Origin of the sequence: Planococcus citreus (assembly GCF_003664125.1) — a bacterium.
Classification (GTDB): Bacteria; Bacillota; Bacilli; order Bacillales_A; family Planococcaceae; genus Planococcus; species Planococcus citreus.
Genome location: NZ_RCCP01000001.1, coordinates 1 through 230,686, shown reverse-complemented (window position 1 = coordinate 230,686; position 230,686 = coordinate 1). Strand labels below are relative to the sequence as shown.

The window sequence follows — 230,686 nt, the reverse complement described above, 5'->3', positions numbered from 1 at the left end:
TGGTGCGTACTTTGGAAGAGCTCGGGATAGGCCGACCGTCAACCTATGCGCCGACTTTGGATACGATCCAAAAGCGCGGCTATGTTGCACTCGACGCGAAGCGTTTCATCCCGACCGAACTTGGGGAAATTGTCCATCAATTGGTGCGTGATTTCTTCCCGGATATTTTGAACATCGAGTTTACCGCGAAAATGGAAAACGATCTGGACAGCATCGAAGAAAGTGAAGTCGACTGGCGTGCGATCATCGATGTCTTCTACAAAGAATTCGCCAAAGATCTCGAAGTGGCAGAGAACGAAATGGAGAAAGTCCAGATCAAAGACGAGCCCGCTGGAGAAGATTGCGAGGAATGCGGTTCGCCGATGGTCTTCAAGCTTGGGCGCTACGGCAAGTTCATGGCCTGCAGCAACTTCCCGGAATGCCGCAACACAAAAGCGATCGTCAAGCATATCGGCGTCAAATGCCCGACTTGTAAAGAAGGCGAGATCGTCGAACGGAAAAGCAAGAAGCGCCGCGTATTCTATGGCTGCGAACGCTATCCGGAATGTGAATTCGTTTCTTGGGACAAGCCGATCGAACGCCCTTGCCCGAAATGCAGCAGCTTGATGGTCGAAAAGAAAGTGAAAAAAGGCGTGCAGATCAATTGCACAGCCTGCGACTACAAAGAAGAAGTTCAATAATAATATAGAGGTGTTTTATCATGACGAAAATTGTAAATGTAATCGGTGCCGGACTTGCAGGAAGCGAAGCGGCATGGCAAATCGCCAAACGCGGCGTCAATGTCAGGCTTTATGAAATGCGCCCGGTCAAACAAACGCCGGCACACCATACGGATAAATTTGCGGAATTGGTCTGCAGCAACTCGTTGCGCGCCAATTCATTGACCAATGCGGTCGGCGTCATTAAAGAAGAAATGCGCAAACTGGATTCGGTCATCATCGATGCAGCCGATAAAGCGTCGGTACCAGCTGGTGGCGCGCTTGCAGTCGACCGTCACGAGTTTGCAGGGATGGTCACGGAAAATGTCCGCAATCACCCGCTTGTTGAAGTGATCAATGAAGAAGTGACGGAAATCCCGGAAGGCATCACGATCATCGCAACCGGCCCATTGACTTCGCCGGCGCTTGCCGAGAAAGTCCGCAAGCTGACTGGCGAAGAATACCTCTATTTCTACGATGCGGCAGCGCCGATCGTCGAAAAAGACAGCATCGACATGGACAAAGTCTATTTGAAATCGCGTTACGATAAAGGTGAAGCCGCTTATCTGAACTGCCCGATGACAGAAGAAGAGTTCCGCCGCTTCCATACGGCTTTAGTCGAAGCGGAAGTCGTGCCGCTTAAGGAATTCGAAAAAGAAATCTATTTCGAAGGCTGCATGCCGGTCGAAGTGATGGCTGCCAGAGGCGATAAGACCTTGACCTTCGGGCCGATGAAACCTGTCGGATTGGAAGACCCGAAAACCGGCAAGCGCCCTTACGCGGTTGTGCAATTGCGCCAGGACGATGCAGCCGGCACGCTGTACAATATCGTCGGATTCCAGACGCATTTGAAATGGGGAGCGCAAAAAGAAATCCTGCGCATGATCCCGGGGCTCGAGAATGTCGAAATCGTCCGTTACGGCGTCATGCACCGCAATACATTCATCAACTCACCGAACGTGTTGAAGCCGACCTATCAACTAAAAGCCGACCCGAACATTTTCTTCGCCGGCCAAATGACAGGCGTCGAAGGCTATGTGGAATCTGCGGGAAGCGGTTTGCTCGCGGGCATCAACGCGGCGAAGCTGGCACTTGGCGAGGAGCCGGTCGTATTGCCGGCAGAAACGGCACTTGGCAGCATGGCGCGTTATATCACTGAAGCCGATTCGAAGAACTTCCAGCCGATGAACATCAATTTCGGCTTGTTCCCGGATCTCGGCGAACGCATCAAGTCAAAGCAGGAGCGCGCTGAACGCCACGCCAACCGTGCGTTGGAGTCAATTCAAAATTATATGAATTCAGTGACGGTTTAATTGAAAAAAGCCTCTAAGTATTGGTATACTTTAGAGGCTTTTTTAATTGCCTGAAAGGCGGCGTGCCAGATGACGAAAGAACAGATGCTCGAATCGTTCATGAGCTATATCCAATTGGAAAAGAATTATTCCGCCCACACTGTCCACCAGTACCTACAGGATCTGGAGGGTTTTTTTCTGTTCCTGGAACAAGAAGGCGTGAGTGATCTGCACGAAGTCGAATACCTTCATGCGCGAAATTATGTAACGAAACTATATGAAGCTGAATTATCCAGAACGTCAATCTCAAGGAAAATCTCCGCCATCCGGTCGTTTTTCCGGTACGGCAACCGCGAATTCGGGCTCAGTGAAGCAGCGTTCCGTTCGCTGTTCCATCCGAAGAAAGAAGAGCGGCTGCCGCAGTTTTTCTACGAGGAAGAGCTTGAGCAGCTGTTCGCTTCACTCACGGGTGAAGATGCGCTGTCACTCCGGAACCGTGCATTATTGGAGTTGCTGTATGCGACCGGCATGCGCGTCAGTGAATGTGTATCGATCAAGATGAAAGATTTGGACCGCCATATGCATATTGTTAAAGTGCTCGGCAAGGGCAGGAAAGAACGTTACATCCCTTACGGCCAGTTTGCACACGACGCGTTGGAACTTTATATCGACTCGGCCCGTCCAAGGTTAATGAAGTCGAAAGAGCACGAAATGCTATTCGTCAATAGCCGAGGTGATGGGGTGACGGACCGTGGCGTCCGCCATATCCTGAACGAATGCATGAAAAAGGCGTCGCTCAATTCATCGATCTATCCCCATATGATCCGCCATACATTCGCTACGCATCTATTGAACAATGGAGCGGATATGCGCACCGTACAGGAATTACTGGGACATGCGCATCTCAGTTCCACGCAAGTCTATACGCATGTGACGAAAGACCATTTGCGCAATACGTATTTAAAAGCCCATCCAAGGGCATAAGGAGGAGAACCTTACCATGCAGGAATTTCATGCAACCACGATCTTTGCAGTAAAGCACAAAGGCAAATCGGCTATGGCCGGAGATGGGCAAGTGACGTTCGGCAATGCCGTCGTCATGAAACATACTGCGAAAAAAGTCCGCCGGCTTTACAACAATGAAGTACTGACGGGATTTGCCGGTTCTGTGGCGGATGCTTTCACGCTGTTTGAAATGTTTGAAGGCAAACTCACCGAATTCAACGGCAATCTTCAGCGCGCTGCTGTCGAACTTGCGAAGCAATGGCGTGGCGATAAAATGCTGCGACAGCTGGAAGCGATGCTCATCGTCATGAACAAAGATGAACTATTGCTCGTCTCAGGCACCGGCGAAGTCATCGAACCTGATGATGGGATCCTGGCAATCGGCTCAGGCGGCAATTACGCGCTTGCGGCTGGCCGGGCATTGAAGAAATATGCAGGCGACCAACTGACGGCGGGCGAAATTGCCCAATCTGCGCTTGAAACGGCTGCAGATATTTGCGTCTACACCAACCACCAAATTATCATGGAGGAGTTGTCAGAATGAAAACACAAACCGATTTAACTCCCCGGCAGATTACCGATCACTTGGACCGTTTCATCGTCGGGCAGAAAGATGCCAAGCGCTCAATCGCAATTGCGCTGCGCAACCGCTATCGCCGCAGCCGCCTCGATGAAGAAATGCAGGATGAAGTCATCCCGAAAAATATTTTGATGATCGGCCCGACCGGTGTCGGGAAAACGGAAATCGCGCGCCGCATCGCAAAACTGACCGGGGCGCCATTCATCAAAGTCGAAGCGACGAAGTTTACGGAAGTCGGATATGTCGGCCGCGACGTGGAGTCGATGGTGCGTGATTTAGTGGAAGCATCCGTGCGCATCGTCAAAGAAGAAAAATACGAAGCCGTAAAAGAACGCGCAGAATCCTCTGCCAACGACCGCCTCGTGAAATTGCTGGCGCCGTCGATGAAGAAAAAGCAGACTACGCAAAATCCGCTTGAAATGTTCTTCGGCCAAAAACAAGAGCAGGAAGAGGAAGATCCTGAAGCTGAAGTGGAAGTGCGCGTCAAGCGCCGTGAAATTGCCGCTGACCTGAAAGCTGGCAAGTTGGAAGACGAGTGGGTAACAGTGGAAGTGACGGAAAACACGGCTTCCATGTTTGACGCTTTCCAAGGATCGGGGATGGAGCAGATGGGCGAAAACATGCAGGATGCCTTGTCTTCCTTGATGCCGAAGAAAAAGAAAAAGCGCCGCATGCAAGTGAAAGACGCACGGCGCGTATTGACGGCTGAAGAATCGGAAAAGCTGGTCGATAGCGAGGAAATCTCGTCCGAAGCGATTCGCCGCGCTGAACAGCATGGCATCATCTTCATCGATGAAATGGACAAAATCGCCAGCAAAAGTTCCACTTCCTCTGCCGATGTATCGAGGGAAGGGGTCCAGCGCGACATCTTGCCGATCGTTGAAGGCTCGACTGTATCGACAAAATATGGCGCGGTGAAAACTGATTATATGCTGTTCGTCGCAGCTGGTGCATTCCATATGTCGAAGCCATCCGACCTGATCCCGGAATTGCAGGGCCGTTTCCCGATCCGTGTCGAATTGACTAAGCTGGAAGTCGATGATTTCGTGAAAATTTTGACGGAACCGAAACATTCCTTGCTCAATCAGTATAAAGCCCTTCTCGAAACAGAGGGAGTTATGGTACACTTTACTGATGCGTCAATCGTCAGACTTGCGGAAATTGCTTATGAAGTAAATCAACAGACGGATAATATCGGCGCTCGCCGACTTCATACAATATTGGAACGCTTATTGGAGGACCTATCATTTGAGGCATCTGAGATTTCACCTGCCCAAATCGATATCACTCCTCAATACGTTAACGAAAAACTTGAAAATGTGGCGAAAAACAAAGATTTGTCACAATTTATCTTGTAGAACAAGGCGTATTGGTTTCATTAAAGTGTAAAAACCTTTAGAATATTGAATAAACGGTGCGAAATACGTACGAATCATGTAGGAGGTTCATAATTATGAATTTATTGGGAAAAACAAGACGAATTAACTCTATGCTGCAAGCAGCAGCCGGCAAGCCGGTAAACTTTAAGGACATGGCTGAAACATTGAGCGAAGTCATCGAAGCAAATGTCTTCGTTGTCAGCCGCAAAGGTAAGGTACTTGGCTATGCTGTCAACCAGCAGATCGAAAACGAGCGCATGAAGAACATGCTCGAAGAACGCCAATTCCCGGTCGAATACACACAAAACCTTTCGAACGTTACAGAAACATCCGCTAACATGGATGTGAACAGTGAGCACACAATCTTCCCAGTGGAAGAGCGCGAACTATTCAAAAACGGCTTGACGACGATCGTTCCGATCATCGGCGGCGGCGAACGCCTTGGCACTTTGTTGCTAGGACGCGTTAACGACCAGTTCGGCGACGACGATTTGATCCTTGGCGAATACGGCGCGACAGTTGTCGGCATGGAGATCCTCCGTGAAAAAGGCGACCGCATCGAAGAGGAAGCACGCAGCAAAGCTGTTGTGCAAATGGCGATCAGCTCGCTTTCATACAGCGAACTTGAAGCGATCGAGCATATCTTTGAAGAACTTGACGGCAACGAAGGTTTGCTTGTCGCATCTAAAATTGCTGACCGCGTCGGCATCACGCGTTCGGTCATCGTCAACGCACTCCGCAAACTCGAGAGTGCCGGCGTTATCGAATCGCGTTCACTGGGCATGAAAGGAACGTATATCAAAGTATTGAATACGAAATTCCTTGCAGAGCTCGAACAATTGAAAATGAATTAATCCCGCATGCCGCCCCGGACTATCCAATAGTTCCGGGGCGGCTTTTGCGTTCTCTTAACACATTCTTGGATGCGCAGCAGGAAGCAGTGAAGCCATTTTATACTTTTTGAAAATATCAGTTGCAGGCACAAGTGGATGCGTGGTATAATTTCAAATGGTGTTAAATACACACGCATTCCGATCTGTTCCGCAGGTGCCTGTATGGGTAACGGTTCAGAAGCGAAGAGTGCGGAGGCAAACAAAAACCTATTAGGAGGAAACACATCATGGCAGTAATTTCAATGAAACAATTGCTCGAAGCTGGTGTTCACTTTGGCCACCAGACTCGTCGTTGGAACCCGAAAATGAAAAAATACATCTTCGTGGAACGTAACGGCATCTACATCATCGACCTTCAAAAGACGGTCCGCAAACTTGAGGAAGCTTACAACTTCATGAAGCAAGTGGGCGAAGAAGGCGGTAAAGTCTTGTTCGTAGGAACAAAAAAACAAGCTCAGGACGCGATCAAAGAAGAAGCAGAACGTTCTGGCAACTACTACATCAACCAACGCTGGTTGGGTGGTACTTTGACTAACTTCGGCACGATCCAAAAACGTGTTAACCGCATGAAACAGATCGAGCGTATGGAAGAAGACGGCACTTTCGAAGTCCTTCCGAAAAAAGAAGTAGTCCAATTGAAAAAACAACACGAACGCTTGGAGAAATTCCTAGGCGGTATCCGTGACATGAACGGTCTTCCAGACGTAATGTTCGTCGTAGACCCTCGTAAAGAACGCATCGCAGTAGCAGAAGCTATGAAATTGAACATTCCAATCGTAGGTATCGTTGATACAAACTGCGACCCGGACGAAATCGATTACGTAATCCCTGCAAACGATGATGCTATCCGTGCGGTCAAACTATTGACTGGCAAAATGGCTGACGCTCTTCTTGAGTCTAAGCCGGAAGAAGACGAAGAAGCATCAGCGGAAACTGCTGAGTAATTCGCAATGTTTACAGGTGATAAGCGGCCAACCCCACTTATCACCTTTTTTTGAGAAAACACAGACAAGTTGAAGGAGGAATTTAATCATGGCAGTTACAGCTCAAATGGTTAAAGAATTGCGCGAAAAAACAGGCGCAGGTATGATGGATTGCAAAAAAGCATTGGTACAAACTGACGGTGACATTGACGCAGCTCTAGATTTCCTTCGTGAAAAAGGGTTGTCAAGCGCTTCTAAAAAAGCAGACCGCATCGCAGCTGAAGGGATAACTTCAATCCTTGAAGAAGGTAACGAAGCAGTCATCTACGAAGTTAACGCTGAAACGGATTTCGTAGCGAAAAACGAAGGCTTCCAAACTTTGGTTAAAGAAATCGGCGAGCATTTGCTTGCAACTAAACCAGCGACAATCGATGAAGCAAATGCTTCTACTATGTCAAACGGATTGTCAGTAGCGGACCACATCTCGAACGCTATCGCTAAAATCGGTGAGAAAATCACCTTGCGCCGCTTCGAAATCCGCACAAAATCAGATAATGACGCTTTCGGCCCTTACTTGCACATGGGTGGACGCATCGGTGTTCTCGTTCTTTTGGAAGGTTCTTCCGATTCACAAGCTGCACGCGATATCGCTATGCACATCGCTGCACTTAACCCGAAATTCATTTCTCGCGACGAAGTGTCTGCTGAGGAAGTAGAGCGTGAGCGCAAAGTATTGACTGAGCAAGCGTTGAACGAAGGCAAGCCAGAAAAAATCGTTGAAAAAATGGTTGAAGGCCGTCTTGGGAAATACTTCGAAGACATCTGCTTGCTTGACCAAGCATTCGTCAAAAACTCTGATCAGAAAGTCCGCGAGTTCGCAGCATCTGTTGGCGGCACTGTAAAAGAGTTCATCCGTTACGAAGTGGGCGAAGGCATCGAAAAACGTGAAGACAACTTCGCTGACGAAGTCATGAGCCAAGTCAACAAAAAATAATCCAACTTTTATAAGAGTTATCCGGGGAGCACAATGTTGTGTTCCCTGTTTTTCAATAAACGTGTAACGGAGGGTACCGATGAGTGTTCCAAAATACAAACGCATTGTACTGAAATTAAGTGGAGAAGCGATGGCAGGCGGACAAGGTTTCGGTCTTTCCCCTGAAATCATCAAATCTGTCGCAGCGCAAGTGAAGGAAATCGTAGACCTTGGCGTAGAAGTAGCGGTAGTGGTTGGCGGAGGAAACATCTGGCGCGGCAAAGTCGGTTCGGAGATGGGCATGGACCGTGCGACTGCCGACTATATGGGTATGCTGGCAACTGTCATGAACTCACTGGCCTTGCAGGATTCGCTCGAGAAGCAAGACGTGGAAACACGCGTATTGTCTTCAATTGAAATGCGCCAAGTCGCAGAACCGTATATTCGCAGAAGAGCGATCCGCCACCTCGAGAAAAAACGTGTCGTCATTTTCTCGGCTGGAACCGGAAATCCTTACTTCTCGACAGATACGACAGCTGCGTTGCGAGCTGCAGAAATTGAAGCAGATGTCATCTTGATGGCGAAAAACAACGTGGACGGCGTTTATTCTGCTGATCCAAAAACCGATGTTGAAGCGGTCAAATACGATGAACTATCGTACTTCGACGTCATTCAACAAGGACTTCAAGTGATGGATTCGACAGCTTCCACATTATGTATGGACAATGATATTCCACTCGTAGTATTCTCTATAATGGAAAAAGGAAACATAAAACGAGCTGTTCTTGGTGAAAAGATCGGGACAGTAGTGAGGAGATCATTATAATGCCGAAAACAATCATGAACGATACGAAAACGAAAATGAGCAATGCCATTCAAGCTTTTTCACGTGATTTGGCTTCTATCCGCGCGGGGCGTGCGACCCCTTCATTGCTCGACAAAATTACCGTCGAGTACTACGGTGCCCCGACACCTGTCAACCAAGTTGCCGGGATTTCAGTCCCGGAAGCACGTTTGATCATGATCCAGCCTTACGATAAGACCGTATTGCCTGAAATCGAAAAAGCGATTATGAAATCGGATCTTGGACTCAGCCCTTCAAACGATGGCAACGTCATCCGTCTTGCGGTTCCAGCTCTGACAGAGGAGCGCCGTAAAGATTTGGTCAAGCAAGTGAAGAAAGAAGGGGAAGATGCTAAAGTCATCATCCGCAATATTCGCCGCGATGCCAACGACGATTTAAAAAAGCTTGAGAAAAAAAGCGAGATTACAACCGATGATTTGCGTGGCTACTCAGACGATGTGCAAGATATGACAAACACGCATATCGCTAAAATTGATGACATGGTCAAAGACAAAGAAACTGAAATCATGGCAGTTTAAGCGAACTTCATCTGTTCCCGGGCGTCCTGTATAACAGGACGCTTTTTTCATGCCAAAATTTCGGAAGTGCCTTGAAAGTTCACGCACAACGCGCATTTTTTTGATATGATAAGCAATAGACATTCCGATTGGTTACAAGTGGAGGATTAATTATGTTCAATAAACTATTAAAGAGAAATATAGAGCCGGTAGTGGTGGAATACGGAGAGCGTGCCATGGCTGTAGCCGGTGCAGGCGTACCGTCCCATGTGGCGATCATCATGGACGGCAACGGGCGTTGGGCGAAAAAGCGTTCGATGCCGAGAGTGGCAGGCCATCACGAGGGAATGAAGACCGTCCGCAAAATAACGAAGCTCGCAAGCCATCTCGGCGTCGACGTATTGACGTTATATGCGTTTTCGACGGAAAACTGGAAGCGCCCGAAAATGGAAGTCGACTTTTTGATGCGTTTGCCGGAAGAGTTTCTATCGAGTTTTTTACCGGAGCTGATTGAAGAGAACGTCCGTGTGGAAATGATGGGTTATGTAGATGATCTGCCAGCCCATACGATCCAGGCGATCCAAAAAGCGAAAGAGGCAACCAAGCACAACGACGGATTGGTGTTGAACTTTGCATTGAATTACGGCAGCCGCGCGGAAATCGTCGACGCCGTGAAAAACTTGGCTGCTTTGGTACAAGCAGGTGAACTGGAGCCATCCGAAATTTCAGAAGAAATGATCACAAGCCGTCTTATGACGAGCAATTTGCCGGAGCCTGATCTATTGATCCGAACGAGCGGGGAGGTTCGTTTGAGCAATTTCATGCTATGGCAATTGGCTTATACCGAATTTTGGTTTACCGACACCTTATGGCCTGATTTCGGTGAAGATTGCTTGCTCGAGGCATTCGAGATTTATCAGAAACGAAATCGGCGTTATGGTGGGTTGAAGGGGGAAGAAGCAAATTGAAGCAACGCATTATTACGGGAGCCGTAGCGGCGGCTCTATTTATTCCATTTGTCATTATCGGCGGGATTCCGTTTATTCTTTTGGTATACGTTCTTGCAACAATCGGTTTTCAGGAATTGCTTAAAATGAAAGGCCGGAGCCTCATGAGTGTGCCCGGCCTTATTTCTCTTGTCGCCTTGTATGCATTCATGCTGCCTGGTGATTGGTCACAGCAAGTGTACGAATGGACTGGTTATTTGAAAGTGGAGTTCGTCTTCATGGCGGTCATCTTACTGTTAATACATACGGTCGTCGTTAAAAATAGCTTTACCTTTGACGATGCCGCGTTCGCTATCCTCGGCACCCTTTATGTGGGGCTAGGGTTCTATTACTTAATCGAAACACGGGAATCTGGGCTTGCGGTATTGATTTTTGCACTGCTGGTTGTATGGTTCACCGATTCCGGAGCTTATTTTACAGGGCGCAAAATCGGAAAGCGCAAACTGTGGCCGGAAATTTCACCGAATAAAACAATTGAAGGGTTTGTCGGCGGCATTATCTGGGCTGTTGGCATCGCGCTTATTTTCGCTTATTTTGCGGGCATGGAACAGCCTATCGTATTGGTCATCATCGTCGCAATTGTTGCTTCGATTTTCGGACAATTGGGCGATTTGGTGGAATCGGCGTTGAAGCGTCATTTTAATGTTAAAGATTCCGGCAAGATGCTGCCTGGGCATGGAGGCATTTTAGACCGCTTCGATAGTATCCTTTTTGTCATGCCACTATTGCATTTCCTGCATTTTATTTAAGAGAGGGTTGTTTCATAGATGAAAAAAATCATATTGCTCGGCGCGACCGGTTCAATCGGCATCCAGACAGCCGATATCATCCGGGAACATCCCGAAGAATTTTCACTAGTCGGATTATCAGCCGGTAAAAACATGGAAAAAACACGCGAGCTAATTCAAGAGTTCCAGCCAGAAATCGTCTGCGTCCAGCTCGCTGAAGATGCGCGGCAGTTGCAGCAGGAGTTCAAGGGCATTCTATTCGTCCATGGCAATAAAGGCCTGATTGATGCTTCGACATATGAAGCTGATGTCTTGGTCAATGCAGTGATCGGCAGTGTCGGGCTTGAACCGACTTTGGAAGCGATTAAACTCGGCCGCACGATTGCCATCGCCAATAAAGAAACACTTGTGACAGCGGGGCATCTCGTCATGCAAAGCGCTAAAAAATACGGTGCCGATATCTTGCCGGTGGACAGTGAACATTCAGCTCTGTTCCAAGCGCTCAACGGAGAAAAGCTCGAGCAGGCAAGTCGGTTGATCCTGACGGCTTCAGGCGGCAGCTTCCGTGACAAAACGCGCGATGAACTTGCGGATGTCACAGTGGAAGATGCACTCAATCACCCAAACTGGTCGATGGGCTCCAAGATCACGATCGATTCCGCGACGATGTTGAATAAAGGCCTGGAAGTGATCGAAGCGCATGTGCTGTTCGATTTTGCCTATGATGATATCGATGTGTTATTGCACCGTGAGAGCATTATCCATTCCATGGTTGAATTCCAGGACACGAGTGTCATGGCACAGCTCGGGACACCTGACATGAGAGTGCCGATCCAGTATGCGCTTTCTTATCCAGACCGCCTGCCGCGACCAGCTGCCAAACGGCTGGACCTGGCGGAAATCGCACAGTTGAATTTCCGGGCGATGGATTACGAACGCTTCCGTGCTTTGAAGTTGGCGTTCGATGCCGGGCGGGAAGGCGGCACGATGACGACTGTCTTGAATGCTGCCAATGAGCAGGCAGTTGCGATGTTCTTGAACCGTCAAATCGGCTTTTTGCAAATCGAGGAATTCATTGAACGGGCTATGCTTGCCCATCAGACGATTGCTTCGCCAGATCTCGAAACGATTCTTGCGGCAGATTCTGAAACGAGAAAAACTGTGGAAAACATGCTAAAATAGCGACAGATTAAAACCGAATAAGGTTTATTAAGGATGGGTTCAATATGGAGACAGTATTAGCGTTCATCATCATTTTCGGCGCATTAGTGTTTTTCCACGAGCTGGGCCATTTCCTGTTCGCTAAGCGGGCCGGAATCCTCGTTCGTGAATTCGCTATCGGAATGGGCCCTAAGATTTTAGGCATTACAAGAGGCGAGACGCTGTATACGATTAGATTGCTTCCGATTGGCGGATATGTCCGCATGGCGGGTGAAGAAATGGATGCCATCCATCTGCAGGCAGGCCATCGCATCGGATTGCTGTTGGATGAAAAGGGACAGGCCAAGAAAGTCATCCTTAACCAAAAGCATGTCTATCCCGATATCCTGTTTCTGGAAGTAGAACAAGCAGACCTCGAAAAAGACCTTTTCATCAAAGGGTACGACGAAGACGAGCAATTGGTGAATATCAAAGTTGCCCGTGATGCGGTTGTGGAAGAAAACGGCCGTGAAACGATCTTGGCGCCTTATGACCGCACATTCGATGCAAAAAATTTGCCGAATCGCTTCATGACGATTTTTGCTGGGCCGTTCTTTAACTTTATCCTGGCATTCTTCATCTTTACGGCCATCGGCATGCTACAGGGGGTTCCGACTTTCGAGCCAGTGATTTCCGAAGTGACAGAAGACAGCCCTGCTGAAGAGGCGGGCATGCAAGACGGCGATTTGGTGACGGAAATTGAAGGCCAATCGATCAGCACGTGGGACGAGTTGGTGGAGTCCGTACAAGACAGTGCAGGAACCGCGCTTGATTTCCAAGTCGAGCGTGATGGCGAACCTCTGAATTTCACGATCACGCCCGAATTGTCTGAGCAAGCTGGAGAAGAAGTCGGCGTCATCGGCGTCTTGTACCAAAGCCCGGTGGAAAAAGACTTTTTCGGTTCATTCGCGTATGGGGCTGAACAAACAGTGTTTTGGTTTAAAGAGATATTCCGCTTGCTCGGCATGCTCGTGACAGGCCAATTCACCATCGATGCCTTATCCGGCCCTGTCGGTATCTACAAAACCACTGAAGAAGTCGCCCAGTACGGCATCTTTACGCTCATGAGCTGGGCTGGCATGCTCAGCATCAACTTAGGGATCATGAACTTGTTGCCGCTGCCAGCGCTTGACGGCGGACGCCTCATGTTCTTTGTCCTTGAAGCATTGCGAGGCAAGCCGGTCGATAAGCAAAAAGAAGGGATGGTCCATTTTGTCGGGATCATGCTGTTAATGCTCTTGATGATTGTCGTCACATGGAATGACATTCAGCGATTCTTCTTTTAATGAGAGAAAGGGAAGCGTCTAACGCTTTCCTTTCTCTGCTACATAGGGATTTACAAATACAATAACCAGTCGAGGTGTATTCGGATATGAGACAAACATTAAGCTTTATCCCGACGTTACGGGAAACTCCAGCTGATGCGGAAGTGAAATCGCATCAATTATTGCTGCGGGCAGGATTTATCCGCCAAAATACGAGCGGGATCTATTCATTCCTTCCGCTCGGCAAACGCGTTCTGCACAAAGTCGAGAAAATCATCCGTGAGGAAATGGAAGCGATCAATAGCGTAGAAGTATTCATGCCTGCGCTTCAGCAAGCTGAACTTTGGCAGGAGACTGGACGCTGGTATTCTTACGGCGACGAATTGATGCGTTTAAAAGACCGCAACGACCGTGAATTTGCACTAGGTGCAACTCATGAAGAAATCATCACGAGCCTACTGCGCGACGAAATCAAGTCCTATAAGAAATTACCGCTGACTTTGTATCAGATCCAGTCGAAGTTCCGCGACGAGAAACGCCCACGATTCGGTTTGCTGCGCGGACGCGAATTCCTCATGAAAGATGCGTATTCCTTCCATGCGACGCCGGAAAGCCTGGATAAGACCTACGACGATATGATGCAGGCATATAGCAATATCTTCAGACGCCTCGGGTTGAATTTCCGCGCCGTCATCGCGGATTCAGGGGCAATCGGCGGCAAGGACAACCACGAATTCATGGTGCTGTCGGAAATCGGCGAAGACACGATTGCGTATTCAGACAATTCACCATATGCCGCGAATATTGAAATGGCCGCCGTTCAAATGGACTATCCGAAATCCGATGAGCAAGCGCGTCAAGTTGAAAAAGTCTCAACGCCTGATCAGAAGACCATTGCACAAGTGGCGGAGTTCCTCGAGACGACGCCGGAAAACTGCATTAAAACGCTTGTGTTCAAAGCGGATGATGAGCTGATTGTCGTATTGTCGCGCGGCGACCATGAAGTGAATGACGTTAAAGTCAAGCATATTTCAGGTGCTAAGCTGATCGATATGGCGACGCCTGAAGACGTGCGTGAATTGTTGTCCTGCGATATCGGCTCAATCGGGCCAGTGAACTTGCCTGCAGGGGTCCGCGTATTTGCGGACAATGCTGTTAAATCGATCGTCAACGGCGTCACAGGCGCTAATGAAGACGGTGTCCATTTCAAAAATGTTACACCTGATGAAGATTTCACGGTAGAAGCATATGGAGACTTGCGCTTTGTAACAGAAGGCGACCCTTCACCAGACGGAAACGGCACGATTCAATTCGCCAAAGGAATCGAAGTCGGCCATATCTTCAAGCTCGGCACGACTTACAGCGAGCCAATGAAAGCGACATTCCTCAATGACCAAGGCAAAGCGATGCCTTATATCATGGGCTGCTACGGCATCGGTGTTTCCCGCATTGTCGCGGCTGTCGCTGAACAATTCCAGGACGATTCCGGGTTCACTTGGCCGACTGCAGTCGCACCGTATGAAATCCACGTCGTGCCGGTCAACGTCAAAGATGACGTGCAGCGTGAAACCGGCGAAGAAATTTATGAACAACTAAAAGCCCAAGGATTCGAAGTGCTGCTTGACGACCGCAAAGAGCGCGCCGGCGTGAAATTCGCCGATGCCGATTTGATCGGCTTGCCACTCCGCATTACTGTCGGCAAACGTGCCGCTGAAGGAATCCTGGAAGTGAAAATCCGCGAAACCAACGAAACAGTCGAATGGCATAAAGATGAAGTGCAAGACAAGGTACGCGAATTCTTTAAGAAATGAATAATAATCTGATATGATAAAAGGAAAGTACAAACGTACTTTCCTTTCTTTTTCTGAAATAAATGGCGAAGGGGATAATCATGATAAATGAGCAAGACGCCAAAATGAGATTTAAATTGCTGCTGCAGCATCTGGAGTTAACCGACGATGTCCATATGCCATATTTTGAAGGGGCGGAACTCACACGCATGACCGTTCATAAGAAAGACCGGGCATGGCGCTTTATTGTTAAACTCAAGCAAGTGCTGCCGCTTGAACTATTTGTTATTTTCCGCGAGCGGCTGCAAGCCAAGTTTTCATCGATTGCAAGCGTTCAAGTGCATATAGAAACACCCGCGCAACAAGCTGACGGCGAGCAAGTTTCCGCCTACTGGCGGCATGTCGTCGATGAACTGGCGGATATGGCACCGCCTTTACGCGAGCGCCTGCTGTCGCAAGCACCTGTGTGGAACGGCAATAAATTGATTGTCGACTGCTGCCATGAACATGAAATGATGGCATTGAAATCCAAGTATACCGAAAAACTGAGCCAGGTTTTTCAGCAATTCGGGTTCCCTGCTTTTTCAATCGATTTCCAGCTATCGGCAGAAGACCAACAGGAAGCGCGCGCTGCCTTTATGGAAGAGCGCAAAGCCGAAGAAGAAGCGATGGCTAAACGGGCTGTCGCGGACATGAAGAAACGCGAAACCGAACGCAAAGAAAATGGCGCGCCATCCGGTCCTTTCCAGATGGGCTCTGCCATCAAGCCGGATGAGCCGATTGTCGAGATCCGTTCGATCGTCGACGAAGAACGCCGCGTCACTATCGAAGGCTTCGTGTTTGATGTCGAAGTCCGTGAGCTGCGCAGCGGCCGTTCGCTATTGACCGTCAAGATGACCGATTATACGGATTCGATCCTCGTCAAAATGTTCTCGCGCGATAAAGAAGACGCAGAGCTCATGGCCCAGGCGAAAAAAGGCATGTGGCTGAGAGCGAGAGGCTCGATCCAAACCGATACATTCGTCCGGGATTTGGTCATGATGTCGAATGACATGGTCGAAATCAACCCGTCTGTCCGAAAAGACACCGCTGAAACCAAACGGGCGGAATTGCACTTGCATTCACCGATGAGCCAGATGGACGCTGTTTCTTCCATTGAATCATTGGTCGCCCAAGCGGCGAAATGGGGCCATCCGGCGATCGCAGTCACGGACCATGCAGGCGTCCAAGCATTTCCGGACGCTTATGCCGCGAGCCAAAAGCATGGCATCAAGGCGATATTCGGCTTAGAAGCGAACTTAGTTGATGACGGCGTCCCAATCGCCTACGAAGAACGGCATGCGTTGCTTGAGGAAGAGACTTTCGTCGTCTTTGACTTAGAGACGACTGGATTATCCGCCGTCTATGACACGATCATCGAGCTGGCAGCGGTCAAGATCAAGGGCGGGAATATCATCGATAAATTCGAGCGTTTCGCCAATCCGCATCATCCTTTGTCGGCGACGACAATCGACTTGACAGGCATCACGGATGATATGGTCCGCAACGCACCCGAAGTCGAAGACGTCATCCGCGAATACCATGAATGGGCAGGCGATCATATCATGGTCGCGCATAATGCTTCATTCGATATGGGCTTTTTGTATGTTGCCTATAAGAAATACGGCATCGATAAAACACATGCCACGATTGATACATTAGAACTTGCCCGCATGCTTCACCCGGAAATGAAAAACCACCGGTTGAACACGCTGGCGAAAAAGTTCAATATCGAACTGACACAGCATCACCGCGCCATCTATGATACGGAAGCGACCGCATACCTGTTGACGCACTTATTGAAAGAAGCGGACGATAAAGGCATTCTCTACCACGATCAATTGAACGATTATGTCGGGACAGGAGATTCCTATAAGCGCTCACGGCCGACGCATTGCACGCTTTTGGCAAAAGACCAGGAAGGCCTGAAAAACCTGTTCAAGCTTGTTTCGGCCTCCCATATCAATTATTTCTACCGTGTCCCTCGCATACCTCGCTCATTGTTGCAGCGCCACCGAAAAGGCTTGCTCGTCGGTTCGGGCTGCGATAAAGGCGAAGTGTTCGAAGCGGTCATGCAGAAATCCATGGAAGAAGTAGAGCGCACGGCACAGTTCTATGATTATTTGGAAGTGCATCCGAAAGAAGTGTACCAGCCATTGATTGACCGCGAATTGATTCGCGACGAATGGAATCTAGAAGACATCATCCGCAAGCTGGCCAAAGTGAGCCGCAAGCTCGATAAGCCGCTGGTCGCGACAGGAAATGTCCATTACCTTGATGAAACGGATGCCATCTTCCGTCAAGTGCTGATCGGTTCACAAGGCGGGGCGAATCCGTTGAACCGTTCGACATTGCCGAAAGTTCATTTCCGGACGACCAATGAAATGCTCGATGCTTTCGATTTTCTTGGGGAAGAGACGGCACGTGAAATCGTAGTCGACAATTCCCTGAAGATTGCCGATATGATCGATGTTGTCAAACCGATCAAAGACGAACTGTATACACCGAAAATTGAAGGAGCGGATGAGGAAGTTCGTGAACTCAGCTATACGATGGCGCGTTCGATTTACGGAGACGACTTGCCGGAAATCGTCGAGGCGCGCATCGAGAAGGAATTGAAGTCGATCATCGGGCACGGGTTTGCGGTCATCTACTTGATTTCGCATAAACTGGTGAAAAAATCGCTTGATGATGGCTATCTCGTTGGTTCCCGGGGGTCTGTCGGATCGTCACTTGTCGCGACGCTGACGGAGATTACGGAAGTCAACCCGCTGCCGCCTCATTACGTGTGCCGGAAATGCAAAAAATCCGAGTTCTTCGATGACGGCTCTGTCGGTTCTGGCTTTGACTTGAAAGATAAAGATTGCCCGGATTGCGGGGTTCCGTATAAAAAAGACGGACAGGACATCCCGTTTGAAACTTTCCTTGGGTTTAAAGGCGATAAAGTACCCGATATCGATTTGAACTTCAGTGGCGAATATCAGCCGCAAGCGCATAATTATACGAAAGTGCTGTTTGGTGAAGACAATGTCTTCCGGGCCGGCACAATTGGCACCGTAGCAGAAAAAACAGCTTACGGGTATGTGCGCGGCTACGCCAATGACCGCGATATGACGATGCGCGGCGCGGAAATCGACCGGTTGGTGCAAGGCTGTTCCGGCGTCAAGCGCAGCACAGGCCAGCACCCGGGCGGCATCATCGTTGTGCCGGATTATATGGACATCTATGATTTCTCGCCGATTCAATTTCCGGCAGATGCGCAAGATTCCGAATGGAAGACGACCCATTTCGACTTCCACTCGATCCACGATAATTTATTGAAGCTCGATATTCTCGGGCATGATGACCCGACAGTGATCCGCATGCTGCAGGATCTGTCCGGTATCGATCCGAAGACGATTCCGACAGATGACCCGGAAGTGATGAAGATTTTTGCAGGTCCCGAATCGCTCGGCGTCACGAAAGAGCAAATCGGCTGTAAAACCGGAACGCTCGGTATTCCCGAGTTCGGGACGCGCTTCGTCCGCCAAATGCTTGAAGATACGAAACCAACGACATTTTCGGAACTCGTACAGATTTCCGGATTGTCGCACGGCACGGACGTGTGGCTTGGCAATGCCCAGGAATTGATCCACAACGGCACATGTCAACTGTCCGACGTCATCGGCTGCCGGGATGACATCATGGTCTACTTGATTTATCAAGGGCTCGAGTCTTCCTTGGCGTTCAAGATCATGGAATCGGTACGGAAAGGGAAAGGGCTGACGCCGGAGATGGAAGCGGCGATGAAAGAGAAAGCGGTCCCGAACTGGTATATCGAGTCGTGTAAGAAAATCAAGTACATGTTCCCGAAAGCACATGCCGCGGCCTACGTTTTGATGGCAGTCCGGATCGCTTATTTCAAGGTCCATTTCCCGGTTCTCTATTACGCAGCGTACTTTACGGTGCGGGCGGAAGATTTCGATGTCAACGCCATGGCTAAAGGGTCCCAATCGATCCGTGCCAAAGTGGACGAAATCAATTCAAAAGGATTGGAAGCTTCGACGAAAGAGAAGAACTTGCTGACGGTCATGGAGCTTGCGCTTGAAATGGTCGAACGCGGCTATTCATTCCAGAAAGTCGATTTGTATAAATCCTCTGCGGATGAATTCCTGATCGAAGGCCATACCTTGATCCCGCCGTTCAACGCGATTCCAGGACTCGGCACCAATGCCGCGAAGTCGATCGTTGCCGCAAGGGCGGAAGGCGAATTCCTGTCGAAGGAAGATTTACAGCAGCGCGGCCGCGTTTCAAAAACGATCATCGAGTACATGGATGACCACGGCTGCCTAGAGGGGATGCCTGACGCCAATCAGCTGTCCTTGTTCTAGTCAGTTGCGCCGTGCCACTAAGCATGGTATTATTGTAATAACATTTACTGATAGCTCTGTCGCAGAAGAGTGGGTTCTCCCGCTCTTTTCTGTTTGTTATGGCATATTATTGGCAGGAGGCATTTTATGAGCAAAATTACAGAACAAATTGAAGCAATGGCACAACCGATCGTCGATGAACTGAAACTTGAACTAGTCGATGTCGAGTTTGTGAAGGAAGGCAAGAACTGGTTCTTGCGCGTCTATGTGGACAATCCACAAGAGCCGATCGATATCGATCAATGCGCAATCGTCAGCGAGCGCTTAAGCGAAGAGCTTGACGCGACCGACCCGATCGAGCAGAACTATTTCCTGGAAGTATCTTCGCCAGGAGCGGAACGCCCGTTGAAGAAAGAGAAGGATTTCGAAAAAGCTTTGGAAAACTTCATCTATATCAAAACGTACGAGCCGATTGAAGATACGAAAGAATTCGAAGGTTATTTGAAGTCATATGATGAAGAACAAGTGGAGATTGAGATCAAGATCAAGACCCGCAGAAAAACCATCAGCATCCCGAGAAAGAAAATTGCCGTGATTCGTCTGGCGATCGATTTTTCTGCAAGCTGAATAGAAGAATTTAGGAGTGAATAACTATGAGCAGTGAGCTATTGGATGCTTTAGAAGTGTTGGAAAAACAAAAGGGGATTTCACGCGATGTGTTGATCGAAGCGATCGAAGCAGCACTCGTCACCGCCTATAAGCGCAATTTCAACCAAGCGCAAAACGTCCGTGTCGATTTGAACCTTGATACTGGGACGATGCTGGTCTATTCCCGCAAGGATGTAGTCGAGGAAGTCGAAGATGACCGCCTGCAAATCTCGTTGGAAGATGCGCATGCACTCAACCCGGTCTATGAAATCGGCGATATCGTGGAAGAGGAAGTCACACCGCGCAATTTCGGCCGAATCGCTGCCCAAACAGCGAAACAAGTCGTCACACAGCGCGTACGCGAAGCAGAGCGCGGGTTGATTTTCGAGGAATATGTGGACCGTGCAGATGATATCGTCAACGGAATTGTCGAACGTATGGACGCCCGCAACCTGTATGTCGGTTTAGGCAAAGTCGAAGCGGTACTGCCGCAGACGGAACAAATGCCGAACGAAAGCTACCAGCCGCATGACCGCATCAAGGTCTATATCACTAAAGTCGAGCGCACAACACGGGGCCCGCAAGTGTTCGTTTCACGCACGCATCCAGGGCTTTTGCGCCGTTTGTTCGAGAACGAAGTGCCGGAAATCTACGACGGCATTGTCGAGATCAAGTCAATTGCGCGTGAAGCGGGAGACCGTTCAAAAATCTCCGTCCACGCAAACGATGAAGAAGTGGATCCAGTCGGTTCATGCGTCGGGTCACGAGGCGGCCGTGTACAGACCATCGTCAATGAATTAGGCGGCGAGAAAATCGATATCGTGGAATGGTCGGAAGATCCAGTTGTTTTTGTAGCGAATGCCCTTAGCCCATCTAAAGTGTTGGATGTGCAAGTGAGTGAAGACGATAAATCGACGACAGTCGTCGTGCCTGATTACCAATTGTCTCTTGCGATCGGCAAACGCGGTCAAAATGCCCGTCTGGCGGCGAAATTGACAGGTTGGAAAATTGATATCAAGAGTGAAACGGATGCCCGTGAACTAGGGATTTATCCGCCTGAAGGCGCGGTAATCGTGAAGTCGGATGCTGAAACTGATACAGATGACTTTGATTTTTACGACGAAGAAGAATAAGCTGAGAAGGTGATATCCGTTGGCTATGCAAAAGAAAATTCCGCTGAGAAAATGTGTCGCGACCGGTGAAATGCATCCGAAAAAGGAAATGATCCGCGTCGTGCGTTCCAAAGAAGGAGAAGTATTCGTCGATCTTACTGGCAAAAAGTCGGGTAGAGGCGCATATGTTTCCAAATCGGAAGATGCCATCGAATTGGCACGTAAAAAGAAGGTTTTGGACAAGCAGCTTGAAGTGAAAGTTCCAGGCGAAATCTACGAAGAGCTCGTCCATGCCGTACGCAGAGAGCAGCTGAAATCATGAATAAAGAAAAAATCCTGCAGTTTTTAGGGCTTGCCACGCGTGCGCGCAAACTGGTGACCGGTGAAGAATTGGTCATCAGTGAAGTGCGCCGCGGCAACGCGAAATTAGTCATTGTGGCTGAAGATGCGTCTGAAAACACAAGAAAAAAACTGCACGATAAATGCAATTCCTATAATGTGCCAGTGCGCATAGGCGCTAGCCGCTATGAGATTGGTCACGCAATAGGAAAAGAAGCACGCGTCGTTCTGGCGATTACCGATAACGGTTTTGCCAAGAAAATGACGAGCTTGTTTGACGAAAACTAACCGGGGGTGAGCAGATGACCAAAATTCGAGTACATGAATACGCGAAAAAAGTAAATAAACCTAGCAAAGACATCATCGACGAATTGTCAAAAATGAATATTAAAGTCAATAACCATATGGCGACATTAGAAGATACTGCTGTAACGAAATTGGACGGCATTTATAAAAAACCTGCACAAGGAAACCGTGCTCAAGGTTCACAATCCCGCCCACAAGGCCAAAACCAGCGCCGCGGACAAGGCAGCCAAGGCGGCCAAAACCGTACGCAAGGCGGCCAATCCCGTCCCCAAAGCGGACAAGGCCAGAACCGCACAGGCGGCCAAAGCAGCCAGGGCGGACAAAACCGCACACAAGGCAGCCAGAACCGTACGTCATCCACGCAGCAAGGAACGAGCCAAGCAGGGCGCGGTTCCAACTTCACGCCAAAAGCTGCAAAACCAGCTCCAGGACCTGGCCAACGCGGCCGTTCGAATGGACCGGGCCGCGGCGGGCAAAACCGCAACCGTAAAGGCAAACAGCAGCGTCCGGTAAACCCGATGCCGCCAATGCCGAAGAGAGAAAAAGAATTGCCGTCAAAAATCACATTCAGTGAATCTTTGACTGTTGGCGATTTGGCGAAAAAACTAGGCCGCGAGCCTTCAGAAATCATCAAAAAATTGTTCATGCTTGGTGTTATGGCAACAATCAACCAAGAATTGGATAAAGATGCCATTGAGCTTGTCTGTGCAGAATACGATGTAGAAGTAGAAGAAGAAATCTTGGTCGATAAAACTGATTTGGAAGTCTACTTCGAACCTGAAGAAGAAGCCAAAAAAGAAGAACGCCCGTCTGTTGTTACGATCATGGGTCACGTCGACCACGGGAAAACGACTTTGCTGGATTCAATCCGCCACACGAAAGTGACTGCTGGAGAAGCTGGTGGGATTACGCAGCATATCGGTGCTTACCAAGTCGAGGAAGACGGCAAAAAAATCACATTCCTTGATACACCAGGCCACGCAGCGTTCACGACGATGCGTGCGCGCGGTGCGAAAGTAACTGATATTGCTATTATCGTTGTTGCTGCTGACGACGGCGTCATGCCGCAGACAGTGGAAGCGATCAACCATGCAAAAGCTGCAGAAGTTCCGATCATCATCGCAGTCAATAAAATGGATAAACCGTCCGCTAACCCGGACCGCGTCATGCAGGAATTGACCGAGCACGGTCTTGTACCTGAAGCATGGGGCGGCGATACGATTTTCGTACCGCTTTCCGCATTGACTGGAGACGGCATTGATACGCTTCTTGAAATGATCCTTCTTGTTTCTGAAGTCGGGGAATTGAAAGCGAATCCTGGCCGCCGTGCAATCGGTACGGTCATTGAAGCGGAGCTGGATAAAGGCCGTGGATCTGTCGCGACTTTGCTCGTGCAGGATGGCACTTTGCATGTCGGCGACCCAATCGTTGTCGGTAATACTTTCGGACGCGTCCGTGCGATGGTCAACGATCTTGGCCGCCGCGTGAAAACAGCTGGTCCGTCAACACCTGTCGAAATCACTGGACTGAGTGATGTACCGCAAGCAGGCGATCGTTTCGTTGTCTTTGAAGACGAGAAAACGGCCCGTCAAATCGGGGAAGCCCGTTCGGCTACGGCCTTGCAGGAAATGCGTTCTGAGAAGAACCGCGTTACTTTGGATAACTTATTCGACCAATTGAAGCAAGGTGAAATGAAAGAGTTGAACTTGATTGTCAAAGCTGACGTTCAAGGGACAGTGGAAGCCATGGCTGCTTCACTCTTGAAAATCGATGTAGAAGGTGTCAACGTAAAAGTCATCCATACAGGCGCCGGGGCGATCACCGAATCTGATGTATCACTGGCGGCAGCTTCTAACGCCATCATCATCGGCTTTAACGTCCGCCCGGATGTCAACGCCAAGCGCGCAGCAGATGCAGAAGGCGTCGATATCCGCTTGCACCGCATCATCTACAAAGTGATCGAAGAAATCGAAGCAGCGATGAAAGGCCTCTTGGACCCAGAGTTCGAAGAGAAAATCATCGGCCAAGCAGAAATCCGCAGCACGTTCAAAGTGTCTAAAGTCGGAACGATTGCCGGAAGCTATGTAACGGAAGGCAAGATCACCCGCGACAGCGGCGTGCGCGTCATCCGTGATGGCATTGTGGTCTTCGAAGGCGAAATCGATACGTTGAAACGCTTCAAAGATGACGCAAAAGAAGTTGCAAAAGGCTACGAATGTGGTGTGACGATCAAAAACTTCAACGATGTTAAAGAAGGCGACATCATCGAAGCGTTCATCATGGAAGAAATCGAACGTAAATGATCCTTTCAATGGAATGCGAGTTCTTCATCCCTACCGCGCATTCATTGAAGGATAAACGCGCCGTCGTCAAAAGCATGATGACGCGCACCAAGCAAAAATTCAATGTGTCGGCGGCGGAAGTCGATCACCAGCAAGTTTGGCAGCGCACGCGCCTTGCATTTGTTACCGTTTCTTCATCAAAAGAAGCAGCGGAGCGTGAAATGGAGCATGTGCTGCGCTTTCTGGAAAGTAATCCGTCGTGGGAATGCATGGATATAGAGAAAGAATATTTGTAAGAACGGAGTGGATTCGAAATGTCATCAATGCGCTCGAATCGTGTAGCTGAGCAAATGAAAAAAGAGCTCGGCGAAATTATCGGCAGAAAATTGAAAGACCCACGCATCGGATTTGTCACAGTGACAGATGTCGAAGTGACGGGCGACCTTCAGCAGGCAACCGTCTATATTAGCGTCTTGGGCGACGATAAAGAGAAAGAGCAGACTTTGCTCGGCCTCGCCAAGTCCAAAGGATTCATCCGCTCGGAAATCGGGCAGCGGATCCGTCTGCGCAAAACTCCTGAATTGGCGTTTGAAATCGATTCGTCTGTCGCATACGGCAATCGGATTGAATCATTGCTGCGGGATATCAAAGATCCAACAGAAGAATAAACCGAAAGCCTGCCAGTCTATATTTAGACAGCAGGCTTTTTTCTACATACTATACGTTCGGTCCTAGAACCGATAAAGAGAGGGGCTTTCAATATGGAACCGAATGGAATTCTTCCATTATGGAAAGAACCGGGCATGACATCGCATGATTGTGTTTTCCGCTTGCGGAAAATCCTGAAAACGAAAAAAGTCGGGCATACCGGAACGCTCGATCCCCAAGTGGACGGCGTATTGCCCATTTGCCTCGGGCGATCGACCAAAGTGGCAGAGTATATCACTGATCAAGGAAAAACGTACGAAGCGGAAGTATTGATCGGGTTTTCAACAGAAACAGAAGATGCAGAAGGCGCTATAGTGGAACAAGACGCCAGCGACAAAATGATTTCACGCAAGCAGCTTGAAGATGTATTGCAAAGCCTGACCGGCGACATTGAACAAATCCCGCCGATGTATTCCGCCGTCAAAGTGAACGGCAGAAAGCTCTATGAATATGCCCGTAAAGGCGAAACGGTAGAACGCCCGGTGCGGACCGTGCATATTGACTCGATTGAATTATTGGATGAAGCAGAGACGTGGGAAGGCCAGAATATCCTTTTCCGCATCCGCATCCGCTGCGGAAAAGGGACTTATATCAGGACGCTCGCTGTCCAGATCGGGGAAGCACTTGGCTATCCGGCTCATATGTCACAGCTGACGCGCACGCAATCGGGGAGTTTTACGAAAGAACAATGTGTGACGCTTGCCGAAGTGGAGGAAATTGCGCAAAATGGAGATATCGGTTCTATTTTGCAGCCCCTTGCCTATGGCTTAAGTGCGTTTCCATTTGAAGAAATCACCCCGGATCTATTGTTCGGCATTAGAAACGGCCAAGTTCTCGAAGAGCATCCGGTCTTGAAGACGGAAGCATTCGTCGTTTTTACCCATCAAGGCAAGCCGGCAGCTTTGTATAAACGGCATCCGGATAAGCCGGGCAAAATGAAACCCGAAAAAATGTTTGGATTTCCTCCAACGGACGAGGTGTAGTATGAAAATTATTCACTTGAGTTATCCTCACGAGATGAAAGCACAAGAAGATGGCCCGCTGTCGATGGCGATCGGCTTTTTTGACGGCGTTCACCGCGGGCACCAGAAAGTGATCGGCACGGCAATCGACAAGGCGCAAGCAGGCGGGATGAAATCCGCTGTTATGACCTTCGATCCGCATCCGTCGCTCGTGCTCGGCGGCCGGAAAGAAGAAGTCTTCTATATCACGCCGCTTGGCCAGAAGATGGAGATCTTGCAGGAGATGGGCGTAGACATCTGCTATATCGTCCGGTTCACTTCAGAGTTTGCCAAACTTTCCCCAGAACAATTTATTGAGCACTTCATCGACGGCCTTGGCGTCAAGGAAGTCGTGGCAGGGTTTGATTTTTCATTCGGCTTTAAAGGCGGCGGCGATATGAAATTGATGGAGTCGGCCGGGAGAGGGCGCTATAATGTCACGACGGTTGGCAAGATCGAAGCGGAAAATGAAAAAGTCAGTTCAACGCGCATCCGCCATCTATTGAAAGATGGGATGGTCGAACCGGTCCATCATCTGCTCGGCAGGCCGTACCGGATTTCCGGGACGGTGGTCAACGGCGACAAGCGCGGGCGGACGATCGGCTTTCCGACAGCGAACGTCGAACCTGAACTCGGGACATTCGTTCCAAAGCGCGGCGTCTATGCTGTGCGGATTGAAGTACAAGGCGCTTACTTCGACGGCGTCTGCAATGTCGGCTACAAGCCGACATTCAACAATCCCGATGTCAAAAACCTGGTCATCGAGGTCCATATCCTGGATTACGATAAGTCGATTTACGGTGAAAAAGTCGTCGTTGAATGGCATAAGCGCATACGCGACGAACAGAAATTTTCCGGCATTGATGAACTGAAAACCCAAATCGGGCAGGACAAAAATACCGCAAAGCAATATTTCGAAGTATAAGTTGGACAGTTGATTTCAGGAAATCACTGTGCTATGATATCAAAGTACTGAACGTACTAACCGTTGCTTGGCACATCGAATCACCAACGTTTGCTAGGTAATAGGGGCTATCAGAGATTAGGAGGTGGAACAGCATGGCAATCACTCAAGAACGTAAAAATGAATTGATCAATGAATACAAAGTGCATGACACTGATACTGGTTCTCCAGAAATTCAGATCGCCATTCTTACAGAAGACATCAACAACTTGAACGAGCACTTGCGTACCCACAAGAAAGATCACCATTCACGTCGTGGTCTATTCAAAATGGTTGGACGCCGTCGTAACTTGCTTAAATACCTACGCGAGAACGATGTACAACGCTACCGTGAGTTAATCGCAAGACTTGGCCTACGCCGATAATAGCAAGCAGAGAAAGCGGGATTCGTCCCGCTTTTTCTTTATGCTTAAAACTTATCATTGAATCGCACTTGATGTGCTTTTTTGATACACTATTTAAAGATACATACTACACGAAACACGGTAAGAGAGGAGCTCGACTATGGAGCAAACAAAAAAGGTTTACACATTTGACTGGGCTGGCCGCGAACTGAAGGTCGAAGTCGGTCAACTGGCAAAACAAGCAAACGGAGCGGCATTGATCCGTTATGGCGATACAGCAGTGCTGTCCACTGCAACCGCATCAAAATCACCGAAGCCTTTGGATTTCTTCCCATTGACGGTGAACTACGAAGAGCGCCAATACGCTGTCGGGAAAATCCCGGGCGGATTCATTAAACGCGAAGGGCGCCCATCCGAGAAAGCGACATTGATCAGCCGCTTGATCGATCGTCCGCTGCGTCCGTTGTTCCCAGACGGATTCCGCAACGAGGTGCAAGTTATTTCAATGGTCATGTCAGTCGACCAGGATTGCCCATCTGAAATGGCAGCGATGTTCGGGTCTTCCTTAGCATTGATGATTTCAGACATTCCGTTTGACGGGCCGATCGCGGGCGTCATCGTCGGGATGGTGGATGGCGAGTACATCATCAACCCAACAGGCGAGCAAATGGAGAAAAGCTCGATCAACTTGACGGTTGCCGGCACAAAAGACGCCATCAATATGGTAGAAGCCGGTGCCAAAGAAGTGTCCGAAGAAGTGATCCTTGAAGCAATCATGTTCGGCCACGAAGAAATCAAGAAATTGATCGCTTTCCAGGAAGAAATTGCTGCGGAAGTGGCTAAAGAGAAATCAGCAGTTCAATTGTACGAACTGGACGCTGACTTGACGGCTGAACTGAAAACGGCTGTGGAAGAAGACATGAATGCTGCCGTTCAAGTGAACGAAAAGCAGGCGCGCAATGAAGCCATTGCGGCTGTCCGCGAACGTGCGCTTGAAGCATATGCAGATTCAGAAGACGATATCAAGAAACAAGCGGGCCAAGTGCTCGATAAAATGGTCAAAGATGAAGTGCGCCGCCTGATCACAGATGAAAAGATTCGCCCGGACGGCCGCGGCCCATCTGAAATCCGCGCGCTTTCTTCTGAAGTTGGCGTCCTTGCGCGCACTCACGGTTCCGGCCTGTTTACGCGCGGCCAAACGCAAGCGATGAGCATCTGTACGCTCGGCGCTCTCGGCGATGTGCAAATCATCGATGGCCTCGGCTTGGAAGAGACGAAGCGTTTTATGCACCATTATAATTTCCCGTTGTTCTCCGTTGGGGAAACCGGCTTCCTGCGCGGCCCCGGCCGACGCGAAATTGGCCACGGCGCTCTAGGCGAACGTGCGCTTGAAGCAGTCATTCCAAATGAAAAAGATTTCCCATATACGATCCGCCTGGTCTCCGAGGTATTGGAATCGAACGGATCCACATCACAAGCAAGTATCTGTGCATCTACTTTGGCGATGATGGATGCAGGTGTGCCAATTAAAGCACCTGTTGCCGGAATTGCGATGGGCCTTGTGAAAAAAGGCGAGAACTACACGGTTCTTTCCGATATCCAAGGGATGGAAGACCATCTCGGCGATATGGACTTTAAAGTAGCCGGAACCGCAGAAGGCGTCACAGCCTTGCAGATGGATATCAAAATCGACGGCTTGTCCCGCGAGATCTTAGAAGAAGCATTGACGCAAGCGAAAATCGGCCGTTTGCACATTCTCGAATCGATGATCGCTACGATCAATACACCGCGCACGACTTTGTCGAAATTTGCGCCGAAGATCATCATGGTGAAAATCAATCCGGATAAGATCCGTGACGTCATCGGGCCTGGCGGAAAAGTCATTAATAAAATCATTGATGAAACAGGCGTCAAGATTGATACCGAACAAGACGGCACGATTTTCATTTCTTCTGTTGATGAAGAAATGAACGCCAAAGCGAAAGCGATGATCGAGAATATCGTACGCGAAGCGAAAGTCGGCGAATATTACGAAGGCGCAGTCAAGCGCATCGAAAAATTCGGTGCATTCGTTGAATTGTTCCCGGGCAAAGACGGCCTTCTCCATATTTCCGAAATCCAGGAAGAGCGGACGAAAGAAGTGGAAGATGTCTTGAAGATGGGCGATATCATCAAAGTCAAAGTCATCGAAATCGACCGCCAAGGACGCGTCAACTTGTCCCGCAAAACGGTTTTGAAAGAAGAAAAAGAAGCAGCCGAAAAGGCTTGAAACAGTAAATGAAAACAGATTGGAAAAATTGCCGGTGGCACTCGCCGGCAATTTTTTTCATATACAGGAGGGCTTTCAATGGTTACCACTTATACTTGCCAAAATGGCTTGCGTATCGTTTCTGAACATATTCCGCATTTCCGCTCCGTATCGGTCGGGGTATTCGTCAATACAGGGTCACGTGATGAGCGCCCGGAAGAAAACGGCATCACGCATTTCATTGAACATCTCTTGTTCAAAGGCACCGAAAAACGCAGCGCCAAAGATATCGCGCGGGAATTCGACCGCATTGGCGGCGATTTGAATGCCTATACTTCAAAAGAATATACGTGCTATTACGCCAAAGTGCTTGACCATCATGCGCCGCTCGCAGTCGAAGTCTTGGCGGATATGTTTTTCAATTCAGTGATGGATCCAGTAGAGATCGATAAAGAACGGCTTGTTGTCAAAGAGGAGATCAGCATGACCGAAGATATGGCGGATGACGATGTCCATGAACAATTATGGCGGGTCATGTATCCCGACAATGCCATCGGCGCACCGATTTTAGGTACCGCCGAAACACTGGACCGTTTTTCAAGACAGCAGATTTTGGATTATATGGAGCGCCATTACACCCCATCGAACACGGTCATTTCCGTGGCAGGCCATATCGATGGCAAATTGCTCAGCCAAATCGAAACTTTATTCGGGTCATTTGAACGGAAAAGCCCGGAAAATGCCCATGTCATGCCTACTTTCGTGCCCGGCCAATCGATCAAGCACAAAGAAACGGAACAAGCCCATATTTGCCTCGGGTATCCTGGGCTGTCGCTACAGGATGATCAGCTGTTTGCGCTGGCGGTATTGAACAATATCGTCGGCGGCTCGATGTCGTCCCGCTTGTTCCAAGAAATCCGAGAAGACCGTGGTCTTGCCTATTCGGTCTATTCCTACCATTCCGCTTATTCGGACCACGGTACGCTCGCCATTTACGGGGGCACTGCCGACCATCAAGTTGGAGAAGTAGAAGAATTGATTCGCACATCATTGCAGCGCATGCGAGAAGGGGACATCAGCGACTTGGAAATTACGGATTCCCGTGAGCAATTGAAAGGCAATTTGCTGCTTGGGCTAGAAAGCACAGGCTCCAGAATGAGCCGCAACGGCAAATATGAGTTGCTTCACGGCAAACACCAGTCCGCGGATGACATCATCCACTTGATCGATGCAGTGAAGCGTGAGCATGTGCTGGATTTGATGCAATTGACTGCCACTGCGCCTGCCGTCTCCATCATCCGATCCCAATGAAAGAGCAGGAATTGCGACAATTTGTCACATTAACGCGATAAATTATGTTACAATAACGCAAATTAGCCAAGAAGGAGAGAGTCGAGTGAAAACCTATAATGTAGCGATCATGGGCGCAACCGGTGCCGTCGGTCAGCAAATGAAAGACCAGCTGGAGAAGCGCAATTTCCCTGTAGGGGACATCAAATTCCTGTCTTCTGCACGCTCTGCCGGCAAGGAAATCGAATTCAACGGACAATCCTATACAGTAGAGGAAGCAGTGCCCGAATCATTTGAAGGTGTGGATATCGCTTTGTTCAGCGCAGGCGGCAGCATCTCGGAAAAGTTTGCACCTGAAGCCGTGAAACGCGGCGCAGTCGTCGTCGACAATACGAGCGCATTCCGCATGAATGAAGATGTACCGCTCGTCGTCCCTGAAGTGAATAAATCAGCGCTAAAAGGCCATTCCGGCGTGATCGCCAACCCAAATTGCTCGACGATCCAAATGGTGTGCGCATTGCAGCCGCTAAAAGAGCAGTTCGGCTTGCAGAAAATCATCGTTTCCACTTACCAGGCGGTTTCTGGTGCAGGAATTGATGCAATCAATGAGTTGAAAGAACAGTCAGCGGATTTTGAGAACGCAGCAACTGCCGAAGCGAAGGTCTTGCCTGTGAAGTCAGCCGATCGCCATTATCCGATCGCCTTCAACGCAGTGCCGCAAATCGACCAATTCGCAGACAACGGCTATACGTTGGAAGAAATGAAAATGATTAACGAAACGAAGAAAATCATGAGCGACCAAGGCTTGGCAGTCGCGGCGACATGTGTGCGCTTGCCGGTCGTAACTGGCCACTCCGAATCCGTCTATGTGGAACTGGATGACGCACCGTCCCTCGAGCAAGTGAGAGCGGCGCTGAGCGGCGCGCCAGGCGTCGTGCTACAAGATAATCCCGCCAATCAGGAATACCCGATGCCGTTGATGGCAGCCGGGAAAGACGAGGTGTTCGTCGGCCGTATCCGCAAAGATCTCGACAACCCGAACGGCTATCATTTGTGGATCGTCTCCGATAATTTGATCAAAGGCGCGGCGTTGAACTCGGTTCAAATCGCCGAAGCGCTCATCGAAGAACAATTGCTGTAAGCTGTCAGGCAATCATCCGGTAGCGGGTGATCTGCTGGCGCATGTGAAATCTTTGGCCATCCGGTGCCGCTTGGAAGTCATGTCTTCCTCGTGTCTCTGGGTGGCTTTTTTTGTTTCACGAACGGATGGTTTTGCGTCAGCCATGTGGGGGGAATGGCTGCGGATATTTTTTCTTTGGACTGTTACCGGTGATTACCGTATAATGAAGTTTATGGATCTGTACGGGTGAAATATTTTTAGGAGGAAATCAATTGAGTAAAATTAAAAACGAAGTCATTAGAGTCATTCCGCTTGGCGGAGTAGGAGAGATCGGGAAAGCGATGTACGTCATCGATATCGACGATGACCTGTTCGTCGTCGACAGCGGGTTGATGTTCCCGGAAGATGAGATGCTTGGCGTCGACATCGTCATTCCGGACGTCACTTATCTCGAAGAAAACAAAGACCGTGTCAAAGGGATTTTCCTGACGCATGGCCATGAAGATGCGATCGGGTCGATTGCTTATCTATTGAAGAAAGTCCAAGCGCCGGTCTACGGTTCGAAGCTGACCATCGCGCTGGCCAAAGAACACGTGAAAGAACTCGGTTCGCTTAAGCACCATAAATTCTTTGAAGTCACCAACAAGAGCCGCATGAATTTCGATAAAACACACGTCACCTTTTTCCATACGACACACAGCATCCCGGATGCGCTCGGAATCGTCTTCCATACATCGGAAGGCGCAATCGTCCACACCGGGGAATTCAAATTCGACCAGTCGATGCAAGGCAGCTACCGCCCGGATTATGCCAAAATGGCGAAGCTTGGCGAAGACGGCGTCTTGATGCTGTTGTCGGATTCCACCGAAGCCGAACGCCCAGGCTATACGACGTCTGAAACGGTCGTTGCCGATCATATCTTGACGGCATTCCACCAGGCACCTGGGCGCATTCTCGTATCACTTTATTCATCAAACTTCATCCGTATCCAGCAAGTGTTCGATATCGCGCATCAAACGGGCAAGAAAGTAGCCGTTATCGGCAAAAGCCTGGAGAAGAGCTATGAAGTCGGCTTGCGACTCGGGTATCTGGAAGTCGACGAAGACACAGTCATTTCCTTGAAAGACTTGGAGAAATACAATGACGATGAAGTCGTCATCATCGTGACCGGCAACCAGGGCGAACCGCTTGAAGCGCTCGACAAAATGGTCAGACGCCAGCATAAAGATGTCCGCATCAATGAAACGGATACGGTATTGATCACGTTCACACCGTCGCCAGGCATGGAAGTGCCGATGTTCCAGACTATGAACAAATTGGCGAAAGCCGGCGCGAAAGTGCTGACATCCAACAAGAAAGTCCACGTTTCCGGCCACGGCAGCCAGGAAGATTTGAAAATGATGCTGAACTTGATGAAGCCGAAGTATTTTGTCCCGATCCAAGGGGAATACAAAATGCTTATCGCCCACTCGAAATTGGCACAACAAGTCGGCATCGCGAAATCGGATATCTTCATCGCCGATAAAGGCGATATCGTCGAATACCGAAAAGAAAAAGTCCGCATGAGCGGCCGTGTCACGACAGGCAATGTCTTGATCGACGGAATCGGCATCGGGGATGTGGGCAATATTGTGCTCCGCGACCGTAAGCTTTTGTCTCAAGACGGCATCTTTATCATCGTTGTTACCTTGAACCGCAAGGAAAAACGCATCGCTTCAGGGCCTGAGATCATTTCCAGAGGCTTTGTCTATGTTCGCGAATCGGAGCAATTGCTTGATGAATCGAGCCAATTGGTGCGCAAAGTCGTCGATAAATACGTGACGCGCGATGCGTTCGAATGGAACAACATCAAACAGGAAATCCGCGACACGCTTAATTCGTATCTGTATCAGCAGACGAAACGGCGTCCGATGATCATTCCGATCATCATGGAATACTAAGAATACAAGTAAAGGGATTCCATACCGATTTTATCGGCAGGAATCCTTTTTCATTACGTAAGAAAAGAGGGAATCCCATGGCGCCAAGCCGTACGAACAAAAAAACCACTACCACAAAGCCGCGTACCAAGCCGCGCACAAAACCGAAACCGAAAGCGAAGAAGAAGCGCCAGCCGGTTCCGATGATCGCCTATGAAGTGACAGGCCTCATCATGATCGGCATCGCGATCTTGATGGTCTTTAGGCTCGGCTTGGTCGGCCGCATGTTCAATAATATGGCTGAGTATCTGCTGGGCTATTTAGCTTTTCTCGCACCACTGGCATTGATCGCAGCCGCACTCCACATCATGGTCAAACGCGGGCTGCCGAAAATCCGCGCAAAAATTGCAGCCGGCTCTATATTTCTCCTTGCCGGTGCTTTATTGATCAGCCATTTAATCTGGGCAGCAGGTTCGATCTTGCCGATCACTTCTGCAAATGTCTTGTCGGAAACATCGAAAATGACGCAAATGACCGGCACGATCTGGGGCAATTACGAAGCAACTGGCGGCGGCTTTTTCGGCGCTGTGCTATATGCGTTGCTTCACGTGCTATTTGCGACAGCTGGCACATGGGTCATCGCCATCATCTTATTGTCGATTGGCGCCATTATCTTGACTGGCAAAACGGCTGCGCCCGTTATTGCAGAGCGCTTGCCGGTAGTCGGCGAAGCGATGCGGTCACTCGCAGAACGCTTCAAGCCGGAACGCAAGCCGGCGAAAAAACAGCCGCGCAGAAAAAATGCGCCTGAAAAAGTGTTGGAAATGAACGAGCAATTGGCTTATGACGATGCGCTGGAAGAGACAGAGACGACGCTGGTCTTTGATCAGGAGACCGAGCGCGAGCCGGAAGAGGAAACGGAAAAAGAGCCAATCATTTCGGCCTTTACGGAAAAGGTCAAGCCGAAGCGCCAGAATCCGGAAGAGGAAAAACCGAAAACCGAAGCTTCTGAGGAAATCAGGCATGTTGACCCAGAAACGGGAGAGATCTTGAAAGAGCCGGTCATGTCGATGAAAGAGGAGGCGGAAAATGAAGATTATGCGTTGCCGCCAATCGATCTACTGACCTTGCCGCCGCATAGCGACCAAAGTGGCGAGTATTCGGGCATCCAGAAAAACGCCAAAAAACTCGAGAAAACCTTCCAAAGTTTCGGCGTTCGCGCTAAAGTGACGCAAGTCCATCTAGGGCCTGCCGTCACAAAATACGAAGTGCTGCCGGATGTCGGCGTGAAAGTCAGCAAAATCGTCAGCCTTCACGACGACTTGGCATTGGCACTCGCAGCACGGGATATCCGCATTGAAGCCCCGATCCCCGGGAAATCGGCGATCGGCATTGAAGTGCCAAATACCGAAGTCGCAGTCGTCAGTCTTCGGGAAGTATTGGAATCGGAAGAAAACAACCGTCCCGACTCGAAACTATTATTCGGGCTCGGCCGCGATGTGACGGGCCAGGCAGTCATGACCGAGCTCAATAAAATGCCCCATCTGCTCGTAGCAGGTTCTACCGGCAGCGGGAAATCGGTGTGCATCAATGGCATCATCACGAGCATCATCATGCGCGCCAAGCCGCATGAAGTGAAGATGATGATGATCGACCCGAAAATGGTCGAATTGAATGTTTATAACGGTATTCCTCACCTGCTCGCGCCGGTCGTGACGGACCCGCGCAAAGCGGCACAAGCCTTGAAGAAAATCGTTTCGGAAATGGAACGGCGCTATGAGCTGTTTTCCCATACCGGCACACGCAATATCGAAGGCTATAATGATTATGTCGACACATTCAATGCAGAAAATGATGAAAAACATCCGAAGCTGCCGTTTATCGTCGTCATCGTCGATGAATTGGCGGATTTGATGATGGTCGCGTCCAACGAAGTAGAAGATGCCATCACACGGCTTGCGCAAATGGCGCGTGCTGCCGGCATCCATTTGATCATCGCTACACAGCGCCCGAGCGTCAACGTCATCACGGGCGTCATCAAGGCGAACATCCCGTCGCGCATCGCCTTTGCGGTATCATCCGCAATCGATTCACGCACCATTCTCGACATGGGCGGGGCAGAGAAATTGCTCGGCCGCGGCGATATGCTGTTCCTTGGTGCCGGACAGTCAAAACCGGTACGCGTGCAAGGGGCGTTCTTGTCGGATACTGAAGTGGAGAAAATCGTCGACTTTTCCATCGAACAGCAAAAAGCGCAGTACCAGGAAGACATGATCCCGTCGGATGTCGAAGAAGTAAGCGTCGACCAAGAAACTGATGAATTATACGACGAAGCGGTTCAATTGGTGACAGAAATGCAGACAGCCTCCGTTTCCATGTTGCAGCGCCGTTTCCGTGTCGGCTATTCCCGTGCCGCCCGAATTATAGACCAAATGGAGCAGCGCGGGGTCGTCGGACCTTATGAAGGCAGTAAGCCACGGCATGTCCTGGTTCCTAAGCAGGAAGAATACTAACCCGCCAATGGCTGATTTGTGACAAAATGTTTAGTATTTGAGAAAGCTTGTGGAGGAAAATTCGCAGAATTCGACAAATTGCTATTTATTTCATTTCTATTAAATGGTATAGTAATTCTGATTAGTAGGAATGTTTTACATCAGATGTCTGATCTCTGTCATGGGTGGTGAATCGTATGACAATCAAATCGGATCACCGTGCATTGTATCTCCAAGTGATCGATCGAATGAAGCAGGATATTGCTTCGGGTGTCTATAAAGAGAAAGAGAAATTGCCATCCGAGTTCGAATTATCGAAATCACTTGGAGTGAGCCGTGCGACTCTACGCGAGGCGCTGCGGCTCCTGGAAGAAGATAATGTAATCGTCAGGCGCCACGGAGTCGGGACGTTTGTCAATTCGAAACCGGTCTTTTCATCGGGCATCGAGGAATTGACAAGCGTTTCCGATATGATCCGCCAGGCGGGAATGGAACCCGGAGTGGTCTACTTAAGCACTTCGGAGTCCATTTGTTCTGAAGAAGATGTTAACCGCTTTCATTGCAATCCGGATGATACTGTTATTTCCATTGAACGCGTCCGAACGGCAAACGGGGAGCCTGTCGTCTATTGCATCGACAAAGTGCCTTCGGTCTATATGCCAGAAGGTTTTCTCGGACGCAAAGAAAGTTCCATCTTCTCGGCGCTTGAAGAATCCGGCGATATCCGCATCTCGTATGCGGTCACCTTCATTGACCCAACAGGGTATCACGAAGAAGCGTCGCCGATTCTTGAATGCGATCCAGAAACTGCATTACTCGTGTTAAAACAGCATCATTACGATGAAAACGATCGCTTGGTGCTGTATTCCAAGAACTATTTCCGGGCTGATAAATTCAGTTTCCACGTAGTTCGCAAACGGCTGTAAACATCTGATTCCTGCTATTATCAAAAAAACCTTGGGGGTTATCACATTGATTAAACGTAAATTTGGCGTAGGTTTATCATTAATGCTGGCGGCTGGTGTTCTTGCAGCATGCGGAAGCGAAGAAGACACTTCAAACGGCGGCGACTCTGCTGAAGGCGGAGAAGGCACTGAAGAAGCAAGTGATTTCTCTGTAGCAATGGTTACAGATGTCGGCGGTGTGGATGATAAATCCTTCAACCAATCAGCTTGGGAAGGCATCCAAAAATTCGGTGAAGACAATGGCCTTGAAAAAGGCGATGGCGGGTTTGATTACCTCCAGTCCGCTTCCGACGCTGATTACAACACCAACTTGAACAACTTGATCCGCCGTGATTTTGACGTCGTCTTCGGTATCGGCTTCCTGATGGAAGGTGCTGTTAAGGAAATCGCTGAGCAGCAGCCGGATGCACAAATCGCTATCATCGATGCAGTAGTGGATGCTCCAAACGTGGCAAGCGTCATGTTTAAAGAGCAAGAAGGCGCATTCCTTGCAGGTGTTGCTGCAGCATTGATGACTGAAACCGACAAAATCGGTTTTGTCGGCGGTATGGAAATTCCGGTTATCGAGCGCTTTGAAGCTGGATTCCTTGAAGGCGTAAAAGCTGTTGATGATTCAATCGAAGTCGATGTTCAATACACAGGTGCTTTTGATAAAGCGGAATTGGGTAAAACGACAGCAAACCGTATGTACAGCGCTGGAGCTGATATTATTTTCCACGCAGCAGGCGGAACTGGTAACGGCGTATTCACTGAAGCCAAAGAACGCAAAGAAGCCAATCCTGACGAAAACGTATGGGTTATCGGCGTTGATGCTGACCAATACGAAGAGGGCCAAACTGGCGATGCGAACGTTACTTTGACTTCTGTATTGAAACGCGTTGACAATGCAGTTATCGACATCTCAGAACAAGCAATGAACGGTGAATTCCCAGGCGGGGAAACTATCACTTACGGCTTGTCTGATGAAGGGGTAGCTCTTGCGGATTCACGCGGCGCGATTCCAGAAGATGTCATGAGCCAGATTGAAGAATACAAAGAGAAAGTGATTTCAGGAGAAATCGAAGTTCCTGAAACAGTCTCTGAATAAGCTGTAGTTAAATACGGTCATCATAAAGACCGGGTATCCGGTCTTTATGATTTTTTTTCGTCTATTTTTCGAAAGATTAATAGATGAAAGGTTTCTGACAAAAGAAGCCTTTCATGTATTAATTCATTTAAAAAAAGAACTAACCAGTCTCCGAGGGAGTGAGAACCGTGGAATATGTTATTGAAATGCTGAATATCCGCAAAGAGTTCGGGAACTTTGTCGCCAACGACAATATCACCCTGCAGCTTGAAAAAGGGGAAATTCATGCACTGCTCGGTGAGAACGGGGCAGGAAAATCCACCTTGATGAACGTCTTGTTTGGATTGTATCAACCAGAAGGCGGGGAAATCCGCGTCAGAGGGAAGAAAGTGGACATTTCCAACCCGAACGTAGCGAACGATCTCGGAATCGGCATGGTGCATCAACACTTTATGCTGGTCGAGAATTTCAGCGTCACCGAAAACATCATTCTCGGCAGCGAGCCGACAAAGATGGGCGTGACGAACAAAAAAGATGCCGCTCAGAAAGTGGCGAAATTATCGGAGCAATATGGATTGAATGTCGATCCATACGCCATCATCGAAGACATCTCAGTCGGCATGCAGCAACGGGTGGAAATTTTGAAAACACTTTACCGTGGTGCGGAAATCCTGATTTTCGACGAGCCGACAGCTTCGCTCACACCGCAGGAAATTACGGAATTGATCCAGATTATGAAACGTTTGATCGCTGAAGGCAAATCGATCATTCTCATCACCCATAAATTGAAAGAGATCATGGACGTCTCAGACCGCGTCACGGTCATCCGTAAAGGCCAAGGGATCGGCACCGTCACCACGGCGGAAACGAACCCGAACGAATTGGCTGCTTTGATGGTCGGCCGCCAAGTGACATTCAAGACCGAAAAAGGCCCGGCACACCCGACAGAAGAAACCTTGACCGTTCAAGACCTTGTCGTCGAAGACTACCGTGGCATCGCCAAGGTAAAGAATTTGAATCTGACTGTCCGCAAAGGTGAAATTGTCGGAATTGCGGGAATCGATGGCAACGGCCAATCGGAATTAATCGAAGCGATTACCGGACTGCGCAAAGTCAAAAGTGGCAAAGTGCTGATTCATGGCAAGGACGTAACCGGCATGAAGCCAAGGAAAGTGACTGAATCCGGCGTCGGCCATATCCCACAAGACCGCCATAAGCACGGCTTGGTACTTGATTTCCCGATCGGCCATAATATTGCGCTGCAAACGTACTATACTGCGCCGATCTCGAAGTCGGAAATCATGGACTATAACAAAATTACAGAAAAAGCCCAGCAAATCATCAAGGATTTCGATGTCCGGACGCAAGGCCCGCATGAGCCGGCACGCGCGTTGTCTGGGGGGAACCAGCAAAAAGCGATTATCGGCCGTGAAGTCGACCGCAATCCAGATCTGCTCATTGCAGCGCTCCCGACGCGCGGTTTGGACGTAGGGGCTATCGAATTTATCCATAGCCGCTTGATCGAACAGCGCGATAACGGCAAAGCGGTCCTATTGATTTCCTTCGAGCTGGATGAAGTCATGAACGTCTCAGACCGTATCGCCGTCATCCATGACGGTGAGATCGTAGATGTGGTCATTCCGGAAGAAACGACTGAACAACAACTGGGTCTTCTCATGGCAGGACATGCGGACAAAGACAAGAAAGGCGGGAAGCACCGTGTCGAATAGAGCGACAAACTTGCTGGTCCCGATCGTTTCCGTCGTGCTCGGCCTGATCGTAGGCGCAATCATCATGCTCGTCAGCGGCTATAGCCCGATTGAAGGCTATGCCGCATTATGGAACGGTATATTTGGAGACCTTTACACAATCGGCGAAACGCTTCGCCAAATTACACCTTATCTATTGGCTGGTTTAGCCGTGGCATTTGCTTTCCGCTCAGGGCTCTTTAACATCGGGGTCGAAGGGCAATTGATCGTCGGCTGGTTCGCTGCAGCTTATGTCGGCGTAGCGGTTGAACTGCCGAAAATCATTCATTTGCCGCTGGCGATTTTGGCAGCGGCTGTAGCCGGGGCATTATGGGGCTTTGTTCCGGGGTTATTGAAAGCCAAGTTCCGCGTACACGAAGTTATCGTCACCATCATGATGAACTATATTGCCCTTCACGTTACCAATGCTTTGATTCGAACGGTATCCGACGGGGGAGACCGCACAGAGCGTATTTTCGCCAGTGCTTCCCTTCGTTCTGAATTCCTGGAGAACTTGACGGAATTTTCCCGTTTGCACTTGGGCTTATTGCTGGCACTAATCATGGTCGCCGTCATGTGGTTCATCCTGGAGAAGACGACGCTCGGCTTCGAGCTGAAAGCGGTCGGCTTTAACCAGCACGCTTCTGAATATGCAGGGATGAATGTCAATAAAAACATCATTATGGCTATGGTCATTTCCGGTGCATTTGCCGGTCTTGCAGGCGCGATGGAAGCGCTCGGGACGTTTGAGTATGTTTCGTCCAAAGGCGGTTTCACCGGAATCGGCTTTGACGGCATCGCCGTTGCGCTTCTTGGGATGAATACGCCGCTTGGTGTCGTTTTCGGGGCCACGTTATTCGGTTCCTTGAAATACGGCGCACTCAACATGCCGAATGCTGCGGGCATTCCGATTGAGATTGTTGAAATTGTCATCGCCGTGATCATCTTCTTTGTAGCATCCGGCTATATCATTCGTTTGCTGCTGCTCCGAGCGGCCGGCAAAAAGAAGGAGGCGAAGTGATATGAGCTTTTTGGAAATCCTATATTTCATCGTCCCTTCGGCAATTTTCTACGCAGCACCGCTTATTCTTGTCGCAATCGGCGGAGTGTTCTCTGAACGCTCGGGCGTCGTTAACATCGGCCTTGAAGGCTTGATGGTCATCGGTGCATTTGTCGGGATATTGTTCAACTTGCTGTTCGCGGATACATTCGGCGGAATGACGCCTTGGCTCGCATTGATTGCCGCGATGGTCGCAGCGCTTTTATTGTCGCTGCTACACGCCGTCGCCTCGATTTCATTCCGCGCAGACCAAGTCGTTTCAGGGGTTGCCATCAACTTATTGGCGATTGCACTTGCGCTTTACTTGGTTAAGAGCATTTTCGATAAAGGCCAGACGGATTTCATCAGCGAACGCTTTGCACGCTATAACGTGCCGGTGTTATCTGAGATTCCTGTTATCGGCCCATTATTCTTCACGTCGGTTTACAATACGTCCTTCTTCGCGATCGGCGTTGCATTTCTCGCTTGGTTCGTCATCTATAAGACGCCGTTCGGCTTGCGTTTGCGTGCAGTCGGGGAGCATCCGATGGCAGCTGATACGATGGGGATCAACGTCGCGAGAATGCGCTATGTTGCGGTCATGATTTCCGGCGCTCTTGCGGGAATCGGCGGCGCAATCTACGCGCAGACGATTACTGGGGACTTCGGTCATGCGACAATTAACGGCCAAGGGTTCATGGCACTGGCTGCGATGATCTTCGGGAAATGGCATCCACTCGGTGCGATGGGCGCAGCTTTGTTCTTCGGCTTCGCACAATCCTTGAGCATCGTCGGTTCTTCGATTCCATACATCCAGGAAATTCCGAACGTCTTCCTGTTGATCTTGCCGTATGTCTTGACGATCTTCGCACTGGCTGGCTTTATCGGCCGCGCCAATGCGCCGAAAGCGAACGGCAAACCGTATATCAAAGGTCAGCGTTAAAAACAACACCGCGAATCAGCGGGAAAAAGCAACTGGCGGGGAGTTCCCCGCCAGTTTTTTTATGGAGAAAATCAAGCAACGGCCATAGGCGATTTGTAAAAACCCTTCATTAAATAAAGCACAGGAAGCCAAGTTTTTGAACGGAAATCGCATAATCGGGCAGGCGCTTGATATTCACCTGCTTTTTTCCAGCTGTTTCCTCCGGTTTCATTGCATTTAAAGGAAAAAGTCCGGTATAGTTAGTGTAAGAATCACGAGAGGGGATCCAACATGTTTGAAACAAAGAAGATTGCACAAGGCGTCCATGTCCATGTACATGAAACGACGCAATTCAAGACCATTAATTTCTCGATCCGCTTCAAGGACCGGCTCACCGTGAAAAATGCTTCCGAGCGCGCAATCCTGGCGAATGTTTTACAGCACAGCAACGAAATGTACCCATCCCATACAGCACTGCGCATGGTGCTTGATGATTTATACGGAACTTCCTTATACATAGATTCCACCAAACGCGGAGACGACCATATCGTCAATTTGAATGTCGAAACTGTCAACGACCAATATCTATCGGATAAAGGCGTTCTTGAAAAAGTGATGAATTTGATGTATATCGTCCTGTTCAAGCCGAATTTCGAGAATGGCCTGTTCAAGGAAAGCATCTTCAAGCGCGAACAGGAATCCATCGTGCAGCGGATCGAATCGGTATTTGATGACAAAACCCGTTACGCCCAGCAGCGCATGATGGAACTGGGGCTTCCCGGCCATCCAGCTTCGATCACTTCGAACGGTTCGATCGATCAAGTCAAGCAAGTGACGAATGAATCGCTTGTCGCTGCTTATCATCATATGTTGGAAAATAACGAAGTGGAGATTTATGTGGTGGGTGACGTTTCACCGGAATTGATCTCTTCGCATATCCGCGATTATTTCCATTTTACCGACCGCAAAGAACTTCCTGAAAAAGCAGAAAGCCAATTGCAGCCGCCTGAACAGTCCCGCGTGCTGGAATATGAGGACATGAAACAAGGGAAGTTGCATATGATGTTCTTCACGCCGGTCACCTTCCGCGATGAGGATTTCCCGGTCATGCAATTGATGAACGGCGTTTTCGGTGGATATGCGCACTCAAAATTGTTCGCGAATATCCGTGAGAAGGAAAGCATGGCGTATTACGTCTCGAGTTCCTATGCATCGCAGTTCGGCTTGATGTTCGTCCTTGCCGGGATCGACCGTAAGCTGGAAGAAAAAGCCGTTTCGCTGATCCTTGGCCAATTGGATGAAATCAAACAAGGGCATATTACCGATACCGAGTTGGAGCAGACGAAAGCATTGCTTACCAACCAGTTAAAAGAAGCGCTCGATTCGGCAAGAGGCCAAATCGATATTTACGATCAATACATGGAACTTTCGGAAGACTTTGAACCTGCCTATTTGATCGAAAGATGGGAAAGCGTGACAAAAGAACAGATTGCGCAGGCCGCAAACAATATGAGTTTGCAAATGACGTATTTCTTGTCTGGCAAGGAGGAAGCAAGTGATGAATAAAATGGAATTCAATCAACTCGAAGAAACACTCTATCAAGAACAATTGCCAAATGGCTTGACGGTTTACATCTTGCCAAAACGCGGTTTTTCGAAAACCTACGCCACGTTCACGACAAAATACGGCTCGATTGACAACCATTTCGTACCGCTCGGTGAAAAGCAAGCGATTCAAGTGCCGGATGGCATCGCCCACTTCCTCGAGCATAAAATGTTCGAAAAAGAAGAAGGCGATATTTTCCAGGAGTTCAGCAAAAACGGGGCTTCCGCTAATGCGTTCACTTCGTTCACACGGACGGCGTATCTCTTTTCAGCGACAGGGCGCATCCAGGAAAACGTCACCACTTTGTTGGATTTTGTCCAAAGCCCATATTTCACAGAGCAGACGGTAGAAAAGGAAAAAGGCATCATTGCACAGGAAATCACCATGTATGACGACCAGCCCGATTGGCGCCTGTATTTTGGCATGATCGAGAATCTTTACAAGAACCATCCCGTCAAAATCGATATCGCAGGGACGGTTGAGTCGATTCAGCACATCACGGCGGAACATCTCTACACGTGCTACCATACGTTCTACCACCCGTCGAATATGACGCTGTTCATCGTCGGAAACGTTGAGCCTGAAAGCATGATGCAATTCGTCAAAGACAACCAGGCGGCGAAAACATTCGATGCGCCTGCACCGATTGAGCGCATTTTCCCGGATGAGCCGAAAGAAGCGGCGGTCAAGGAACGCACATTGGAAATGGCGGTCCAAAAACCGAAAGTCTTTGTCGGAATCAAACCGGAGCGGCTTGATTTGCACGGCCCGGAAATGCTCAAGCATGAATTGTCCGCGCAGCTCGCTTACGAATTATTGTTTGGCAGAACTTCGAATTTCTACCATGAAGCTTACGAAAATGGCTGGATCGATGAATCGTATTCATTCGACTATTCGTTGGAAAGCGGATTCGGTTATGCACTAATCGGTACGGACACGAATCATCCTGAGAAGTTTGCGCAAGAAGTCAAAAAAGCAATTCATCAGGCAGTGGAAAAATGGCCGTTCGGTCAAGAAGACCTGGATCGCGTGCGACGCAAGAAAATCGGGTTTTTCATGCGCGCCCTAAATTCACCGGAATACATCGCTAACCAATTTACACAATATGCGTTCAACGGGATGAACCTTTTCGATGTCGTGCCGGTGCTTGAACAAATTGAAGTGGCCGACTTGCAGGAAGCGTTCGCCTTAGTCAGTGCAGAAAGCCAGCAATCGGTCTTCACGATCAAATCACCGGAGAAAGAACAGGCGTGAAGCGATTCGCTCTGATTCTCGGGGCATCGGGAGACATCGGCGGCGCGATCGCCCAGCAGATGGCGGAGGAAGGCTGGTCGCTTTATCTTCATTACCATTCAACAGCCCTTGAAGCGTTTGCGCAGAAACTCAGCGTGCGCTACCCGCAGCAGGAATTTATTCCGGTACAGGGCGATTTCACACAAGACGGCGGCGCCCAGCAAGTCGCAAACCAAGTGTTCGACAGCTCGTGCGTTGTCTGTGCGAGCGGCCACGCGCTGTCAGGCCTATTGCAGGACACCAGCAGCGCCGACCAGGATGCTTTATGGCGCGTCCATGTAAAAAATCCGATTGAGACGGTGCGGCTGTTGTCGCCTTATTTCAGGAGGCATGAAAAATCCTATGTCATTTTCATTGCATCGATTTGGGGTGAAACGGGGGCTTCGATGGAAACGGCTTATTCGGCCGTAAAAGGCGCACAACTCGCATTCACGAAAGCCTATGCCAAAGAGATGGCGCCGTCCGGCACACGCGTCAATGCCGTATCGCCCGGGTTGATCCGCACGAAAATGAATGACGGGTTGACAGATGAAGACTGGCTGGAACTTGAAGAAGAGATTCCGCTTGGGGCTGGTTCACCAGAAGATATCGCCCATGCGGTTGCGTTTTTAACCAGCGGCAAGGCGGATTATATTACCGGACAGACAATCCGTGTCAACGGCGGCTGGCTGATCTAGCGTACGCCAGCTTTTCATCGTTGTTGATCTAGGCTATCATAAAGGCAATGGACCATAGGATGACACATATATGGGAGGGAGAGTGAAGCATGAAAGAATGGTATTTTGAGTATGAAATCCAAGTCAACCGGCCGGGCCTGCTCGGGGACATCGCGTCGCTTCTCGGCATGCTGCGCGTCAATATCGTTACCATCAACGGCGTAGACCAAGGGCGCCGCGGCATGCTCCTGCGTGCAGAGCATGACGTGCAGATCGAACGCTTTGAACAGATCCTCTCAACAATCGAAACCATAGCGGTGACGAAATTCCGCGAACCGAAATTACGGGACATTCTCGCGGTGCGCCATGGCCGTTATATCCAGCGCGATGCAGACGACCGCAAAACTTTCCGTTTCGTGCGGGATGAACTCGGGCTGCTCGTCGATTTCATGGCAGAAATCTTTAAGCAGGAAGGACATAAACTGGTCGGGCTGCGGGGCATGCCGCGTGTTGGCAAGACCGAGTCGATTGTCGCCGCAAGCGTCAGCGCCAACAAGAAATGGATATTCCTGTCGTCCACGATGATCAAGCAAACCGTCCGCAACCAATTGATGGGCGATGAACACAATGACAATAATATTTTCATCTTGGACGGCATCGTCACAAGGCGTTCAGCCGATGAGCGCCATTTGCAGCTCGTGCGGGAGATGATGCGCATGCCGACCATCAAAGTGGTTGAGCACCCCGATAAATTCGTTGAGCATTCTGAGTACAGCATCGATGATTTCGATTACATTATCGAATTGCGCCATCATCCGGAAGAAAAGATCACGTATGAAGTATTGGAGAAAAACACGTTTATGGACAATAAAGACCAGATGGATATGTTCGGCGACGGTTTCAATTTTTAACCAGGCAGGTGATGACGATGGGACAATTGGGCACGAAGCTGAAACAGGCAAGGCTGGAGCAAGGCTTAAGCCTTGAACAGCTCAATGAGCGGACGAAAATCCAAAAGCATCATTTGGAAGGCATCGAGACAGGGGATTATTCGGCCATCCCCGGCGGCTTTTATGTGCGTGCATTTATCAAGCGCTACGCGCAAGCGGTCGGCTTGGATGGCGATTCGCTGTTGATGGAGCACAAAAACGAATTGCCGGAAGATGCACCGGAAGCCGTTCCTGCAGAGCATTTGACGCGCAGGCCCGAGAAGAAAAAACGCAGCTCCGGCCCCGTCGCAGAATCTATGCCGAAGGTGTTGGTAGCATTATTTATCGTATTCATACTATTGGTCATTTGGTATTTCTATCTGCTCAGCACGTCGGGGAACGATGTCCAACAGGAAGAAGAAGGCGGGGGCGATGTGGAATACGAGGCACCGGCTGAACAACCTGAACAACAGCCGGAAGCGGCCGAGGAACAAGCACCTCCCGCTGATGAACCGGAAGAACAACCGGAACCTGAAGAGCCACAAGCCCAATTGGAACTTGAGAGCGTCTCGGGCGAAACGACGACTTATACGTTCTCTGGACCGGCTGACCGGGAGCTTGAATTCACGGCAGACGGGGCATCATGGCTGACCGTCTTGAATGAAGGCGGCGTGGAACTACTGAGCCTCGCCCGCGTTTTCGAGGCAGGAGAAACGGAAGCCGTTGATGTGTCTGATGAAACGGAAATCTTTATGCGCGTCGGGGATTACTCGATGTTGTCAATCGAATTGAACGGCGAAACGGTGCCGTATGAACAAGAGCGAAAACCGCAAAACATCGTCATCCGTTTTGATGATGCTGAATAGCCATCACCCGATGGCTATTTTTCTGCAAGGATTGAAAGGAGAAAAACAAATGAATATTCCTAACCAAATTACCATTTCACGCATCTTGCTCATCCCGATTTTCATGGCTTTCATGCTTATCGATTTCGGCTGGGGAGAGATGACGCTTCTGGGTGCAACACTGCCGGTTGCGCATTTCATCGGTGCATTGATCTTCATTTTCGCGTCCGCTACCGACTGGGTCGATGGCTATTATGCACGCAAATACAATTTAGTCACGACTTTCGGCAAATTCTTGGATCCCCTTGCCGATAAACTTCTCGTCTCTGCGGCATTGATCATTCTGGTCGAACTTGGCTTCGCGCCGGCATGGGTCGTCATCGTCATCATCAGCCGCGAATTCGCCGTCACAGGCCTTCGCTTAGTGCTAGCCGGTGAAGGGGAAGTCGTGGTAGCCGGCAACTTGGGCAAAATCAAGACCGTCACACAACTATTCGCGATCATTTCGCTATTGCTTTACAATATGCTCTTCGCCTTGGTCGGCATTCCATTCGGCGAGATCATGCTTTATATCGCTTTGCTGTTTACGGTATGGTCCGGATGGGATTATTTCTATGCCAACCGCAAAGGGCTTATGACATCCAAATAAGCGCCACATGAAAGGAAGGTTGCTATGAACGCTGAAATTATCGCAGTTGGTTCGGAGCTCCTGCTCGGCCAGATCACCAATACGAATGCCCGCTTCATTTCCGGGCATCTCGCTGAAATCGGGATCAATGTCTATTACCATACGGTAGTAGGAGACAACCCCGAGCGCTTGAAAGAAACGATCGCTGTCGCGGAATCGCGTGCAGACCTGATCATCTTCTCTGGAGGGCTCGGGCCGACGAAAGACGATTTGACCAAACAGACCATTGCCAACCATCTAGGCACAACCTTATCAATGGATGATGATGCAATGGTATCGATCGCTGCCTTTTTCGAACGGGCAGGGAGGCCGATGACTGAAAACAATAAAAAACAAGCTCTTGTCCTTGAGGGCAGCGAAGTGCTCGTCAACGAGAATGGCATGGCGCCGGGAATGATGTATCAAAACGGCGATCATATGTATATGTTGTTGCCAGGCCCGCCGCATGAATTAGAGCCGATGTTCCAATTCGAGGCAAAACCGAAATTGGTGCGGATGCTAAATGAAGAAAATATCATCCTATCGCATGTCTTGCGGTTTTACGGCATCGGGGAAGCGGAAATCGAAGATCGCCTGCAGGATATCTTGGACAAACAGACCAACCCGACGATTGCACCGCTGGCATCCGCCGGCGAAGTCACGCTGCGCATCACGGCAAAAACGGACACCACGGATGAGGCATGGAAATTGATCGACGGTGCAAAAGAAGAAATCTTGGAGCGCGTCGGCCAATACTTATATGGCTATGATGACGATTCGCTCGCTTCGAAAGCAATCGACCTGTTGAAGCAGCAAGGCAAAACCATTTCGGCAGCAGAAAGCCTGACGGCAGGATTGTTCCAGTCAGAACTCGCATCCGTTACAGGGGCGAGTGCTGTATTGAATGGGGGCGTCGTAGCCTATAATAAGCAAATGAAAGTTCAGCAGCTCGGCATAGCGCCTGAGTTTTTCGAAAAGCACTCTGTTGTCAGCGAAGAAGCGGCAGCCATAATGGCAAAGGCTGCCCGGGAGAAATTCGGCACTGACATCGCAGTGAGCCTCACCGGCGCAGCTGGTCCTGATGCTCACGGAGAAGAGCCGGCCGGGACGGTTTGGATTGGCATCGATAGCGATCAAGGTACCCATACTTACCGGCTCGAACTATCTGGCTTGAGAAACACGAATCGCTTACGAGCGGTGAAACTGGCATTGTATTACTTGATACGGACACTGGCAGATGAAGACGCGCGCAAAATTTAATTTTGCGTGTTTTTTCATGCCCATTTCAGGGGAATGATAGGATAGCGAGGATCAAATTCGTGAAACAATAATACGAACACGAATAAACGTTCGCTTTTTTCTTGTAAATTTCTCAATAAACTAGTATACTGAAATCAGTTAGAAAATTGGTTTTCACATAAGAGGAGGATTTCTTTTGAGCGATCGTAAAGCAGCGCTGGATATGGCGCTAAAACAAATAGAAAAGCAATTCGGTAAAGGGTCTGTCATGAAATTGGGTGAAAGCACAGGCCATAATGTCTCAACTGTTTCAAGTGGTTCGTTGTCACTGGACATCGCACTCGGCATAGGCGGATATCCGCGCGGGCGAGTCATCGAGATTTACGGACCGGAAAGCTCAGGTAAAACAACAGTCTCACTTCATGCCATCGCTGAAGTACAAGCTTCAGGCGGCACGGCTGCATTTATCGATGCGGAGCACGCCCTTGATCCGGTGTATGCAAAAGCACTCGGCGTCAACTTGGATGAGCTATTGCTATCCCAGCCGGATACAGGCGAGCAGGCACTTGAAATAGCAGAAGCGCTCGTGCGCAGCGGCGCAGTAGATATCGTAGTTATCGACTCCGTAGCGGCACTTGTGCCAAAAGCTGAAATCGAAGGCGAAATGGGCGACTCACACGTCGGGCTCCAGGCTCGTCTCATGTCACAGGCTCTCCGTAAACTGTCGGGCGCCATCAACAAATCGAACACCATCGCTGTATTTATCAACCAAATCCGAGAAAAAGTCGGCGTCATGTTCGGTAACCCTGAAGTCACGCCGGGCGGCCGTGCGTTGAAATTCTATTCATCCGTGCGCCTTGAAGTACGCCGCGCAGAAGCTTTGAAGTCCGGCAACGACATCATCGGTAACCGCACGAAGATCAAAGTCGTCAAAAACAAAGTAGCTCCGCCGTTCCGCACAGCGGAAGTGGATATCATGTACGGGCAAGGGATTTCGCGTGAAGGTGAGATCGTTGACCTTGCAGCAGACCTCGATATCGTCCAAAAGAGCGGCTCATGGTACTCCTACAATAATGAACGAGTTGGGCAAGGCCGTGAAAATGCCAAGCAATTCATGCGCGAGCATGAAGACATCCGTAATGAAATTGCAGGCAAAGTCCGTGAACACTACGGCATGACCGCAGCTTCCTATTCAGTATCCGTTCCTAAAGGTGACAAGAAAGAAGCAGAAGACTTTAACTTGCTCACTGACGAAGAGGAATAGGCTGTTCCTGGAACTTTATAATGACTTTCTGTAAAGACTGCGAAGCGAATGCTTCGCAGTCTTTTTACAAGCAAAGGGCGCCGGCTTGGCAGGGTTGACAGCGCATAGGTCCATCTATACAATTAAAATTGTATTATTTACTAATTTTTAAACGAATGATGAAAGACAAAGAGTTATTGATTCATCCTTTGAAAATGTAAAAAATCAATAGCAAGAGGAGGTGTCCGAATGGGTATTACTGAGTTCATCTTCGCTTTGCTTGGTATCATCGTCGGTGTAGTTGTTGGGTATTTTGCATTGAAAAAGGCAAACGATTCCAAAATGGCAGGCGCCAAACATTCCGCAGAGCAAGTCGTCGAAGATGCAAAACGGGAAGCAGAGGCGCTGAAAAAAGAAGCCTTGCTGGAAGCGAAAGACGAAAATCATAAATTGCGTACTGAAGCTGAATCTGAAATTCGCGAACGCCGATCGGAAATGCAGAAACACGAAAATCGGTTGTTGCAAAGAGAAGAAAATTTGGATCGCAAGGATGATGCATTAAACAAACGTGAGGCCGGCCTTGAACGCAAGGATCAGGCTCTTGCCGAAAAACAACAGCATATTGAACAGATGGAGAGCAAAGCTGAGAATTTGGTTCAGCAGCAACAAACCGAAATGGAACGGATTTCATCGTTGACGCGTGAAGAAGCGAAAAGCATCATTCTCGAGCAAGTGGAGAATGAATTGTCGACAGACATCGCGGTCATGGTCAAAGAATCGGAAGCCCGTGCCAAAGAAGAATCGGACAAAAAAGCGAAGAACATCTTGTCGCTGGCGATGCAGCGCTTTGCTGCAGACCATGTAGCGGAAACGACCGTTTCCGTGGTCAACTTGCCGAATGATGAGATGAAAGGCCGCATTATCGGGCGTGAAGGACGCAATATCCGGACGCTTGAAACCTTGACCGGTATCGATTTGATTATCGATGACACGCCGGAAGCGGTCATTCTTTCCGGATTTGATCCGATCCGCCGCGAAACGGCGCGTCTGGCACTTGAGAAACTAGTGTCGGACGGGCGCATCCATCCAGCGAGAATCGAGGAAATGGTTGAGAAGTCAAGACGTGAAGTCGATGAACAAATTCGTGAAATTGGGGAACAAACCACATTTGACGTAGGTGTACATAACTTGCATCCAGACTTGATCAAAATACTCGGTCGACTCCGCTACCGCACGAGCTATGGCCAGAACGTCTTGAAACACTCAATGGAAGTGGCGTTCTTGTCAGGCCTCATGGCAGCAGAGCTTGGAGAAGATGTGACACTTGCACGACGCGCAGGTCTCTTGCACGATATCGGTAAAGCCATCGACCACGAAGTTGAAGGCAGCCACGTCGAGATTGGTGTGGAGCTCGGCACAAAATACAAGGAACATCCAGTCGTCATCAACAGCATCGCTTCCCACCACGGCGACACAGAAGCGACTTCGGTCATTTCGGTCATCGTCGCAGCTGCGGATGCATTATCCGCAGCACGCCCAGGTGCCAGAAGCGAAACGCTCGAGAACTACATCCGCCGGCTTGAGAAGCTGGAAGAGATTTCGGAGTCTTACGAAGGGGTCGAGAAATCGTTCGCCATCCAAGCAGGCCGCGAGATCCGGATCATGGTTCGCCCAGAGCAGATCGACGATATGACAGCTCACCGCCTTGCACGCGATATCCGCAAGCGCATTGAGGAAGAACTGGATTATCCAGGACATATCAAAGTGACAGTCATCCGCGAAACGCGTGCCGTTGAATACGCAAAATAAAAAAACGAAAAAGGCTTCGTTGAATATCCATTCAAAGAAGCCTTTTTCTTATGGAGAAAGGTGATTGCATGAAAGTTTTATTTATCGGGGATATTGTAGGGTCAATCGGGAGAGAAGCACTCGAAAGTTATTTGCCGCGGCTGAAGCGCAAATATGCACCCGATGTCGTCATCGCAAACGGCGAGAACGCCGCTGCAGGACGCGGCATTACCAAATCGATTTACCAGGATCTATTGTTCATGGGGGTCGACATGGTGACGATGGGTAACCATACGTGGGACCAAAAAGAAATTTTTGATTTTATCGACGATGTGGATTACTTGATCCGCCCGGCGAACTTTTCGGAAGAGGCACCTGGACGCGGCATGGCAACTGTCACGAAAAACGGCAAAACTTTGTCGGTCATCAATTTGCACGGCCGCGTGTTCCTTCCTGCACATGACGATCCGTTCAAGATGGCAGACGAATTGATCGAAGAAGCCAAGCAAGTGTCGCCGCTCGTCTTTGTCGACTTCCACGCGGAGGCGACAAGCGAAAAAATTGCGATGGGCTGGCATTTGGATGGCCGCGCTTCTGTCGTTGTCGGGACGCACACACATGTCCAAACAGCGGATGCACGTGTTCTCCCTGGCGGAACGGCGTATATTTCGGATGTCGGCATGACTGGCCCGTACGACGAAATCCTTGGCATGAAAAAGGACTCGGTTCTATACCGTTTCAAGACGAATATGCCGACGCGCTTTGAAGTGCCTAAATCGGGCCGTTCGGTCGTCAGCGGATTTTTCACGGAGATTGACGACAATACAGGGAAAGCTTTGAGTTGCGAGAGAATCTATATCAATGAGGATTACCCTTTCCAGGCATGATCCCGGTGTCGAATTAACGACAATTGCCCGGACAGCTTGTATCAAGCCCCATCCGTTCAGTATAATGGTTAGAGATGGACGAATGGCTGGCTTGAGACGAAATTCTTGTCGGGCTTAGCGGATTCACTGTACAATCGTAAGCGAAAGTGTTCTGACAGATAGAGAAAATCAAAATACAGCGTCTGATGCCGGCTCTCGGTACCGGACCAGGAAATGGGTGTCTACGGTAATGACTTATACAAAACAACAAATCGTCGATAAAGCGCGTGAAGTGGCGGACATGATCGCTGAAACAGAAGAAGTGGACTTCTTTAAACGTGCAGAAGCACAGATCAATGAAAACCAGCAGATCCGCGAAAAAATCGCCAGCTTGAAAAGCCTTCAAAAACAAGCCGTCAATTTCCAGCATTACGGAAAAGAACGCGCGCTTGAATTGATCGAGAAGAAAATCCAGAAAATCGAAGATGAAATCGACGCTGTGCCGATCGTTCAGGAATTCAAGCAATCACAAAGCGATGTTAACTCGCTATTGCAGATGGTTTCTACGGCGATCGCCAATCAAGTGACGAACAACATCATCACGGATACCGGCGGCGACTTGCTGCGCGGCGAAACAGGATCCAAAGTAAGAAACGATGGCGGCGGAAGCTGCTCATAAGCCACAGCGCGGAACGAATTGCGCAGTAATCTTATAGAAACTGAAAGAGCCCAGCTCTTTCAGTTTTTTCGTTTCTGACTGCGAGTTTGTTATAATGGGGAAACGGACAATTGATTGAATGAGAGAGGGTAGACAATGGCACCGACACCAATGATCCAACAATATTTGCAAGTGAAATCAGAGTACCAGGATGCATTCCTGTTTTTCCGTTTAGGCGATTTTTATGAAATGTTCTACGACGACGCCATCAAAGCGTCCCAGTTGCTGGAAATCACATTGACGAGCCGCGGCGGCAACGGAGAAGACCGCATTCCGATGTGTGGGGTGCCGCACCATTCCGCGAAAAACTATATTGACCAGCTGATCCAAAAAGGGCATAAAGTCGCGGTATGCGAACAAGTGGAAGACCCAAAAACGACCAAAGGCGTAGTCAAGCGCGAAGTGGTCCGCCTCATCACACCTGGAACGCATACCGAAGGCAAGAGCGTCGATGCCAAGGCGAATAATTTCATAGCGGCGGCCGATGAAGTGGCAGGCGGTTTCGGCCTGGCGTATTTGGACATTTCAACAGGCGAATCAACCGCCACATACATAGCAGGCAACGAAAAAGCATTGCTCAACGAACTCCAGGCGCTGCACATCCGTGAACTGGTCGTCTCGGAGCAATTACGCTTATTGCTAGCAGAAGAAGATCAGCAACTGATTTTATCAGTCGAGCATATGGAAGCGCCTTTTACGGCGGAACCGGCCTTGTTCGCCGAATGCCCGAGCGAGCTGGAAATGTGCGGTAAGCGATTGCTTGCGTATATCGCAGCGACCCAAAAGCAATCGCTCGGCCATATCCAGCCCTTCACATTCCGTGAAAATGCCCGCATCCTAGGCATCGATTATTACTCGAAACGCAATCTGGAGTTGATTGAATCCATTCGCGGCGGAGACAATAAAGGCACGTTATTATGGCTATTGGACGAAACGGTCACGGCCATGGGCAGCCGCAAGTTAAAGCAATGGTTGCATCAGCCCTTGGCGGACCGCTTTGCAATCGAAGCACGGCAGCAAATGGTCGAAGCTTTAATGGACCGCTATTTCGTGCGCGTGGAATTGCAGCAATTATTGAAACAAGTGTATGACTTGGAGCGTTTGTCTGGACGTGTGGCATTCGGCAGCGCGAGCGGGCGGGATTTGGCGCAGCTGCGCAATTCCTTGGAGAAGATTCCAGAACTCGTACGCGAGCTCGCAGATTCAGGCCATGCCTCGCTCGAGCAATTCAGCGCCGGTTTGGACCCGTGCCCGGAAGTTTGCGAGTTGCTGTCAGCGATCAGCGACAATCCGCCACTATCCGCTAAAGAAGGTGGCATCATCCGCGACGGCTTCAACGCGCAATTGGATGAATACCGGGACGCTTCACGAAACGGCAAGGACTGGATTGCGGAACTCGAGCAAAAAGAACGGGCCAAAACCGGAATTCGTTCGTTGAAGATCGGCTATAACCGGATTTTCGGCTATTATATTGAAATTTCAAAAGCCAATATGCATTTGGCGGACCTTGAACGATACGAAAGAAAACAGACCTTGGCAAACGCTGAGCGCTATATTACGCCGGAATTGAAAGAAAAAGAAACCTTGATTTTAACGGCTGAAGAAAAGAGCCTGACACTGGAATACGAATTATTCGTCAGTGTGCGCGAGCAAGTAAAGGAATACATTTCGCGAATTCAGCAATTGGCTTCAAAAGTCAGCGCACTCGACGTCTATATCAGCTTTTCGGAAGTCGCGGAAAAATACCGCTTCACGAAACCGGCATTTAACGACGGGCGGAAAATTTCGATCCGCGAAGGCCGCCATCCAGTCGTCGAAAAAATGCTCAATAAACAGCATTATGTTCCGAACGACTGTGAACTCGGCGACGACGGCAATATGCTATTGATCACTGGTCCGAACATGTCGGGGAAAAGCACTTATATGCGCCAAGTCGCTTTGACGATCGTCCTGGCACAAATCGGCAGCTACGTCCCAGCGGCTTCTGCGGAATTGCCGATTGTCGACCAGATTTTCACGCGCATCGGCGCTGCGGATGACCTCGTCTCCGGCCAAAGTACATTCATGGTCGAAATGATGGAATCGCAATACGCTATCACCCATGCGACGGAACGCAGTTTGTTATTATTCGATGAAATCGGCCGCGGCACTTCCACTTATGACGGCATGGCGCTGGCACAGTCGATGATTGAATACATCCATGAACAGATCGGCGCCAATACCTTGTTCTCAACGCATTACCACGAATTGACGGCTTTGGAAGAAACTTTGCCGAAGCTGAGCAATGTCCATGTCTCGGCAATGGAGCAATCCGGAAAAGTTGTGTTTTTGCATAAAGTGAAACGCGGGCCGGCCGATAAGAGCTACGGCGTCCATGTGGCGGAACTGGCCAATTTGCCGGAAGCGATTTTGCGCCGTGCGCGCGAATTATTGCTTAGTTTCGAGGCAGATAACCACAAAACGCAGCAGCAGGCAGAACAATTATCGTTTTTTGATGAACGGGATACGGTGAATGAAGAAGTGCTGCAAACGATAAAAGATGCGTCGATTTCACGAATGACGCCGCTTGAAGCATTACAGCTGATCAACGACTTGCAGGAGAAAATAAGCGGAGGAGGCTGATCCCATGGGCAAAATCCGGTTGATGGACGAACCGCTGTCCAATAAAATCGCGGCAGGGGAAGTCGTCGAACGGCCGACTTCTGTCGTTAAGGAATTGGTGGAAAATGCGATTGATGCCGGCAGCACAGCTATTGAAGTGCTTTTGCAAGAAGCAGGGCTGACATCGATACAAATTATCGATAACGGGGCGGGAATGGACGAAGAAGACGCGTTATTGTCTTTTTCAAGACATGCCACAAGCAAAATCGAGAATGAACATGATTTATTTCGCATCCGCACGCTCGGTTTCCGTGGGGAGGCGCTGGCAAGTATCGCCTCCGTCTCGAAAGTGGTATTGCATACTTCCGACGGAACGACAGGGACCCATCTGGAGATTGAAGGCGGGCGATTGACCGTTCAGCGTGCAGGGGCATTGCGGCAAGGCACAGATATCCGCATCGGCCAATTGTTTTTCAATACGCCGGCAAGATTGAAGTATATGAAAACCTTGCAGACAGAACTCGGGCACACGATCGATTTGATGAACCGCTTCGCGCTCAGTTATCCAGGGGTTTCATTCCGCTTGGTCCATGACGGCAAGCAACTCCTCCAGACTGCAGGAAGCGGCGAGATCCGCCGTGTGCTGGCGGATATTTACGGAGTGGCCATTGCCAAGAAAATGGTCGCGTTTGAAGGCGAATCGCCTGATTACCAAATCGAGGGCTTTGCTTCATTGCCTGAAATTACGCGCGCCAATAAAAATTACATCTCGCTGTTCGTCAATGGCCGCTGGGTCAAGCATTACGCCATCGCCAATACGGTGCACAAAGCGTATCATACATTCCTGCCGCTTGAGCGCCAGCCGATTGTCGTCTTGAATATCAAAGGGGACCCGTATTTGACAGATGTCAACGTCCATCCTTCGAAACAGCAAATCCGGCTGAGCAAAGAAAAGGAATTGCTCGAACTGGTCCATGACACGATTCGACGTGCCATCCAGACCGCCGTTCGCGCACCGGTCATCGAGAAGCCGAAACCGGCCAAGCAGGCGCCGAGCCGGCAATTGGATTTGTGGAAGCGCCCCGTTGAAGAAACGGCGCGCCATCAACCGGAACCCCTGTCATCGATGGATTGGAAACAGGACAAACTGCAAGAGCGGGTCGAGGATTTCAAGCTGGAGCCAAGGCTTGAACCGGTCATTGAACCGGCCCAGGAACCGGTAGAAGACGTGCAAGGGCCATTTGATGAACCCGAAAGCCGTCAAGCGATTGACGAGGGTCCGCAATTTCCGGAACTGGAAGTGGTCGGCCAGATCCACGGGACTTACATTGTGGCACAAAGCTCTGACGGCTTTTATTTGATTGATCAACATGCAGCTCAAGAACGCATCAAGTATGAGTTTTTCCGTGAAAAAGTCGGCGAAACTGACTCGAACGAACGCCAGTCGCTGCTTCTGCCGTTAACGTTCCATTACAGCCGCGATGAGGCGTTGCATTTGAAAAATCAATTGAATGCCTTGGAAGAAAGCGGCGTGTTTCTCGAGGAATTTGGCGATACGACGTTCATTGTCAGGGAATACCCGACCTGGTTCCCGAAAGGCTTTGAACAGGAAGTCATTGAGGACTTGATTGAGCAAGTGTTGGCCGAGCGCAAAGTCGATATCAAGAAATTGCGTGAAGATGCGGCGATCATGATGAGCTGCAAACGTTCGAACAAAGCGAACCACTTTCTGCAAAAGCATGACATGGAACGTTTATTGGCTGATTTGAAAAATGCAGAACAGCCATTCACTTGCCCCCACGGGCGCCCGGTCATCATTCATTTTAAAACCTACGATATCGAAAAAATGTTCAAGCGCGTCATGAATTGAGTTCCTAGGCTTATCGGCAACTACTTAAGGGAATGGCAGAAGATATATCATTATAAGGTTACAGAAAGGATGTGAATCGATGGACATGACAAGTTCATTCGTTCGAATGTCGGATGGCCACGAACTCTACTGCAGCTTGCATAGGGCGGAAAATCCGAAAGGCCATGTGCATATTATCCACGGGATGGCTGAACATAGCGGCCGTTACCAAGATTTTATCCGTTCACTGAACCAACAAGGATATTCAGTATCGGCACATGACCAAAGAGGCCACGGCAAAACAGCGGAACACAATGGAGCAGCTGGATATTTTGCGGAAAACGAGGGCTTCTTGCGCGTCGTTGAAGATGCACACGAAGCCATTGTTCATGCACAACATGAAATCGGAAAGCTGCCGTTCACGTTGATTGGCCATTCGATGGGATCATTTGTCGCCAGGCGCTATTTGCAGCTTTATGGAAAGCAAGTGGACTGTGCTGTGCTGTCTGGGACCGGCGGGCATCCTGGATTTTCATTGTCTGCAGGCATCGCTGCCGCGAAAAGCTTCAGCAGGCTCGAGGGGAAGACAGCGATCAACCCGATTCTCGGGAAGTTGATCTTCGGTAGTTACAATAAAGATTTTCTGGATGAAAAATCCAAGTTTTCCTGGTTGAGCCGCAAAACAGAAACGGTCGCACAATACGAAGCGGATCCGTGGTGCGGGTTTGAAATGGCCAACCAATTTTATGTCGACTTGTTCGAAGGCTTGGAGATTATTCACCAGATGGGTGAAGTCAGGCGGATCCCCAAAAAGCTTCCCGTCTTGTTCATCAGCGGATCGATGGACCCGGTCGGCGCGAAAGGCAGCGGCGTATTCGAAGCGGCTGCCCAATTCGAGAAAGCGGGCATTGAAAGAGTGAAAGTCTATATGGCAGAAGAAGGCCGCCACGAAGTGCTGCATGAGTTGAACGCTGAAACGTATCAGCAAGTCATTATCGATTGGATAAATGATTATGGTTGAAGTAATCGCCATTGTTGGCCCAACCGCTTCCGGCAAGACCGCACTTAGCATCGAACTTGCCAAACGTTTTAATGGAGAGATCATCAACGGGGATTCAATGCAGGTTTATCGGGGAATGGATATCGGAACGGCCAAAATCCGGCCGGAGGAGATGGACGGCATTTCGCATCATCTGCTCGACATCCGGGACCCGGACGAATCGTTTTCAGTTGCTGAATACCAATCGCTGGTTCGCGAGAAGATTGCAGAAATCCAACAGCGCGGCAAGCTGCCGATCATTGTCGGTGGGACGGGGCTATATGTCCAATCGGTGCTGTTCGATTACCGCTTCTCCAAGCAGCAAGTCGATGAAGAACTCAGGCACGCGTTGCAAGCTGAGCTCGAACACCTTGGGCCCGAGGCGATGCACAGCAAATTAATGGCCTTGGATCCGGACATCGACATCCACCCGAACAATACACGACGCGTCTTGCGTGCGCTGGAGATTTTATTGAGCGGCGAGGAAAAAGAAGACGGCAGTCTGGCAAGGACGCCGATGTATGATGAATTGATCATCGGCCTCGATGTGCCAAGGGCCGAATTGTATGAGCGCATCGACAGCCGCGTCGACGGGATGATGGAAGCCGGCTTGCTGGATGAAGTTCGGCGCTTGCATGACAGTGGGTTGCGTGATGTTCAGTCCATTAAAGCGATCGGGTATAAGGAATTGTATGGATATTTCGATGGCATGTATCCATTGGAAGAGGCAATTGTTAAACTGAAACGCAATTCAAGACAATACGCTAAGCGCCAATTTACTTATTTTCGCAATAAAATGCCGATTCTTTGGCTGGATGCAACAATAGATCCAGAAAACAATTTGGAAGAAATTATGCGCTTCTGGCAGGAAAGCGACCGGAATCGTCGAATTGAACAAATGGCTAAAACTATACGCTAGAGAAACAGGGGGAGTTCCATGAAACCGGTTAATATCCAAGATGTATACTTAAACCAGCTGCGCAAAAACAATATTTTCGTCACGGTGTTTTTGCTTAACGGCTTCCAATTGAAAGGCACCATCAAATCCTATGATAATTTCACGGTGCTGGTGGAAACGGAAGGTAAGCAACAATTGATCTACAAACATGCCATTTCGACTTTTTCACCGTCAAAACCGGTATCGATCGAGCATCAGGAATAAACAATGCAATAGCGCAAATAATCAATGGGAGGAATAGCGAATGAAATCAATCAGCACAGATGAACTGAACCAGAAAGTGGATGCCGGAGACGAACTCCACATCATCGACGTTCGTGAGAGAGATGAAGTGGCTGCCGGTATGATTCCGGGAGCACAGCACATCCCGCTCGGCGAATTGCCGGAGCGTACAGGGGAATTGGATTCCTCGAAAGAATACTATGTCGTCTGCCAGGCAGGCGGCCGCAGCGCGAAAGCTTCAGAATACTTGGAGTCGAATGGATTCCATTCAGTCAATGTCGATGGCGGCATGTCTTCATGGCGCGGTGTTACTGTTTACGGATGAGAAAAAGCCGATCGGCATTTGCCGGTCGGCTTTTATGATGTGGTGAGAATTTTTCGTGTTGGCAATTTCCATTTATACGTATAGGATAAGATCCTCAGCAGTGTAATGGCGAAAAACAAGGCGTAAAGCATAAAATCGGTCCGGATGACATCAATGCTGATCAGCAACCCTGCGATTGCTGCCCAGACAGCATATATTTCCGCCTTTAACACCAGGGGCTTTCTTCCTGCGAGAAGATCCCGCACCATGCCGCCGCCTGACCCCGTCAGCACTGCAGCCACAACGGCTGCGTAGACCGGCAACCCTAATTCGACCGCAAATAAAGCGCCTTGCACCGCGAATGCGGACAAGCCGATTGCATCGAAGAAATGGCCCCAGCGATTCCAGTGGCCCAGTGTCTTATGCGGAAACAAGAACACGATGGTGATGGAGATGAGCGCCAATTGGAACATGAATTCCTGTTCCCATAGAGCGGATACGGGCACCCCAATCAATAGATTGCGGATGGCTCCGCCGCCGAATGCCGTAACGACGCCAAGCAGATAGACGCCGAAAATATCGTATTCTTCTTCCATGGCAATGATCGCCCCGGATACCGCGAAAGCAATGGTCCCGATGGCGCTTAGTACTTCCCAAGCCATTATTCGACGCCCTCCTTAACTTAAACAACTCTATGAATTGTAGCAGAATTGGAGACATTTTCAAATAGCTTAATGAGCAATCAACCACCGAAGAGAAATGGAGATTCCTATGTATAACCTAATCAAAAAGACAGAAGATATGATTCGACCGCAATTAGAAGCGGCCGATGACATCGCTTTGCACAACCAGCAGAAAGTACTTGAAGCCTTCCACCGGCAGAAAGTGAGCGACCATCACTTCCATCCATCTACAGGCTATGGTTATGATGACGAAGGCAGAGATACGTTGGAGCGTGTCTATGCTGATGTGTTCAAGGCCGAAGCAGCGCTGGTCCGCCCGCAGATCATTTCCGGCACGCACGCCATTACCATCTCGCTGTTCGGCATCTTGCGGCCAGGTGATGAACTATTGTATATCACAGGCGAGCCTTATGACACGCTTGCTTCAATTGTCTCTGGCGGAGAGGAAGATACAGGTTCCCTTAAGGATTTTGGTATTTTCTACCGGCACGTGGGCCTGAACGAACAACACCAAGTGGATTGGCCATCCGTTGAACAAGCCATCTCAGTCAATACCAAGATGGTCGCGATCCAGCGTTCGAGAGGCTACGATAACCGTCCTTCTTTCACCATCAGTGAAATCAAGGGCATGGTCGAAAAAATCCGGGACATCAAGCCGGACGCTGTCATATTCGTCGATAATTGCTACGGCGAGTTCGTGGAAACCGAAGAACCGATTGAAGCGGGTGCAGATCTCATCGCGGGTTCATTAATCAAGAATCCGGGAGGCGGACTTGCCAAAATCGGCGGGTACATCGCTGGTAAACACAAATTTGTTGAAAAATGCGCTTACCGCATGACCTCTCCGGGTATAGGAGGGGAGGCTGGAGCTTCGCTCAATGCGCTCGCTGACATGTATCAAGGGTTCTTCATGGCTCCGCATGTCGTGTCGCAGGCTTTGAAAGGTGCGATTTTCACTGCAGCTTTATTGGAGACGGCCGGCATGAAAACCAGCCCTCATTATAGTGCAGAGCGGACAGACCTAATCCAGTCGGTATCGTTCCAGACAGCTGAGCAAATGGTGGCGTTTTGCCGCGCAATCCAAGCGAATTCTCCAGTTAATGCACAATTTCTGCCTGAACCGGCCTATATGCCTGGCTACGAAGACGATGTCATCATGGCAGCCGGTACCTTCGTTCAAGGCGCGAGCATCGAATTGACAGCTGATGGGCCAATTCGGGCGCCATTTACAGCTTTTGTGCAGGGTGGATTGACTTATGAGCATGTAAAGCTGGCGGTCGTCAACGCATTGCAAGCTTTGGAGAAAGAACAGTTGCTATAAGAGCTATTAAAAATAGTTTGAAAAAACCATGTCAGAAAATCTAACGTCTGTTTGACAAATAACCTGACATGTAATAAACTGAAAATGTAGTAATTAGTGAAATGGGTGAAACTTATGACAAATCGGGTTCGCCGCACCATGCCCATTCTCCCGATCAGCATCGTAATGCAACTGACGGATTTGACAGCACGGCAAATACGCTATTACGAAGAGCAAAAGCTGATCAGTCCGGCTAGGACAGAAGGCAATAAGCGCATGTTTTCATTAAATGATGTCGATGCACTGCTCGAGATCAAGGATTATCTGGAGCAGGGACTTAACGTTGCAGGCATCAGAAAACTGTACGAATCAAAAGAGATGCCGCAAAACGACCAAGCCGAGCCGAAGACATTGAGTGATGCAGAACTCCGCAGCTTGCTGCGCGAGGAGATGAAGCATCAGGCACGGCCGTTTAGCCAGGCATCCCAACGACACGGTGATTTATCCCGTTTCTTTAAATAAGCGGGCTACATAATATAACCTAGGAGAGTGAACAGTACATGAGCAAGTATTCAAAAGAAGACATTATTCGATTGGTTAAAGAAGAAGACGTCAATTTTATCCGCCTGCAATTCACCGACATTCTCGGCGTTATCAAAAACGTAGAAATCCCAACATCCCAGCTTGAAAAAGCACTCGACAACAAAATGATGTTTGATGGATCTTCTATCGACGGCTTCGTCCGCATCGAAGAATCCGATATGTATTTGTTCCCTGACCTTGATACGTGGGTTGTATTCCCATGGATTACTGGAAAAGGTAAAGTTGCACGTTTGATCTGCGATATTTACAATGCAGACGGCACGCCATTTGCTGGCGACCCACGTACAAACTTGAAGCGTGTCTTGAAAGAGATGGAAGAACTTGGATTCACTCATTTCAACCTAGGGCCAGAGCCGGAATTCTTCCTGTTCAAACTTGATGAAAGAGGCGAACCGTCTCTTGAGCTGAATGACCACGGTGGCTATTTTGACTTGGCACCGATGGACCTTGGCGAAAACTGCCGCCGCGACATCGTACTTGAGCTGGAGGAAATGGGCTTTGAAATCGAAGCATCCCACCACGAAGTAGCGCCAGGACAGCATGAAATTGACTTTAAATATGCAGATGCCATCAAAGCTTGCGATGATATCCAAACGTTTAAATTGGTTGTTAAAACGATCGCCCGTAAACACGGCCTTCACGCAACATTCATGCCGAAACCATTGTTCGGCGTCAATGGATCGGGCATGCACATGAACGTTTCCTTGTTCAAAGGCAACGAAAATGCTTTCCTTGACGAAGACGGCGACATGAAGTTGAGCAAAACAGCGTACCAATTCTTGGCTGGCATTATTGAGCACGCTAAAGGATTTACCGCTGTGACAAACCCGACAGTCAACTCTTACAAGCGTTTGGTTCCTGGTTATGAAGCACCTTGCTATATCGCTTGGTCTGGCCAGAACCGCAGCCCGTTGATCCGCATCCCTGCTTCACGCGGCTTGTCTACGCGCGTAGAAGTGCGTTCTGTTGACCCTGCTGCGAACCCTTACTTGGCTATGGCTGTATTGCTTGGCGCTGGCCTTGACGGTATCAAGCGTGACTTGACTCCACCAAAAGCAGTTGACCGCAATATCTATGCGATGAACCGCAAAGAACGCAAAGAAGTCGGCATTGAAGATCTGCCGGGCACATTGTATGCAGCGCTTGATGAGCTGCAAAACGATGAAGTCATGACAAAAGCTCTCGGTTCACATATTTTGAATAACTTCGTGGAAGCGAAGGAAATCGAATGGGATATGTTTAGAACTAGCGTCCACCCATGGGAGCGCGAGCAATACTTGAAAATGTATTAATAACGAAAAAACCGGAGCCCAGCGCTCCGGTTTTTTTATGGTTGGTAATGACTTAGGCCATACGGTAAGAGATATAAGGACCACTCAAGGAAAACAGTCTAAAGATTGTGCCCTTTCACACATACGCTGAGCGAAGAAAACGTGGTAAGATTTTACTTATATGAAAGAACTTTTAATATCTGGAGGGATAAAATGCGGTTTATGAATGTCATCATCGTCTTTCTCATTGCCTTTTCATTCGCAGGAATCACCTTATATGCGGTGGGGCCGAATCTATCTTCGGAGGCAGTAGCGCAAAAAGCATTTGAAGAACTCGAGCAAAGCGGCAAGATGGAGGAAATGGTCCAGCAAATCGAGGCGGACCCGGAAGTCAGCCGCTATATGGAAGAATGGCAGTCCCAGCAAGAGATTCCGAAAGAATCTCAAGGCAGCGGCATGGACGAGCAGTTTGAAGAAGGAAACATAGATGAAGGGGATTCTATTGAAGTCGACCCTCAACAAGCGCCAGAAGAGCAGGAACTGGCTTTTGAGACCAAAGAGGATGCGGCTAGCGTTATGATGGAGAAAGTTGGTTTTCGCAATTTGTTGAAAATGAAGAATGCCGTCGAAAACGACACGATGACAGCTGAACAAGTCATGGAGGAACTCGACGATGATTTGAATGAAGAAGAAATGCTGGCTTTAAAAGTTATGATTTTCAAGGAATGGCAAAACCGAAACTAAGCGGCAGTTTATGCTACACTAATAAATGCATATCCATTCATGTCGAAGGGAGGAATCTCGGTGAAAACGTTTCAAGTAGAATTCTTCTTTGATCAAGGGAATACCATCGTGCATACAGTGAAAGCGATCGACAAGGAATCGGCCATCAGCCAAGTGCCATCGAACGGCACCTATGAATTGACTGACGAAGCGAATGGCAAGATTTATCGCATTACCATTAACTTGGTCAAATACATCGTCGTAACGGAAACGCAAACAAGTTAAAAAACACAATATAGACAGCTGGGGATAGTTCCCCAGCTGTTTTCATATTTTTAAGGTTACATAAGATTATTACCGATAAAAAAGCCATAGAAAAAAGGAGGAAGTCATGCGTTCCTCCTTTTTTCTATGGCTTCTTGAATTGAAGCGGCGTTCTTAATGGATTTGGCGGTAAACGCCGACGACTTTGCCGAGAATGCTCACTTGGTCAACGATGATCGGATCCATCGATGAATTTTCAGGCTGCAGGCGGAAGTAATTATCTTCACGGAAGAAGCGTTTGACCGTGGCTTCATTTTCTTCGGTCATCGCGACGACGATGTCTCCGTTGTTGGCAGTTTGCTGTTGTTTGACGACGACGTAATCGCCATTTAGAATGCCGGCTTCAATCATGCTTTCACCCATAATCTCGAGCATGAAAATATGATCTTCCTCTGTGCCATATGTTTGAGGCAGCGGGAAATACTCTTCCACGTTTTCAATCGCAGTGATTGGCATACCTGCTGTAACTTTACCGATCAGCGGCACATGAAGTACAGGGCTCTTATCGATCAGTGCTTCTTCGGAGCCGATGATTTCGATTGCTCTCGGTTTAGTTGGGTCACGGCGGATGAGGCCTTTGCTTTCGAGTCTCGCTAGATGGCCGTGGACAGTCGAACTGGATGCTAGGCCGACCGCTTCGCCGATTTCCCGGACGGAGGGTGGATAGCCTTTTGCACGGACTTCATCTTTTATGAAATTCAGGATGTCTTCCTGACGCTTAGATACTTTTTTCACCAGTTTCACCTCTTTATAGGATTTATTTAAGATTAACTATCTATAGTATAGCAACTCGGGCATTGAAATGCAAACATAGGTTCGAATTTAATCTTGACAAGAAACGCTTGTTCGCTTTAATATGAGAACATACATTCCGAACAAATATTCTAAAGGAGGCGGCTTGAATGACATTCTTTCGACGGAACTCATATTTGGTTTTCTTTTTCTCACTCATTGTAGTGTTTACATTTTACGCGGTGATCAGTCATAATGCCGAAAAGCAGCAATTGGGCGAGCTGCAAATTGAAAAAGGTGATACGCTATGGGAGCTGGCTGAATCGTTCAGCGGCGAAACTCCCCACCATGAATGGATAGAAGAGATTATGGAAGTGAATAATTTGAAGACGACAAAAATCGTAGCAGGGCAATCGTTGAAGATTCCTGCAGATCAGTTGAACTTTTCTCCGGATGAAACTAAATACTACGCAGGTGATGCAGAATGAAGAAAAAAGCGTTAGTTTACTGCCGTGTCAGTACCACTAAAGACGAGCAGGAAACTTCACTTGAACGGCAGGAAGAAGAATTGCTGGCATTTGCATTCGAGCAAGGCTACCTGGTCGAAGACGTTTACAGTGACCAACATAGCGGCTATGAGATGGACCGTGAAGGGCTTCTCGAGATGCTCAACCAAGTCAAAAGCGAAAAAGTTGATGCCGTTTTCATCCAGGATGAAACGCGTTTAGGCAGGGGGCATGCCCGCATCGCTTTATTGCATGTCATGAAAAAGCATGAAGTCGATGTCTACACCCTGTCCGACCACGGCCCGATCGCTTTGAACGATATGGATGACATGGTGCTCGAAATCTTGGCTATAGTTGAAGAATACCAACGCAAAATCCACAATGCCAAGATCAAACGGGGCATGAAGCGTGCTGTGGAGAACGGCTACAAGCCAGAACGCAATTTGAAAGGAAAAGGCAATCCGGACGGCCGTGAGCGCTTGGATCTTCCGGTAGACCAAATCGTCAGCTTGAAAGCGAGCGGCTTGACCTTCCATGAAATCGCGGTTACGCTGCAAGGCTTCGGCTACCAAGCAAGCAAAGCGACGGTGCACCGCCGTTTCCGCGAGTACCAGCAAATGAAAGAAAGCTGAAACCTTGCACTGTCCCGCCTTTTTTTGTACGATGGAGCAGTGGAAAGGGGGACTTTACATGCTATCTCCAGATAAGATCGGACGTATCAATGAACTATCGAAAAAGTCCAAGCGTGACGGGCTGTCGCAAGAAGAAGCAAAAGAACAATCAGCATTGCGCCAGGAATACTTGCAAAGTTTCCGCAAGTCAATGCGTGGAACGATAGAAAATGTTACCGTCATCGATCCGGAAGGAAAAGACGTAACGCCAGACAAAATTAAAAATAAACGGGAGAATAAGTATTTGAATTAATACTTATTCTCTTTTTCATTGTATTCTGTCCTATTGTTGACTAAACTAGAATAGGATTAAATTTAGTTTCAGAGAGGATGTCACTATGTCAAACCATGCAGATCAACTTGCAGTGAATACCATTCGTACACTTTCTATCGATGCTATCGAAAAAGCCAATTCCGGACACCCGGGACTTCCAATGGGCGCCGCTCCAATGGCGTATACACTCTGGACAAAACATATGAACCACAACCCGAACAACCCAGACTGGTTCAACCGCGACCGTTTCGTGCTGTCAGCAGGACACGGCTCAATGTTGCTTTACAGCCTGCTTCATTTAAGCGGATACGGATTGCCGATGGAGGAAATCAAAAACTTCCGCCAATGGGATTCCAAGACGCCAGGACATCCTGAATACAAGCACACTGTCGGTGTCGAAGCGACAACTGGACCGCTTGGCCAAGGGATCGGCATGGCAGTCGGCATGGCAATGGCAGAACGCCATTTGGCAGCTACATATAATAAAGAGGGTCTCGACATCATTGACCACCACACGTTCGCTCTTTGCGGAGATGGTGATTTGATGGAAGGCGTAGCCGGAGAAGCAATTTCGCTTGCAGGGCACCTCAAACTGGATAAATTAGTCGTTTTGTATGACAGCAACGACATTTCACTCGACGGCGATTTGTCGATGAGCTTCTCAGAGAACATCCAGAAGCGTTTCGAGTCTTACGGCTGGAACTATCTCCGTGTAGATGACGGCAACGACATGGACGATTTGTCTGCAAAAATCGCTGAAGCGAAAAAATCTACTGACAAACCGACATTGGTGGAAGTCAAGACAGTCATCGGCTATGGTTCCCCGAACAAATCCGGTAAAGCGGATTCGCACGGTGCTCCACTTGGCGAAGATGAAATGAAATTGACGAAAGAATACTATAAATGGACGTTCGATCAAGATTTCCATGTTCCTGAAGAAGTTTACGAAACCTTCAAAGAATCGACAGAATCACTTGGCGCTACAGCGGAGTCGGCTTGGAATGAACTGTACAAGCAGTACGAAGAGCAGCATCCTGAACTTGCTTCCCAGCTGCAAGCAGCGATCCGTGGTGACTTGCCGGCTGATTTCGACTCGCAGTTCCCGCAATACGAAGTCGGTAAAAAGCAAGCAACGCGTGCATCATCCGGTGATATGGTCAATGCCATCGCTAAGACGGTTCCTTCGTTCTTCGGCGGCAGCGCTGACCTTGCTGGTTCGAACAAAACCAATATCAAAGACGGCGGCGACTTCGATGCTGAGCATCCAGAAGCCCGCAATATCTGGTTCGGCGTTCGCGAATTCGCGATGGGCGCTGCACTTAACGGAATGGCGCTTCACGGTGGCTTGCATGTCTTCGGCGGTACATTCTTCGTGTTCAGTGACTACGTCCGCCCAGCGATCCGCCTAGGCGCTTTGATGGGACTTCCAGTCACTTACGTGTTTACGCATGATAGCGTAGCGGTCGGAGAAGATGGCCCGACACACGAACCGATCGAACAGCTTGCTTCACTTCGCGCAATGCCAAACTTGGGCATCATCCGCCCAGCCGATGCGAACGAAACAAAAGCGGCATGGCGTTTGGCGCTCACGTCTAAAGACAAGCCGACCTTGCTCGTATTGTCCCGCCAAAACTTGCCAGTCCTCGAAACAACTGGCGAAAAAGCGGAAGCAGGAGTCGAAAAAGGCGCTTACGTCGTGTCTCCAGCTGAAGATGCACAAGCATTGCTTCTAGCGACTGGATCTGAAGTCAGCCTAGCAATCGATGCACAGAAGCAATTAAAAGAACAAGGCATCTCGGTGTCTGTTGTGTCGATGCCATCATGGGATCGTTTCGAACAGCAGGATAAAGAGTACAAAGAATCCGTCTTGCCGAAAAACATCACAAAACGCCTCGCCATCGAAATGGGCTCATCATTCGGTTGGGACCGCTACACTGGATTTGAAGGCGATATCCTCGCGATCGATCACTTCGGGGCTAGTGCTCCTGGTGAGAAAATCATGGAAGAATTCGGTTTCACGCCTGAAAACGTTGCATTCAAAGTGAAGCAATTGATCAACGGGTGAATTCCGGTTTAGTTCTCGGTTCTTGAAAGTGAAATTAAAGTCTTAATATAAGGAATGGTCGTCAGAAAATAATTCTGGCGGCTTTTTCTTGTGAATTTTTTTCAGTTCGATCATTTTATAGCCCTGTCCGGTTATAATCGGTTTAAGAGGTGGAATTATGAAGAAACCATGGAGTTTAATACCAGCTTTTGCTATTTTCATCGCTATAAGCATTGTCGGCTTTTTTGGTGGCATCATGTTATTACTCTCGGGAGAAAGGGCGTGGCTGCCGCTGTTTTTCTTTGTCCTCCTGTTTTTGTTTTTCATTTTTTTGCTATCCAAGCGAATTGGCGACGCGAAGAGATGGAAACAGACAGGAGTAGTGTTCGTTGTTCTTGCCATCACGCTTGCGGTTTGGCCGCTTTACCAAGCTTATTTAGATTCCATCCCTAGCGTTTCGGCTGAAGTGGACATCTATTCATATATGCCTTTTCAAGAAGACTCCAAGCTGAATGTATTGGACGAGGAACCCGAACTCCAGTTTGAAGGGGATTTGCCAAGGCTCGACGGGGCGACTGCACTTTACCCCATATATGCAGCCGCTGCAGAAATGCTCTACCCGGAAGATTGGTATGAACCATCCGACAGCGAAGTGATGGTCAATACAACGCCTTTTGCGTATTCCAATTTGTTTGAAGGAGAGGTGGATGCAATTTTTGCCGCTGCGCCATCACATGGGCAGTTGAAAACAGCAGATGCCAAGGGGCTCGAGCTGACACTGACGTCGATCGGGAAAGAGGCTTTCGTCTTTTTCGTCCATGCAGACAACCCGGTCGAGTCATTGAGTTCTGAAGATCTGCGCATGATCTATAGCGGCGAAATCACCGATTGGTCTTCAGTTGGTGGAGAGGCTGAAGAGATCAGGGCTTTCCAGCGTCCGGAAGATAGCGGCAGCCAAACAGCGCTGCTTCAGTTCATGGGCAAGGTGCCGGTGATGGAGGCTCCACGTGAAAACATAGAAGAAGGCATGGGCGGCATCATCAATCAGGTGGCAGAATATAAAAACCACAAAAATGCGCTCGGCTTTACATTCCGTTTCTACGGGGAGGAAATGGCCGGCAATAAAGTGATTCGATACTTGGCTATCGATGGCGTTATTCCTTCAGTTGGCGCCATTCGAAATGATGAATATCCCCTAACTTCGGAGTTTTATATCGCCACCACGCAGCACAGCAGCCCGGAAGCCTTGGAATTGGCACAATGGTTCACTTCCGGTCAAGGGCAGCGCTTGGTTGAAGCAGCGGGATATGTGCCCTTAGATTCGTCCCGCGAGTGACCGTGCAGCGGCTGCTCAGTGTATGTTAGGAAGCAGTCTTTGTTTCTCCGCAATTTTAATGCCGTTCATATAGTCACGTCCTGAAATTTATAGTATAATCCTTTTTGGTGCATGATTTAATTGGCAACACGAAGGAGGTAATTTGTATGGATACATGGATCTGGATTGTTATCGTTATTGTGGCTTTACTCGCAGGTGTTGCACTTGGATTCTTTATCGCTCGCCGATACATGATGAAATATTTGCAGGATAACCCACCGATCAACGAAGAGATGCTGCGGATTATGATGATGCAAATGGGACAAAAACCATCTCAAAAGAAAATCAACCAAATGATGGCTCAAATGAACAAAGCCTCGACAAAACCGGGCAAAAAATAAACGCTTATGCAATTATTCGCCCATAGGTGATGAATACAAGAAGACCCACCGTTCGCTTCTGAACGGTGGGTCTTTTTTGTGCTTCGGTTAGCTGGAAATCTGTGAAATGCCGGCAGCAGGTTTAGGCATTAATAAATCATAGGCCGTCAAGAACTCTGCAACCGTCCCTTCGTATTCGTCCGGATTTTTATTGAACGACTGGGCATGCTCGCCTTCATCAAACAATTTCAGCTGTTTGGCGCCTTGTTTCAATTCGAATAATTCTTTCGTCATTTTCGGCAAGACGAACTCATCCGGCAGGCTATGGATGAACAGCACAGGCTTTGCAATCTTTTTAACGACTTCCCGGGGCGATACGGTGGTGATGGAATAGCCGTCGCGCAGTTTCAGGAATACGTTGGCAAGGCGAAGCGCCAAAGAAGTGCGCATCGGCGTCGTCGTGCGCATGACGTGCAGAATCTGTTCGCTGATATCGGAATAGGCACAGTCGGAGATGTAAAAATCCGCCGAGTCCTCCATTCCGGCATACAATAGCGTCGTCGCGGCGCCCATCGATTCGCCGTGGATGCCAAAGAACAAAGATGGCCCAACATGGAGTTGTAAGGCCTTTACAACTGCTTGCAGATCCAGCTTCTCATAATGCCCGAAGCTCGTCGTCTTGCCGCCGGACTCGCCGTGCCGGCGGTGGTCATAGACGACAGAGTTGAATCCGAGGCGTTCGAACATGCGCGCATATTTAAACGAGTTCACTTTGCTTTCGGTGACGCCATGGCAAATGATGACGTATCGGTTTGTGGTGTGCGGCTCCAGGAAAATCGCTTTGATCGGATAGCCGTTAGCGGATTCGATCCATTGTTCGCTTTTCTTGGCGTTGGCATACCAAGCTTCATCATAGCGTTTGGCGTTCGTTTCCCGTTCCAAAATCAAGGATGCGTCTTTATTCTTTACATACATGAGACGGTTGCTTGCGGCAAAACCCAATGCGGCAAAAGAAGCAGTCAATGTGCTCGAGACGATGGCTGTTGTCATCAAGAGTCGTTTTTTCACGGCGCACACACCTCATTTTCTGTTTTTGTACAACGTATACATGCCTGTTTGCAGCGGGTTCGATACATGCGGTTCAATGAGCGAGATCGCTTCGTAAAGTTTCTCGAGATCGACCCCGGTGTCGACGCCCATGCGGTGGAACATGTGGACCAAGTCTTCTGTCGCGACGTTGCCGGTAGCCCCCGGTGCAAATGGGCAGCCGCCGAGCCCGCCGGCAGAAGCGTCAAACCGGTCGACTCCGGCAACAAGTGCTGCATAGGCATTGGCGAGCGCCATGCGTCTCGTGTCGTGGAAGTGCGCTGCAATCAGTACATCCGGAAATTGCTCTTTCAATCGGCTGAACAACTCATGGCTTTCTTGCGGATTCGCCAGGCCGATCGTATCGGCGACGCTCAATTCATCGACTCCCCAATCGACAAATTGCTGGCATAAATCGATCGTTCGTTGTGGATCGACTGCTCCTTCAAACGGGCAGTAGAACGCTGTTGAAATACAGGCGCGGACGAAGATGCCGTCTTGTTTGGCCTTTTCGATCAATGGCTTCAACGTTTCCATGGACTGGGCTGTCGTCTTGTTGATGTTTTTTTCATTGAATGAATTGGAAACCCCGACAAAGACGGCGATCGAATCAGCACCGGCCTCCAAGGCAGATGTGATGCCGCGTTCATTCGGCGTCAGCACCATTTGGCGGCCGGTCTTTTTTGCACCGGCAACGATATCCCGTGCATCGGCCATTTGCGGCACCCATTTAGGCGACACAAACGAAGTCAGCTCCATTTCCTTTAATCCTGCTTCTTGCAAGGCCTTGATAAAATCCAGTTTGTCTTCGGTGTTGACGGTCCTGGCTTCATTTTGCAGGCCATCGCGCGGCCCAACCTCGATAATCGTAGCTGTTTTTGGTAAACTAAACATACTATCCCCCCTCAGCTTTATTGTAGCGATAGGGGGGATAAAAGAGCAAGAAGCAGACAAGGGGGATAAAAGAAATGTCACAAGAAATCGTAATTGCAAGCGCTGTCAGAACCGCGGTCGGTTCGTTCCAGGGGGCGCTGAAAGATGTGCCGGCGACAGACCTCGGGGCCATCGTCATCAAGGAAGCTCTATCGCGCGCAGGGGTAGCGGGCGACCAAGTATCGGAAGTCATCATGGGCAATGTCCTGCAGGCTGGGCTCGGGCAAAATCCGGCGCGCCAGGCTTCCATCAAAGCCGGGCTTCCGGAGACGGTGCCGGCGATGACCATCAATAAAGTATGCGGATCCGGCTTGAAATCGATCCATTTGGCGTACCAGGCGATTTTTGCGGGCGATGCCGATATCATCGTGGCAGGCGGCATGGAGAATATGAGCCGTGCCCCGTATCTATTAGAAGGCGCAAGAGAGGGCTACCGCATGGGAGACCAGAAAGTGGTCGACAGCATGGTCCATGACGGCTTGACGTGCGCATTCAATGATTACCACATGGGTGTAACAGCCGAGAACCTGTGTGACCGCTATGAGATTTCACGCGAAGAACAGGATCGTTTTGCGGCCCGTTCACAAGCCCGGGCATCAGCGGCCATCGAAGGCGGAAGGTTTGACGAAGAAATCGTGCCTGTCGAAATTCCTCAGCGCAAAGGCGAGCCCGTCGTCTTCAAAACGGATGAGTATGTGAAAGCTTCTTCCACTGAAGAAAAACTGGCGAAACTTCGCCCGGCTTTCAAAAAAGAAGGAAGTGTCACAGCGGGGAACGCCTCCGGCATCAACGACGGCGCAGCGGCAGTGATCGTCATGACAAAAGAAAAAGCCGACGAGCTTGGCATCACGCCTCTTGCGGTCATTTCTGCGAACGGCAACGCAGGCGTCGATCCTGCTGTCATGGGCATCGGACCCGTGCAAGCGGTGAAAAATGCTTTGAAAAAAGCGGGAATGACGCTTGGCGACATCGATTTGATTGAAGCGAACGAAGCGTTTGCGGCGCAATCAATTGCAGTTGACCGTGAATTGAAGTTTGATCACGAAAAATTGAACGTCAACGGAGGAGCCATCGCAATTGGCCATCCGATCGGCGCGAGCGGTACACGGATTTTCGTGACGCTTCTACACGAGATGAAAAAGCGCGACGCCAAGACAGGCCTTGCGACACTTTGCATCGGCGGCGGACAAGGCGTTGCAACGATCGTAAAACGCCCATAAGGAGAGAATAGTATGGCGAAAGATAAACTCAACGATAACGGCCTTTTTTCAGAAGAGCAGCTATTGAAGCTCAAAGCCACAAAAAAAGAATTAGTGAAAGATCAGCAGAAGCTTGAAGAAGAAAAAGAAGCGCAGCGCCAGTTTGAACGCAAAGAACGCGAGAAGAACCTGTCGTTTGCCGAATTACTTGAGCGGCATGGAGATTCAGGAACTAAATATTAACGGTGAAACCCCCTGTCACAAATGTGGCAGGGGGTTCTTCGTTCAGGCTAACCATTTGAATAGATAAGTGATTAAATATAACGGGATGCCTACAATAATAATCCCTGCAGAAAAATATGAAAAACCCCATAAAAGCCAGCTCAAGACATCATAAATCGCGCCAGCCAGATCGTCGATAAGTTTCATGGCCTGCCCACCCCATTTCTGAGAGAATACCCACCTTGTACAATGCAGCTATTGTTTTTATTTTACCAAAGAAAGCTGTTCATCGACTTGTTTAATTGAATTTAGTAAATAATTTCCAAAATATTTTTATATTCCATTTACCGTCAATTGATATAATGAAAGAAGTGCACGTTACTATCAAGACTATTCAACGAAGCATTGAAGCTTAAATAGGGAAAAACATGATTACAGGAGGATTAGAAGATGAGGGATGAAGAGATGCCGCCAAACCCGGCGCTGGAGAAAGAGCCGGAACAAAGGAAACCCAGGCTCATCCAGCCGCATACGAAACCGTGGATTCATTTCGGATATTTTGTGTTTGTGTTGATGGTGTTATCCGTCACTTTTTCATTGATTAAAGTGATGGCGGACTAGTTTGCAAAAAGAATGGCTATTCTTTCCCTTTTTTTGAAACATCTTACTGATTCGACCGTATAGAATAGTGCAGGAGAAAATCAGCTTATTGAAAAGGATGGGATAAGATGGAGTCAATCGGAATTATTTCAATTTTAATTGTGATTCTTATTTTGGCGGCAGTTGCCGGCGTCGGCTATTTCTTTTGGATGAAAATACGCTACCGCACCGCCAAATCGAATGAAGCCTTGATCATTACAGGGCCGAAACTCGGGGATCCGAAAAAAGACACGAACATCTTTACGGACGATGAAGGGCGATCCATGAAGATCATCCGCGGCGGCGGGTATTTGCTGCGCCGCTTCCAGACTTCGACACCGGTCAATTTGACGTCGTTCCAGTTGAAACTGTCGACGCCGCGTGTCTACACGAATGCCGGCGTGCCGATCGTAGCAGATGCTGTCGCGATGGTCAAAGTCGCAGATACCTTGAATGGCATCGCTAATTACGCCGAGCAATTCCTTGGGAAAAAGCAAGATGAAATCGAACGCGAGATTATCGAGGTCCTTGGCAGTAATTTGCGTGCCATCTTGTCGAAGATGACCGTTGAAGACATCAATAGCGACCGGGAGAAATTCAATACCGATGTCCAGGAAATCGCGCAAAAGCAACTTGATTTAATGGGCTTTAAAATCACTTCACTCGGATTGACGGACCTTCGCGACGCCGATGAAGACAATGGCTATCTCGAGAACCTCGGGCGCCCGCGCATCGCTGAAGTCCGCAAGCAAGCGGAAATCGCAGAAGCGAACACGGAGCGGGAAACACGCATCCACCGTGCCCAGACCGACCAAGAAGCGAAAGAAGAAGAATATATGCGCCAAATCGCCATTGCCGAGTCGCGCAAACAGAAAGACTTGAAAGATGCGGCCTTCAAGGAAGAAACCGAACGCGCACGCGCCAAGTCTGAACAATCATATGAGCTTGAAAAAGCGAAACTCGCAATGGAAATCCAGGAAGAAGAATTGAATATGCAGTTCATGGAACGCGAACGTGCGGTCCGCCTTGAAGAAGAAGAAAGCAAAGTCCGCAAAACAAAAGCGGATGCCAGCTACTACGAAACGACACGTACGGCAGAAGCGGAAGCAAGACGTTCAGTGATCGACGGGGAAGCGAAAGCGAAGATCAAACGCGATGAAGGTGCTGCCGAAGCCGAAGTCATCCGTGAACGCGGTAAAGCAGAAGCGGAATCCCGCAAATTGCTCGCGGAAGCCATGGAAGAACATGGCGATGTCATCATTGCGGAGAAACTGATCGATATGCTGCCGGTATTCGCTGAAAAAGTAGCGCAGCCGCTTAACAATATCGATTCCGTAAAAATCATTGATTCCGGTAACGGCCAAGGCGTTCCGTCATTCGGCAGAAGCGTGACACGCACGATGGTCGACATGCAAGAACCATTGAAGGAAATGACGGGCATTGATATTGCTGACATGCTGAAGACCTACACATCGAGAAATACACGAACTATCGAACCGGTCAGCCAACCAGCCAATGACCAACTTGATGACCAGGTAAATGAACAGCCTGTAGATGAAGCTGCCAAAGAAGACCCGGAACAAATTTAAAGCGAATTAAACACAAAAAGACGGAGAACAGATTCTGTTCTCCGTCTTTTTTATATGCAGAGCTTCTAGACCGTCATGATGTCTTTGAACATCTGCTTTAAGCTCTTGGCTACGTCGTTGAAATGAAATTCCCTCCGCGCTTCAGCTTGCTGCTGCTCGATGAATGTTTCGGAAGTGCGTTTTCTGGAAAAAGGCGTCAAGGTATGAAGCTCTTTTGGCTGGGTTTCGGCCAGCAAGCGCAAGGATGCAAACACCGGCTCTGAGAGTTCAAAACGTTGATAGCCATCAGGCATATGGATGATTTTCTCCGGGGCGTCTGCAAGCAGCCAGCGGTCTTCTGCTTCCCATGCCAGCTTATGATTTTTAAACTCCTGTCCAAGGGATCTAGTCACAGATTCAACAACGAGGTATGAATGCATCGAAATGGCATCTCCGTCTGCTGACTGATAAGATTTTTTGGATTGGGTCAAATAAAAATTCATCATTTTGCACGCCCCCGATTTCTTGAAATTAAGGTTTGAAAATTTCAGTCGTAATCAGTATATTCACTTCTAGGTATTCTTTCAAACCTGCAAAAGTCCTTTTCGATAAATAAAAAAGTCTAGGTACAAACTCTGTTTTTCTTGAAAAAACACCCAATAAAAATAAGCAAACCCGCGACATAGATGGGGTTAGCTTAAAATAACATAACCGCGTAATTTACATGTATAAGCCTTGCCTTTGAAAAAAGGTACAAACGTCCTTAATGGGATTAAACTGGTTTAAAAGAGACAGCCTCAGAACAAAAAAGCGCCCCGCAGCAGGCGGGACGCCATTCTTTTTAAAGCAACTGGTCAATCGCGATGTTGTTCATAGCGGTCCAGCCGCGTCGCTTTCTTGGCTTCTTCAACCTGCTGTGCAGTGACAGTCTGTTGATAAGCCAGGAGCGTTTCATGTAATTGACCAGGGCTGCTCGCTCCAGTGACTGCTGCAGCTACGGTGCTGTCAGACAGCACCGAATGCAGGGCGAGTGCATGGATATTGTCATGGATGGCGGAAAGCTTTTTCAATGTAGCCGTTAGCTGATCCGGCCCATACTGCAGATAATCGCCCATCTTTTCAGCGCGTGTGAATCCTTCAGCCGTTAGCAAGCCTTTTGCCAAACTGCCGCGTGCAACGACAGAACGGCCGGTTTGACCGATCTCCGGCAAGAATTCTTCAGGGCGCCGGTCAAGGAGGCTGTACTGCATCATGATGGAAGCAATCTCACTATTGTTCAAAAAGCGCCGGATGACATTCGGCCGGATGGACGAGATCCCGTAAGCGCGGATCAAGCCTTCTTTTTTCAATTCCTCGAACGCTTCGATCGTTTCTTCTGAGTTATCGGAGATCATTCCGCCGTGAAGCTGATACAAATCCAAGTAATCCGTTTTTAGGCGGCGCAGCGAGTTGTGGATTTGTTCTTTGATATAAGCTTTCGTCGGATTCCATTTCACTTCATCCGAGTCTTCCGACCATTCATTCCCTACTTTGCTGGCAAGGATGATGTCTTTGCGCCGGTTGCCAAGTGCACCGCCGACGATTTCCTCGTTCTTTCCTTTGCCGTAGAAATCGGCTGTGTCAAAATAAGTGACGCCATTGTCCATCGCTTCGTCGATAATGGCTCCTGCTTGTTTCGGGTCTTCCGGCAATGACATGCAGCCGAGCGCAATCTCACTGACTTCAAGCCCGCTAGTTCCCAGTGTATTGTATTTCATCATTTCACCTCATTGTAAAAATTTGTTTCCTCTATGGTATACTTTGCGGTATTGAAACTACAAATGAAATGAGGGCCAGTATGAAGAAATTTGAAGAAAAAACAATTCATAGTGAACGTTTATATGAGGGCAAGGTCATTAATTTGAAAGTCGACGATGTGACACTGCCAAATGGCAAACAGTCGAAGCGCGAATTGATCGAACACCCAGGAGCGGTAGCGGTCATCGCATTGACGGGTGACAAGAAAATCATCATGGTTGAACAATACCGCAAAGCACTCGAACGCTCACTAGTCGAAATTCCGGCCGGAAAACTGGAACCCGGCGAGGCACCTGAGTACACGGCTATGCGTGAACTGGAAGAAGAGACAGGCTATTCAGCGGATAAGCTCGAAAAAGTGATCAGCTTTTCGACGTCTCCCGGATTTGCCGATGAAGTGGTGCACGTTTTCTTTGCGAGCGGCTTGCACCGTGCAGAGAATGGCGCAGTGACGGATGAGGACGAATTCGTGGAATTGCTCGAAGTGACGGTAGAGGAAGCGCAAGGTTTGATTGAGAACGAACGGATTTTTGACGCGAAAACCGCTTACGCTGTGCAATGGGTTAAAAACTACTTATCAGATAAGAATTAATCCAATTACCAGTTAAGAATGATTCTAAATAATAAACGGCATCGATTGTTGTAATCGAGAACGCCCTTTTGATATAATGAATACAGTTTGAGGGAGGGCGTCGCATGGAAACAAGGATAGATCGTATAAAAAAGCAATTACACGCTGCGAGTTATAAGCTGACGCCACAGCGTGAAGCAACGGTACGAATTTTATTGGATCATGAAGAAGACCATCTAAGTGCTGAGGATGTCTATCTTTTGGTCAAGGACATCGCACCGGAAATCGGCTTAGCTACGGTATACCGTACATTGGAACTTCTGACCGAATTGAAAATTGTCGATAAAATAAATTTTGGGGATGGCGTTTCCCGTTATGATTTGCGTCAGGAAGGCGCAGCACACTTCCACCATCACCTGGTCTGCTTAGAGTGTGGGGCAGTAGATGAAATACAGGAAGATTTGCTTGAAGATGTCGAAGCAGTCGTGGAAAAGCGCTGGAACTTCCAGATCAAAGACCACCGTTTGACTTTTCATGGCATTTGCTGGCGCTGCCATGATTCGGGGCCCAATAAGCCGGAAAAAGACGCATAAAAGACGGCCTGTCGAAGGCCGTCTTTTTTCATCTTCAATTAAAACAGCGCAAAAAGGAGGAATCCCGATGAACGACGCGAAAGATGCACTGGATGATTATTTGCACTTTCTCCGCGTGGAGAGGCAACTGGCTGATAATACGTTGACTTCATATGAACGAGACTTGAAAGGCTACATACAATATATGAGTGAAGTCGAACAATTGGAACGGCTCGGGAAAATTGAGCGGGTCCATATTTTGAATCACCTGCGCCATTTGCAGGAAATGGCGAAAACATCGCGTACAGTGGCGAGGCATATTTCTTCGATCCGCAGTTTTCACCAATTCTTGATACGGGAGAAACGCAGTGATTCAGATCCGACCGTTCACTTGGAAATGCCTCAGATGGACAAGAAGCTGCCGAACATCTTATCTATAGAAGAAATCGATGCCTTATTGAATTCACCGGATACGTCAAAAGCCAACGGGCTGCGCGACCGTGCCATGTTGGAATTGCTTTATGCGAGCGGCATGCGCGTCAGTGAATGCATTAACCTGGATATGGAAGATGTCCATTTGACGATGGGATTCGTGCGCTGCATAGGAAAAGGCGGCAAAGAGCGGATCATCCCGCTTGGCAGGGCTGCACTTGAAGCCAACCGCGAATACATCGAATCGGGGCGTCTCGTGTTGCGAAATCCTTCTGAGAAAACCGATGCCCTATTCATCAACCAAAGAGGGAAACGCTTGACGCGCCAAGGGTTCTGGAAATTGCTCAAGCAGCACGCCCAGAAAGCGGGCATCCAAAAAGAGTTGACGCCGCATACATTGCGCCACTCATTCGCTACTCATTTAATCGAAAATGGGGCAGATCTACGGGCCGTACAGGAAATGCTTGGGCACGCAGATATTTCAACGACCCAAATCTATACCCATGTCAGCAAAACGCGTTTGAAAGACGTGTACTCGCAATTTCATCCGCGTGCCTAACAGAGGTCTGACTTCCGACATGGACCAATCATATGATAGAATAAAAGGGCAAATAAGGAGGAAATTACATGACAATGAAACCGTTTACTCGCATACATTTAATCGTACTGGATTCGGTCGGCATCGGCGAAGCGCCGGATGCTGAAGCATTTGGGGATAAAGGTGCGGATACGCTCGGCCACATCGCGCAATCTGTCGGCGGACTCTCGATGCCGAATATGGAGAAGCTGGGACTAGCCAATGTCGTTCCCGTTAAAGGACTGGAAGCACAAAATGAACCAGCTGCTCATTTCGGGCGTCTCGAGGAGGCTTCAGTCGGAAAAGATACGATGACAGGCCACTGGGAAATCATGGGGCTCAACATTGATACGCCGTTTAAAGTCTATCCAGAAGGGTTTCCACAAGAACTGATTGACAAGCTTGAACAGGCGACGGGCCGCAAAGTCATCGGCAATAAACCGGCAAGCGGCACTGAAATCCTTGACGAACTCGGCCAAGAACACATGGAAACGGGCGCGTTGATTGTCTATACGTCTGCTGACCCGGTTCTGCAAATTGCTGCACACGAAGAAGTAATTCCATTGGATGAGCTGTACCGGATTTGTGAAACAGCCCGTGAATTGACATTGGACCCGGAATTTTTGGTCGGGCGTGTCATCGCTCGCCCATTCCTTGGTGAACCTGGGGCATTTAAACGCACATCCAACCGCCATGATTATGCGTTGACGCCTTTTGACCGCACTGTCATGAATGAACTGCAAGATGGTGGGAAAGATGTCATCGCCATCGGGAAAATCAACGATATCTATAATGGCGCGGGCGTGACAGAAGCTTTGAGAACAACGGATAACGCAGACGGCATGGATAAGCTCGTTCAAGTGGTCGGCAAGGACTTCAACGGCTTGAGCTTTTTGAACCTCGTGGATTTTGATGCGCTCTTCGGGCATCGCAGAGACCCGGAAGGTTATGCACAAGCGCTCGAAGCATTCGATGTGCGCCTGCCGGAAGTGCTGGAAGGCTTAAAAGAAGACGATTTGCTGCTCATTACAGCAGACCATGGAAACGATCCGACTTTCCCGGGAACCGACCATACGCGCGAATATGTTCCGCTTCTAGCATTCTCTCCTCGTTTCAACGGCGGGTCTGACCTTGGAACAGGATCGACATTTGCGGATATCGGTGCGACCATTGCGGAGAATTTCGCTTGCGAATTGCCGAAATTCGGCACAAGCTTCCTATCGAAACTAAACTGAAAAGGCGGTAATGACCAATGAGAATGGTGGACTTGATCGAAAAGAAACGGGACGGCCATGAGCTGTCCACAGAAGAAATCCGTTTTATCGTCTCTGGCTATACAAAAGGCGAAATTGCCGATTATCAAATGAGCTCATTCTTGATGGCTGTGTTTTTCCAGGATATGAGTGAGCGTGAACGGGCAGATTTGACGATGGCGATGGCGGAGTCTGGAGACCAGATCGATTTGTCGGCCATTGAAGGCATTAAAGTGGATAAGCATTCAACAGGCGGCGTCGGCGATACGACGACGCTAGTCCTCGGGCCGCTTGTCGCAGCTTGCGGCGTGCCGGTTGCCAAAATGAGCGGGCGCGGACTTGGACACACCGGTGGGACAATCGATAAACTTGAAGCCATCGACGGTTTTCACGTCGAGCTGTCAACGAATGATTTTATCCGTCAAGTGAACGAACACAAATTGGCGGTGATCGGGCAAAGCGGCAATTTGACGCCTGCCGATAAGAAAATGTATTCCTTGCGCGATGTAACGGCGACCGTCAACAGCATTCCGCTGATCGCAAGTTCGATCATGAGCAAGAAAATCGCAGCCGGCGCCGATGCCATCGTCCTTGACGTGAAAACAGGCGAGGGCGCATTTATGAAAACCGAAGAAGATGCCAAAAAACTGGCGCACGCCATGGTCGGCATCGGCAATGCGACAGGGCGCAAAACGATGGCCATCATTTCAGATATGAGCCAGCCGCTCGGATTTGCGATCGGCAATGCGTTGGAAGTGAAAGAAGCGATTGAAACGCTACAAGGCAAAGGCCCGGAAGATTTGACGGAACTATGCCTCGTGCTCGGCAGCCAAATGGTCGTCGTCGGCGGCAAGGCCAAAACTTTAGAAGAGGCGCGTGCCATGCTAGAAGACGTCATCAAAGACGGCTCAGCACTCGAAGCGTTCCGCCAATTGATCGAAGACCAGGGCGGCAATCCGGCTGTAGTGGACGATCTCAGCCTATTGCCGCAAGCGAAATTCGTTACCGAGCTTCCGGCTAAGCAGGACGGCTATATTTCCTTTATGGAAGCGGATGAAATCGGAACAGCGGCCATGGTGCTCGGCGCAGGCCGTGCGACGAAGGATTCGGTCATCGATCTATCGGTCGGTTTGGTGCTGCACAAGAAGGTCGGCGATTTCGTCAAAAAAGGCGAAGCTTTGGCGACGATTTATTCCAATACACAGGACCTCGCGGAATGCCAGGAAATGTTATACAATAGTATCGAGTATTCAAACGAGCCGGTTGAAGCGATTCAACTCGTCTCTGCTTTGATCACCGATTAAACGAATCTTGCTGGGTCTAGGCTCAGCAAGATTTTTACTATACATAGCCCATTCAGGAGGAGTCGACATGCATCTATACGGGACACAATCAATTAACGAAAAAGGCCATTTGACGATCGGTGGAGTAGACACAATAGACCTTGCAGCACAATACGGCACACCGCTTTTCGTCTATGACATCGCGCTATTCCGCGAACGCGCTCAAGCGTTCCAAAAAACCTTCCAAAACGAACAAGTCGGTTATCAAGTCGCTTATGCCAGCAAAGCGTTCTCCGGCATCGCCATCTATCAAGTCGCAGCACAAGAAGGGCTGTCGCTCGATGTCGTGTCCGGCGGGGAGCTCTACACGGCGATCCAAAGCGGATTCCCGAAAGAGAAAATCCACTTCCATGGCAATAATAAGAGCCAAGCCGAAATCGACATGGCTTTTGATGAGGAAATCGGCTGCATCGTTGTCGATAATTTTTACGAAATCGAGCTGCTGAAAAAAACAGCGGAGCGGCGCCAGCAGAAGATGAACATCTTGCTGCGCGTCACGCCAGGGATTGAAGCCCATACCCATGATTACATCACGACAGGCCAGGAAGACTCGAAATTCGGATTTGATTTGAATAACGGCCAGGCAGACCGTGCTTTTGAGGAAACCTATGCTCACGGACATCTCGAGTTGATCGGCCTCCACTGCCATATCGGGTCACAGATTTTCGAAACCGCTGCGTTCCAGAAGGCTTCTGAAAAATTGCTGCTGAAAATGGCGACATGGAAACAGGATCATTCCTACACATGCTCTGTGCTGAATTTGGGTGGCGGCTTCGGCATCCGCTATACGGAAGAAGATGCTCCGCTTGAGCCAGCCGTGTATGTGAAAGACATGATCCGCACGGTCAAAACCGCGTCCGAAGGGGCCGGGTTCCCGGTGCCGGAGATTTGGATCGAGCCGGGCCGTTCATTGATCGGTGATGCTGGCACGACGCTCTATACGATCGGATCGACAAAAGATGTGCCCGACACTCGTCGCTATGCAGCGGTCGACGGCGGAATGTCCGACAATATCCGCCCTGCTCTGTACGGTGCGAAATACAGTTCCCTGCTCGCCAACCGCGCTCAGGAAGAGGCAGGGCAAGTTTATACAATCGCAGGGAAATGCTGTGAATCCGGCGATAAGCTCATCGAAGAAGCACAGTTGCCGGAAGTTTCAGCTGGTGACATTCTGGCTGTTTTCTGCACCGGCGCATATGGCTATTCCATGGCAAGCAATTACAACCGGATCACACGGCCGGCAGTCGTTTTTGCGGAAGGCGGCAAGCATCAGCTCGTCATCCATCGGGAAAGTTTTGAAGATTTGATCAAGAATGAAGAGGGTTATATGCAAGAGGGGGCTAAGCGTTGAGAAAGCAGAACATCATGCTGTTCCTATTCGTCCTGTTGATGGCATTCGCCTGGGGCATCGCCTACTGGCTGTTCTTTGCAGACAATGTCACAGGCGGCTGATCCTGCGTAAACTTGAGTTATTGGGGAGTTTATAGTAGTATGGGTAAAGCTGCTTTTAAGATGAAAATGAGGGATCAATTATGTTATACAGATACAAAAAATCATTTGAAAAAATCGCCATGGGGTTGTTATCTTTCATGCCCAAAGAGCGCGAACTGAAAAAGCTGCAGCAGACGATGCACATCTATGAAGAAAACCCAGAATGGCAATTGTTCCTATGGAAAAAAGAGGACGATTTTGTCGGGTTGTTAGGTGTGGAAGTCGCAGATGATCATTACACCATCCATCATGTGTCGGTGAATCCATCCCATCGGGGCGACGGGATCGGCCATCAGATGATCGATAAGATTCAAGACATGATGCAGCACCGGGAAATGCGGGCTACAGACGAAACCGAAGCTTTCCTGAATAAATGCCCAGTAAAAAAAAGGCGGCCTTTAATTCTTAAAGGTTCCGCCTTTTTTTCTGTTGCCGGAGCGCAATGATTTCCGACCGGTCGCGCAACCGGTGCTTGTGCATCAGATAATATTCATCGTGCGCCGGGGCCAGGTATTGCTGCTTCCGTTCTTCAATCGCTTGAACGAGTTCGCCTGGCACAAGCGGCAAGTCGCGGTGTTCGAACGGCTCTCGGTCGGTGACTCCTTGTATCGATTCGGTAAGGAGCCGAGTCAATTGCTGCTGATCGAAGCCTTCGGTCCAAATGCCTGCTTCAGCGAGTTTCGGTTTTGCCCGTATGAGCGAACGGAGCGCGCCGGGATAATTGCTGCGGCGCCAATGGTACATGCCGACTGCCAATTGGATCCACCCGGTCAGTGGATGGGTCTTATCTTTCGGGGCGATTTGTTTCCAGTACTCTTCGCCGACTTCGTGGCATTCGAAATAATCTTTTTCATCATTGAAGTGGATGATGTATTGAAGGAATAAGGGATGGTTAAGCGGATGCATTTCAATCTCCTTTCTTCTATAATCAAGTATAGTAGGAATATGAACAGTCAGGTGGTAGTCACATGTCTTATGAAGTGAAAGTGGACGCCTTTGAAGGCCCGCTTGATTTATTATTGCATTTAATTCATCGTTTGGAAATCGATATTTACGATATACCCGTTTCCCAAATCACTACACAGTATATGGAGCATATACGTGCAATGCAAGTGCTCGAGCTTAATGAAGCGAGCGAGTACTTAGTGATGGCAGCGACTTTGCTGGCGATCAAGAGCAAGACGCTGCTGCCGGTGCATGAAGGGGAAATCGATGAAGTCGATTATGAATTCGATGAAGAAGATCCTCGCGACGAATTGGTGTCACGGCTGATCGAGTACAAAAAATACAAAGAAGCGGCCAGCGAACTGAAAAAACTGGAGAATGACCGAGCGGTGCTATATTCGAAAGCGCCTGCTGATTTATCGGAACTCCAGCAGCCAGACACTATGGAATATGATGCCAATGCGTACGACATGCTCGGGGCATTCCAGAAGATGTTGCGCCGAAAGCAACTGAGGGCGCCGCTTTCGACACGCGTCGCACGCCAGGAAGTATCTATTAAAGAACAGATGGGTTCGATGGTCGAGCGGCTGAAATCATTCAAAGGACGGGCTAATTTTTCCGAACTTTTCCCGTCGGATGACCAGGCAGTGCTCGTCGTTTCGTTTTTGTCCTTGCTTGAATTGATGAAGCGGCAAGTGATTGCGGTCGAACAGCAAAAGAATTTCACCGAATTGTCGGTGGAACTGAGAAAGGAAACGTGGCAAGATGAAGAAGAACCTTTTGGGCCAAATTGAAGCATTGCTTTTTGTCACAGGAGACGATGGCTTGAGTTTCAGCCAATTACAGTTTCTGACAGAAGCGGGTGCAGAACAAGTGGAGCAAGCGCTCGCGGAGCTGAAGAGCCGTTACGATGGGGAAGCTTTCGGGGTGACGCTGAAAGAACTGGCAGGCGTTTATCAATTGGTGACCAAGCCGGAAATGGCGGAAACCATCCAAAAGCTGGTTGAGAACCCGACTCCTCAATCGCTGTCGCAGGCTTCACTCGAAGTTCTCGCGATCGTGGCGTACAAACAGCCAATCACCCGGGTGGAACTTGAGGATTTGCGTGGCGTGAAAAGCGAAAAAGCGCTGGCGACTCTCGCAGCTAAAGGATTGATCCAGGAATGCGGGCGTGCTGAAGGGACGGGCCGTGCCATTTTGTACGGCACGACTGACGAATTCCTTAATTATTTCGGCTTGAAGAACTTGGAGGGATTACCTCCGCTGCCTGAAGAAATGGCACAAGAGCCAGAAGAAGAAACCGATCTCTTCATGACAAAATTTCAAGAAGCATTCAAAGAAGAAGTAAATGCATAGGAGCTTACTGGGAAGACTGGGACGCATTAACAGTCTTCTTTTCTTTTGAGCGATGCGCTTTCTCTTTAGCTGGAATTATGCCATAATTCCGGTTAGAAAGACCGCGAAGAACGTGAATCGGCCGCCTATGCAGCCGATATTTAATTAGATGGGGTGAACTGGAAATGGAAAGATTGCAAAAAGTAATGGCGCATGCAGGAATTGCATCAAGGCGCAAAGCAGAACAAATGATTTTAGATGGCAAAGTGAAGGTCAACGGAAAAACCGTTAAGGAGCTGGGCGTCAAAGTGACACCGTCCGATAAGATCGAAGTGGAAGGCGTCCAAATGGAAAAAGAACGCAAAGTTTACTTTTTACTATACAAGCCGCGCGGCGTCATTTCGGCAGTGTCCGATGATAAAAACCGCAAAGTTGTGACAGATTTCTTCCCGAATGTCGAAGAACGCATCTATCCTGTCGGACGTCTCGATTACGACACATCAGGCTTGTTGTTGTTGACGAACGACGGTGAATTCGCCAATAGCCTGACACATCCAAAATTCGAGATTGATAAGACTTACGTCGCGCGTTTAAAAGGCATCCCGGCCAAGGAAGATCTCCAGAAACTCGAACGCGGCATCAAATTGGAAGACGGTATGACGGCACCAGCAAAAGTGAAATTATTGTCAGCCGACACGAAAGCGGCAAAAGCGATTGTCCAAATTACAATCCATGAAGGACGCAACCGCCAAGTCCGCCGCATGTTCGAGGCGATCGGCTTCCCGGTACAGAAGCTAAGCCGTGAACAATTCGCCTTTTTGACATTGCATAGCTTGAACGCTGGGGAATCGAGAGAGCTCAGCCCCCATGAAGTGAAGCAGCTGCGTGTGCTTGCAGATACCGGCAAACGCCGCTAACGTTCACAAACCCTTCAAAACTGTGGGCAGGGGCTCTATGAATCTTTGCTATAATTGATGTGCATCCAATCCTTCGAAGGAGGATCTTTATGAGTACGGAGAAAAAAAGAAACAAAAAGAAAAACCGGACGATCATGCGGTCCGTCATTTTGCTGCTATTGGTCGCGGCCATTGGTTATACGATCTACAATAGTGTGACGGCCGATGAAGTGGAAGTGCTGAAAGTGGGAGATCCGGCACCGGATTTTACGCTGACGGATCTTGACGGTGAAACCCATAAGCTGTCCGATTATAAAGGACAGGGCGTGTTCTTGAATTTCTGGGGCACATGGTGTGAACCGTGCATCAAGGAAATGCCCGCGATGGCCAACCAGTACGAAGTATATGAAGATCAAGGCGTCCAAATCCTTGCGGTGAATATTGCGCAATCGAATTTTGAAGTAGAGACGTTCGCCCGTCAATACGGACTCAATTTCCCGATTGTCATCGACCGCGATAAGAGCGTCATGACTGCATATAATATCCGCCCGCTTCCAACGACTATGCTGGTGAATCCGCAAGGTGAAATCCAGCGAATCGTGACCGGTGAAATGACAGAGCAGGATATCGCAGGTTTTATGGAAGAAATCAAACCTGAATAAGGAGATTTTTGGGATGGACAAATTGATTTGCAAATGTGGCCATGAAAACCCGCCAGGCACGGTTCTTTGTGAATCGTGCGGCCGGCCGCTTAACGAACAGGAACAAAACAAACAATTGGCGGATATGCGCTATGAAGGAACGGCAAGACGTTCCCAAACGTATAATAAGTCGATCATCGACAAAATTTGGAATTTCTTTTCTAGTGTTAAAGTCGGTGTCGGAATTATCGTCGTATTATTGATCGCTGCCGCTCTTGGCACGATCCTGCCACAGAAACAATACGTTCCGGCAACAACAGAAGCGGATATCGAAGCTTATTACACCGATATCTATGGAAGTGTCGGGACTGTATACCATGCGCTCGGCTTCCATGATTTATACAATTCCTTCTGGTTTATCGGGCTAGTCGGGATGCTTGCGATCTCGTTGATCATTGCAAGCCTCGACCGTTTTGTGCCGCTTTATAAATCATTGAAAAACCAGCGCGTGTTGCGCCATTCCAGCTTTATGCGCAAGCAACGTATCTTAGCTGAAGGGCCAGGAGACGCAGAAACGCTCAAAAAAGCCGAAGAGAAATTGACCGATTTGAAATATAAGGTGTCGACCGATAAAAATGGCTTGCTTGCTGAAAAAGGCCGTTTTTCGCGGTGGGGCCCTTACGTCAATCATATCGGGCTGATTATCTTCCTATTCGGCGTCATGTTGCGCATGATGCCCGGTTTTTATGTAGATGAAACACTGTGGATCCGTGAAGGCGAAACGCGTGCGATCCCGGATGCACCTGGCTATGTGTTAGAGAGTAAAGGCTTTACGTTGGAAACTTACACAGGTGAAGGCGAGGAAGAAAAATTCGGTGAAGCAATCGACCGCGTCGGAACGGTAGCGAAAAACTACCAGACGGATGTCGTTCTTTATAAAATACCGGAAGATGCATTGCCGGGCGATACAGACGAGATGGAAAAAGTTGAAGAACACGCCATCCGCGTCAACCAGCCATTTAAATTTGATGGCTACGCCTTGTATCAGATGGATTTCCAGCAGGATGAGCTGAAAACGATGAGCTTCGCGCTGCAGAACAAGGAAACAGGTGAAAGCCGCGGAGAGTTAACGATCGATTTGGTGAATCCGGAAACCAATTACGAGCTTGAAGACGGTTCTGTTGTGGAATTGCTCGGTTATTATCCTGACTTCTCCGGTTTTGAAAACGGCGAACCGCAAACAGCAACGCCGCTGCCGAAAAACCCGGGATTCCTTGTGAAAATGACGACTCCCGATACACCGGACGGCGAGACGAGTTTCATTACTATCCAGAACACGGTTGAACCCCTGGGGGACAACGACTATAAACTTGCTTTCCAAGGTGTCGAGACGCGGGATGCATCCGGCTTGACGGTTCGTAAAGACCGCACCTTGCCGATTCTCGGGCTCGGCGGCTTGATCTTCATGATCGGCGTGGCGCAAGGGATGTACTTCAACCACCGCCGCTTCTGGATTCAGCAGCAGGCGGATGGCAGCATTCTGCTTGCGGGCCATACGAACAAAAACTGGTTCGGGCTGAAAAAAGATCTGGACCAAGTGACTGAACACGCTTCTCTTCCAGCATATCGCGACCAACAGGAAGACATGGAAGCACAGGAGAAAAGGGAAGGTGAACAATTGACATGACATTAGCCGATATCAGTTCCAATTTATTATACGTAGCCTTCATCGCCTACCTGATTGCGACATTCGTATTCGGGGGGGCTGTAAAAGGCAATAAAAAAGGCACTTACAGATCTGAAGAGCGCTGGGGTAAAGTCGCCATCACCATTACGGTCATCGGCTTCCTTGCGCAATTAGGGTATTTCATCACACGGTGGATGGTCACTGGCCATGCACCCATCAGTAATATGTTCGAATTCACCACGGCATTCGGAATGACGCTTGTCGGCGGATTCATCATTCTTTATGCGTTATATAAAACAGCGGTGCTCGGGATGATCGTTTTGCCGATTGCCTTATTGATCATCGCTTACGCAAGCATGTTCCCAAGTGAAGTGAGCCCGTTGATTCCGGCCCTTCAGACAAATTGGCTGGCGATCCACGTCATCACGGTCGTCATCGCGGAAGGAATTCTTGCGATCAGTGCGGCGGCTGGCTTGATTTATTTGCTCAAAGTCGTCGACCAAAAGAAAAAGTCGAAGCAGCGCTTTTGGCTTGAGGCCATCATGTATTCGCTCGTCTTGGTTCTTGGCTTTGTCGTGACGAGCACATTCTTTACCTTGACGAATTACGAAGCGGATTTTGCTTATGTCAATAAAGACGGCCAGCCGTCGGAAATCACTTACAACATGCCGGCAATATTCGGGATGAATGAATTCGAGCCAATGACAGACGGGGCATTTACGCCGCTATTGGAAATGCCGCCGATTGTCCATGCTGGGAAATTGACGACTGTACTTTGGTCGGTCGTGGTCGGGACGGTGCTCTACGCATTGATCCGATTGATTTTCCGCAAACGTATTTCCGAAATGCTGCAGCCGTTTACGAAAAACGTCAATTTGCAGCTGATGGATGAGATCAATTACCGTTCGATCATCATCGGATTCCCGATTTTTTCACTCGGGGCATTGATCTTCGCCATGATCTGGGCGCAAATCGCCTGGTCCCGCTTCTGGGGCTGGGACCCGAAAGAAGTATGGGCACTCGTTACATTCTTATTCTACGCAGCGTATTTGCACTTGCGGCTTGGCAGAGGCTGGGCAGGCGAAAAGTCTGCTTGGCTCGCGGTCATCGGTTTTGTCATCATCATGTTCAACTTGGTGGCAGTCAACTTGATTATTGCCGGACTGCATTCATACGCTTGACGACAAAAGCCTTTTCCTATCCTGGAAAAGGCTTTTCGTTTATTTTTGGAACCCTTATCGGTACAATGAAAGGTATAGAGATGAAAGTTGGAGGGATTAGGATGTCTGAAGAAATTACAATTCTTGTAGTGGATGATGAAGAGAGGATCCGCCGCCTGTTGAAGATGTATCTCGAGCGTGAAGGATATATGGTGGAAGAAGCGGAAAACGGGGTAGAAGCATTGGAAAAAGCGATGGAGACGGATTACCATTGCATCCTGCTTGATCTGATGATGCCTGAAAAAGACGGCATCGAAGTGGCTACCGAACTTCGGGAGACGAAAATGACGCCGATCATCATGCTGACAGCTAAAGGTGAGGAAGCAAACCGCGTGGAAGGGTTTGAATCCGGAGCGGATGATTACATCGTCAAGCCATTCAGCCCGCGGGAAGTCGTGCTGCGTGTTAAAGCGATTTTGCGCCGGTCGTCGGCTTATTCGCCTTCTACGAGTTCGACCGTTTCAAAAGACTTGGTCGTCTTTCCACATTTGACAATCGACCACGATGCCCATCGCGTCACAGCAGACGGCGTCGAAGTGAATTTGACACCGAAAGAATATGAACTTTTATACTTCTTGGCAAAATCCCCGGATAAAGTATTCGACCGGGAGCATTTGCTCAAAGAAGTATGGCATTATGACTTTTTCGGCGATTTGCGTACCGTGGATACCCACGTGAAACGCTTGCGGGAAAAATTGAACCGCGTCTCCGAATCCGCCGCTAAGATGATCGTCACCGTATGGGGTGTCGGATATAAATTCGAGGTCGGCAATGAATAGAATATGGAATAGCATCGTCGGGAAGCTGTGGGTAACCATTTTGCTTCTCGTTTCCTTTGTCCTATTTATCGTGACGGTGCTGCTATTGGAGTTTCTCGGGAATTTCCATAGCGAAACGGTGGAAGAAGCGCTTCATAATGAAGCCAATATGATCGCGAGGATTTTCAATGACCATGGAAATGAAGACAATTTATCGATTGTCGACGAAGTGTTGGGTCCTGAAACCAATGCGGTCATCGCAGAAGAACCGGGGGAAATCTCCTATTATCTACATGACGGCTTGAATGGCGAGGAGATCAGGGAAAAAATCGTCAGCGAAAACGAATTTCAAAAAGTATTCGAAAGCGACGAAACTGTAACGAAAGAAATGCTGTTGCCGTCCTTATCGGAAGCAGACCGGATGGAATCGTATATTGTCATGGCTTCGCCTCTTCAAACAAGCGATGAGCTTCACGGAACGGTTTTTATTTACCAGTCATTGGAAGTTATGGACCGCACAGCTGAAAGGACGACGAATATCGTTTTCCTGTCCGCGTTTATCGCGTTATTATTGACAACGTTTTTCGCATTTTTCCTCTCGACCCGCATCACTTCCCCGCTGCGCAATATGCGCGAAGGGGCATTTGAATTGGCAAAAGGAAATTTCGATACGAAAGTGAAAGTCTCTTCTGGAGACGAAATCGGCCAATTGGCGATTGCCTTTAATCAGATGGGACGCCAATTAAAGCATCATTTGGAAGTGATCAATCAGGAAAAAGAGCAATTATCGAGCATCTTGACTTCAATGGCGGATGCCGTAATCACTTTCAACCAGGACAAGACCATCCTTTTGAGCAATCCGCCGGCAGAGAAGCTGCTGCAGCAATGGCTCTTCAAAGACGGTACGACCGATGCCAATGCGTTGCCATCTGAAATGCTGCATATGCTTGACCACGTCTTGACTTTCCAGGAGGAAATCGAGGAAGAGCTTGAAATCGAAGGTGCGTACTATGCAATCAATTTCAGCCCCCTTTACAGTGGCGAAAGCGTGCGCGGCGCGGTAGCGGTGCTCCACAACATGACAGAACAACACCGGCTTGAGAAGCTGCGCGAAGATTTCATCGCCAATGTATCCCACGAACTGCGGACGCCGATCGCCATGCTACAAGGCTATAGCGAAGCCCTGCTCGATGACGTCGGTGCAAGTGAAGAAGAGCGTAATGAAATGACCAAGATCATCTACGAGGAATCCCAGCGCATGGGCCGACTCGTCACTGACCTCTTGAACTTGGCACGATTGGAATCAGGCCATATGCGCCTCTACAAAGAATTGGTGCAGTTCAATAATGCCATTGAGCGGATGACTTTGAAATTCAGCCAAGCCGCGAAAGAGAAAGGCATCGAACTGAGCTTCACGACAGAACTTGACGACTGGGCGGCAGCCGAACTTGATGAAGACCGCATCGAACAGGTCATGACGAATCTAATCGATAATGCACTTCGCCACACTCCACAGGGAGGGCAAGTGCATGTGCATGTCGAAAACATGGGAGACCACGCAAAAGTTTCGATCAACGATACCGGGGCTGGAATTACAGAAAAGGATCTGGAGTTCGTCTTTGAGCGCTTCTATAAAGCCGATAAGGCAAGGACGCTCGGCAAAGGCGGCACAGGACTCGGTCTCGCGATTGCCAGCAACATCATCAAAGCGCATTCGGGAGAAATCCGCGCCGAAAGCAAATTCGGCGAAGGCACTTCGTTCATCTTCACATTGCCGCTGAAGGCGATGTAACTTTTTTGTTGTCGTGACGACTAATCCAAGGAACGGGGGGAGTTGCGTGAATGACTCCGTGTTTCATCGGCTGTACGATCAATACCATCAGGATGTCTTTCAGTTTTTGGTGTATTTAGTGAAGGACCGCCATGTGGCAGAAGATCTGATGCATGAAGTTTATGTGAGGGTGCTGCGCGCTTATGACCGGTTCCAAGGAAAGAGTTCGGAAAAAACCTGGCTCTTTTCAATCGCCAAAAATGTTGCCATCGACCATTTCCGCAAGACCGCAGTGAGAAAAAAGCATTCGATGGATTTCTTCGACTGGGAAACCCAGCAATTGGTGTCGGCTGAACGAATACCTGAAGAAGTTTCATTGCTCAATGAAGACAAGATCCGCTTGTACCAAATGCTCGATTTGTGTACTGGCGACCAGAAGCTTGTCATCATCATGCGCTATTTCCAAGATCTCTCCATTGCGGAAACTGCTGAAGTCCTGGAGTGGTCGGAAGGCAAAGTCAAGACGACACAGCACCGGGCGATCCGGTCCCTCCGCCAAAAATTACTAGAAGCAGAAGGGGGAGGAGAATATGCCGAATGACAAATGGAACGATGAAGAAATCGAAAATTTGTTACGGGATTTCCCCAAAATACAAGACAGGCGGCCCAAAGCCGAAGTGTATAAAAAGCTTTCCCATAAAGAGCAAGCACCCAAGCAGCCGAAGCGCTGGCTGCCGCTATTAGTTGCCATCGTCACATTCCTGAGCATTTCGGTGCTCGTCGCCTCTTTGCTGCAGCAGAATGGAACCGACTCAAGCAGCGAGAGTGAAAGCAGTGAAGCGGAGTCGACAATGGCAACAGATGAGGCGCCGACGGAACAAACAGAGCCAGCAGACGGGTCCACAAAAGAATCCGAAGGGGCAGCGAGTTTGGCCGCGGATGGCCCGGAAGTGAAGCGGAGCGCAGTTTATGAGAGCGAACTGGAAGGTGCGCACGTGTTGCGCATCGGGCTTGCTTATCATGGCTATGTTGTGCCCACAAGTTTCGTCATTCCTGAACAGCTAGCCGATACGGCAGAGCCGAACGCTCTCGAACTATATGAAACATTCGCCGGTCAAATCGATGAATCCGGCTTGGGTTTTGATGAGTATCATCCATATGAAGGCGAGCTCCAGCAAAACGGTTCGACAATCAGCCATTTCTTGCCGGACGGGCATTCCTATGATCAAGGTTCGGCCTCCACTTTACTGTATCTGAACAGTTTGGAGCAAACGTTCATGGGTCAGCAGGAAATTCGTGTATTGAATGAAGACGGGGAAGCAGCGCAATTATCCCATGTAGGGACAGCGGAACCACTCGTTCCGGGCGAGCAAGGGCAAAGCTTTTACTTGCTTGCTTCGTCAACAAGTGAATGGCATTTGGCTCCCGCTTACGGCATGTCGCCGGAAAATGTAGGAGATGCGCTGATGGCACTTCAGCAATCGCCGAATGAGGATTACCGAACGCCGATTCCTGAAGGGGTCAGTTACCGCGTTGAAGTGGATGGAATGAACGCCACATTGATATTCGAAGAGCCATTGGACTTGGAGGCGCTTGATGGAATGGAAGCGATGCAGATGATTGAAAGCATGGCGCTCACGGCTCAATCCTACGGCTCATCGTTGACGGTATCCAATACGGCACAAGTGGAATGGGCAGGATTCGATTTCTCCAAAGAACTTGAGCTGCCCGTTTCGCCCAACCGCATCGACTGGCTAGAAAAATAAAAAAAGACAGCAATGTAAGCAGTATGGTTTACATTGCTGTCTTTTTTTTATAAGATTAACTTGTATAAAAAAATATCGATTCATCTTCGGGGCAGGGTGTAATTCCCTACCGGCGGTAATTGGACATAATGGTCCATCAGCCCGCGAGCCGTAAAAAGCAGGATTTGGTGAGATTCCAAAGCCGACAGTATAGTCTGGATGGGAGAAGGTGAAGGTACGGACGCATGCCGTTTTTTTATGGCGGGCCGTTTATTTCAGTGTGCCTAACTCTCCCTTAAGTGAAACTTGCTTAAGGGATTTTTTATGGCAGCATGCGATCCGAACCTTTCTTCTGGTGAATCACGACAAGGAGAGAGGAACATGAAGAACAAGAAATTGCAATCGATGATTGTCATCGGTATGCTGAGCAGCATCTCATTTGTGTTGATGCTATTCAATTTTCCGCTGCCGGCATTGCCAGCATTTTTGAAAGTGGATTTCAGTGACGTGCCTGCACTAATCGCGGCGATCACGATGGGGCCTGTCGCAGGCGTCTTGGTAGCATTCTTTAAGAACGTATTGGACTGGATTTTTTCAGGAAGCCCGACTGGCGTCCCTGTAGGGCATATGGCGAATTTCGCGACGAGCCTATTGTTCATTTTGCCGGTCTACGCCATTTACCGTAAAGTTTCCACAAAAAAAGGAATCGCATTCGGTTTGGTCATCGGAACATTCTCGATGGCAATCGGCATGAGCTTGCTGAATTATTTCGTCTTTTTGCCAATGTACACGTACTTCCTGAACATGCCAGAACAGACCGGAAACGCATTGTACACGACCATTGTCCTCGGGATCCTGCCGTTCAACTTGATTAAAGGCTTGGCGCTTACGACCGTCGTCTTATTGATCTTCGGCAGCATGCATACCTGGATTGAAAAACAACGTTCCTATTATTTATCATAAAAAGAAGCGGCTGGAAGATGATTCTTCCGGCCGCTTTTTCTATTGACCAAAATTTGGTCAGTCTTCGTATTTAAGTGGATCCCCTTCAAATGGCTCGTCTGCAACTTTAATGGAATCGGTTGGGCATCCTTCAAATGCGTCTTCCATATCCTCCATCAGCTCATCTGGCACTTGTTCAGTCCCCGTGTTATCATCAAGAATAACGAAGGCGATGCCCTCATCATCATAATCGTAAATGTCTGGTGCCGCTGCTCCGCAAGCTCCGCATGCGATACACGTATCCTTATCAACAATGGTATATTTAGCCATTCCAGTTCCTCTCCTTTATCTCCGGACAAGTTCAGTTATACTATCGTGTTTATTCTATAGATATTTCATGATTTTTTCAACCCAAAACCGCCAGGAGGGTAATTCAGTGCGATTCGATGAAGTCGTTTTAGCAATTATGAAAGCGGTAGACGGTCAACGGACCGTATCTTCCCCTTATCATTTAATTAAAGGAAAGAAATCAGGGCAAACGATTCAGGATATCGGCTATTTCGGGTTGCATCCTTATTTTGCAGTGCTCCCAAAACTGGATAAGCAAGAGTATCTAGCGTCCATTGACAGGTTGCAGGCGCAGGGCTATTTGATCCCAGATGACACCAGCGTCCAGCTCCATCGCTCCGCATTCGATCTGGAAATTCCACCTACGCTCTTGAATGGCTGGAAATACAGGGGCAATGAAAATCGGTTCTTTGCGCGCCTATCGTTGGTGGTCCAGACGATGTCCAATTTTATGCAAGGCCAAAAGCGCTTTGATCCAGTCGTCACCGATGAAACGGTGCAGGCGTGGGCCAAAGCTTATTTGAAACGCGTCGATTTTCGCTCATCCGCTGTTCAAGAAACTTTTAAAAACCAGCTCGAAACCAGCTTGGCTATGGCAAAAACAACCGAAACGCATAAAGATATCCTAGTGGAACGGTTGTCGGGCTATGGTGTCGGGGGGCTCACCTGGGATCAATTGGCCATGCAGCATGGCGTTTTACCGATAGATGTAAAGATTGCGGCTGTTGAAGCCATGCATGCTTGGCTGGATGTGCTCGAAGGCATGGAATATCCATTGCTCGCGGGTATGCTTGAAGGCATCATCCAGCAATCCGCCTTGACAGAATCGGCGAAACGGACGCAAAATCTGTCCGAACGCGGATTTTCACTCAAGCAGATTGCTGAGCTCCGGCAGCTGAAAACAAGTACGATCGAGGATCATTTCGTGGAGATGGCCATGAACGACCCAGCGTTCAGCTCTGCACCGTTTATGGACGAGCAGTTATTTCAATCGATCCATCATATCAGCAAGGAGTTGAAGACGATGCGCCTGCGGGATATTAAAGAGCGATTGCCTGAAGCCAGCTATTTTCAAATCCGGTTGGCGCTGGCGATGAGAGGTGGCGTCACATGAATCTTGAAAAGCTATTATACGAAGCTTACGGCTACACGGATTTCCGCCCCGGTCAAAAACAAGTGATCGAACAAGTGCTGGCGGGGCGTGACGTTTTGGCGCTGCTGCCGACCGGAATGGGGAAATCGCTGTGTTATCAGCTTCCTGGCAAAGTCTTGCCAGGCGCCATTGTCATTGTTTCGCCGCTTTTATCGTTGATGCAAGACCAAGTCACCCAATTGAAGAAGATGGGGGAAAAATCGGTCATTGCCATCAATTCCTTCATGAAACCGGAAGATCGCGAAAGGGCGTGGAACACGCTCGGTAATTATAAATTCATCTTCGTGGCTCCCGAGATGCTTGTACAGCCGTATGTGCTCGGCAAATTGAAATCACTAGGCATCTCGCTGCTAGTCGCGGATGAAGCCCATTGCATTTCTCAGTGGGGCTTCGATTTTCGCCCGGATTATTTGCGCATTGCAGAGGTTCTGCCAAAGCTTGGCAATCCGCAAACTTTGGCGCTAACCGCAACGGCGACCGATAAAGTCACAGATGAAATCAAACGTTACTTAAAATTGAGTGACCCATTCGTCTATTCACATCCGATGGACCGAAAGAACATCAGTTACGACATTCGCAAATTCGACAATGATAGTGACAAATTGGAAGAACTATTGAATTTGGTGTCAACATATGCCGGACCTGGGATCATTTATGCCGGAACACGCCGGAAATCGCAGGAATTGGCGGAGCGTATCCTCGCACTCGGCATCCGTGCGGCATTTTACCATGGTGGAATGGAACAGCAGGACCGTATTTTTGTGCAACAGCAATTTGCCAATAAGGAGCTGGAGTGGGTATGTGCGACCAATGCGTTCGGCATGGGGGTCCATATTCCTGATATCCGGCACGTCATCCATTTCCAATTGCCTTCTTCAATAGAAGGATATGTCCAGGAAGTCGGGCGTGCTGGTCGGGATTCCTTGCCTTCACTTGCGACTTTATTGTATGCCGCCGGCGACGAGCGGCTAGTGGAGAGTTTGATCATGGATGATTTGCCCGAACGCCATGAAATCGAGCTGATCTATGAGCGCGGGGAAGAAGCGAAGCAATTGATTGAGCAGGGGATGATGAGGGAGACAGCGTATCGCATCATTTCCTATTGGCGTGAGCGTCTGCCCCTTGAAGGCACATTGAACCAGATCGAGCAATTGAAAAAAGAAAAACAACGGCAAGCGGCTTCCGTCCGCGGGCTGGTTCATTCAAGCGGCTGCATCCGGCAATACATCAGCATGAGCTTCGATCAAGAAAACCCTGCTATACCGCCTAATTGCTGCAGTTTCCATGGGATTGACCACAGCCTGTTCAAAGGTAGTCGAAGCGAGCCAAAAGCATCGCCACAAGGCTCTTGGAAAGAGCGTTTGAAGGTCCTTCTTCCTATATGAAAATCTCTATTTCTATTATTTACAAATAAGCCTTTTTTCGTCATAATAGATATATTAGTACAGATAGGGGTAGTCGTGAAATGGGAAACGATAATTATCATGAATCAATGGAAAAGAATCGCCAGGAATTGTCACAGGAACGCATGGCAGAATTGACGAGGCGCGCACGCCAAATGCCCAAGCCGAAAAGCAGGGGCTTATTATTGCCTTCTTTGTTTTTTATCTTTATCTTGATTCCGGTCACTTTGTTGATTTATGTTGCGTTTTACTATGAACCGGATGACACGCTAACTGCCAAAACAAACGAAAATGAAGTGAGCTTTGAACTGAACTCCCAGCCGCCTTCTGACAGCACGGTACTTGCTGCTGCAGACGACGAGGAGAAAGACGAAGAAGAAAAGAAAAACGCCAAAGCAAAAGAAGCACAAGAACAGAAAGAGCTGAAAGAAAAAGCACGTGAACGTGAAGAAAAGGCGGCTGCAGAAGCGAAAGAGAAAGAGCTGGCGGCCGCTGAACAGCAAGCAGAGAAAAAAGCCCAGGAAAAGGCGCTGGCAGAACAAAAAGCGCGTGAGGAAGCTGAAGCGAAAGCAAAAGCCGAAGCCGAACAACGTGCGCAAGCTGAAGAAAAAGAAAAAGAGCAGCAACAAGAGCAGGAAGAAACACCGACTGCCGGTGGCAAGACGGTAACCGTCCAATCGAGTGAAACGCTTTACCGTATTGCCGTCAATAATTACGGTGCGAGCGGTGCAGCCGCCGCTGTTGAGAAGATCAAACAGGCGAATGGATTGGCATCTAACGATATCAGCCCCGGACAAACATTGATTTTGCCTTAAGGCGGGATTAAATGCCTCCTGTTAGGGAAAAGGTAGGAAGAATCTAAAAAGAGGTGAGCGAATGTTTGTCAAAAGTGCATTAGTGAAAAAAGAAAGATGTTTTACGGTAACACCGGAAGATACGATGGAAAAAGGGCTCAAGCTATTGGAGCAGCATTCCATTGATGCATTGCCTGTCGTCGATGGCGACCAATTCAAAGGGATCTTTACCTGGTATCATGCATACCGTGCGTTCTTCTATTCGGATGCCCAGAAAGACGAGTTTGTGCGTTCGACAAAAGTGAAAGATATCATGGTCAACCAGGATGTGTACTTGAATATCGACGATGTGTATGAAAAAGCCTTAGTCGAATTACGTGATTTCCCTATTATCGCTGTCGTCGACGAAGAGAAGTTTCTCGGAATCGTCACCCGCTTTGATGTTGTTAACCAATTGCAAAGTGCATTCGGCATGAAGCAATCAGGGGTTCGCATCACCGTTACATCGGTCGAATCAGAAGGCCGCATTGGCCGGCTAGGTGAAATCATTGAAAAACATAAAGAATCCGTCGTTTCACTGGTTACTTTCGATGAAACCGACAAAATGGTGCGCCGCATCGTTTTGAAAGTGAAGAAAAAGAACAATATCGACAAGTTCACGAAGGAACTGGAAAAATCCGGCTTCCGTATTCTAGATATCACTGAAGATTGAATAGCGGCTTGAACAGGAAAACATAAGCGCAGCTTATGTTTTTTTGTTGCTTCGGAAAGGATGTACATGATGAAGTGGATTTTACGTATTATATTAGCGGGCTTGGTTTTACTGGCATGGATGTTCCGCTCCGCCCATAGTGAGCATAAAGAGACCGCGGTCATCCGCTTGTTGGGAGACGCTGAGTTTTCTCCTTTTAAACTGCTGTTCATTTCCGACGTTCACCGGCGCGAGCTTCGGCCTGATATGTTCAACGATCAAGTCGATCTCGTTGTCATCGGTGGGGATTTTGTCGAACGGGGGGTTCCGGAACGACGCATCCGCGAAAACTTGCGGATTCTAACTGAACTTGCTCCGGTATATTATGTATTCGGAAACAACGACAGGGAAATCGGCGAAGAGCGATTAAGGGCGTTGCTCGAAGAACAAGACGCTACTATCCTTGATGATGAATCTGTTGAATTGTTCGGCAATGCTAAGCTTAAATTGACCGGAATCGATTATTTCGCTTTTCGGGAGCATAGTGTTGAAAATGCTTTCCGCACTGTCGAGAAAGGCGATTCCGTCATTTTCATCTCGCATACGCCTTTTGTCTTTAAGCACGTAAAACAACATTATCCAGTCAGCCTGTTGATTGCCGGTCATACACACGGCGGACAAATTAGGCTGGGACCATACGGGATATTCGACCGGGGCTCTTTGACTGTGTCGGGAGGAATTACCGAACTCATCAGCAACGGGTTCGGCACGACGACTTTGCCGCTCCGGCTCGGCGCAAAAGCAGAATACCATGTGCTTGAAATTCACCCTTCACCAGGCAGGAAGCATTTGGCACAAAGCTCTTCAATCGGCTAAGATGGATATGGACATTATTACAGGAGTGGTTGAAATGGAACATGCAGATGTCATCATCATAGGAGGCGGGCCGTGCGGTTTATCGGCCGCCATCGAAATACAGAGAATGGGCCTGCACCCCGTCATTCTCGAAAAAGGGAATATTGTCAACGCCATCTATCATTACCCGACGCACCAGACGTTTTTCAGCAGCAGCGAAAAATTATCGATCGGGGATGTGCCCTTCATTACCGAAGACCGCAAGCCGAAGCGCAATCAAGCGCTCGTTTATTACCGGGAAGTGGTGAAGCGGCACGCGTTGGATGTGCGGGCGTACGAAACGGCCTTATCGATCGAACAATCGGACGGCTTTCTCGTGAAAACGACCAAAAATGATTACAAGGCGAAATATGTCGTAGTGGCAACAGGCTATTACGACCACCCGAACAAGCTAGAGGTGCCGGGTGCGGACTTGCCGAAAGTGATGCATTATTTCAAGGAAGGACATCCATATTTCGACCGTGACGTGTTGGTGATCGGCGGCAAGAATTCGGCGGTAGATGCAGCGCTTGAGCTGCATAAAGCTGGCAGCCGGGTGACGGTGTCTTATCACGGCACGAGCTATTCGAAAAGTGTCAAGCCGTGGATTTTGCCGGAGTTCGACGGGCTCGTGCGCCAAGGTGAAATTACCATGCTGTTCGATTCCATCGTCGACGAGATTCGTGAAGATGAAGTGGAACTGACCGTGAATGATACGAAAGAAACCTTTGCGAATGATTTTGTCTTCGCCATGATCGGCTATCATCCGGATCACCAATTCCTCCGTCAGATGGGAATCGACATCGATGTGGCAAGCGGCAGACCATCCTTCAATGAGGAAACGATGGAAACCAATGTCGAGGATTTGTTTATCGCTGGTGTCATCGCGGCCGGTAACAACGCCAATGAAATCTTTATCGAGAATGGCCGTTTCCATGGCCAGCAAATCGCAGCGGCGATTGCGAAAAAACAAGCGCTTAAAAATTCAACAGACTAGATTATCCAAAAGAGGTGCATCATGAAAAAGAAAGTATCGTTAATTACGACAGGAGGAACCATTGCAAGTAAAGCCATTTCAGACGATGGCTTGCTGAAATCCGGCGCCATTTCAGGAAAAGATTTGGCGGAGCTTTGCCAATTGCCGGCTGAAATCGAAGTGAAAGTGATCGATGTCTATCAATTGCCAAGCATGCATATCGGCTTCGATGAAATGAATATCGTTAAGGAAGCGATTTTGAAAGAAATGGAAGACCCGGAAGTGGAGGGCGTCGTCGTCACGCATGGCACTGACACCTTGGAAGAAACGTCCTATTTCCTGGACTTGACTGTTGGCGATGAGCGGACGGTCGTAGTGACAGGAAGCCAGCGTGCGCCAGAAGCAGTCGGAACGGATGTCTACTCCAATTTGCGCAACTCGATTTACGTGGCTGTCGATCCGGTGATCAAAGGCGTTGGGACAGTCGTCGTCTTCAATGAGCGGATCTACAGTGCGAAATACGTCAAGAAAGTGCATGCCAGCAATTTGCAGGGCTTCGATTCATTTGGCCATGGCTATTTGGGCATCATCGATAACGATAAGGTCCGCATCTACCAAAAGCCGGTGCTGCGTGAAGTGCATCGCGTGCCAGGAGGGATGCCGCGCGTCGATATCGTCAAATGCTATTCAGGCCAAGAAGGATCAATTGTCGATATGCTGGCTGAAAGCGGATCGAAAGGCATCGTCCTAGAAGCGGCTGGCCGCGGACAGATATCACCCCATATGGTGGAGGCGGTCGAACGCGCCGTGAAATCCGGCATCCCCGTCGTGTTGACGACGAGCGCCGAAGAAGGCAATGCCTATCCGGCTTACAGCTATCCCGGAAGCGCTCACGATTTGCTGACGCGCGGTGTCATTTTGGGCAGTGACTACGACAGCAAGAAAGCGCGCATCAAATTGGCAATCCTGCTGTCGGGCAATGAGGAAATCGACAAGGAAGCGTTTGAAATTTAACAGCACCGTCTGAATGGAGGAGGGCGTCTATGTTAGAGCTGTTGACGGTAGCTATTGCGCCCGGGCTCGCATTGTTCAGTTATTTTTATTTGCGTGATCAATTTGCAGGAGAACCGTCGAAACTGATCTTTCATTGCTTTTTATACGGCGCTCTTCTGACATTCCCTATTCTGTTTATCCAATATGTGTTTGAAGCTGAAAATGTCTTCCAGAACACCTTCGTGAAATCCGTCTTGTTCTCGAGTTTGTTGGAAGAATTCTTTAAGTGGATCGTCCTGCTTGCGGCAGTATTCCGCCATATCGATTTTGAAGACCCGTACGACGGGATTTTATACGGCGCGAGTTTATCGCTCGGGTTCGCCACAGTCGAAAATATTTTATATCTACTGGAGTTCGGGCTAGGCGCAGCTTTCCTGCGGGCATTCCTGCCAGTGTCAAGCCATGCCTTATTCGGTGTAGTCATGGGCTTTTATTACGGAAAAGCGAAATTCACCGAAAAAAGGGAGAGCAAATGGTGGCTTGTGGCGGCTTTATTTGCGGGGGCACTTTTGCACATCGCCTATAATGCTTCTCTTTACGCCTACGATAATCTATTGTACGGCGCTGTCCCGTTCATGCTGTTCTTGTGGTGGTTCGGTTTGCGCAAAGTTCGCCAAGCCCACCAGTTATCGGTCAGCCATTACCATAAGCACACCCCTAGTTGATTAGATCATAAGCCTTCCGCTGGAGGGCTTTTTCTTTTTGTGCTGCTTTGGCTTCTGAACTATTCGCCAGGCGCTTTGATTTTGCCCAAAACCTGTTGCATATTGTGATAAAATAAAATCATTACATAAGATGAGGTGACTGTTTTGACGAAAGCTATACAAATCGCGATTGATGGGCCGGCTGCTGCGGGCAAGAGCACGATCGCTAAAATAGTGGCAGAAAAATTGGGCTATATTTATATCGATACTGGCGCGATGTACCGCGCCATCACGCTGAAGGCGTTGAACGCAGGCATTAATCTGGCGAGCAATGAAGAAGCCGGAGCTTTGCTTGAGGCAACTGAAATCGATTTGATCCCGGTAGAAGGGGGACAGAAAGTGCTGCTCGACGGAGAAGATGTCTCGGAAGCGATCCGCTCCCAGTACGTGACGAAGGCCGTGTCCGAAATGGCTGCCCACGAACTGGTCAGAAAGCGTATGGTCGAGCTTCAACAGAAACTGGCTGAAGATCGCGGCGTCGTCATGGATGGCCGCGACATCGGCACGCATGTCTTGCCGAACGCTGCACTTAAAGTGTTTATGTCGGCCACGGTCGAAGAACGCGCAAGACGCCGCTTTGAGGAAAATAAAAAACGCGATATCTTGACGCCGCTTGTCGAGCTGCAGGAGGAAATCGCCATGCGCGACAAGATGGATTCCGAGCGTGAAGTTGCGCCTTTAAAGCAAGCACATGATGCCGTGTTCTTAGATACGACTCCTTTGACAATCGCAGAAGCGGCGGAAGCCATCTTGAAATTAGCGGAAGAGAGGCTGATGGCATCATGAATTTGTATGCAGTAGGGAAAACGCTCGTAAAGACTGCGCTGAGCCCGATGTATCGTTTCCAGGTCAGCGGAACTGAAAAGTTCCCGAAAACAGGCGGAGTGCTTCTTTGCAGTAATCACATCCATGCACTCGACCCGCCGGTAGTCGGCATGACCGCTCCGAGAACCGTTCATTTCATGGCGAAAGAAGAATTGTTCAAAGCGCCGGTGCTCGGTTCGATCCTGCCGAAGGTCAACGCCTTCCCGGTGAAACGCGGGATGAGTGACAGGGAAGCACTGCGGACGGCGTTGAAATTGCTGAAGGGCGGGGAAGTCGTCGGGCTGTTTCCAGAAGGTACACGTTCGACTGACGGCGTATTGAAAAAAGGCTTGAGCGGCGCCGGGTTCTTTGCCCTTCGCGGCAATGCAGACGTCATGCCATGCGCCATCATCGGGCCATATAAGCCGTTTGGGAAAGTGAAAGTAGTCTACGGCGACCCGATTTTGATGGACCCTTATCGCGAACGAAAAGCTTCCGCAGAAGAAGTGACAGAAGCCATCATGGCCAGTATTCAAAAAATTCTGGATGAAAACACTGAAAATAAGTGATTATTTTTGTTTTTATTAGAGAATTCGAATAAAATAGAAGATGGATAGTTTGTGAAGGAGGGCTACTTATGTCAGAGGATATGAATTTGATGGAAAACCGTGACTTCCAAACAGGAGATCGCGTAAAAGGAATAGTCGCCAAAATCGAGGAAAAAGCGGTGACGGTGACAATTGATGGAGCGCCGTTCGACGGGATCATCCCGATCAGCGAGTTATCGAGCCTCCATATCGAAAAAGCTTCAGACTCGGTCCAAGAAGGAGACGAGCTTGAATTGATCATCACCAAAGTGGAAGACGAGAACTTTGTATTGTCGAAACGCAAAGTCGATGCCGAATCCGCTTGGGACGATCTCGAGAAGAAATTCGAATCCGGTGAAATCATCGAAGCGGAAGTGAAGGATGTCGTTAAAGGCGGCTTGGTCATTGACCTCGGCGTGCGCGGTTTTGTGCCGGCTTCACTCGTGGAAGATTATTTCGTCGAATCTTTTGAGGATTACAAAGGCCGTGTCATGACCTTTAAGATTGTCGAAATGGAAAAAGAGAACAACCGCTTGATCCTCTCCCACCGCGCTGTCGTGGAAGGCGAGAAAGAATCCAAGAAAGAACAAGTGATGGATTCGATCAATGCAGGAGACGTGCTTGATGGCAAAGTCCAGCGCATCGCATCATTCGGCGCATTCGTCGATATCGGCGGAGTGGACGGGCTTGTCCATATTTCACAATTGTCACACGAACATGTCGACAAAGTGTCGGACGTCGTGACGGAAGGCCAGGAAGTGAAAGTCAAAGTCCTTTCTGTTGACCGTGACTCCGAACGCATTTCGCTGTCGATCAAGGATACTTTGCCAGGGCCATGGGATGCCATCGACGAGAAGGCACCGAAAGGCTCTGTCCATCAAGGAACAGTGAAACGCCTTGTCAGCTACGGAGCCTTTGTTGAAGTGCTTCCGGGAGTAGAAGGCCTTGTGCACATTTCCCAAATCGCGCATAAGCATATCGCGACGCCTCATGAAGTGCTTCAGGAAGGCCAGGAAGTTGAAGTGAAAGTGCTGGAAGTCAATAAAGAAGACAAGCGCTTGTCCCTCAGCATCAAAGAACTTCAGGAAAAAGAAGCAGAACAGGATTTCTCACAATACGATATGCCGGAAGAAGCATCCGGATTCTCGATTAGTGATGTCATCGGAGATAAATTAAAAGGGTTCAAATCCGAATAAATGTCACGGGCAAAAAGAAAGATGGATCATATCAATTACGCACTGTCCACCGGGCAATGTCGGGCTACTTGGCTCGACTGCGTCCGTTTTGTCCATCAGGCACTGCCGGGAATCGGCGTCGCTGATGTATCGTTGGAACCCAAAACAGGTGATTTGAAACTAAAATCACCTGTTTTTATTAATGCCATGACCGGTGGCGGTGGTTCCGAGACTTTGCAGCTGAACGCGATGCTTGCGCGGGCTGCGAAAGAAACAGGAATCGCCATGGCCGTCGGTTCACAAATGGCCGCGCTGAAAGACAAGCAAGAGCGTGAAAGTTATAGCATCGTCCGGAAAGAAAATCCGGACGGGGTCATCTTCGGCAATCTTGGGAGCGAAGCGACTGTTGAGCAGGCGCTCGAAGCGGTCGAGATGATTGAAGCGGATGCGCTGCAGATTCACTTGAATGTCGTCCAGGAATTGACGATGCCAGAAGGCGACCGGCAATTCCGCGGGGCGCTTGAGCGAATCGCCATGATAGCAGAAGCATTGGATGTGCCGGTCATCGTCAAAGAAACCGGCTTCGGCATTTCACAAGAAACTGCCATCTCGCTTGAAAAGACTCAAGTGGCGGCCATCGATGCAAGCGGCTTCGGCGGCACCAATTTTGCGAGCATTGAAAATGAACGCAGGAAACGCAAGCTAGCTTATTTCGAAGATTGGGGTATCCCGACGGCTGCTGCAATCGTTGAATGTAGAGATGGCTTCAGCCGCACTGTATTGGGCTCAGGCGGGCTTCAAGACGCCGGAGACGTGGTCCGGGCATTGCGGCTCGGTGCAGATGCTGCAGGCATTGCAGGCAGTTTCCTGAAGCATGCAGTCAGTCTCGGGGAATCCGGCTTGATCGAAGAAATCAATGGGCTCCACGAAGATTTGCGCATGCTGATGACCGCACTCGGCGCCCGTACAATTGAAGATATCGGCTCCGCCCCTGCTGTTATCAATGGGGAATTGCTTTCCTATTTGCAGCAAAGAGGCTTTGAGACGGAACATTTTGCAGTTCCTTTGAAAAACTGAATATTGGACAATTTAAGGGGATGGACATTATTCAGATGCCATCCTCTTTTTCGTGTATAATAGGCTTATCAGAAGTGGAAGGATGAATTAATTATGTCAAAACCGGTAGTAGCAATTGTTGGCCGGCCGAATGTAGGGAAATCCACGATTTTTAATCGCGTGGTAGGAGAACGCGTCTCCATCGTGGAAGATATTCCAGGGGTTACGCGTGACCGCATCTACAGCTCGGCAGATTGGCTGACGCATGAATTCAATATCATTGATACAGGAGGGATCGACCTTAGCGACGAGCCGTTCCTTGAACAGATCCGCAGCCAGGCAGAAGTGGCGATGGATGAAGCGGATGTCATCATCTTTCTCGTCAACGGGCGTGACGGCGTGACGGAACAGGACGAACAAGTAGCGAGAATCCTGTACCGCACGAAAAAGCCTGTGGTGTTGGCTGTCAATAAAATTGACAATCCCGATATGCGCCACATGATCTATGATTTTTATTCCCTTGGAATCGGCGAACCTTACCCGGTTTCAGGATCGCACGGGCTTGGCCTGGGCGATCTGTTGGATGAAGTAGCGAAGCACTTCCCGAAAGAGGACGAAGAAGAATATCCGGACAATGTCATCAAGTTTTCATTGATCGGGCGCCCGAACGTCGGGAAATCTTCATTGGTCAACGCATTCCTTGGCGAAGACCGTGTCATTGTCAGTGAAGTTGCCGGAACAACACGTGATGCCGTGGATACGCAGTATGAATATGATGAACAGCCATATGTCATCATCGACACGGCAGGCATGCGCAAAAAAGGGAAAGTGTATGAAAGCACGGAAAAATACAGCGTACTGCGCGCTTTGCGCGCGATTGAACGTTCCGACGTTGTCCTGGTCGTCCTGAACGCTGAAGAAGGCATCCAGGAACAAGACAAGAAAATTGCGGGTTATGCCCATGAAGCAGGGAAAGCAATCGTCATCGTCGTCAATAAATGGGATGCCCTGAAAAAAGACGACAAGACTTTGAACAAATTCACGCAGCAAATCCGTGAGCATTTCTTGTTCTTGGATTATGCCCCGATCATTTTCGTTTCCGCACTCAGCGGGCAGCGCGTGCACAACATTCTTGATATCATCAACCGCGTCAACGACAACCACTCGCGCCGCATCCAGTCGAGCATTCTCAATGAAGTGATTGAAGATGCCGTAGCGATGAACCCGGCACCGTCCGATAAAGGACGACGTCTGCGTCTTTACTATGTGACGCAAGTGGCAGTCAAGCCGCCGACTTTCGTGGTGTTCGTCAACGAACCGGAAATGATGCACTTCAGTTACGAGCGCTTCTTGCAGAACCGCATCCGGGAAAGCTTTGATTTCGAAGGCACGCCGCTGCGGTTGATTACGCGCGCACGTACTTAAATTCAATCAGCAGGTGTTTCTACTTTCCTGCTGATGTTAATTGATCCAATCGGACTTTACGGAATATCATGGCTCCCACTTGAAGAGGTGGGAGTTTGGTTTTCTGCTAAAGCAGGATAAAGGAGAGATAAAGATGGAAAAAGTCACTGTGTTTGGTGCAGGGAGTTGGGGAACGGCGCTCAGTTATGTACTGGCGCAAAATGGCCATGATCTTCTATTATGGACCCATCGCCAAGACCAAGCGGATGAGATCAATCAACATACGAATAAGCGCTATTTAAAAGAGACCATTTTGCCGGAGTCTTTAAAAGCGACAGCGAACCTGGATGAAGCAGTGGCACATGCCGATATTTTCGTATTGGCGGTACCCACAAAAGCCATTCGTGAAGTTTCGCGGGATATCCGCGGGCGGATGACGAAAAAAGGCTTGTTCGTCCATGTTTCTAAAGGCATCGAACCGGATTCACTCAAACGGATCAGCGAGATGATCCGTGAAGAAATCCCGGCTGAGCTGATCGAGGAAGTCGTCATTTTGTCCGGTCCAAGCCATGCAGAAGAAGTTGTGCAGGAGCATCCGACAACGGTCACCGCAGCGTGCGAAAATACGCAAGCGGCAAACCGTGTACAGGATCTGTTCATGAACTCCTATTTCCGCGTCTACACGAATACCGATGTGATCGGAGTGGAGATTGGCGGGGCATTAAAGAATATCATCGCTTTAGCGGTGGGCATTACAGATGGCCTCGGCTATGGAGATAATGCGAAAGCTGCTATCATGACTCGCGGCCTGGCTGAAATTGCACGCCTCGGCGTTAAGATGGGCGCAACGCCGCTGACTTTCTCAGGGTTGTCAGGAGTCGGTGACTTGATTGTTACATGTACGAGCGTCCATTCACGGAATTGGCGGGCAGGCAATATGCTCGGCAAAGGCAAGAGCGTCGATGAAGTGCTGGCTGAAATGGGCATGGTCGTCGAAGGGATCCGGACTACGAAAGCTGCCCATCAATTAGCCGCTGAATACAAAGTGCCCATGCCGATAACGGAAGCCTTGTATGCGGTGTTGTTTGAAGGCGTCAAGCCGGAGAATGCCGTGGAAGAGCTGATGGGGCGTATGAAGAAAAATGAAATGGAAGATTTAATCGACTTGCTGTAATTGTCACAAACGGAGGGGCTGCTTGCTGCTGCCCCTTCTTTTTTTATGCTATACTATGGACTGAAACTCCACGAAAGGCGGCTTATTCATGAGTTCTTTGGATAAAATGTGGGTATCGTTTGCAGGCATCGCTTTTTTGATCATTTCCATGGGGATGATTTATTTGAGCCGGTACAAATTGCAAAACGGCATCCTGAAATTTCTATTTGCGCTGATCGCGTACGTTCTGCTGATCCTGGGCTTCTTTATTATGGTTTTCACTGTATTCAGCGGACCGACCGGTGGCGCCTGAGGGGATGGACATAATGAAAAAAACAACAGCGTTGCTACTCGTCCTGCTGACAGCAAGCCTGCTAACGGCTTGCGCGTATCCCAGCAGCGAGCGGGCGGAAAATCAGATTCCCTATGAAGATCAGTTAGCCACTGCGCAACAAGCGGTTGAACGCTACCAAGAGGCCAATAGTGGCTTATTGCCCATCAAGACACGAGATATGGACGTTGACCAATTCATCAAATACCCTATCGACTTTTCGAAAGTCGTACCGGAATTTACAGCGGAAATCCCGAGCAACGCATTTGAAGTCGGCGGGATCTATCAATACGTCTTGATGGATGTCGAGGAAAATCCGACCGTCAAGCTCGTCGACTTGCGGGTAGCGGAAGGCATCCGTTCTGTTAATGTCAGAAAGAGCGCGAATGGCGGCAGGGCCCCAATCTCCGAAATCATTGCCGATAATGTCTACAAATTCAATCACGAAGCAATGGGCTTCAGTGAAGAGCCGATGGTGCAAAGCCCATACAGCGGCAAGATGCTGCCGATGGTCATCACTGGGCAAGGCGATGTGTATATCGATTATTCCATTGATTTGTATGAAGCGATCCAAAACTATGAGGGCGAACTCGAGCAAGGGCAGGATATCCGTTTTATCCTCTACGAAAACAGTCCCGTAGTGCCTGCATATTCGCTTCCGTATACCATCGATGAAAATGGTGAGCCCATTTTTCTGACGGATGAAAAAGCCTGATACAGCACGGATTTGCCCGAAATCCACATGTTTTTGAAAATATTGGGAGTATTTGGTGGTTTTCTTTGAAATGCGGCCTATTTGTTGTTGCTATGCGATTTTCGTTGTGATACTCTTTTTACAGGATTGATGGCAAGCATCCCCTTTGAGAGGAGGTGAATAGCATGAACAAAACAGAATTAGTGAACTCTGTTGCAGAAGCGGCTGAACTTTCTCGTAAAGATGCTGCGAAAGCAGTTGACGCTGCATTTGAAGCGATTCAAGATGCTCTAACTAAAGGTGACAAAGTACAATTGATCGGATTCGGTAACTTTGAAGTTCGTGAGCGCGCGGCCCGTAAAGGACGCAATCCACAAACAGGTGCTGAAATCGAGATCGCCGCAAGCAAAGTTCCTGCCTTTAAGCCAGGTAAAGCACTTAAAGACGCAGTGAAATAAGCTTCGGCTACTGTACATAGAATGGCTTTTGCGAGATCTAATCTTGCAAAGGCCATTCTTTTTTTCGGCCACGTTTTTGCCAATACCCCCCGTAAATGCTACAATTCAGGTGAGAAAAGCGGAGTTGTCTCTCGGCTCAGCAGAAATAGGCGCGTGAAACTGCAATGTTCAATGGCTGCTTTCACCCGCTGCCCCAAATAGAGTGATTTTTCTACAGGAGGAAACAATGTGATAGATATGAAAAGCCATAACGTAGATCTGGATAAAATAGAGCAAGCTGTCGGGATGATTTTGGAGGCAGTCGGAGAAGATGTCGGCCGTGAAGGGCTGCAGGATACCCCGAAGCGCGTCGCGAAAATGTATGCGGAAGTTTTTGCGGGATTAAAGGAAGACCCGAAAGAATATTTCCGCACAGTGTTTCACGAAAATCATGAAGAACTTGTATTGGTTAAGGATATTCCGTTCTATTCGATGTGTGAGCATCATTTGGTGCCATTTTTCGGGAAAGCTCACATCGCCTATATCCCGCGTGACGGAGTGGTCACCGGGCTGAGTAAATTGGCGAGAGCTGTTGAAACAGTCGCAAAACGCCCTCAGTTGCAGGAGCGCATCACTTCCACCATTGCCGATTCAATGATGGAAACCTTGAACCCCCACGGCGTATACGTCATGGTCGAAGCCGAACATATGTGCATGACAATGCGCGGCATCAAGAAGCCAGGCTCGAAGACCGTTACGGCTGTGTCAAGAGGGATATTGGAGACAGACGACATCAAACGTTCGGAAGTCATTACTTATATCAATATGGACTAATAAACTAGAAAAGCAGGTGTAGACAATGGCACAAACTGAATATGTGGTGATCCGTGCACAAGAGGACGGCGTCAACGTCATCGGGCTGACGCGCGGAAATGACACGAAATTCCATCATACCGAAAAGCTCGACCGCGGCGAAGTAATGATCGCCCAATTCACCGAACACACATCGGCGATGAAAATTCGCGGCAAAGCGGAAATCCATTCCGCACATGGCATCATTGAGAGCGACGCGAAAAAATAAGCGTTAATGGTGAAGGCCATAAGGGCAATATGCTATAATATGAGCTATGGCTAACCTATGAATGGAGCAGGCAGTATGAACGGACAACAAATACAATCCAAAATCATCTCCATGGAAATCGACGTACTAAAAGCAGTCCGCCAACGAACGCTAGACCAGTTGACGGAAGGGCCTTTTGTTAAGGAAGCGCGCCTGTTTTTCTTGCTGCTGCCGTTTTTTAACGGAGAGCAATGGTCGGACAAAATGGAGACAAGCGCCCGGACAGTGGCAATCGTCTACGCTGCGCTGCACGCACACGACCGGGTGAAAGAAGAAATGCCCATCAGCAAAGAACAGCAGCTGACAGTACTTGCCGGAGATTTTTACAGCGGCATCTACTACCAATTGCTGGCTGAAGGGAAAAATATCGAAATGGTTCAAAAGCTTGCTACGGCAATTATTCAGGTGAGCGAAAAGAAAGCCTCTTTCCACGAACTCGCGATCCAGCAACCGGAGCAAGTGGAAGAGACAGCGACAGTGATTGAAACTGCTCTGTTGAATGCGTTTTATGAAGAGAATGGGTTTGGCCACTATAAGCAGCTCATGGAACAATCCTTATTGTATATCCGCTATACAGAAGAGCTGGAAGCGCTGAAGAAAGGCGAGTTCAGTTATCTTCTGAAATTGCTGAGTGGATCATTGATTCATTCGACATTTATCGAGCGCTGGCTCGTTGACCGCCTGGAGGCTTTGGGCAATGAAATCCTGGAGTCCATTAATGATTGCGAACTGGATTTTGAACTCAAGAATATATTGCTCCACCAAATTATTCCGCATCGGCATAGCGCTGAACCGCTGACGCGAGAAGGATGACGATGATGCAGAAAACGAAAGAACAACGAGTTCACGAAGTGTTTGAAAAAATTTCCGAAAACTATGACCAGATGAATTCGGTCATCAGCTTTCAGCAACACAATAAATGGCGCAACGACACGATGCACAAAATGCAAGTAGCAAAAGGCGCGTCCTGCATCGATGTCTGCTGCGGCACGGCGGACTGGACCATTGCGCTTGGAGAAGCTGCAGGGCCTACTGGTCGTGTGGTCGGATTGGACTTCAGCCAGAACATGCTGAATGTCGGTCATCAAAAAACAGCCCATATGCCTCAAGTCGAATTGGTGCAAGGAAACGCGATGTCTTTGCCTTACCCTGACAACTCATTCGATTTTGCAACAATCGGTTTTGGGCTGCGCAATGTGCCGGACTACGAACAGGTGCTATCAGAAATGCACAGAGTCTTGAAACCTGGGGGCATGATTGCCTGCTTGGAGACTTCACAGCCTGAAAGCATTGTATTCAAGCCGTTTTTCCGGATGTATTTCCGTTTTGTCATGCCAGTATTCGGCAAGCTTTTTGCGAAAAGCTATAAAGAGTATTCGTGGCTTCAGGAATCAGCAAAAACGTTCCCAGGCATGAAAGAGCTTGCGAAACTGTTCAGCAAGGTCGGTTTCGACAAAGTCAAATACAAACCGTACTCAGGAGGGGCTGCTGCCCTCCATATGGGATTGAAAAAGTAAACAAGCGGGAGAAGGTTATTAAGTGGAAAAGATGAAGTTGAAATTGCTCTATTCCGACCTGAAACCGGAGCTAGAACTAATCGAAAAAGAACTGGAACAGGCAGTGGATTCCGAATCCCTTCTATTAAATGATGCTTCTCTTCATTTATTGCAGGCCGGAGGAAAACGGATCCGCCCTGTTTTTGTTTTGCTTGCCGGAAAATTCGGGGATTATGATATCGAATTGCTGAAGCGGGTCGCTGTGCCTTTGGAACTTATACATATGGCATCTTTGGTCCACGATGATGTCATAGATGATTCGGAGATTCGCAGAGGCCGCCCGACCGTTAAGTCGGAATGGAATAATAGCGTGGCGATGTATACAGGCGATTTCATTTTGGCCAGGGCGCTGGAACGCATTACGGAAATCGAATCGCCAAGAATCCATGATATTCTGTCGAAGACATTGATCGAAGTGTGCCGCGGCGAAATTATTCAGATCGAAGACAAGTATAGGCTTGACCAAAGCTTGCGGGATTATTTGCGGCGCATCAAACGCAAAACCGCATTATTGATTTCTTCCAGCTGTGAATTGGGGGCCTTGGTGGCAGGAACCGATGAGAAAACTGCAGCGCATTTGCGCCGTTTTGGTTATTTCATCGGCATGTCGTTCCAGATTATCGACGATATCCTCGATTTCACAGCCAGCGACCAGGAATTGGGCAAGCCGGCTGGCAGCGATTTTATTCAAGGCAATATTACTTTGCCGATTTTATATGCGCGCCAGAATCCGCAGATCTATCAGATGCTCCGTGACAATTTGAACCAGGACATTTCCGATGAAAAACGCCTGGAAATCGTCCGCACGATCCGCACAAGCAGTGCGGTCGATGAAGCGAAGCGGATGAGTGAGCGTTATTTGGAAAAGGCGCTGAAAGAACTGGACTATTTGCCGAAAGGCCCCGCGATGAAAACGATGCGCAAAATCGCCTTCTTCATCGGCAAGCGAAAGTTTTAGTTTCCAGTTGACAAATGATCGGACAATGATAGTATTTTTTAAGGTGGGCAATGTGCCCGAGCTTTTTAACAGAGGAGTGTTCTATAATGGAAAAAACATTTTTGATGGTAAAACCTGATGGTGTCCAACGCAATGTCATCGGTGAAATCGTTTCCCGTTTTGAGAAAAAAGGCTATCATTTGGCAGGCGCTAAATTGATGCAAATCCCGACTGAGCTTGCTGAACAGCATTACGGTGAGCACAAAGAGCGCCCATTCTTCGGCGAACTTGTAGACTTCATCACTTCCGGACCAGTCTTCGCAATGGTTTGGGAAGGCGAAAACGTCATCTTGACTGCGCGTCAAATGATGGGAGCTACTAACCCGAAAGATGCAGCTCCAGGAACGATCCGCGGCGACTTCGCAGTCACTGTCGGCAAAAACATGATCCACGGTTCCGATTCAGCTGAAAGCGCTGAGCGCGAAATCGGCTTGTTCTTCAAAGAAGAAGAATTGGTATCTTACGAAAAAACAATGAACAGCTGGGTTAACTAATCCAACTATTGAAAATGCGGCCGCGCAATCGGCCGCATTTTTTTATTTTAAGGAGCTATTGGAGAAACAAGAAGTGTACAAATAAACAGGAAAATGAAAGCGATTACTTTTGGTGGCGCGGGTTTATTGCTATTCGAATGTTTAGTTTTCTTCATATTTAGGATAGAATTGAACAAATGCCATATGGTATAGTGTTACTTAAATACTTTAGCACGTTGAAGGGAGAAAGCGTACATGCGTTACTTAACAGCAGGAGAATCTCACGGTCCACAATTGACCGCCATTATTGAAGGGTTGCCAGCGCAATTGCCTTTGACGGCGGAAATGATCAATAAAGAGTTGAAACGGCGCCAGGGAGGCCATGGCCGTGGCCGCCGCATGCAAATCGAGACAGATACGGTAGAAATCGTTTCAGGCGTCCGCCACGGGAAGACTTTAGGTTCTCCTGTCGCACTTGTCGTCAAGAACGACGATTGGAAGCACTGGACAAATGTAATGGGCATCGAACCGATCGAAGAAACCGATGAAGTGAAACGTCAATTGACGCGCCCGCGCCCTGGGCATGCTGATTTGAACGGTGGCATGAAATATGGCCACCGTGACCTCCGGAACGTATTGGAACGTTCTTCTGCACGTGAGACGACCGTGCGCGTAGCAGTTGGCGCAGTGGCCAAGCAGCTCCTCTCAGAACTCGGCGTCAAAATCGTGTCACACGTGACAGAAATCGGCGGCATTAAAGTCGACCCGGCAAGCTATATCGGAAAATCCGCAGATGAAATCCGCGACATTGTCGAACAGGATGCCGTTTATTGCGCAGACTCATCAAAAACAAAGGAAATGACCGATTTGATCGATGCCACGAAGAAAAACGGCGACTCGATCGGCGGTACTGTAGAAGTCATCGTGGAAGGCATGCCAGCCGGAATTGGCAGTTATGTGCATTATGACCGCAAACTGGATGCGAAAATCGCAGCTTCCGTCATGAGCATCAACGCATTCAAGGGCGTAGAGTTCGGCCTTGGATTCGAAATGGCGCGCCGCCCAGGCAGTGAAGTCCATGATGAAATCATTTGGGATGAAGAAGCGGGATATGCCCGCAGCACGAACAACCTTGGTGGCTTTGAAGGCGGGATGACGACGGGCATGCCGATCATCGTCCGCGGCGTCATGAAGCCAATCCCAACGCTCTATAAACCTTTGAAGAGCGTGGACATCGAAACAAAAGAGCCGTTCCAGGCAAGCATCGAACGCTCAGACAGCTGTGCGGTTCCGGCAGCGTCGATCGTGGCAGAACACGTCGTTGCTTTTGAAGCGGCAAATGCATTGCTTGAACAATTCGACGCGGACCAATTGCCGCGGCTGAAAAAGAACATCGAAAGCTATAAAGCCTATACAAAGGAGTTTTAATCCATGAGGGAGTTGCGGGTCGAGACTGAACATCCATATACGGTGCATATCGGACAAGGAGCGGTCAAGCTGCTGGCAAAGCACTATCGTGATTTGCTCGCTGCAGCTGACCAAGTCGTCGTAATCGCAGATAGCCAAGTGGCTGAACTGCATTTGCCGCAGCTGCTCGAGGCGCTGGAGGATTTTCAGCCGAAAGTTTTCCGCGTCCCAGCAGGTGAAGGAGCGAAATCAGCCGAAAGTTTTATGGATTGCCATAGCTTTTTGCTTTCGGAGAATTGCTCGCGAAATACGGTCATTCTCGCATTTGGGGGAGGCGCAGTCGGGGATCTGGCTGGCTTTGTCGCATCGACTTTCATGCGCGGAGTTCCTTTTATCCAAGTGCCGACAACGATCTTGGCCCATGATAGCGCTGTGGGTGGCAAAACCGCCATCAACCATCCGCTCGGCAAGAACATGATCGGTACCTTCTATCAGCCGCGTGCGGTCATTTACGACGGCGACTTTCTCCAGACCTTGCCTGAAAATGAAATTCGTTCAGGGATGGCTGAAGTAATCAAGCATGCATTCATTTCGAATGAAGGCTGGCTGGATGAACTGATGGGGTACCAAGATTTCAGCACGATGTCCGGACAGGAACTCGAAGGGCATCTGGAAAAAGGGATCGCCGTCAAATCGGCAATTGTTGAAGAAGATGAGTTTGAAGGCGGTGTCCGCAAGTTCCTCAATTTCGGCCATACGCTGGCCCATGCCATCGAAGCACATTTGGGTTATGGTAAACTGACCCATGGAGAAGCGGTCGTGCTTGGCATGGCCTATGCACTTGAATTGTCCGAAAGCCCCGAGTTGCCGCGTCTCTTGAATTGGGCGAAAGTGAACCGTTATCCGCTCGAGCTATTGGTTAATATGCCATTCGATGAACTATTGCCTTATATGAAAAAAGACAAAAAATCGACCGCTGCTGCACTGAACTTCGTATTGCTTGGCGCAGTAGGCCGGCCATATATTGAAACGGTTCCAGAACAACGAGCACAAGCGGCTTACGACAAGCTGAGAAAAACGATCAAGGAGATGATCTGATGATTCGAGGAGTCAGAGGCGCCATCACTATCACAAAAGATGAAGCGCCCGAAATTTTGGAGCAAACGCGTCGCCTGGTCTTGGAAATGGCCAAAGAAAACGGCATTGAACCGGATGAAGTGGCTTCGGTCATCGTATCGACGACGACGGATATTTCTGCAGCTTTTCCTGCAAAGGCCGTACGCACTATCGAAGGCTGGACGTATGTGCCGGTCATGTGTACTCATGAAATGGATGTGCCTGGCAGCATGCCGCTATGCATTCGCGTGATGATGCACGTCAATACGAAACTTGCACAGGATAAAATCCAGCACATCTACATGAATGATGCTGTGAAATTGCGTCCTGATCTATCCCAGAAAAGCCAGGTGAGCCAAGCGTGAAAACTGAAGTCCTCATTATCGGCCTCGGATTGATTGGCGGGTCCTTGGCAAAAGCATTGCAGCGCAATGAAGATGTTCATGTATCGGGCTATGATGCGGACGCATTGACTGCCAGAAAAGCTTTCAAAATGGGCATCATCCAAAGCTCGCCGCCTTCTCTTGAGCAGGCAGCGGCTGCGGCTGATGTCATCGTTTTTGCTACGCCCGTCGGGGCAACTGTCAAATTAATGGAACGAAGTAAATACTGGGATTTAAAAGAAAATGTCATTTTGACAGACACTGGCAGCACGAAAGTCCAAATTATGGAAGCTGCAGAAAAGTTGGAGTATACCTTTATCGGCGGCCACCCGATGGCCGGTTCCCATAAAAGCGGTGTCGAAGCCGCCAAAGAAGTGCTCTTTGAAAATGCCTTCTATATCTTGACGCCCGGCAAAGAGACGGCTGAGGAAAACGTTGAGAAACTAGTTGGGCTATTGTCGGTCACCAAAGCGAAGATCAAAGTGCTCGAAGCGAAAGAACACGATCATATGACGGCGATTGTCAGCCATTTCCCCCATTTGATCGCAGCTGCTCTGGTCCATCAACTGGACCGTGAAGAGCAATTCCCGTTCGCGCGGCAGCTCGCAGCGGGCGGTTTCCGCGATACGACGCGAATCGCTTCGGCGAACCCGGATATGTGGCGTGACATCACGACGCAAAACAATGAGATGATTGTCGAACAGCTGGACCACTGGATGGACCAGATGGCGCATTTGCGCGAGATCTTGCAGAAGAACGAGCCCGAACCGATTCACCGCTTTTTCGCGAAAGCGAAGGAAACGCGTGATGAACTGCCGGTTGCAGGGCACGGTGCCATGTATTCCGTATTTGATTTGTATATCGATATCCCCGACGTGCCGGGGATCATCTCGGAAATGACGGGCTATCTGGCGGAAGCCGGCATCAGCATCGTCAATTTGAGGATTTTGGAGACTCGTGAAGATGTCTTCGGGATTCTTGTCCTTAGTTTCCAGACTGCGGAAGACCGGGAAAGTGCGCAACGCGTCTTTTCCGAACGGACCGCTTATGATACGTATATCTCCTGAAAGGAATGAAATTCATGTCCAAAACGATCAGTTACGCAAAACCTGCGCTAACGGGTAGCGTTCAAGTGCCCGGGGATAAGTCTATCTCACACCGGGCCATCATGTTCGGCGCACTGGCACAGGGAACGACGACCATCGAAGGTTTCCTGATGGGAGACGACTGCTTAAGCACCATCAGCTGTTTTCGTTCGCTCGGAATCGATATCCAAATAGACGGCGAACACGTGACAGTGACAAGCGGCGGCCGGAAAGCCTGGAAAGAGCCGGATGTCGTATTGGATACCGGAAATTCAGGCACGACGACGCGCTTGATGCTCGGTTTGCTCGCGGGCACTGATTTCCATTCGGTCATGGCAGGGGACGAATCCATCGCACGCCGCCCGATGAAGCGCATCGTTGAACCGTTGCGTTTGATGGGAGCGGATATCCGCGGGCGCGCCAATGGCCATTTTACGCCGATTGCCGTTCAAGGGACAGCTCTTCAGGCAATCGACTATACGATGCCTGTTGCAAGCGCACAGGTGAAGTCAGCGGTGCTGCTTGCGGGATTATCGGCGCGAGGTACCACGACTGTCCATGAACCGGTTCCGTCACGGGACCATACAGAGATTATGCTGAAGCATTTCGGAGCGGACATCTCCCGCGATGGCGATGTCATTTCATTGAGCGGCGGACAGGAATTGCGTGCTGCGCATGTCCAGGTGCCAGGCGATATCTCCTCCGCTGCTTTTATGATCGGGGCGGCACTCATTGCTCAAGGCAGTGAAATCCAATTAGAAAACGTCGGCGTCAACCCGACGCGTACAGGCTTGCTTGATGTGTTTAAAGCTATGGGTGCGGACATACAAGCAAGCGGCCATACATCCGAAGGGGAACACGCTGCAGATTTGACGGTCCGCAGCACTTCTTTGAGGGGCACGGACATCGGGGGCGATGTCATTCCGAGGTTGATCGATGAAATTCCATTGATTGCGCTTGTGGCGACGCAAGCTCACGGCAAAACGGTCATCCGCGATGCGGAAGAATTGCGCGTCAAAGAAACCGACCGCATACAGGCGGTCGTCACCGAGCTGAAAAAACTCGGGGCCGATATCGAAGCGACAGAAGACGGAATGGTCATACAAGGGCCGACTCCATTGACTGGCGCAGCGATGAATAGCTATGGCGATCACCGTCTCGGCATGATGGCCGCAGTCGCTGCGCTTATCGCAGATGGCCCAGTAACGATTGACGATCCGGGCTGTATTTCGATCTCTTACCCGAACTTTTTTGAACATCTGGATAAGCTGACACAATAACTCTCCTTCGGGGGAGTTTTTATTATGCTAGCATGATGGTTTCGTGTACGATAACTATATAACGGCAAGGAATAGGTGATGCAAATGGCAACTTTACAAAAGATCCAAGAAGCGGTGCAAGCCGGAGATACGGCTGCGCTCGATACAATGCTCGAACAATATTTGCTGAAAGGCGATCCCGATGAACAATATGCAGTTATGGAATGGTTGCAGGAAATCGGTTTTATCGAAGAAGCGCTCCGCGTAGTGGAGCATCTTCAGTATATGTTTCCGGAAGAGGCGCAATTGCGTGTCGACCGTTCTAAACTGCTGATTGATGCCGACCGTGAAGACGAGGCGCTCAATGAGTTGATGGCGATCCCAAAAGACGATGAATTATACCCTCAGGCACTGGTCACGCTAGCGGACCTGTTTCAGCTGCAGGGGCTTCTTGAGGCAGCGGAACTGCGGCTGGACGAAGCGATCGGCCTGATGCCCGACGAACCGCTGCTGCAGCAGGCAAAAGCGGAACTTTTGCTTGACTCGGGGCGCTACCTTGAGTCTGCACGCATCTATCAAGAACTGGAAAGCCGCAATGTCAAAATCGATGGCGTTAACCTGAACGAACGCTTGGCTGAAGTCTATAGCGCAGGTGCGGCTTACGAGGAAGCTTTACCTTATTATGAGCGCGCTTTGGAAGACGAAGCCCAGCCTGACGTATTATTCGGCGCTGCATTTGCCGCTTTCCAGGCGAAACAATATGAATTGTCGGTCAAGCGGCTCGATGAACTTCTAGGTGCCGACCCCGATTACTTCTCTGCTTATTTATTGAAAGCGCAGTGCTTCAACATGATGGAAGATTACAAACGTGCTTACGATGCCATCAAAGAAGGGCTCGCACGTGATGAGTTCGACAAGGAATTGTATTTGTTTGCAGGAAAACTTGCGTTGAAGCTTGGCAAAGGGGAAGAAGGCGTCGAAATGCTCCGCCAGGCGATCGCACTCGACCCCGAATACATGGAAGCCCTTTATGCATTAATCTCTTATTTCCATACAGAAGAGCGGGACAAAGAATTGCTTGAGCTTGCGTCGATGGCTGTGGAAAGCGGCAATGACTGGCATGCATTGTATCCGATGATTGCTAAAGCGTACGACCGGACAGAACAGTTCGGAAAAGCTTTGGAATATTACGATAAAGCCTATCCGGCATTTTCCGACGATCCCGAATTCCTCGAATCCTACGCCTTATTTTTGATAGAGGAAGGGAAACGCGACCGCGCTCTCGAAATAATCAAACAGCTTCAAGCGCTGGAGCCGGAAAACCCGCAGTGGTTCGATTGGCTGCAATCGTTTGAATGAAAGGGGGAGACGATATGACTGCATCTGTTTCTGTAGGGGAGAAAAAACAATTTGTCCGCTGGTTCCTCGGGTCTTATAAGATGAAAAGGCGTGAATGCATTTGGATCCTCAACTACTTGTTGAGCAATGATGAATTGCTGGAGAAAACGCATTTTGTGGAAGAAGCGCATTATTGTCCCCGTGCCATGGTCATGTCGACGACTGAATCTAAACAAATCCCGTTCCAATTCTATAAAGGCAAGCTGATGACCGCTGATGCTGAAAAGTCTTTCCACGATCTCAGGCTCCATCCCGATGAACCTTTGTATGTGCAATTGAATTTCCCAAGCATTCCGCCTGCGCCGCTTTACTTGGCGGTGTTGGAAGAGAATCCACATATGCCAAAAGGGGCATCGGTCAGCGAACAGGACCGCTTGATAGCAGAAAAGGTATTAAATGAGAGTTTGTCGTCTTACCAGGAAGAAACGATCCTCAAAAAAATTGACGAAGCACTGGATGCAGGAGATAAAGAGCGGTTCTTTGAACTGTCTGCCTTGCTGTCTGTAGTGAAATCGGCCAAAAAAATGGAGAGTGACTGAATACATGCATTTCAACAGCAAAGATATCGATTTATACGTAAGCCAAAAAGATTATGTCGATACGGCGGTCGTGCCGCTGATCGAATTGGACTTGACTGCTTCGGGCATGAAGGCGAGTGCGGGTGCGTCCGAATATTTGCAATCTCTAACTGTTATACTGGAAAAACAATTCAAAGGGCGGATTCTTTTGCTTCCGCCTATTTCTTATGTCCGGGCGGCAGACCGAACAGAGCTGGGCGAACAATTGAAAAAAGAGCTGTCGGAAACGGGATTCAAGCACATTTTTTACCTGACGACTGATCCGAAATGGCGTTCCGTCGAAGAACTTGACAATGTTCTCTGGCTGCCGGCCATTCCAACGGGGGATATGGACCAATCCTTCAAAAAATCGGTCATGGAAGACCAGCTGCGCCAAGTGCTGCCGCTGTTTACCAAAGAATGGACACATCATTCATGAAATGTTCACAAACTGTTCCATTAGACTGAATGCGATATTGACCTTAAGTTTTGATTGATATATCATTAGGTTGTCCTAGTAATTATATTTGAATGAGTATGTCCATTGGACTGACCTTGAATGTTAGAGGGGGGAAAAGAATGAGTAATAATCGTGTATCACGACGCCAATTTTTAGGTTACACACTGACTGGTGTAGGTGGTTTCATGGCAGCTGGAATGTTAATGCCGATGGTGCGTTTTGCAGTCGATCCAGTATTGCAGCAACATGACGCCGGAGATTATGTTTTGACTGACCAAGCTGTTGCCGATATCACAGAAGAGCCTGTACGTGTCGACTTTACATTTGAACAAGTGGACGCATGGTATACATCTGAAGTCACGAATTCTGCATGGGTTTACAAAGAAGGCGATAAACTAATCGCACTTTCACCTGTCTGCAAACACTTGGGATGCACAGTCAACTGGGGTGGGGATCCAGAAAACCCAACACAGTTCTTCTGCCCTTGCCACGCTGGACGCTATGAGAAAAATGGCCAGAACATCGCAGGTACACCGCCGCTCGGACCTCTTGATGAGTATCAAGTTCAAGAACAAGATGGTTTTGTAGCCATCGGAGCAGTAAGAGAAAACACTTTAGTTTAATAGTTAGGGGGTACGACACCAGTGCTAAACAAGTTATATGATTGGGTAGATGAGCGATTGGACATCACGCCGATCTGGCGTGATATTGCAGACCATGAAGTACCGGAACACGTTAACCCCGCACACCACTTTTCAGCATTTGTCTATTGTTTCGGAGGACTGACATTTTTCATTACAGTCATCCAAATCCTATCTGGCATGTTCCTTACGATGTATTACGTGCCGGATATTGAGAATGCTTGGCAGTCGGTTTATTATCTCCAGAATGAAGTCGCTTTTGGGGAAATCGTGCGCGGGATGCACCACTGGGGAGCTTCTTTAGTAGTCGTTATGATTTTCCTTCATACGCTACGCGTATTCTTCACAGGATCTTATAAGAAACCTCGTGAGCTCAACTGGGTAGTCGGCGTTATGCTATTTGGCGTAATCCTCGGCCTATCTTTCACAGGTTACTTGCTTCCATGGGATATGAAAGCATTGTTCGCAACAAAAGTTGGGATTGAAATTGCAGCTTCTGTACCAGTGATCGGCGAAACGATCAAAATTTTGCTTGCAGGGGATTCAACGATTCTCGGCGCACAAACTTTGACTCGCTTCTTCGCGATCCATGTCTTCTTCTTGCCTGCTGCTTTGCTTGGGTTGCTTGCAGCACACTTTATCATGATCAGAAGACAAGGTATTTCAGGGCCATTGTAATTCATCCTTGACCAAGGATTTTAAGGAGGGGACACTATGCACCGCGGAAAAGGGATGAAATTTGTAGGGGATTCACGTGTTCCGAGCAAAGAGTTTCGGAAACCGAATATCCCGAAAGATTACTCCGAATATCCTGGCAAAACAGAAGCCTTTTGGCCGAACTTCCTTCTAAAAGAATGGATGATTGGTTCTGTCTTCTTAATTGGGTATTTGCTCTTGACTGTCGCCCACCCTTCGCCTCTAGAAGGCCAGGCTGACCCGACAGACACGGCATATATTCCACTGCCAGACTGGTATTTCTTGTTCTTATACCAATTATTGAAATATGAATTCGCGTCCGGACCGTTTAACGTTGTCGGCGCAATCATCATTCCGGGCCTTGCGTTCGGTGCTTTGATGCTTGCACCGTTCCTCGATCGCGGGCCGGAACGCCGTCCATCGAAACGCCCATTGCCGACAGGCTTCATGCTTTTGGCAATCGCATCCATCGTATTCCTCACTTGGGAATCCGTAGCTAACCACGACTGGGAAGCAGCGGCTCGGCAAGGGGAAATCACGGAAGAAGTGGAAATTGATACAGCGGACCCTGGATATGAGATCTATTCAGCAGCGGCTTGTATTAGTTGCCACGGCGACAACTTGGAAGGGGCAGTCGGACCGAGCTTGATCGGAACTGGCCTGTCAGCAGAAGAAATCGCTGAAATTGCCGTGAATGGTATCGAAGCTGGCGGAGTTCAATCCATGCCGCCATCTTGGGATGGTTCAGAAGAAGATCTTCAAGTCATGACTGAGTTTATTGCTGGACTTGAAGCTGAATAATGCAATGTAAAAGAGCCGGGAAACCGGCTCTTTTTTTTGCACAGGAAAGGGAGATTGGATGGTGGAATTCACAGCAAAAATTTCGGCTTGGCTAATGTTCCGCCCGTTTTTGATATTGCTGTTTTTCGTCAATTTGGGCGGGACCATTTACGGATACATATGGTATGGTTGGCAATTGCGCATTACGGAACCGATATTTCTCATCTTCGTGCCGGATAGCCCGACCGCGAGCTTGTTTTTCACGATTGTTCTCGGACTATGGATCATCGGCAAGCACAGTCCGCTTATCGAAGCGCTCGCTTTTGTCACTTTGATCAAATATGGCCTATGGGCGGTCGTCATGAATTTGTTGACGCTCGTGCACACCGGATCGATCGGCTGGCTGGGCTGGATGCTCGTCGCTTCTCACTTTGCCATGGCGCTGCAAGCAGTGCTTTATTTCGAACATTACCGCTTCGGCTATTTATCGGTGGCACTCACCGCGATCTGGACTTTGCATAACGATGTCATCGATTATGTGTTTGGGCAGATGCCGATTTACTCGAGCTTGAGCGAATTTAGCGCACAAATCGGTTATTTCACGTTCTGGCTGTCAATTGCCTGCATCGCGTTCGCCTGGTTCACAGCGTCACAGAACCGCCACCTGGAGCCGCGGCGTATCAGTTGACCGAAAGTCAGAAAAACAAGTAAAATAGACATATAGAAACACAAAGAGAGGTTGATCAATAAAATGGGATTGAGCGGCTATATAATTTATTTTATCGTCTTGTTAATTGTGCCGATTTGGGCTCAAATGAAATTGAAAAGCACGTATAAGAAATATTCTAAAGTCCGGTCGACTTCCGGTCATACAGGGGCCGAAGTGGCTCGCATTATTCTTGACCAAAATGGCTTGAGTAATGTCAAAGTCGTTGAAAGCCGCGGGATGCTTAGCGACCACTACAACCCGATGACCAAAACAGTTGCGCTCAGCAGCCATAACTACCATGAGCCATCGGTTGCTGGTACTGCTGTCGCAGCGCACGAAGTAGGGCACGCGATCCAGGATGCAACGGATTATTCATTCCTGCGCTTCCGCCACCGCCTTGTGCCGATGGTCAATATTTCTTCCAATATGTCGTGGGTGTTCATCATGATTGGTATATTCGCAAACATTAGCGGAGCCATGTTGATCGGTATCGCGCTTCTAGCAGTCGGTGTGTTGTTCCAATTGGTCACTTTGCCGGTCGAATTCAACGCTTCGAACCGCGCGATGGACCAGCTGTTGTCGCATAACATCATCCGCAACGATGAAGAGAGACACGCGAAAAAAGTATTGAACGCAGCAGCGATGACTTATGTAGCAGCTACTGCAGTTGCGGTGATCGAACTTGCTCGTTTAATCTTGATCTACACAAGCATGGATCGTTCATAATAAAACGAAACGGGCGGGAAAAGCATTTGCTTTTCCCGCCCGTTTTTTTATTTGACATACTTGCATCAAAGAGGCTGTTTCTGTTCATCGAGCGTAAACCCTTCACCCATGACGTCATGCACTTCGATCAATGAGACGAATGCGTGGGGATCGACGGAATTGACGATGTTTTTCAGCCGCACGAGCTCATTGCGGGCAACGACGCAATACAGGACTTCGCGCTCTTCTTTGGTGAAATGGCCATAGCCCCGGAGAATGGTGATGCCGCGATCCATTTCAATGGCGATGCGGCTCGCAATTTCCTCTTGGGAATTAGAGATGATCAATGCGCCGCGTCCAGAGTAAGCCCCTTCTTGGACGAAGTCGATGACACGGGCACCGACGAATACTGCGACGAGCGTATACATCATGGAGCGGTAGTCGAGGAAGGTCAACCACGACAGCATAATGACCAATGCATCGAATAGAAACATTGTCTTGCCCATGCTCCAACCGATGTATTTCTGAACGAGCCTGGCAATGATATCAACGCCGCCCGTCGTTCCCCCGTAGCGGAAAATGATGCCAAGCCCCATCCCGACAAAGACGCCCGCAAACAAAGCGGCAAGGAATAAGTCGTCGCGCAAAGGAATTTGGACTTCGTAGACAAGGAAGATTTTCAAGAAGACGGAAACGGCGACCGTGCCGATGATCGTATAAAGAAAAACCTTGCGCCCGAGCAATTTCCAGCCGATAAAGAATAAAGGAATGTTCAATAACAGGTTCATCAATGCAGGATCCCAGTTCCAAAGGAAATACAGGATCAGCGTGATCCCTGCGAAGCCGCCTTCACCGAGCTCATTTTGGATATTAAAATGAACAAAGCCGAAACTATAGATAGCTGAGCCGAGAAGGATGAAAAAGATATTTTTCAACTGAAGATCTTTCATAAAAAAGCAGCCTCCCTTTTTTGTCATTAACTTCTGTATTATCTGCCATGCTGCCGTTTTTGACAACACCCCCCGTTTTCTTTACGATTGAATGGGAGTGTGATGACAGTGAACGCAGATAAAAGCATGAGGCAATTACAGGAAGAAGTGGACCGCCACATCGGGCAGTTTAAAGAAGGGTATTTTGCGCCGATGGAGATGCTTGCGCGAATGACCGAAGAACTCGGGGAATTGGCACGCGAAGTCAATCATGTATACGGGCCGAAAAAGAAAAAAGAGTCAGAAGCCGAAAAGCTGATCGAAGAGGAAATGGGCGATGTGCTCTTCGTCTTGATCTGCATGGCCAACTCCATGGAAATCGATTTGCAGGAAGCCCACGACGGGGTCATGGAAAAATTCCGGACCCGTGATAAAGACCGCTGGACGAGAAAGGAAGAACAATGATGACGATAAAAGTAGCGATTGCCGGAGCCCGCGGGAAAATGGGCAAAGAAGCTGTACATACTGTAATGGAAAATGCCGATATGGAACTCGTGGCAGCACTGGATTATAAAGACATCGGCGCAACATTGGCGGAGACGGGCTTGTTTCCTGAAAGTTTTCAAGTGCCGGTTTTTACCGACTTAGAAAAGCTTCATGGCCAGCATGCACCGGATGTCCTCGTCGATTTGACGACGCCCAAGCATGTCTATGCGCATACCAAACAAGCGCTGCAGCTCGGTATCCGCCCGGTCGTCGGGACAACAGGATTTTCCACTGAGGAATTGGAAGAATTGAAAGAACTTGCCAAAACCTCAGAGCTTGGCTGCATCATCGCGCCTAATTTTGCGGTGGGGGCAGTCTTGATGATGAAATTTGCAGAACAGGCGGCAAAATATTTGCCGGATGTGGAAATCATCGAAATGCATCATGACCAAAAACTGGATGCCCCGTCAGGTACCGCAATGAAGACGGCGCATATGATGAGTGAAACGCGGCCAGTACATCAGCAAGGCCATCTGGATGAAAAGGAAACTTTGCAAGGCGCTCGCGGCGCAGACTACGAAGGTATGCGCATCCATAGCGTCCGCCTGCCGGGGTTAGTGGCGCATCAGCAAGTGCTGCTGGGCGGCGAAGGACAGCTTTTGACATTGCGCCACGATTCGTTCAACCGCGGTTCGTTCATGTCTGGCGTCAGTTTGTCGATTCGCGAAGTGGTAGAACGCAAGGAATTAATTTACGGCCTGGAACATATCATAGGCTAAAATAATGGAGGCGATTGGATGAATATCGCATTGGTTGCGCACGATCGGAAAAAAGATGATTTGATACAATTTGCACTAGCTTATAAGCCTATCTTGGCAAAGCATCAATTGTACGCAACAGGAACGACCGGCTCCCGTTTGGTTGAAGGAACAGGCTTATCGGTCCATCGTTTTCAATCCGGGCCGCTTGGGGGAGACCAGCAGATCGGGGCGATGATAGCACAGAATGAAATGGATATGATCATCTTTTTCCGCGACCCGCTGACAGCCCAGCCGCACGAGCCGGATGTTACGGCTTTAATCCGCCTTTGTGATGTATACCAAATCCCGCTTGCGACCAATATGGGAACAGCCGAAGTCCTCCTGAAAGGTTTGGAAAATGGCTTGGTCGATTGGCGGCTCCTCAGCGACCGCCGGAAATAGGAGGAGAAAATTTGCGAAAAATGAAAATCGGAATTACATGTTACCCGACAGTCGGCGGATCTGGCGTAGTGGCGACGGAACTGGGAAAAATGCTGGCTGAAAAAGGCCATGAAATCCATTTCATCACCTCGAGTACGCCGTTCCGGCTAAACCGGCTGTATGCGAATATATTCAGCCACCAAGTGGATGTCAACAGCTATTCAGTGTTTCAATATGCACCGTATGACATCGCGCTGGCAACGAAGATTGCGGAAGTGATCAAAAACGAAGAACTTGACCTTCTGCATGTGCATTACGCAATCCCTCATGCCGTTTGTGCGATATTGGGACGCGATATGGCAGGGTCCGACATCGGCATCGTCACGACTTTGCACGGCACCGATATTACAGTCCTCGGTACAGACAGCTCATTGAAAGATGCAATCCGTTACGGCATCGAGAAATCCGATATCGTGACGGCAGTGTCGGATTCATTGAAACAGCAGACCTACGAGATGATCGCACCGGACAAAGAGATTGAAACCGTTCATAATTTTGTCGACGAACGGGAATATCATCTGCACGATTCAGCCAAGTTGAAGGAAGAGCTAGGCATTGAAGCGCATGAAAAAGTATTGATCCATGTGTCGAATTTCCGCAAAGTGAAGCGCGTGGAAGATGTCGTCTCCACTTTTGCAAAAGTGCAAAAGACGGTCGGCGCCAAATTATTGCTGGTCGGCGACGGCCCTGAAATGAGCCGCATCCACCAGCAAGTGAAAGACCTCCATATTGAACAGGAGGTCTTGTTCCTCGGCAAGCGAGACAATCTATCCGAGCTTTACAGCATGAGCGATGTGAAATTGCTGATGTCGGAAAAAGAGGCGTTTGGCCTTGTGTTGCTTGAGGCAATGGCTTGCGGCGTGCCGGCAATCGGTACGCAAATCGGAGGCATTCCGGAAATCATCGAACCGGGCGAAAACGGCTTTTTGGTGGAACTGGGCGATATTGATGCTGCGGCTGACGCGGCAATCCGCATATTGACCGACGATATGCTCCATGAAAAATTGTCGGTGACGGCTTTGGAAACCGCGACCAAACGCTTCAGCTCAGAGAAAATCCTCGCCGAATACGAAACGCTATACGCGCGCTTGCTGAAAAAGGCCGATAAGCAATGAAACGGGCCAAGCAGATTATCGCGCGTTTAAAAGATGCGGGATTTGAAGCCTATATGGTTGGCGGCGCGGTGCGGGATTATTTGCGCGGATCCGTGCCTCATGATATCGATGTAGCGACATCTGCGTCACCCGAACAAGTGAAAGCCCTATTCGAACGGTCGATCGATACAGGAATCGAGCATGGGACGGTTATGATCCTCATCGAAGGCCAAGGAACCGAAGTCACCACATTTCGAACAGAAAGCGGCTATTCGGATAATCGGAGGCCGGATAAAGTGGAATTCGTCAATTCGTTGCAAGAAGATCTAAAACGCCGTGATTTCACCATCAATTCAATGGCGATGACTGAACAAATGGAAATCATCGATCCTTTTGGCGGCAAAGAAGATCTAAGTGCAGGCATCATCCGTGCAGTCGGTGTTCCACAAGAGCGTTTCGCAGAAGATGCTTTGCGCATGCTGCGGGCAATCCGCTTTTCTGGGCAGTTGAATTTCCATATCGAGCCCGTGACCAAACGAGCCATCATCGAACACGCAGGGAAGATACAGTCCGTCGCCATGGAGCGCATCAAGGCGGAATTGGACAAAGTCATGGTTTCTCCAGCTCCGCGCATCAGCATGGGGTATTTGATCGAAACACAGCTGAACCGTTTTTTGCCCTCAGGCGGATTATTCGAGCTGGATTGGTCTGGATATACAGCCAGCAAAGATCCATTGTCGGGCTGGTTTTACCTATTGCATCAAAATGGCGAGCCTTTCAGTGCAATACGTGAATACCGTTTCTCCAACCAGGACAAAAAAGACCTTCAACATGCACTTGAAGCGAGCCGGCTGCCACTTTGGGACAACTGGGTTTATTATAGCTTCACCGAACGCCAATTGACGATTGCACAGGCCACATCGCATAAAACGCAAGCGGTGAAAGAGCGGCAACAGGCGTTGCCAATCCAATCGAAATCAGAACTTGCGGCCAATGGGCGTGATTTGATGGAATGGACTGGAAAAAAGGCGGGGCCATGGCTGAAAGAATGGACCTTGCATATTGAAAAAGCAGTGGTCGAACGCCGCTTGGCCAATGATAAAGAACAGATAAAGGACTGGTTCATAGATGAATATCACCGTCACACATAAATTGGCGACACGGCTATTAGAAGCAGGGACGGAACCGGTGTCCGGCCAGCAATTGGCAGACGAGTTCGGAGTTTCCAGAACGGCGATTTGGAAGCATATGAAAGAACTTGAGGAAATGGGCTATGAAATCGAATCGGTGCGCAAAAAAGGCTACCGTATCCAAAAAAGCCCAGACAGCCTGGAAGCTTTTCTTGTCCAGGCCGATCTCAAGACGAAAAAAATCGGCAAGCGCATCGAGTATATGGAACAATGTGCATCGACTCAAATCGTTGCGCACCAACTGGCACAAGAAGGCGCGCCGGATGGAACGGTGGTCATTGCGGAGCTTCAGACAGAAGGCAGAGGCCGCTTGATGAGAAAATGGGATTCGGCGAAGGGGCAAGGAATCTGGATGAGCATCATCTTGCGTCCCGACGTCCCGCCCCATAAAGCGCCCCAATTCACATTGGTTGCTGCGGTAGCAATTGTCCGGGCGATTCAATCGGTGACGGGTTTACAAGCATCGATCAAATGGCCGAATGATATCCTGTTTGGCACAAAAAAAGCCACTGGTATTCTAACAGAGCTGCAATCGGACGCTGATGGTATCCAAGCTTTGATCATCGGCATTGGCGTCAACGTCAATCAAGAACGGGAAGATTTTGATGCTGGCGTTCAGGACATCGCCACTTCCTTGCGTCTTGAGTCCGGCGAACTGGTAAACCGTAGGGAATTAGTGCAGGAAATCCTGCACTTTCTTGAAATCTATACAGAGCTCTATATTGAAAAAGGATTCGCACCGTTAAAAATATTATGGGAAGGGCATTCTGCGACAATCGGCAAAGCGGTTCGCGCCCGCATGTCGCGTGAAACCTTAGAAGGCATAGCGGAAGGCATTACAGAAGACGGCGTCTTGCAGCTCCGTACGGCAGACGGCAAGCTTCATGGCATTTATTCCGCAGATATCGAGCTAAAGTAAAGGATATAGGCATTTTTCAGAAATTCTGCTATAGTGAAAATAACGGGCAGTATCCGATGCGAACTGCACCGTGGCACGCAACAACAAACAATAAATGAATATGATTCTGCCTTGATCATTACGTGACAGGGACGGAGGAAACCGAATTTGAATTTTCTGTCCTTCTGTCTTCTGACAGAAGGCTTTTTATATGGTTTTCTCCTAAAAAGGAGAGGAAAACATGAAAGTCGTAAACACGGTGAAGGACTTAAGAAACTGGGTCCTGAGCACAAAAGAAAGCGGTCAGTCGATTGGATTGGTGCCGACGATGGGCTTTTTGCACGAAGGGCATCTGGCACTTGTTGAATCCGCAAAATCGGAAAACGATGTGGTGGCCATTAGCATTTTCGTCAACCCGGCGCAATTCGGCCCGAATGAAGATTTTGACCGCTATCCACGCAATTTTGACCGCGACAGCATGCTCGCTGAAAAAGCAGGCGTCGACGTGATCTTTGCTCCGTCTGTAGAAGAGATGTACCCGCGTAAATCGCAAATCACGATGGGAGCTGGAACGCTTGCGGATGTCTTATGCGGAAAAAGCCGCCCGGGACATTTCGATGGCGTGTTGAAAGTAGTGACGAAATTATTCCATCTTGTTCAACCCGACTTAGCCTATTTCGGCCAGAAAGATGCACAGCAGCTGGCGATCATTGAGTCGCTTGTGCGGGAGTTCGATTTCCCGCTTGAAATCCGCCGCATCGCAACAGTCCGTGAACAGGACGGGCTTGCCAAAAGCTCGCGTAATGTCTATCTGAGCGAAACAGAACGCGTGGAAGCACCGAAACTTTATCAAGCCTTGCAACGGGGAGTGACAGCCGCTCGCGATGGAGAAAATCCGATTCCGGAGATGACCCGTTTTATCCAGTCGGAAACTTCCGGCAAAATCGATTACATCGAGCTGCTGTCTTATCCGGACTTGACCGAAGCGCCGAACGGGCAAGCGATCCTCGCGCTCGCTGTCCAATTCCAAAAAGCCCGGCTTATCGACAATATCATTTTCAATTTAAAGGAGAACTGACCTATGCTTAGAATGATGCTCAATTCCAAAATCCACCGTGCGACGGTAACTGAAGCCGATTTGAATTATGTCGGCAGCATCACGATTGACCAGGATCTATTAGATGCAGTCGGCATGTTGCCGAATGAGAAAGTCCATATCGTCAATAATAATAATGGCGCCCGTTTCGAAACGTATATCATCGCCGGAGAACGCGGCAGCGGCGTTATCTGTGTCAATGGTGCAGCAGCGCGTCTCGTGCAGCGCGGGGACATCGTCATCATCTTATCGTACGGCTATGTCATGGATAAAGATGCGCGCAGCCATAAACCGACTGTGGCGATTATGGACGCAGACAATTCCATCAAAGAAATCATCCATTACGAACCGGAAGCGACGGTCATGTAGGGATCGATACTTGAACACTCCAAAAGGGGAAAGCTCCCCCTTTTGGAGTGTTTCTTTTTTTGGCGTGTTCCCGCCGGCGAACAGCTGGCGAATATGTTACAATTTTTCCTGAGAGAATCACCTGAGAAAGAGGGGTTATCATGAATTCCCAAAAATATGTCGTTGTCGATATCGAAACAACGGGCCATTCCCCTGCAAAAGGTGACCGGATCATCCAACTGGCGATGGTGGCAATCGAACAAGGAGAAATCGTTGATACATATACGAAATTTATTAATCCGCAACGGAAAATTCCGGCGTTCATACAGGATCTGACCAATATAACGGAGCGCGACGTGGAAGGTGCAGAGCCTTTTGAAGCGTACGCCGAGGAAATCTACAGGCAATTGGAAGGCGCTATTTTCATTGCCCATAATATCCATTTTGATTTACCGTTTTTGCAAGCGGAACTGAGCCGTGCCGGCATGCCGAAATGGCAGGGGCTGGCCATGGATACTGTGGAGCTTTCGCGCCTGGTTTATCCGACTGCCTTCAGTTATAAATTGCAGGACATTGCGGCAGAACAAGGCATTCGCTTGAACAATGCGCATCGCGCTGATGATGATGCCTTGGCGACAGCTGAATTGTTTTTACGTGCAAAACAGGAGTTGGCTGAACTTCCTTATGATACGCTTGTCCTTTTGCATAAACGGTCTTTCCAATTGAAATCGGACCTGTCGCGGCTGCTATTTGAAATTACGCAGCAAAAACGCAACGGCCAAGCCGATCGATATGGCCGTTTCCGCGGCATTCCGATTGTCCCGAAAGCGGAGCGCGCGCAAGTCTTCAATGATTCGCCGCAGCAGTCGGCTTGGCGAAATGGATTGGAAACGGTTAAGCCGGAATACGAACAGCGGCCGAGCCAAGTCGCGATGATGCAAGCGGTGGAACGGGCCATCCATGAGCGAAGTGAACTGGTAATTGAAGCATCGACCGGCATGGGCAAGACACTGGGCTACCTATTACCAGCAGCGGCCTATGCTAAGGAATCCGGCAAGCAAGTGGTCATCAGTACGTATACGACCCACCTGCAGGACCAGCTCGTCTCCAAGGAAGTCAAGCTCGCAGAAGAGTTTCTCGGCGCAAACATCCACGTCGCGCTCATTAAAGGGTTGTCGCATTATATCGATTTGGGACGCTTTTTCGAGTTGCTTCACGGGGAAGATGAGTCTTATGATGAAACGTTCACGATCATGCAGATCATGGTCTGGCTGACTTCGACCAAGACGGGCGACTTAAATGAATTGAACGTGTCAAGCGGCGGCCAGTTGCTGGTCGACAAAGTGCGCCGTTCACATTTGAGGAAATTGACGAAGCTTGAAAAAACCGTCGATTTCTACGAACACGCACTGACAGAAGCCGAACATGCCGATGTCATTGTGACCAACCACGCATTCCTATTGAATCCACATAACCAAAAGCGCGCAATATTGAAGAACGTTGAGGCCTATATATGGGATGAAGCGCATCAAGTCGTGCAGGCGGCAGTTGCCCATAAAGAGAAAACTTTCGTCTACACGCAATGGCGCTATGTATTCGGCCAGTTGGGGAGCTTTGATGAAAATCAGCTGTTTTCAAAATTTTACCGCGTCGCTGAATCGCACGGCTTTGCCAGAGTGCCCGAGCTATTGCAAATGGAATCTTTGTATTTGAAGTACACCAGTTTATTCGATGAAGTGACGCTCTATCTTGCGCAGGCTTTCCAGAACAAATTCCATAATAGCCGCACGCGGAAATGTGCATCTTTATTGGATGAATTGGATTTCGAACGGGAAAGTTTCATGGATTTCCTGAGATTCTTGAATAGTTGGATCGACATCGCCCAGACCATCCTGCAAAAAGCAGAACGCTTCACGGAACTGACGATGAATGAACGGCTCGTGCTCGCAGATTTCCGTTATTGGACTGAAGAGCTGATGCTGAAATCGGTGGAGTTCAGTGAGATTTTCCTGTTCCCGAAAGAAGATGAAGTTTCCTGGATTGAAGGCGACTTGCGCAGTATGCCAACGAGCTTGTCGCTGTACAAACGCCCCTATGAAGTCGCGTCGCTTGTCGATAAAGTCATCGGCCAGGCGAGAGGCGAAAAAGCGGTCATTTGGCTGTCGGGCACGATGAGCGTTCCGTCAAACGAACGCTTTATCGTCAACCAGCTCGGTATACCGAATCAGGTGCCGATCGAAAAATTTGAACCTGCCGATCAATTTTACAGCGGCGCAAAAGTCTATATCGTTGAAGACATGCCGGATATCCAGCAAGTGTCCCAGCAGGAATACATCGAATCCGTGGCGGACGCGGTCACCCAGACGGTGCTTGTCACCGAAGGGCGCTGTTTTGTGTTGTTCACGTCACAGGACATGCTGAGGAAAACGGTCGATTTGATCCAGGATTCCCAGCTGCTCGATGATTATATGCTGTTTGCGCAAGGCATGTCTTCAGGCAGCCGCATGAAATTATTGAAATCGTTCCAGCGATTCCAGAAATCGGTGTTGTTCGGGACGAATAGTTTTTGGGAAGGCGTCGATGTGCCTGGTGATGCGCTGCGAGCTGTTGTCGTCGTAAGGTTGCCTTTCACCTCGCCCGAAGAGCCTGTTTTTAAAGCGAAATCACGGATCATCTCGAAAGAAGGCATTAATCCATTTATGCATTATGCCTTGCCAGAAGCTGTGCTGCGTTTGCGCCAAGGGTTCGGGCGGCTGATCCGCTCGAAAAAGGACAAGGGCTTGTTTATCGTGCTGGACCGCCGCATTGAAACGAAATCATACGGCGAGGAATTCCTTCATGCCTTGCCGGACGTGCCGGTCGCCAAAGTGTCTTTGGAAAAGATGGTAACCGATATTGAACATTGGTATAATAAGCAAGGATAAAGAGGGAAGAACGGTTCCTTCAATCGAAAGGAAGTGCCGAACAATGGAATCCAAGATCGAAGTATTAAATACTGTGCAAGTCGAGTATCAATCCGACCTGTACAAAGTGGTCGATGCATTGAACCGGACATTGAAAGACCGTGATTTGATGTTTGGACTGGCGCTCGATAAAGACGATCAGTCAAAAGCGGTTTTCACAATTTATAAAACCTAGGTGATTATATGAAAGAATGGATGAAATTCATCATCGTTTTTCTGTCTTTTTTGGCTGTAGCTATTGTGCTGGTCATTTTATTCCTCGGCAATAAACCGTTCTCAGAAGCGGAACAAGCAGCCGTAGAAAAAGTGGAGGCGGAAGGGCTGCTCGATGAAGTGGAGCGGGCATACGTCTATTCCAGCTCGACCCAATCCGTGACGGTTCTTGGAACGGACGGGGAAGGACAGATAAAAGCCGCCTTCGTCCCTGAAGAAGGGGACATGGAAGCATTGATGCTTGAAGACCAACTGACCGCTCAACAAGCGCGCGAAATCGTTCAAGAAGATATGGAAGTCGAGGAAATCCTCCATACAAAGCTTGGCATGGAAGAGGCCGGGGCTGTATGGGAAATCGCCTTTTTGAATGAAGCTGGGCGCTTGAACTACGTCTATCTCTTGGCGGAAGACGGCACTTGGTGGAAACGCATATTGAATTTGTGAAAGGGTTGATCAATTTGTTGAAATTAGCAAACCGCGTACAGACCTTAACGCCATCCACGACATTGGCGATTACGGCAAAAGCGAATGAACTAAAAGCGCAAGGCGTTGACGTCATCGGGCTTGGGGCAGGAGAACCGGATTATAATACGCCTCAAAACATTCTCGATGCAGCCGAGCGCTCCATGGAAGAAGGCAAGACGAAGTATACGCCTGCGGGCGGGTTGCCGGCGCTAAAACAAGCGATCCAGGACAAATTGCAGCGCGACCAGGGTCTAAGCTACGAAAAAAATGAAATCCTGGTCGGCGTCGGGGCAAAACATGTACTTTATACGCTATTCCAAGTATTGTTGAACGAAGGCGATGAAGTCATTATCCCGATCCCTTACTGGGTTAGCTATCCGGAACAAGTGAAATTGGCTGGAGGGGTACCGGTTTACATAGAAGCGACAGCCGGTCAATCATATAAAATCACTCCCCAACAATTGCGCGAAGCGATTACAGACCGCACAAAAGCCGTCATCATCAACTCGCCAAGCAATCCAACAGGCATGCTGTACTCGAAAGAAGAGCTTGAAGCACTCGCTGAAGTATGCCGCGAAGCGGATATTCTCATCGTTTCCGATGAAATCTACGAGAAATTGATTTACGGTGATGCCACCCATATTTCCGTAGCAGAGCTGTCAGAAGATGCTAAAAACCGCACGGTCATCATCAATGGCGTGTCGAAATCGCATTCGATGACCGGATGGCGCATCGGCTATGCAGCCGGTGATAAGGAATTGATCAAAGCAATGACCGATCTTGCGAGCCATTCGACTTCAAACCCGACGACCACATCCCAATACGCGGCCATCGAAGCGTATAATGGCCCGCAAGATGCCGTGGAAGAAATGCGCCAGGCATTTGAAAGCCGTCTGGAAGCTATTTTCCCGAAACTGGAAGAAATTCCAGGGTTCACCGTTTTGCGTCCTCAAGGGGCATTCTATTTATTGCCGGACGTTTCAGAAGCTGCAGCGAAAACCGGCTTTTCTTCAGTGGATGATTTTGCGAAAGCATTGCTCGAAGAAGCAAACGTGGCAGTGATTCCGGGATCTGGATTTGGCGCGCATTCGACGATCCGTTTGTCCTATGCCACATCACTCGAGCTATTGGAACAAGCAGTCGAACGCATCAGCCAATTTGTTCATAAGCATTGGCAAGAATAAGCACTATACATTTGGAGGCTATTTGACAGATGAAAAAAATCACTATCGCCGAAATGGCAAAATATAACGGACAAACTATCAAGCTTGGCGCATGGATCGCCAATAAACGTTCAAGCGGCAAAATCGCCTTTCTTCAATTGCGCGACGGTTCCGGCTTCGTGCAAGGCGTCGTCGTTAAAGCAGAAGTAGGCGAAGAAATCTTTGCCAAAGCAAAAGCATTGACGCAAGAAACTTCATTGTATGTGACTGGTGAAGTGAAAGAAGACGAGCGTTCTGCGTTCGGCTACGAGTTGGCCATTTCAGAGATCGAAGTGATCCAGGAAGCAAAAGATTTCCCAATCACCCCAAAAGAACACGGCACTGAATTCCTGATGGACAACCGCCACCTATGGCTGCGTTCAAGAAAACAGCACGCCATCATGAAAATCCGCAACGAAATCATCCGTGCCACTTACGAATTCTTCAATGACAACGGATTCGTCAAAGTGGACCCGCCGATTTTGACGGGATCGTCGCCGGAAGGCACATCGGAACTATTTGCGACGAAATACTTCGATGAAGATGCGTATCTATCACAATCTGGCCAGCTTTATATGGAAGCGGCTGCGATGGCATTAGGTAAAGTGTTCTCGTTCGGCCCGACTTTCCGTGCTGAAAAATCGAAAACCCGCCGCCACTTGATCGAATTCTGGATGATCGAACCGGAAATGGCCTTTGTGGAACATGCAGAGAGCTTGGAAGTGCAAGAGCAGTACGTGGCGCATATCGTGCAATCCGTCTTGAAGAATTGTAAGCTGGAACTCGAGCGTCTTGGCCGTGATACAACGAAATTGGAGAAAATCCAAGCACCGTTCCCGCGCGTCACATATGATGAAGCCATCAAATGGTTGAATGATAACGGGTTTGACGACATCAAATGGGGGGAAGATTTCGGTGCCCCTCACGAGACTGCTTTGGCTGAAAGCTACGATATGCCGATCTTCATCACGCATTACCCGATTGGCATCAAACCGTTCTATATGCAGCCGCATCCAGACCGCGACGATGTCGTGCTGTGCGCTGACATGATCGCACCTGAAGGCTACGGTGAAATCATCGGCGGATCTGAACGCATCCACGATTACGAGTTGATGAAACAGCGCATCCAAGAGCACAACCTGGACGAAGCTGCGTATGAATGGTATTTGGACCTTAGCAAATACGGAGCTGTACCGCATTCAGGATTCGGTTTGGGCCTTGAACGCACAGTCGCTTGGATCAGCGGGGCAGAACATGTCCGCGAATCGATTCCATTCCCGCGTTTGTTGAACCGTCTATACCCTTAAAAAGTTAAACAAGACAATAAGAAGCTGCCCGGCAGAAATCCCTTCAACAGGATTTCTGCCGCGGTAGTTGAAATATCCTAATAGATTTAGACAGCTAGAAATTTGCATACAGAAAGGTGGTTGGGATATGAAACAGTCTGACCGATTGCAGCAATGGATTGAGCAGGGAAATGTGACCATTTCCCAGCTTTTTTTTCAGTTTTATCGGCGCTTGAAAATCAGTGACGAGGAAGCGATCATGTTATTGCAGATCCACTCTTTCCAACAGGCAGGGAACGTGTTTCCGACACCGGATGAAATTGCCTCAAGAATGTCTGCAAGCCAGAACAGCGTAACGACGATGCTGCAGAAATTGATGCAGCAAGGCTATTTATCGATACGCCAAGAAACGGCTGACGGCATGCTGACGGAGACCATTTCGCTCCAGCCCTTATGGGACAAACTCGTAGATTGCCTGGAAGTTCAAGCGCAGACCGAAAAAGAGCATACGCAAAAAGAACAGGAAGGCGAGATCTTCCAGCTGTTTGAACAAGAGTTCGGACGTTTTCTATCGCCGATGGAGATCGAGACGATTTCCATGTGGATGGACCAGGACGGCCATACACCGGAAGTTATCCGCATGGCATTGAAAGAAGCTGTCATCGCGCAGAAAATCAGCTTGCGCTATGTCGATCGTATCTTGTTCGAATGGAAGAAAAAGAATATCCGGACGTCTAGCCAAGTAACGCGGCATGCAAATTCGTTCAGGGAAAAAAACATCCGCATCCAGCCGCAGGAAAGCACCGCGAAAAAAGTGCAATTCTACAACTGGCTGGAGGAACGGAATTAGCAGGTGATAGGATGATGACGAAAAAGGAATGGCTCGCTTGCCTGGAGGAAATGGACCATATGTTTCCCGATGCCCATTGTGAATTGATCCACCGCAATCCGTTCGATTTAGTCATTGCGGTATTGTTATCTGCACAATGCACCGACAAGCTCGTCAATAAAGTGACGGCAAACCTGTTTGAGAAATACCATACACCGGAAGATTATTTATCGGTTCCTTTGGAAGAATTGCAACAGGACATCCGGTCGATTGGCTTGTTCCGAAATAAAGCGAAAAATATCCAGGCTCTTAGCCGGATACTGATTGAGCAGCACGGCGGGCGTGTGCCGGAAGACCGCGACCTGCTCATGACTTTGCCAGGCGTCGGAAGAAAGACCGCCAATGTGGTCGTTTCTGTTGCCTTCAATAAACCGGCGCTAGCTGTTGATACGCATGTCGAACGTGTTTCGAAACGGCTCGGCTTATGCCGTTGGAAAGATTCTCCCTTGCAAGTGGAAGAGACGATCATGAAGAAAACCCCTGCAGAGGATTGGTCGAAAACCCATCACCAAATCATTTTCTTCGGGCGCTACCACTGCAAGGCGCAAAACCCCGGCTGTCACGTATGCCCGTTGTTCGACCGTTGCCGGGAAGGGAAAAAACGCGATAAAAAAGGGCTAGTGAAACATGATGCTGTCACGGAAATCAATTGATCAGTCCGTCTCGCCGTTCTACGATGACTGGGCTGACCTAAAACAGGAGATCCAATCCTGTGTTCAGCAGCATGCGGGTGACTGCCATGAGCTCATTGCACAAGGCTATAAGGTTTACGAAGCATTGCGACAAACGCTGGATGGCCTGTTCGGAAGTGCAGCACCATCTCCATTGAATGAACGCGAGCGGCTTGAGTTTGTGAGAAACTCCAAAAGTGCACACGCAGCTTCACGACAGCTCGAGCAATTATTCATGGAGCTAAAGAAGAAAATAGCACGCATAAAGATCGGCTACCCAGCTGAGTGAATGATTGAACCCCGGGCAGAAACCATTTCTGCCCGGGGTTTTTGCGTAAAAAAAGGCCAACCCTAGAATTCTAGGATTGGCCTTTTAAAATTGGGACGAAAAATCAAGATGCCTCTTCATCGTCCTCGCTGTTTGAGTTATTACCATTATTATTACCATTGCCGTTACCGTTCTCGCTTCCACTGCCGTTGCCATTCTCGTTTCCATTGCGATTGCCGTTTTGGTTGGATGAGGCATTGCTGCCTGATCCTTCTTGGTTACTTTCTTCTGGTTCTTCCGGCTGCTCAGGAATGTCTACGAGATCATCTGGAGTTTCGGTGGCTTCTTCCTCCTCAGCCGGTTCCTCTTCAACCGGCTCTTCTTCAGTAGGCTCTTCTTCAGTAGGTTCTTCCTCGGCCGGTTGTTCTTCAGCTGGCTCTTCTTCAGCCGGTTCTTCTTCTACTGGTTCTTCTTCAACAGGTTCTTCTTCCGGCTCTTCCTCAGGCTCCTCTTCAGGAGGAGGCGTGATCTCGATGGTCGTAGAAGCCGGCTCACTGCGTCTGCCATTTTGAGTGGCGACGACGCGGAATGTATATGTGACGCCTTCTTCCAGGCCATCATAAGAATAGCTGGTGTCATCTGTCGTCGTCAGCACTTCGCCGTTGACGGAAACTTCAAATGATACATCATCCGAACCATGGCTCCAGCTCAAGTTAGCTGTTGAGCCGCTGACGTCTGCTCTTAATCCAGAAGGTCGGTCAGGGTCTGCCACAAATCGCTCTGATACTGTACTGGGCTCCGTCCCCCTTGCAAACAATTCTTCACTGCGCATGCTCCACGGGGTGAACGGGCTTGCCAGGCGAAGTGGTTCAGTGCCGACTTCGATCACTTCCTGGGATACCGAGTCCGGCTGTTGGAAGCTTGCCGTTTCCGGTGAAGAAATCTGGCTCATCACTTGCTTGAACAAACGCTGTGCAAGCAGGCGTTCGTTTGAAGCGGTGTCGATCGGTGTTTCAACATTAGGATAGCCGCTCCACACTGAGATTGAATAATCAGTTGTGTACCCGGCAAACCAGACATCACGTGCAGAAGTCGCATCAAGATTATATTCTTGGAGTTTATCTTCAGAATAGTTAGATGTCCCGGTTTTACCGGCCATATCGAGTCCGCTGATGGCGGCTTCTTTGCCAGTCGCACCGGCAATGCTTGTATCGACTGCATCACGCAGCATGTCTGTCACCATATATGCAGTGCTGTCTTTCATCGCTGTCACCGGTTCAGGAGCGACGACTTCTTCCGTCGAACCGTCGCGGAAGACGATTTTCTTGATAGTGTGTGGCTTGGTAAATACGCCATTATTGCCGAATGCTGCAAATGCGCCAGCCATTTCTACGGTAGAGATTTGTTTTTCAGGGGTACCAAGTGCTGCTGACTCATAAATCCCGCCAAAATCCAAGCCAAGTTTTTTTGTAAAGTCGGTTGCGTTGTCAGATCCAACTTCCGCCAGCGCTTTAACTGCAGGGATATTGCGTGAGCGGTACAGGGCTTCGCGCGCTGTCATTGGCCCGAGGAACTGGCCATCAACGTTGCGGATTTCCTGTCCACTGCTATAGGAATATTCTTCATCGACCAATGTCTGTCCGGTCGACCAATCCAAATACTCGATGGCCGGACCATAGCTGACGAGCGGCTTAATCGTAGAACCGATGACGCGGTCTCTAGCCGTTGCAAAGTTTCTGCGCACATCGCCTTCGTATTCACGGGCCGCCCCGACTGCACTGATGCCGCCGGTTTTAGTATCGACGACTGTCATGGCAGATTCAACTTCGTCATCGAAGAAGAGATCCGATTCCATCGTTTCATTGACGCGTTCTTGTACATACGGTTCGAGTGTCGTATAAATCGTCAAACCTTCATCGAGCGAATAATCGCCTTCGAGGGCTTCGAGCTCATCGACAACCATTTCCATGAATGCTGTGTATTCTGTGCTTTCTTCCGTTGTGGTGCGCTGATCTTCCGGAAGAAGGGTGGATTCGACTGGCGTGTTCCACGCTTCTTCTTTTTGAGCTGCATCGATTTTCCCGTGCTGTTCCATCAAGTTCAAGACGACATCGCGGCGCTCTTCAGCTGCTTGCGGGTTCTTGAACGGATTATAACGGTTCGGGCTTTGCGGCATTCCGGCAAGAAGGGCAGCTTCGTGAAGTTCAAGCTCAGCTGCTGGTTTCCCGAAGAACTGCTCAGCAGCAGTACCAAAGCCATAAGTATTTCCTGACATCAGGATTTTGTTGAAATACATCTCAAAAATCTCTTCTTTGGAATATTCTTGTTCGAGCTTGAAAGCCAAGTAAGCTTCCTGTGCTTTACGTTTCAATGTTTTTTCATTGGACAGGAAGGAGTTCTTGATGACTTGCTGGGTGATGGTGCTGGCACCTTGAGAACCGAAGCCGCCAGTGATGTTGGCGACGACCGCGCCGCCGAGGCGGATCAAATCGATTCCGGAATGGTCATAGAAGCGATTGTCTTCAGTTGCAAGAATCGCATCTTCCATTACTTGCGGAATGTCGTCATATTCGACATATTCACGGTTTTGGGCGGTGAAATACGGGATTTCAGTTTCACCGTCATTTGCCAGGAAAACAGGGCTGATCGGGTCTCTCAACAGTTCTTCGTCGAGTTCAGGCGCACTGGACGCATAGACAGCGAATAAGACGACCCCGAATAGAAAGCCGGCGACGGCCAAGGCTACAATAGCCAGTAACCCTCTTTTAATCCATGTTTTTGCACCGGATTTCTTTTGTTTGTTCGAGTTTTTCCGTTGCCGTTCAATTGATTTTCTGCGTTCTTCACGCGATATTTTCTTATCACTCACATGCGCTTCCTCACTTTCATGTATATGCTATTTCATTAGCTGATGGAGCACGGACAAATAATCGATTCTCGGGAAAGCACCTGGCTTTACTTCAACCGAAGCTTCTTCCACTTCCGCTAAAGTCATCGATTTCCTTCCGCCAGAGGCCATTCGCTTCCAATAGTTTTCCAGTATTTCGAATGGCAAGACAAAATAGCGGTCGAGGGAAGAGAATCGGATGATCAAAAAGGCCAGGCCCCCGTGGCGGATGATGTCTGCCATATGGTGCACTTGGTGTTCGTGGATGTTCTTCAACGGGAAAGAAGTCCGGATTTCGGTTTCTTTCGCTTCGAAATCGACGTAGCGGCCTTGCCAGATGCCGTTATAATCGGTCGTAGACGGGGCTTGGAAATAAGCTTCCCGGATGACTGCAGCGCTTCGTGACGGGTATTCGACACGCACGATTTGCACCGGCACGGGCTTTTTGTGGATGACGGCGAGCCCGCGCTGTAAATAAAAACTATTGGTTTCGTTCAGTTCATCCTCCAGGGTTTTCCCGCGATTGCTGAATGAAACATCTTTTTTCTTCTTCTGCACCGGCTGATCTTTCGGTGGAGAAAATTTCTTTCCATTTGGGTAATTGATTGCCATTTGTGATACACCTCGCTTACTTTATCATATCACACGCACCTAGACGATAAATATGATGAAAGGTTTCCGAACTTTATTCCTAATAATAGCGGATTTTTGAGCCATCTCCAACTGAAAAGAATGCTTGTTCGGCAAACTGTATATGGGTTGCCGGATTGTGATAAACTAATGGCTATGGAGGGGGAAGAAAATGGACCTCAAGCAATTATCAACCGATCTTTACCACGAATGCGATATGTGTCTCGCACGCTTCAAGAAAATGCGTGAGCTGGATGCAGATCCTGATTTTTTTCAAGATGTAAAACCGTATGCCGATAAATGGCATGCAGCCATAGATGAATGGAAAGATGCTTCGCTTATGTTTATCCGGAACGAACGGCCGAAATACGTCCACAAGCTGCAAATCGACAATGCGGCAGAAGGCATGGGGCAAGTATTCGTCCAAAGTTTCTATAAAGATACGAGCAAAAAACGTTTTGTCCAGACGATCCAAGCGGCTCAGTATACGATACAGACCTTGCTTACAGCGATAGATGAAAAGGGCGATGAGAAACAATGAGAATTAAAAAGACAATACCGGAAATCCTCGCCGAATGGAAAGTGGAGCCGGAGATGATGGAGCGCATTTACCATTGGCATACGAAGCCTGAGAAACCGGCAAGCTATGCCGATTTTCCGGAAGCGATGCACGATAGCCTGAAACAAGCTTTACGCAAAAAAGGCATCGAACAATTGTATACCCATCAGCGGCAGGCGTTTGACTTGGCGCAGGCGGGCAATTCGTTTACAGCCGTGACGCCGACCGCATCCGGCAAATCGTATTGCTATCATTTGCCGGTGCTGCACAAAATATTGAATGACCCGAATGCGCGGGCATTGTACTTGTTCCCGACGAAAGCTTTGGCGCAAGACCAAAAAAGCGATTTGCACGATTTAATTGAAAAGACTGAGCAGTCGATCTTGTCCTACACTTATGACGGCGACACGTCCCCGTCGATCCGCACCAAGGTAAGGAAGGCCGGACAAATCGTCATGACCAATCCCGATATGCTCCATTCCGGCATTTTGCCGCATCATACGAAATGGGTGTCTCTTTTTGAGAACCTTCATTATATAGTGATTGATGAGCTGCACACTTACAAAGGGGTGTTCGGCACCCATGTGGCACACGTTATCCGCCGCCTGAAACGAATCTGCAACTTTTACGGCAGCGATCCGGTCTTTATCTGTACGTCGGCGACCATTGCCAATCCGAAGCAGCTGGCTGAAAGTTTGACCAACACTGACCACGAGTTGATCGACCAGAACGGCGCGCCAGCAGGCAAAAAGCATATCCTGTTCTACAATCCGCCGATTGTCCATCCGACATTCGGCGTCCGTCGCAGTGCGGTGCTCGAAGTGCGTGATCTGGCGACATATCTCGTCAAGCAAGGCGTCCAGACAATCGTATTTGCTAAATCACGCGTGCGTGTGGAAATGCTGGTAACTTATTTAAACGAAATTACGAAATATAAGTTGCAGGACGAATCGATTAAAGGATACCGCGGCGGCTATTTGCCTTCGGAGCGGCGCGCCATCGAAAAAGGTTTGCGCGACGGTTCCATCCAATGTGTCGTATCGACCAATGCACTCGAACTCGGTGTCGACATCGGCCAATTGCAGGCGTGCATTATGACCGGCTATCCAGGGAATATCGCAAGCGCCTGGCAGCAGGCAGGCCGTGCAGGCAGGCGCCAGGATGAATCGCTCGTTGTCTATGTCGCCCAGTCGACTGCGCTTGACCAGTACATCATTAACCATCCGGAATATCTTCTTGACCAATCACCGGAGGAAGCGCGCATCCATCCAGAGAACATTATTATTCTCATGGATCATTTGAAATGCGCGTCGTTTGAATTGCCATTCTCGACAGATGATATGTACGGGGAATTTGACGTCCAGTCATTGCTTGAATACCTTCAGGAAGAAGGGGTGCTCGTCCGCACATCAGACCGCTGGCATTGGATGAGCGACCGTTTTCCGGCGCATGATATTTCCTTGCGTTCGGCGACACAGGAAAACGTCGTCATCGTCGACCAATCGGTTCCGGCCGACACAAAAGTCATCGGCGAGATGGACCGCTTCAGTGCCATGACGCTCCTGCACGAAGAAGCGATCTACCTTCACCAAGGCACCCAGTTCCAAGTGGAGATTTTGGATTGGGAAGAGAAAAAAGCGTATGTGCGCGAAGTGGACGTCGATTATTTCACGGACGCGAACTTGGCGATCGAACTGAAAGTGATCAGCGAAGACAAGCATCGCAAGCTTCACCAGTCCAATGTGTATTACGGCGACGTGGCGGTTCTTGCCATGCCGACGATTTTCAAGAAAATCCGCTTTGATACACACGACAATATTGGCTCAGGGCCGATTTCACTTCCAGCCGAAGAATTGCATACCTCATCGACTTGGCTCAGCTTCGACAAGCCAGCCGATTTCAGCGATTCGGATTTGTCGGATATGATGACCGGTGCGGCTTATGCAATCGAAAGCTTTATCCCGATATTCGTGCAATGTGACCGGAGGGACGTCCACGTCGTACCGCAAGTGAAATCGCCGCATAACGACCAGCCATCGTTTTTCATTCATGATTCCTACCCGGGCGGCATCGGTATCAGCGAACGCATCTATGAGTTATGGCAGCCATTGCTTGAAAAAGCGCGCCAGCACGTCACGGAATGCCCATGCTTTGACGGTTGCCCGTCGTGCATAGGGGCTCAGGATGCGGCGATGGATATGAAAGGGCGCGTCATCGAATTGCTCGTGGAATTGGAGAAAGAGGGGTGAGCGTATGTCTTTTGAGAACAAGTTGATGCAGATGAAAGGCATGCTGAATAAAAAACCGGCAGCCCGAAAAGCGCAAACGACTCCTGTACGGCCGCCTCACGAAACGCAATGGAAAGAAATCGGTTTGACCTTAAAGGAAAATAAATTCGGTTTTGTGTTTGAGAAGAAAATCGCATATCCGCTTGATTACCGCCATGGTAATGTCGTCCTGGGCGAACTCGACCGTGTGCTTCAAGCATGGAAGAACACTGAGTATGATCATCCGTTCAAACTCTCTGAAGAAGCCCCTTTGGTATTTTTCGATACGGAAACGACGGGGCTCGGTGGGACGGGGGCGTATATTTTCCTGCTCGGCGTATTGGAACGTAAACAAGACAGCTTTGAAATGACTCAATGGATCATGCCGGATCCGTCGCAGGAAGCGGCTTTTCTCTATGAGTCGAATTTATGGCAGGCCCAAGACTCGATCATTTTCTCCTATAATGGCAAAAGTTTCGACTGGCCGCAGCTTCATTCGCGCTGGACGATGCACCGCGGGGCATTGCCGAAACTGCCGGACCCGAAGCAAATCGATTTATTCCACGGCACGAAACGAATCTGGAAAAACGAATTGCAGCGGCTCAAGCTCAGCGTCATCGAAGAAGAAAAGCTCGGCTTTGCCCGCAGCGGGGACGTGCCGGGATATTTGATCCCCGCGATTTACCTCGATGCGGTCAAAAGCGGCTTTCCGGAAGGTTTGGCGAAAGTGCTGTACCATAATGAACTGGACATCCTGTCGCTCGTGTCGCTGTACATCCGTTCATCCGATTTACTGATGGAGGATCTCTCGAGCGAATCGAGCGGCGCCTATACGAATATCGGCAAATGGTATGCAGACTTGAAACAATTCGACCAAAGCGCCGCTTATCTCGAACACGTCACGCTTGAGCGCGGAGATGCCGGTGCGCTTGCCCGCTTTTTGCTGGCAGTGCAAAAAAAGCGCAAAGGCGAATTTGAGGAAGCGCTTCAATTGTTCAAAGAAGCGGCGCCTCATTTGCGTGGCCCGGTGGAAGTGGAGGCGTGGGTGCATTTAGCGAAACTTCACGAACATCAATTCAAAGATCCGGCACAGGCACTCGTCATGACCGGCTTTGCAAAAGAAGCAGCCAGCCATGCGAAAGTCAGGAAGTCGATAGTGGACGACTTGGCCAAGCGTGAATTGCGGCTCGAGGAGAAAAAACGAAAAAAAGCCGCCGAATCCACGGTTCACAGAACACGTTAAATATCGCTTATGCTATACTAGCCGTAAGGAATAGACATATTTCACGAAGTTTCTTTTAATGGAAGGACGATTCGAATGGATATTAAATACGCAGCAAAAGACATTCTTGAAAAAGACTTTAAAACAGCCATGCGCGGCTACAACCAGGACGAAGTGGACCATTTCCTGGATGAAATCATTCAAGACTATGAATTGTACAACAAAAAAATCGAACAATTGCAAAATGAAAACCGCCGATTGCGCGCGGAGCTGGAGGAATCGCCAAAAAAGCAAGCAACTCCCGCGCCTGGAACCACCAATTTTGATATTTTGCGCAGATTGTCCCATTTGGAAAATCACGTCTTCGGCAATAAGCTCGACAATCGATAACAAGCTTGTCAACGGCAGCCGAATAGCGTATACTTAGTTAGCCATTTGAAATTCTGGCAATCGCTCCTGCACTTGATGCAGGAGAGGAAAGTCCATGCTCACACGGATCTGCGATGACCGTAGTGATCGCGCCCAGCGAAACAATAAGCTGGGGCAGCATTTATGCTGACGGCGGGTAGAACGCCTAAGTCTTCGGATATGGCCGAAATACCCTGAAGGTGCCACAGTGACGGAGCTGTATAGGAAACTATGCAGGTGGAACGAGGTAAACCCCGCGAGTGAGAAACCCAAATTATGGTAGGGGCACTTTTCCAAGGGAAATGAACCGACGGAAGAGGCGGAGTGAATCCGCAGATAGATGATTGCCATCCGCTAGTACGAGGCTTTGGCTGTTTGAGTACGTGGAGACAAAACATGGCTTATAGAATTTTGAATGGTCTTAACTTATTATCTTTGAAAGGCTCTCCTGCTGGGGAGCCTTTCTTCATATGAATGAAAAAATTTTGAAGTGAAAAATTATATATGGTTCAAGCTGCTGCTTATCAACATCCGGTATTTTCAGCAGTCATTGCCATATGTCTAAAACAGGTATTAGAAAGACGGAAAGGAAGTTGTTATGACTAGTTATAAATTACTGGCCACTGCAGCGATGGGACTTGAATCCATCGTGGCGAATGAAGTAAAAGAACTTGGGTACGAAACGACGACAGACAACGGCAAAGTATTTTTCGAAGGAACTGCCCGCGATATCGCGAAAACGAATCTCTGGCTGCGCACCGCTGACCGCGTGAAATTGATCGCCGGTGAATTCGAAGCGACGACATTCGATGATCTGTTCGAACAGACAAAAGCAATCGAATGGGAGAAATACTTGCCTGTCGATGCAGAATTTCCGGTTCAAGGGAAATCGGTCAAATCGAAACTTCACAGCGTGCCGACTTGCCAATCGATCGTCAAAAAAGCGATTGTTGAACGCATGAAAAAAGCATATCACCGCAACGCCTTTTTGGATGAATCGGGACCACGCTTCAAGATTGAGGTATCGATCCTGAAAGACAAAGTGCAGTTATCGATCGATACAAGCGGAGCCGGACTCCATAAACGCGGCTACCGCGTCGGGCAAGGCGAAGCACCACTAAAGGAAACTTTAGCGGCAGCGCTTATCAAATTGTCGCGCTGGAGCCCAGATCGCCCATTTGTCGACCCGTTCTGCGGTTCAGGGACAATCGTCATCGAAGCAGCAATGATCGGCCAGAACATCGCGCCGGGCTATAACCGGGAATTCGATAGCGAACAATGGCCATGGATCGGTTCCAAGATCTGGGAAGAAGTCCGCGCTGAAGCTGAAGAACAAGCGGATTATGACCAGCCGCTTAATATTCTCGGCACGGATATCGACCACCGGATGATCCAAATTGCCGAAGAAAACGTCATTGAAGCTGGATTTGCAGGAATTATCCGTTTGCAGCAGCGTCAAGTGACAGATTTCACAACAACTGAAGAGAACGGTGTTGTCATCGGGAACCCGCCGTACGGCGAGCGGATCGGTGAAGTGGAAGTCATCGAAGAAATGATTGGGGATATGGGACAAATGTTCTCGAAATACCCTACATGGTCTGTTTATATGCTGTCTTCGATGGAAGGCTTTGAAAAACTCTACGGCCAAAAAGCGACGAAAAAACGCAAATTATATAATGGCTTTATCCGCACGGACCTGTTCCAATTCTGGGGAGAACGTCCAAAAAATAAATGAGGAAAACGGAAGGGCGCCAGCCCTTCCGTTTCTCTGTGAGGGGTTTTATATGAGACAAGCATTGCCATTTCCGTTATCCAAAAATAAAACGTTCTTTGACTCATTGAACGACTGGATCGGGGATATCTTCTACGATATTCTGCCTGAAAAAGGGTATGAACTTCGCGATGAACAGATTTTCATGTCGTTTCAATTGGAAAAAGCGTTGAAAGAACGTCAAGTGCTATTTGCAGAAGCTGGCGTAGGAACAGGCAAGACGATGGCGTATTTATTGCCAGCGATTGCCTATGCCCGCTATACAGGCAAGCCGGCGCTCATTTCTTGTGCCGATGAGGCATTGATCGAGCAATTGGTGAAAAAAGGAGGCGATATCGACCGGTTGGATGAATTGTTCAATTTGAACCTGGATGTCCGCCTTGCGAAATCGCGCGACCAGTATTTATGCTTGCAACGCTTCGAAGGGGCGAAAAAACGCAGCGAAGCGGATTTTCTCGACCATATCGAAGACACGCTTCCCGAATTCGTCAACAAAACCTATTCGATGCAGCAAATGTATCCGTATGGCGAACGCTCAAGTTATCCGGAACTCACGGATGACCAGTGGCAGCAAGTCAATTACCATCCGATCCAAAACTGCAACGCTTGCGATATGCGCAATAAATGCGGATTGACCTTGCACCGCAACCATTACCGGGAAGCGACTGACCTCGTCATTTGCTCACATGATTTCCTGATGGAGCATATTTGGACAAAGGAAAACCGCAAGCACGAAGGCCAGGCGCCATTGCTTCCGGAAGTTTCACAAATCGTGCTCGATGAAGGCCACTTACTGGAATTCGCGGCACAGCGCGCGCTTACTTATGAAGTGCAGGAAAGTTCGCTTTACGATGTGACGGAAAAAGTCATGGTCGACGGCGTCCGTGAAAAGACACTTGGCCTCATTGAACGGACCATCGATTTGCATACCGAGTTTTTCCGTGTACTGCGCAGTAACTTGATCCCAAGCGAAGAAGACCGCAAAGCGATCCAGGAAGACCCGTTGCTGAAACGCATCGGGACCGAATTGATTCGCACCGTCGACAGCCTGTTGGAAGAATTCGTCTTTGAAGGGGAATTGTTCAGCATTCCTGAATATGAACTCAATTTGGCTGAGGAGTATTTCGAGCAGTATAACTTCTCGATGGGCTTGTTTGTCGAAAATGGCGACGCAATCAGTTGGCTTGAAGAAAAAGATGAAATTGAAACCTTGGTCATCATGCCACGCCTTGTGACGGATATTCTTGATGAGAAATTATTCGATGGCAAACTGCCGATCGTCTTTTCGTCCGCCACATTGTCCGTCGCGAAGGATTTTACTTATCTGGCGGATACCTTGGGGATCGACAATTTCGAATCGTTCTCGGTTCCGTCTCCGTTTGAATACGAAGAAGTGATGGAGATCTTCAAGCATCCGGTTGAACAGCAGGCAAAAGCGCAAAAAGTACTGGAGTTGGCAGCGGAAGGCGGACAAACCTTGGTGTTGTTCAAATCAAAAGCTGCCATGCAATCTTTCAAACGCGCAGTGCCGACAGACTCTCCACTTGCCATCGAGTTCGAAGGCGACCGTGAGCTATCGTCCGTCGTGCGCGATTTCCAGGAAGGCAAATTCCAAGTGCTGTGTTCCCATCATCTATGGGAAGGGATGGATTTGCCTGGCGATGCCTTGACGAAAGTCATCATCGTCGACTTGCCGATGCCGCCGAGCGATCCGGTATTCGACGCGAAACGTAAATTCAGCGAACATCCGCTAGAAGAGATCGACTTGCCGTTCATGCAGCTGCGCCTGCAGCAAGGCGTCGGGCGACTCATCCGTTCTTCTTCCGATAATGGAGAAATCCACTTGCTATTGACCGAAGAGGAATTGCGCATTGAACACCTCTGGCAGAATGTCTTGCCAGTGCCGGCGAAAAATCGCTAAATAGAATACGTGACGAATCAGCGGGGAAGTTCCCCGCTGATTTTTTGTCTTTTTCCGAAAAGCTGCCTATAGAACTGAAATTTTCAAAAGCTGATGGGGCAGGGAAAAGACTCCTTATGATACAATAGACCGGTAAAGAAGGAGGAATATTGTGTCAATGGAACAACAATTCAGGGAACTACACCAGAAAATGACAAGCTATAACGAAGCCATCTCCTTGCTGTATTGGGATATGCGGACAGGCGCACCGAAAAAAGGCCAAGACTTGCGTTCAGAGACGATCGGGACCTTGTCTTCAGAACTGTTTGCGATGTCGACATCCGAGGAATATGGCAAGCTAATCGCTGAGCTGAAAAAACAGGACGGTTTATCAATTGCAATGCAGCGCTCTGTGGAAGAAGCCGATCGTGAATACCAATTGAACGCCAAAATTCCGCCAAAAGAATACCGCGATTTCGTCATCTTGACGAGCAAAGCGGAATCCGTTTGGGAAGAGGCGAAAGAGCAGGCAGATTTCGCTATGTTCCAACCATACCTTGAGCAGCTCGTGGAAACGACTCGACGCTTTGTCGGCTATTGGGGAATGAAAAACGGCAGTGTCTATAATACTTTGCTCGACCAGTATGAGCCAGGCGTCACGACCGAACAACTGGATCAGGTATTCGGGCAATTGAGAGAGCGCATCGTGCCGCTCGTCAAACAAATCCAGGAGTCTGGAAACCAGCCGAACACCGAATTCTTATATGGGCATTTCCCCAAACAAGCCCAGCAGGATTTCAGCTTGGATGTGCTGAACCAATTGGGCTATGACTTCGAAGCCGGACGACTGGATGAAACAGTCCATCCATTCATGATCGCAGTGAACCGTGGCGATGTCCGGGTAACGACGAAATACGATGAAGAGGATTTCCGCACGGCCGTCTTTGGCACGATTCACGAGGCGGGCCATGCTTTGTACGAACAGAACATCAGCAGTAGTTTAAGCGGATTGCCGGTCGACGGCGGATCGTCGATGGGCATCCATGAATCACAATCTTTGTTCTTTGAAAACTTTGTCGGGCGCAACGAATCGTTTTGGCGCCATAACTACGAAAAATTCCTATCTTACGCACCAGATTCATTCAAGCACGTGGCGCTTGATGAATTCTTAGAAGCCATCAATGAATCAAAGCCTTCATTGATCCGTATCGAAGCCGATGAATTGACTTATGCACTCCATATCATGATTCGTTATGAATTGGAAAAAGGCTTGTTTGACGGCGACTATGAAGTGAAGGATCTCCCGGTTTTATGGAACGATAAATACGAGGAATATTTAGGCATCCGCCCGGAACATGACGGAGAAGGCGTACTTCAGGATGTCCACTGGGCGGGTGGCAGCTTCGGCTATTTCCCTTCCTATGCATTGGGGCTTCTATATGCAGCGCAGTTCAAGAATGCGATGCAAAAAGACATCCCGAACTATGATGAATTGCTGGCAAAAGGAGAGATCGGCCCGGTGACCGAATGGCTGACTGAAAAAGTCCACCAACACGGAGCTGTCAAGAAACCGCTTGAGCTTTTGAAAGAAGCGACAGGCGAAGGCTTGAATGGAAATTATCTAGCCGAATACTTGGAAGCGAAATACGCCAAAATCTATCAATTGGATTAAAGTAAAAAGAAATCTTTTTGCTTGGCAAAAAGATGAATAAGGAATGACTAAAAGGGGGATTTCTTTGTGTTGGCATCTTTTCGTTTAGAAGGCAAGACCGCGATCGTCACCGGAGCCGGCAAAGGCATCGGGCGTGCGATTGCATTGGCACTCGGTGAAGCAGGGGCGAATGTCTTGCTTGTCGCACGGACCGAAAGCGACCTCGAGCAAGTGACGGGGGAAATGGCTGGCGATCGGACATCCTATGCAGTGGCTGATGTGACCGACCGAGGCGATATCCAAAAAGCAGTCGAAGCGGCGGTTGAGCGGTTCGGCAAGGTCGATATCCTAGTCAATAATGCAGGGATAAATATTCGTTCGAAACTGGATGATGCGACCGATAGTGAATGGCATAAAATCATGGATACCAACGCGCAAAGCGTATTCATGTTTTCCCAGGAAGCGGCGAAACACATGTCTAAAGGGGCTTCGATCATCAACGTCAGTTCCGTCGGCGGCGACCGCGCATTGAAAACTGGCATCGTCTATGCAGCTTCTAAAGCAGCAATTATTCAAATGACGAAAGTGATGGCAATGGAATGGGGCGAGCGGGGCATCCGCGTCAATGCAATCGGCCCTTGGTATTTCCGTACGCCGCTTACGGAGAATTTGCTGTCGGATCAGGAATACCTGGATTCGATCCTTGCAGTAACGCCGCTGAAGCGCGTCGGGGAGTTGCCGGAAGTCGCTTCGCCTGTCGTGTTCCTTGCATCGGATGCAGCGGGCTATATCACCGGGCAGACTTTGTTCATCGATGGCGGCATGTCGATCCACGGATTTTCATGAAGAAACATCCTTCCAGTAATGGAAGGATGTTTTTCGTTCTGCTGAAAAAATGATATGATGAATAGAAGTAACGGTGAAGGAGATATACATATGACAGCGACAGACCATAAACAGGAATTAATCGAAACAGCGCATCTTTACCGGATTTTCAAAGACAATGAAGACACGGAACGTCAAGAAAAAGCGGAATTATTTGCGCGCAAAATCTTGAAAGACCAATTCATCATCGGGTTTGCCGGCCATTTCTCCTCCGGAAAATCGTCAATGATCAACGCTTTGACGGGCGAGACATTATTGCCATCGAGCCCGATCCCGACAAGCGCGAATATCGTCAATGTCCATAAGGCAGAAAATGACTATGCCATCGTCAACCGCAGGGGAGACCGTCCAGTGTATTTCCCTGAAAACTATGATTTCCAGGCAGTGAAAGATTTCTGCAAGAGCGGGGACGTCACGCAAATCGACATCGGGCATTCGACTTCCGTGTTGCCAGAAGGCATCACCGTGATGGATACGCCAGGCGTCGACTCAACGGACGATGCCCATCGGATGTCGACTGAATCGGCTTTGCACGTGGCCGACATGGTGTTTTACGTGATGGATTACAACCATGTGCAATCCGAACTCAATTTCAATTTCACAAAGGAATTGCAGAAATACACGGATCTTTATTTGATCGTCAACCAGATTGACAAGCATCAGGAAAGCGAGATGTCGTTCGCGGAATTCCAGCAATCAGTTGCGGATAGTTTTGCCGCTTGGGGTGTCGAACCGAAAGGCATCTTTTTCACTTCATTAAAAGTCCATGACTTCCCGGGCAATGAATTTCCAGAAGTGAAACAGCTCGTTTCCTCAGTTATGGACAATTGGCAAGGGCATCTCGGCGAAGCTTCGGCGTCTGCACTTCGTCAATTAAAAGATGAGCACATCGGCTTTTTGGAAGATGAAAAAGCGGAGCGGCTTGAAGCTTTCGCGAATGTGTTGTCTGAAGAAGAATGGGTTGCGCGCGAAGACTTGAAAAAAGAACACGAACTGATCAAGCGCCGCAGTTCTGTCCAGGATTACGACAATTGGCGATCGAATTTCGAGAAAAAGCGCAAAGAGCTGCTTGAAAATGCCAATATCATGCCGTATGAAGTGAGGGATGCGCTCAGTGCTTATATAGAAGCGCGTCAACCAGGATTCAAAGTGGGCTTGTTGTTCAGCGGCAAGAAAACCGAAGAAGAGCGGGAAAACCGTAAACAAGACTTGCAGGACAAGCTGTCGAAAACAATCGACTCACAAATGTCCGGTCATTTAAAAAAATTGATGAAGACCTCCCTGAGAGAAGCCGGCCTTTTGACGGATACCGAGTCGCTTGAAATCGACAAGATGCAATTCGACTTGCCGTTCTCGGTTGTCGAGGAGAATGTTCCCGAAACGGCTACGATGACTGCGGATACGGTGCTCAATGTCAGCAAGAGCCTGACCGCTCAAGTGCAGCGCTGGCTCATACAGGAAACTGATCCATGGAAAGCTCGCCAAAAGGAGGGCTTCGAAGGGCTTCCAGACGATGCGGGAACAGAGATCGACATGAAATCCGAGTCGCTTGAACAAAAGGTGCTTGCGATCCGCACGCTCGAGGAAATGGACGAAGCGATAGATAAAGTGAAAAAATCCTTTACCGCCATTTTGCCGAAGCAGATGGATGCGGCAGAAAAACAAGTGGCCGGATGGCAAGATGCGTTTCATTTGTCAGCTGAAGACATGGTGGAATTCACGCCATCGATGCTCGAAGAAGAACAGCAGCAATGGGATGATGGCGAAAGTGCCCCGACACACGAACTGACATCTTTTGATGAACAGCAAGTACTGTCTCGCGTGAAGACAACTGCCGATATTTTGGAGCCGGTGCGAGGATTCTCGGAAACAGTAGCGTATTTGAAGCGCAAAGCGAAGCGTTTGGAAGGCCAGGAATTTACCATTGCTTTGTTCGGCGCATTCAGTGCCGGGAAATCCTCGTTCTCGAATGCATTGATGGGCGAGACGGTGCTGCCAGTCTCCCCGAACCCGACGACTGCGACCATCAACCGGATTCGCCCTGTGACCGACGCCCATCCGCATGAAACCGCTGATGTGCGCTTGAAAACCGTTTCGGCAATGACCGAAGATGTTAAAAACTCATTTGCCGTTTTCGGCGTGAAAGTGGAGACATTGGAACAGGCCTATGCGAAAACCGATGCGCTGCCAGACGATGCAACAACCGAGCAGCAAATCCACAAATCGTTCTTGCTCGCCTTCAAAGGCGGATACGAAGCGTTTTCCGGCCATCTTGGCGAAACCTTGCGTGTAAACCGCAAAGAATTCAGCTTGTATGTCGCCAAAGAAGAACGCAGCTGTTTTGTCGAGGAAATCGATTTTTATTTCGACTGCGAGCTGACTAGAAACGGCGTTACCTTGGTGGACACGCCAGGTGCGGATTCCATCAATGCGCGTCACACGAATGTCGCATTCGAGTATATCCGCAATGCTGATGCTGTGTTGTTCATCACATATTACAACCACGCCTTTGCCCGCGCGGACCGCGAATTTTTAATCCAGCTTGGCCGCGTGAAAGACGCTTTCGAAATGGACAAAATGTTCTTTGTCGTCAATGCCATCGATTTGGCAAATAATGAAGAAGAAAAGCAGGCAGTCATCGACTATGTCGGCAATGAATTGCAACGCTTCGGCATCCGCTTCCCGCGCCTGTTCGGCGTTTCAAGCCTGCAAGCTCTGAAAGATCGCGACATTTCCGGCATGCCGGAGTTCGAAGAAAACTTCCAGCATTTCCTGAAAGAAGAATTGAAAGGAATGGCGGTCCAGTCATTGTCGGAAGAAGAACAGAAGACAGTGGACCGTTTCCGCAATTTGATTCAGTCGACCGAAAAGAACTTGGAACGCAAAGATGAACGCTTGGAAGAATTAAAGCAATTGGAACAGAAAGTACGCAAACGCTATAGCGAAACAATGGCGCCAGTATTGGAGCAAGAAGCGAGCCAAGAACTCGGCGAATTGCTGTATTATGTGAAACAACGCGTATTTTACCGCTTCAACGATTTCTTCAAGGAAGCATTCAACCCTTCGCTATTCGCAAGAGAATCCTCGAAGCAAGCGCTCGATACGGCATTGCGCGATTTGCGGGAAATGACGGCTTTTGATTTCCAGCAGGAGATGAGAGTGACCAATCTGCGGCTTGCACGATTTGTCGAGAAGAAATTAACGGAACGCTTTAAAGACGATGCCGTTAAACTGAAGGACTGGAATTCAGAGTTTTCGTTCCTTCCATATGAAGTGAAAGAAGCACAGTTGCTGGAAGCGGGCCAGCCGTTTGATGATGCTGATTATTCCACGGCTAAATCGTATTATAAAAACAACAAGAGCTTTTTTGAGAAAAATGAAAAAGAGGCGATGCGCGACGCCTTGCAGGGAATGATGGAACCGGACGCAAGCCGTTACTTGGAACAGGAAAAAACCGCGTTGATCGAATGGGCGGAGTTCTGGATTGAACAGGAAGCGGAAGGGCTCCGTCAGCATCTGTTGCGCCAGGCGATCGAGCAAATCGAATCCGAGCGCAGCTTGTTGCAGCAAAGCGAAATTTTGGCGCAATGGAAGCAATTGCATGAAAAATTGATGGAAGGCAGGGGATAATATGACTGTTTTTATTGAAACGATAGATACAGAGAAATACCGTTGGATCGATGCGCGCTTTGACTTAAAGGATTCCGCATGGGGAAACGAAAGCTTTGCGGCGGAACATGTAGCAGGGGCGATTCATTGGGACTTGGAGAACGATTTATCCGATATGGCGTCTGAAAACGGCCGCCACCCGATGCCAAGTAAAGACCAGCTGACGCAATTGTTCCAAGCAGCAGGTTTGGAATTGACCGATTCGATCGTCGTCTATGACCAGGGCGGTTCTCCTTATGCCGCGCGAGCATGGTGGCTGCTTTCTTATGCCGGATTCGAACACGCTTTTATCAGCCGTGTCGGTTTTGACGAACTGAAGCAGCAAGGCATTGCCACTTCGACAGAATCAACATCCTATTCAGCTTCATCCATTACGCCGGAGTTTGACGATAGCTTGCTTGCGACGCGTAAAGACGTCCAGCAAATCGTCGATGGCAAAGAATTGGGCGTCTTGATCGATGCCCGTTCTGCGGAACGCTATGCCGGCATCAACGAACCGATCGACGCCGTCGCCGGGCGCATCCCGGGTGCACGCAATTACGATTGGTCGCAACTGGTGTCAAATGACGCATTCCGGACCGACGAAGAGTTCGGCAGCTTGCTGCAGCCGAAAGAACCGGCGGTGGTCTATTGCGGCAGCGGCGTAACGGCGGCTGCGCTGTATGCCATGCTTGCCGAAAAACAATACGAAGGCTTGAAATTGTATGTCGGCAGCTATTCCGACTGGATCTCCGATGAGGACAGTGTCGTGGAAATCGACCGCGATGAGCATCCGGAAGCGGCTGATGACCAGACGAAAGCGGTACTGGCGAAGTTGATCGAAGAAGGCTACACCGGTGAGATGCTGATGAAGAAATTCGAATACGAAAAATCGCTCTTGGAAGATAAAAAGTAAATAGAAAAACGGCATTGCTTATGTAGCAATGCCGTTTTTTAAGTTCTCGAGAAAGTTAAGAAGTCGTATTTTCCGAAGCTTATCGCTCGCTTTCCGTGGGCTCGCGCCCAAGCCTCCTCAGCCGCTGCGAAACCTTTGTGCTCCCACATCTGCACGGCAGATGCGTCGCAAATGAATGAGCTCTGCTTAGCTTCGCTCATTCATTTCTTGCGGGGTCTCGGTCGTCTCGCTGATCCACTGGAGTCGAGCGAACACTTCTCCAAATACTTGGATAGAACATTGTTTTTTGAATGCGGATTAAGCGGTCTCCTTTTTCATTCATAACAGATCCCAGACTTCTTCAACATTCAGAAGAAAAGGCATTGCTTATGTAGCAATGCCTTTTTTCTATGATTTGTTTTTCTTGTTCAATTGGACAGTGATGATTTGGTGATTCTCCATCTCACGTACGATAAAGCGGAAGTCAGTCAAGTCAATGACGCCGCCTTCTGCGATGTCCGTGTCCATCATCTGGACCCAGCCTCCGACAGTGTCGATGTCTTCACTTTCTTCGAATTCGATCGGGAAGCGGGCTTCGAGTTCTGACAGCAACACCCGGGCGTTGACGAGGAAATTATGATGATCTATCCGTTTGATATCATCAGTTTCGTCATGGTCGAATTCATCGCGGATTTCACCGACGATTTCTTCCAGGATGTCTTCCATCGTGATGACCCCCGCTGTTCCGCCGTATTCATCGACAACGATTGCCATATGGACGTGCTGGCTTTGCATGCGCAGCAGAACATCCTGGATTGGCGCCTGGTCGTGGACGAACGGCAAGTCATGGATCGTCAAGCTTTTCGAGAGATCTCCCGCTGTCGTGTAGCTCGTCAGCAATTCCTTGATATTGACAAAGCCGATGATGGCGTCTTTATCGCCGTCTTCAGTAACGGGATAGCGTGTATATTGATGTTCTTCAATAATTTCCATTAATTCATCATGATCCATTTCCAGTGAAATGGTAATCATTTGCGTTCTCGGCAGCATGATGTCTTTCGCCAGCCGTTCATCAAACGAAAAGATGTTTTGCATATACGCCAATTCATTCTGGTTGATTTCACCGCTTTGGTAACTTTCATGCATCAAATGCTTCAAGTCTTCTTCGGAGTGGCCGTATTCCGGCTGTAAAGTACGGATGCCGAGCGGCCGCAAGAGGAGCCGTGCCGCTGCGTTAAGCAGCCATAGAATCGGTGCAAATATACTGCCTGCAAGACTCAGTGCAGGGGCGAGGCGAAAGGCCGCGCGTTCTGCGTACTGGGCCGCCAAAGCTTTTGGCGCCAGTTCTCCGATGATCGCCCGGATGGAAAAGACCAGCACGAGCACAGTGATATAAGAGATTGGGCCTGCCGCATTTGGTCCAGCGTTGTCAGCCACTGCACGTACAGAAGGCAATTCGGCAATGTTTTTAGACAGCCAGCCAAGACCGATTGCCGTCACTGCGATGCCAAAGCGCGAAACGGATAAATAATAATCCAGATTATTGCTGATTTTTTCCAGCCAATTGGCATTTTTGCGCCCTTCCGACAAGGCTTGTTCAATGCGCGACAAGCGCACCCGGATGATGGAGAATTCCGCTCCAACAAAAAAAGCGGTAAAAAATAAAAGAATACTTGCGGTTGCGATATAAAGATAAAATATACTGTCCAATTCGTCCCCCATGTCCGGGAGCTCACCTCAGCTTTCTAAAGTTGTGCATAGTATATCATAAATGGGGAATCTTGTATCAGCGGGCAGGCGTAGAAAAATTTAGCCGTTTCCAGCCAAACTTATTGAATGCACTGAAAAATATATTTATGATGAACAAAGAGAAAAGGAGTGGTTTTAGATGAAGGTGCTTATTTATGGGGGACAAATTTATACAATGGCGACAGAAGGCGAGACCGTAGAAGCGGTGCTGGTCTCTGACGATCGCATAGAAAAAACAGGGTCTTACGAAGAATTGCGTCAACTAGCCGATAAAGAAATCGATTTAGCCGGTCGTACCATGTATCCGGGGCTTGTTGACAGCCACCTGCATCTGATCCAGCACGGAGAAAAGTTGATGCGTGTCGATTTATCGAAGATCGACAGTTCAGACGAAATGAAACAGCAATTGATCCGCTCGACGGAAGGCCATTCCGGAGATGAATGGTTTATCGGAGAAGGATGGAATGAAAACAATTTCCCCGACCGGAAAATTTTCCACCGTAGCGAACTCGATGCCATCTGCGAATCGCCGATGATGCTAAAACGCGTGTGCCGCCATGCAGTGCTCGCCAATTCGCGCGCGCTTGAACTAGCAGGCATCACGAAAGAAACTGAAGATCCAGAGGGCGGCGTCATCGTGCGTGATACAAACGGTGAACCGACAGGGTATTTGCTCGATGCAGCCCAGGATCTCGTCGCAAATGTCGTGCCGGAAGTGAGCGTCGACTATTTGACGAAAGCGCTGAAAACCTCGGTCGACGATTTGCTCAAGCTTGGGCTGACAGGAGGCCATACAGAAGATATGGGGTATTACGGCCATTACTCACGGCCGCTGCAAGCTTTCCATAATGTCATCGGCAAGGAAACGAAATTCCGCGCCCATTTGCTGCGCGCCCACGTGGCTTTTGAAGAAATGATGGATGACGCCGAGTATTTGGAACCGTTTATCGATCCGGGCCCGATGAAATTATTTGCTGATGGTTCGATAGGCGGCAGAACGGCATTACTTAGCCGCCCTTATACAGATGACCCATCGACTAGCGGGGTGGCGATTCATTCCGACGAAGAATTGAAGCGCCTCGTGTCCGTAGCAAGAAAACACGGGGAAGCGGTCGCTATCCACGTCATCGGGGATTTTGCGATGGAAAAAGCGCTCGATGCGATCGAAGCTCATCCAACCCCTCAAGGCAAACGGGACCGGCTCATCCATGCGATGGTGCTGAGAGAAGATTTGCTCGAACGCTTGAAGCGCCTTGATGTTGCGCTTGATCTACAGCCAAGTTTTGTGCCATCGGATTTCCCGTGGGTAGTGGAGCGCCTCGGCGATGACCGTCTCGCGTTATCATATGCCTGGAAGACGCTATTGGATGAGGGCATCATCTGTGCAGGTGGCTCCGATGCGCCGATTGAAGAAGTCGACCCGCGCCAAGGCTTGTTTGCGGCTGTTGCACGCAGAAAGCCTGAAGAGACGCATGAAGGGTATTTGCCTGAACAAAAACTTAGCCGCTTCGAAGCGATCCGTCTGTATACGTTCGGCAGTGCGCAAGCCATTTGCATGGAGCATCGCCGCGGCTTGATCAAAGAAGGCTTCGATGCGGATTTCACCGTGTTCGACCGCGACTTGTTTGAAGGGCCTGAGGAGCAATTGCTTAACGCTGAAGTGGAAATGACGGTCGTCGCAGGTGAAGTCATGTATGAGAAAAATGGAGTGGAGGTGTGAAGATGGAAACATTTATCATCACCGGTGCTTCGAAAGGCATCGGCCTTGCACTCAGCAAGCAATTGGCAGCGTCCGGCCAGCAGGTGATCGGCATCGCCCGCACGCGGCCTGAAGACTGGACAGGTGCACTGTTCATCACCTATGATTTGACCGATATCGCCGGGATTTCCGAAGTCATGTCACGAGCGGCAAAAGAAATTTCACTTGAGGCGGAAGCGGTCACTTTGGTCAATAACGCCGGAACGGTCGAACCGATCGGCTTTGCCGCCGCGAATGATGGGCAGGACATCGAGAAGAGCATCACCTTGAACTTGACGGCGCCGATGGCTTTGTCTTCCGCCTTCTTGCGTGGGACAGAGTCCTTAAAGACGCGCCGCATCGTCAATATCTCATCAGGTGCCGGCAGAAAACAGGTCAAAGGCTGGAGCGCCTATTGCGCCGGCAAGGCGGGTCTCGACCATTACACGACCTGTCTGGATGCTGAATATGAAAACCTTAAAGCGGTTTCGGTCGCGCCAGGCATTATCGATACCGGTATGCAAGAAAAAATCCGGGAAAGTGGTGAAGAGGATTTTCCGCAGATCGAGCATTTCCGCGACTATAAGCGCAGCGGCAAACTTAGCACGCCGGAAAACACAGCATCAGGCTTGATCCAGTTGATGGAACGCCCTGATTTCAATGAACTGCCGGTGTTGCTCGATTTAAGGGAGCTGCCGAAATGAAAAAGGGGGAAGCCCAATTGGCTACGAAACAGGAAATGCTAACGAAATTGCGTGAAGCGGACCAAGCAGGCGTCGATGTGGCGAGCCCAAAAGCCGTCATTACGCACCTGCTCGAGCGCGGCGATAAAGATGCCGTGCTATGGTTTTATAAAAAAGGAAGCGTCGAATTCGATTTTGACTACTACCGGAAGCTTGTAGCGGAATTAAAAGCGCATTGAGATAATAACCCCCAATCCATAAATATTGGATTGGGGGTTATTATCTGTCGTCTCAGCCGAAAGCAAGCCGCTTTCCGGATGTGAATTATGCTATAGTAGCTGTAGTTGATGTTAGAAAATGACTCAATCTTTCAAAAAAGGATGGAATTCAATGGATATGTTGTTGTTTATCGCAATTATCGGGGTGGCGGTTTTTGTCGGGATCGCGTCGAAGAAATACTATGATAAACCCTATATCGTCAATTTCGGAATCGCGGCTTTGATGCTATTGCTTGTCGTTCAGTCGATTTTGATGCAGCCGATTACGATGCTCGGCTATATCGCGATTGTGGTCTGTTCGATCGCATTCGTTTTCCAAGCAGTAATCGGCTACCGTAATTGGAAAGGCCAGGAGTATACAAAAGCGTGAAAAAAGCAGGTGAAGAGAAAATCTTCACCTGCTTTTGCGTTTTATCAAATATTTTTCAAGGCGTCTTCGATTTGGCTGTCGCCTGAAGTCAACTCGAATACTTTGTCTGTGAGGTCATTGGATTCGAGGCACGCGACGATAACAGCTGCGACGTCTTCTCTCGGAATGCTGCCGGGATCGAGTTTCCCGGCGGCGGCAATTTGCCCAGTTCCCGGATCGTCTGTCAATAAGCCGGGCCGGACGATTGTATACGCCAAGCTGCTCGATTGCAAGATGCGATCGGCGTGGTGTTTAGCGATATAGTACGGCGTCATTTCCTTGGTCCAATGGGAGCGGTCATCGGCATGGATGGCGCTGACCATGATGAAGCGATCGATGCCGGCTAGTTCTGCGGCTTCAACCGCCTTTGCCGCGCCGTCTAAATCAACGGTCATCGTTTTGTCTGCACCGGTCGAAGCGCCGCTGCCAGCTGTGAAGACCACTGCATCGCAGTCAGCCATCGCTTTTTGCAGTTCTTCCACGCTTCCTTCGAGGCTTGCCACCACTGTTTCCGCTTTCAGCTCTTCAAAAAACGGGCGTTGTTCGGATTTGCGGATCATCGCTTTCACTGTGTGATCCGGATGTTTCGCAAGCAGGCGCACCAAATGCTGTCCAATCTTGCCGTTTGCTCCGATTACGAGTGTTTTCATTTCAATTTCCTCCTTAAAATATGGCTACCTAAACTCTATACCCGAAAAATCGGGCTATAGCCAAAATATAGGATATGATGCAAAAAACTAGCATGTTTTCTTGGCACAATTTTTAGTATAATTGTAAAAAGAAAAATAATTTAAAAATGTTAAATTATAGGGGTGTATATATATGAGCAAACAATTCGAGGAAAATGACCTGTCCATACAGCAACGCAATTTAAAAGAAACGCCGCCGGATTTTTCACAGTTCAAAGGCAAGCGTCTCGACAAGCAGCCGAATCTATTGGTAGACGGTTTGGTCCATGTCGTATTAACCGGTTTTGGAGCCGCTTTACTGCTGGGCATCGTTTATGTATTGTTCAATTATATCAATTGGTAAGGAGGAGAGACGATGATCCGCTATCCCGATCGAGCGTTAAGAACCATCGGCATTACGGCACCTTCTTCAGGGGTGTCCGAAGAACTTCATCATTTGCTTGAAGGAGCTACAGCCCAGTTGGAGAAGCAAGGATTTGCTATCAAAACTACGGCGAATGCCTGGACCCAAAAAGAAGCGAAGTCGTCGCCTGCAGCCATCCGCGCAAAAGAACTCCTCAGCATTTGGCGGGATTCCACAGTCGACGCTATCATCCCACCGTGGGGTGGGGAGCTGTTATTGGAAGTGCTGGAGCATCTGGACTTCAAGAAGTTCACGCCGAAATGGCTTCTTGGGTATTCGGATGTCAGCTTGCTGGCCTTGACAATCACCTTGAACACCGGGATCGCGACAGCACATGGCACCAATATCGTCGACTTGCGCGGCAGTGAAACCGATCCGACTACTGCGCGCTGGGTGGATGTGCTGTCTTCGACGAAAGGCACGGTCATTAAACAAGTCTCTTCTGAGCGATACCAAAAAAATTGGAGCCATGACAAGCCGTCTCCTGGCGTTTTCAATTTGACCGAGCCGACCGAATGGAAAACCGTATCGGGACAAGCTGAACGGCTGGAAGGCCGTCTTCTCGGCGGATGCATCGACGTGATCCGCCACCTGATCGGTACGCCATACGGTGACGTGGATGCTTTCCGGAAGAAATTCATTTCAGGGGAGCCAGTCGTCTGGTTCTTGGAAAACTGCGAAATGAACACACCGGATTTAAAGCGCAGTTTGCTGCAGATGAAATATGCAGGCTGGTTCGACAATTGTTCAGGAATCGTCTTCGGCAGAAGCGAAGCGAACGATGCCGTTCAAGGCTATACTGCGGAGATGGTGTACCAAGAACTGGCGGAGCAATTAAAAGTTCCCATTGTATATGATGCCGACATCGGCCATCAGCCTCCGCAAGTGATATTGGTCAACGGGGCGCACGCGATTTTCCACGTTGACGATGGAAAAGGGCGTGTCGTCCAGGAATTCCGTTAAAGAAAGGATGAATGCCATGGACTATCGCCGATTAACAGAAGAAGATGCTGAACAATACCGGGAACTACGCTTGACGGCATTGCAGACAAATGCCGATGCGTTTTCGACTGATTTCAATGAAGCAAGCCAAAGGCCGGTAAGTGCGACCGCTAAAAATCTCGTCAATCCTTCAGCTGTGACATTCGGTGCATACGATGAAGGCCGTTTGCTCGCCATGATGACGCTGCTCAGATTGTCGGGGAAGAAGACCGGCCATCGAGCTGAAGTACTTGCCGTCTATGCAGCGGAAGAAACGAGAGGGACAGGAGTTGCGTCCACGCTTTTTGATCAGTTGCTGGCATTTGCAAGGGAATGGGATGGGCTCGAGCAGCTCGAACTTGCCGTCAATTCTGCCAACCCGCGTGCCATCCGTTTTTACGAACGATCCGGCTTTCAGCGCATCGGCATCACGCCGAATGCCCAGAAGGCAGACAGCCGTTATATCGATGAGTTGTTGATGGTGTTGAAGCTGTAGTAATGAACAATAGTGTTGAAGAAGTCTGTGATCGGCTATGAATCAAAAGGAGATTACCTATTCAATATATCAAAATTAATGTCCTGTCCAAGTATTTGGAGAAGCGTTCGCTCGACTCCAGTGGATCAGCGAGACGACCGAGACCCCGCAAGGCGCATAGCGGCTGAGGAGGCTTGGGCGCGAGCCCACGGAAAGCGAGCGACAAGCTTCGGAAAATACGGCTTCTTACCTTTCTAGAAAAGCAGAAAAAAGCGGAGACACTGGTCTCCGCTTTTTTATTGTTCATTTAAAATATACAATTTGTCGTCGCCTTCAGTCGGGGTGCCCCGGCCATCGGTATTATTCGTGATGAAATACAAATCGTTGCCGTCAGAATAAACGTCGCGGATGCGGCCGTATCCTTCGATGGAATCGGTGACTTCTGCCGATTCCGGGTCCATCACTTTGATCGCTGTACCTCGAAGTGCTGCGATATACAGCGCACCGTCGTGAAAATCGATCCCGCTAGGTGCCCACGTATCATCTGCACCACTCGTGACAAACGGCGCTTCTAACCCATCAGCCGTTTCTTCCCCTTCGATATCGGGCCAGCCATAATTGGCGTCCTGTTCGATGATATTGATTTCATCGTTCGCGGATTGCCCATGTTCCGCTGCATACATCGTCTCCCCATCCCACGCCAAGCCTTGGGGGTTGCGGTGGCCGAGCGAATAGATTTCAAATTCATTGAATTCGTTGAGACGGAGAATCTTGCCGTTGACTGAAGCGGGATCCTGGGCAAGATCGGGTTCGGATGCGTCTCCGATTGTGGCATACAGCGTGCCGTCTTCACTGAATTCTAACCGGCCGCCGTGATGGACATTGCCTGTCGGGATACCTGACAAGAGGACGGCCGTTTCCGACCAGCTGCCGCCGTCCAATTGGAATTCCGCAATTTTATTATAAGTATTGCCATTATCTTCATAGACATAATAGCCGTAAGCTTCCTGTGAGTCATCAAAATCAGGCTTCAGCACAAATCCGAGAAATCCGGCTTCAGAAGCCGAAGACAAAGGCGAAGAGAAATTGACATCCTGGCGTTCCAACTTTCCTTCGGCATCGATATAAGCGACTGTGCCTGGGCGTTCTGATATATAGAAAGCGTCTCCTTGCTTGTTGATTGACCAAGGGGCTTCAAGGTCTGTCGCAATCACATCTGCAGGTGCGGTCGCTTCATCGGGATTCGCCGGCCCATTGCTGCATCCGGCAAGTGCTGCTGCGAGAATCCCGGGGAAAAGCCATTTTTTCAACTTGAAAACCTCCTTTTTATTCATCATAATCGAAGCAGGAAGCGTTGGGAAATGAAATACAGCAAGGAGGGTGAGAAATGCCGCTGCTAAAAGACGTCAAAGAACAAGAAGAACTGCGCAAAAAACGCAATTTGGTCCGCATCATCACGTGGATCAGCATCGCGGTCGTACTGTTCATCCTGTGGTATGTAATTTAAAGGGAATGCATAGGAAAACGCGAAGCCCTTAGTCTGGGCTTCGCGTTTTTATAGTTAGACATTTGTTTTTTGCTGCGGTTTGGCAATGATCCACTCGACGATGACAAAAACTGCTACAAGGACAATCATCAAATTAATCAGGCCGGCGTCCAAATACTTATCGCGGAAAATGATGGCGACCGTCAAAACGTAGAAGACAGCCTGCGTCACTTTGGCAGCAGGCGGCACTTCGTTTTTCGGATAGCGCAGCCGGCCGAGCTGAAACGCCAGGAACGCGAATAACAGAAGCAAGTATTGCGGCCAAGTAAAACTGTCGTTGACCAGATTATTCATCAGTGCGTAAACGATTAATGGAACGAGATACAATAAAAGCGTTTTCAAGGGAGATCCTCATTTCTGCTATTTTTTGCGCGGTGTGCTGTTTTGTCTTTCTTTCAACAGCTGGACCAGATTGTAGACGGCGAAAGCGAGTGCGAGGCCGACAATGATCACCGACAATAACGGATAAAGCGATACACCGTTTTGCATGATGTCCACGATGCGTGCATAGATGATGAATGGGCCGATCAGGATAATGAAAATATCGAGTGCGGTTCCTAATTTCGATCTCATAAATAGCCTCCAGTAAATCAGTATGACACCATCATATCAGAATCGCGCGACTTCTGGCATCCCAAAGTAGAAAGCAGCCGCTCAGTTGAACGGCTGCTTTCCTTATTTATGCTCTTTTAGTTTGTCGTTGGCAAGTGCGTGGGCTGCTTTATTCTGGGAATCCGGGATCCATTTGATGAAGCAATAATCGAATTCGTCCGCAATCGACAAGGACTCGTCCAGCAATTTTTTGTAGACCGGATTTTTCACGAAGCGTTTTTCAAAAGCGTCGACGACGAGTTTTGAGTCCGATTTAATGGATACCATGCCGGTCGCGAGCGGACGAGCGAGCTCCAGCCCTTTTAACAGCGCCGTGAATTCGGCTTGGTGATTATCCATTTCGCCGACGTATTCGCTCCATTTGATGGAATGCCCTTCGCCTCTTAAAAACACGCCCACCGCGCTGACGTTGACACCGCCGGCAGTCGATGCGTCCACGAACAATTCGATCATCGCACGGCCTCCTGTTCATCGAGCGGCCGGATTTTCTTCGCGATATAGCCGAACGGCGTATCCAGCACGGACACGATGAATTTCAGTACATACGTTGAAATGAAGATCTGGATCCAGACATCGAACGGAAAGACGCCGAAAAAAGCGATCGATGTGAAGATCAAGGTATCGATCAATTGGCTGAGCAAGGTCGAGCCATTATTGCGGATCCAGAACTGGCTGTCTTTCGGGAAGACTTTCCGCAAGGCGGAAAAGATAATGACGTCGATATGCTGCGCAAGCAGGTAAGCGATCATGCTGGCGATGGCGATTTGTGGGACCAACCCGAAAACCGTCTCGAGTGCTTCGTGAGCAAAATCACTTTCCGCGGGAATGAATTGAAGGCCGAACTGCATCGTCACAACCATGATCAAAAGTGAGGAAAAGCCGAGCCATACTGCTTTTTTGGCTTCTTTTCTGCCATATTTTTCATTGAGGATATCGGTTGCGAGAAAAGTCGAGGCATACAAGCTATTGCCGAGCGTTGCGGTCAAACCGATGATCTCAATCGTTTTTGTCACTTGGATATTCGCCAGGATGGTGGCGAACGCGACCCAGGCGAACAGGCCGGTCTTGCCGAACACTTTATACATGATGAGCAATAACACAAAATTGAACAGGGCGAAGCCAAGCCCTAAAAATTCATTAAACAAACTGCTTCCTCCTTAGTTTTGGTAGAGCGGGAAGTTTCGAACCGCTGAAGGACGAAAATGTCCCAAGCCAGTATACCGATTGTTGCGGAAAAAAACAAATTCATAGTAGAATAATAGAATGACATTTTGCGGAGGGACCCGAATGAAAAAAGTATCCATCATCAACGAAATCGATGAAATGCTCAATACGTATTGTGAAGGCTGCTTTGTCAAAGCCCAACTCCGCAAGGACGAAGGAAAAACGGCGGCGCACCGCTTTTGCATCAGTGAATGCACAGTCGGCACCCAATTGCAGTTTTTGGGGCAGGAATTAAATAAGATGGGAACAGGCAGCAAGTGAACCCATACGCCCCCTACGGAGAGCTAATTATTTCTCCGTAGGGGGCGTTTTTTGATTTCACAAAGGCAAGTCTGGCATCACTAATGTTTATCACCATTTGATTAGGCAATAATAAACTGTATAATGAAAATATTGCGAAAGGGAGGAGCAGATTTATGACAGAAGTGAACAGTACATCAAAAAAGACTGCTATTTTAGGATGGAGCATTCCAGCGATTGAAGCGATGGACAAATTGGACAGGCCGTTTGTCGTCGTCGGTCCACCGGATTTCGTCAGTTTTGCCAAAGAACACGACATCCCTTTCATTCCATGGGATTTCGACCGTTTGAACGAAGGGTCGGATGAGTTATACGAACGACTCAACGAAATGGGCGTAAAACTGTCTGTGCCGATTTACGAAGAGACCGTAGAATGGGCTGGAGTCTTGAATGCGCGCTTTTTCGATGATCCGCGGGTATTCAACCGGTCGCTATTGCTGCGTGATAAAGGCTTAATGAAACGCAAAGCGCAAATGTCGGGCATCAAGGTCGGTGTATTCGAGGAAGCGTATTCAAAAGATGACATCCATCGCTTCTTGAAGCGCGTCAATGATGCCTTGATTAAAATAGACGGAGATACCAATGACCCTATCCATATTAAACCGTTGAACAAAGCAGGCACAGTCGGCCATATGATGATTCAGGATGCCAACGATATCGACAAAATCGAAGTGCAGGAATTCCCTTATTTAATGGAGAGCCATTTGGATGGACAGGAATTCTCCTGCGAGGTATTCGTCCATGACGGTGATATCAAATTCCTCAATATCACGGAATACGTCAAACTCGGGCATTCCAATTTCGTGCCTGCTTCACCGGCGCTCGAAGAATGGCGCCCTCAAATCAAAGAACAGATCCAGAAGTTGATCGACTCGTTCGAAATCAAATACGGCGTCATCCATCCCGAATACTTCATTTCCCATGATGGGACATTGAATTTCGGGGAAGTGGCAGCACGCGTCCCTGGCGGCCACATTTTCGACTTGATCGAACGTGCCTATGGATTCAATGCTTTCCAAGCACAGATCTTGTGCAGCGACCCGGATACGACAGCTGAAGAGCTGGAAGAATTTTTCCCTGAAGAAGTCAGCTCAGCTACAGGCTATGCTGGCAGCTTGATGGTGTATCCGCGTGTCCGGTTGATCGAGAAATTGGATATTCCTGGAGAATTGAAGAACGATTCTTATTTCGAAAAGCACGATTTATTCATCCCGGTCACATCCAAAGTGGCGGAACGCGTCGGATTCGGCAACCATTACGGCACGCTGTTCTTCTTCGGGGACGATAGCGAGCGCATGGAAGACTTGCTGAAAACTTATGAGAATTACGATTTCTACCATTAAAAATCTGGGGGTTTATCAATGGCAACTGAAGCATCTACATTAAAAGAAAAATTCGGGCAAGCCCTCCGTACGCTAGAAGAAGCAAAACCGTTTGCGAAGAGCATGTACCAAACGGAAGTATTCCAGCTGGCGACGGAACTGGCAGGAACCGATGAAGGATTGGCGATGCTATACGATTACGCGGCTGATTTTGACAAAGCCGGTGTATTCAACGGTGGGCCATGGGCGGAAGCGGAGAACTTGGAGCCGGCATTTGTCGGCGGATCGCTTCACGTCAAAGGGCTCAACTCAGTGGTTGAATTGATGAGCGAGCTGCGCATGCTGTCGATTTCAGAAGCGCAATACACACACGACAAAGTGTCGCCAGAAGAAGCCAGCGCTTTCTTGAATGAAGTCTTGGCTTTGAATTTGGATTTATTGTTTCCAGCAGAGACCGAAGAAGCCCGGGTTGAGGGAGGAGGGGCGCATCTTGAACGCGGGGAACGCCTTTTCCGCTTTCTCGGCGACAAACTGTCTTACCGGGCGGTTGCGCAAAAACTTGTTGAAGAAATCGAGCGGCTGACGGTACAGCGGCCGATCATGGTCGACCGCATCGTCTCGATGATCGATGCAGCAACGCAGATGGTCGATGAAGACATTGATGACAGCACGAAAGACACCTTGCATTATTTCGAGAAGGCGGTCACTGCGCCTACTGCGTTAAGTGCACAAGAATCGGACTTGAAAGCATACCGCAAAAAATTGGTGGATGCAGATGATGAAGCGCTCAAGCAGGAAGCACATGAGTATGCGGCATCCATGAACAAAACGGGACTCGTGGCACCGATTGCGGCTATCTATTTGCGCTTTATTAATAGAAGTAAACCGGAACTCATCCCGGAATTTCTGGACTTGTCCGAAATGGGCGTGGCCAGCTTTAACGCCAACCAGGAATTGGTGCAGGACATGATCCATTTTGCGGTCTATCCGCAGACGAGCCGCGTCGTGTACGGTTTGTCCCGCATGCTTGACCGCGGCGTATTGACACAAGATCCGATTATTCCAGGCATCCGTAGATTATTCGATATCGATATCCGCCCGGAAGTGAAAAAACGGATTTTGCGACCCGAATTCCGCAAAGGCGGGCTTTCCGGAAATGGTGTGCTCATCGGAGGCGTCATCTCGGTTCTTGGCCAGCCGCTCGGCATTGGCCAAGGCTTGAACCCGACATGCCAATCGGCGCGCGCCATCAGCTTATGGGCTCAGCACGGCATCTCGCAGCTACTCGATTACGTGGCACGCGCGGTGCGTGAAAACGATATCGACATGATTTTCGAAGGCGAAGAAGTGCACTCGAATGTCATCGAAGACGGCGTCGCGGCAGAAATCCATCACGAGTTGGACCCTGTGTCGAGTGTACTCGTTCCGCATCTCGATAAAATCTATAACGAAATGATGAAGAAAACCTTCTTGCGCGGCGAGGATGGCCATAAATGGGTCAACCCTGAATTTTACGGCGAATGGATCCCGCGCGGGTTTGCCAATATCATCGATCCGCTGACAGGCTTTGTGACGGATTACGATGCATTCGTGCGCTTGTTCTATGCGACGCATCATCCGGAGTACAACGAAGGCTATGAAATGATCTACCCGAACCCTGTCGGCATCTACATCACCAATGTGCACGGCAAATTGCTCGGGCTTCATGCGGTCTCCATCCAGCGCGTGGCGGAAGACCCGGATGAGGAATACCGCATCTATTTCTATAACCCGAATAATGACAGCGGCCAGAACTGGGGGCAGGGGATCGAAACGAGTGTCACTGGAAACGGCGAACTCGAAGGTGAATCCTCCTTGCCGTTCCATCAATTTGTCGCCAGGATGTATGCGTTCCATTACAATCCTTACGAACAAGGCGACACGTATATGGTAGAGGAAAGCGACGTCGAGCAAGTCGAAAAATTAGCCCGCGAAAGCTGGGGCCAAACTTATACTTGGACGTGAATCCATAAAAAGAAGACCCAGGAAAAATTCCTGGGTCTTTTGCTGTTTCAATTTTTATGGTTGGTCCTGCACGACGTTTGCTGCTTGCGGCCCGCGATTGCCGTCGATGATATCGAACGAAACGGCTGCGCCTTCTTGCAGCGATCGGAAACCATCACCTTGGATGCCGGTAAAATGGACAAAAACATCATCACCGTTGTCACATTCGATAAAGCCATAGCCTTTTTCTGAATTGAACCATTTCACAATTCCGTGGTGCATGGACCTTCCCCCTAATATTCAGATTGTCGAACCCTCAGCCTTAGAGCCAATGGATGGCTTAACTATACATGATGGTGCATACAAGGTCAATACAGCGATGGGGCGCCGTTTCAGCCCGTTTCGCGTTATAATGGGGTCAGGACACCTTAAAGGAGAGAAACCATGAATCCCCAAGTAATTGCGGACTGCCGCATGAAAGTAAAAAGCATCTATGAACAGTTTGACGCGAGCCACGACTGGCAACACATCGAGCGCGTGCTGGAGAATGCCCGCCATATTGCACAGGCGGAAGGCGGCGATCTGGCGCTGATCGAGCTGGCCGTGCTGTTGCATGACGTCTCCGATCCGAAATACAAAAAAGCAGGGGAAGACCCGGAACAAGAAATCCTCGGGCAGCTCGAGCTGTCGGACAAAGAGCGCAGCGACATCCGTTCGATCATCCGAACTGTGTCCTTTAAAGGCGGCACGAACGAGGAACCGCAATCGATCGAAGGCAGAATCGTCCGGGATGCCGATCGTCTCGATGCCATCGGCGCCATCGGCATCGCGCGTGCTTTTGCCTACGGCGGCGCAAAAGGCCGTAAATTATATGACCGAGATGAACAAGCACGCACAGCGATGACTGAAAGCGAATACCGGAACGGCGATACGAGCACCGTAACGCATTTTTACGAAAAGCTTTTGCTGTTGAAAGAGCGCATGGTGACGGATAGCGGAAAGCAAATGGCTGAAGAACGCCACCGATTTATGCTATCCTTTCTAGAGCAACTACAAAACGAAACGGATGGGAAAAAATGAGCCACTTACACGTAACAAACTTAAGCAAATCAGTGGGGGTCAAAACCCTCTTTACTAATGTCGAATTTTCGCTGTACCCGGGAGAACGCGCCGGTTTGATCGGCGTCAACGGCACCGGCAAGTCGACTCTTTTGTCGATCCTGGCAGGAGATCTCGAATCCGACACGATGGAAATGGACCATCCGAAAAAATACCGGATTACCTATTTGATGCAGGAGCCTGAGTTCGATGAATCGCTGACGGTCCTTGAGACTGTCTTCTCCGGCGACTCGCCGCTGCTCGCGCTCAACCGGTCTTATGAAAAAGCGCTGCAAAACATGATCGCCGACTCGGGGTCTGAACAATTGCAGGAAGAATTGATGAAAATCCAGGAAGGCATGGAACGCGAAAATGCCTGGGACATCAACGCATTGGCGAAAACGGCGTTGACCAAACTTGGCATCGATATGTACGACCAGCAGATCAGCGAATTGTCCGGCGGCCAGCGCAAACGAGTAGCACTCGCGAAAGCCTTGATTGAACCGGCCGATTTGATTCTTCTGGATGAGCCGACCAACCATTTGGACGCAGGCTCTACTGAATGGCTGCAGGAAACGCTTCTGCGCATGAACAGCGCCATGCTGTTCGTGACGCATGACCGCTACTTCCTCGATGCTGTCTCGACGCATATCTTTGAACTGGCGGATCAGACGATGTATACGCATAAAGGAAACTACGGCGATTACCTGGAAGCGAAAGCCGTTAGAGAAGAAATGGCCGAAGCGACGAAACAAAAGATGCACAACCGTTTCCGCTCGGAGCTGAAATGGATTCGCCGCGGCGCGAAAGCCCGCAGCACGAAGCAAAAAGCGCGCATCCAGCGTTTTGACCAATTATCGGAAGACATTCAATCAACGTCCGATAACACGAGCCTTGAATTATCGATGCAAAGCCAGCGACTGGGCAAGAAAATCATCGAAGGGGAAAACTTGGCCGTTTCCTACGGCGACCGCGAAATTTTCCATTCGTTTGACTTCCTCTTGCAAGGCGGCGACCGTATTGGTATCGTCGGCCCGAACGGTGCAGGGAAATCGACACTTATGAAATTAATCGCAGGTGATTTGGAAGCCACAAGCGGCACGTTGGACTACGGCAGCACCGTCAAGATTGCCCATTTCACGCAGCGTTTACCGGAAATGGATGAATCTCAGCGCATGATCGAATACATCCAGGAAGTATCGAGCGATTTCGAAGCGGAAAAAGGCGTGCGCCTGTCTGCGACTCAAATGCTCGAACGATTCCTGTTCCCGTCGAATGCCCACGGTACCTTGATCGGTAAATTATCAGGAGGCGAGCGCAAGCGCTTGTACTTGCTGAAATTGTTGATGGAAAAACCTAATATTTTGATGCTGGATGAGCCGACGAATGATTTGGATATCCAAACTTTATCTGTTTTAGAGGACTTTTTGGAGAATTTCCCAGGCGTCGTCTTGACCATTTCCCATGACCGCTTTTTCCTTGACCGAATTGCGAAAAAGCTATGGACGCTTGGCAGCGGCACTGTAGACGAGTACCAAGGACTCTATACGGACTGGCTGAAAGAAAAGAAGTCGGTAGTTGAGCCGCAAGCTGTTACTGTGGCAAATGATACACCGGTTGCAGACTCTGCACCGCAGACACCGGAAAAAAAGAAAAAGATGAGTTTCCTCGAGAAAAAGGAATATGACGGCATACTCGACAAAATTGCGGAAGTGGAAGAGAAAATTGAACAGACCGAGGCAGAAATGTCCAAAGCCGGCTCTGACTTTGATAAATTGCAGGAATTGACCGACCAAATCGATGCCTACACCGCCCAGTACGATGAATTGATCGAACGGTGGAGCTATTTGCAGGAACTGGCAGAAGCGTAATTTACACAGGAGGGATTATCTTGAAAATAGTAGCTATTGAACCGACACCAAGCCCGAATACGATGAAAGTGATCATCGACCAGGAATTGCCGTTCGGGAAAAGCCATAATTACAAGAAAGACCAAACAGAAGGCGCGCCGAAAGAAGTGCAGCAAATCTTAGAAATCGATGGCGTCAAAGGCGTCTACCATGTGGCAGATTTCCTTGCAGTCGAACGCAATGCGAAATCCGACTGGGAAGGCATTCTTGCGGATGTGCGTAAAGTCTTCGGCGAAGGTAATGGCTCCGAAGAAGAACTCGAGATCGATGAGCATTTCGGCGAAGTGTATGTCCATGTCCAGGAATTCAAAGGCATTCCGCTGCAAGTAAAAGTGTTCGATTCGCAATCGGAAGAGCGCTTTGCGATGCCGGAACGTTTTGTGCAGGCGATGAACAAAGTCATGGATCCAACCGATGAAAATTTCATTTTTCAGCGCAAATGGGCAGATTACGGCGTCCGCTACGGCGAAAAAGAGGAAATCGGCAAAAGCATCGTCGAAGAAATCGAAGCGGCTTACCCTGATGACCGTTTGGAATCTTTGACAAGCAAAACCGAATCGAATGAATCGGCTGGCAAAATCGACAAACGCAGAGTATCGTTGGAAGAATTCGACGCACCGGATTGGGAGACACGCTTCCAATTGCTCGGCCAATTGGTTGAAGCGGATCTCGAGGATTTGCCGCTGTTAGGCAAGGCATTGGAAGACGACAAAATGTCGATCCGCCGCCAAGCAGCCATCTATCTCGGCGATATCGACGACGAAGCGGTCGTACCTTACGCTGAACAGGCGATGAGAGACAAGTCATGGGCGGTCCGCCGCACAGCAGGCGATACCATCAGCGACCTTGGCTTTGAAGCATTCGAACCTATCATGGTCGAAACATTGCAAGATAAAAACAAGCTCGTGCGCTGGCGTGCCGCGATGTTCTTGTATGAAACCGGGACAGAACGAGCGCTTCCGGCACTTAAGGAAGCGGAAAATGACCCTGAGTTCGAAGTGAAGCTTCAGATCAAGATGGCGATTGCCCGCATCGAACAAGGCGAAGAAGCGCGCGGCTCGGTATGGAAGCAAATGACTGAAGCCCGCCAGACGATGAAAGACAATAAATAATAGGCAAATGTTTCCCGCCTGTCTCCTTGAGGTAAAGAGCAATACGACGCTTTACTTGGAGGAGAGAGAACATGGCTGAAAAACAAGTGTATTCAATAGAAGTGCTTTGCCGCGGCAAATACGAGTCGTGGGAATTTGAAAAAGAAGAGGAGCGCGACAGGTTTTATGAGTCGGTGAAGAAAAAATTCGCCGACCAAGCTTTCGAAGAAGAACCGACAGATGTGGAAGATACGGAAATCCTGCAGCTGAGCGCCAATTCCATGCATATTGACGACGAAGGCGAAGTGGACCAGAAAATGCGCTACGATTGGTTTGAGTATGATAGTTTCGGGGATATGCTGTCGTATATCAACGGGCAATATAAAGACAAATAAGAAGTTAATACGAATAAAAAAGAGTCGGCCGCTTGTGGAATTCACAGGCGGCCGACTTTTGCTTATGCTTAGCGGTATAAACTTTTAGAGGCATATCATTCCATTTTTTTCTTCAAATAGCTTTGGATGAGCTGGTGGTCTTCTGCAGTCAGTTTTTCGATTTTTTTGATCGAATTGACGATGTCGAGCACGTGGTCTTCTTCCAGTGCACGCCTGCGCGATGCGAAATAGGCTGAAATGGCACTGGTGAACGTCCCGATAATACCGATGCCGACAAACATCAAAATGACCGCCAAAAAGCGGCCGACGCCGGTTTCGGGATAGATGTCGCCGTAGCCGACAGTCGTAATGGTCACAATCGCCCACCAGATGGCATCCGTGTAATTAATGATTTGGGGTTCAATCATGATCATCGGGATGGGAACGAGAAAAATCAAAACGGCTGTGAAAACCAGAAGCCTCTCCAAGCCGTTCGTTTTTAAGACAGCATACACAGGCCTTAGAAAACGGGGAAGGATGCCCCAAAGTTTCAACATCCGGAAAAACATGAAAAAGCGGGCTGCCTGATAAATCGCATCCAGCGGAATGATAGCGATCAATTCCAACGGGTGGGATTTAACGAATTGCCATTTGCTTTTTGCTGCAACGAAGCGGATGAAATAATCAACAAAGAAAATTCCCCAGATGATCCAATGAACCAAGGTGAAACGTTCATTAGAAACCAATGCAATGATAACGGAAACAATCACCAGCAGGAATAAAAATGCCTCGTAAAAGAAATTGAGTGATTTCATGTTAATCCCCCTTTAGTTTAAGACAGGAATTAATCTACTTCTCCCCATGCTGGATTCCATACAACTTCCCATAAATGGGCGTCCAGGTCCTGGAAATGGCCGGAATAGCCGCCCCAAAACGTATCATGAGCCGGATCGGTTATGTGGGCTCCGGCCTTTTCAGCCTGGGCCATTACCGCATCGACTTCCACTTTGCTGTTGACATTATGGCCAAGCGTAAATTCTGTAGGACTTGACGGGCCCATCGCCACTTTCGTTTCATGGGTGATGTCTTGGCGTCTCCAGATGGCGAGTTTTAGCCCTTGCTGAAGATCGAAAAAGGCGACGGCCCCGTTGTCGAATTCTTCCCCAATGATTCCTTCTGTCGGTAAGTCCAAGCCATCCCGGTAAAATTCCAGCGCTCGCTCAAGATTGTCCACACCGATCGTAATGACAGAGATTCTTGGTTTCATACGATACACTTCCTTTTTAGCTTCAGTTTACCAGAAGCTTTGGATGTGATTATCAGATTTTGAGAAATATTATGGGAGCTATAGACAGTGATGAACAACTTGAGCCTCTGTTGAAAGGCGCAGGTGTGTGGTTTTCCTTTTATAATTAAGTACTGTAAACGAGCAGTGGCAATTAAACGCATCTGAATCAATGAAATTAAAGCGAAACCAAGTTAGAGTAATAACTGAAGATGTATAACAAGCGATCAGGAGTTTTTTCAAGAAGGTAGGGGAACATGTGAACACATACGATGAGTATATGATTTACCTTCTCTTTAAAATCCTTTCATATCAACCTTTTAACGAATGAAAAAGGATCAGCTAGAATGGAAGTTCCTCATTCTAGCTGATCCTTTTTCTATTTTCTCTATTATTTCTTTAATACCTTTTTTAAAAATTTTTCAACTGATTAAATTTCGCACATAGAAGTGAGGCAGTCCGCACTCACATTTTCTTTCAGCCGACACCGAAGAAGTATCTGACTTAACTAAAGCAAGACCTTATTGCAGCAGATTTATTGCTCTCATTTACTAATCCCGACTTTGATAATCAATCCGAAGGTGTGATGAGTGGCCTTTCTAAAATTATTTAGCAGTACGACAGTCAAATGGTCATCATGATGGTAAAGAAATTATATAGCATGCATTCGAGGGTAGAGGTGTGTATTATTATCTAATGATAACTATTCAAAGAATTTTTCGAAATTTGTTTGTTTGACCTTCGTGATTTTTTCTTTAATCAAAGGTTGTCTCAAGATTTCAGAGAAAGGAATAAGGAAAGTTTTTTTCTTTCTTTTTCTTTTATCTTTAGACCCTCTAAATTCGAAGTTTGGGTCTTCAGAGCAAATACAAACTTCTTTATTCAGCATTCTAATAATATAGACGGTTCCTATGTTAGGAATGTCGACTTTATATTTATAGTGATATTTGACCCTGTAATTTTGGAACCACTTTGCGACTCTTCCTGACATAAAAAGAAAAATAATAAAAATAAATAAAGCTAGCGAGATACCTTGAGCTAATATTTCAGGTTTGCTTATTGCTTCTCCATTTAGCTTCGTGTCTTGGTAGCTTATAAAAAATGAAAAAAAAGCAATTGAGATTACGAAGGAAAACATTACTAAATTAAAGTAGTAAACTTTCGTTTTTTGTTCATCAGTTAGAAAAGCTCGTCCTACTTCGTTCTTGGAATTTAATACGATCAAATTGATAATTGATGCCAAAACTAAAATAATTACAGGTACAAACCCTACAAATAATTGCAAACTATTCACACCTTTTCTAAATTTTAAAAATATAAAATCCTATAGATTATATCATTAGAGGACTAGTATACGTCTATATGATGTTAAAATTTCGGAGACAGGAATGTTAGAATTGGATATAATGGAACTACCGACAAGTTGTGTGCTGGTTATTTCAAACGGCAAGGTTAAACTCGGGGCGCTACCACCTCATGCAGAGACACGCTTCAAGACGCACGACGGGCAGGTTAGGCGTGTGAATTTTAATGAGGGGGAAGAGTTTTGATATTTGTACAACATGAATCTGCATCATGGCTGGGCTTAAGTGATAGTTTTTGGGGTTCTTTATCGGGAGCTTTAATAACTGGTATTATTGCTATAGTTGTTTTTGTAATCGGCTCTATAATCGAGAACAAAAGAAGAAGAAAAGTTATAAAAAATTACGTTGAAACTATAAAGGAAATTCATTCCAATACTATATGTGATTTAAGGGTATTTCTAGAAGCCAGCAAACCTAAAGTCGATTTACCAAAAGATTATCAGGATAAAATAGTCTATCTAGTTATTAATGGTAAAATGTTAAATTATTTTGATATGACTGAAATGATGAGAGAAAGTAAAGTTGCGATTCATGTCATGGAATATGTTCAGACTTATCAAGAAACTGTCCAACTGATCGAGTCTAGTCATAGCACGCGTTACGGAAACTTATTTTTTAAATTTATAAATAATGAAGATGGAAAAAATGATCCTGAAATGTTAGAGTTTTACATTAATAATCTATATGATATTATAAAAAAAATTAAATAAGTCCCATCAGCCAACTGGAGGACGCATGACAGCTAAACCGCTGTTTTGTGTTTTTATTTGCAAGATTTGACGAGGGGGAAGAATTTTGAATGGTGCTGAATTTTGGAGAAGTATTAGTCCAGATGCATGGTTAACTTCAATGGGAACCCTAATAGGAGCATTTCTCGGCGCTGCTTTAGCTGGGGGCTTCGCTGTTTACGTAGTAAAAAAACAACTACAGTATGACTCTAATAACAAAAGACAGGAAGATTTGGCTAAAATTTTAAAAACTAGTGTCGTATTTTTAGCGAAACACGGAACCTACAATGATTTTCTTAAGAAAAATTTAGAACGGCTTCAAGCATCGTCAGAAAAAGTCTCACAAGAAGATATTGTAGAGTTTACCATCTTTAAAAAAGATGCTGAACTTGATTCCAAAGAGTTAATTTCTTTGCCCATAGAGAATATGTCCTTTGAATCTTATAAAAAATATGTTGTTGTCACTAAACTAATTCAGATTACTAACGTAAATTTGTTCAATATTGTAGAGACGCTGAAAATAAATAATGAGAAATCTGGAATTGGTAAATATATTTCAACATTAGAAAAAACTTTAGTAAGACTTGAGAAAGAGTATGAAGACTTAAAGGAAGTCCAATTAGAGGAAATGGCAGAATATAAAAAATTAAAAACACTTACGAAAAAGAAAAATAAATAGTCCCACCTGCCAACTGGAGGACATCATTACAGCATTATGCTGTTTTGGTGTCCTCTTTTTTATTCCCAAAATTTGAGGAGGTTCTTCGATGAAAGTAAGGACAGATGAACTATTACACGAATACGGTATTCACAAAAAAGATTTGGAGAGACGTCGGGACCGCTTGGATCAAAACGACTTTCACGCCAAGCAGGACCTCATGCAAATCAACAGCATGATTGAAAGCATGAACTTTTCGATGGAATGGCTAGAGATCTGTAGACAACTCGGGACATTCAAAGGCATCGATAAAAAGAGCATCTATCAGTATCAATCCTTCTCGAATATGAATTTTATTGCGGAAATTACCGAGCAGTTGGAAGAAGGCCCGAAGCAACTTTATATGATGGCAGAAGAGAAGATTATTCAGGCAGATATTTTCGCGTCATTGTCGTTGCGTGAACGGCAATGCTACATCCTTCATTATGCTGGTGGAATTAACTAGGCAAAAATAGCAGATGAAATCGGGGTAAGCAAAGGAACGGTTCAGGGCTATATGAAAAGAGCCCAGAAAAAGATTAAAGAAAAGGTTTCATGACTTCCGATTGACTTCCGAATTCATCTGTAATTAAGGGGAGAATAAAAGAGGGGATGCAGGGCAACCGGCAAATTCTTCCACAGCCCCACAAGTATCAAAAAGTTAATGTTGGCAAGAATCTCCTTTTTTCTGCATAATAATGGAAGGGGGGGAGGTGTAAGAATATGAGCAAAGTCGATGAATTCAAGTATGAAATCGTTAGAAAGCATATGTTTGGCAAATGGGCGATGTTTTCAAACGGAGAAGATTTAATATATTCATTGGATGATATAGCGGAAGTAGAGGCTATTTTGTATCCAAAAGATTTGTATAAACAGAATTCACAAATGAGTGATGTGGTTATTTATTCTTTTGAAAAAGCGAAGATTAGAATCATTACGTTGGACGAAGATGGTACTGTAACGGTATTATCACGACTGTTTGGTTCTATTCAGTCCATTGAGTTAAAACACAAAAACAGAGGGTCTTCACGTCTTATTATTAATTTCTCAGAAACCGACAAGATAGACCTGGATAGTCAACTTGATAGCGATCATAAACAATGGGCTTATCAAGAGATTATTATGAAATTGTACAAAGAACTTAAGTGGTAGATTAGAAGCATGACACTGACCTAAAAGTATGAGACAAATAAAAACACCTTTCGCTGAAAAACGGGTATGAAAATACCAGTAAATCAATGTGGAGGTGTTTTTTCTATGGCGACAAGAGTCAGTTATCCAGTAGAAGTCAAGATGAAGGCAATTGAAAATGAGGCTGGCAGGGATACCGGTCAAAACCGTCCTGGAGGAACTAAATATCAAAAACCATTCGCAGCTGAAAACGTGGATGAAATGGCACCGAGAAGGGGCGCATGAACGATTGCATCAGCCTGTGGCCAAACAATATGCCTACGGCAAAGGACCTGAATATGAATCGGAAACTGATCGACTGCAGGTCGAGAATCGCTACTTGAAACAGCAGATTGACGTGTTAAAAAAGTACAAGGAATTGGAGAGGAAGTGGTTGGAGGAGCGTTTGTAAAACTGGTCGAAGAATTAAAAGGAACGATGTCCATCCAACTCATCTGCGAGCATCTGGGCATCGTGCGTTCGACGTATTATCGCTGGAAAAACAGCCAAAATAAAATATCGAGGAAAATTGAACGCGACCAAACCATAGGTCAACTATGCTCAGCCCATAAATTCCGTTATGGCTACCGAAAGCTCGCTGCTTTATTTCCAGATGTCTGTGAAAAAACAGTTCAGCGTGTCATGCAAAAATACAACTGGTCTTGCCGAGTGAAAGTGAAGAAACGGAAACGGACCGGACAACCTGCGCATGTGGCCGAGAATCAGTTGAATCGCGCGTTTAGGGCAACGGCTCCATTTCAGAAGCTCACCACAGATATCACGTATTTGCCCTTCGGTCAGTCCATCCTGTATCTTTCAAGTATTATGGATCTTTACAACGGTGAAATCATTGCTTATACCATTGGCCCATCCCAAGACACCGCCTTTGTGTTGGATACACTTCGCCAACTTGAAGTGCCGGAAGGCGCTCTCTTGCATAGTAATCAAGGGTCCGTTTATACGTCATATGAGTACCAGAAAGTGATCAAAGAAAATGGAATCATCATAAGCATGTCCCGCAAAGGCACGCCGGCTGATAATTCCCCCAACGAAACGTTTCACTTCTCGCTAAAGTCGGAAGAATTCTATACCCTGGAAAGGGTGCACCTAACCAATGCCATTGTACAACAAAAAATAGAGGATTACATGTATTATTACAACTACATCCGACCGTTCCAAAAATTAAACTGCCATTCCCCGATTGAGTATCGGACAACGGCAGCCTAGGTGTTTTTTCTTGTGTCTCATATTACCGGGTCAGTTCAGACAACTGGCTGTTTAACAAAAGGTGTTTTCTTACTGTCTAAAATATGAAACTCAGTGCCATTTTGAACTGAGCCCCATTTAGTGGACAATTTAATAAAAGCACCCGGCAGCTAGGCTGCGATCAGATGACTTCGGTATTGTGCCGGAGTCATCTTTTTTAGGTTCCATTGCTTGCGCGTTTCGTTGTAATGCTCCATGTATTCATCCACCAGCCCCTTCAATTCGGCTAGGCTGGTCGCTTGTTTAAACTCGACTTCATCTTTAAAGTGACCAAAAAACGATTCAATGAGGGCGTTGTCGAGACAGCTGCCCCTGCGGGACATCGACTGTGTCAATTTCATTTTCTTCACGCGTCGTTGGTATTCAGGGTGGGTATAGTGGAAGCCTTGATCGGAATGAATCATCGCTTCTGGATGGACATTGTCATCCAGCGCTTCCTTCAGCTTTTGTAAGGTGTGGTACACAATTTCCATTGTGAGCGTCGTTGTCACTTCATAGGCGACGATTTCTCGGGTCGCGACATCTTTCACGGCATAAAGGTACGCCATTTGCCCCGAACGGTTGGGCAGGTACGTAATATCGGTCACGAATACCTTCCCGGGTTCGTCTTGTTCAAACTCGCGGTTTAAGAGGTTTGGACAGACCGCGTGCTCCTGTGTGGCTTTGGCGATTTGCTTGTAAGGATTCGCTCGTCGGATTTTGGCGAAGAGAGTGAATTTGCGCATAAGGCGCAGAATCTTCTTGTGGTTCATCGGCGTTTCGAGCAGTTCAGCGAGTGCCATATAAAAGGTGCGATACCCGACTTTCCCACGATGCGCATCGTAGATGCTTTTGAGCAACAGGTAATCTTCATAGTTCTGTTCTTCGCGAATGGCGTGCTGTTCTACTTTCTCCAACCAAGCGTAGTAGCCACTTCGACTGACGCCCGCTGTCTGGCATAGGGCCGCCACCAAATTCTTCAGTTGGAATTTCCAGACCACCGCATTGATCGCTTCGAACTTTTCCGCTGAGGTCAGCTGCGTTTCTTCGCCTGCCTCTCGAGTGCCTCGAGCTTTTTTAGCAACTCGTTTTCGGCTTCTAGGTATTTGATGCGCGCTTCCGCCTTCTCCAACTTTTTTCCGGCAGAGAGCTCTTGCGTAGAAGGGCGGCCGGTACTGCCTTTTCCACGGCGTTCTTCCCAAAACCCTTTTTCGCCGTAAAGTCGGAACGTTTTCCGCCAACGTTTTAATGTCTCTTTCGGTTTGTCCGATCCAATTACCGTCAGGTCAAATCCGTTTTCGGCAAAAATTTGCGCTGGTCCTTTGCCTTGCAAGTTTTCATTGACGGCTTTCACCTTAAATTCAGGTGTGTATTGAATCGTTCGATCTGAAACTGTTTTGACATTCGGATTCGCTTCCAATGTGCGCCGTTGATGTTCGTTAAAAATGATTTTACTCATAACAACCTCTCCTGTTCCAATAGATATGTTCAGTATACCGGGGTCTGAAAACAGAAAAAAACCCAAATTGGGGGGCACTTTTTAAAGTGTCTACCATTTGGGGTTCAGTTCATTTTTGTGAGGGGCTTTTTATTTTCTTTTAATTAGTTGCATAAATGTTCATTTTGTTCTTAAGCGCTTTAAGTTTTTGTTCTTTTAACTGTTCTTCTTTATATAACACTGCTTCTAATTCGTCTAAAATTTTCATTCTTTTTTGATAAGAGTTTGAATCAATAATACCTTTGCTAAGAGCAACATGGGCAGCGGTTTTTTGCATATTAATCTTTTCTATGCTTATTGAGTTTTTCATACGCCCACTTCCTTTCGAGTTATATACTTTCTTCTTTTTCAGGTTGCTCTGAAATGTCCTCTTGTGAAAGGTCTCTTATTATCTCGTAGAATGCACCCTCAATTATAGAGGCATACAGTTCTCCGATAATTTGAATACTTTCATCCATTGGTTCTCTGGCATCGATAGTCAACACTCCGAAATAATCAATAGGAATACAAATAAGCGCTTTATAAGTTCCCGCAGAATCTGAAGCTGACCAATCACCGTCTGTTGTAACATCGGACAGATTAAGTGTTTGCTGTTTTCTAAATGCTCTTCCTGCAATTGATTCATCCAGACCTAAATGTCTTTTTCTAATGTAGCTTTCTGGAAAGCCAGCGCTGCCATTGTGTAGCGTTAATTTTTTCGTGTCGTGTTCATAGATCCAATAACCACATCTGTGTCTTTCAGAACCAGAGCCTTTGATATCAGATGCTACTGCTTCAACAATTCTTTGAATAAAGCTATAAGAATCACCTTCTTCATTGCCGATAAGCTTATTCAAGGAATTTATAAAAGATCTTGTATTTATGGTAACGTTTTGAAGTTGTAAAGATTTACTTTTATAGATTCTCACATCGTTCTCTAATTCGGCAACTCTTTCTTGGAGAGAAACTAATCTGTTTTCTCTTCCCATTGCTTGAGAAAATCGTCGAACGCCTTGCCATACAAATACAGTAATCCCTATAACTAAAGCTATTAATATGATTGAAATTATATTAACCACCCAGCTTGGGACAATTTTAAACCATTCAACTATGACTTGATCCACTTAATCACCAGCCTTGAGTATTTGTAACTGCTATAGTAACTTTATTCTACATTCTTAAAGTAAATCCCTTTTATTTTAGAAAATTCATACATTTCGCGGTGTAGGTTAAAGCCCTCACTGATAATCTTTTAAATCATCGGCGAGGGCTTTTTTTACTTGATGCTACGTAGTTTTAAACTACTCGAATCTTTGTAGTATCTGAATGTAGCTTCAAAAGCAACCATAACTTTAGTCGAAGCTTTGACCTCATGGACTAGGTAGCAAAGAATGACATCAAAATCTCTCGTGTTAGGGAATTTCTCATCATGTGCCGCGTGTATAGCTAAATTTCCAATGGGTAATTCAACATCCTCAAACTTAATGATTCATTCCTTGAAAGTTAACATGCTATCCATCCCCCAGCTCAACATACAATCAGTATATCAAATGCAATTACTTTTGATACAAAAATTATTTAATGAGTAGGTGATTATACTCATTATTTTAGTGGTTTATCAGGAACGTATGTTCTTTTGAGGGAGGAGATGGCTGCTATGACATTAAATAAAGATTTGAGGCAGGTTGGCGACGTCCAGGACAGAGGGAAATTAAATTAGACAGCATTAATGCTTCCTCAGCATGTGCGCATATTACGTGAATAGAAAGAAGAGGATAATCGAATCCAACGTCCAGAGTTGGATGAGTTCGACCTTCAAACGCCAAAGGAAAATATCAAAATTGCATTGGTGCGAAGATGTGATGTTGAAATTCAAGTTTGGGAGGAATTTCAGTTTTATTACTACATAGGGAAGATTATCAGTATAGACATTCAAACGCGGACGGTTGTTTACGATGATTCCTTGTCTACCAAACGATTGCAATTAGATGAGATTACATCAGTTCGTTTGATGGATTAGATTATCCGCGTTATGAACTAAAGCTTGTAAACTTTAATATTTCTATACTAATGTTAAAATAGAATGTAGAAATCCATGTGTTATATAGAAGGAACTAAATTCTGAAATACCCACAAAAAAATCACATTTTAAATGGCAAGATATGAAAGTCAGTGAAACTGCGTTATAGTAAACAGTGAGCAACCCCTTTAAAACAAGCGAAAATACTAACATATGAAAGTAGGCGAAAGCATGAACGCATACGATGAGTACATGAAAGGCATTGTTGTCCCAATGCGCAAAGAACTGACAGAATCCGGATTTACGGAGCTGACTACGGCAGAAGATGTCAACGAACATATGAGCAATTCACAAGGCGTGAGCCTCGTGATCATCAACTCGATCTGTGGATGCGCCGCAGGGCTTGCACGCCCAGCCGTGCGCGAAGCGGTGGAATTGGCTGAGCACAAACCGGACCATTTGGTGACAGTATTTGCAGGACAGGACAAGGAAGCGACAGCGCAGATGCGCCAGTATTTTGAGGAAGTGCCGCCATCGTCTCCTTCAATCGCAGTCGTAAAAGGCGGGCAGCTTGCGCATTTCATTCCGCGCGAAGAAATTGAAGGCTTTGAAATGGAGCAAGTGCGTGATGCCGTGAAACAAGCAATCGAGGAAGCAGCGCAGTGAAGACGATCGTCACGACCGCTTACCGGCCGACGGATGCGACTAAGCGCTGTGCACAAGAGACCGCACAGCTCCTTGGCCTGCAGGCAGTCGAGCGCAATAAGCGACCGATCTACAAACTGCACGAAGAACTAGCAGCGGACATTCTCGTCTGCAAAAAAGAACGGCTCGAGCTTTATCCAGTCGGACAAAGAGAGCCGTTCTTTTTTCATCCCAACTCGGCAGCATTTCGCTCGAAGCGGCCGTTAGAAAATGATCCGCTCGTTGAAGTGTCAGGGCTCGAGCGGGGCGACGCATTCCTCGATTGTACTCTCGGCATGGCGAGTGATGCGCTCATTGCTTCGATTGTCGTTGGGGACACCGGAAGAGTGGTTGGCTGTGAAAGCGACCCGGTCATTGCCCATGTCATCCATGAAGGCTTAAAAAATTATCAGGACATGCCGAAACTGCACGATTCGATGAGGCGCATCCAAGTCGCCTCTCAAAATGCGGTCGATTATTTGAAGGGCCTTGATGATGATTCCTTCGATGTCGTCTACATGGATCCGATGTTCACGGAACAGATTACGGAAGCGTCTAACTTTGCGCCACTCCGGAACAACGCGGACCACGGGCAATTGACGGAGGAATGGGTAGAGGAAGCGAAGCGCGTCGCAAGGAAAAGCGTCGTTTTGAAAGCGCATTTCCGCTCGACTGATTTTGAGACGTTCGGCTTCAAGCGGCGCGTGCGCCCAAATACGAAATTCCATTTCGGCGTCATACAAATGAATAAGAGTAAATAAAAAAATCTCCCAAAGCGGGAGATTTTTTTCGGAGTGTTGAAGAAGTCTGTAGTCCATTATAAATTAAACGAAGATTATCTTTTCCGCATTCAAAAATCAATGTTCTATTTAAGTATTTGAAGAAGCGTTTGCTCGTAAACCCTTTTGCTCAGTAATACTGCGTATTACTTTCGCAAAGATAATGTCTCCCGTAGGTCGACCTTATCTTTCCTGTGGATTAGTGAGACGGCCGAGACCCCGCAAGACGCATAGCGGCTGAGGAGGCTTGGACGCGAACCCACGGAAAGCGAGCGATAAGCTTCGAAAAATACGTGTCCATGAGTTTCTCGATATCATAAAAAAATCTCCCAAAGCGGGAGATTTTTTTAGTCTGTAAAGGATAGCGAAGTCAAATACACAAGCATAAACAATAGACCCAATCCAATCAATAATGACGCGTCCATGAAAATTCCTCCTTTTTGAAAAAAACAAGGCGTACTTACTCGCTTTATTGTACAATGAAATGGAACAAGATGAAACCTTTCCACTTAAAAATCGTTTATTACTATAACTATCTTGACAAAATGTTCAAAATTGAGGGTGATGTTTAGTGAAGAGTTGGTGGCAGAAGTCCTTGATGGTTGCTGTAACGGTTCTGACGCTAGGAGCCATTACGCCAAACCATATGATTTGGGAATCCTTGCTCGATGAAGAGGATGGCCCAAAAACACATGCAAGCCAAGGACAAACAAAAGAGTATACGCTTGAATGGATCGATCCTGCAGAATATTATGTGACGGCAGACTCAATTCTTGCCGATTTCCGCCAAGCTGCGGAAGAACAGTCCTATATGAAATTCGGATCGCGCATCGGCCCGGTGATCGACTCGGAATTCCGTACGCGCATTTTGCCGACGATCCAGGACGTCATCGACACGGAACTGGCTGCATACGGCAAAGACAGATTGCGTAATTTGGCGATTTCCGAAAAACCGTCCGGCGACCACGCCGAGAAAATTTTCCACGTTTACGACAAAGACAGCGGACAAGATGAAATCCGCTTCCATGTCCGGACCGAGAAAAAACCGCTTGAAGGCTATTCATTCAATTTCCATTACCATTTGGCAAGCGACCAGTACCAGCGCCACATCAGCATCGGGGACATCTACTGGTCAAAAAATACACCGCCTAAATGGCTTTCCTGAAACCGTTATCACCATAACGGTTTTTTTTAATGCGCCCATTTCTTTCTTCAGATGTGATACTCTTAAAGTTTTTCTTATTCGAGTTGTTTTTGTTATGATGATACTAATAATGGAGGGAATTGCATGAAACAATATTTAGCGTTGTGTGAACATATCCTGGATCAAGGAGCCAAGAAAGAAGACCGGACGGGAACCGGGACGCTCAGCGTATTCGGCCACCAGATGCGCTTTGACCTGGCAGAGGGCTTTCCGCTCATGACCACCAAAAAAACGGCGTTTCGCCTGATTGTCTCTGAACTTCTCTGGTTCATCAAAGGCGATACGAACGTCCAAACTTTATTGAAAGATAATAATCACATTTGGGATGAGTGGGCATTTGCCCAGTGGGTCGAAAGCGATGAATACGAAGGGCCGGACATGAATGATTTCGGCCGGCGGGCACAGCGCGATCCAGAATTTGCGGAACTGTACAAACAGCAAATGGCGCTGTTCCAGGAAAAAGTGCTGGCAGATGACGAGTTTGCAAAAAAATACGGTGATTTGGGGCCGGTCTACGGCAAGCAATGGCGATCGTGGGCAGCGACTGACGGCGGCCAGATTGACCAGTTGAAAAATGTTGTCGAATCGATCAAGAACAATCCGGATTCACGCCGCCATTTGGTGACGGCTTGGAATCCGGAATTCATCGATGATATGGCGCTCCCGCCTTGCCACATCATGTTCCAGTTTTACGTAGCAGAAGGCAAATTGTCATGCCAGCTATACCAAAGAAGCGCGGACGTCTTTCTCGGCGTGCCGTTCAATATTGCGTCCTACGCCCTTTTGACGCATCTCGTTGCACAGGAATGCGGGCTCGAGCCTGGTGAATTCATTCATACGACCGGCGATACGCATCTTTATGTGAACCATTTAGAACAAGTGCAGGAGCAATTGAGCAGAGAACCGAAAGCTTTGCCAATTTTGAAATTAACAGAAGGCAAATCGATGTTCGATATGGACATGGAAGACATTCAAATCGAGGGCTATGACCCGCATCCGCGGATCAAAGCGCCTGTTGCAGTATAACGGCCAAGGAGGAGAACTTATGATTTCATTGATGGTGGCGCATGACCCGGATCACGTAATCGGCAAGGATAACCAGTTGCCGTGGCATATTCCGGAAGATTTGGCCTATTTTAAAAAACACACCCTCGGAAAAGGCATGGTAATGGGGCGCAATACCTTCGAGTCGATTGGCCGCCCTTTGCCAAAGCGGCGCAATATCATCGTGACGCGCAACACGGAATACACAGCACAAGGCGCCGACATCACCTATAACCTGGAAGATGCCATCGAATTGGCTAGAGAGCAGCACGACGAAGTAATGATTATCGGCGGCGAGCAGATTTTCCGTGAAGCCTTGCGGATCGCCGACAGGCTGTATATTACACTGGTCCACCAAGCTTTCGAGGGAGATACGTTTTTTCCTGAATACGGAAGGGAATGGAAGTTAGTATCGGAGTCTGAACGCCATCACTCGAACGGCATCCCGTATTCGTATTTGGTGTACGAACGAAACACAGGGGGAGAATCAGGTGATTAAGTCCGCCCGAACATTTTCTTATCTATTCGGCTATTTGCCGATTGCTGCCACCAATCTGGCGAAGTTCAAAAAGCGTAAAGCGGGCATGAGCCAAGAGGAATACAGCAAGCTGATCCATAGCGAACCCCAGAAATGGGCGTCAGGCATCATGAAGCGGACGGGCAGCCAGGTCGAAGTGAGCGGGCTCGAACATTTACCGGAAGGGCCAGTGTTGTTTGTCAGCAACCACGAAGGCAATTTCGACATCCCTGTGCTGTTGTCGTCGATCCCGAAACCGTTCGGCTTTATTTCCAAAGAAGAAGTGAGGAAATTTCCGATCATCCCGTCTTATATGGATGAGATGAATTGCGTATTCCTCGACCGCACCGATCGCCGCAGCGCGTTCAAGTCCATCACCGATACCATCGGAAAGCTTCACGAAGGCCATTCCATCCTGATTTTCCCGGAAGGCACAAGAAGCAAAGGGCAGGGGCTCAAGGAGTTTAAAGCCGGATTCATGCGCATCGCGAAAGAAGCTGGCGTACCGGTCGTGCCGATTGCCATCGAAGGCACGTCGCGCATCATGGAAAACAACAATAACCAAATCCGCCCGGCCCGTGTAAGGGTTCAAGTGCTTGAACCCTTAACTCCGCAAGAACTGGACGCTGCGGGCGTGAAAGCGGCGCAATTGGTCAGAAGCCGCATCGAACAAGCGCTGGCTGATGTTCAGTAAATCGTTTGTGTGAAAAGCTAATCCCATTAACACCCTATAAGTAGATGAAATGGAAGTGATCGAATGTCGAAAATTCACATTGTAACGGATTCGACTGCTGATTTGAAAGCAGAAGAAATAGAAGCATACGGGCTACACGTCGTTCCGTTGTCGATCCAAATCGGGGGCAAGACCTATCTCGACCGTGTCGATTTGGAACCGGAAGCTTTTCTTGAACTGATGAAGAATTCGGATGAATTCCCGAAGAGCTCCCAGCCGGCACCAGGCGTTTTCAAGGAGCTCTATGACGAACTCGGCAAGGACGGAAGCCAAATCATTTCAATCCATATGACCGGGGGCATGAGCGGTACCGTGGAATCGGCACGCACCGCTGCGGAATTGACCGATTCCGATGTCACCGTCATCGATTCCCGTTATATTTCCCATGCCCTGACGTTCCAGGTTTTTGAAGCTGCAGACATGGCGAAGCAAGGCAAAACCGTCCAGGAAATCGTCGAACGCGTGGAGCAGGTGCGGCGCAATACGAAACTGTATGTCGTAGTCGATACGCTCGATAATTTAGTCAAAGGAGGGCGCATCGGCAAAGGCCGTGCGATGATCGGATCGTTCTTGAAGATCAAGCCGATTGCTTCTCTTGACGACGGCGAATACACCCCTGTCGCCAAAATGCGCAGCCATAAGCAAGTGGTGGATTATTTGGTGAAAGATTTTGCTGAACGCACAAAAGGCAAAGTGGTCAAAGGTGTCGGCATCGCCCAGGCAAATGGCCAGTCGATGGCCGAGCCGCTGCGCGAAAAAATCAAGGAAACCGGCTTTACCGCCGTACGCTATGATTTCACGACTCCGGTCATTTCCACGCATACGGGAATTGGCGCCATCGGCTTCATGTATTACACGGAGTAAATTAAAAGAATCATAAAGGAGAGACGGACGTGAAACGCATCCTGTATATTGTCATCGCTTTATCGATTGTGCTTGCGGGATGTGCTTCAACGTTCAATTTCGGTAAAGAAGAAGCGGCGCCGCGCTTGCCGGTGGAATTCACCCCTTACACCGTCCCGCCGAACTTCATCCCGCAAACTGTCATCATCACGGCCCTTGGCGATTCTTTGTCACAAGGCGTGGGTGATACGGAGAACCGCGGGGGGTATGCCGGCCGCCTGGCGCTCGAAATGGCGGAATGGCCGGGGGTGGAAGGCATCGCCCTTGAAAACACGGCGAAGCGCGGCAGGAGAAGCGACCAATTATTGGCGCTGTTCCAGCAAGGCAAGCTGTCCGGACCGTTGCTCGCTTCGGATTACATTTTCATGACGATCGGCGGCAACGACGTCATGCGCATCGTGAAACGGGATTTGTTTTCGCTGAATATCGATGCATTCACCGAAGAGTTAATTCTCTACCAGAACCGCTTCGAGACCATCTATGCATCCATCCGTTCATTGAATCCATCTGCGCCGCTCATTGTCGTCGGCCTGTACAATCCGTTTTCACTGGTGACGGATGAAGTGGAGGAATTCGATCAAATTATCGCCTCCTATAATGGAGTCATGCAAGAAACAGTGGAAGACGATCCGCATGCCTGTTTCGTCCCTGTCAGCGATTTATTCGTCGGCAACGAGAATTTGGTATATCATACCGATTTTTTCCACCCAAATAGCAAAGGCTATGACTTGATGGCTGAGCGGGTATCGGAAAGAATGGAGCAATGCGGAATCAGCTTCCAAGGATAGGAGGTGGAAAGATGAAGAAATGGCGTTTTGCCTTTTTCGTGCTATTGGTGTTGAACCTTATTGCCGTCATTGGATTTTTCCTGTTCATTACAACACCATCCGATAACTTTAAAACCTATCAAGCGGAAAGCAGCCCGCCGCCTGAAGGCAATACCGTCGTCGTCAATACGACCAAAGCCGATTTTGAAGGCATTGCGAATACGTATATCGCTGATGCGATGGAAGGCCAGCCGATGCCTTTGCGCTTGTCGGTGACCGATAATGTCAGCTTGTCGACCGAGTTGACGGTCTTCGGGGTGACCTTGCCGATCCTCTTGACATTCGACCCGGTCGTGCTGCCGGATGGCAATTTGCTGTTGGAACAGCGTTCGGTTGAAGTCGGACGGCTCGACATACCACCGGAATCAGCGTTAAAATTGCTTCGAGACTCCGTGGATCTTCCGGAATTTATGGAAGTACTGCCGAAAGAAGAGGAAGTCGTGTTGAATCTCACCGAAATTCCCATCAACGGCGGCGTTTCAGTACGCGCAACATCGTTCGACCTTGAAGAAGACGACATCCGTCTTTTAGTAACGATTCAGCCATAATATGAGGAGGAGTAAGATGAAGACAGAAAAAGCGACATTTGCCGGCGGCTGTTTTTGGTGCATGGTACAGCCTTTTGATTCGCTCGAAGGCATCGAAACGGTCGTCAGTGGCTATACAGGCGGCGATTTGCCGAATCCGACCTATGAGCAAGTCTGCACAAACTTGACCGGCCACCGGGAAGCTGTTGAAATCACGTTCCAGCCGGAGCTTTACCCTTATGAGCAACTGCTAGAAGTGTATTGGTCACAGATCGACCCGACCGATGCGGGCGGTCAGTTTTTCGACCGCGGTGATTCTTACAAAACCGCCATTTATTACCATACGGAAGAACAGCGGATCGCTGCTGAAAAATCCAAACAGCAATTGGAGCAGTCGGGCAAGTTCACTAAACCAATTGCAACGGATATTTTACCGGCGAAGGAATTTTATCCAGCCGAAACGTATCACCAAGATTATTACGAGAAAAACCCAACGCATTATAACCGCTATGCGACAGGATCCGGTCGCAAGGCATTTATCCAAAACCATTGGGGGGAATCAAAATGAAAGACGATTTGAAAGCGAAATTGACGCCGATGCAATACCACGTCACGCAGGAAAACGGTACTGAGCCGCCGTTCCAAGGTGAATTCGACCAGCATTTCGAAGAAGGCATCTATGTCGACATCGTCTCGGGCAAACCTTTGTTCAGCTCGAAAGACAAATTCGACGCACATTGCGGCTGGCCGAGTTTTGCTAAGCCGATCGAAGGCGAAGAAGTCAAAGAAAGCTTCGATACGAGCCACGGCATGAGACGGACTGAAGTGCGTTCTGCTTCAGCCGATTCGCATCTCGGCCATTTATTTCCGGACGGGCCATCTGAACTTGGCGGCTTACGTTACTGCATCAACTCCGCAGCATTGCGTTTCGTTCCAAAAGATCAATTGGAACAACAAGGCTATGGCGAGTATTTGCAGCTATTTGAATAAAAAGGCAGCCTGGACTCCGGTCCGGGCTTTTTGCTGAAAGGAGGGGCCTCTCGTGAATCGCTCGTTTTATCAATTTGCATTGAAATACCGCGGCAAACTTGTACAGGATGAATATTCCCAATTTGCCGAGGCGATGTTTTTGGACCACAGCTTTCCGAAAACGAGTACGGATTTCCAGGAGATTTCGCAATACGTCGAAGAAAAGGCGCATCCCGTTCTCCAAGCTTCCACATTCGACCGCATGTGGGAAGAATACGAGGCAGGTTGAGGCTCTTCATTGCACTTAGCTAAAAAAAACAGTATGATTAAATCGACTAAAATAAAGTGAGGTTTTATGATGAGTGTCCACATTAATGCTAAAAAAGGCGATATCGCCGATACAATCCTGCTTCCTGGAGATCCGCTACGCGCGAAGTACATCGCGGAAACATTCCTTGAAGACGTAACATTGTATAACGAAGTCCGCAATATGTTCGGCTATACGGGTACATACAAAGGCAAACGCATTTCCGTTCAAGGAACGGGCATGGGTGTCCCGTCGATCTCGATCTATGTGACGGAATTGATGCAAGAGTACGACGTGCAGAAATTGATCCGCGTCGGCACGTGCGGTTCGATCCATAAAGACGTCAAAGTGCGCGATGTCATTCTTGCACAGGCAGCTTCAACGGATTCGAAAATGAATGACATCATCTTCAACGGCATCACGTATGCGCCGATCGCCAACTTCGACCTTCTGCAAAAAGCTTATGCAGCCGGGCAGGAAAAAGGCTTGAACTTGCGCGTCGGTAACGTATTCACAGAAGACGTCTTCTACAACGAACACGCAGAGCACGAAAAATGGGCGCAATATGGAATTCTAGGCCTGGAAATGGAATCTTCCGCATTGTACACGCTAGCAGCGAAATTCGGCCGCAAAGCGCTATCGATTCTAACAGTCAGCGACCATCTATTGACTGGTGAAGTAACTTCTGCAGAAGAACGCCAAACAACTTTCAACGATATGATTGTTGTGGCATTGGACGCAGCGATCCAAGACTAACAGGAAAAAAGACTGTCGAGGCAGTCTTTTTCTTTTAACCCCGCCAAGTTTCAGAAGAGTGTTTGAAACTTGCTGTCAGGTGAATGAAGAAAGTGGTGAAACATATGGACGAAAAGCGACCGGGCGAAGAACAACAACCCGAAGCGCAGGCGGCAGAGGAACCGAAGCCGCATTTTATTCGAATGAAAACCTTCTATTTCATTATGCTCGTCTTCTTCTTGATTATCGCGACAGCGGGCATAACCGTTTTCGCTTTAACTTTCGGAGAAGATAAAGCAGTGGAAGTGAACAGCCCTGAGCGCCAGGAATTCCAGAAGTTATATTCGGCTTATGACCAGATTGAGCAGGAGTACTTCGAGGAAGTGGAACAGGAAGAATTAATCAATGGTGCCATCAATGGCATGGTGGATGCACTTGGCGACCCGTATTCCGATTATATGGATGAAAAAGAAGCTGCCCAGTTCATGGAAGGCATATCCTCCAGCTTTGAAGGAATCGGTGCAGAAGTCCAAGAGCGCAACGGTTATGTGACGGTTGTTTCGCCGATCAAAAATTCACCGGCAGAAAAAGCAGGCGTCTTGCCGAATGACCAGATATTGGAAGTTGATGGAGAAAGCATTCAAGGTTTTTCTACGACTGAAGCGGTCATGTTGATTCGCGGTGAAAAAGGAACCGAAGTGACCTTGACGATCCAGCGCGGCGAGAATGCGGATCCGATCGAAATTACGATTGTCCGTGATGAGATCCCGATCGAAACGGTGTACGCGGAAATGGTCAATGACCAAGTCGCCCACATCAATATCACCAGTTTCTCTGAAAACACATATGATGAACTGCAGAAAGCCATCGCTGAAATGGAAGAACAAGGTATGGAAGCAGCAGTCCTTGATGTGCGTCAGAATCCAGGCGGCTTGTTGAATACAGCACTCGATATTTCGAACTTGTTCATTGAAGAAGGCAAGGAAATGTTCGAAGTGCAGGCAAAAGGCGAAGAGCCGGAAGTGTATTTGGCTACAGGCGGCGATAAATTGGATATCCCGGTCACATTATTGATCGATGGAGGCAGTGCATCGGCTTCTGAGATTTTGGCAGGAGCGATGAGCGAATCCGCGGATGTTACTTTGGTCGGAGAGAAAACCTTCGGGAAAGGGACTGTCCAAACAGCGAATGACCTTTCGGATGGTTCGAACTTGAAGTTTACAACCGCCAAATGGTTGACGCCGGATGGCAATTGGATCCACGAAGAAGGCATCGAGCCGGATGAAGTGGTTCCATATCCAGAATATGCATCCTTGCCGTTCCTTGACCCGTCAGTCGAATTAAAAGATGGCAGCATATCCGAACAAGTACAGACGGCAGAAAAAATGCTGGATGCACTCGGTTATGAAGTCGGCGAAATCGACGGCGTGTTCGAAGAAGAGATGGAGCAGGCCGTAACTGAGTTCCAGGAAGCGAACGATCTGGAAGCGGACGGTGTATTGACCGAAGACACGACGTATGCGGTCATGGACCAACTGCGCGGAAAGATCAATACGGAAGATCCTCAGCTCCAGGAAGCAACAGATATCCTGATGGAGCAGGCTGGCTTAGCAACGGAAGAACCGGCGGATGAAGAAGCCGACACAGAAGAATAAGTTTGTTGAAAAGGCCCGCTCCCGGCGGGCCTTTTCTTGCATAATGAGAGAAAGGGTGAGTTGATGGTTGATGTGTATTTGTTCAGCGGGTTTCTCGGCAGCGGGAAAACGACCTTGCTGAAAAAGATGATTATGGAATTTAAGGAAAAAGGCTTGAAGCCGGCCGTATTCATGAATGAACTCGGATCGATGAATTTCGATTCGGAAGAAGTCGGGGACGGGGTGCCGCTTAAAGAAATCCTGGATGGCTGCATTTGCTGCAGCGGCTCGGAAAAATCGGAAGCGCAGATCCAGACTTTGCTGGCGGAGTCTGAATTTGATGTATTATTGATCGAAACGACAGGCGCGGCACATCCCGTCGAAGCACTCGACGCGATTTTCTCGCCTTTGTTTGCGGAGCGCTTGAACTTCCGCGGCATTGTCACCGTGGCGGACAGCAAACGCTTTTTAGAGCGCCAGCAATTGTCTCCGCAAATCCGCTCGCTGTTCATCGAGCAAATCCGCCACGCCGATCTATTATTGGCGAATAAAACGGATTTGCTGAGCGAATCGGAACAAAGCCAAGCCATTTTTGAGATTCAGCAAATCAATCCGACGGCACGAATCGTACAGACGGTCCATGCCAAAGTGCCGCTAAAATTGCTTGAATCTGTGAGCCCTGCACAGCGCGGGCCGGTCGAACAAGCACCGGTGTCAAAATTGAATTTGCAGACGAAGATCGTGTCATTTGATGAGCCAATCGAGCGCGAAGCGTTTGAGGAATGGCTGCGCAATTTGCCGGATACGGTTTACCGCATCAAAGGCTATCTTACGCTTTCTGGCCATAGCTATCCGCATTCTTTCCAGTATGCTTATGGCATGGTGCAATGGCTGCCAGAATACATGAAGCTGCGCAACCAGATTGTGCTGATCGGTGAAAACCTTGAGGAGCTGTCAATGCCATGATTGAGGCGTATAAACGATTATGGCCGCACAGGCAAGGGGTGCAACGCATCACGACACAAGACGAGTTGGAGACAAGCATACGCGTGGAACTGAACGACGAACTGACCCATCCGCGCGTCCGTAAATCAGTAGAAGAAAAGCTGGAGTTGGCGGTCGAACGAATTGGGGAGTCTGGGCTTACTAAAGAGGAAAAAACACAATTGATCCAGCTATACAAAAAACTTGCCGCTCATTGAGCGGCAAGTTTTTTTTGGATGATCAACAGGCGGATCGATAAAGTGACGGCGCCTGCCGTGAGTCCGACGATTAGGCCGACCCAATAGCCGAACGCACCAAGATCGGTAAACGTGGCGAACAAATAGCCGGAAGGCAGCCCGATAACCCAATAGGAAATGAGCGCCATGATGAACGTGATATTGACGTCCTTATAGCCGCGCAGCGCCCCTTGAACCGGAGCTTGGACGGCGTCCGACACTTGGAACAAGGCAGCGAAGATCAGGAATTGGACAGCGAGCCCGATGACAGCGGGGTCGGATGAATACAACTCGGCGATCGGTTCCCGCAGGAAATAGAGAATGCCCGACGAGATGACACTGAGCGTCACGGCAGCGCCGACTCCAAGCCAGCTGTATTGCTTAGCATGTGACGCGCGTTTTGCCCCGACTTCAAAACCGACCAGGATCGTCGCGCCCATCGATATGCTGAGCGGCAGCATATAGAGGAGCGAGGCGAAGTTCAAGGCGATCTGGTGGGCGGCGATGGTAATCGTCCCGTAAACAGACATCATGAATGTCACCGCTGAAAAGATGCTCGTTTCAGCGAAGATCGAAATGCCGATCGGCACGCCGATGCCGGTGATTTCTTTCCATCTACTTAAGGAAGGGCGCGCCCATTTGCGGAAAATCCCAAATGACTTGAACGGTTCATTCGTGTGGATGATGAAAGCGGCAATCGCCAGCACGAGCCAATACGTGATCGCTGAAGCCATACCGGCACCCGGGCCGCCCAGTTCAGGGAAGCCGAAGTTTCCGAAAATCAGTAAATAATTGAAGAACACATTAATCGGCGCCGACATCAAAGTGATGAACATCGTTACGCGCGTGGCGCCAAGCGCATCGATATACGAGCGCAGCGCATTATAAGCGAACAGCGGCACCAGCCCTAAGCTCATCGCGAAAATATAGCGGCTGGCCACGTCGTTGACGCCGGGCTCGAGATCCATGAAGCCGAGCATCCAATCGATGCCGAAGAAAAAGAAACTGAAGACGATCGCCGCCAGGATGATAGCCAAATAAATCCCTTGCTGCACAGCGTCTTTCACGCCATCTTTTTTCTTGGCCCCCATCAATTGTGCTACAATTGGAGTAATGGACATGAGGATCCCGGCAAGTCCGATATACACCGGAACCCAAAAAGAGGAACCGATCGACACGCCGGCAAGATCCTCGGTCCCGTAGCGGGCGGTCATGTAAATATCGAAAAAAGTCACCATATACATAGCGACTTGGGTGATGAGAATCGGCAGGACGATTTTCATTAACAATTTGAGTTTTTCTTGAGTCGTTTCTGTTTCGTACATATTCATAGCCTCCCAATACACTTGCAATACCAAATAAAACGAGTATATCACACAAACCGTGCAAAGTGATGAAGACACATATGCGCAAAGTAGGAGAGTAGGACAACAGATGGAAAACAAGACAATCATTTTAACGGGCGGCGGGACAGCCGGCCATGTTTCTCTAAATCAGGCAATCATTCCGGAACTGGAAAAACTCGGGTTCCGTGTAGAATATATCGGCTCCAAAGAAGGAATTGAAAACGAATTAATCCGCGATTCGTATCCGGAGATCACCTATCACGCCATTTCCAGCGGCAAACTGCGCCGTTATTTCTCCATGAAGAACTTCACGGATCCGTTCCGTGTCGGGGCAGGATTGACGCAAGCCTTGAACATCATCCGCAAAGTGAAGCCGGTCGCGATCTTTTCAAAAGGAGGTTTCGTCTCGGTGCCGGTCGCGATGGCGGGGCGTCTCGCAGGCGTGCCTGTCATCATTCACGAATCCGATGTCACGCCAGGCCTTGCAAATAAATTGGCGATTCCTTTTGCGGACCATATCTTTACGGTCTTCAAGGAAACGATGCGCCATGTGCCGAAAGAGAAATCGACTTGCACGGGCTCGGTCATCCGCAGCGAATTGCTCGATGGCTCAGCTGCGAGCGGCAGGGAATTATGCCATTTCGACAACACCCATAAAGTATTGATGATCATGGGCGGAAGCCAAGGGTCTGCGCTTATCAATGATGCAGTGCGCGAAAATCTGGATACATTGACCAAGCAATTCAACATCATCCATTTATGCGGAAAAGGCAATATCGATGAACGTCTTGAAGGCCACGAACAGTATTGCCAGTTTGAATACGTGACGCATGAATTGTCGCATCTTTTGCATTTGACGGACCTGGTCGTCTCCCGAGCAGGATCGAATTCGATCTTTGAATTTTTGGCATTGAAAAAGCCGATGCTGCTCATTCCTTTATCGAAGCAAAAAAGCCGTGGGGACCAGATCTTAAATGCTAATTTGTTCGAAGCGCAAGGCTTTGCCCATGTGCTTGAGGAAGAACAAGTGAATGCTGAAAGCTTCATGGCGGCAATTGAGCGCCTGGTAGCTGAAGAAGAGCAATTGATCCACGCAATGACAGAAGCAGAGCCGCCGAAAACTGCTTATGAAATGGCGAAATTGGTAGCTGCCCACGCAAAATAAACTCGAGCTGAAGAGGTGTCGTTATGGAATTACTGAAAGTACATGGTTCAATGAATACATTTTTTCTCTATGAAGGAAACGACCGCGAGGATTTTCCGCAATTAACGAAGCAACTGGCGGCACTTGATGAGCAAATAGACGGCCTCTTGACGGTCTCGCCATCCACACACGCTGATGCGAAAATGCGTGTTTTCAATACGGACGGTTCTGAAGCGTCCATGTGCGGCAACGGCTTGCGCTGCGTGGCGCGCTTTGTTTGCGAGCGGGAAGGCATCGATCAGGCAGTGATCGAAACGATGAAAGCGGATTTGGCAGTGCAGAAAGAACCGGAGATTGACGCTGGCGTGAACATGTATGGCGTGGAAATTTCGCCGGTATCTTTCCAGCTTGCCGATTTGCCGATGACGCTCGAAGCGCATACGGAATGGCGCCAGCAAGCGCTGCCTTTTATCGATGCTGACATTCCGTTTACGGCTGTCGCTGTGCCGAATCCTCATTTGATCGGGATCGTCGGTAAGGAATTGCAGAAAGATCCGTCCCATCAGGAAAAATGGGCGGCATATTTTAACGGCGATAATCCTTATTTCTCGGATGGCGTCAATTTAAGCTATGTGACACCAATAGAAGAAGGGATTTTTGTCCGGACCTATGAAAGAGGCGTCGGCTTTACGGATGCCTGCGGTACGGCCATGACGGCTTCCGCCTTGGTCAGCTGTCTTGCGGGGCTCGTTCCGTTCGGGGACGTTTCCGTCTTTAACCCAGGTGGTATGGTTAACTGTTCGGTAAAATCCGAGGACGGCCACTATCGATTGAAGTTGAGCGGCAATGCGACATATTTGGGCGTTTATCGCTTCCATGCCGGCGCGGCTTTAGCAGACAGCGAGCTGGAATTGGTGAAACAGTCGGATGAGCAGCCGGCTTATGAAAAATTCATTGAGAAAATCAGCGGTGCGACAGCAGGGCTGAGATAACAGAAAGCGGTGGATTCGATGTCGGGACCTTTTACGAAAGAGCAAATGGATATGCTGTACGGGAAAGCGGCCGACCCGGTCTATTTCATGCAGCAGCAGGGCAACGGCTTCGTTTATGCTTGGGTCAATCCGGTCTGCCGGGAGATTTTCGGGATCGATTTGACGGGCCGCAGCGTAGAACAATGCATGCCGAGGGAATTGGCGCTTGAAATCCATAAGCAATACCGGATTGCGATCAAGCGCAATGAACGCCATCGATACAGGGATTATAGCTTGTTCTCCGACCGCGGAACCGCGATGGAAACCGAACTGACCCCTTTCAGCTATGAAGGCACGCAATATGTGTTGGCGGTCACGAGAGATGTGACCGAACAAAAGAAAATCGAAGAGGATTATTTGTTCTATCAATCGCTTGTCCAAAATTCAGTCGACCCGATGTTGATGATTTCAGCGGATTTCACGATCCTCGATATGAACCCGGCTTACGAAAAAACGTTTGGCGTGCACCGTAAGGAATGGCTCGGCCGCAATTACGATGATATCCCGCAGGACAAACAGAAATTTTTTGAAATGGGCAAGCTTCTTCTTGAAAACAGCACAAGCACTCATAAGGCGAGTTCGATTTTTTTGACCCGCATCAAAAGCGATGGCCGCGAAGCGAAGTTTTCGGCCAGTTATTCATTAATCAAGGAAAACGGGATTATCCGTGCTTTTCATGTCGTGTTCCGTGAGCTAACGAATGAATTATTATTGAAGCATGAACTGAAACGGACGGAGAATATTCTGGAAAGCTACAAAGATGCACTGAATTACGCAGCGCTCGTCCTCATTTGGGATAACTCCGGTATGATTGAATTTGCCAATGAAAATTTCAAGAAGTTGACGGGCTTTGACAGCAGTGAATTGACTGGGATGAATATCCAGTCGATTGGACAGGCGATCATGTCCAGCCAACAACTTGCCCATCTCCAGTCGGTTCTGAAAAAAGGCGAGATTTGGCGTGGGCAAGTGCGCAGCTTAAAAAAGAATGGCCAGCCGTTTTGGGTAGATGCCACAATCATTCCGCTGTTTGATGTCGAAGGGCGCATCTATCAAATGCTGTCCATCTTATTTGACATCACCGACCGCAAAGAAATGGAAGAACAATTGCATCATATGGCGTATCACGATCCGTTAACGAATTTGCCGAACCGCCGGATGATGGTCAAGCATTTTCGTGAAATGGAAGCCAAGAGCAACCGGACAGGAGACCAAGTCGCTGTTTTGTACATAGATGGCGATAATTTCAAGGAAATCAACGACCGGCACGGCCACGAAATCGGCGATGAATTCATTCATCAATTTGCCCGGGCGCTTGAACGCAGCATACGAAAACACGATGTGGCGGCGCGCATCGGCGGAGATGAATTCCTCATCCTGCTGCCTGGCATATCCGCGATCAATAGCCGGAGCCAGATCGAGAACATCATCTCTCGAATTCAGCAAACATTGAAAGATGGATGGGCAATCGACGCCCAGCATTTCTCGCCGACGTGCTCAATTGGCAGTGCTTTGTATCCAGAAAATGGGAACGATTTCGAGGAGCTGATCCAAAAAGCTGACCATGCGCTGTATGAGGCCAAGAAAAAAGGCGGAGGCATTGTTTGTTTTCATGGCGAATCATGAGTTTCTTCCATTAAAAGATGGAAATTCTGCCACCTTGCAGGCATGTAAGCGCTTCAATGCGCTTTAGCTGAATCTTTTCAACCAAAAGCATTGTTTTTTTCAGTGGAAGTAGTAAGATTGATATGGAAATTCGTTCAGTACCGCTACAGCCCTGCCGCTTTAAGTCGGGCGAGGGGCGTGCTAAAATAGGAAAGACCTATAAATAAAAGTGAATGCCATAAGGCAAATAGTTGGAGGTTATTCAATGTCTACCAATCAACCGGACACAAAATCCCCATGGAATTCCATAACCGGCCCGAACTTAGGGTACGTGATGGAGATGTACGACCTTTACCAGGATTCCCCTGATTTGATCGATCCTGAGTTTGCAGAGCTATTCAAACAATACGGCCCCCCTACAGAGCAGCCTGCCGTACAGACAGGCGATGCTACTGGCGCTGCTTCTGGTGTAGCAGTCGAACCGAACCGTTTTGAAAAAGTATTGGCAGCGGTTAATTTGGCGGAAGCTATCCGTGCACATGGCCATTTGGCTTCGGATATCTATCCGTTGAAAGACCAGCCACGTGATACGGAAAGACTGGAAATTTCAAAATATGGCTTGACTGAAGCCGATTTGAAAGATGTTCCCGTATCTTTGATCCTGGAAAACGCTCCAGCCGAAGTGAAAAACGGCCTCGATGCAATCAATTACCTGAAATCGCTTTACACGGACAAAATCGCTTACGAATTCGCGCATGTTATCCAACCGCAGGAACGCAGCTGGATCCAGTCGAAAATCGAAGCGGGCGATATGAAGCCGAAACTCGATGCCGACAAGAAAAAACAGGTATTGGATCTTTTGACGCGCGTTGAAGGATTTGAGAAGTTCGTCCACCGCACATTCGTCGGGCAAAAGCGCTTTTCTATCGAAGGTGTCGATTCGCTTGTCGTCTTGATGGATGAACTGGTCCGCATGTCTGAATCGGCAGGCACTGAAAACATCATGATCGGCATGGCCCACCGCGGTCGCTTGAATGTGTTGACGCACATCCTCCATAAACCGTACGAAATGATGTTCGCTGGATTCGCGCATGTCGGCGATGAAGCGTTCCTTCCGGAAGACGGGTCACTTGAGATCACCAAAGGTTGGTTCGGCGATGTGAAGTACCATATGGGTGCTGCTCACAGTTCCAAAGCAGGAACAAAGATCAAACTTGCCTATAACCCATCCCACCTGGAAGTCGTGAGCCCGATTGTGACAGGGCAAACACGCGCTGCGCAGGAAATGACAGCACAGAGCGGCTTGGCACCACAAGACGCGAATAAAGCCTATTCAATCCTCGTACACGGCGATGCCGCGTTCCCGGGGCAAGGCATCGTGACCGAAACATTGAACTTCAGCCGGATTAAAGGCTACCAGACCGGCGGATCGATTCATATCATCGCCAATAACCTGATCGGTTTCACGACGGAACAGCACGATTCCCGTTCGACGCATTATTCATCCGACCCGGCAAAAGGCTTTGAAGTTCCGGTATTGCACGTCAATGCAGACGATCCGGAAGCTGTCCTAGCTGTTGCGCGATTGGCGTTTGAATACCGTGAGAAGTTCGGCAAAGACATCTTAATTGACCTGATCGGCTATCGCCGCTACGGCCATAATGAAATGGATGAGCCATTAGTAACGAACCCGATGATGTACCATGGCGTTCACCAGCACGATACGGTCCGCGAATTGTACGGAAAACAATTAGCTTCTGAAAGCGTACTTTCGGAAGACGAAGTCAAAAAGCTCGATGCAGACATCCAAAAAGTGATGCAAGAAGCCTATGACAAAGTGAAAGAAAACAAATCCGACGATCATCCGAAATTGGAGATGCCGGAAGCTGTCTTGAACGGTTTCCCTGAAATCGAAACGGGCGTAGGCAGAGATGTCCTTGAGAAGATGAACAATGAATTATTGTCATGGCCACAAGACTTTTCCGCATTCGGAAAATTGGCGCGTATCTTGAAACGCCGCGAAGAGCCATTCAAAGGAAAAGGCAAAATCGATTGGGCCCATGCAGAAACTTTGGCATTCGGTGCCATTTTGCAAGAAGGCAACCCGATCCGTTTGACAGGGCAAGATGCACAGCGCGGAACCTTTGCGCATCGCCACCTTGTGTTGCATGATGAAAAGAACGGCAACGAACTTGTTCCGCTTCACCACATTTCCGACTCGAAAGCATCATTCGTCGTCTACAACAGCCCGCTAAGTGAAGCTTCCATTCTTGGCTTCGAATACGGCTACAACGTAGAGAACGACAAAGCTTTGGTCATTTGGGAAGCTCAATATGGAGATTTCGCCAATATGGCACAAGTCATGTTCGACCAATTCATTTCGTCCGGCCGCGCAAAATGGGGCCAAAAATCCGGCCTGGTCATGCTGCTTCCGCACGGTTATGAAGGGCAAGGCCCGGAACACTCCAGTGCACGTCTCGAGCGTTATTTGCAGATGGCTGGAGAAAACAACTGGACAGTCGCAAACCTATCCAGCGCAGCGAACTATTTCCACATTCTCCGCCGCCAGGCGAAAATGCTTGGAGAAGAAGCCATCCGCCCGTTGATTATCGTGTCGCCGAAATCACTTCTGAGACACCCACTTGTTGGGGCTGAAGTCGATCAATTGGCAGAAGGCAAGTTCGAGACAGTGATCGAACAGCCGGGCATGGGGCAGGATGCGAAGAAAGTGAAACGCTTGCTATTCGCTAGCGGTAAGATGGCGATCGATTTGGCGGAACGCGTCAAAGACGGAAAAGGCTACGAGTGGGCGCATATCGTCCGCGTCGAGCAGTTGTATCCGTTCCCGGCCGAGAAAATCAAAGCGATTGTCGACCGTTACCCGAATGCCAAGGAATTGGCCTGGGTCCAAGAAGAGCCGCAAAACATGGGGTCTTGGTCATTTGCCGACCCTTACTTGCGCGAACTTGCAGACGGCAAAGAAGTGAAATATTACGGACGCATGAAGCGCCAAAGCCCTGCAGAAGGCGACGGCGAGTCACATAAAGTCGAACAGGCACGCATCATCGATGAAGCTCTAGCTAAATCGAAATGATGAACTTTTAAGGAGGAATTAATTGTGGCAGAGATCAAAGTACCGGAATTAGCAGAATCGATTACAGAAGGAACAATCGCCCAGTGGCTGAAACAGCCAGGCGATACAGTAGAAAAAGGGGAATTCATCGTTGAACTTGAGACAGACAAAGTCAATGTTGAAGTCATCTCTGAAGAAGCGGGCGTCGTCCAGGAATTGCTCGCTGAAGAAGGCGATACAGTTGAAGTCGGCCAAGTAATTGCAACAGTCGGAGAAGGCTCTGGCGAAGCAGCAGCTTCAGCACCGAAAGAAGAAGCTAAGAAAGAAGAAGCGCCAAAAGAAGATCTTGCGAAAGAAGAAGCGAAGCAAGAAGCTCCTGCAGACGAGGAAGCAGCGCCTACAGAAGAAGAAAGCACTTCTTCCGACCGCACAATTGCAAGCCCGGCAGCCCGTAAATTGGCTCGTGAAAAAGGCATTGACTTGGCTTCTATCACGCCAGTAGACCCAATGGGCCGCGTCCGCGTCCAGGACGTTGAAGCACACGGTTCGAAACCGGCAGCTGCTCCAGCTCCAGCTAAACAGGAAGCACCGAAAGCTTCCGCATCTGCAGCTCCTTCTTCTGATGAAGAAAGCGGCCGCGTAGTCCGTCAAAAAATGACAAGACGCCGCCAGACCATCGCTAAGCGTTTGCTCGAAGTGAAGCAATCGACTGCTATGCTGACAACGTTCAACGAAATCGACATGACCAATGTAATGGAACTGCGCAAGCGCAAGAAGGACAAATTCCAGCAAGACCACGACGTTAAGCTTGGATTCATGTCATTCTTCACAAAAGCAGTAACTGCTGCATTGAAAAAATACCCATACGTCAATGCTGAAATCGATGGCACGGATGTGCTCTTGAAGCAGTTCTATGATGTAGGGATCGCTGTATCGACTGAAGAAGGCCTTGTAGTGCCGATCGTCCGCGATACGGATAAAAAGAACTTTGCAGAAATCGAAGCGTCTATCGGCGAATTGGCGACAAAAGCACGCGACAAGAAATTGTCGATCGGCGATATGACCGGCGGATCGTTCACGATCACAAACGGCGGCGTCTTCGGTTCACTCTTGTCTACACCGATCTTGAACGGTACGCAAGTCGGGATCCTCGGTATGCATACGATCCAGAAGCGCCCGATCGCAGTGGGCGACAATGTTGAAATCCGTCCAATGATGTACGTAGCGCTATCGTATGACCACCGTGTCATCGATGGCAGCGATTCTGTCGGCTTCTTGAAAACAGTGAAAGAATTGATCGAGAACCCAGAAGACCTATTGCTTGAATCTTAAGACCACTCCAGAAGGCAGCTCCATTGCGGGGCTGCCTTTTGTTATGGGATAATGTGGCATAGAGACGGGGGATTTGGATGGAGCTGGATTTTTTATGGGAAATGGCGATGGAATACGGGTACTTGAGCATGTTCTTGGTGAATTGGCTTTTGTTGTTTGGCCTGCCGATTCCGAATGAATTCGCGGCAGCGTTTTCAGGTGTCGTGACAGAAACGAGCGATTTCAAGCCGCTTCCAGCCTTTTTATCAGCATACAGCGGGTTGGTCACAAGCAATTTATTCGCTTATGGGCTTGGGTGGCTGTTCGGCCATCGCTTAATTGAGTGGCTGCAGACGACATTTCTGCAAAATGGCATTGAACGCTTCCGGCAATTTTTAGCCCATAAAGGCAATTGGGCAATTGCATTCAGCTTTTTCCTGCCCGGTGTGCGCTGGGCGATGCCATATGTCGTAGGGGCAGACCGCTTTCCACTTGGCCGTTATTTGCTATTCGCGATGCCTGCCGGATTTGTCTGGACCATCACGTATTTCACATTAGGCCGCAGTTTTCCATATGCTTATGAAGCGATTCTTGGGAATTTACAATGGTTTTTGATCGCTTTATCGAGTATCGCGGTCATCGGGTTGATTGGGTATCTGGCAATCACGCGAAAGGGCGGCAAGGGAGGGCAAGTTTGAATTCCCGTACAATTTTCCTTATACTGAATAGAGTAGCAGAACATCACATTCACATTGACAGAAAAGGATGATACCGATGATACATACCAATTGGCTCGAAAAAGAAACCGTCCGCACCGTTACGTGTAAGCATACCGATGCCGACAAATTTTTAGTGTCGAACGTGCTGACAGCTGGACAGCAATACGACGTGAAAAATGAAACTGAAGAATTTTTGTTTGTCGTGGACAACACAGGTAAAGTCGGCGGCTATTACAAAACTTATTTCGAGTGATGACAAAAAACCGATGAATCCATCGGTTTTTTCTATGGAGACAGGAGTGGAGTAAATGACGATTATTGATGAAGAAATCAAGAAACGGACGCAGCGGAACCATGCAGAAGATTCAAACCTGATTGGGGAAGGCGGCTATATCTCGCCTGATGAAAATTTATGGAATGATATCCTGACAGCTGTCGTGTTGAAGAAGCCGGTGCTGTTGAAAGGGCCGACTGGAGCAGGCAAAACGAAACTCGCCGAAAGCGTTTCCGACCTGTTCCAACAGCCGATCCAGAGCATCAACTGTTCCGTCGACTTGGATGCGGAAGCGCTGCTTGGTTTTAAAACATTGGTGCAGCGTGATGGCCAAAGCGCGATTGAATTTGTTGAAGGCCCAGTCGTGACCGCCATGAAACATGGCCATATCCTCTACATCGATGAAATCAATATGGCGAAAGCTGAAACCTTGCCGATCCTTCACAGTGCGCTCGATTATCGGCGGATGCTGACCAACCCATTTACCGGCGAAGTGATTCAAGCGCATCCTGACTTCTCGGTTATGGCTGCAATCAACGAAGGGTATATCGGGACATCGCCGATGAATGAAGCACTGAAAAACCGTTTCATTTCCTATCCCATTCCTTATTTGTCTGGCGAGCAGCTCCGGGGTCTGTGGGACAGGGAATTTCCGGATGCTGACCCGAAACTGAAAACTTTCATGTTGAACTTGGCAGGGGATTTGATGAAGCAAGTGGAGAACGGCTTGATGTCAGAAGAAGCCGCCTCAATCCGAAGCTTGTTGGATGCCACTGCGCTCGCGATGCATATCGATACGCTTCGCGCCGTCCGCTACGCCATCGCTGAAAAGCTGGACGATGAAAGTGAACGGAATTTATTGATGGATTTGGCGAATACTTGGCGAAAGTAGGGATGCAGGATGACTTCAATCAATCGCTTTATCCAATTCAATAATGAAACGGTTGATACGAGGCTCCTCAACCGGATGGAACAGCTTGCGAGAGCGTTGTCATCCGCGCCTTACCTGCGGTTGTCGACACGGAAATTATGGGAATTCCGGCCATCTGAAGGCGCTGTTTCGATGAGTGTGTTCTGGCGCCATCGGCCAAAAGAGGTCGAGCAGGCGGGATATCTTTCAGATATTTATTTGGTGAGCGCTGGATTTTGGCGCCATTTCAGCCTGCGCTCATGGCGCAATTTTGAACAGGCGGAGACTCATTTACCGGAACTTGCCGCGCAATTGCTGTTGATGGCGGAAGAATTCCGCTTGAGTGACCGTATCACAGCTGAACGCCCGGGGACGAAGCACGCATTTGAAGTGAGGGAGAAAATCGTCTCTGGTTTCCATTCCGACCAACTGGAACAGAACCGCAAAAAAGGATTTTGGGCCGACGCTTTCCTTAATGCAGCTTATTTGAAGCTGCGCGGCAAAGATGTTTCGTTAAATGACGAACTGGATCCTTTATTTTTGGAATGGACGGAATTATTCAGTACCGATTCGACTGCCGATTCTGCGCGGACCATACAGAAGATTTTGCCGCGGTTGGAATATTTGCTGAACTCAGATTCCCTCCACACGTATTATACTTTCGGCGAACCGGCTGAGAAAATGCCTCCGCCAAGGTACCACGAAGGCATTGAGGCAGAGCAGTCAGAAGAGGAAGAGGAGATCGATACGATTGAAGAATGGTTCCAGTCCTGGCACCGGGAAACCGAGTTGAATGATGCCGCAGCCCTTGAGTATGAACTCGAAAGAGGCGATTCAAAGCTCGCTGATGGGGGCAGGGAAGAAGAGGGCGCGGGGGAAATCGAACAAACCGGCACGGGTGAGTCGCAAGGCGAACACCGCGAGGACAATGTAGCTGATGAACAGAGGAAAGACGAAAAGAAACCGAAAAAAGCAAGCGGCCGTTTCGGATCAGCGAATGATGGCGTCGTCTATTATGAATCACGCATCGAGGCTTTGCCTTTTGACCGCCAGCAGTTGCAGCAATGGCGCAGCGAACAAGCGCCATATGTGCGCGCGTTGCTGAAGGAAATGCAAAAGCGCATGCAGCAGCGTGTCGAAAGCGAGCGGACGAATTTGCATGCCGGACGCTTGTCGAAAAACCTCTTGCCGCTCGTCACCGACGAACGGCCAAAACCCTTTTACCGGAAAACCGCCCCTTCAAAGCAATTGGATGCGGTCTTCAGCTTGATGATCGACGGTTCCGCTTCGATGGTCGACAAGCTCGACGAGACGAAGCAGGCGGTACTATTATTCCATGATGTGCTCAGGTCGCTCAAAATCCCACATGAAATTGCGGTATTTTATGAAGATGCTTATGAAGCCGGGGATGACAAACAGCCCAATTATTTTGAATGGCTGCATAAATTTACCGACGGCATGACCGACCATGCGGCAGAGATTCTCTCGCTCGATGCCCACGAAGACAACCGCGATGGCTTTGCGATTCGCTGGATGGCCGAACGCTTGAAACAGCGCCCGGAAAAACACCGCTTTATGCTGGTCTTTTCGGACGGCGAGCCATCTGCTTATAATTATGCCGACAACGGCATCATCGATACGGCACAAGCCGTTTCGGAAACCGAGAAAATGGGCATCGAAGTGATGCACCTGTTCTTGAGCGGTGAATCGACGAGCGAAGAACAAGCTGCATTCTACCGGATGCTGTATGGCAATAAATCGGTAAGCGCTGATTCGTTGGAGCAATTTGTCGAGCAGACGCTGCGCTTATTGAAACGCACCTTGCATTTGGTTGTACAGGCATTGTAATGAAGAACCTAAAAACCCCTACGCAAAAAATGCAAAGGGGTTTTTTCAGCTTGTCGAGAAAGTTAAGAAGTCGTATTTTCCGAAGCTTATCGCTCGCTTTCCGTGGGCTCGCGCCCAAGCCTCCTCAGTCGCTGTGCTCCTTGCGGGGTCTCGGTCGTCTCGCTGATCCACTGGAGTCGAGCGAACGCTTCTCCAAACACTTAGAAAGATCATTGATTATTGAATGTAGAAAAAACGACTCCATTCTATTTCGCAATGGATTTATAGACTTCTTCAACACTCTGTAAAAACCCCTTCGCAAAAAATGCGAAGGGGTTTTTTATCAATTCTTTTCCTGGCCATCGTGGATGGCAAGCAGGCGTTGCTTCAAGTCTTCTTCCATGCGGCCAATTTCAAGCTCTGCCGCTTTGCGGTTGCGTCGGCCTTCTGCCTGGATCTTCAATGTTTCTTCGATCGTTTCAAGCAAATTCTCCTGGGTCTGCTTCAAGGTCTCGATTTCGACGATGCCGCGCTCGTTTTCACGTGCGGTTTCGATCGAATTCATCTTGAGCATTTCCGAGTTTTTCAATAGCAGGTCGTTTGTGGTGGCGGTCACTTGTTTTTGCGCTTCGACCGCTTTCATCTGCTTGTTTAAAGTCAAAGCGATGGCAATCTGGTTTTTCCATAACGGAATGGATGTCATGATCGATGATTGGATTTTTTCTGCGAGCGTTTGGTTGGTCTGTTGGATCATGCGGATCTGCGGCGCGCTTTGAATGGTGATTTGGCGCGACAATTGCAAGTCATACAGGCGTTTTTCCAAGCGGTCGACATACTGGACCATATCGTTCACTTCCTGATAGGCCATCTGGTCGTTGGATGCTTCGGCTTTCTTGCGCAGTGCCGGAATCGTTTCGTTCATGATCTCATCCCGTTTGATTTCCGCTGCTGCGATATAGACGTTCAAAGCCTGGAAATAAGTCTTGTTCTGGTCGTATAATTGCTCGAGCATCTGGACATCTTCCAACAAGCCTCGTTTTGAATGGTCAAGCTGGATGCTGATGCGGTCGACTTGCGTGCTTAACTTTTGGTATTTGCTCATCATTTCCTGGACGGAATACTTCGCGCGGTTGAACACTTTGCGCAGCCCTTTTTGCTTTTTCTGCGTCAGTTCTTCCGGGTTCAGCTGTTCGAGCTTTTTCATGAGATCATGCAGCACATCGCCGACAGGGCCGATATCCTTTCGCTGTACATGATCGAGCATTTTATGCGAAAACTGGCTCAGTTGGTTTTGGGCATTGGCACCGTATGTGAGGATGGCTTCACGGTTGCCGGTCGGGATCTGTTTGGCCAATTCACGTGCTTTTTCCTGTTCTTCGGCACTCAGGCGGTCGAGCAGCGCGACAGGCTGTCCTTCCGTCTGCGCCAACTGCGTTTGCGGGGATGCTTGCTCCATGCCAAAAGGGGTTCCAAGAAGCTCATCCAACTCATTTCTCGTCTGATTGTTGGTCATTTTCCATGTCTCCTTTATGTTCGATTTGCTGTTGCTGGTCGATCGTTCTCGTATTGTGCTGGTCGACAGCGAGCCGCGCATAATCGAGTTCCATGCGCAATTGCTCCACATCCGTAGACAGCACGCGCTTCAAGTCGGCTTCCATTACTTGCTGCAATGAACGAAGCATTTCTCGCGTTTCCTGGAGCGCAATGCGCATTTCCATGTCTTTGACGGGCTGCCCGACCAATAATGTATATTTGCCGGTCAATTCGATGGCTGAATCTAGATGCGAATAGAAGAACGGTTCTGCCAAGTAGAATTTGCGCGGGTTTTGCTGGACGATAAGTAGAATTTTATTGGCGATTTTGACCATATCCATTAATTGCTTGAAAGAGGAAATGGAACGCACTTTATAATATTGGCTTTGCAAGGTTTTGATTTTTTCTTTGCCTTCCTTGATCTGCACGCGGATATTCCGGTATTCGCTTCTGGTCATGCCGAGCTGTTTGGAATCGCTCGACAGCTGGTATTGCTTCATCGACGTATTGCTGGCAAAATAGGTGCCGGCAGCAACTGCACCAGAAGCAAGCAGCCCGATTTCCGCGCCTAAATAAAGGATCGGAAACATAGCGGACATGAGAGGGAGGCTGACCGATTGTCTTTTAATGAAGTTTTCGATCGGCTTAATGGGTTTCATGCTTTAACCTCCTTAACGGCTACTAAACTATACGTGCGGCGCAGGAAAAAGTTTCATCGCGCGCGTCTCTATCCCTTATTTTACGTGAACGGGAGAGCCAATACAAACTTCCGGACCGTTAGCAGCCTGACACATTAGCGCTTTACAAATTCCCATTAATTTGGCATAATGCTTATAAGGATTTTTTAGAAGGCCAAAAAAATAGTTTGGAAAAAATTCAGAAAGTTTTTAGATTTGTTTGACTTTTATAGTCAATTTGATATAATTAAGGTAATTCAACATACGAACTTCCGCAACAGCTATTCACATATTCCCAAAAGTGATCAGCAAGTGTCGGTACTTTTGGGAATATGTGAATTTTTTTTATGAAAGTTCGCATATTGAAAAATTTTTCTTACCACAGGAGGTAATTTAACATGCAAGAAGGTACAGTAAAATGGTTTAACTCAGAAAAAGGTTTTGGCTTCATCGAAGTTGAAGGCGGCGACGACGTATTCGTACACTTCTCAGCGATTCAAGGCGAAGGCTTTAAAACGCTTGACGAAGGACAGCGCGTAGAATTTGAAGTAGAGGAAGGCAACCGCGGACCTCAAGCTACTAACGTAACTAAACTTTAATTCTCCAATCCAAGAACTGCCGTAATGGCAGTTCTTTTTTGATGGATTTTTTCCTAGGCGGTTTCCATTGTTTAATCTCCGGTCTTAGTCGGGTATATCTAAATTAGAATACCAAGAACATTGAAGGGGGATTTATCCATGCAAGGAAAAGTCAAAGAATTTAATGACGACAAAGGATTCGGCTATATCGAAGGCGATACAGGCGAATTGTTCTATTTCGAAACGATCAACATCAATGAAGAAGGCTTCCGCCGCTTCATGCCGAACCAACACGTTGAATTTACCATTTACGACGGTGCTCCCGGCAAGGAACGGGTAGCGACGAACGTTACATTAGTCTTCTAACTGCCGGATGAAAGGGGAACGCATATGGGTAACGAATATTTAAAAAAGCCACTGCCAAGTGAAGAGAAACAACAGGATTTCTATCAAAAGCTTCGTGTTAGGGTACACAATTGGCTCGAGAGCAAATCATCAAAACTGGATTCCGCTGGCCAGTTCGTCTTATTTGCACCAGACCTTTTCCACTTATTGACCCGCTTGCTGCTGGACAGCCGGATCGATAAGAAAAGCAAAGCCTACGTTGGGGCTGGCGTGCTTTATTTCATGGCGCCTATTGATTTTCTCCCGGAAATTTTAGTCGGGCCAGGCGGATTCATGGACGATGTCATTGTCGCAGTATACGTCATCAACACGGTCTTGAACCGATTCCCGAAAGAAGTTGTGACCGAGCACTGGGCGGGAGACGAAGACCTGTTGAAAGTGCTCAGCAAACTGGCGAATTCCGGGGACCGTTGTGCAGCGAAGTTGCCAGCCGGAAAAGCCGTGAAACGCTTCCTGAAATAAAACCAAAACAAAAAAAGCCCTTCAGAAATTTTATTTCTGAGGGGCTTTCCTATGTCTGGAAATTATTTGGCGATGCCTTGTGTTTCTTTCCATTCCAAGAATTCATCGTAAGTCAATTGCTTGTCGAGAATCGAGCCATCTTCCTGGATTTCGATGACGCGGTTAGCAACCGTCTGGATAAACTGATGGTCATGGGAAGTGAAGACCATGGCGCCTTTAAATGCGATCATGCCATTGTTCAAGGCTTGGATCGATTCAAGGTCCAAGTGGTTGGTCGGCTCATCCAATAGCAGCACGTTGGCATGCGACAGCATCATTTTTGATAGCATGCAGCGTACTTTTTCGCCACCGGACAAAACAGAAGGTTTCTTTTTCACTTCTTCGCCAGAGAATAGCATTCTGCCAAGGAAGCCGCGAAGGAATGTTTCGCTTTCATCTTCCGGTGAATACTGGCGGAGCCAATCCACCAAGGAAGTTTCACTGCCTTCGAAGTATTCGGTATTGTCGATTGGCAAGTAGGCGCGTGAAGTGGTGACACCCCAACGGGCAGAACCGGAAGCCGGCTCGTCTTCTTCGGCAAGTACGCGAAGGAGCGCCGATTTCGCCAATGGGTCGCCCATCAAGACGATCTTGTCGTCTTTGTTCATATTGAAGCTGATGTTGTTCAATAATTGATTGCCGTCGACTGTTTGGCTCAGGTCTTTTACCGTCAATACATCGTTGCCGATTTCGCGGCCGATGGTGAAGTTGACGAATGGGTATTTACGGGAAGACGGGCGGATATCGTCCAACTCGATTTTATCGAGCATTTTCTTCCGTGAGGTCGCCTGCTTGGATTTTGAGGCGTTGGCAGAGAAACGGGCAATAAAGGCCTGGAGCTCTTTGATTTTTTCTTCTTTTTTCGCATTCTGGTCGGATGCCAGGCGAGTTGCCAATTGGCTGGATTCATACCAGAAGTCGTAGTTGCCGACATAGAGCTGGATTTTCCCGAAATCGAGGTCGGCGATATGGGTACATACTTTATTAAGGAAGTGGCGGTCATGCGATACAACGATGACAGTGTTGTCAAAGTTGATCAGGAATTCTTCAAGCCATTGGATGGCTTTCAAATCCAAATGGTTGGTCGGCTCATCCAGAAGAAGAACATCCGGTTTGCCGAATAGAGCTTGTGCCAAAAGAACTTTGACTTTATCGGACCCGGAGAGTTCCGCCATTTTCTTGTCGTGGAGATCTTCGGAAATGCCAAGGCCCTGCAACAGGATGGCGGCTTCGGATTCAGCTTCCCAGCCGTTCAGTTCCGCGAATTCGCCTTCAAGTTCAGCTGCACGCATGCCGTCCTCGTCAGAGAAGTCTTCTTTCATATAAATGGCATTCTTCTCGGACATGACCTCGTAGAGCTTTTTATGGCCCATGATGACTGTCTCAAGAACTGCATATTCTTCGTACTCAAAGTGGTTTTGCTTCAATACGGCGAGGCGTTCGCCAGAGCCCATAGAGACATTGCCGGATTGTGCTTCAAGTTCGCCGGCAAGAATCTTGATGAACGTCGATTTACCGGCACCGTTCGCTCCGATTAAGCCGTAGCAATTGCCCGGGTTGAACTGGATGTTGACATCTTCAAATAATTTGCGGTCGCCAAAACGCAAGGATACATCATTTACTGCTATCATTATTATTCGTCCTCCTAAAATTCACAATATGAATAGTATAACACGAATACGCCCTAAACCGGTAGCGTTCAAAGCCCGTGTCGGCTAAACTAATAAAGGACAAGTGTTAACGGCTTTTTCTGCGGAGATAAGCATCCAATTGGCCGAGTTCTTTATTCAGAAGGTATTCCATCTGTACATATTCGCGCCTGCCTGGAACGTGTTCCGGCGTCAGGCCTTTCATCGAGAAAATAAAGTAATAGCCGCCGATCTGGCGGAACAGCACGACGACGTGCGGAAATTCATCAAAAGTGGCTTTAATATTGTATCGTTTTGCGTAGCTCCAATTTATGAGCTTCATCCAGCAACCCGCCTTTCCAGTCTTATTTTAAGGGAAGCGATGGCAGGAACACAAGTTTGGTGTCGGGGGATAAGGAGAGAAAAATATGAAGGAAGTTGGAAAAAAATCTACTTTGACCGGCATCATTTTCGCCATCCTTTTAGTGGCGCTCAATTTGCGGCCGGCCATTTCTTCAATCGGCCCGATGCTCGAGCCGATTCGCTCGGATCTCATGCTGACCAACGGACAAGTCAGTTTATTGACCGCTGTGCCCGTCCTATGCATGGGGGTATTCGCGCCGTTTGCGATCGTCTTCAACCGGCGCTTTGGCTTGAAGCGTTCCATCGGCTTTTTGCTGGTAGTTATCGGCATTTTCACTTTAGGGCGCGGCTTTTGGCCAAGCTATTTCAATTTATTGCTTAGTTCGTTTTTCATCGGCATCGCGATCGCCATCATCGGGCCGATGTTGTCTGCAATGATCAAACGGGATTTCCCGACCCGGACAGCTTCCTTGATCGGGATCTATTCGTTCGGCATGGGGCTCGGTGCGACATTAGCCGCAGGATTGACGAGTGTTGTCTATGCGGCTTCTGGATGGCCGGCGGGACTTGCGGTTTGGTCAGGCTTGGCGCTCGCCGCACTTATCGTATGGTTGAGAATGCCTGAAGTGGAAGCAAAGTCAGAACAACTGCCGGATGATTCATTGCCGATCAGCGGAAGCCCGTGGAAAAATGTGAAGGCTTGGTATATGCTTTTGTTCTTCGGCTTCCAATCTGCTTTCTTTTTCTCGATGCTGACATGGCTCGCGCCCATTGCGATCGACAAGGGCTTGAGCGTGCTGTCGGCAGGAGCTGTCGTTACCGTCATGACGGCGGTGCAGATTATCTGCAATATTTCGATCCCGCTGCTATTCAGCCGTTATCCGAATCGCTTCCTGTGGGTATTGGCAGTGCTTGCGTTCGGGACTGCCGGCATCCTATTGTTGATGTTTGCAGGAACTTGGTCGGTGTGGCTGGCAGCCGCTTTAATCGGCGTGGCGCTTGGTGGTCTATTCCCGATCGCGTTGCTTTTGCCGCTCGATGCGACGGATTCTGCTGACGAAGCCAATAGTTGGGCTGCCATGACCCAGTCCGGCGGTTATTTAATTTCGGCATTCATGCCTTTTATCATCGGAGTGGTTTATGACCAGACAGGGAACCACGATATTACTTTATGGTTGTTCTTGGCATTCGTCTTTTTCATGATCTTTTTTGCTTACTTGCTCAATCGAGAGCCTTAATGGTTTGTTTATTGGGCGGGGCCAGCGCCATCCATGAAAAATAAAGCGACAAAAGCGGGAACAGGACTGCCCATGAAGCAATCATCATCAGGGGGATCTCCGCCTCTGGAAGGATAGTTGAGAAATACCAATAATTCAGTTCAAGCGCTGTAACGAGCGTGATGAGGGGCCCGATGAATATCCGGCTGGCTAGGATAGCGGATGCGACGCCAAGCAGAATGACAAACGGCGGAAAAAGGATTAATTGCACGAAAAAGATGTCCAATGTGCTGAGCCATTTCATAAGGGAGCCTCCTGTTTAACGCAGTATGGCGGGAAGACCCGCGTATCCTGATTTTAAACTAAGTGAATAATCTGTCAATGAAAAATATGGAAGCCATGTGGAGCGTGAAAATGATTTAGGTTTTTTCACAGTTTTATACAACTAGAAAAAGCCGGCGCATTAGGCGTCGGCTTTCTTCCACACAGCAGTTAAAAACTCATCGCGACCGGATTCGGCGCGGTCCTGGGCATAATGTTCAGGATTTTTCAGGTAGAAATCCTGGTGATAGTCTTCTGCCGGATAGAAAGGCTCAGCATCTTGGATCTCAGTGATGACCGGCTTATCGAAACGGCCGCTTGCGTCGAGCTGTTTTCTGGAAGCAAGCGCTATTTGCCGCTGCGCTTCATTGTGGACGAAAATAGCCGGACGATAGGAAGCCCCGCGATCTTGGAACTGGCCGTCATTATCGGTTGGGTCAATTTGCTGCCAAAAAATGTCCAGTAACTGTTCGTACGGGAAGACCGCTGGATCGAAAGTGATTTCGACCGCTTCCAAATGACCGGAATAGCCGTTTTTCACTTGCTCGTATGAAGGATTCGCCAAATGGCCGCCTGTATATCCAGAAACCACGGATTCAATGCCATCGAATTGATCGAAAGGCTTGACCATACACCAAAAACAGCCACCAGCGAATGTTGCTTTTTCAAACATCGGATTGCCTCCCTCTATTTATTATACTGGCAGCCACCATCCCTATACAATGCATGCAGCTTTGGGCATCAGCCAGCTGGATGTTTGACTGGGGATGGGAAATAGCGCCTGAGAATAAGAAGAATTTTACCACTCCAGCCAAGCACAGACAATAAAAACGTGTTGCAAGGGGAAACCTTGCTTCATTCATGTGCGTCTAATCAATTGCTACAGCTCAGAAAGGAATGTAAACATCATGGAAGAACAATACGAAACGAGGCAGACCAGAAAACGCAAACGTTTCCGCCCGAGAGGCAAACTTTTCTTATTATTGATCATTTTATTGCTCGGTGCGGGAATTTACTTTTTCATCCAATATCAACAGGGACAGAACATAGCCGGCGAAACCGAAATTGAACCGGAACCATTTTCAGGAGATGAAGACAACAGCGGGTACCAGAATATCCTCGTACTCGGGGTGGATTCGCGTGGGGAAGAGCAGTCCCGTACGGATACGATGATGATGGTGACCCACGACCGTGAAAACAATGAAGTGAAGATCACGTCGTTCATGCGAGATATTTATGCGGATATCCCTGGCTATCAATCCTATAAATTGAATACAGCGTATTATTTGGGAGGTGTCGACTTGCTGGCATCGACTTTGCGTGAAATGTTTGGCGTCGAAATTCATAATTACGCGCTGGTTGACTTCAAGAGCTTTGAAACGCTCGTCGATATCGCAGCGCCAGGCGGTGTTGAAATCGACGTTGAAAAAGAAATGTCCGAGAAAATCGGCGTGACTTTGTCTCCCGGCGTCCAGCAGTTGAACGGCCAGGAATTGCTAGGCTACGCGCGCTTCCGTTCGGATAATGAAGGCGACTTCGGCCGTGTGCGCCGTCAGCAGCAAGTAATTGCCGCATTGAAAGATGAATTGATCAGCGTATCGTCAATCCCGAAACTGCCGAAACTAGCTGGAGCTGCACAAGGCTATGTGCAGACCGATATGCCTTTGGTCGACCAAATCAAATTGGCGACACAGCTCGGAACCGGTGGCAGCGGCGAAATCGAACGCTTGACGATTCCGGTTGAAGGCGGCTACAGCTATGCGAATTATCCGCAAGCGGGCTCTGTTCTGGAAATCGATATAGAGCAAAACCGCCGTGCGCTGGAAGAATTTTTGTCTCAGCCACTCAACTAATTTTTCAGATAATATGGTAAACTACAGGTAGAAGCCTGTATAAAGAAGGGGATCGCCATGCCGCCAGATGACAATAGACCGCCGTTTTTCGCTACCAACTATATCCGCTTTCTGGGCGGAAGGAATACGTTCTTTACTTTATTGATTTTAATTTTGATCGGGCTTGTCGTGTTCATCTTCAGGGAAGTGTCGTTCATCTTCAACCCACTCAATGTATTCATGAAAACGGTCGTCTTGCCGGTCGTCCTGGCGCTTATCCTATTTTATTTGCTGCGGCCGGTGTTGCGGTTGCTGGAACGGTTCAAGATCCCGAGAATTTGGGGCATTCTCATTATCTTCCTCGGGGGCATCGGGCTCTTGACGTTGTTGAGCGTCCTTGTGTTTCCATTTTTAAGGGACCAGTTCCAGAACTTGATCGAGGAATTTCCGGATTATTTCATGCGCTTATTGAATAATATCGACCAGTTCTTGCGCAATTCCTTTGTCGGTGATTATTACCGGGATTCAAGCTTCAATATCGAAGCGTTGATCGCCACTTTGCCGACCAGCATCGCGGATACATTGCAAGCGACAGTGACAGGCATCATTTCGCGCGTCACCAGCTGGATTTCAACCATTACGGGCGTTATCTTGTCGATTGTCATCGTTCCGTTTATCCTGTTCTATTTATTGAAAGATGGCGATAAGCTTCCGGACTATTTCCTGAAACTGTTGCCGCCGAGGTTCCGCGACGATACAAGAGAAGTTTTAAAGGATGCAGACAAGCAATTGGGGGCATATATTCAAGGCCAGCTCATCGTGGCATTCTGCATCGGCGTAATGGTCTATATCGGCTTTTTGATCATCGGCATGGATTATGCGCTGCTGCTTGGCGCCTTGGCGATGGTGACCAGTATCGTTCCTTATATCGGTCCAGCAATCGCGATTACGCCCGCTGCGATCATTGCACTTGTTACCTCGCCGTTCATGCTCGTGAAACTGGCGATTGTGTGGACCGTCGTGCAGCTAGTGGAGGGTAATTTGATCTCGCCGCAAGTAATGGGCAAGACGATGTACATCCACCCTGTCACGATCATTTTCGTCCTATTGACGGCAGGCTCCTTGTTTGGGGTCGTCGGGGTCATTTTGGGGATCCCGATGTATGCGTTGCTGCGGGTCATCGTCAGCCATTTGTACAAGTTGTTCAAACGGCGTTATAACCGCTATGAGACAGACTTGGATAAACAATACGATTATACTGAGCTTTAAGAGTGCCGTTTAGAGGCAAGGAAAAAGTGGTATGGAGAATTATCAAATTTTGGGGGTATAGATTTTTATGAAATTCAAAGACTTTTTATCTTCGATCGGCATCGGTTCGATCAAAGTGGACACTGTAGTGGAAAGGCCGCATCTTGAAGAAGGCGAAACATTGAATGGGACTGTCTATTTAGACGGTGGAAGCGGCGATCAGGAAATCGATTATATCGAACTGCAAGTGATTCGCTTAGTGGAAGATTACCGGGAGGACAGTGATTTCGACTTTTATGAAACGCCAGTTGCCAAGCAGAGCTTGGAATTTGCAGGGGCCGTGAAATCGAAGAACACCGTCATGCAGCAATTCGAGATTGTCCCAGATGAGCGGTGGGTGCTGGAAAACGTAAATGCCAAATTGATCTTGCGGACCATTGTCCACGTCAAAAACGGCGTTGATGTACAGGATGAAGACGAAATCACTTACGGCAAAATCGACAGTTGAAAACAGTTTGACGATAATCTTATTATGTTAACCAAAACAACACTCCCAGCAGAGAACGATCCAACTGCGGGGTGTTGTTTTTGTATGACCAACATTTAGGGTCACAAGGTAATTTATTCTTTAAGAAAAATTTTCAGCGCCCGTTTTATGTGAAGGACTGTTGATGCTCATGGAAACGGTCATCACTAGATGGGGATATTGATCAGAGCGTGCGCTCGAAAAGCAGGTTTCATAAAAAGAAAAGACCTCATGGATATCCCCGTGAATGCCGCTAGCGTATTGCATGGAATCGTTCCACACGCCGAACTCTTTTGCACGTTCCACTTCGCGGTAGATGACATCCATATAGTCGGGGTTGTTCATCGGGTAAAGCGCGAATTGCGATGAAACATATTGCTCGGTACGGTCTTGGTTTGCCGGTTTAGCGGGTGTCTCCAAATACACATCGCCCGCGGTATCTCCAGGACATCCAGCTGAAAAGGTGCCGGACAGGGCGATATGTTCCTTTGTCTTCGCCGCATGAAGAGTGAGCGCCTTCGCAACATTGAAGACATGCTGTTGTTTGCCCCGGATGACGGTGGAGACATCATCGGTTTGCATCCACACATGGGATGTATCGGTATCCTTTAACGCGCTTTTGATGATCTTGATAAAATTGCCGCTCATCGGATGCAAGGAAAAGCGAAATCCGACGATCGGGCTGGTGCCGCATGAAGTTGGTTCCATTTAGAATCCCTCCTAAAAATATGCACAAAAAAGCCGCATCCGTGAAGATGCAGCCACTTTACCTTACTTCGTAGTCATGTCGGAAAGTCACCGCACTTCCTCACGCAGGTCCTAACCTGATCGAGTCATAAGGGATCGGAGCGAAAGCTCTCATCTCAGCAAAACATGCACCCCCAGTGCAGAAAAACGGTATGCGGTTTTAAGTGTCGGGTTTGCCCGATGGCTAAAGTCTAAGCCAAATACTTTTCCAAGTAAAGGGGTTCTACTATTTTCAACGACAATGAGAAAGTGATGGCTGAGGTGAATACTCCCTAAAAAATCGGGTAAACCTAAAGCAGACAAGCATTTGAGGAGGAATCCAATTATTATGGCATCAACAAAAAAATTCCGCGTCGTTTATCATTTCGGCGCAGGCGTCGAAGCGGTCAGCACCGTCGAAGCAGATACCCCAAAACAAGCGGTCAGCGGTCTGGATGCGGATGATTTCCGCGAATTTATCGGCGACAACGATACGTATTACCAATTCAAGATGGACGAAGTGAAAATGGTCAGTGTCACTGAAGTCACAGACGGACAGTGATCGAACAGACAAGCGCAATAGAGAAAATCCCCTGCCGATGAAAAGGCAGGGGATTTTTTGGTTCATGTTCCGCAATAGGTCTGGTATGGAGGCGTCGAAGGCGGTGGAGGGGCCGTATAGGGCTGCTGTTCTTCGGAATGGGCATATGGATTTCGAAGGATATCCAAAAGCTTTTCCATCACTTCATAATCGCCTTGCGCTGCCGCTTCCAGTGCCGCTTCCACGCGGTGGTTGCGCGGGATGACGGCCGGATTCCGGCTTTTCATCAATTCCAGAATTTCTTGTGCTGGGCGGCCTTCTTGTTGCTGGCGGGCTTTATAGCGGTTGTGCCAGGCTTTAAAAGCCGGGTCGTTTGCCAGTTGGGGCTCTTCAACTGCTTCGAAGGTCAAGGAACGGAATGTATTGGTATAATCCGCTTGCTTTTCCTGCATCAATTCCAGCAACGCATCGATCAATTGTTCATCTTCTGGCGTTTCTGTAAACAAGCCGAGTTTTTCGCGCATGCCTGCCAAATATAATTGCTTTTGCGAATTTACATATTCCTCGAGCGCTCCTTGGAGAGACGACAAGGCCTGTTTTTCCGGAATCTCATCTAAAAGAGGAAACAGGGACTCTGCAAAACGCGCTAAATTCCATCCGCCGATGAGCGGCTGGTTGCGATAAGCATAACGGCCGCCAGCATCAATCGAGCTGAAGACCGCGGATTCATCATAGCGGTCCAGAAAAGCGCACGGGCCATAGTCGATCGTTTCGCCGCTGATCGCCATATTGTCCGTATTCATGACGCCGTGGACAAAACCGGCGAGCTGCCATTTCGCGATGAGTGAAGCTTGCCGCTGCGCTGTCTGGCGGAATAATTCGATATAGCGGTCTGGACCGGAGATTTCTGGGAAATGCCGTTTGATCGTATAATCCGCCAAAGCTTTCAAATCTTCAGTCGAACGGTATTTCGCTGCGAATTGAAAAGTGCCGACACGGATATGGCTTGAGGCCACCCGCGTCAGGATCGCTCCAGGTTCTGCAGAGTAGCGCTGAATCTTTTCTCCTGTCAACACAACTGCAAGGCTTCTGCTCGTTGGAATTCCGAGCGCATGCATGCTTTCGCTGATAATGTATTCCCGCAGCATGGGCCCGAGTGCCGCACGGCCGTCTCCGCTTCTGGAAAAAGGCGTGATGCCGGCGCCTTTTAATTGGACATCGAAAATCTCGCCATCCGGTGTTTGCTGTTCACCGATTAAGATGGCACGGCCGTCGCCGAGCATAGTAAATTGGCCGAATTGATGGCCGGCATAGGCTTGGGCGAGCGGGAAGCTGCCTTCAGGAAATTGATTGCCTGCAAATATTTGAAGTGATTCAGGGCTGTCTAGCCGTGCTGGGTCCAGGCCAAGTGATTTTGCCAATGCTCGGTTTGCGATAACGAGTTCAGGCGATGAAACCGGATTGGCCTCCATCGGGGCATATAAAGTTTTCGGCAGGCCTGCATAACTATTCTTCAGTTTCCAGCCGGTTTCTGTGTAATTCATGGGAGCGCCTCCTATCTACAATTTGTCGGGCATGTCTTTATATTATTATAGCCGTAATGAAATCCTTGAAACAACCATAGCGGGTTGGCTCGTGCAAATAGAAAAGCTTGAGCCGTACACCTATTAAAAGGTGCTGCGGCTCAAGCTTTTGGTCATCGTCTTAACGTTCTTCAACCGGCACGTAAGTCTGCATGCCAGGCCCGATGTATTCTGCACGCGGGCGGATCAGGCGGTTGTTCGAGTATTGCTCCAAGATGTGCGCGAGCCAGCCCGACGCACGGGAGACCGCGAAGATCGGCGTGAACAAATCATGCTCGATATTCAACGAGTGGTATACAGATGCCGAATAGAAATCGACGTTTGGTGGAAGCGGTTTGGCGCTTGTCACCATTTCTTCGATCTTGACGGACATGTCGTACCACTTCGATTCGCCGCGAAGCTCGGTGAGCTTTTTCGACATTTCACGCAAGTGCTTCGCACGTGGGTCGCCTTGTTGATAGACGCGGTGGCCGAAGCCCATGATTTTCTCTTTGTTCGCCAGTTTTTCGTTGATGACCGGCTCGACGTTGTCGACCGACCCGATTTCTGTGAGCATCTTCATGACTTGCTCGTTGGCGCCGCCATGAAGTGGGCCTTTCAAGGC

238 protein-coding genes, 1 other RNA gene, 2 pseudogenes and 2 riboswitches (1 of these 243 cut by a window edge) are annotated in these 230,686 nt (G+C 48.6%); of the genes and pseudogenes, 204 read left to right on the top strand and 37 right to left on the bottom strand.

The features are described 5' to 3' along the window. The 53 genes from topA to DFR62_RS00925 form a co-directional block, all read left to right on the top strand. Positions 1–680, top strand: the 3' portion of a protein-coding gene (topA, locus tag DFR62_RS01185) for a type I DNA topoisomerase (RefSeq protein WP_058380452.1). 1,390 nt of this gene lie to the left of the window's left edge; 680 of the gene's 2,070 nt are visible here — the last part of the coding sequence; its start codon lies beyond the left edge, outside the window; its stop codon occupies positions 678–680. Between the two features lie 20 nt (positions 681–700). Further along, entirely contained in the window at positions 701–2,011 is a 1,311-nt protein-coding gene (gene trmFO, locus DFR62_RS01180; protein WP_058380453.1) for an FADH(2)-oxidizing methylenetetrahydrofolate--tRNA-(uracil(54)-C(5))-methyltransferase TrmFO, read from the top strand. 69 nt (positions 2,012–2,080) lie between these two features. Further along, positions 2,081–2,974, top strand: coding sequence for a tyrosine recombinase XerC (gene xerC / locus DFR62_RS01175; protein WP_121297661.1), 894 nt, complete (start codon positions 2,081–2,083; stop codon positions 2,972–2,974). A gap of 16 nt (positions 2,975–2,990) precedes the next feature. After that, positions 2,991–3,539: an ATP-dependent protease subunit HslV gene (gene hslV, locus DFR62_RS01170; protein WP_058380455.1), complete on the top strand. Its 549-nt coding sequence runs from the start codon at positions 2,991–2,993 to the stop codon at positions 3,537–3,539. Continuing rightward, positions 3,536–4,933: an HslU--HslV peptidase ATPase subunit gene (gene hslU, locus DFR62_RS01165; RefSeq protein ID WP_121297660.1), complete on the top strand. Its 1,398-nt coding sequence runs from the start codon at positions 3,536–3,538 to the stop codon at positions 4,931–4,933. The genes hslV and hslU overlap by 4 nt, the downstream gene beginning before the upstream one ends. Before the next feature lie 95 nt (positions 4,934–5,028). Further along, positions 5,029–5,808 (top strand): GTP-sensing pleiotropic transcriptional regulator CodY, encoded by a 780-nt coding sequence (gene codY, locus DFR62_RS01160; RefSeq protein ID WP_121297659.1) that lies wholly within the window; start codon positions 5,029–5,031, stop codon positions 5,806–5,808. Between the two features lie 266 nt (positions 5,809–6,074). Further along, a complete protein-coding gene (gene rpsB / locus DFR62_RS01155; protein ID WP_101805111.1) occupies positions 6,075–6,791 on the top strand; it encodes a 30S ribosomal protein S2 in 717 nt (238 codons plus the stop codon). A gap of 88 nt (positions 6,792–6,879) precedes the next feature. Next, positions 6,880–7,764: a translation elongation factor Ts gene (gene tsf / locus DFR62_RS01150; RefSeq protein ID WP_121297658.1), complete on the top strand. Its 885-nt coding sequence runs from the start codon at positions 6,880–6,882 to the stop codon at positions 7,762–7,764. Between the two features lie 79 nt (positions 7,765–7,843). Further along, on the top strand, positions 7,844–8,569 hold the full coding sequence (gene pyrH / locus DFR62_RS01145) for a UMP kinase (RefSeq protein WP_101190520.1): 726 nt from the start codon (positions 7,844–7,846) through the stop codon (positions 8,567–8,569). Next, positions 8,569–9,126 (top strand): ribosome recycling factor, encoded by a 558-nt coding sequence (frr, locus tag DFR62_RS01140; RefSeq protein ID WP_121297657.1) that lies wholly within the window; start codon positions 8,569–8,571, stop codon positions 9,124–9,126. The genes pyrH and frr overlap by 1 nt, the downstream gene beginning before the upstream one ends. Before the next feature lie 152 nt (positions 9,127–9,278). Next, the gene (locus DFR62_RS01135) at positions 9,279–10,073 is read left to right on the top strand and encodes an isoprenyl transferase (RefSeq protein WP_121297656.1); all 795 of its coding nucleotides are present in this window, start codon (positions 9,279–9,281) and stop codon (positions 10,071–10,073) included. Further along, the gene (locus DFR62_RS01130; RefSeq protein WP_121297655.1) at positions 10,070–10,861 is read left to right on the top strand and encodes a phosphatidate cytidylyltransferase; all 792 of its coding nucleotides are present in this window, start codon (positions 10,070–10,072) and stop codon (positions 10,859–10,861) included. Before DFR62_RS01135 ends, DFR62_RS01130 begins: the two co-directional genes overlap by 4 nt. 18 nt (positions 10,862–10,879) lie before the next feature. Then, entirely contained in the window at positions 10,880–12,022 is a 1,143-nt protein-coding gene (gene dxr / locus DFR62_RS01125; protein ID WP_121297654.1) for a 1-deoxy-D-xylulose-5-phosphate reductoisomerase, read from the top strand. 44 nt (positions 12,023–12,066) lie between these two features. Then, positions 12,067–13,326, top strand: coding sequence for an RIP metalloprotease RseP (gene rseP, locus DFR62_RS01120; RefSeq protein WP_121297653.1), 1,260 nt, complete (start codon positions 12,067–12,069; stop codon positions 13,324–13,326). Positions 13,327–13,412: 86 nt separating this feature from the next. Further along, the gene (locus DFR62_RS01115; protein WP_121297652.1) at positions 13,413–15,116 is read left to right on the top strand and encodes a proline--tRNA ligase; all 1,704 of its coding nucleotides are present in this window, start codon (positions 13,413–13,415) and stop codon (positions 15,114–15,116) included. 80 nt (positions 15,117–15,196) lie between these two features. Beyond that, a complete protein-coding gene (locus tag DFR62_RS01110) occupies positions 15,197–19,504 on the top strand; it encodes a PolC-type DNA polymerase III (RefSeq protein ID WP_121297651.1) in 4,308 nt (1,435 codons plus the stop codon). A gap of 126 nt (positions 19,505–19,630) precedes the next feature. Next, positions 19,631–20,110: a ribosome maturation factor RimP gene (gene rimP, locus DFR62_RS01105; RefSeq protein ID WP_121297650.1), complete on the top strand. Its 480-nt coding sequence runs from the start codon at positions 19,631–19,633 to the stop codon at positions 20,108–20,110. Between the two features lie 26 nt (positions 20,111–20,136). After that, positions 20,137–21,264, top strand: a complete 1,128-nt coding sequence (gene nusA, locus DFR62_RS01100; protein ID WP_121297649.1) for a transcription termination factor NusA — start codon at positions 20,137–20,139, stop codon at positions 21,262–21,264. Between the two features lie 19 nt (positions 21,265–21,283). Further along, entirely contained in the window at positions 21,284–21,565 is a 282-nt protein-coding gene (gene rnpM / locus DFR62_RS01095; RefSeq protein WP_058380470.1) for an RNase P modulator RnpM, read from the top strand. Next, positions 21,562–21,870: a YlxQ family RNA-binding protein gene (locus DFR62_RS01090; RefSeq protein WP_058380471.1), complete on the top strand. Its 309-nt coding sequence runs from the start codon at positions 21,562–21,564 to the stop codon at positions 21,868–21,870. Before rnpM ends, DFR62_RS01090 begins: the two co-directional genes overlap by 4 nt. Positions 21,871–21,884: 14 nt before the next feature. Next, the gene (infB, locus tag DFR62_RS01085) at positions 21,885–24,191 is read left to right on the top strand and encodes a translation initiation factor IF-2 (protein ID WP_121297648.1); all 2,307 of its coding nucleotides are present in this window, start codon (positions 21,885–21,887) and stop codon (positions 24,189–24,191) included. Continuing rightward, positions 24,188–24,466, top strand: a complete 279-nt coding sequence (locus tag DFR62_RS01080; protein WP_121297647.1) for a DUF503 domain-containing protein — start codon at positions 24,188–24,190, stop codon at positions 24,464–24,466. Before infB ends, DFR62_RS01080 begins: the two co-directional genes overlap by 4 nt. A gap of 18 nt (positions 24,467–24,484) precedes the next feature. Then, positions 24,485–24,838 (top strand): 30S ribosome-binding factor RbfA, encoded by a 354-nt coding sequence (gene rbfA / locus DFR62_RS01075; RefSeq protein ID WP_068462817.1) that lies wholly within the window; start codon positions 24,485–24,487, stop codon positions 24,836–24,838. 93 nt (positions 24,839–24,931) lie between these two features. Next, the gene (gene truB / locus DFR62_RS01070; protein ID WP_121297646.1) at positions 24,932–25,861 is read left to right on the top strand and encodes a tRNA pseudouridine(55) synthase TruB; all 930 of its coding nucleotides are present in this window, start codon (positions 24,932–24,934) and stop codon (positions 25,859–25,861) included. Between the two features lies 1 nt (position 25,862). Then, positions 25,863–26,804 carry a riboflavin biosynthesis protein RibF gene (gene ribF, locus DFR62_RS01065; protein WP_121297645.1) on the top strand — a complete coding sequence of 314 codons (942 nt, stop codon included), beginning with the start codon at positions 25,863–25,865 and terminating at the stop codon, positions 26,802–26,804. A 134-nt stretch (positions 26,805–26,938) separates the two neighbouring features. Continuing rightward, positions 26,939–27,208, top strand: a complete 270-nt coding sequence (rpsO, locus tag DFR62_RS01060; RefSeq protein ID WP_058380477.1) for a 30S ribosomal protein S15 — start codon at positions 26,939–26,941, stop codon at positions 27,206–27,208. Positions 27,209–27,347: 139 nt separating this feature from the next. After that, positions 27,348–29,456, top strand: a complete 2,109-nt coding sequence (gene pnp, locus DFR62_RS01055) for a polyribonucleotide nucleotidyltransferase (protein WP_101805106.1) — start codon at positions 27,348–27,350, stop codon at positions 29,454–29,456. Between the two features lie 78 nt (positions 29,457–29,534). Then, the gene (locus tag DFR62_RS01050) at positions 29,535–30,746 is read left to right on the top strand and encodes a M16 family metallopeptidase (RefSeq protein ID WP_121297644.1); all 1,212 of its coding nucleotides are present in this window, start codon (positions 29,535–29,537) and stop codon (positions 30,744–30,746) included. Positions 30,747–30,855: 109 nt separating this feature from the next. Next, positions 30,856–31,866: an aspartate-semialdehyde dehydrogenase gene (locus tag DFR62_RS01045; RefSeq protein WP_241663181.1), complete on the top strand. Its 1,011-nt coding sequence runs from the start codon at positions 30,856–30,858 to the stop codon at positions 31,864–31,866. A gap of 251 nt (positions 31,867–32,117) precedes the next feature. Beyond that, positions 32,118–33,785 carry a ribonuclease J gene (locus DFR62_RS01040; RefSeq protein ID WP_101805104.1) on the top strand — a complete coding sequence of 556 codons (1,668 nt, stop codon included), beginning with the start codon at positions 32,118–32,120 and terminating at the stop codon, positions 33,783–33,785. Positions 33,786–33,862: 77 nt separating this feature from the next. Further along, positions 33,863–36,277, top strand: coding sequence for an FtsK/SpoIIIE family DNA translocase (locus DFR62_RS01035; RefSeq protein WP_121297642.1), 2,415 nt, complete (start codon positions 33,863–33,865; stop codon positions 36,275–36,277). A 176-nt stretch (positions 36,278–36,453) separates the two neighbouring features. After that, on the top strand, positions 36,454–37,182 hold the full coding sequence (locus DFR62_RS01030; RefSeq protein WP_058380482.1) for a GntR family transcriptional regulator: 729 nt from the start codon (positions 36,454–36,456) through the stop codon (positions 37,180–37,182). Between the two features lie 46 nt (positions 37,183–37,228). Then, positions 37,229–38,308 (top strand): BMP family lipoprotein, encoded by a 1,080-nt coding sequence (locus DFR62_RS01025; protein ID WP_101805103.1) that lies wholly within the window; start codon positions 37,229–37,231, stop codon positions 38,306–38,308. A gap of 167 nt (positions 38,309–38,475) precedes the next feature. Continuing rightward, a complete protein-coding gene (locus tag DFR62_RS01020) occupies positions 38,476–40,017 on the top strand; it encodes an ABC transporter ATP-binding protein (protein ID WP_121297641.1) in 1,542 nt (513 codons plus the stop codon). Beyond that, the gene (locus DFR62_RS01015) at positions 40,007–41,056 is read left to right on the top strand and encodes an ABC transporter permease (protein ID WP_121297640.1); all 1,050 of its coding nucleotides are present in this window, start codon (positions 40,007–40,009) and stop codon (positions 41,054–41,056) included. Before DFR62_RS01020 ends, DFR62_RS01015 begins: the two co-directional genes overlap by 11 nt. A 1-nt stretch (position 41,057) precedes the next feature. Then, positions 41,058–42,017, top strand: coding sequence for an ABC transporter permease (locus DFR62_RS01010; protein ID WP_121297639.1), 960 nt, complete (start codon positions 41,058–41,060; stop codon positions 42,015–42,017). Positions 42,018–42,287: 270 nt separating this feature from the next. Then, positions 42,288–43,562, top strand: coding sequence for an EF-P 5-aminopentanol modification-associated protein YfmF (yfmF, locus tag DFR62_RS01005; protein ID WP_121297638.1), 1,275 nt, complete (start codon positions 42,288–42,290; stop codon positions 43,560–43,562). Then, on the top strand, positions 43,555–44,856 hold the full coding sequence (yfmH, locus tag DFR62_RS01000) for an EF-P 5-aminopentanol modification-associated protein YfmH (protein WP_121297637.1): 1,302 nt from the start codon (positions 43,555–43,557) through the stop codon (positions 44,854–44,856). Before yfmF ends, yfmH begins: the two co-directional genes overlap by 8 nt. Beyond that, positions 44,853–45,572, top strand: a complete 720-nt coding sequence (gene ymfI, locus DFR62_RS00995) for an elongation factor P 5-aminopentanone reductase (protein ID WP_121297636.1) — start codon at positions 44,853–44,855, stop codon at positions 45,570–45,572. Before yfmH ends, ymfI begins: the two co-directional genes overlap by 4 nt. Positions 45,573–45,661: 89 nt before the next feature. Further along, complete coding sequence (locus DFR62_RS00990; RefSeq protein WP_058380490.1) at positions 45,662–46,462, top strand: YmfK family protein; 801 nt, start codon at positions 45,662–45,664, stop codon at positions 46,460–46,462. 17 nt (positions 46,463–46,479) lie between these two features. Next, positions 46,480–47,346 carry a helix-turn-helix domain-containing protein gene (locus tag DFR62_RS00985; RefSeq protein ID WP_121297635.1) on the top strand — a complete coding sequence of 289 codons (867 nt, stop codon included), beginning with the start codon at positions 46,480–46,482 and terminating at the stop codon, positions 47,344–47,346. Positions 47,347–47,395: 49 nt separating this feature from the next. Beyond that, on the top strand, positions 47,396–47,974 hold the full coding sequence (gene pgsA / locus DFR62_RS00980; protein WP_121299438.1) for a CDP-diacylglycerol--glycerol-3-phosphate 3-phosphatidyltransferase: 579 nt from the start codon (positions 47,396–47,398) through the stop codon (positions 47,972–47,974). Positions 47,975–47,998: 24 nt separating this feature from the next. Beyond that, the gene (locus tag DFR62_RS00975) at positions 47,999–49,252 is read left to right on the top strand and encodes a competence/damage-inducible protein A (RefSeq protein WP_121297634.1); all 1,254 of its coding nucleotides are present in this window, start codon (positions 47,999–48,001) and stop codon (positions 49,250–49,252) included. A 175-nt stretch (positions 49,253–49,427) separates the two neighbouring features. Next, entirely contained in the window at positions 49,428–50,495 is a 1,068-nt protein-coding gene (recA, locus tag DFR62_RS00970) for a recombinase RecA (protein WP_121297633.1), read from the top strand. A 228-nt stretch (positions 50,496–50,723) separates the two neighbouring features. Next, positions 50,724–52,283, top strand: coding sequence for a ribonuclease Y (gene rny, locus DFR62_RS00965; RefSeq protein ID WP_121297632.1), 1,560 nt, complete (start codon positions 50,724–50,726; stop codon positions 52,281–52,283). A gap of 68 nt (positions 52,284–52,351) precedes the next feature. Then, entirely contained in the window at positions 52,352–53,149 is a 798-nt protein-coding gene (locus tag DFR62_RS00960) for a TIGR00282 family metallophosphoesterase (protein ID WP_121299436.1), read from the top strand. Between the two features lie 229 nt (positions 53,150–53,378). Further along, a complete protein-coding gene (locus DFR62_RS00955; protein WP_058380497.1) occupies positions 53,379–53,807 on the top strand; it encodes a YlbF/YmcA family competence regulator in 429 nt (142 codons plus the stop codon). A gap of 135 nt (positions 53,808–53,942) precedes the next feature. Beyond that, positions 53,943–56,468 carry a DNA mismatch repair protein MutS gene (mutS, locus tag DFR62_RS00950; RefSeq protein ID WP_121297631.1) on the top strand — a complete coding sequence of 842 codons (2,526 nt, stop codon included), beginning with the start codon at positions 53,943–53,945 and terminating at the stop codon, positions 56,466–56,468. Positions 56,469–56,472: 4 nt separating this feature from the next. Beyond that, positions 56,473–58,317, top strand: a complete 1,845-nt coding sequence (gene mutL, locus DFR62_RS00945) for a DNA mismatch repair endonuclease MutL (protein ID WP_121297630.1) — start codon at positions 56,473–56,475, stop codon at positions 58,315–58,317. Positions 58,318–58,396: 79 nt separating this feature from the next. Continuing rightward, positions 58,397–59,317 carry an alpha/beta fold hydrolase gene (locus DFR62_RS00940; RefSeq protein ID WP_121297629.1) on the top strand — a complete coding sequence of 307 codons (921 nt, stop codon included), beginning with the start codon at positions 58,397–58,399 and terminating at the stop codon, positions 59,315–59,317. Beyond that, positions 59,310–60,254 carry a tRNA (adenosine(37)-N6)-dimethylallyltransferase MiaA gene (gene miaA / locus DFR62_RS00935; RefSeq protein ID WP_121297628.1) on the top strand — a complete coding sequence of 315 codons (945 nt, stop codon included), beginning with the start codon at positions 59,310–59,312 and terminating at the stop codon, positions 60,252–60,254. Before DFR62_RS00940 ends, miaA begins: the two co-directional genes overlap by 8 nt. An 18-nt stretch (positions 60,255–60,272) precedes the next feature. Then, entirely contained in the window at positions 60,273–60,497 is a 225-nt protein-coding gene (hfq, locus tag DFR62_RS00930; protein WP_112231553.1) for an RNA chaperone Hfq, read from the top strand. A 40-nt stretch (positions 60,498–60,537) separates the two neighbouring features. Continuing rightward, positions 60,538–60,840, top strand: coding sequence for a rhodanese-like domain-containing protein (locus tag DFR62_RS00925; protein ID WP_121297627.1), 303 nt, complete (start codon positions 60,538–60,540; stop codon positions 60,838–60,840). 32 nt (positions 60,841–60,872) lie between these two features. Here the strand turns inward: DFR62_RS00925 and DFR62_RS00920 are convergent, their stop codons facing one another. Continuing rightward, positions 60,873–61,481: a trimeric intracellular cation channel family protein gene (locus DFR62_RS00920; RefSeq protein WP_121297626.1), complete on the bottom strand. Its 609-nt coding sequence runs from the start codon at positions 61,479–61,481 to the stop codon at positions 60,873–60,875. Between the two features lie 109 nt (positions 61,482–61,590). Here DFR62_RS00920 and DFR62_RS00915 point away from each other — a divergent pair, with 109 nt between their 5' ends. The 5 genes from DFR62_RS00915 to DFR62_RS00895 all read left to right on the top strand — a co-directional run bounded on the left by DFR62_RS00915 (position 61,591) and on the right by DFR62_RS00895 (position 65,684). Beyond that, complete coding sequence (locus tag DFR62_RS00915) at positions 61,591–62,823, top strand: methionine gamma-lyase family protein (RefSeq protein ID WP_121297625.1); 1,233 nt, start codon at positions 61,591–61,593, stop codon at positions 62,821–62,823. Between the two features lie 114 nt (positions 62,824–62,937). Further along, positions 62,938–63,324 (top strand): MerR family transcriptional regulator, encoded by a 387-nt coding sequence (locus DFR62_RS00910; RefSeq protein ID WP_121297624.1) that lies wholly within the window; start codon positions 62,938–62,940, stop codon positions 63,322–63,324. A gap of 38 nt (positions 63,325–63,362) precedes the next feature. Beyond that, a complete protein-coding gene (gene glnA / locus DFR62_RS00905) occupies positions 63,363–64,697 on the top strand; it encodes a type I glutamate--ammonia ligase (protein ID WP_101190491.1) in 1,335 nt (444 codons plus the stop codon). A 192-nt stretch (positions 64,698–64,889) separates the two neighbouring features. Then, positions 64,890–65,420 carry a hypothetical protein gene (locus DFR62_RS00900; protein ID WP_121297623.1) on the top strand — a complete coding sequence of 177 codons (531 nt, stop codon included), beginning with the start codon at positions 64,890–64,892 and terminating at the stop codon, positions 65,418–65,420. 60 nt (positions 65,421–65,480) lie between these two features. Continuing rightward, on the top strand, positions 65,481–65,684 hold the full coding sequence (locus DFR62_RS00895) for a hypothetical protein (RefSeq protein ID WP_121297622.1): 204 nt from the start codon (positions 65,481–65,483) through the stop codon (positions 65,682–65,684). Positions 65,685–65,837: 153 nt separating this feature from the next. Here the strand turns inward: DFR62_RS00895 and lexA are convergent, their stop codons facing one another. Further along, entirely contained in the window at positions 65,838–66,458 is a 621-nt protein-coding gene (lexA, locus tag DFR62_RS00890; RefSeq protein WP_068462754.1) for a transcriptional repressor LexA, read from the bottom strand. 167 nt (positions 66,459–66,625) lie between these two features. Here lexA and yneA point away from each other — a divergent pair, with 167 nt between their 5' ends. From yneA to DFR62_RS00860, 6 genes are all read left to right on the top strand, one after another. Continuing rightward, entirely contained in the window at positions 66,626–66,943 is a 318-nt protein-coding gene (gene yneA, locus DFR62_RS00885) for a cell division suppressor protein YneA (RefSeq protein WP_121297621.1), read from the top strand. Next, complete coding sequence (locus tag DFR62_RS00880) at positions 66,940–67,593, top strand: YneB family resolvase-like protein (RefSeq protein WP_121297620.1); 654 nt, start codon at positions 66,940–66,942, stop codon at positions 67,591–67,593. Before yneA ends, DFR62_RS00880 begins: the two co-directional genes overlap by 4 nt. Before the next feature lie 58 nt (positions 67,594–67,651). Further along, entirely contained in the window at positions 67,652–67,885 is a 234-nt protein-coding gene (locus tag DFR62_RS00875) for a DUF896 domain-containing protein (RefSeq protein ID WP_058380513.1), read from the top strand. A gap of 85 nt (positions 67,886–67,970) precedes the next feature. Then, complete coding sequence (tkt, locus tag DFR62_RS00870; RefSeq protein ID WP_121297619.1) at positions 67,971–69,971, top strand: transketolase; 2,001 nt, start codon at positions 67,971–67,973, stop codon at positions 69,969–69,971. Positions 69,972–70,128: 157 nt separating this feature from the next. Beyond that, positions 70,129–71,286 (top strand): PstS family phosphate ABC transporter substrate-binding protein, encoded by a 1,158-nt coding sequence (locus tag DFR62_RS00865; RefSeq protein WP_121297618.1) that lies wholly within the window; start codon positions 70,129–70,131, stop codon positions 71,284–71,286. A 146-nt stretch (positions 71,287–71,432) separates the two neighbouring features. Then, entirely contained in the window at positions 71,433–71,666 is a 234-nt protein-coding gene (locus tag DFR62_RS00860; protein ID WP_058380516.1) for a YneF family protein, read from the top strand. A gap of 87 nt (positions 71,667–71,753) precedes the next feature. On the opposite strand, the gene DFR62_RS00855 is transcribed toward DFR62_RS00860, so the two are convergent. Both DFR62_RS00855 and DFR62_RS00850 read right to left on the bottom strand, forming a co-directional pair. Beyond that, the gene (locus DFR62_RS00855; protein WP_121297617.1) at positions 71,754–72,713 is read right to left on the bottom strand and encodes an alpha/beta hydrolase; all 960 of its coding nucleotides are present in this window, start codon (positions 72,711–72,713) and stop codon (positions 71,754–71,756) included. Positions 72,714–72,725: 12 nt separating this feature from the next. Continuing rightward, positions 72,726–73,625 carry a hydroxymethylglutaryl-CoA lyase gene (locus DFR62_RS00850; RefSeq protein ID WP_121297616.1) on the bottom strand — a complete coding sequence of 300 codons (900 nt, stop codon included), beginning with the start codon at positions 73,623–73,625 and terminating at the stop codon, positions 72,726–72,728. 74 nt (positions 73,626–73,699) lie between these two features. Between DFR62_RS00850 and DFR62_RS00845 the strand changes: the two genes are divergently transcribed. Next, on the top strand, positions 73,700–74,884 hold the full coding sequence (locus DFR62_RS00845) for an acetyl-CoA C-acetyltransferase (protein WP_121297615.1): 1,185 nt from the start codon (positions 73,700–73,702) through the stop codon (positions 74,882–74,884). 12 nt (positions 74,885–74,896) lie between these two features. Beyond that, positions 74,897–75,106 carry a DUF3886 domain-containing protein gene (locus DFR62_RS00840; protein ID WP_121297614.1) on the top strand — a complete coding sequence of 70 codons (210 nt, stop codon included), beginning with the start codon at positions 74,897–74,899 and terminating at the stop codon, positions 75,104–75,106. Positions 75,107–75,148: 42 nt separating this feature from the next. Here DFR62_RS00840 and DFR62_RS17290 read toward each other — a convergent pair whose 3' ends face one another. Further along, a complete protein-coding gene (locus DFR62_RS17290) occupies positions 75,149–75,292 on the bottom strand; it encodes a hypothetical protein (protein ID WP_167456508.1) in 144 nt (47 codons plus the stop codon). Between the two features lie 243 nt (positions 75,293–75,535). On the opposite strand from DFR62_RS17290, the gene DFR62_RS17285 reads away from it, so the two are divergent. Together DFR62_RS17285 and DFR62_RS00835 are read left to right on the top strand one after the other, a co-directional pair. After that, positions 75,536–75,706, top strand: coding sequence for a hypothetical protein (locus DFR62_RS17285; protein ID WP_158290775.1), 171 nt, complete (start codon positions 75,536–75,538; stop codon positions 75,704–75,706). A gap of 107 nt (positions 75,707–75,813) precedes the next feature. Then, positions 75,814–77,313, top strand: coding sequence for a flotillin family protein (locus DFR62_RS00835; protein ID WP_121297613.1), 1,500 nt, complete (start codon positions 75,814–75,816; stop codon positions 77,311–77,313). Between the two features lie 65 nt (positions 77,314–77,378). Here DFR62_RS00835 and DFR62_RS00830 read toward each other — a convergent pair whose 3' ends face one another. Then, complete coding sequence (locus tag DFR62_RS00830) at positions 77,379–77,798, bottom strand: hypothetical protein (RefSeq protein ID WP_058380522.1); 420 nt, start codon at positions 77,796–77,798, stop codon at positions 77,379–77,381. Positions 77,799–78,146: 348 nt separating this feature from the next. Next, a complete protein-coding gene (locus DFR62_RS00825) occupies positions 78,147–79,049 on the bottom strand; it encodes an aldo/keto reductase (RefSeq protein WP_121297612.1) in 903 nt (300 codons plus the stop codon). Between the two features lie 80 nt (positions 79,050–79,129). On the opposite strand from DFR62_RS00825, the gene DFR62_RS00820 reads away from it, so the two are divergent. The 7 genes from DFR62_RS00820 (at position 79,130) to DFR62_RS00790 (ending at position 85,774) form a co-directional block, all read left to right on the top strand. Continuing rightward, entirely contained in the window at positions 79,130–79,681 is a 552-nt protein-coding gene (locus DFR62_RS00820) for an NUDIX hydrolase (RefSeq protein ID WP_121297611.1), read from the top strand. A 104-nt stretch (positions 79,682–79,785) separates the two neighbouring features. Next, entirely contained in the window at positions 79,786–80,253 is a 468-nt protein-coding gene (gene fur / locus DFR62_RS00815) for a ferric iron uptake transcriptional regulator (protein ID WP_121297610.1), read from the top strand. 67 nt (positions 80,254–80,320) lie between these two features. Further along, the gene (gene xerD, locus DFR62_RS00810; protein WP_121297609.1) at positions 80,321–81,223 is read left to right on the top strand and encodes a site-specific tyrosine recombinase XerD; all 903 of its coding nucleotides are present in this window, start codon (positions 80,321–80,323) and stop codon (positions 81,221–81,223) included. Between the two features lie 68 nt (positions 81,224–81,291). Then, entirely contained in the window at positions 81,292–82,476 is a 1,185-nt protein-coding gene (deoB, locus tag DFR62_RS00805; RefSeq protein ID WP_175578489.1) for a phosphopentomutase, read from the top strand. Between the two features lie 17 nt (positions 82,477–82,493). Next, entirely contained in the window at positions 82,494–83,798 is a 1,305-nt protein-coding gene (locus DFR62_RS00800; RefSeq protein ID WP_121297608.1) for a pyrimidine-nucleoside phosphorylase, read from the top strand. A 67-nt stretch (positions 83,799–83,865) separates the two neighbouring features. Further along, positions 83,866–85,188: a diaminopimelate decarboxylase gene (gene lysA, locus DFR62_RS00795; protein ID WP_121297607.1), complete on the top strand. Its 1,323-nt coding sequence runs from the start codon at positions 83,866–83,868 to the stop codon at positions 85,186–85,188. 181 nt (positions 85,189–85,369) lie between these two features. Further along, a complete protein-coding gene (locus DFR62_RS00790) occupies positions 85,370–85,774 on the top strand; it encodes a GNAT family N-acetyltransferase (RefSeq protein ID WP_121297606.1) in 405 nt (134 codons plus the stop codon). Here DFR62_RS00790 and DFR62_RS00785 read toward each other — a convergent pair. Further along, positions 85,734–86,234 carry a DUF309 domain-containing protein gene (locus DFR62_RS00785; protein ID WP_121297605.1) on the bottom strand — a complete coding sequence of 167 codons (501 nt, stop codon included), beginning with the start codon at positions 86,232–86,234 and terminating at the stop codon, positions 85,734–85,736. The two genes, DFR62_RS00790 and DFR62_RS00785, sit on opposite strands and share 41 nt — an antisense overlap. 62 nt (positions 86,235–86,296) lie before the next feature. On the opposite strand from DFR62_RS00785, the gene DFR62_RS00780 reads away from it, so the two are divergent. From DFR62_RS00780 to DFR62_RS00730, 11 genes are all read left to right on the top strand, one after another. Further along, positions 86,297–87,067, top strand: coding sequence for a segregation/condensation protein A (locus DFR62_RS00780; protein ID WP_121297604.1), 771 nt, complete (start codon positions 86,297–86,299; stop codon positions 87,065–87,067). Next, positions 87,039–87,629 carry an SMC-Scp complex subunit ScpB gene (scpB, locus tag DFR62_RS00775; RefSeq protein ID WP_121297603.1) on the top strand — a complete coding sequence of 197 codons (591 nt, stop codon included), beginning with the start codon at positions 87,039–87,041 and terminating at the stop codon, positions 87,627–87,629. The genes DFR62_RS00780 and scpB overlap by 29 nt, the downstream gene beginning before the upstream one ends. Before the next feature lie 164 nt (positions 87,630–87,793). After that, the gene (locus DFR62_RS00770) at positions 87,794–88,525 is read left to right on the top strand and encodes a pseudouridine synthase (RefSeq protein WP_121297602.1); all 732 of its coding nucleotides are present in this window, start codon (positions 87,794–87,796) and stop codon (positions 88,523–88,525) included. 89 nt (positions 88,526–88,614) lie between these two features. Then, positions 88,615–89,166, top strand: coding sequence for a thiol-disulfide oxidoreductase ResA (gene resA / locus DFR62_RS00765; RefSeq protein WP_101190472.1), 552 nt, complete (start codon positions 88,615–88,617; stop codon positions 89,164–89,166). Positions 89,167–89,179: 13 nt separating this feature from the next. Further along, the gene (locus DFR62_RS00760; protein WP_121297601.1) at positions 89,180–90,832 is read left to right on the top strand and encodes a cytochrome c biogenesis ResB family protein; all 1,653 of its coding nucleotides are present in this window, start codon (positions 89,180–89,182) and stop codon (positions 90,830–90,832) included. Beyond that, positions 90,829–92,013, top strand: a complete 1,185-nt coding sequence (gene ccsB / locus DFR62_RS00755; RefSeq protein ID WP_121297600.1) for a c-type cytochrome biogenesis protein CcsB — start codon at positions 90,829–90,831, stop codon at positions 92,011–92,013. The genes DFR62_RS00760 and ccsB overlap by 4 nt, the downstream gene beginning before the upstream one ends. Positions 92,014–92,114: 101 nt before the next feature. Beyond that, positions 92,115–92,831 (top strand): response regulator transcription factor, encoded by a 717-nt coding sequence (locus DFR62_RS00750; RefSeq protein ID WP_068485838.1) that lies wholly within the window; start codon positions 92,115–92,117, stop codon positions 92,829–92,831. Continuing rightward, positions 92,824–94,602 carry an ATP-binding protein gene (locus DFR62_RS00745; protein ID WP_121297599.1) on the top strand — a complete coding sequence of 593 codons (1,779 nt, stop codon included), beginning with the start codon at positions 92,824–92,826 and terminating at the stop codon, positions 94,600–94,602. Before DFR62_RS00750 ends, DFR62_RS00745 begins: the two co-directional genes overlap by 8 nt. A 46-nt stretch (positions 94,603–94,648) precedes the next feature. Further along, positions 94,649–95,182, top strand: coding sequence for an RNA polymerase sigma factor SigX (gene sigX / locus DFR62_RS00740; protein WP_241663036.1), 534 nt, complete (start codon positions 94,649–94,651; stop codon positions 95,180–95,182). Continuing rightward, entirely contained in the window at positions 95,172–96,347 is a 1,176-nt protein-coding gene (locus DFR62_RS00735; RefSeq protein WP_121297597.1) for a hypothetical protein, read from the top strand. The genes sigX and DFR62_RS00735 overlap by 11 nt, the downstream gene beginning before the upstream one ends. A gap of 78 nt (positions 96,348–96,425) precedes the next feature. Next, positions 96,426–96,561, top strand: a riboswitch (FMN riboswitch). 146 nt (positions 96,562–96,707) lie between these two features. Further along, the gene (locus DFR62_RS00730; protein ID WP_121297596.1) at positions 96,708–97,289 is read left to right on the top strand and encodes an ECF transporter S component; all 582 of its coding nucleotides are present in this window, start codon (positions 96,708–96,710) and stop codon (positions 97,287–97,289) included. Between the two features lie 57 nt (positions 97,290–97,346). On the opposite strand, the gene DFR62_RS00725 is transcribed toward DFR62_RS00730, so the two are convergent. Further along, positions 97,347–97,598: a ferredoxin gene (locus tag DFR62_RS00725; RefSeq protein ID WP_068869317.1), complete on the bottom strand. Its 252-nt coding sequence runs from the start codon at positions 97,596–97,598 to the stop codon at positions 97,347–97,349. A gap of 106 nt (positions 97,599–97,704) precedes the next feature. On the opposite strand from DFR62_RS00725, the gene DFR62_RS00720 reads away from it, so the two are divergent. From DFR62_RS00720 to DFR62_RS00545, 36 genes are all read left to right on the top strand, one after another. Further along, entirely contained in the window at positions 97,705–98,730 is a 1,026-nt protein-coding gene (locus DFR62_RS00720; protein ID WP_121297595.1) for a YpbB family protein, read from the top strand. Beyond that, a complete protein-coding gene (locus tag DFR62_RS00715) occupies positions 98,727–100,154 on the top strand; it encodes a RecQ family ATP-dependent DNA helicase (protein WP_121297594.1) in 1,428 nt (475 codons plus the stop codon). The genes DFR62_RS00720 and DFR62_RS00715 overlap by 4 nt, the downstream gene beginning before the upstream one ends. Positions 100,155–100,234: 80 nt before the next feature. Next, a complete protein-coding gene (locus DFR62_RS00710; RefSeq protein ID WP_121297593.1) occupies positions 100,235–100,987 on the top strand; it encodes a LysM peptidoglycan-binding domain-containing protein in 753 nt (250 codons plus the stop codon). Positions 100,988–101,048: 61 nt separating this feature from the next. Further along, positions 101,049–101,678, top strand: coding sequence for a CBS domain-containing protein (locus DFR62_RS00705; protein ID WP_121297592.1), 630 nt, complete (start codon positions 101,049–101,051; stop codon positions 101,676–101,678). Between the two features lie 69 nt (positions 101,679–101,747). Further along, positions 101,748–102,533, top strand: coding sequence for a metallophosphoesterase (locus tag DFR62_RS00700; RefSeq protein WP_121297591.1), 786 nt, complete (start codon positions 101,748–101,750; stop codon positions 102,531–102,533). Between the two features lie 34 nt (positions 102,534–102,567). After that, positions 102,568–103,548: a YpdA family putative bacillithiol disulfide reductase gene (locus tag DFR62_RS00695; RefSeq protein ID WP_121299432.1), complete on the top strand. Its 981-nt coding sequence runs from the start codon at positions 102,568–102,570 to the stop codon at positions 103,546–103,548. A 21-nt stretch (positions 103,549–103,569) separates the two neighbouring features. Further along, positions 103,570–104,541: an asparaginase gene (locus DFR62_RS00690; protein WP_121297590.1), complete on the top strand. Its 972-nt coding sequence runs from the start codon at positions 103,570–103,572 to the stop codon at positions 104,539–104,541. Positions 104,542–104,570: 29 nt separating this feature from the next. After that, a complete protein-coding gene (gene prsW, locus DFR62_RS00685; protein ID WP_121297589.1) occupies positions 104,571–105,245 on the top strand; it encodes a glutamic-type intramembrane protease PrsW in 675 nt (224 codons plus the stop codon). 144 nt (positions 105,246–105,389) lie between these two features. Beyond that, positions 105,390–106,070: a (d)CMP kinase gene (cmk, locus tag DFR62_RS00680; RefSeq protein ID WP_121297588.1), complete on the top strand. Its 681-nt coding sequence runs from the start codon at positions 105,390–105,392 to the stop codon at positions 106,068–106,070. Continuing rightward, entirely contained in the window at positions 106,067–106,657 is a 591-nt protein-coding gene (locus tag DFR62_RS00675) for a lysophospholipid acyltransferase family protein (RefSeq protein WP_121297587.1), read from the top strand. Before cmk ends, DFR62_RS00675 begins: the two co-directional genes overlap by 4 nt. A 68-nt stretch (positions 106,658–106,725) precedes the next feature. Beyond that, positions 106,726–107,871, top strand: a complete 1,146-nt coding sequence (gene rpsA / locus DFR62_RS00670) for a 30S ribosomal protein S1 (protein ID WP_058380553.1) — start codon at positions 106,726–106,728, stop codon at positions 107,869–107,871. Between the two features lie 21 nt (positions 107,872–107,892). After that, positions 107,893–108,927, top strand: a complete 1,035-nt coding sequence (fni, locus tag DFR62_RS00665; RefSeq protein WP_277751608.1) for a type 2 isopentenyl-diphosphate Delta-isomerase — start codon at positions 107,893–107,895, stop codon at positions 108,925–108,927. A 93-nt stretch (positions 108,928–109,020) separates the two neighbouring features. Beyond that, a complete protein-coding gene (gene der / locus DFR62_RS00660; RefSeq protein WP_121297585.1) occupies positions 109,021–110,331 on the top strand; it encodes a ribosome biogenesis GTPase Der in 1,311 nt (436 codons plus the stop codon). A gap of 133 nt (positions 110,332–110,464) precedes the next feature. After that, positions 110,465–111,484: an NAD(P)H-dependent glycerol-3-phosphate dehydrogenase gene (locus DFR62_RS00655; RefSeq protein ID WP_121297584.1), complete on the top strand. Its 1,020-nt coding sequence runs from the start codon at positions 110,465–110,467 to the stop codon at positions 111,482–111,484. Between the two features lie 88 nt (positions 111,485–111,572). Further along, positions 111,573–111,776: a DUF2768 domain-containing protein gene (locus DFR62_RS00650; RefSeq protein WP_058380557.1), complete on the top strand. Its 204-nt coding sequence runs from the start codon at positions 111,573–111,575 to the stop codon at positions 111,774–111,776. Positions 111,777–111,789: 13 nt separating this feature from the next. Next, positions 111,790–112,509, top strand: coding sequence for a hypothetical protein (locus DFR62_RS00645; protein WP_121297583.1), 720 nt, complete (start codon positions 111,790–111,792; stop codon positions 112,507–112,509). 164 nt (positions 112,510–112,673) lie between these two features. Further along, positions 112,674–112,946, top strand: a complete 273-nt coding sequence (locus DFR62_RS00640; protein WP_052651392.1) for an HU family DNA-binding protein — start codon at positions 112,674–112,676, stop codon at positions 112,944–112,946. A gap of 237 nt (positions 112,947–113,183) precedes the next feature. Further along, positions 113,184–113,759, top strand: coding sequence for a GTP cyclohydrolase I FolE (folE, locus tag DFR62_RS00635; RefSeq protein WP_167456523.1), 576 nt, complete (start codon positions 113,184–113,186; stop codon positions 113,757–113,759). A gap of 25 nt (positions 113,760–113,784) precedes the next feature. Next, positions 113,785–114,006: a trp RNA-binding attenuation protein MtrB gene (gene mtrB / locus DFR62_RS00630; protein ID WP_058380559.1), complete on the top strand. Its 222-nt coding sequence runs from the start codon at positions 113,785–113,787 to the stop codon at positions 114,004–114,006. A 75-nt stretch (positions 114,007–114,081) separates the two neighbouring features. Further along, positions 114,082–114,858 carry a heptaprenyl diphosphate synthase component 1 gene (locus DFR62_RS00625; protein ID WP_121297581.1) on the top strand — a complete coding sequence of 259 codons (777 nt, stop codon included), beginning with the start codon at positions 114,082–114,084 and terminating at the stop codon, positions 114,856–114,858. 5 nt (positions 114,859–114,863) lie between these two features. Beyond that, a complete protein-coding gene (locus DFR62_RS00620; protein ID WP_121299430.1) occupies positions 114,864–115,562 on the top strand; it encodes a demethylmenaquinone methyltransferase in 699 nt (232 codons plus the stop codon). Positions 115,563–115,584: 22 nt separating this feature from the next. Beyond that, the gene (hepT, locus tag DFR62_RS00615) at positions 115,585–116,559 is read left to right on the top strand and encodes a heptaprenyl diphosphate synthase component II (RefSeq protein WP_121297580.1); all 975 of its coding nucleotides are present in this window, start codon (positions 115,585–115,587) and stop codon (positions 116,557–116,559) included. Positions 116,560–116,645: 86 nt separating this feature from the next. Continuing rightward, positions 116,646–117,092, top strand: a complete 447-nt coding sequence (gene ndk / locus DFR62_RS00610) for a nucleoside-diphosphate kinase (protein ID WP_058380561.1) — start codon at positions 116,646–116,648, stop codon at positions 117,090–117,092. Between the two features lie 234 nt (positions 117,093–117,326). Then, positions 117,327–118,499 (top strand): chorismate synthase, encoded by a 1,173-nt coding sequence (gene aroC / locus DFR62_RS00605; protein WP_121297579.1) that lies wholly within the window; start codon positions 117,327–117,329, stop codon positions 118,497–118,499. A 3-nt stretch (positions 118,500–118,502) separates the two neighbouring features. Further along, positions 118,503–119,576, top strand: coding sequence for a 3-dehydroquinate synthase (gene aroB, locus DFR62_RS00600; protein ID WP_121297578.1), 1,074 nt, complete (start codon positions 118,503–118,505; stop codon positions 119,574–119,576). Then, entirely contained in the window at positions 119,576–119,959 is a 384-nt protein-coding gene (gene aroH, locus DFR62_RS00595) for a chorismate mutase (RefSeq protein ID WP_068869297.1), read from the top strand. The genes aroB and aroH overlap by 1 nt, the downstream gene beginning before the upstream one ends. Continuing rightward, positions 119,956–121,044: a prephenate dehydrogenase gene (locus tag DFR62_RS00590; RefSeq protein ID WP_121297577.1), complete on the top strand. Its 1,089-nt coding sequence runs from the start codon at positions 119,956–119,958 to the stop codon at positions 121,042–121,044. Before aroH ends, DFR62_RS00590 begins: the two co-directional genes overlap by 4 nt. Before the next feature lie 14 nt (positions 121,045–121,058). Further along, entirely contained in the window at positions 121,059–122,342 is a 1,284-nt protein-coding gene (gene aroA / locus DFR62_RS00585; protein ID WP_121297576.1) for a 3-phosphoshikimate 1-carboxyvinyltransferase, read from the top strand. Between the two features lie 84 nt (positions 122,343–122,426). Beyond that, positions 122,427–123,680: a tetratricopeptide repeat protein gene (locus DFR62_RS00580; RefSeq protein WP_121299427.1), complete on the top strand. Its 1,254-nt coding sequence runs from the start codon at positions 122,427–122,429 to the stop codon at positions 123,678–123,680. A gap of 14 nt (positions 123,681–123,694) precedes the next feature. Next, positions 123,695–124,258, top strand: a complete 564-nt coding sequence (locus DFR62_RS00575; protein ID WP_121297575.1) for a ReoY family proteolytic degradation factor — start codon at positions 123,695–123,697, stop codon at positions 124,256–124,258. 4 nt (positions 124,259–124,262) lie between these two features. Further along, positions 124,263–124,715, top strand: coding sequence for a YpiF family protein (locus tag DFR62_RS00570; RefSeq protein ID WP_121297574.1), 453 nt, complete (start codon positions 124,263–124,265; stop codon positions 124,713–124,715). Between the two features lie 140 nt (positions 124,716–124,855). Then, complete coding sequence (locus DFR62_RS00565) at positions 124,856–125,359, top strand: QcrA and Rieske domain-containing protein (RefSeq protein ID WP_121297573.1); 504 nt, start codon at positions 124,856–124,858, stop codon at positions 125,357–125,359. A 21-nt stretch (positions 125,360–125,380) separates the two neighbouring features. Continuing rightward, complete coding sequence (qcrB, locus tag DFR62_RS00560; protein WP_058380570.1) at positions 125,381–126,055, top strand: menaquinol-cytochrome c reductase cytochrome b subunit; 675 nt, start codon at positions 125,381–125,383, stop codon at positions 126,053–126,055. Between the two features lie 36 nt (positions 126,056–126,091). Further along, positions 126,092–126,874 carry a menaquinol-cytochrome c reductase cytochrome b/c subunit gene (locus DFR62_RS00555; RefSeq protein WP_121297572.1) on the top strand — a complete coding sequence of 261 codons (783 nt, stop codon included), beginning with the start codon at positions 126,092–126,094 and terminating at the stop codon, positions 126,872–126,874. Positions 126,875–126,932: 58 nt separating this feature from the next. Further along, the gene (gene lhaT / locus DFR62_RS00550) at positions 126,933–127,541 is read left to right on the top strand and encodes a lipoprotein heptaprenylglyceryl N-acetyltransferase LhaT (RefSeq protein WP_121297571.1); all 609 of its coding nucleotides are present in this window, start codon (positions 126,933–126,935) and stop codon (positions 127,539–127,541) included. A gap of 63 nt (positions 127,542–127,604) precedes the next feature. Then, positions 127,605–128,288 (top strand): zinc metallopeptidase, encoded by a 684-nt coding sequence (locus tag DFR62_RS00545; RefSeq protein ID WP_121297570.1) that lies wholly within the window; start codon positions 127,605–127,607, stop codon positions 128,286–128,288. 65 nt (positions 128,289–128,353) lie between these two features. Here DFR62_RS00545 and DFR62_RS00540 read toward each other — a convergent pair whose 3' ends face one another. After that, complete coding sequence (locus tag DFR62_RS00540; RefSeq protein ID WP_121297569.1) at positions 128,354–129,217, bottom strand: YitT family protein; 864 nt, start codon at positions 129,215–129,217, stop codon at positions 128,354–128,356. A 102-nt stretch (positions 129,218–129,319) separates the two neighbouring features. On the opposite strand from DFR62_RS00540, the gene DFR62_RS00535 reads away from it, so the two are divergent. The 16 genes from DFR62_RS00535 (at position 129,320) to DFR62_RS00460 (ending at position 143,527) form a co-directional block, all read left to right on the top strand. Further along, positions 129,320–129,661, top strand: coding sequence for a nucleotide pyrophosphohydrolase (locus tag DFR62_RS00535; protein ID WP_121297568.1), 342 nt, complete (start codon positions 129,320–129,322; stop codon positions 129,659–129,661). Beyond that, on the top strand, positions 129,661–130,461 hold the full coding sequence (gene dapB / locus DFR62_RS00530) for a 4-hydroxy-tetrahydrodipicolinate reductase (protein ID WP_121297567.1): 801 nt from the start codon (positions 129,661–129,663) through the stop codon (positions 130,459–130,461). Before DFR62_RS00535 ends, dapB begins: the two co-directional genes overlap by 1 nt. A gap of 18 nt (positions 130,462–130,479) precedes the next feature. After that, on the top strand, positions 130,480–130,884 hold the full coding sequence (gene mgsA / locus DFR62_RS00525) for a methylglyoxal synthase (protein ID WP_058380577.1): 405 nt from the start codon (positions 130,480–130,482) through the stop codon (positions 130,882–130,884). Between the two features lie 11 nt (positions 130,885–130,895). Then, on the top strand, positions 130,896–132,038 hold the full coding sequence (bshA, locus tag DFR62_RS00520) for an N-acetyl-alpha-D-glucosaminyl L-malate synthase BshA (RefSeq protein ID WP_241663032.1): 1,143 nt from the start codon (positions 130,896–130,898) through the stop codon (positions 132,036–132,038). Continuing rightward, positions 132,035–133,168: a CCA tRNA nucleotidyltransferase gene (locus tag DFR62_RS00515; protein WP_121297566.1), complete on the top strand. Its 1,134-nt coding sequence runs from the start codon at positions 132,035–132,037 to the stop codon at positions 133,166–133,168. The genes bshA and DFR62_RS00515 overlap by 4 nt, the downstream gene beginning before the upstream one ends. Then, positions 133,146–134,126, top strand: a complete 981-nt coding sequence (locus DFR62_RS00510) for a biotin--[acetyl-CoA-carboxylase] ligase (RefSeq protein ID WP_121297565.1) — start codon at positions 133,146–133,148, stop codon at positions 134,124–134,126. The genes DFR62_RS00515 and DFR62_RS00510 overlap by 23 nt, the downstream gene beginning before the upstream one ends. Before the next feature lie 220 nt (positions 134,127–134,346). Next, positions 134,347–135,183 (top strand): pantoate--beta-alanine ligase, encoded by an 837-nt coding sequence (gene panC, locus DFR62_RS00505; RefSeq protein ID WP_121297564.1) that lies wholly within the window; start codon positions 134,347–134,349, stop codon positions 135,181–135,183. Between the two features lie 3 nt (positions 135,184–135,186). Next, the gene (gene panD / locus DFR62_RS00500; RefSeq protein ID WP_058380581.1) at positions 135,187–135,570 is read left to right on the top strand and encodes an aspartate 1-decarboxylase; all 384 of its coding nucleotides are present in this window, start codon (positions 135,187–135,189) and stop codon (positions 135,568–135,570) included. A gap of 140 nt (positions 135,571–135,710) precedes the next feature. After that, positions 135,711–138,473, top strand: a complete 2,763-nt coding sequence (gene dinG, locus DFR62_RS00495) for an ATP-dependent DNA helicase DinG (protein ID WP_175578487.1) — start codon at positions 135,711–135,713, stop codon at positions 138,471–138,473. Positions 138,474–138,516: 43 nt separating this feature from the next. After that, entirely contained in the window at positions 138,517–138,687 is a 171-nt protein-coding gene (locus DFR62_RS00490; RefSeq protein ID WP_068869277.1) for a YpmA family protein, read from the top strand. A gap of 8 nt (positions 138,688–138,695) precedes the next feature. Further along, positions 138,696–139,169, top strand: coding sequence for a cell wall elongation regulator TseB-like domain-containing protein (locus tag DFR62_RS00485; protein WP_121297562.1), 474 nt, complete (start codon positions 138,696–138,698; stop codon positions 139,167–139,169). Positions 139,170–139,183: 14 nt separating this feature from the next. Continuing rightward, on the top strand, positions 139,184–140,374 hold the full coding sequence (locus DFR62_RS00480; protein WP_121299423.1) for a pyridoxal phosphate-dependent aminotransferase: 1,191 nt from the start codon (positions 139,184–139,186) through the stop codon (positions 140,372–140,374). A gap of 29 nt (positions 140,375–140,403) precedes the next feature. Beyond that, positions 140,404–141,699: an asparagine--tRNA ligase gene (gene asnS, locus DFR62_RS00475; RefSeq protein ID WP_121297561.1), complete on the top strand. Its 1,296-nt coding sequence runs from the start codon at positions 140,404–140,406 to the stop codon at positions 141,697–141,699. A gap of 127 nt (positions 141,700–141,826) precedes the next feature. Then, positions 141,827–142,528 carry a DnaD domain-containing protein gene (locus tag DFR62_RS00470; protein WP_121297560.1) on the top strand — a complete coding sequence of 234 codons (702 nt, stop codon included), beginning with the start codon at positions 141,827–141,829 and terminating at the stop codon, positions 142,526–142,528. A gap of 11 nt (positions 142,529–142,539) precedes the next feature. Beyond that, the gene (gene nth / locus DFR62_RS00465; RefSeq protein WP_121297559.1) at positions 142,540–143,220 is read left to right on the top strand and encodes an endonuclease III; all 681 of its coding nucleotides are present in this window, start codon (positions 142,540–142,542) and stop codon (positions 143,218–143,220) included. Continuing rightward, positions 143,195–143,527: a YpoC family protein gene (locus DFR62_RS00460; protein ID WP_121297558.1), complete on the top strand. Its 333-nt coding sequence runs from the start codon at positions 143,195–143,197 to the stop codon at positions 143,525–143,527. Before nth ends, DFR62_RS00460 begins: the two co-directional genes overlap by 26 nt. A 103-nt stretch (positions 143,528–143,630) precedes the next feature. Here the strand turns inward: DFR62_RS00460 and DFR62_RS00455 are convergent, their stop codons facing one another. Next, positions 143,631–146,375, bottom strand: coding sequence for a penicillin-binding protein 1A (locus DFR62_RS00455; RefSeq protein WP_121297557.1), 2,745 nt, complete (start codon positions 146,373–146,375; stop codon positions 143,631–143,633). Between the two features lie 27 nt (positions 146,376–146,402). Further along, positions 146,403–147,005 carry a Holliday junction resolvase RecU gene (gene recU / locus DFR62_RS00450; RefSeq protein WP_121297556.1) on the bottom strand — a complete coding sequence of 201 codons (603 nt, stop codon included), beginning with the start codon at positions 147,003–147,005 and terminating at the stop codon, positions 146,403–146,405. Positions 147,006–147,195: 190 nt separating this feature from the next. On the opposite strand from recU, the gene DFR62_RS00445 reads away from it, so the two are divergent. The 11 genes from DFR62_RS00445 to DFR62_RS00395 all read left to right on the top strand — a co-directional run bounded on the left by DFR62_RS00445 (position 147,196) and on the right by DFR62_RS00395 (position 162,250). Continuing rightward, positions 147,196–147,564, top strand: a complete 369-nt coding sequence (locus tag DFR62_RS00445) for a YppE family protein (RefSeq protein WP_058380589.1) — start codon at positions 147,196–147,198, stop codon at positions 147,562–147,564. Next, complete coding sequence (locus tag DFR62_RS00440; protein WP_121297555.1) at positions 147,561–149,831, top strand: DEAD/DEAH box helicase; 2,271 nt, start codon at positions 147,561–147,563, stop codon at positions 149,829–149,831. Before DFR62_RS00445 ends, DFR62_RS00440 begins: the two co-directional genes overlap by 4 nt. Positions 149,832–149,835: 4 nt before the next feature. After that, on the top strand, positions 149,836–151,092 hold the full coding sequence (locus DFR62_RS00435) for a ribonuclease H-like domain-containing protein (RefSeq protein WP_121297554.1): 1,257 nt from the start codon (positions 149,836–149,838) through the stop codon (positions 151,090–151,092). A gap of 75 nt (positions 151,093–151,167) precedes the next feature. Continuing rightward, positions 151,168–151,461: a cell division regulator GpsB gene (gene gpsB, locus DFR62_RS00430; protein WP_068869266.1), complete on the top strand. Its 294-nt coding sequence runs from the start codon at positions 151,168–151,170 to the stop codon at positions 151,459–151,461. A 48-nt stretch (positions 151,462–151,509) separates the two neighbouring features. Further along, an RNA gene (gene rnpB, locus DFR62_RS00425) (RNase P RNA component class B) lies at positions 151,510–151,888 on the top strand. Positions 151,889–152,077: 189 nt separating this feature from the next. Continuing rightward, complete coding sequence (locus DFR62_RS00420; RefSeq protein ID WP_121297553.1) at positions 152,078–153,214, top strand: THUMP domain-containing class I SAM-dependent RNA methyltransferase; 1,137 nt, start codon at positions 152,078–152,080, stop codon at positions 153,212–153,214. A 49-nt stretch (positions 153,215–153,263) separates the two neighbouring features. Then, a complete protein-coding gene (locus DFR62_RS00415) occupies positions 153,264–155,171 on the top strand; it encodes an ATP-dependent DNA helicase (protein WP_121297552.1) in 1,908 nt (635 codons plus the stop codon). 157 nt (positions 155,172–155,328) lie between these two features. Next, complete coding sequence (locus DFR62_RS00410; protein ID WP_121297551.1) at positions 155,329–156,822, top strand: carboxypeptidase M32; 1,494 nt, start codon at positions 155,329–155,331, stop codon at positions 156,820–156,822. A gap of 66 nt (positions 156,823–156,888) precedes the next feature. After that, complete coding sequence (locus tag DFR62_RS00405; protein ID WP_121297550.1) at positions 156,889–157,647, top strand: SDR family NAD(P)-dependent oxidoreductase; 759 nt, start codon at positions 156,889–156,891, stop codon at positions 157,645–157,647. Positions 157,648–157,737: 90 nt separating this feature from the next. Beyond that, positions 157,738–161,316 (top strand): dynamin family protein, encoded by a 3,579-nt coding sequence (locus tag DFR62_RS00400; RefSeq protein ID WP_121297549.1) that lies wholly within the window; start codon positions 157,738–157,740, stop codon positions 161,314–161,316. A 1-nt stretch (position 161,317) separates the two neighbouring features. Next, a complete protein-coding gene (locus DFR62_RS00395; RefSeq protein ID WP_121297548.1) occupies positions 161,318–162,250 on the top strand; it encodes a sulfurtransferase in 933 nt (310 codons plus the stop codon). A 387-nt stretch (positions 162,251–162,637) separates the two neighbouring features. On the opposite strand, the gene DFR62_RS00390 is transcribed toward DFR62_RS00395, so the two are convergent. After that, positions 162,638–163,951: a hemolysin family protein gene (locus DFR62_RS00390; protein ID WP_241663031.1), complete on the bottom strand. Its 1,314-nt coding sequence runs from the start codon at positions 163,949–163,951 to the stop codon at positions 162,638–162,640. Between the two features lie 166 nt (positions 163,952–164,117). Between DFR62_RS00390 and DFR62_RS00385 the strand changes: the two genes are divergently transcribed. From DFR62_RS00385 to DFR62_RS00370, 4 genes are all read left to right on the top strand, one after another. After that, the gene (locus tag DFR62_RS00385) at positions 164,118–165,698 is read left to right on the top strand and encodes an amidohydrolase (protein WP_121297547.1); all 1,581 of its coding nucleotides are present in this window, start codon (positions 164,118–164,120) and stop codon (positions 165,696–165,698) included. A gap of 2 nt (positions 165,699–165,700) precedes the next feature. Further along, the gene (locus tag DFR62_RS00380) at positions 165,701–166,420 is read left to right on the top strand and encodes an SDR family NAD(P)-dependent oxidoreductase (RefSeq protein WP_241663030.1); all 720 of its coding nucleotides are present in this window, start codon (positions 165,701–165,703) and stop codon (positions 166,418–166,420) included. A gap of 17 nt (positions 166,421–166,437) precedes the next feature. Beyond that, complete coding sequence (locus tag DFR62_RS00375; protein WP_241663029.1) at positions 166,438–166,638, top strand: hypothetical protein; 201 nt, start codon at positions 166,438–166,440, stop codon at positions 166,636–166,638. Positions 166,639–166,789: 151 nt separating this feature from the next. Further along, positions 166,790–167,047, top strand: a complete 258-nt coding sequence (locus DFR62_RS00370) for a hypothetical protein (protein WP_121297544.1) — start codon at positions 166,790–166,792, stop codon at positions 167,045–167,047. A gap of 44 nt (positions 167,048–167,091) precedes the next feature. On the opposite strand, the gene DFR62_RS00365 is transcribed toward DFR62_RS00370, so the two are convergent. Further along, the gene (locus tag DFR62_RS00365; protein WP_121297543.1) at positions 167,092–167,736 is read right to left on the bottom strand and encodes an SDR family oxidoreductase; all 645 of its coding nucleotides are present in this window, start codon (positions 167,734–167,736) and stop codon (positions 167,092–167,094) included. 172 nt (positions 167,737–167,908) lie between these two features. On the opposite strand from DFR62_RS00365, the gene DFR62_RS00360 reads away from it, so the two are divergent. Genes DFR62_RS00360 through DFR62_RS00350 form a run of 3 tightly spaced genes read left to right on the top strand, consistent with a single transcriptional unit; the run spans position 167,909 to position 169,655 of the window. Continuing rightward, on the top strand, positions 167,909–168,118 hold the full coding sequence (locus tag DFR62_RS00360; protein WP_058380604.1) for a hypothetical protein: 210 nt from the start codon (positions 167,909–167,911) through the stop codon (positions 168,116–168,118). A gap of 12 nt (positions 168,119–168,130) precedes the next feature. Continuing rightward, a complete protein-coding gene (locus DFR62_RS00355; RefSeq protein WP_121297542.1) occupies positions 168,131–169,141 on the top strand; it encodes a S66 family peptidase in 1,011 nt (336 codons plus the stop codon). A 16-nt stretch (positions 169,142–169,157) separates the two neighbouring features. Further along, positions 169,158–169,655 carry a GNAT family N-acetyltransferase gene (locus tag DFR62_RS00350; RefSeq protein ID WP_158290773.1) on the top strand — a complete coding sequence of 166 codons (498 nt, stop codon included), beginning with the start codon at positions 169,158–169,160 and terminating at the stop codon, positions 169,653–169,655. Between the two features lie 275 nt (positions 169,656–169,930). On the opposite strand, the gene DFR62_RS00345 is transcribed toward DFR62_RS00350, so the two are convergent. From DFR62_RS00345 to DFR62_RS00325, 5 genes are all read right to left on the bottom strand, one after another. After that, positions 169,931–170,944, bottom strand: coding sequence for a PQQ-dependent sugar dehydrogenase (locus DFR62_RS00345; RefSeq protein ID WP_241663028.1), 1,014 nt, complete (start codon positions 170,942–170,944; stop codon positions 169,931–169,933). 251 nt (positions 170,945–171,195) lie between these two features. After that, complete coding sequence (locus DFR62_RS00340; RefSeq protein WP_121297540.1) at positions 171,196–171,522, bottom strand: hypothetical protein; 327 nt, start codon at positions 171,520–171,522, stop codon at positions 171,196–171,198. An 18-nt stretch (positions 171,523–171,540) separates the two neighbouring features. Continuing rightward, positions 171,541–171,753: a hypothetical protein gene (locus DFR62_RS00335; RefSeq protein ID WP_121297539.1), complete on the bottom strand. Its 213-nt coding sequence runs from the start codon at positions 171,751–171,753 to the stop codon at positions 171,541–171,543. A 102-nt stretch (positions 171,754–171,855) separates the two neighbouring features. Then, positions 171,856–172,245, bottom strand: coding sequence for a ribonuclease HI family protein (locus DFR62_RS00330; RefSeq protein WP_121297538.1), 390 nt, complete (start codon positions 172,243–172,245; stop codon positions 171,856–171,858). After that, a complete protein-coding gene (locus tag DFR62_RS00325) occupies positions 172,242–172,937 on the bottom strand; it encodes a queuosine precursor transporter (protein ID WP_121297537.1) in 696 nt (231 codons plus the stop codon). The genes DFR62_RS00330 and DFR62_RS00325 overlap by 4 nt, the downstream gene beginning before the upstream one ends. Positions 172,938–173,079: 142 nt before the next feature. Here DFR62_RS00325 and DFR62_RS00320 point away from each other — a divergent pair, with 142 nt between their 5' ends. The 3 genes from DFR62_RS00320 to DFR62_RS00310 all read left to right on the top strand — a co-directional run bounded on the left by DFR62_RS00320 (position 173,080) and on the right by DFR62_RS00310 (position 176,642). Then, positions 173,080–173,277 (top strand): zinc-finger domain-containing protein, encoded by a 198-nt coding sequence (locus DFR62_RS00320; RefSeq protein ID WP_121297536.1) that lies wholly within the window; start codon positions 173,080–173,082, stop codon positions 173,275–173,277. A gap of 155 nt (positions 173,278–173,432) precedes the next feature. After that, positions 173,433–174,659, top strand: a complete 1,227-nt coding sequence (locus DFR62_RS00315) for an ATP-grasp domain-containing protein (RefSeq protein ID WP_121297535.1) — start codon at positions 173,433–173,435, stop codon at positions 174,657–174,659. Positions 174,660–174,677: 18 nt separating this feature from the next. Continuing rightward, on the top strand, positions 174,678–176,642 hold the full coding sequence (locus tag DFR62_RS00310; protein ID WP_121297534.1) for a hypothetical protein: 1,965 nt from the start codon (positions 174,678–174,680) through the stop codon (positions 176,640–176,642). A 54-nt stretch (positions 176,643–176,696) separates the two neighbouring features. Here DFR62_RS00310 and DFR62_RS00305 read toward each other — a convergent pair whose 3' ends face one another. Further along, a complete protein-coding gene (locus DFR62_RS00305) occupies positions 176,697–176,903 on the bottom strand; it encodes a cold-shock protein (protein WP_058380613.1) in 207 nt (68 codons plus the stop codon). A gap of 162 nt (positions 176,904–177,065) precedes the next feature. On the opposite strand from DFR62_RS00305, the gene DFR62_RS00300 reads away from it, so the two are divergent. From DFR62_RS00300 to DFR62_RS00285, 4 genes are all read left to right on the top strand, one after another. Then, positions 177,066–177,701 (top strand): HD domain-containing protein, encoded by a 636-nt coding sequence (locus DFR62_RS00300; protein ID WP_121297533.1) that lies wholly within the window; start codon positions 177,066–177,068, stop codon positions 177,699–177,701. Next, positions 177,698–179,590 (top strand): ABC-F family ATP-binding cassette domain-containing protein, encoded by a 1,893-nt coding sequence (locus DFR62_RS00295; RefSeq protein ID WP_121297532.1) that lies wholly within the window; start codon positions 177,698–177,700, stop codon positions 179,588–179,590. Before DFR62_RS00300 ends, DFR62_RS00295 begins: the two co-directional genes overlap by 4 nt. Before the next feature lie 20 nt (positions 179,591–179,610). Beyond that, entirely contained in the window at positions 179,611–180,741 is a 1,131-nt protein-coding gene (locus tag DFR62_RS00290; RefSeq protein ID WP_121297531.1) for a conserved virulence factor C family protein, read from the top strand. Positions 180,742–180,812: 71 nt separating this feature from the next. Then, on the top strand, positions 180,813–181,115 hold the full coding sequence (locus tag DFR62_RS00285) for a hypothetical protein (protein WP_121297530.1): 303 nt from the start codon (positions 180,813–180,815) through the stop codon (positions 181,113–181,115). A gap of 95 nt (positions 181,116–181,210) precedes the next feature. Here the strand turns inward: DFR62_RS00285 and DFR62_RS00280 are convergent, their stop codons facing one another. From DFR62_RS00280 to DFR62_RS00270, 3 genes are all read right to left on the bottom strand, one after another. Next, positions 181,211–181,909, bottom strand: coding sequence for a potassium channel family protein (locus tag DFR62_RS00280; protein WP_121297529.1), 699 nt, complete (start codon positions 181,907–181,909; stop codon positions 181,211–181,213). A 29-nt stretch (positions 181,910–181,938) separates the two neighbouring features. Next, positions 181,939–182,361 (bottom strand): VOC family protein, encoded by a 423-nt coding sequence (locus DFR62_RS00275; protein ID WP_121297528.1) that lies wholly within the window; start codon positions 182,359–182,361, stop codon positions 181,939–181,941. Positions 182,362–183,082: 721 nt separating this feature from the next. Continuing rightward, positions 183,083–183,664 carry a hypothetical protein gene (locus DFR62_RS00270; RefSeq protein WP_121297527.1) on the bottom strand — a complete coding sequence of 194 codons (582 nt, stop codon included), beginning with the start codon at positions 183,662–183,664 and terminating at the stop codon, positions 183,083–183,085. 103 nt (positions 183,665–183,767) lie between these two features. On the opposite strand from DFR62_RS00270, the gene DFR62_RS17280 reads away from it, so the two are divergent. From DFR62_RS17280 to DFR62_RS00245, 7 genes and pseudogenes are all read left to right on the top strand, one after another. Next, positions 183,768–183,929, top strand: a complete 162-nt coding sequence (locus DFR62_RS17280) for an XtrA/YqaO family protein (protein ID WP_338324961.1) — start codon at positions 183,768–183,770, stop codon at positions 183,927–183,929. Then, positions 183,926–184,453, top strand: a complete 528-nt coding sequence (locus DFR62_RS00265) for a hypothetical protein (RefSeq protein WP_121297526.1) — start codon at positions 183,926–183,928, stop codon at positions 184,451–184,453. The genes DFR62_RS17280 and DFR62_RS00265 overlap by 4 nt, the downstream gene beginning before the upstream one ends. 85 nt (positions 184,454–184,538) lie before the next feature. After that, the gene (locus DFR62_RS00260) at positions 184,539–185,150 is read left to right on the top strand and encodes a hypothetical protein (protein ID WP_121297525.1); all 612 of its coding nucleotides are present in this window, start codon (positions 184,539–184,541) and stop codon (positions 185,148–185,150) included. Positions 185,151–185,238: 88 nt separating this feature from the next. Beyond that, positions 185,239–185,634 (top strand): RNA polymerase subunit sigma-70, encoded by a 396-nt coding sequence (locus tag DFR62_RS00255; RefSeq protein WP_121297524.1) that lies wholly within the window; start codon positions 185,239–185,241, stop codon positions 185,632–185,634. 6 nt (positions 185,635–185,640) lie between these two features. Then, the gene (locus DFR62_RS17610) at positions 185,641–185,727 is read left to right on the top strand and encodes a hypothetical protein (protein WP_421958172.1); all 87 of its coding nucleotides are present in this window, start codon (positions 185,641–185,643) and stop codon (positions 185,725–185,727) included. A gap of 164 nt (positions 185,728–185,891) precedes the next feature. Beyond that, positions 185,892–186,320 carry a hypothetical protein gene (locus DFR62_RS00250; protein ID WP_121297523.1) on the top strand — a complete coding sequence of 143 codons (429 nt, stop codon included), beginning with the start codon at positions 185,892–185,894 and terminating at the stop codon, positions 186,318–186,320. Between the two features lie 105 nt (positions 186,321–186,425). Next, positions 186,426–187,565 (top strand): annotated as a pseudogene (locus DFR62_RS00245) (IS3 family transposase). 149 nt (positions 187,566–187,714) lie between these two features. On the opposite strand, the gene DFR62_RS00240 reads toward DFR62_RS00245, so the two are convergent. From DFR62_RS00240 to DFR62_RS17605, 4 genes are all read right to left on the bottom strand, one after another. Next, a protein-coding gene (locus DFR62_RS00240) for an IS3 family transposase (protein WP_121297522.1) occupies positions 187,715–189,042 on the bottom strand; the annotation gives its coding sequence in 2 pieces (ribosomal slippage) (positions 187,715–188,664 and positions 188,664–189,042; 1,329 coding nt in all). Positions 189,043–189,181: 139 nt separating this feature from the next. After that, a complete protein-coding gene (locus tag DFR62_RS00235; RefSeq protein ID WP_121297521.1) occupies positions 189,182–189,391 on the bottom strand; it encodes a hypothetical protein in 210 nt (69 codons plus the stop codon). A 19-nt stretch (positions 189,392–189,410) separates the two neighbouring features. Continuing rightward, on the bottom strand, positions 189,411–190,184 hold the full coding sequence (locus tag DFR62_RS00230) for a GAF domain-containing protein (protein WP_121297520.1): 774 nt from the start codon (positions 190,182–190,184) through the stop codon (positions 189,411–189,413). A 152-nt stretch (positions 190,185–190,336) separates the two neighbouring features. Further along, positions 190,337–190,546: a YozE family protein gene (locus tag DFR62_RS17605; RefSeq protein WP_421958171.1), complete on the bottom strand. Its 210-nt coding sequence runs from the start codon at positions 190,544–190,546 to the stop codon at positions 190,337–190,339. A 291-nt stretch (positions 190,547–190,837) separates the two neighbouring features. Here DFR62_RS17605 and DFR62_RS17600 point away from each other — a divergent pair. The 17 genes and pseudogenes from DFR62_RS17600 to DFR62_RS00140 all read left to right on the top strand — a co-directional run. Continuing rightward, positions 190,838–191,080, top strand: a pseudogene (locus DFR62_RS17600) (YolD-like family protein); the annotation flags it as partial. A gap of 231 nt (positions 191,081–191,311) precedes the next feature. Beyond that, positions 191,312–191,746, top strand: coding sequence for a BrxA/BrxB family bacilliredoxin (locus DFR62_RS00215; RefSeq protein ID WP_121299415.1), 435 nt, complete (start codon positions 191,312–191,314; stop codon positions 191,744–191,746). Then, positions 191,743–192,525, top strand: coding sequence for a class I SAM-dependent methyltransferase (locus tag DFR62_RS00210; RefSeq protein ID WP_121297518.1), 783 nt, complete (start codon positions 191,743–191,745; stop codon positions 192,523–192,525). The genes DFR62_RS00215 and DFR62_RS00210 overlap by 4 nt, the downstream gene beginning before the upstream one ends. A gap of 589 nt (positions 192,526–193,114) precedes the next feature. Beyond that, a complete protein-coding gene (locus DFR62_RS00205; RefSeq protein WP_121297517.1) occupies positions 193,115–193,708 on the top strand; it encodes a YpjP family protein in 594 nt (197 codons plus the stop codon). 123 nt (positions 193,709–193,831) lie between these two features. Continuing rightward, positions 193,832–194,773: a thymidylate synthase gene (locus tag DFR62_RS00200; RefSeq protein ID WP_121297516.1), complete on the top strand. Its 942-nt coding sequence runs from the start codon at positions 193,832–193,834 to the stop codon at positions 194,771–194,773. A gap of 19 nt (positions 194,774–194,792) precedes the next feature. Then, positions 194,793–195,290, top strand: a complete 498-nt coding sequence (locus DFR62_RS00195) for a dihydrofolate reductase (protein ID WP_121297515.1) — start codon at positions 194,793–194,795, stop codon at positions 195,288–195,290. Further along, positions 195,283–196,002: a lysophospholipid acyltransferase family protein gene (locus DFR62_RS00190; protein ID WP_121297514.1), complete on the top strand. Its 720-nt coding sequence runs from the start codon at positions 195,283–195,285 to the stop codon at positions 196,000–196,002. Before DFR62_RS00195 ends, DFR62_RS00190 begins: the two co-directional genes overlap by 8 nt. 63 nt (positions 196,003–196,065) lie before the next feature. After that, a complete protein-coding gene (locus tag DFR62_RS00185; RefSeq protein ID WP_121297513.1) occupies positions 196,066–196,905 on the top strand; it encodes a DegV family protein in 840 nt (279 codons plus the stop codon). 29 nt (positions 196,906–196,934) lie between these two features. Beyond that, positions 196,935–197,732, top strand: coding sequence for a GDSL-type esterase/lipase family protein (locus tag DFR62_RS00180; RefSeq protein ID WP_121297512.1), 798 nt, complete (start codon positions 196,935–196,937; stop codon positions 197,730–197,732). A gap of 11 nt (positions 197,733–197,743) precedes the next feature. Beyond that, a complete protein-coding gene (locus DFR62_RS00175) occupies positions 197,744–198,319 on the top strand; it encodes a YpmS family protein (protein WP_058380640.1) in 576 nt (191 codons plus the stop codon). Positions 198,320–198,335: 16 nt separating this feature from the next. Continuing rightward, the gene (gene msrA, locus DFR62_RS00170) at positions 198,336–198,866 is read left to right on the top strand and encodes a peptide-methionine (S)-S-oxide reductase MsrA (RefSeq protein WP_121297511.1); all 531 of its coding nucleotides are present in this window, start codon (positions 198,336–198,338) and stop codon (positions 198,864–198,866) included. Further along, positions 198,863–199,288 carry a peptide-methionine (R)-S-oxide reductase MsrB gene (gene msrB, locus DFR62_RS00165; protein WP_121297510.1) on the top strand — a complete coding sequence of 142 codons (426 nt, stop codon included), beginning with the start codon at positions 198,863–198,865 and terminating at the stop codon, positions 199,286–199,288. The genes msrA (DFR62_RS00170) and msrB overlap by 4 nt, the downstream gene beginning before the upstream one ends. Before the next feature lie 52 nt (positions 199,289–199,340). Then, the gene (locus DFR62_RS00160) at positions 199,341–199,556 is read left to right on the top strand and encodes a YozE family protein (RefSeq protein ID WP_121297509.1); all 216 of its coding nucleotides are present in this window, start codon (positions 199,341–199,343) and stop codon (positions 199,554–199,556) included. Positions 199,557–199,625: 69 nt separating this feature from the next. Beyond that, on the top strand, positions 199,626–200,330 hold the full coding sequence (deoD, locus tag DFR62_RS00155; RefSeq protein ID WP_121297508.1) for a purine-nucleoside phosphorylase: 705 nt from the start codon (positions 199,626–199,628) through the stop codon (positions 200,328–200,330). Positions 200,331–200,434: 104 nt separating this feature from the next. Then, positions 200,435–201,964: a lmo1851 family serine protease gene (locus DFR62_RS00150; protein ID WP_121299413.1), complete on the top strand. Its 1,530-nt coding sequence runs from the start codon at positions 200,435–200,437 to the stop codon at positions 201,962–201,964. Positions 201,965–202,027: 63 nt separating this feature from the next. Next, positions 202,028–202,909, top strand: a complete 882-nt coding sequence (locus DFR62_RS00145) for a CobW family GTP-binding protein (protein WP_121297507.1) — start codon at positions 202,028–202,030, stop codon at positions 202,907–202,909. Continuing rightward, the gene (locus DFR62_RS00140; protein WP_121297506.1) at positions 202,906–203,145 is read left to right on the top strand and encodes a hypothetical protein; all 240 of its coding nucleotides are present in this window, start codon (positions 202,906–202,908) and stop codon (positions 203,143–203,145) included. Before DFR62_RS00145 ends, DFR62_RS00140 begins: the two co-directional genes overlap by 4 nt. On the opposite strand, the gene DFR62_RS00135 is transcribed toward DFR62_RS00140, so the two are convergent. Next, positions 203,139–204,488, bottom strand: coding sequence for an MATE family efflux transporter (locus DFR62_RS00135; RefSeq protein ID WP_121297505.1), 1,350 nt, complete (start codon positions 204,486–204,488; stop codon positions 203,139–203,141). The two genes, DFR62_RS00140 and DFR62_RS00135, sit on opposite strands and share 7 nt — an antisense overlap. A 109-nt stretch (positions 204,489–204,597) precedes the next feature. Here DFR62_RS00135 and DFR62_RS00130 point away from each other — a divergent pair, with 109 nt between their 5' ends. The 9 genes from DFR62_RS00130 (at position 204,598) to DFR62_RS00090 (ending at position 216,424) form a co-directional block, all read left to right on the top strand. Beyond that, the gene (locus DFR62_RS00130) at positions 204,598–205,674 is read left to right on the top strand and encodes an undecaprenyldiphospho-muramoylpentapeptide beta-N-acetylglucosaminyltransferase (protein WP_121297504.1); all 1,077 of its coding nucleotides are present in this window, start codon (positions 204,598–204,600) and stop codon (positions 205,672–205,674) included. Positions 205,675–205,697: 23 nt separating this feature from the next. Further along, a complete protein-coding gene (dapF, locus tag DFR62_RS00125; protein WP_121297503.1) occupies positions 205,698–206,645 on the top strand; it encodes a diaminopimelate epimerase in 948 nt (315 codons plus the stop codon). Positions 206,646–206,663: 18 nt separating this feature from the next. Then, positions 206,664–208,310: a sensor domain-containing diguanylate cyclase gene (locus tag DFR62_RS00120; RefSeq protein WP_121297502.1), complete on the top strand. Its 1,647-nt coding sequence runs from the start codon at positions 206,664–206,666 to the stop codon at positions 208,308–208,310. Between the two features lie 244 nt (positions 208,311–208,554). Continuing rightward, the gene (locus DFR62_RS00115; RefSeq protein WP_121297501.1) at positions 208,555–211,383 is read left to right on the top strand and encodes a 2-oxoglutarate dehydrogenase E1 component; all 2,829 of its coding nucleotides are present in this window, start codon (positions 208,555–208,557) and stop codon (positions 211,381–211,383) included. Positions 211,384–211,407: 24 nt separating this feature from the next. Next, the gene (gene odhB / locus DFR62_RS00110) at positions 211,408–212,694 is read left to right on the top strand and encodes a 2-oxoglutarate dehydrogenase complex dihydrolipoyllysine-residue succinyltransferase (protein ID WP_121297500.1); all 1,287 of its coding nucleotides are present in this window, start codon (positions 211,408–211,410) and stop codon (positions 212,692–212,694) included. 77 nt (positions 212,695–212,771) lie between these two features. Beyond that, positions 212,772–213,371, top strand: a complete 600-nt coding sequence (locus DFR62_RS00105) for a DedA family protein (protein ID WP_121297499.1) — start codon at positions 212,772–212,774, stop codon at positions 213,369–213,371. Between the two features lie 76 nt (positions 213,372–213,447). Continuing rightward, a complete protein-coding gene (locus DFR62_RS00100) occupies positions 213,448–213,645 on the top strand; it encodes a DUF6501 family protein (RefSeq protein ID WP_121297498.1) in 198 nt (65 codons plus the stop codon). 55 nt (positions 213,646–213,700) lie between these two features. Then, on the top strand, positions 213,701–214,558 hold the full coding sequence (locus DFR62_RS00095; protein WP_121297497.1) for an ATP-binding protein: 858 nt from the start codon (positions 213,701–213,703) through the stop codon (positions 214,556–214,558). A gap of 9 nt (positions 214,559–214,567) precedes the next feature. Beyond that, positions 214,568–216,424, top strand: a complete 1,857-nt coding sequence (locus tag DFR62_RS00090) for a vWA domain-containing protein (RefSeq protein WP_121297496.1) — start codon at positions 214,568–214,570, stop codon at positions 216,422–216,424. Between the two features lie 322 nt (positions 216,425–216,746). On the opposite strand, the gene DFR62_RS00085 is transcribed toward DFR62_RS00090, so the two are convergent. Together DFR62_RS00085 and DFR62_RS00080 are read right to left on the bottom strand one after the other, a co-directional pair. Continuing rightward, on the bottom strand, positions 216,747–217,970 hold the full coding sequence (locus DFR62_RS00085) for a toxic anion resistance protein (RefSeq protein ID WP_421958170.1): 1,224 nt from the start codon (positions 217,968–217,970) through the stop codon (positions 216,747–216,749). Next, positions 217,891–218,595, bottom strand: a complete 705-nt coding sequence (locus DFR62_RS00080) for a 5-bromo-4-chloroindolyl phosphate hydrolysis family protein (RefSeq protein WP_121297494.1) — start codon at positions 218,593–218,595, stop codon at positions 217,891–217,893. The genes DFR62_RS00085 and DFR62_RS00080 overlap by 80 nt, the downstream gene beginning before the upstream one ends. Before the next feature lie 416 nt (positions 218,596–219,011). Between DFR62_RS00080 and DFR62_RS00075 the strand changes: the two genes are divergently transcribed. The 3 genes from DFR62_RS00075 (at position 219,012) to DFR62_RS00065 (ending at position 220,058) form a co-directional block, all read left to right on the top strand. After that, complete coding sequence (locus DFR62_RS00075; RefSeq protein WP_033541967.1) at positions 219,012–219,212, top strand: cold-shock protein; 201 nt, start codon at positions 219,012–219,014, stop codon at positions 219,210–219,212. A gap of 138 nt (positions 219,213–219,350) precedes the next feature. Continuing rightward, a complete protein-coding gene (locus DFR62_RS00070) occupies positions 219,351–219,557 on the top strand; it encodes a cold-shock protein (RefSeq protein ID WP_121297493.1) in 207 nt (68 codons plus the stop codon). 24 nt (positions 219,558–219,581) lie between these two features. Beyond that, entirely contained in the window at positions 219,582–220,058 is a 477-nt protein-coding gene (locus DFR62_RS00065) for a YkvA family protein (protein WP_121297492.1), read from the top strand. 62 nt (positions 220,059–220,120) lie between these two features. Here DFR62_RS00065 and DFR62_RS00060 read toward each other — a convergent pair whose 3' ends face one another. Next, entirely contained in the window at positions 220,121–221,728 is a 1,608-nt protein-coding gene (locus tag DFR62_RS00060) for an ABC-F family ATP-binding cassette domain-containing protein (RefSeq protein ID WP_121297491.1), read from the bottom strand. 106 nt (positions 221,729–221,834) lie between these two features. Further along, on the bottom strand, positions 221,835–222,068 hold the full coding sequence (locus DFR62_RS00055; RefSeq protein ID WP_068869215.1) for a hypothetical protein: 234 nt from the start codon (positions 222,066–222,068) through the stop codon (positions 221,835–221,837). Between the two features lie 85 nt (positions 222,069–222,153). On the opposite strand from DFR62_RS00055, the gene DFR62_RS00050 reads away from it, so the two are divergent. Further along, the gene (locus tag DFR62_RS00050; protein ID WP_121297490.1) at positions 222,154–223,326 is read left to right on the top strand and encodes an MFS transporter; all 1,173 of its coding nucleotides are present in this window, start codon (positions 222,154–222,156) and stop codon (positions 223,324–223,326) included. Here the strand turns inward: DFR62_RS00050 and DFR62_RS00045 are convergent. Continuing rightward, positions 223,310–223,609 carry a hypothetical protein gene (locus DFR62_RS00045; protein WP_121297489.1) on the bottom strand — a complete coding sequence of 100 codons (300 nt, stop codon included), beginning with the start codon at positions 223,607–223,609 and terminating at the stop codon, positions 223,310–223,312. The genes DFR62_RS00050 and DFR62_RS00045 overlap by 17 nt on opposite strands. Positions 223,610–223,768: 159 nt before the next feature. Beyond that, a complete protein-coding gene (gene msrA, locus DFR62_RS00040; protein WP_121297488.1) occupies positions 223,769–224,299 on the bottom strand; it encodes a peptide-methionine (S)-S-oxide reductase MsrA in 531 nt (176 codons plus the stop codon). 235 nt (positions 224,300–224,534) lie between these two features. On the opposite strand from msrA (DFR62_RS00040), the gene DFR62_RS00035 reads away from it, so the two are divergent. The 3 genes from DFR62_RS00035 (at position 224,535) to DFR62_RS00025 (ending at position 227,214) form a co-directional block, all read left to right on the top strand. Further along, a complete protein-coding gene (locus tag DFR62_RS00035; protein ID WP_121297487.1) occupies positions 224,535–225,479 on the top strand; it encodes an LCP family protein in 945 nt (314 codons plus the stop codon). A gap of 57 nt (positions 225,480–225,536) precedes the next feature. Beyond that, on the top strand, positions 225,537–226,727 hold the full coding sequence (locus DFR62_RS00030) for an AI-2E family transporter (protein WP_121297486.1): 1,191 nt from the start codon (positions 225,537–225,539) through the stop codon (positions 226,725–226,727). Between the two features lie 67 nt (positions 226,728–226,794). Next, positions 226,795–227,214 (top strand): sporulation protein, encoded by a 420-nt coding sequence (locus DFR62_RS00025; protein ID WP_121297485.1) that lies wholly within the window; start codon positions 226,795–226,797, stop codon positions 227,212–227,214. Positions 227,215–227,334: 120 nt separating this feature from the next. Here DFR62_RS00025 and DFR62_RS00020 read toward each other — a convergent pair whose 3' ends face one another. Next, positions 227,335–227,940, bottom strand: a complete 606-nt coding sequence (locus DFR62_RS00020) for a YkoF family thiamine/hydroxymethylpyrimidine-binding protein (protein WP_121297484.1) — start codon at positions 227,938–227,940, stop codon at positions 227,335–227,337. 80 nt (positions 227,941–228,020) lie between these two features. Then, positions 228,021–228,125, bottom strand: a riboswitch (TPP riboswitch). Between the two features lie 182 nt (positions 228,126–228,307). Here DFR62_RS00020 and DFR62_RS00015 point away from each other — a divergent pair. Beyond that, positions 228,308–228,520: a hypothetical protein gene (locus DFR62_RS00015; protein ID WP_121297483.1), complete on the top strand. Its 213-nt coding sequence runs from the start codon at positions 228,308–228,310 to the stop codon at positions 228,518–228,520. 62 nt (positions 228,521–228,582) lie between these two features. On the opposite strand, the gene DFR62_RS00010 is transcribed toward DFR62_RS00015, so the two are convergent. Both DFR62_RS00010 and DFR62_RS00005 read right to left on the bottom strand, forming a co-directional pair. Next, a complete protein-coding gene (locus DFR62_RS00010) occupies positions 228,583–230,043 on the bottom strand; it encodes a protein adenylyltransferase SelO (protein ID WP_121297482.1) in 1,461 nt (486 codons plus the stop codon). Between the two features lie 160 nt (positions 230,044–230,203). Then, positions 230,204–230,686, bottom strand: a 483-nt coding sequence (locus DFR62_RS00005; protein ID WP_279633917.1) for a citrate/2-methylcitrate synthase, incomplete at its 5' end; no start/stop codon positions are given.

What these genes read in the sequence shown, in the direction of transcription:
- lysA (WP_121297607.1), top strand. Translation starts at nt 83,866, where the DNA reads ATGCATCTATACGGGACACAATCAATTAACGAAAAAGGCCATTTGACG.
- tsf (WP_121297658.1), top strand. Translation starts at nt 6,880, where the DNA reads ATGGCAGTTACAGCTCAAATGGTTAAAGAATTGCGCGAAAAAACAGGC.
- DFR62_RS00900 (WP_121297623.1), top strand. Translation starts at nt 64,890, where the DNA reads ATGCGGTTTATGAATGTCATCATCGTCTTTCTCATTGCCTTTTCATTC.
- DFR62_RS01030 (WP_058380482.1), top strand. Translation starts at nt 36,454, where the DNA reads ATGACAATCAAATCGGATCACCGTGCATTGTATCTCCAAGTGATCGAT.
- DFR62_RS00675 (WP_121297587.1), top strand. Translation starts at nt 106,067, where the DNA reads ATGAATTTGTATGCAGTAGGGAAAACGCTCGTAAAGACTGCGCTGAGC.
- DFR62_RS00255 (WP_121297524.1), top strand. Translation starts at nt 185,239, where the DNA reads ATGAAAGTAAGGACAGATGAACTATTACACGAATACGGTATTCACAAA.
- aroH (WP_068869297.1), top strand. Translation starts at nt 119,576, where the DNA reads ATGATTCGAGGAGTCAGAGGCGCCATCACTATCACAAAAGATGAAGCG.
- tkt (WP_121297619.1), top strand. Translation starts at nt 67,971, where the DNA reads ATGTCAAACCATGCAGATCAACTTGCAGTGAATACCATTCGTACACTT.
- DFR62_RS00105 (WP_121297499.1), top strand. Translation starts at nt 212,772, where the DNA reads ATGGAGCTGGATTTTTTATGGGAAATGGCGATGGAATACGGGTACTTG.
- nusA (WP_121297649.1), top strand. Translation starts at nt 20,137, where the DNA reads ATGAGCAGTGAGCTATTGGATGCTTTAGAAGTGTTGGAAAAACAAAAG.
- rpsA (WP_058380553.1), top strand. Translation starts at nt 106,726, where the DNA reads ATGTCAGAGGATATGAATTTGATGGAAAACCGTGACTTCCAAACAGGA.
- resA (WP_101190472.1), top strand. Translation starts at nt 88,615, where the DNA reads ATGAGTACGGAGAAAAAAAGAAACAAAAAGAAAAACCGGACGATCATG.
- DFR62_RS00310 (WP_121297534.1), top strand. Translation starts at nt 174,678, where the DNA reads ATGGCAACTGAAGCATCTACATTAAAAGAAAAATTCGGGCAAGCCCTC.
- DFR62_RS00365 (WP_121297543.1), bottom strand. Translation starts at nt 167,736, where the DNA reads ATGAAAACACTCGTAATCGGAGCAAACGGCAAGATTGGACAGCATTTG.
- pnp (WP_101805106.1), top strand. Translation starts at nt 27,348, where the DNA reads ATGGAGCAAACAAAAAAGGTTTACACATTTGACTGGGCTGGCCGCGAA.
- dinG (WP_175578487.1), top strand. Translation starts at nt 135,711, where the DNA reads ATGAATTCCCAAAAATATGTCGTTGTCGATATCGAAACAACGGGCCAT.
- DFR62_RS00990 (WP_058380490.1), top strand. Translation starts at nt 45,662, where the DNA reads ATGAAAGAATGGTATTTTGAGTATGAAATCCAAGTCAACCGGCCGGGC.
- DFR62_RS00850 (WP_121297616.1), bottom strand. Translation starts at nt 73,625, where the DNA reads ATGTTTAGTTTACCAAAAACAGCTACGATTATCGAGGTTGGGCCGCGC.
- DFR62_RS00875 (WP_058380513.1), top strand. Translation starts at nt 67,652, where the DNA reads ATGCTATCTCCAGATAAGATCGGACGTATCAATGAACTATCGAAAAAG.
- yfmF (WP_121297638.1), top strand. Translation starts at nt 42,288, where the DNA reads ATGTTTGAAACAAAGAAGATTGCACAAGGCGTCCATGTCCATGTACAT.
- DFR62_RS00825 (WP_121297612.1), bottom strand. Translation starts at nt 79,049, where the DNA reads ATGAAATACAATACACTGGGAACTAGCGGGCTTGAAGTCAGTGAGATT.
- aroB (WP_121297578.1), top strand. Translation starts at nt 118,503, where the DNA reads ATGAGGGAGTTGCGGGTCGAGACTGAACATCCATATACGGTGCATATC.
- DFR62_RS00745 (WP_121297599.1), top strand. Translation starts at nt 92,824, where the DNA reads ATGAATAGAATATGGAATAGCATCGTCGGGAAGCTGTGGGTAACCATT.
- DFR62_RS00440 (WP_121297555.1), top strand. Translation starts at nt 147,561, where the DNA reads ATGAGAATTAAAAAGACAATACCGGAAATCCTCGCCGAATGGAAAGTG.
- DFR62_RS00275 (WP_121297528.1), bottom strand. Translation starts at nt 182,361, where the DNA reads ATGAAACCAAGAATCTCTGTCATTACGATCGGTGTGGACAATCTTGAG.
- der (WP_121297585.1), top strand. Translation starts at nt 109,021, where the DNA reads ATGTCAAAACCGGTAGTAGCAATTGTTGGCCGGCCGAATGTAGGGAAA.
- DFR62_RS00830 (WP_058380522.1), bottom strand. Translation starts at nt 77,798, where the DNA reads ATGATGAATTTTTATTTGACCCAATCCAAAAAATCTTATCAGTCAGCA.
- DFR62_RS00215 (WP_121299415.1), top strand. Translation starts at nt 191,312, where the DNA reads ATGAACGCATACGATGAGTACATGAAAGGCATTGTTGTCCCAATGCGC.
- DFR62_RS00700 (WP_121297591.1), top strand. Translation starts at nt 101,748, where the DNA reads ATGAAGTGGATTTTACGTATTATATTAGCGGGCTTGGTTTTACTGGCA.
- DFR62_RS00955 (WP_058380497.1), top strand. Translation starts at nt 53,379, where the DNA reads ATGACTTATACAAAACAACAAATCGTCGATAAAGCGCGTGAAGTGGCG.
- DFR62_RS00120 (WP_121297502.1), top strand. Translation starts at nt 206,664, where the DNA reads ATGTCGGGACCTTTTACGAAAGAGCAAATGGATATGCTGTACGGGAAA.
- DFR62_RS00485 (WP_121297562.1), top strand. Translation starts at nt 138,696, where the DNA reads ATGAAAGAATGGATGAAATTCATCATCGTTTTTCTGTCTTTTTTGGCT.
- DFR62_RS00350 (WP_158290773.1), top strand. Translation starts at nt 169,158, where the DNA reads ATGGACTATCGCCGATTAACAGAAGAAGATGCTGAACAATACCGGGAA.
- dapF (WP_121297503.1), top strand. Translation starts at nt 205,698, where the DNA reads ATGGAATTACTGAAAGTACATGGTTCAATGAATACATTTTTTCTCTAT.
- DFR62_RS01010 (WP_121297639.1), top strand. Translation starts at nt 41,058, where the DNA reads ATGAGCTTTTTGGAAATCCTATATTTCATCGTCCCTTCGGCAATTTTC.
- DFR62_RS00200 (WP_121297516.1), top strand. Translation starts at nt 193,832, where the DNA reads ATGAAACAATATTTAGCGTTGTGTGAACATATCCTGGATCAAGGAGCC.
- DFR62_RS00960 (WP_121299436.1), top strand. Translation starts at nt 52,352, where the DNA reads ATGAAAGTTTTATTTATCGGGGATATTGTAGGGTCAATCGGGAGAGAA.
- DFR62_RS00515 (WP_121297566.1), top strand. Translation starts at nt 132,035, where the DNA reads ATGAAACGGGCCAAGCAGATTATCGCGCGTTTAAAAGATGCGGGATTT.
- DFR62_RS00015 (WP_121297483.1), top strand. Translation starts at nt 228,308, where the DNA reads ATGGCATCAACAAAAAAATTCCGCGTCGTTTATCATTTCGGCGCAGGC.
- DFR62_RS00735 (WP_121297597.1), top strand. Translation starts at nt 95,172, where the DNA reads ATGCCGAATGACAAATGGAACGATGAAGAAATCGAAAATTTGTTACGG.
- DFR62_RS01045 (WP_241663181.1), top strand. Translation starts at nt 30,856, where the DNA reads ATGGGCGCAACCGGTGCCGTCGGTCAGCAAATGAAAGACCAGCTGGAG.
- DFR62_RS00335 (WP_121297539.1), bottom strand. Translation starts at nt 171,753, where the DNA reads ATGAGATCGAAATTAGGAACCGCACTCGATATTTTCATTATCCTGATC.
- DFR62_RS00390 (WP_241663031.1), bottom strand. Translation starts at nt 163,951, where the DNA reads ATGGGGGACGAATTGGACAGTATATTTTATCTTTATATCGCAACCGCA.
- DFR62_RS00280 (WP_121297529.1), bottom strand. Translation starts at nt 181,909, where the DNA reads ATGAAATCACTCAATTTCTTTTACGAGGCATTTTTATTCCTGCTGGTG.
- fni (WP_277751608.1), top strand. Translation starts at nt 107,893, where the DNA reads ATGGATCATATCAATTACGCACTGTCCACCGGGCAATGTCGGGCTACT.
- DFR62_RS00235 (WP_121297521.1), bottom strand. Translation starts at nt 189,391, where the DNA reads ATGAAAAACTCAATAAGCATAGAAAAGATTAATATGCAAAAAACCGCT.
- DFR62_RS00710 (WP_121297593.1), top strand. Translation starts at nt 100,235, where the DNA reads ATGGGAAACGATAATTATCATGAATCAATGGAAAAGAATCGCCAGGAA.
- DFR62_RS00045 (WP_121297489.1), bottom strand. Translation starts at nt 223,609, where the DNA reads ATGAAATGGCTCAGCACATTGGACATCTTTTTCGTGCAATTAATCCTT.
- DFR62_RS00415 (WP_121297552.1), top strand. Translation starts at nt 153,264, where the DNA reads ATGAGACAAGCATTGCCATTTCCGTTATCCAAAAATAAAACGTTCTTT.
- DFR62_RS00100 (WP_121297498.1), top strand. Translation starts at nt 213,448, where the DNA reads ATGATACATACCAATTGGCTCGAAAAAGAAACCGTCCGCACCGTTACG.
- DFR62_RS00470 (WP_121297560.1), top strand. Translation starts at nt 141,827, where the DNA reads ATGAAACAGTCTGACCGATTGCAGCAATGGATTGAGCAGGGAAATGTG.
- DFR62_RS00065 (WP_121297492.1), top strand. Translation starts at nt 219,582, where the DNA reads ATGGGTAACGAATATTTAAAAAAGCCACTGCCAAGTGAAGAGAAACAA.
- DFR62_RS00300 (WP_121297533.1), top strand. Translation starts at nt 177,066, where the DNA reads ATGAATCCCCAAGTAATTGCGGACTGCCGCATGAAAGTAAAAAGCATC.
- DFR62_RS00915 (WP_121297625.1), top strand. Translation starts at nt 61,591, where the DNA reads ATGTATAACCTAATCAAAAAGACAGAAGATATGATTCGACCGCAATTA.
- msrA (WP_121297488.1), bottom strand. Translation starts at nt 224,299, where the DNA reads ATGTTTGAAAAAGCAACATTCGCTGGTGGCTGTTTTTGGTGTATGGTC.
- DFR62_RS00185 (WP_121297513.1), top strand. Translation starts at nt 196,066, where the DNA reads ATGTCGAAAATTCACATTGTAACGGATTCGACTGCTGATTTGAAAGCA.
- DFR62_RS00095 (WP_121297497.1), top strand. Translation starts at nt 213,701, where the DNA reads ATGACGATTATTGATGAAGAAATCAAGAAACGGACGCAGCGGAACCAT.
- DFR62_RS00555 (WP_121297572.1), top strand. Translation starts at nt 126,092, where the DNA reads ATGCACCGCGGAAAAGGGATGAAATTTGTAGGGGATTCACGTGTTCCG.
- DFR62_RS00295 (WP_121297532.1), top strand. Translation starts at nt 177,698, where the DNA reads ATGAGCCACTTACACGTAACAAACTTAAGCAAATCAGTGGGGGTCAAA.
- DFR62_RS00445 (WP_058380589.1), top strand. Translation starts at nt 147,196, where the DNA reads ATGGACCTCAAGCAATTATCAACCGATCTTTACCACGAATGCGATATG.
- DFR62_RS00380 (WP_241663030.1), top strand. Translation starts at nt 165,701, where the DNA reads ATGGAAACATTTATCATCACCGGTGCTTCGAAAGGCATCGGCCTTGCA.
- rpsO (WP_058380477.1), top strand. Translation starts at nt 26,939, where the DNA reads ATGGCAATCACTCAAGAACGTAAAAATGAATTGATCAATGAATACAAA.
- DFR62_RS00360 (WP_058380604.1), top strand. Translation starts at nt 167,909, where the DNA reads ATGAGCAAACAATTCGAGGAAAATGACCTGTCCATACAGCAACGCAAT.
- DFR62_RS00140 (WP_121297506.1), top strand. Translation starts at nt 202,906, where the DNA reads ATGATTGAGGCGTATAAACGATTATGGCCGCACAGGCAAGGGGTGCAA.
- mutS (WP_121297631.1), top strand. Translation starts at nt 53,943, where the DNA reads ATGGCACCGACACCAATGATCCAACAATATTTGCAAGTGAAATCAGAG.
- DFR62_RS00705 (WP_121297592.1), top strand. Translation starts at nt 101,049, where the DNA reads ATGTTTGTCAAAAGTGCATTAGTGAAAAAAGAAAGATGTTTTACGGTA.
- DFR62_RS00645 (WP_121297583.1), top strand. Translation starts at nt 111,790, where the DNA reads ATGAAAAAAACAACAGCGTTGCTACTCGTCCTGCTGACAGCAAGCCTG.
- DFR62_RS00845 (WP_121297615.1), top strand. Translation starts at nt 73,700, where the DNA reads ATGTCACAAGAAATCGTAATTGCAAGCGCTGTCAGAACCGCGGTCGGT.
- panC (WP_121297564.1), top strand. Translation starts at nt 134,347, where the DNA reads ATGAAAGTCGTAAACACGGTGAAGGACTTAAGAAACTGGGTCCTGAGC.
- ribF (WP_121297645.1), top strand. Translation starts at nt 25,863, where the DNA reads ATGAAAATTATTCACTTGAGTTATCCTCACGAGATGAAAGCACAAGAA.
- rpsB (WP_101805111.1), top strand. Translation starts at nt 6,075, where the DNA reads ATGGCAGTAATTTCAATGAAACAATTGCTCGAAGCTGGTGTTCACTTT.
- infB (WP_121297648.1), top strand. Translation starts at nt 21,885, where the DNA reads ATGACCAAAATTCGAGTACATGAATACGCGAAAAAAGTAAATAAACCT.
- yneA (WP_121297621.1), top strand. Translation starts at nt 66,626, where the DNA reads ATGACATTCTTTCGACGGAACTCATATTTGGTTTTCTTTTTCTCACTC.
- DFR62_RS01090 (WP_058380471.1), top strand. Translation starts at nt 21,562, where the DNA reads ATGAATAAAGAAAAAATCCTGCAGTTTTTAGGGCTTGCCACGCGTGCG.
- fur (WP_121297610.1), top strand. Translation starts at nt 79,786, where the DNA reads ATGGAAACAAGGATAGATCGTATAAAAAAGCAATTACACGCTGCGAGT.
- DFR62_RS00075 (WP_033541967.1), top strand. Translation starts at nt 219,012, where the DNA reads ATGCAAGAAGGTACAGTAAAATGGTTTAACTCAGAAAAAGGTTTTGGC.
- DFR62_RS00545 (WP_121297570.1), top strand. Translation starts at nt 127,605, where the DNA reads ATGGGATTGAGCGGCTATATAATTTATTTTATCGTCTTGTTAATTGTG.
- DFR62_RS01035 (WP_121297642.1), top strand. Translation starts at nt 33,863, where the DNA reads ATGGCGCCAAGCCGTACGAACAAAAAAACCACTACCACAAAGCCGCGT.
- miaA (WP_121297628.1), top strand. Translation starts at nt 59,310, where the DNA reads ATGGTTGAAGTAATCGCCATTGTTGGCCCAACCGCTTCCGGCAAGACC.
- msrA (WP_121297511.1), top strand. Translation starts at nt 198,336, where the DNA reads ATGAAGACAGAAAAAGCGACATTTGCCGGCGGCTGTTTTTGGTGCATG.
- scpB (WP_121297603.1), top strand. Translation starts at nt 87,039, where the DNA reads ATGAAGAAGAACCTTTTGGGCCAAATTGAAGCATTGCTTTTTGTCACA.
- DFR62_RS00490 (WP_068869277.1), top strand. Translation starts at nt 138,517, where the DNA reads ATGGAATCCAAGATCGAAGTATTAAATACTGTGCAAGTCGAGTATCAA.
- DFR62_RS00535 (WP_121297568.1), top strand. Translation starts at nt 129,320, where the DNA reads ATGACAGTGAACGCAGATAAAAGCATGAGGCAATTACAGGAAGAAGTG.
- DFR62_RS00410 (WP_121297551.1), top strand. Translation starts at nt 155,329, where the DNA reads ATGGAACAACAATTCAGGGAACTACACCAGAAAATGACAAGCTATAAC.
- DFR62_RS00060 (WP_121297491.1), bottom strand. Translation starts at nt 221,728, where the DNA reads ATGATAGCAGTAAATGATGTATCCTTGCGTTTTGGCGACCGCAAATTA.
- DFR62_RS00800 (WP_121297608.1), top strand. Translation starts at nt 82,494, where the DNA reads ATGAGAATGGTGGACTTGATCGAAAAGAAACGGGACGGCCATGAGCTG.
- DFR62_RS00730 (WP_121297596.1), top strand. Translation starts at nt 96,708, where the DNA reads ATGAAGAACAAGAAATTGCAATCGATGATTGTCATCGGTATGCTGAGC.
- DFR62_RS00395 (WP_121297548.1), top strand. Translation starts at nt 161,318, where the DNA reads ATGACTGTTTTTATTGAAACGATAGATACAGAGAAATACCGTTGGATC.
- DFR62_RS00035 (WP_121297487.1), top strand. Translation starts at nt 224,535, where the DNA reads ATGGAAGAACAATACGAAACGAGGCAGACCAGAAAACGCAAACGTTTC.
- DFR62_RS00285 (WP_121297530.1), top strand. Translation starts at nt 180,813, where the DNA reads ATGGCTGAAAAACAAGTGTATTCAATAGAAGTGCTTTGCCGCGGCAAA.
- DFR62_RS00780 (WP_121297604.1), top strand. Translation starts at nt 86,297, where the DNA reads ATGTCTTATGAAGTGAAAGTGGACGCCTTTGAAGGCCCGCTTGATTTA.
- DFR62_RS00460 (WP_121297558.1), top strand. Translation starts at nt 143,195, where the DNA reads ATGATGCTGTCACGGAAATCAATTGATCAGTCCGTCTCGCCGTTCTAC.
- DFR62_RS00070 (WP_121297493.1), top strand. Translation starts at nt 219,351, where the DNA reads ATGCAAGGAAAAGTCAAAGAATTTAATGACGACAAAGGATTCGGCTAT.
- DFR62_RS00975 (WP_121297634.1), top strand. Translation starts at nt 47,999, where the DNA reads ATGAACGCTGAAATTATCGCAGTTGGTTCGGAGCTCCTGCTCGGCCAG.
- DFR62_RS00580 (WP_121299427.1), top strand. Translation starts at nt 122,427, where the DNA reads ATGGCAACTTTACAAAAGATCCAAGAAGCGGTGCAAGCCGGAGATACG.
- frr (WP_121297657.1), top strand. Translation starts at nt 8,569, where the DNA reads ATGCCGAAAACAATCATGAACGATACGAAAACGAAAATGAGCAATGCC.
- DFR62_RS00355 (WP_121297542.1), top strand. Translation starts at nt 168,131, where the DNA reads ATGATCCGCTATCCCGATCGAGCGTTAAGAACCATCGGCATTACGGCA.
- yfmH (WP_121297637.1), top strand. Translation starts at nt 43,555, where the DNA reads ATGAATAAAATGGAATTCAATCAACTCGAAGAAACACTCTATCAAGAA.
- DFR62_RS00565 (WP_121297573.1), top strand. Translation starts at nt 124,856, where the DNA reads ATGAGTAATAATCGTGTATCACGACGCCAATTTTTAGGTTACACACTG.
- DFR62_RS00910 (WP_121297624.1), top strand. Translation starts at nt 62,938, where the DNA reads ATGACAAATCGGGTTCGCCGCACCATGCCCATTCTCCCGATCAGCATC.
- deoD (WP_121297508.1), top strand. Translation starts at nt 199,626, where the DNA reads ATGAGTGTCCACATTAATGCTAAAAAAGGCGATATCGCCGATACAATC.
- DFR62_RS00145 (WP_121297507.1), top strand. Translation starts at nt 202,028, where the DNA reads ATGGTTGATGTGTATTTGTTCAGCGGGTTTCTCGGCAGCGGGAAAACG.
- DFR62_RS00865 (WP_121297618.1), top strand. Translation starts at nt 70,129, where the DNA reads ATGAAGAAACCATGGAGTTTAATACCAGCTTTTGCTATTTTCATCGCT.
- hfq (WP_112231553.1), top strand. Translation starts at nt 60,273, where the DNA reads ATGAAACCGGTTAATATCCAAGATGTATACTTAAACCAGCTGCGCAAA.
- pgsA (WP_121299438.1), top strand. Translation starts at nt 47,396, where the DNA reads ATGAATATTCCTAACCAAATTACCATTTCACGCATCTTGCTCATCCCG.
- DFR62_RS00940 (WP_121297629.1), top strand. Translation starts at nt 58,397, where the DNA reads ATGGACATGACAAGTTCATTCGTTCGAATGTCGGATGGCCACGAACTC.
- trmFO (WP_058380453.1), top strand. Translation starts at nt 701, where the DNA reads ATGACGAAAATTGTAAATGTAATCGGTGCCGGACTTGCAGGAAGCGAA.
- DFR62_RS00835 (WP_121297613.1), top strand. Translation starts at nt 75,814, where the DNA reads ATGGAGTCAATCGGAATTATTTCAATTTTAATTGTGATTCTTATTTTG.
- DFR62_RS00400 (WP_121297549.1), top strand. Translation starts at nt 157,738, where the DNA reads ATGACAGCGACAGACCATAAACAGGAATTAATCGAAACAGCGCATCTT.
- DFR62_RS00305 (WP_058380613.1), bottom strand. Translation starts at nt 176,903, where the DNA reads ATGCACCACGGAATTGTGAAATGGTTCAATTCAGAAAAAGGCTATGGC.
- mtrB (WP_058380559.1), top strand. Translation starts at nt 113,785, where the DNA reads ATGGCACAAACTGAATATGTGGTGATCCGTGCACAAGAGGACGGCGTC.
- DFR62_RS00575 (WP_121297575.1), top strand. Translation starts at nt 123,695, where the DNA reads ATGACTGCATCTGTTTCTGTAGGGGAGAAAAAACAATTTGTCCGCTGG.
- dxr (WP_121297654.1), top strand. Translation starts at nt 10,880, where the DNA reads ATGAAAAAAATCATATTGCTCGGCGCGACCGGTTCAATCGGCATCCAG.
- DFR62_RS00250 (WP_121297523.1), top strand. Translation starts at nt 185,892, where the DNA reads ATGAGCAAAGTCGATGAATTCAAGTATGAAATCGTTAGAAAGCATATG.
- DFR62_RS00370 (WP_121297544.1), top strand. Translation starts at nt 166,790, where the DNA reads ATGGATATGTTGTTGTTTATCGCAATTATCGGGGTGGCGGTTTTTGTC.
- DFR62_RS00385 (WP_121297547.1), top strand. Translation starts at nt 164,118, where the DNA reads ATGAAGGTGCTTATTTATGGGGGACAAATTTATACAATGGCGACAGAA.
- prsW (WP_121297589.1), top strand. Translation starts at nt 104,571, where the DNA reads ATGTTAGAGCTGTTGACGGTAGCTATTGCGCCCGGGCTCGCATTGTTC.
- DFR62_RS17280 (WP_338324961.1), top strand. Translation starts at nt 183,768, where the DNA reads ATGTTAGAATTGGATATAATGGAACTACCGACAAGTTGTGTGCTGGTT.
- DFR62_RS00050 (WP_121297490.1), top strand. Translation starts at nt 222,154, where the DNA reads ATGAAGGAAGTTGGAAAAAAATCTACTTTGACCGGCATCATTTTCGCC.
- hslV (WP_058380455.1), top strand. Translation starts at nt 2,991, where the DNA reads ATGCAGGAATTTCATGCAACCACGATCTTTGCAGTAAAGCACAAAGGC.
- DFR62_RS00130 (WP_121297504.1), top strand. Translation starts at nt 204,598, where the DNA reads ATGGAAAACAAGACAATCATTTTAACGGGCGGCGGGACAGCCGGCCAT.
- DFR62_RS00080 (WP_121297494.1), bottom strand. Translation starts at nt 218,595, where the DNA reads ATGAAACCCATTAAGCCGATCGAAAACTTCATTAAAAGACAATCGGTC.
- DFR62_RS00790 (WP_121297606.1), top strand. Translation starts at nt 85,370, where the DNA reads ATGTTATACAGATACAAAAAATCATTTGAAAAAATCGCCATGGGGTTG.
- ccsB (WP_121297600.1), top strand. Translation starts at nt 90,829, where the DNA reads ATGACATTAGCCGATATCAGTTCCAATTTATTATACGTAGCCTTCATC.
- DFR62_RS01050 (WP_121297644.1), top strand. Translation starts at nt 29,535, where the DNA reads ATGGTTACCACTTATACTTGCCAAAATGGCTTGCGTATCGTTTCTGAA.
- lhaT (WP_121297571.1), top strand. Translation starts at nt 126,933, where the DNA reads ATGGTGGAATTCACAGCAAAAATTTCGGCTTGGCTAATGTTCCGCCCG.
- DFR62_RS00510 (WP_121297565.1), top strand. Translation starts at nt 133,146, where the DNA reads ATGAATATCACCGTCACACATAAATTGGCGACACGGCTATTAGAAGCA.
- DFR62_RS00690 (WP_121297590.1), top strand. Translation starts at nt 103,570, where the DNA reads ATGAAAAAGAAAGTATCGTTAATTACGACAGGAGGAACCATTGCAAGT.
- DFR62_RS00655 (WP_121297584.1), top strand. Translation starts at nt 110,465, where the DNA reads ATGGAAAAAGTCACTGTGTTTGGTGCAGGGAGTTGGGGAACGGCGCTC.
- DFR62_RS00055 (WP_068869215.1), bottom strand. Translation starts at nt 222,068, where the DNA reads ATGAAGCTCATAAATTGGAGCTACGCAAAACGATACAATATTAAAGCC.
- DFR62_RS00010 (WP_121297482.1), bottom strand. Translation starts at nt 230,043, where the DNA reads ATGAATTACACAGAAACCGGCTGGAAACTGAAGAATAGTTATGCAGGC.
- DFR62_RS01135 (WP_121297656.1), top strand. Translation starts at nt 9,279, where the DNA reads ATGTTCAATAAACTATTAAAGAGAAATATAGAGCCGGTAGTGGTGGAA.
- DFR62_RS00175 (WP_058380640.1), top strand. Translation starts at nt 197,744, where the DNA reads ATGAAGAAATGGCGTTTTGCCTTTTTCGTGCTATTGGTGTTGAACCTT.
- deoB (WP_175578489.1), top strand. Translation starts at nt 81,292, where the DNA reads ATGACAATGAAACCGTTTACTCGCATACATTTAATCGTACTGGATTCG.
- DFR62_RS01110 (WP_121297651.1), top strand. Translation starts at nt 15,197, where the DNA reads ATGATAAATGAGCAAGACGCCAAAATGAGATTTAAATTGCTGCTGCAG.
- DFR62_RS00330 (WP_121297538.1), bottom strand. Translation starts at nt 172,245, where the DNA reads ATGATCGAATTGTTCGTGGACGCATCGACTGCCGGCGGTGTCAACGTC.
- DFR62_RS00540 (WP_121297569.1), bottom strand. Translation starts at nt 129,217, where the DNA reads ATGAAAGATCTTCAGTTGAAAAATATCTTTTTCATCCTTCTCGGCTCA.
- xerD (WP_121297609.1), top strand. Translation starts at nt 80,321, where the DNA reads ATGAACGACGCGAAAGATGCACTGGATGATTATTTGCACTTTCTCCGC.
- rny (WP_121297632.1), top strand. Translation starts at nt 50,724, where the DNA reads ATGGGTATTACTGAGTTCATCTTCGCTTTGCTTGGTATCATCGTCGGT.
- DFR62_RS00715 (WP_121297594.1), top strand. Translation starts at nt 98,727, where the DNA reads ATGAATCTTGAAAAGCTATTATACGAAGCTTACGGCTACACGGATTTC.
- DFR62_RS00725 (WP_068869317.1), bottom strand. Translation starts at nt 97,598, where the DNA reads ATGGCTAAATATACCATTGTTGATAAGGATACGTGTATCGCATGCGGA.
- codY (WP_121297659.1), top strand. Translation starts at nt 5,029, where the DNA reads ATGAATTTATTGGGAAAAACAAGACGAATTAACTCTATGCTGCAAGCA.
- DFR62_RS00785 (WP_121297605.1), bottom strand. Translation starts at nt 86,234, where the DNA reads ATGCATCCGCTTAACCATCCCTTATTCCTTCAATACATCATCCACTTC.
- asnS (WP_121297561.1), top strand. Translation starts at nt 140,404, where the DNA reads ATGAAAAAAATCACTATCGCCGAAATGGCAAAATATAACGGACAAACT.
- recU (WP_121297556.1), bottom strand. Translation starts at nt 147,005, where the DNA reads ATGGCAATCAATTACCCAAATGGAAAGAAATTTTCTCCACCGAAAGAT.
- dapB (WP_121297567.1), top strand. Translation starts at nt 129,661, where the DNA reads ATGACGATAAAAGTAGCGATTGCCGGAGCCCGCGGGAAAATGGGCAAA.
- truB (WP_121297646.1), top strand. Translation starts at nt 24,932, where the DNA reads ATGGAACCGAATGGAATTCTTCCATTATGGAAAGAACCGGGCATGACA.
- DFR62_RS00620 (WP_121299430.1), top strand. Translation starts at nt 114,864, where the DNA reads ATGCAGAAAACGAAAGAACAACGAGTTCACGAAGTGTTTGAAAAAATT.
- DFR62_RS00650 (WP_058380557.1), top strand. Translation starts at nt 111,573, where the DNA reads ATGAGTTCTTTGGATAAAATGTGGGTATCGTTTGCAGGCATCGCTTTT.
- xerC (WP_121297661.1), top strand. Translation starts at nt 2,081, where the DNA reads ATGACGAAAGAACAGATGCTCGAATCGTTCATGAGCTATATCCAATTG.
- DFR62_RS00435 (WP_121297554.1), top strand. Translation starts at nt 149,836, where the DNA reads ATGTCTTTTGAGAACAAGTTGATGCAGATGAAAGGCATGCTGAATAAA.
- DFR62_RS00420 (WP_121297553.1), top strand. Translation starts at nt 152,078, where the DNA reads ATGACTAGTTATAAATTACTGGCCACTGCAGCGATGGGACTTGAATCC.
- DFR62_RS00020 (WP_121297484.1), bottom strand. Translation starts at nt 227,940, where the DNA reads ATGGAACCAACTTCATGCGGCACCAGCCCGATCGTCGGATTTCGCTTT.
- pyrH (WP_101190520.1), top strand. Translation starts at nt 7,844, where the DNA reads ATGAGTGTTCCAAAATACAAACGCATTGTACTGAAATTAAGTGGAGAA.
- DFR62_RS00025 (WP_121297485.1), top strand. Translation starts at nt 226,795, where the DNA reads ATGAAATTCAAAGACTTTTTATCTTCGATCGGCATCGGTTCGATCAAA.
- DFR62_RS17285 (WP_158290775.1), top strand. Translation starts at nt 75,536, where the DNA reads ATGAGGGATGAAGAGATGCCGCCAAACCCGGCGCTGGAGAAAGAGCCG.
- DFR62_RS00090 (WP_121297496.1), top strand. Translation starts at nt 214,568, where the DNA reads ATGACTTCAATCAATCGCTTTATCCAATTCAATAATGAAACGGTTGAT.
- aroA (WP_121297576.1), top strand. Translation starts at nt 121,059, where the DNA reads ATGTCCAAAACGATCAGTTACGCAAAACCTGCGCTAACGGGTAGCGTT.
- DFR62_RS01115 (WP_121297652.1), top strand. Translation starts at nt 13,413, where the DNA reads ATGAGACAAACATTAAGCTTTATCCCGACGTTACGGGAAACTCCAGCT.
- DFR62_RS00135 (WP_121297505.1), bottom strand. Translation starts at nt 204,488, where the DNA reads ATGTACGAAACAGAAACGACTCAAGAAAAACTCAAATTGTTAATGAAA.
- DFR62_RS00625 (WP_121297581.1), top strand. Translation starts at nt 114,082, where the DNA reads ATGAACGGACAACAAATACAATCCAAAATCATCTCCATGGAAATCGAC.
- DFR62_RS00840 (WP_121297614.1), top strand. Translation starts at nt 74,897, where the DNA reads ATGGCGAAAGATAAACTCAACGATAACGGCCTTTTTTCAGAAGAGCAG.
- DFR62_RS00920 (WP_121297626.1), bottom strand. Translation starts at nt 61,481, where the DNA reads ATGGCTTGGGAAGTACTAAGCGCCATCGGGACCATTGCTTTCGCGGTA.
- DFR62_RS00195 (WP_121297515.1), top strand. Translation starts at nt 194,793, where the DNA reads ATGATTTCATTGATGGTGGCGCATGACCCGGATCACGTAATCGGCAAG.
- msrB (WP_121297510.1), top strand. Translation starts at nt 198,863, where the DNA reads ATGAAAGACGATTTGAAAGCGAAATTGACGCCGATGCAATACCACGTC.
- DFR62_RS00570 (WP_121297574.1), top strand. Translation starts at nt 124,263, where the DNA reads ATGCATTTCAACAGCAAAGATATCGATTTATACGTAAGCCAAAAAGAT.
- rbfA (WP_068462817.1), top strand. Translation starts at nt 24,485, where the DNA reads ATGTCATCAATGCGCTCGAATCGTGTAGCTGAGCAAATGAAAAAAGAG.
- DFR62_RS00770 (WP_121297602.1), top strand. Translation starts at nt 87,794, where the DNA reads ATGGAAAGATTGCAAAAAGTAATGGCGCATGCAGGAATTGCATCAAGG.
- DFR62_RS01080 (WP_121297647.1), top strand. Translation starts at nt 24,188, where the DNA reads ATGATCCTTTCAATGGAATGCGAGTTCTTCATCCCTACCGCGCATTCA.
- DFR62_RS00750 (WP_068485838.1), top strand. Translation starts at nt 92,115, where the DNA reads ATGTCTGAAGAAATTACAATTCTTGTAGTGGATGATGAAGAGAGGATC.
- mutL (WP_121297630.1), top strand. Translation starts at nt 56,473, where the DNA reads ATGGGCAAAATCCGGTTGATGGACGAACCGCTGTCCAATAAAATCGCG.
- DFR62_RS00150 (WP_121299413.1), top strand. Translation starts at nt 200,435, where the DNA reads ATGGACGAAAAGCGACCGGGCGAAGAACAACAACCCGAAGCGCAGGCG.
- DFR62_RS00760 (WP_121297601.1), top strand. Translation starts at nt 89,180, where the DNA reads ATGGACAAATTGATTTGCAAATGTGGCCATGAAAACCCGCCAGGCACG.
- DFR62_RS00860 (WP_058380516.1), top strand. Translation starts at nt 71,433, where the DNA reads ATGGATACATGGATCTGGATTGTTATCGTTATTGTGGCTTTACTCGCA.
- panD (WP_058380581.1), top strand. Translation starts at nt 135,187, where the DNA reads ATGCTTAGAATGATGCTCAATTCCAAAATCCACCGTGCGACGGTAACT.
- ndk (WP_058380561.1), top strand. Translation starts at nt 116,646, where the DNA reads ATGGAAAAAACATTTTTGATGGTAAAACCTGATGGTGTCCAACGCAAT.
- aroC (WP_121297579.1), top strand. Translation starts at nt 117,327, where the DNA reads ATGCGTTACTTAACAGCAGGAGAATCTCACGGTCCACAATTGACCGCC.
- gpsB (WP_068869266.1), top strand. Translation starts at nt 151,168, where the DNA reads ATGGATATTAAATACGCAGCAAAAGACATTCTTGAAAAAGACTTTAAA.
- DFR62_RS00030 (WP_121297486.1), top strand. Translation starts at nt 225,537, where the DNA reads ATGCCGCCAGATGACAATAGACCGCCGTTTTTCGCTACCAACTATATC.
- DFR62_RS00985 (WP_121297635.1), top strand. Translation starts at nt 46,480, where the DNA reads ATGGGACAATTGGGCACGAAGCTGAAACAGGCAAGGCTGGAGCAAGGC.
- DFR62_RS00880 (WP_121297620.1), top strand. Translation starts at nt 66,940, where the DNA reads ATGAAGAAAAAAGCGTTAGTTTACTGCCGTGTCAGTACCACTAAAGAC.
- DFR62_RS00315 (WP_121297535.1), top strand. Translation starts at nt 173,433, where the DNA reads ATGACAGAAGTGAACAGTACATCAAAAAAGACTGCTATTTTAGGATGG.
- hslU (WP_121297660.1), top strand. Translation starts at nt 3,536, where the DNA reads ATGAAAACACAAACCGATTTAACTCCCCGGCAGATTACCGATCACTTG.
- mgsA (WP_058380577.1), top strand. Translation starts at nt 130,480, where the DNA reads ATGAATATCGCATTGGTTGCGCACGATCGGAAAAAAGATGATTTGATA.
- DFR62_RS00640 (WP_052651392.1), top strand. Translation starts at nt 112,674, where the DNA reads ATGAACAAAACAGAATTAGTGAACTCTGTTGCAGAAGCGGCTGAACTT.
- DFR62_RS17290 (WP_167456508.1), bottom strand. Translation starts at nt 75,292, where the DNA reads ATGAAACTTATCGACGATCTGGCTGGCGCGATTTATGATGTCTTGAGC.
- DFR62_RS00925 (WP_121297627.1), top strand. Translation starts at nt 60,538, where the DNA reads ATGAAATCAATCAGCACAGATGAACTGAACCAGAAAGTGGATGCCGGA.
- nth (WP_121297559.1), top strand. Translation starts at nt 142,540, where the DNA reads ATGATGACGAAAAAGGAATGGCTCGCTTGCCTGGAGGAAATGGACCAT.
- folE (WP_167456523.1), top strand. Translation starts at nt 113,184, where the DNA reads ATGAAAAGCCATAACGTAGATCTGGATAAAATAGAGCAAGCTGTCGGG.
- DFR62_RS00115 (WP_121297501.1), top strand. Translation starts at nt 208,555, where the DNA reads ATGTCTACCAATCAACCGGACACAAAATCCCCATGGAATTCCATAACC.
- DFR62_RS00320 (WP_121297536.1), top strand. Translation starts at nt 173,080, where the DNA reads ATGAAAAAAGTATCCATCATCAACGAAATCGATGAAATGCTCAATACG.
- rseP (WP_121297653.1), top strand. Translation starts at nt 12,067, where the DNA reads ATGGAGACAGTATTAGCGTTCATCATCATTTTCGGCGCATTAGTGTTT.
- DFR62_RS00820 (WP_121297611.1), top strand. Translation starts at nt 79,130, where the DNA reads ATGAAGAAATTTGAAGAAAAAACAATTCATAGTGAACGTTTATATGAG.
- glnA (WP_101190491.1), top strand. Translation starts at nt 63,363, where the DNA reads ATGAGCAAGTATTCAAAAGAAGACATTATTCGATTGGTTAAAGAAGAA.
- rimP (WP_121297650.1), top strand. Translation starts at nt 19,631, where the DNA reads ATGAGCAAAATTACAGAACAAATTGAAGCAATGGCACAACCGATCGTC.
- DFR62_RS00695 (WP_121299432.1), top strand. Translation starts at nt 102,568, where the DNA reads ATGGAACATGCAGATGTCATCATCATAGGAGGCGGGCCGTGCGGTTTA.